The sequence below is a fragment of the Streptomyces erythrochromogenes genome (assembly GCF_036170895.1).
Taxonomy (GTDB): domain Bacteria; phylum Actinomycetota; class Actinomycetes; order Streptomycetales; family Streptomycetaceae; genus Streptomyces; species Streptomyces erythrochromogenes.
In genome coordinates this window covers 455,889-681,658 of record NZ_CP108036.1, presented here as the reverse complement: position 1 = coordinate 681,658, position 225,770 = coordinate 455,889, and the positions used below count along the sequence as shown (strand labels likewise).

The window sequence follows — 225,770 nt, the reverse complement described above, 5'->3', positions numbered from 1 at the left end:
GAAGGGGCCGCGCCCCAACTGCTCCCGTACCGGGACGACCTCGGGGCTGACCACCGTCCGGCGCTGCCAGTTGGCCCCGTCCACGACCAGGGTGTGGCCGGTGACGAACCGGGCGTACGGCGAGGCCAGGAAGGTCGCGGCCCAGCCCAGCTCGCGCGGCACCCCGACCCGCAGCGCCGGCTGCCGGGCGTCCTTGGCGCCGGGCGCGGCACGCTCCAGGCCGCCGCGGATGTCCGCGGTCATGTCCGCGTGCGGGAACAGGCCCGGGACGAGCCCGTTGATCTGGATGCCGTACGGGCCCCACTCCACGGCGAGGGTCTCCACGAGGTTCTTCACCCCGGCCTTGGCGGCGGCGCTGTGGGCGAAGCCCGGCCCGCCCGTCCAGGCGTACGAGGCGCCGATGTTGACGATCGACCCGGGGGTGCCGGCGGCGAGGTGGCGGCGGCCGAACTCGCGGGTCATGAACCACGTGCCGGTCAGGGTGATGTCGACGACCGCCCGCCAGGCGTTGGGGGACAGGTCCTCCGCCGGGGAGGGGAAGTTGGCGGCCGCGTTGTTGACCAGGACGTCCGGCAGCCCGAGCGCCGCCTGCGCCGCGTCGAAGACCTCCGCGACCCGCTCGGGGTCCCGGATGTCGCAGACGGCGGCGGTCACCCGGCCCGCGCCCGGTACGGAGGCCAGCTCGTCCTGCGCCGCCTTGAGCGGCTCGGGGCGCCGGCCCGCGATGAGCAGATCGGCGCCGAGCCGTGCGAACTCGGTTGCCACGGCCTTGCCCAGCCCGGTGCCGCCGCCGGTCACGAGGACCACCTGCCCCGCGTACGTACCGGGGGGCAGGGCGGCGGCACCGAGCGGCGGCGGCGCGGGCAGGCCGCGCTGAGGTTTCTCCATGTGCCCATCGATAGCGCGCGGGCGCTCAGATCACCATCCCCGGGGAGACCTGCGACCGTCCGAGAGGGCCTAGCTGCCGGGGTTGTACGCCTGCTCGGTCGCGCAGGTCCAGATCACCGGCTTGAGCTTGCCCTTCGCGTTCACGGCCGCCCCGCCGACCCGGTCGGCGTCAGAGACCGCGTCGGCCGTGCTCGCCCCGCCCGCGGCCAGCCGCGGCAGGGCCTTGACCGGGCCGGAACCGGCCCGCAGCAGGGCCTGGTCCGGCAGGGTCATCTCGTCCGGGTGGAACTTGGCCGTGCCGACGGTGAGGTTCGTGGTCGGGCTGATCGCCTCGAACGTGGCGTACGGGTGCGAGCTCAGACCCCCGGGAGAGGTGCCGGGGCCGCCGACCGGAGGCTCCCAGACCCACGTGCGGTACTCGTACCACGGTCCGGACCAGTCGTAGCCGACGATCCGGCCGCTCTCGTCGAGGTCCTGGACGTAGCTGTCGTTCATCGTGGGATCCAGCAGCCGGGCGGCGCCGCCGTCCCCCGGCCACAGCACCGGGTGGGTGCCCTCCAGGTGCGCGCCGGTCTCGGGGACCTCGTAGTCCTGCGTGGCCATGCCGAGGATGTCGCCGTGGTTGTTGATGCCGGTGACCATCGTGATCCGGGTCCCCGGGCCGGCGTCGGCCGGGACGGGCAGCTCGCGGACCTTCTGGCCGTCCTTCCAGACGGCACCGGGCCCGCTGTCCGAGCGGGACACCACGTACCCGGCGTCGTTGACGTCGGCCTCGACGTCGTGGCCGTAGCCGTCCGGCAACCGGGTGATCGCCGCTGCGCCCACCTGGTAGGTGAAGAGGGAGTGGCCGACGGAATCGTGGACGACGCCCACCATCAGGCCGTGCGCGTTGACGGCGATCACCTGGCCCGACGCGTTCGGGTCGGCCAGCGGCACCCGGTGCACCGTGGTGCCGGTCCAGTAGACGGGCTTGTAGCCCGATACGCCGACGGCGAGGCCGTCCGCACCGAAGTCGTAGACGCCTTGGCTCTGCGGCATGTCGCGGTGGTACGACTCGTCCCCGATCGAGCCGAGCACCTGGATCTTCGGCGCGCACTTCGCGTCGGTCGCCGCGGCGGCCGGTCCGGCCGCGGTGACCAGGCCGGCCAGAACGATGGCGGCTCCGGCCGCGGACATGCTTCTTCTCATGTGGTGGTCCCCCCTGGACAGGTGCAGTTCCCCGTTGAGTCATGACACGTGCACGCCACATATTGCCTGATGGTGTGGTGAATGTGGCCTGAAATGACGCGTGTTGTTTCGGGCCGGGCGCCTTCCGCGCCCGGCGGCGGTTCACAGGAGGGCAAGCGACCGCTTAGTATGCGCCCGGAGCGTGATTCCTCACGGCGGCTGGAGGCCCCGGATGCAGGCATGGCGAGTACGTACCCCCGGCGAGCCCCGTGAGGCCATGCGCCTCGAAGAGGTTCCCGAACCGGTCCCCGGCGAGGGTGAGGTGAGACTCCGGGTGCTCGCCGCCAACGTCAACTTCCCCGACGCGCTGCTCGTCCGCGGGCAGTACCAGATCAAACCGCCGCTGCCCTTCACCCCCGGTGTCGAGATCTGCGGCCAGACCGAGGACGGCCGCCGCGTCATCGCCACCCCGAGCCTGCCGCACGGCGGGTTCGCCGAGTACGTCACCGCGCCCGTCCGCGCCCTGCTGCCCGCCCCGGACACCCTCGACGACGCCGAGGCGGCCGCCCTCCACATCGGCTACCAGACCGGCTGGTTCGGCCTGCACCGCCGCGCCCGCCTCCGGGCCGGCGAGACCCTCCTCGTGCACGCGGCCGCCGGCGGGGTCGGCAGCGCCGCCGTCCAGCTCGGCAAGGCCGCCGGGGCCACCGTCATCGGGGTCGTCGGCGGCAAGGCCAAGGCCCGCACCGCCGAGGAACTCGGCTGCGACCTGGTGATCGACCGTTCGGCGGAGGAAATCGCCCCCCGCGTCAAGGAGTTCACCGGCGGACGCGGCGCCGACGTCGTCTACGACCCGGTCGGTGGCGACGCCTACACCGCCTCCGCCAAATGCGTCGCCTTCGAGGGCCGCATCGTCGTCGTCGGCTTCGCGAGCGGCACCATCCCCGCCCCGGCCCTCAACCACGCCCTCGTGAAGAACTACTCCGTGCTCGGCCTGCACTGGGGCCTGTACGCGGCCAAGGACCCGGCCGCCATCCTCGCCTGCCACACCGAGCTCACCCGGCTCGCCGCCGAAGGCGCGGTCAAACCGCTGGTCAGCGAACGCGTCCCGCTCGCAGCCGCCGCCGACGCCGTGCAACGCCTCGCCGACGGGACCACCACCGGCCGCCTGGTCGTCGTACCGGACCCGGACGGGGCCGCCCGATGACCGCCGACGCCGCCCCCACCACCCCCGACGCGCTGCGCGCCCGCACCCGGGAACTCCTCGCCGCGCACCCGCCCGCCGGCACCGGCCGCACCGAGTTCCTCCGCGCCCGCTTCGACGCCGGACTGGCCTGGGTGCACTACCCCGAGGGCCTCGGCGGACTCGGCGCACCCCGATCCCTCCAAGCCGTCGTCGACGCCGAACTGGAAGCCGCCGGCGCCCCCGACAACGACCCGCGCCGGATCGGCATCGGCCTCGGCATGGCCGCGCCCACGATCCTCGCGTACGGCACCGAGGAGCAGAAGCGGCGCTTCCTGCGCCCCCTGTGGGTGGGCGAGGAGGTCTGGTGCCAGCTCTTCAGCGAACCCGGCGCCGGATCGGACCTCGCCGCGCTCGCCACCCGCGCCGTCCTCGACGAGGCCGCCGGCGAGTGGACCGTCGACGGCCAGAAGGTCTGGACGTCCAGCGCCCACAACGCCCGCTGGGGCATCCTCGTCGCCCGCACCGACCCGGCACTGCCCAAGCACCAGGGCATCACCTACTTCCTGTGCGACATGCACGACCCCGGCGTCGAGGTCCGGCCGCTGCGCCAGATCACCGGCGAGGCCGAGTTCAACGAGGTCTTCCTCACGGGCGTCCGCATCCCCGACACCCACCGCCTCGGCGCCGTCGGCCAGGGCTGGGCGGTCGCCCGCACCACCCTCATGAACGAGCGCGTCTCCATCGGAGGCATGCGCATCCCCCGCGAGGGCGGCATGATCGCACCCGTCGCCGCGGCCTGGCGCGAACGCCCCGAACTGCGCACCCACGCCCTCCACCAGCGGCTGCTGGAACTGTGGGTCGAGGCCGAGGTCGCCCGCCTCACGGGGGAGCGGCTGCGCCAGCAGCTCGTCGCCGGCCAGCCCGGTCCCGAAGGCTCGGGCATGAAGCTGGCCTTCGCCCGGCTCAACCAGGAGATCAGCGGCCTGGAGGTCGAACTCCTGGGCGAGGAAGGCCTCCTGTACGAGGACTGGACCATGCGCCGGCCCGAAATCGTCGACTTCACCGGCCGCGACGCCGGCTACCGCTACCTGCGCGCCAAGGGCAACAGCATCGAGGGCGGCACGAGCGAAATCCTCCTCAACATCGTCGCCGAACGCGTCCTCGGCCTGCCACCCGAGCCGCGCGACGACAAGGACCTCGCATGGAAGGACCTGTCCCGATGACGGCACCGACAGCGCCGGCGGCCCCGGCCGACCTCCTCTACTCCGAGGCCGAGGAGGAGCTGCGCGCCGCAGTACGCTCGCTCCTCGCCGACCGGTGCGACGCCAAGGGGATCCTCGCCCGGGCCGAGACGGGCCGGCCGCACGACCCGGCCCTGTGGCACACCCTCGCCGTCGGGATCGGCGCGGCGGGGCTCCTCGTACCCGAGAAGCTCGGCGGGCAGGGGGCGGGGCACCGCGAGGCGGCCGTGGTGCTCGAGGAGCTCGGCCGCGCCGTGGCACCCGTTCCCTACCTCACGAGCGCCGTGCTCGCCACGGAGATCCTGCTCGCCTGCGACACCGCCGAAGCCGCCCCGCTGCTGGCGGAACTGGCCTCGGGACGCACCGTCTGCGCCCCGGCCGTGCCGCTGACCCTCGCCCCCGGGGCCCGCCTGCCGGCCCCCGTGCGGGACTCCGGCGGGGGGATCCTGACCGGCACGGTCACCGCCGTGGCGGACGCGGCGGCCGCCGACGTCCTGCTCGTCCTGGCCGACACCGGGCTGTACGCGGTCCGTGCCGGGGAAGCCGGCGTGACCCCGCTCGTTCCGCTGGACCTGACCCGCCCGCTCGCCACCGTCACCCTGGAGGCGGCCCCGGGCACCCGCCTCGCCGACCCGGCCACGGCCCGGGCGGCCGTCGCCGGAGCGCTGCTCTCCGCCGCGGGACTGCTCGCGTCCGAGCAGGTCGGGCTGGCCGAGTGGTGCCTGACCGAGACGGTCGGACACGTCAAGGGCCGCTACCAGTTCAACCGGCCCGTCGGCTCCTTCCAGGCCCTCAAGCACCGTCTGGCGCGGCTCTGGCTCGACGTGGCCTCCGCCCGGGCGGCGGCCAGGGCAGCGGCCGACGCCCTCGCCACCGGAGCCCCCGACGCGCCCCTCACGGTCGCCGTCGCCCAGGCCTACTGCTCGGGGGTGGCCGTTCGCGCCGCCGAGGAGTGCGTCCAGCTCCACGGAGGCATCGGCATGACGTGGGAACACCCCGCCCACCTCTACCTCAAGCGGGCCAAGGCCGACTCCCTCGCCCTCGGCACGGCCGGCCACCACCGCGGCCTGGTCGCCGACTTCGCGGAACTCCCGGCGCCCTAGGCGTATTGATCCGCGGTGTTGTTCACACGGCTGATCAATACACCTAGGCCGTCCCTCGCCGATCAGGGCGGGCGCGCGGCGGCTGCGTCCCGGGGCGGCGGGTACCAGACTGGACGCATGCCCGCCCCACGCCGGGCTCCGCCGCCGCGCAGCGCGGCGCGCCGTCCCCGCCGCCTCGCCCGGGCCATCGCGGCCGCGGTGGCCCTCTCGGCCCTCCCGTCCCTCGCCCCGGCGGGTCCGGCAGCCGGCCTGACCGTTGCCCGGGACGGTACGGACCCGCCCGCCGACCGTGCCTCCCCGGGCGACTTCGCCGGCACGGTGTCCCTCCCCGGCGGCCGCCGCGTCCACGTCGAGTGCCGGGGGACGGGGACGCCGACGGTGGTGCTGGTGTCCGGAGCGCGCGGCGCCGCGGACGAATGGACCCACGCCGTCGACCCCGCCCACCCGGAAACCACCCCGGTGCCGAGCACGTCCGCGGTGCTCCCGACGGTCGCCTCCTTCACGAGGGTGTGCGCCTACGACCGCCCCGGCACCACGAGGTTCGACGACGGGCCGAGCCCCACGACCGCGGTGCCACAGCCCACCACCGCGGCGGACGGCGCCGCCGATCTGCGGGCCGTGCTCGCCGCGGCCGGCGAGCACGGCCCCTATGTCCTGGTCGGAGCCTCATGGGGAGCGATGATCACCGCGCTGGCCGCGCGCACCGGCGACCCCCGGGTCGCGGGCCTGGTCACCGTCGACGGCGCCTCGACCCACCTGCGCGACACCCTGACACCGGCCCAGTGGTCGGACTGGATGCGCAAGATCGACGCGATGAAGGGCCCGGAAGGTCTCGAAGTACCCGACTACCCGGCCGGTGTCGCCGAGATCCGGGCCGCACCCCCGCTCGCCCGCCCCCTGCCCGCCGCCGTGCTCAGCTCCGACGAACCGTGGGACCTGCGAGTGGGTGACGGAGGTTCGACCTGGCCGGCCTGGTCGGCCGCCCAGAAGCGGCTCGCCGCCGAACTGCACGCCCGGCACGTGACCGACACCCACAGCGGACACGGGATCGCCGTGGAGCAGCCCCGAACCGTGTCGGACGCCGTGCGCGACGTGGTCGAGCGGGTACGCAACGGAGCAGAGAAGCAAGGGCGTTGACAGGACACCCCCGGCAGCCGACAGCCCGGGGGTCGTCCCTTCGGCCGAGGCAGCCGCGTCCGCCGTGGCCGGACGGCCGATGCGGCGGCGGCGCCCGGTACGGCAACCTCGACGGGTCGCCCCGACCCCCGCCCCGCCCCGTGAAGGAGGCGCAATGCTGCACGCCCTCTACCTGCTCGGCATAGCCGCCTTCGCGGCCTCCGGCGTACTGGCCGCGCACCGCGCCGGCATGGATCCCTTCGGCGGGCTCGTCCTGGCCTTCGCCGCCGCCATCTCCGGCGGCACCCTGCGCGACCTCGTCCTCGGCCGGCACCCGCTCTACTGGACGCACGACTGGCTGCTGCTCACCGTCATCGCCTCCGTCGCCGTGGAGACCATGCTCCACCTGCGCCGACGGCGCACGCTCCCGCGGCGCACCCTCATGGTCGTCGACGCCGTCGGCCTCGCCGTCGTCACCGTCATCGGCGCCCGCGCGGCCATCGACGCGCACGTCACTTCCGTCGCCGTCCTCATCCTCGCCGTACTGACCGGCGTCACCGGCGAGGTCGTCCGCCACGTCCTGTGCGGCGAGTTCCCGCCCCTGCTGCTGCACGAGGAGGTGTACGCGACCGCCGCGCTCGCCGGCGCCGCCGCCTACCTCGCCCTGCACACGGCCGGAGTCCCGGACACCGCCGACATCGCCGTCTCGGCCGGCCTGCTCTTCGCCCTGCGGATGGCCACGGTCTTCCGCGACCACCACCTGCCCCGCCTGCGGCACCTCGCCGACTGATCCCTATGCTCGCCGCATGACCGCCGTGATCACCCCGCTGTCCGCGACCGGACTGCGCACCCACCGCGACGAACTCGCCGCCCTCCTGCACGCCGTGGTCTCCGGCGGCTCCTCGCTCGGCTTCCTCGAGGGCCTCGACCACGAGGCCGCTGCCGCCTGGTGGGACTCCCTGCTGCCCGCCGTCGAGGACGGGTCCCTCGCCCTGTGGGTCTCCCGCACCGGCGCCGACGGCCCCATCGACGGCACCGTCAGCTGGTACCGGGAGTCCAAGCCCAACGGGCGCCACCGCGCTGAACTGCGCAAGCTCATGGTCCACCCGGCCTCCCGGGGCCGCGGCACCGCCCGTGCCCTCCTCGCGCACGCAGAGACCGAGGCGGTCCGCGCCGGGGTGCTGCTGCTCTTCCTGGACACCGAGACCGGCAGCGGCGCCGAGCGCGTCTACCGCTCCGCGGGCTGGACGGAGGCGGGCACCATCCCCGACTACGCCACCGACCCGGCGGGCCGGCTGCACCCGACGACCCTCTTCTACAAGCAGCTCGGCGCCGCCCACCGGTGACCTCGCCCGCCGCGCGGCGTTAGACCCGTAGCCGCCGGCCACCGAGCGAGGGAGACCGCATGTCCGCAGCAACCGCCGCCGCACCTCTGACCCGACGCGCCCTCCTCCGCGCGGCGTTCACCGCGGCCGTGCTGGCCGGTACGGGTGCGGCCCTGGCCCCCGTGCTGCGCGCCCGCCGGCCCCGGCAGACCCTCACCCCGGCGCCGCTGGCCGAGGAGGAGACGTACCGCGGCCGGCACATCGCCGTGGACGTCGCCGGGGTCCGCATCGACGGCCGCCCCCTGCACGTCATGCGCCGGGCCGACGGCAGCTACCTGAGCGGCATCAACCACTTCCAGTCCTATGCGACCCCACTGGAACTGGCCCGCGCCGCGGTCGACGAACTGGGCACGACCCAGCTGGCGTTCGCGGCCCCGCACCACGGCTGACAGACCCACGGGAACGGGAGGACCCCCGCTTTGCACGTCCGGCAGAACCAGAAGAACCTCACCAGCGCCCAGAAGAAGCGGTTCACCGCGGCGGTACTTGAGCTGAAGCGCAGCGGCGCCTACGACGCACTGGTGCGCACCCACGACAAGTACTTCGTGCCCGACCGCGACCGCAAGCTGCGCGTCGGGCACATGTCGCCGTCCTTCTTCCCGTGGCACCGGCTCTACCTGCTGGAGTTCGAGAAGCAGCTGCAGCAGCTCGACCCGGGCGTGTCCGTCCCGTACTGGGACTGGACCACCGACACCAGCCCCGTCTCCTCGCTCTGGGCGGACGACTTCCTCGGCGGCACCGGCCGTTCGACCGACCGCAAGGTGATGACCGGGCCGTTCGCCTACGACAAGGGCAACTGGACGGTGACCGTGGGCATCACGGAGTCCGCGTTCCTCACCCGCAACCTGGGCAGGCCGCAGAACCCGATCGCCCTGCCCACCCCGGCCGAACTCCAGTGGGCGATCGACGACCCGGTCTACGACGTCTCGCCCTGGGACTCCACGGCCACGGCGGGCGGATTCCGCAACAAGCTGGAGGGCTGGGCGGCCCCCAGGAGCGAGCGCTGGCGCAACCACAACAAGGTCCACCAGTGGATCGGCGGCCACATGACGGGCGGTACGGCGCCCAACGACCCGGCGTTCTGGCTGCACCACGCCTTCGTGGACCTGATCTGGGACCGCTGGCAGCGCAAGCACCCGCGCTCCGGCTACCTGCCCGCGGCGCCCCCGGCCGTCGGCGACCTCCAGCGCGGCCGGGTGATCGCCCTCGACGAGCCGATGCCGCCCTGGGACGTCACCCCGCGCGAGGTCCTCGGCCACCAGGGCCTGTACCGCTACGAATGACCCGCCCGCGGGGGCGCGGGGAGCCGCGGCCGGCAGGCACTGCAGGGCAGCAGGGCACAGGGGAAGGGCCCCCGCCGAGCGGCGGGGGCCCTTCGGTCGAACAGGATCAGTGGCCGTAGCCCGCATCCTCGGTGTGGTGGTCGCCGCCGCCCGACGCGTTGACGCAGGTGTTGCCGAACGCGGGGTTCAGCAGGCCGATCACGTTCACGGTGTTGCCGCAGACGTTGACCGGGACGTGCACCGGGACCTGGAGCAGGTTGCCCGACAGAACACCGGGGGAGCCGACCGCCGCACCGTGCGCTCCGGCATCGGCGACAGCCAGGCCCGCACCGGCGACCACGGCGCTACCGGTGACAGCGGTGATGGCGAATGCCTTCGCGATACGCGACATCAAGATCTCCTCGTGAGATATGGGGCGCCACAGAATCTGTGGCATTTGACATGGCATACAACGCGGGGAGGGCCGAGGGGTCACGGCCGCTGCTCCTACCCGGTGACGGGAAAGGCGACCGAGGTGAAGGAGGGCCGCACCTGAATGGCCTCTCCGGGCCGCAGCGCCCCGACGACCCGGCCCGTGCAGCGGCGCCCCTCGTAGAGGGTCGCCGAACCGCGGGTCGCGTTGGTGACCGCGCGGCCGCCGCCGCCCTCCGCCGCCACACAGCCCCGCGGCGCGGTGAGCCCGTGGACCCGGTCGTCCTGGCCGACGTACTGGAAATCCGGCCCCGCGGCATGGGCCGGACCGGCGATGCACGAGATGCCCGCCAGCAGCAGGGCGGGCAGAGTGTGGTGGATACGCAGGATTCGCATGCCCGTCCAACCGGGCCGGTCCCCGGCCCGGTCACGCCTTGTCACCCGTTGGACGGCTGTGCGAGCGTGCGGGACCGGTACCAGCAGCAGGAGGACGGGATGGGTGCAGAGGGCGTCGCCGCCGGCGTCGGCCGGCCGCGGGTCGCGACCGGGGCCGGCGTGGTCGAGGGCCGTACCGGGGCCGACGGGATCTCCGTCTTCCTGGGCATCCCGTACGCGGCCCCACCCGTCGGCACCCTCCGCCTGGCGCCACCCGCGCCTGCGGCCGCCTGGGACGGCGTGCGCGAGGCCGCGGCCTTCGGGCCGACGGCACCCAAAGTGCCCTACCCGCCCACGTTCGCGGCCCTGCTGCCCGACCCGGTGATCCCCGGCGACGACTTCCTGAACGTGAACGTCTGGACCCCCGAGCCGGCCCCCGGGGCCGGCCTGCCGGTCATGGTGTGGATCCACGGCGGGGCGCACACCCGCGGCTCCTCGGCCGTGCCCGTCTACGACGGATCCGCCTTCGCCCGCGACGGCGTCGTGCTGGTCTCCTTCAACTTCCGCCTCGGCGTCCTCGGCTACGGGCTCTTCCCCGACGCACCGGCCAACCGGGGCCTGCTGGACCAGGTCGCCGCCCTCGAATGGGTCCGCGACAACATCGCCGCCTTCGGGGGAGACCCGGCCCGCGTCACCCTCTTCGGCGAATCCGCCGGAGCCATCAGCATCGGCGCCCTCCTGGCTGCCCCCCGCGCGGCCGGCCTCTTCCACCAGGCGGTCCTGCAGAGCGGGGCTCCCGAGGCCCTGCCGCGCCCCCGGGTGCGGGCCATGGTCCGGCGGATGGCCTCGCTGCTGAAGGTGGAGGCCACCGCCGCGGCCTTCACCGCCGCTTCCCTGCCCGACCTGATGGCCGCCCAGGCAGCCGTCCTGCGCAGATCGGGCCCCCTCCTCGGTGGACCCGCCTTCGGCCTGGTCGTCGACCCGGACACGCTGCCCGTGGACCCCCTCGACGCCCTGACCGCCGAGGAGGGCCCGGCTTCCGGCGCGGTGCCGCTGCTGTTCGGATGGACCACCGAGGAGTACCGGCTCTGGCTCGCCCCGACCGGGGGCATGCGGCTGCTGGACCGGATGGGGCCGCTCGCCGTGGCACTGGCCCGCACCCGGACCGGCAAGGACCGGGCTGCCGTCGCTGCGCTGCGCACCGCCCTGCCGGCGGCCGGTCCGGCCGAGCTGGCCGGGCAGCTGTTCACCGACCGGCTGCTGCGCGATCCGCTGCGCAGGCTCGCCGGGGCCCGGCGGGCGGCGCCGAGCTTCCTGTACGAGTTCGCCTGGTGCTCGGGCGTCCCGGGGCTCGGGGCGTGCCATGCCCTGGAGCTCGGCTTCGTGTTCGACGCCCTGTCCGTGCCCGAGGCCGGGTGGCTGGCCGGGCGGGAGACCCCGCAGGAGCTGGCCGACGAGATGCACGGGGCGTGGGTGCGGTTCGCGACGACGGGCGACCCGGGCTGGGCGCCCTGGAACGGCGACGGCCCGCCGAAGGTGTTCGGCGGGCCGGAGCCGGAGCGGGCGGAGGAGCCGGCGGCTACTCGACCGGTCCTTCCATGACCTTGCTGATGTACTGGATCGGCCCCTCGCCCATGCTCGGGACGTAGGTCTTGGCGTTGTGCCGGCCGCCCGGGATCACCCGCAGGCTGGTGTGCACGGGCCCCTTGTTGCCGAAGGTGGAGACGAACTTCTGCACGTCCGGCAGGGTCTTCTTGTTGCTCTCGTTGTCGCCGACCTGGAAGGCGATGTAGACGTCCGGGCCCTTGGCGTCGATGAGCTGCTTGGCCAGCAGCTCCGGGTTGTTCTCGGCCTTCTCCTTGTCGTGGCCCTTCCACAGGGAGGAGTCCGGGACGATGTCCGGGCCGGAGGCGATCACGGCCTTGAACTTGTCCGGGTGCTTCAGCACCGCCTTCATGCCCGCGAACCCGCCGGTGGAGGAACCCATGAAGGCCCAGCCGTCACGGGACTTCACCGTGCGGAAATTCGCCTTCATCAGGTCCGGGACGTCCTCGGTCAGCCAGGTGCCCATCTTCGGCTGGCCGGGGATGTCGGAGCCGTCCCAGTAGACGCCCTTGTCGTCCGGGCCGGGATTGAGCACCGGCATGGCCAGCAGGAAGGGCTTGCTCTTCCCCTCCGCGTACCACTTGCTGATGCTGGTCTGCAGGCCGAGGTCGGTGCCCATCCAGTAGTTGCTCGGGTAACCGGCGCCGCCCGGGAGGGCGATCATGACCGGGAAGCCGCTCTTGGCGAACTTCGGGTCGTTGTACTCCTTGGGGGCCCAGACCCAGACCTTGCCCTTGAAGCCGGACTTCTTGCCGTCCAGGGTGGTCACGGCCACGTGCGTGCCGTCGGCCAGGGTCATCGAGTTCTTGAAATCGGCCGCCGGCCCGGTCGGCATCAGCATCTTGGAGCTCGCCGGCTGCTGGGACCCCGCGCCGCCCTGCCCGGAGCCCTTGCCGCCCCCGTCCTGTCCGAAGGACACCGCCGAGCCCTTGTCGGTGAAGGGGGGTATCTCGTAGTAGGCCATGACGCCGGCGGCTATGCCCGCCAGCGCGAGGACCGAAACACCGGCGATCAGCCAGCGCCGGCCCCGGGACCTGCGGCGCGGGGGCTCGGGCTGCTCCTGCTCCCACTGGCCCTGCGGCTGCTGCCCGTACGGCTGGGGCTGCCCGCCGTACTGCTCCGCGTAAGGGGACTGTCCGTGCGGCTGCTGCCCGTACGGCCGGCCGTACCGGTCGCCGTAGGGCTGCTGCGGGTTGTGCCCCTCCGGCCTGTAAGGCTGGTGCTGCTGCCCCTCGGGTGCGTACGACATGTGCGGTGGCTCTCCGGCTGGTGCTGCCCCCAGAGGGGCGGGTGGTCCGACGTTTCGGTTCTTCCGTTCGGAAGATGAACGAAAGTACGCCAGGGTTGCGCACTTTCCCTTCTCTTGGGGTTTCCTGGGGCAGCCCATTGCCCGGTGGCGGCGAGGCGGCGATCCGGTGGGCGCCCATGCCTGGCTCCTGCACGTGCCCCTGGGTAGGGTGCCCCCGCCCCGCTCCCGGAACGCCCACCCCGCCCGGAGTCAGCCGATGACCCTGCAGCGCCGGATCCTGATCTTCGCCGTCGCCCTCGCCGTGCTCACGACCGTGGGCCTGCTCGCCGTCCTGCGGGCCTCCTCCGCGGCCGGGCAGAAGGACCGGACCCGCGCGGACGGTCCCCGCACCGCCCCGGGCGACGTCTCGCTCGCCCCGGACGACGGGGGCCGGCGGATCGTCTTCCGGAACATGGCCTGGGGCCCGCACCGGGACGAGCTCACCGCGGTCCCGGCCGACGCGCCGGAGCGGGCGCGCACCGCGTCCGGGGTGAGCTGCCTGCGCTTCCACGCGGCCGGCGGCACCGGCATCTGCCTCCAGGCCGACAGGAGCGGGGTCCAGGACGGCTATCGGGCCGTCGTCCTCGACGCCCGCCTCCAGGAGGTCGCCGCCCGTCCGCTGGCGGGGATCCCCACCCGCGCCCGGGTGTCGCCCGGCGGGCGCCTGGCCGCCTGGACCGTCTTCGTCGGCGGGGATTCGTACGCGGGTACGGACTTCTCGACGCGGACCTCGGTGCTCGACCTGCGCACCGGCAGGTTCGACGCCTCTCTGGAGGACTTCACGATCCACAAGGACGGCAGGCCGTACCGCAGCTCCGACGTGAACTTCTGGGGTGTGACCTTCGCCGACGACGAGCGGACCTTCTACGCGACCATGGCCACCGGCGGCCGGACCCACCTGGTCCGCGGCGACCTGGCAGAGCGCACGGTGACCGCCCTGCGCGAGAACGTCGAGTGTCCGTCGCTGTCGCCCGACGGGACCCGGGTGGTGTTCAAGAAGCGGGTGGCGGGCCTGCCGGCCGAGGCGCCCTGGCGGCTGCACGTCCTGGACCTGGCCTCCGGCGCCGAGACCCCGCTCGCCGAGGAGCGCAGCGTCGACGACCAGGCCGTGTGGACGGACCGCGGCACGGTCGTCTACTCCCTGCCGGGGGACTTCGGCGCCGATCTGTACGCCGTACCGGCCGACGGGAGCGGAGCCCCCGCCCGGCTGATGGACTCGGCCCTCGCCCCGGCCTTCCTCGGATGAGGGAGCCGGGGCAGGACCGTTTTTCCGTTCTTCCGTCCGGCCTAGGCCGGGATCAGGGTCTTGCGGCGGCGCTTGCGCTGCGCCCCCGCCGACAGCCTCAGCTCGATGATCGACCGTACGGCCGGCCACTCCTCGTCGAGGATCGAGTAGAAGGCGGTACTGCGGACGGCGCCGTCCAGCCCCCGCGAATGGGCCCGGCGGACCCCCTCGCAAGTGAAGCCGAGGCGTTCCATCGCAGCCCGCGACCGGCCGTTGCGCGCATCGGCGCGCAGCGAGATGCGCCGGACACCCCAGGTCTCGAAGGCGTGGCGGAGCATGAGCAGCTTCGCCTCGGTGTTGATGCCGGTGCCCTGGGCGGTCGGGGACAGCCAGGTATTGCCGATCTCGGCGGCATCGGGGATCGCCGTCGCAGGATCGCCGAACGGGACGCCCGGCACGGCGGGCCACACCAGTGGCCCCTGCCAGTAGTCGAGTTCCAGGAACCGGGTCGAACCGACCACGCGCCCGTCAGTGGCTCTGACGATGGCGAACGGGAGCGATCGACCCGCGGCCTGATCGGCGAGGGCGCGGTCGATGTACTCGTGTGACGCCTGCACCCCATGGGGTACGGGGGTGAAGGCGTAAGTCGTACGATCCTCGGCACCGGCCACGGCCAGGGCCTCGGTGTGGTGGGGTGCGAGGGGCTCGAGCCGCACGGTGCGGCCCGCGAGGTGTACGGGTACGGGCACGGAGCCTTCGGTCCTTCTGGGCGGTGGGGTGGTTGCACAGTCTGCGTCCATGACGTCGCCCCCCGTGCAAAACACGAGTGAAAGGCAACCGGCTGTCGGGTGAACGCGAGTGGCTCAATGTAGCCCCTTAAAGTCCTCTCATGAAGCCCCAATTTGGCAATGGTGTGACGCTGGTTTTCGACGACTTGGGTCCCCGCGCCGGAGCGCCCGTAATCCTGATCCACGGACATCCCTTCAACCGCACGATGTGGGCCCCCCAGACGGCCGCCCTCACGGCCGCCGGATACCGTGTGATCACGCCTGACCTGCGAGGATACGGAGACAGTCCGGTCCTGCCGGGCAAGGTCCTGCTCGCCGATCTCGCGGACGATCTCGCCGCCCTCCTCGCCGGGCTGGGCATCGAACAGGTGGTCGTCGGTGGTGTGTCCATGGGCGGTCAGATCGCGATGGAGATGCGGCTGCGCCACCCGGGTCTGGTACGGGCCCTCGTGCTCTCCGACACCTCCCCGGCGCCCGAGACGGAAGCCGGGGCGAAACTGCGCCGGGAGACCGCCGAACGACTGGTCGCCGAGGGCATGCGGCCCTACGCCGAAGAGGTGATCGACAAGATGCTGGCGCCCTACAACGTGACCGGCATGCCCGGGGCCGCCGCCCGGGTCACGGCCATGATGTGCGCGACCGACCCCGAGGGCGCGGCCGCCGCACAGCGAGGCCGGGCCGAGCGCCCCGACTACCGGCCGGTGCTCGCCGGCGCCGCCGAGCCCTGCCTGGTGCTGGTCGGCGCCGACGACGTCTTCACCCCGGTCGCGGAGGCCGAGGCCCTGCACGCGCTGCTGCCGCACTCGGTCCTCGCCGTGATCGAGGGGGCGGGGCACCTGCCGGGGGTGGAGCAGCCGGAGGCCTTCAACCGGGTGCTGCTGGAGTTCCTCGCCGGCCTCTGAGCCGGTCGGGTCCGCAGGGCCCGCCGCGGGCCGTGGAGCCGTACTGTCGGGGGAAGATCACGTCGAGGAGGGTGCACATGCTGCGCGGTTTTGCGACGATCAACTTCTGGGCCGACGACCTGGAGGCGGCGAAGGCCTGGTACACCGAGGTGCTGGGGACCGCGCCGTACTTCGAGCGACCGGGGTACGCGGAGTTCCGCATCGGCGACTACCAGCACGAGATCGGCCTCGTCGACCGCCGTTACGCCCCGCCGGGCGCCGCCAAGGAGCCGGGCGGGGCGGTGGCCTACTGGGTCGTCGACGACCTCCCGGGGGTCCGCCGGCGGCTTCTGGAGCTGGGGGCCGAGGAGTACCAGCCCGTGACCGCGCACGGTGACGGCGGGTTCGTCACGGCGGCGGTCACCGACCCCTTCGGCAACGTGCTGGGGATCATGCGCAACCCGCACTACGTGGAGATCCTCGAAGGGGCGACGCCGGACCCCGCCTGACCGTCCTGGCGGTGACGTGAGCACGTCCATGCACGGAGCCTGAGATCATTCCCGGTATGGACGACGTACTGCGGCGACTGGCCGACGTGGGGCCCTTCTTCACCGTCGCGTACGGGCAGGAGCCGCCAGGGCCCGGCTACCGGCCGCTCACGGCGCTGTACAGCGGGCAACTCGTGCCGTACGTGGCCGAGGTGGGCCGCCGCATCGGCAGCGGACCCGGCAGGGTGGCCGCCTCGACCGCCCAGTTCGGGATCGCCTCCCGGCTGTGGTCGATCGGCCTGGGGTGCGCGGCCCTGGCCGGTCGGGTGCCGGACCTGGCCGCCGACCGGGTGTGGTGGCGGCAGCCGGACGAAGGGTCGCTCCGGCTCTGGCTGCCCGAGCCCGCAGGCCGGCCCGCCGAGGGCCTCGGGGAGTCGGTCCTGGGGAACCTGGCCCTGCTGGAGACGGCTCTGCGGGAGCGCTACGGGGTCTCCCCGACGGTCCTGCGGGGGAACGCCGCGTCCGGGCTGGTCGGCGCGCTGCGGGTGCTGATCGACCGGGTCCCGGGCGGCGCGGCCCCCGGGCTGGTGCGCGACCTGCTGGCCGAGGACGGCGCGCTCGCCGGCACCGGCGAGTTCATCCACGAGGAGGGGCTCGGCGTGGCCTTCGTACGGCGCAGCTGCTGCCTCTACTACCGGGTCCCGGGCGGCGGCGGCCTGTGCGGCGACTGCGTCCTGCGCACCCGGCGGAGTGGCTGAGCCGTCCGCGGGGGCCCGTTCGGAGCAGGGGAGGGCGCGGCGCACCGCCGGGCGCGGGGGTGCGCCGTAGCGTCCCCTGCATGACCGCAAGCACACCGCACCAGCCCGCGTCCCTCACCCGCCGCGCCGCCCTGACCGGGCTGGCCGCGGGAGCCGGGGCGCTCGCCGTCGGGAGCACCGCCTGCACCGCGGCCGCCGTGCCCGCGCCGTCCGCGCCGTCCGCGCCTTCCGCGTCGGCCTCGGATCCGGCGCCTGGAGCGATGAAGCTCTTCGCCGACCCCGGCTTCAACTTCGCGGGGCTGCTCGCCCTCGGAGCCGCCGGCATGCGCGCCTCCGAGGTCGGCGAGGTGCTCACCGCGGTCAACGCCATCAACGCGGCCGGTCTTTCGGAGCAGACGTACACCGACACCTTCCGGTCCTGGGGCGACAAGCTCGCCGCGCCGCCGGCCGCCGGGCGGGACGGCGGCGGGACACCGTCGCAGACCCGTCGCTTCCGCTCGCTGCGGGCGGCCCAGTACTACGCCCAGGCGCTGTTCTACGTACTGGGCACCGACGAGCCGGGTGACGAGGAGGCGGTCTACCGGGCGGGACGCAAGGCCTGGGACACCTTCGCGAGGCTCTGCACGCCGGCCGCCGTCACGGACAGCGTCCGGTGGGGCAGGACCCGGCTGCCGCTCTGGTTCTTCAGCCCGGACGGTCCCGCCGAGCGGCGCCCCACCGTCATCCTGACCAACGGCAGTGACGGGCAGAACCTCGACATGTGGACCTACGGCGTGTCCGCGGCCCTCGACCGGGGCTGGAACGCACTCGTCTACGACGGCCCCGGCCAGGGGCAGTTGCTGTTCGTGGAGGAGATCCCCTTCACCACCCGCTGGGAGACGGTGGTCAGCCCGATCGTCGACTGGCTGCTCCGGCGCGAGGACGTGGACGGCGACCGGATCGCCATCACCGGACTGAGCATGGGCGGCAACCTCGCCCCGCGCGCCGCCGCCTTCGAGCACCGGCTCGCCGCCGTCGTCGCGCAGCCCGGATGCCTCAGCCCCTGGCTCGGCTTCGACAAGGAGCTGCGCGACATCGTCACGCCCGACAAGGCGGAGACCAACCGGATCTGGAACGAGGAGGTCGTTCCGGAACTGACCCCCCAGCTGGCCTTCACCGTCAAGAAGCGCTTCGAGGTCTTCGACCGGCAGGCGCTGCGCCAGGCGCGCGGGGGCAAGGTCCTCACGGACCTGTGGACACCGGCTCAGGTGGCCATCGGTCTCGACATCACCAAGGTGGTCGGGCGGATCAAGGCCCCGACGCTCGTCCTGGACTACGACTTCGAGCAGTTCTACCCGGGCCAGCCGCGCGAGATGTACGAACTGCTCCGCACGCGGCGGGAGTACGTGAAACTGACGAAGGCCACCGGGGCGCAGTTGCACTGCTCCCCGATGGCCCCGCAGCAGCACTGCGACGTCGTCTTCGACTGGCTCGCCGACGTGCTCCAGCGCTAGTCGCTCATGTGCCCCAGCGGTTCAGGAGACCTCAGAAGGTGAGGTTCCAGGAGTCGATCCTGCCGGTGTCGCCGCCGGCGTTGTCGTTGACCCGGAGCTTCCAGGTGCCGTTCGCGACCTCGGAGGAGGCGTTGACGGTGTAGACCTGGTTGATGTTGTCGGTGCTGCCGCCCGAGCGGTTGTGGACCGTGTAGACGGTGCCGTCCGGGGCGATCAGGTCGACCTTGAGGTCACCGATGTAGGTGTGGACGATGTTCACACCGACCTTGAGGGTGGCCGGGGCGTTGCCGGTCACGCCGCTGACGGTGAGCGGGCTCTCCACGGTGGTGTTGTCACCGATGGCGAAGTCCGCGGTGTTCTCGAAGTACTTGCCGGGCGGCGGGGTGCTGCCGACCGCCTTGAGGGCGTCGACCTGGCCCTCGCCGAAGAAGCCGTTCTTCGCCGTGGTGCCCTTGCAGCGGCCGTCCGACGGGCAGGCGACGTCGTTGGCCTGGGTGGCCAGCTTGTCGCGCAGCTGCGCCGGGGTGATGCCCGGGTTGGTGCTGACCAGCAGCGCCGCCACACCGGCGACGTGCGGCGAGGCCATCGAGGTGCCGCTCATGGAGCCGTACTTGCCGCCCGGCAGGGTGCTGTAGATGCCGGTGGTGTCTCCGCCGGGGGCCGTGACGTCGACGACGTTCAGGCCGTAGTTGGAGTACGAGGCCTTCGCGGTGGTGCCCATCGCCGAGACCGTGACCACGCCCGGGAGCTCGGTCGGGATGTCCAGGCAGGCGTTGGTGATGGTGCGGGTGACCGGCGTCGAGTCGTTCGGGCTCTCGGTGTCGGTCGTCTTGTTGGCCAGGTCGAGGTTGGAGTTGCCGGCCGCCGCGACCTGCAGCGAGCCCTTGCCCTCCGCGTACTCCTGGGCGCGCTTGACGCCCTCGATGATCGCGGCCTGGTCGGCGTTGTCCGGGCAGTTGAACTGCCAGGGGTCCGTGTAGTAGCTGTTGTTGGTGACCTTGAAGCCGTGGTCGCCGGCCCACATGAAGCCGCAGACGGTGTTCTCGGCGAAGAACAGCGAGGAGTTCGGCTCGGCGATGCGCACCGAGGAGATCTTCACGCCCGGGGCCACGCCGATGACGCCCTTGCCGTTCTTGGCGGCGGCGACCGTACCGGCCACGTGCGTGCCGTGGGTGCCGACGTCGCGCCAGGCGCCCGTACGGGTGTCCGGCTTGCCGTACGCGCAGGACGCGGAGTCCGCGGCGTTGAAGTTCGGGGCCAGGTCCTGGTGCTGGTCGTCCACACCGGTGTCCAGGATGCCGACCTTGACGGACGCGGAGCCCGTGGTGACGGCCCAGGCCTGGTCGGCCTTGATCTGCGTCATGTCGGCGCGGACCGGCTCGCCCGAAGGAGTCGTGGACTGCGCCGGGTTGGCGGGCAGCGCCGGGTTGTAGGCGTCCGCCGGCACGTCGGAGGTGCGGGTGGCGCCGACCTGCTGGACCCCGCTGACGCCGCGCATGGTGGCGGCGAAGGAGGCGGACGCGGAGTGGGCGGTGATGACGCCGATCGCGTCGTAGTACTGGAAGACCGTTCCCCCGTTGGCGGTGACCGCGTTGCGGACCGCCGTGGTGTCACCGGGGGCGGTGATCACGAGGTAGGCGCGGGTGCCGGCAACCCAGGTCGCACTCTGGGAAGCAGGGGCCGCGGCCTTGGGCGCCGCCGCGGGAGCGGAGGCGGCGGAGCCGGACGGAGAGACCGGAGCGGTGCCGGCGAGCGCGGCGGGCGCCCCGAAGGCCAGGGCCGCACCGAGGGTGGCGGCCAGCACGAGGGTACGCCGAGGTCGGCTGGATATGTGGGGTATCAATGCGTCCTCCGTTGACCCGGTGGTCAGGCCGGGCCGTACGAAACAAGTGGTGGACGCAAGATGTCATGCACGCGGCCGGTTGCGGAAGTACCTTTTACAGCAGCGGGGTTCGCTTATCGGTGGCCGAATACCGACTATGGGTGCAAGTGCGGAGAATGCGGCGGGCCGGCCGGGCTGGGCACCGTGGGGGCGAGCCCTGCCCGGCCGGCCCGCGGGGGCGGACCGTCCGGGGGGAGGAGTCCTAGACCGGAACGCCGTCCTTGGGGTTGTGCGCCGGGACCGGCGCGGCGGTCGCGGCCGGGGCCGCCTCCGGAGCCGTGTCCGGTTCGGCCGGTTGCGTCCCGTGTCCGTCGTCGACCAGCGTCTTCTCGTCGAACGGCAGCCGTCCCGCCAGGACTTCGGAGGCCCGGTCGCGGTCGAACTCCCTCGTCCACGTCCCGATGAGCACCGTCGCGACCGCGTTGCCCGCGAAGTTCGTCAGGGCTCGGGCCTCGCTCATGAACCGGTCGATGCCCACGATCAGGCCGACCCCGTCGACGAGTTCGGGCCGGTGCGACTGGAGGCCGCCGGCGAGGGTGGCCAGACCCGCGCCGGTCACCCCGGCCGCACCCTTCGACGCGATGATCATGAACAGCAGCAGGGAGATCTGCTCGCCCAGGGCCAGCGGCGTGCCCATCGCCTCGGCGACGAACAGCGAGGACATCGTCAGGTAGATCGCGGTCCCGTCCAGGTTGAAGGAGTACCCGGTCGGCACCGTGATACCGGTCACCGGCCGCGAGACCCCCAGGTGCTCCATCTTCGCGATCAGCCGCGGCAGCGCCGACTCCGACGAGGAGGTCGAGAGGATCAGCAGGAACTCCCGGCCCAGGTAGCGCAGCAGGGCGAAGATGCTCACCCCCGTGCACACGCGCAGCAGCGTGCCCAGCACCAGGAAGACGAAGAGCAGGCAGGTCGTGTAGAAGCCGATCATGATGACGGCGAGGGACTTCAGCGCGTCGATGCCGGTCGCGCCGACCACCGCCGCGATCGCTCCGAAAGCGCCCACGGGAGCCGCCCACATGATCATCGCGAGCACCCGGAACACCAGCTTCTGCACGTGCCCGATGCCCCGCAGCACGGGCTCGCCCGCCGCGCCCATGGCCTGGAGCGCGAACCCGCACAGCAGCGCCACCAGCAGCGTCTGGAGCACCTCGCCGCCGGTGAAGGCGGAGACCAGCGTGGTCGGGATGATCCCGAGCAGGAACTCCGGGGTGCTCTCGGCCCCGCCCGCCTTGGCCTGCGCCTCGCCCGCGCTGCGCGCCGCCTCGGTCAGCTGCAGCCCGCTGCCCGGCTCCAGGAGGTTGCCGACCAGCAGGCCGATGGCCAGCGCCACCGTGGACATGATCATGAAGTAGCCGAGGGCCAGTCCGCCCACGGCGCCGACCTTGGCGGCCTTGCGTACCGAACCGATGCCCAGCACGATCGTGCAGAAGATCACGGGTGAGATCATCATCTTGATGAGGTTCACGAAGCCCGTGCCGAGGGGTTTGAGCTCCACGGCCACGCCGGGTGCGGCGAACCCGACCGCGATGCCGAGCAGCACCGCGGCGATCACCGCGATGTAGAGATAGTGCGTTCTGTCGCGCTTGGCGGCCACGATGCCTCCTGGTGGTGAAGTCGTCCGGGGAGACCATCACCCAGGGCTGTGACCCCGGTCACCCTTGCGTTCATTGAGTTCACGACCCGGTGCACACTGAGCGCCATGTTCCGCTTCCCTCGTCCGCCGCGCAGCCTCGCCGGCCAGCTCTTCGCCATGCAGGTACTGCTCGTCGCCGTGGTCGTCGCGGGCTGCGCCGTCTTCGCCTACGCCACCGCCCGGGGCCAGGCCGAGGAGGCCGCCCGGCGCCAGGCCGGGGCCGTGGCCCGCGCGGTCGCGGACTCGCCCTCCGTACGCGAGGCCGTGCGGGGAGCGGCGCGCGGGAACGACCCGTCGGTCGAGCTCCAGCCCTATGCGCAGAAGGTCCGCGTGGACTCCGGGGTCGACTTCGTGACGATCATGGCCCCGGACGGCAGGCGCTGGACCCACCCCGACCCGCGCCGGATCGGCGAGCCCTTCATGGGCAACACCGCCCCGGCCCTGCGCGGCGAGACCTTCAGCGAGACCTACACCGGCACCCTCGGCCCCTCCATCCGCGTGGTCACCCCGCTGGAGGACGGCGGCCGGATCGTCGGCCTGGTCAGCGCGGGGATCACCGTCCGCGCCATCAGCGACCGGCTCGGTGCGCAGCTCGCCGCGCTCGTCTGGGTCGCGGGAGGCGCGCTCGCCCTGGGCGGTGCGGGCACGTACGTCGTCAACGCGAGGCTGCGCCGCCACACTCATGGCATGAACGCGGCCGAGCTCAGCCGGATGTACGACTACCACCAGGCGGCCCTGCACGGGGTGCGCGAGGGACTGCTCATGCTCGACGGGCAGCGCAGGATCACGCTGATCAACGACGCCGGCCGCGAGCTGCTGGGCCTGCCGGGGGACGTCACCGGAACCGGGGCCGCCGACCTCGGGCTGCCGGCTCCGCTCACCGGTGTGCTGCTCGCCGACCGGCCCCGGGTGGACGAGGTGCACCTGACGGCGGACCGGGTGCTGGTGGTCAACAGCTCGCCGGTCGCAGGCGGCGGCCGCCGCGGCACCGTGGTCACCCTGCGCGACCACACGGAGCTGCAGGCGCTGACCGGCGAGCTGGACCACGAGCGGGGCTTCACCCAGGCGCTGCGCTCCCAGGCCCATGAGGCGGCCAACCGGCTGCACACCGTGGTGTCCCTCATCGAGCTCGGCCGGGCGCAGGAGGCGGTGGACTTCGCCACCGCCGAACTGGAACTGGCCCAGGCCCTCACCGACGAGGTGGTCTCCGCGGTGGGGGAGCCGGTACTGGTCGCGCTGCTGCTGGGCAAGGCCGCCCAGGCGCACGAACGGGGCGTCGAGCTCGTCGTCACCGCCGACAGCCGCAGCCTCGCCGACCTGGGCGGACTGCCGCCGGCCCGCGACCTCGTCACCGTGCTGGGCAACCTCATAGACAACGCCGTCGATGCGGTGACGGCCGTACCCGGTGCGCGGATCGCGGTCACGCTGCGGCCCGAGCGCGACGAGCTGCTGCTGCGGGTCGCCGACAACGGGCCCGGGCTGCCCGAGGGGGTGGACGTGTTCCGCCGGGGCTGGTCGGGCAAGGGGGAGGGCCGCGGACTCGGCCTCGCACTCGTCGCCCAGGTCGCGCAGCGCTACGGCGGCGCGGTGGTCGCCGCGCAGGGACCGGGCGGCGGCGCGGAGTTCACCGTACGGCTGCCCACGGCGCCCGAGCGGGCCGCGGACCGGTCCCCGGCCGCGGACCGGTCCCCGGCCGCGGACCGGTCCCCGGCCGCGGGCGGTCCGCGGTGAGCGGCACCGAGGTGCGCGTGCTGGTGGTCGAGGACGACCAGGTCGCTGCCGACGCGCACGCGCTCTACGTCGACCGGGTGCCCGGCTTCACGGCCGTCGGCGCCGTCCACTCGCTCGCCGAGGCCACCCGGGTGCTGGAGCGCACCCCGGTCGACCTGCTGCTGCTCGACCTCGGCCTGCCCGACGGGCACGGCCTGCGCTTCGCGCGCGGACTGCGGGCCGCCGGGCATCCGGTCGACGTGATCGTGGTGACGTCCGCCCGGGACCTGGCCGTGGTCCGCGAGAGCGTCTCGCTCGGCGTGGTCCAGTACGTCCTGAAGCCCTTCGCCTTCCCGACCCTGCGCGAACGGCTTCTGCGCTACGCCGAGTTCCGCGCGACGGCGGGGGAGGCGGCCGGCCAGGACGATGTCGACCGGGCGATGGCGGCCCTGCGCGCGCCCCGCCCGGCCGAACTCCCCAAGGGGCTGAGCGCGCCGACCCTGGACCGGGTCGCCGTCCTGCTGCGGGCCGCGCCCGAGGGGCTGACCGCGGCGGGGGCGGCCGAGGCGGCCGGGATCTCCCGGATCACCGCCCGCCGCTACCTGGAGCACCTGGTGGACACCGGCCGTGCGGACCGGACCCCCCGGTACGGCCAGGTCGGCCGCCCCGAACTGCACTACCGCTGGCTGGCGGCGGCCGGTTCGGTGTCGAAGGTGTAGAACTTGCGGTGGTCGAGCATGTCCGCCGGGGTCACGTTGCTCCACGGCCGCATGGTGTCGTTCAGGTCCACCACGTTCGTCGTGCCCGCGGCCGGCAGGTACGTGGACTGCGGGTGCTTGGCCTGCCAGTCCGCCCACAGCTTGTCGATGAAGGCGTGGTGCATCCAGAACACCGGGTCGTTGGGGGAGACCCCGGTGGACATCTGCCCGCCGACCCACACGTGCACCCGGTTGTGCAGGTTGGCGCCGCGCCAGCCCTCCAGGTGGTTGCGGAAGCCGTTGGAGGAGCTGTTCCAGGGGGCCATGTCGTAGACCGGCATGGCGAGTACGGAGTCCACCTCGGCCCGGGTCGGCAGCTGGGCGACGCCGGCGCCGAGGGCGCGTCGCAGGTACGGGCGCCCGTCCACGCGCACGTCTACGTTCCAGCGGCCCGTCGAGTAGGCGAAGGGCCCGTCGATGACCTGCCCGTCGCGGGCCCGCCCGGTGCCGCCGAGGAAGTCGGGGGCCCAGAGGGAGGAGCGGGTGGTGCGGTCCGCGGTCCAGTCCCAGTAGGGGATCGCGACGCTCGCGTCCACTTTCTGCAGCGCCTCCTCGAACTCCAGCAGGAAGCGGCGGTGCCACGGCAGGAAGGAGGGGGAGCGGTGGCCGACGCGGTCGCCCGAGTCGGTGTCGCTCATGATGAAGCCGTTGTGGGTGGTGACGAAGCGGTCGTAGCTGCCGTTGCGCTTGAGTTCCAGCAGTGCCGAGGTGAAGGCGCGCTTCTCGTCGGGGGTCAGCGTGGCCTGGTTCTTGCGGACGGTCATGCCGCACCTCCGAAGGGGACGAGGGGAGCGCCCTGGAGGTCGCGGACGGCGGCGCGGGCGAGGAGCTTGGGCTCGGCGAACGTCTCGTAGTGGTTGATCACGCTGATCCAGCTGCCGTCGGCGTTGCGCATGATGTGGAGTTCTCTGCCGTCTATTCGGACGGTGGGTTGGCCGGGTGAGTGGTGGCCGCCGTGGTGGCCTCCGCCGCCCATGGTGATCTGGATGCGGCGGCCCTGGTAGACCTCGTCGACCGTGCCCGGGGGTGTGGGCGCGGCGGGGGTCGCGGCGGCGCTCGTGGCGACGCTCGTTGCTGCAGCGGTCAGGCCGAGGACGGTGAGTGCACCGGCAGTTGTCCCCAGGGCCTGACGGCGGGTGATCTTGTTCATGCCCGAAGAAGTATCAGCGCTCGGGAGGGGCTTGGCCGGTATCCGGACATCAGCGGATAAGTTTCCGGTAGAACAAGTTGGATGATCTTCCCGTCCGGACCGGCTCCTGAGGCTCGGACGGGAAGATCTGCGGGATTGAGTCTACTCGGCGGTAATTTCTTCTGGAGAGCGGGGGTCGTATGAGCGGAGTCACACTGCAGAGTCGGCCGGAAGCGGAGCGTCAGGGCTGCGGTCAGGTGGACGCGGCCCGGCCCTGCGGGATGTCTTTGATGAACACGAGCCCGTCGGTCGCCGTCAAGTGGGCCGGCTCGAACGGGAAGTAGCCGAACCAGGCGGACGCGCGGGGCGCGGCGAGAGTGTCGCCGAGGGCGGCGCCGAGGCGGGGGGAGTCGACCACGCACAGGTCGTCCGGGAGCGCGTACAGCAGTCCCTCCAGGGTGCCCGGCTGCGGGGCGTCCACTCCCCGGTGCCGGATCGTGCCGAGGGCCGTCGCGAAGAAGGCGTAGCCCTCGCCCAGGCGTGCGCTCGCGATCGAGCCCGCGCTCCACCACTCCAGGGGCAGGCCGCCCATCCGCATCGAGCTCCTGTCCCGCTGGAGGTGGCTGTTGTGGGCGTGGACCAGGGTGGGGCCGCGCTCGGCGAGGGCGAGGAGGTTGTCGGCCATCATCAGGTCCCGCAGGCCGACCAGCCGCGCCATGCGGCCGGGAGAGGTGTCCGCCATCCAGTGGTGGTAGCGCAGCAGGCCGGTGGCGGTGCGCGCGTACAGGCGGGCCCGCTCCCACTCCTCCCGGGAGGTCGCCGTGATCAGGTGCGGCGTCTGCGCGTCGAGCAGTGCCGCGAGATCGTCGGCGAGCAGCCGCAGTTCCCCCGCCTCCGCGGACCGGCCCGTCGACCGGGCCGGGTCGGTCATCGCGGCCGGCTCGGTCCACCGGTCGTCGGCTCCGAGCAGGCGGTCGAGCGTCCGCGCCGTACAGGGGAGCAGGTCGGTGTCGACGTGGCGGGCGAGATGGGCGTGGAGGGAGGTGAGGGCCTCGCGGGGGCTCTCGGCCCCGGTCATCTCCAGCGGGCCGTCGATGCCCGCAAAGCGGAGCTGCTCGGGCGCGGGCCGGCCCTCGTTGTACGCCCGCATCCAGCGCACGAGTTCGCGGTTGGCCGCTGAATCACCGAAACCGTGGCTGAACCCGCGCTCCATGACCTCGTCGAGGCTGTCGGCGGCGGAGGTGACGTACGCGTCGACGCGCAGCCCCGCCAGGCAGTCGCTCTCGATCGCGATCGTCCGGTAGCCCTCCTCCTCGACGAGCTGCCGGAAGAGTTCGTTGCGCACGTCGAGCAGCGCGTCCTCGCCGTGGGTGGGCTCGCCCAGCGCGAGCACCCGCGGCCGGGTCGCGAGCAGCCCCATGACGGCGGCGGCCTCGACGGCGTGGACGGTGTCCTTGATGTCTGTAGCCATGCCTTCAACGCTATCGTTGAAGCTCCGGTTGAAACTTTTCCCCGATACCGTGGGGAGAATGGGGCGAAACCTTAAAAGCAGCGAGCGGCTGAGGCCGGTCGACCTGGCGCGCGGCCACGGCCTGTCCACGCAGGCGATCAGGAACTACGAGGAGGTCGGCATCCTTCCGGCCGCCGACCGCACACCCCACGGCTACCGCACCTACACCCCGCTCCACGCGCGGGCCCTGGACGCCTTCCTCGCCCTCGTGCCGGGCCACGGCCACCAGGCGGCGACGGCGATCATGCGGGCGGTGAACGAAGGCGCGGTCGACGAGGCGTTCCGCCTCATCGACGAGAGCCACGCCCAACTCCTCGACGACCGGCGGACCCTCGGGGCCGTGGAGAACGCCCTCCGCGACCTGGTGCCCGCCGGGGAAGTGCCCGCGTCCGGCGACACGTTCATCGGGCCGCTCGCGGAACAGCTCGGGATCCGCCCCGCGACCCTGCGCGCATGGGAACGGGCCGGGCTCGTCCAGCCGCGCCGCGATCCGCTGACCGGCTACCGCGTCTACGACGCGGCCGCCGTGCGGGACGCCCGCCTGACCCACCAACTCAGGCGGGGCGGCTATCTGCTGGAGCAGATCGCCCCCCTGCTCACCCAGGTCCGCTCGGCCGGCGGCCTGGAGCCCCTGGAGACGGCGCTGCGCACCTGGCGCGACCGCCTGTCGTCCCGCGGCCGCTCCCTGCTGACCGGCGCCGCCGGGCTGGAGGCGTACCTCCGTGCCGGCGGCTGACTGCCCGGCCGTGGCTCCGGAGCCCCGGCGGTCCTTCAGGCTCCGGAGCCGAGCGAACTCTGCAAAAAAGATTCTGCAAATATACTTTTGGAAAGGGTGCGGGCCGCCCTACCCTCCCCCTCATGTCCAGCGAAGATCAAAAGCGCGTACTCGATCCCGAACAGGACGCGGCGGCGCTCAAGGCCCTCACGCACCCCCTGCGCATCCGGCTGCTCGGGATGCTCCGGCAGGACGGCCCGGCCACCGCCAGCGAACTGGCGGTCAGCACGGGGGAGTCGTCCGCTTCCACCAGTTACCACCTGCGGGTTCTGGCGAAGTACGCGTTCGTCGCCGAGGCCGAGCACCGCGACGGCCGGGAGCGCCGCTGGCGGGCGGTGCACGCCCTGACCTCCTGGAGCAACAAGGCCATGGAGGCCACGCCGGGCAGCCGCGCCTACGTCAACCTCTCCCGCAGGGTGCAGATCCAGCGCCTGGAGGAGTGCCTCGCCCGGTACGAGGCCGACATCGCCGACGGCCGACTGGGCCGCGAATGGGTCGAGCCCTCCGGGATCAGCGACCTGATGCCCAGGCTGACCCCCGAGTCCCTCGCCGAACTCTGGGAGGCGTTCGGCCGCAGGCTGGAGGAGCTGACCGCGCGTGACGCGGGCGACCCGCGCGCGGTGCAGGTCGTCCTGCTCACCGCGGGCCTGCCGCGGGCTCCGCGCTCGGCCGGTGCCGGACCGGACGCCACCGCCGACGACACCGCCACCGGCGCAGACGCGGAGGGCGCCTCGTGAGCGGGATACCGGAGCCGTCCGCCGCACGTCGACGCTACGTCACGGTCTGCGTCCTGTTCTGGCTTCCTGTCGGGCTGACCATCGCCCCGCTGATCCTGCTGCTCACCGAGCGCGGGATGACCCTGGTGGCCATCGCCGGCTGCTTCGCCGCGCACTCCCTCACCGCCGCCGCGCTGGAACTGCCCACCGGAGGCCTGTCCGACGTCCTCGGACGCCGCGCGGTCCTGGCCGCCGCGGGCATCGCGAACCTGGCCGCACTCGTCCTCGTCGCCCTGGGCACCGCCCATTGGCAGCTCGGTCTCGGCATGGCCCTGATGGGTGCGGGCCGCGCCCTGTCCAGCGGGCCGGCCGAGGCCTGGTACGTCGACACCGTCCACGCCCGCTCCGGTCCCGGCGCCGAGCTGCGCACCGGCCTGGCCCGCGGCGCCTCCGCGACGTCCGCAGCGCTCGCGGGCGGCACCCTGCTGGGCGGCGCCCTGCCCTGGCTGCTCGGGCTCGGGCCGGACCTCGGCGACCGGCTGAGCGGGGCGACCTCCGGGCTGGTGCTGCCCCTGTCCGTCCCGCTGTTGCTGGGTGCGGCGGTCGAGGTCGCCTTCGTCCTGTACGCCTTGACCGCCCTGCCCGAGTCGCCCCGGCCGGCGGCCACCCTGCGCGGCGCGCTCCGCGGCGTCCCGGCCACCGTGGCGGGCGGGCTGCGCCTCGGCGGACGCGACGTGCTGGTCCGCAGGGTCCTCCTCAGCGCGGCGGGCGCCGGCAGCGCGCTGGCCGTGGTCGAACTGCTCACGCCGGGGCGCACCGCGGCCCTGACGGGTACTCCGGAGTCGGGCGCGGTGCTCTTCGCCCTGCTCGCCTGCGCAGGGTTCGCCTGCTCCGCCGTCGGCAGCCACCTGGCGCCCCTCGCCGCCAGGCTCGCGGGCAGCGGAGAGCGCGCGGTCCTCATCGGCCTCGGCGTCGCCGCGGGCGGCCTGCTCCTGCTGGGCGCCACCGCGGCGGCCGGCGGGGTGGGCCCGGCGGTCCTGGCGGCCACCGGCTTCGGGCTGGTCTACCTGGGCCGCGGCGCGGCGGGGCCGAACGAGAACGAGCTGATGCACCGCCGCGTCGGAGGGGCGGGGCGGGCCACGGCCCTGTCCGTCCAGTCCCTCGCCCTGCAGCTGTCGGCAGCCCTCACCGGTTCGGTCGCGAGTCTCCTCCCGCCGGGCCCGCTGCCCTGGCTGCTGGGAGGCGCCGCGCTCCTCGCCGCGGCCCTCCTGTGGTCCGGTCGCGGCGGCCGGCGATCCCCGGCGGCCCCGTCCGGCGACGACCGACACGCCTCGCCCCGCGTCGATGTCTGTTCTGCCGGTGAATGATGGGTTTCGTCACTTATAGTCCCGATATGGCTCTGCATGAGACGAAGGACGCATCTCGCCAGGACGCCGATACGGACGTGTTCGCGTCCACGTTGAGCGGCCAGATCCTCCCCAAGTACCGGATCCCGGAGGACCACTCGCCCACCGAGGTCGTGTACGAGCTCCTCCGCAACGAGCTCCTGCTCGACGGCAACGCCGCCCAGAACCTCGCGACCTTCTGCACCACCTGGTCGGACGAGGGCGTGCACCGCCTGATGAACGTCTGTCTCGACAAGAACATGATCGACAAGGACGAGTACCCGCAGACCGCCGAGATCGAGTCCCGGTGCGTCAACATCCTGGCCGACCTGTGGAACGCCCCCGCCGGCACCCCCGCGACCGGATGCTCCACCACCGGGTCCAGCGAGGCCGCCATGCTCGGCGGGCTCGCCCTCAAGTGGCGCTGGCGCGAACGCCGCCGCGCCGAAGGGCTCCCCACGGACCGCCCCAACCTCGTCTGCGGGCCGGTCCAGATCTGCTGGGACAAGTTCGCCCGCTACTTCGACGTCGAACTGCGCCAGGTGCCGCTGGAGCCCGGTGCCACCGGCCTGCAGCCCCATCAGCTCGCCCAGTACGTCGACGAGAACACCATCGGCGTCGTCGCCATCCTCGGCGTCACCTACACCTGCGACTACGAGCCCGTCGCCGAGCTGGCCGCCGAGCTCGACCGGATCCAGGCCGAGCACGGCTGGGACATCCCCATCCACGTCGACGGCGCGAGCGGCGGCTTCGTCGCACCCTTCCTGCACCCCGAGGTGGTGTGGGACTTCCGGCTGCCGCGCGTCGCCTCGGTCAACACCTCCGGCCACAAGTACGGGCTCGCGCCCCTCGGAGTCGGCTGGATCATCTGGCGCTCCGCCGACCTGCTGCCCGCGGACCTCGTCTTCAAGGTGGACTACCTGGGCGGCGACATGCCGACCTTCGCCCTCAACTTCTCCCGCCCCGGCGGTGAGATCGTCGCCCAGTACTACCTCTTCCTGCGCCTCGGCCGGGGCGGTTACACCCGCGTTCAGCAGGCCTGCGCCGACACCGCCCAGTACCTGGCGCGGCAGATCGCCGACATGGGCCCCTTCACCCTCCTCTACGACGGCAAGGGGGCCCTGCCCGCCGTCTCCTACACGCTCACCGACCCGGCCGCGTCCCCCTTCACCCTCTACGACCTCTCCGACCGGCTGCGCATGCGAGGCTGGCAGGTGCCCTCCTACCCGCTGCCCGCCAACCGCGACGACACCGTCATCCAGCGCGTCCTGGTCCGCCACGGCGTGACCCGCGACCAGATCGCCCTGCTCGTCGAGGACCTGCGCCGGGCCGTGGAACACCTGACGGCCTCGCCCCCGCCCGTACCGGCCGCCGAACCCCGGTCCGGCTTCCACCACTAGCCGGCCGGATGGAGGAAGGCGGCCCTTGCGACGTCTGGGCGGAAGGCGACGCCTACGAGCGGTACATGGGCCGGTGGAGCCGCCGGGTCGCCGAAGTGTTCGTGAGGCGGCTCGGCGGCCCGGCCGGTCTGCGCTGGCTGGACATCGGCTGCGGCACAGGGGCGCTGACCGCGGCGGTCGCGTCCCGGTGCCGGCCGCGCGCCGTGCTGGGACTGGACCGGTCCCCGGAATTCGTGCGCGCGGCCCGGGCCGCCGCGCCCGCGCCCGCCCGCTTCGCCGTGGCCGACGCGTCCGCGCTGCCGCTGCGCGACGCGGCGTTCGACGCGGTCGTCAGCGGGCTGGCCCTCAACTTCCTCGAACCGCCCGCGGCGGCGGTCTCCGAGGCCGCCCGGGTGGTCCGGCCGGGGGGACCGGTCGCGGCGTACGTCTGGGACTACGCCGACGGCATGGCCCTCCTGCGCCGCTTCTGGGACGCCGCCACCGCCCTCGATCCGGCGGCCGCGGCGCTGGACGAGGGCCGCCGGTTCGCGCTGTGCCGCCCCGGCCCGCTGCGCGCCCTCTGGACCGGCGCGGGGCTGGTCGACGTGACGGTCGCCCCCATCGAGGTGCCCACGGTCTTCGGCAGCTTCAAGGACCTGTGGGAGCCCTTCCTCTCCGGCCAGGGACCGGCGCCCGGCTACGTCGCGACCCTCACCCCCGAGGCCCGTGAGCTGCTGCGCACGCGGCTCGCCGAGACCCTCCCGGTCCGCCCCGACGGCTCGGTCGCCCTCGCCGCCCGCGCGTGGGCGGTCCGGGGCAGGCGCCCGGCCGGCGCAGAGGAGTGACGCAGGCCACATCGCCCGGGTGTCACATCCGCCGGCGGCCGACGGTCCCACGGGTATGACCGACGCCAAGAACGTACTGCTGGCCGGGGCGAGCGGAGTCCTGGGACGCCACATCACCGCCGCGCTCACCCGCGCCGGGTACACCGTGACCGGCCTCGGCCGCGGCGCGGACGCCGACGTGCGGGCCGACCTGATGGACCGTGACGGGCTGCTGCGCGCGGTCGACGGCCTCCGGGTCGACACGGTGGTGCACGCCGCGACCGCCCTGCGCGACGCGCCGATGAGACACCGGGACATGTACGCCACCGACGACCTGCGGCTCATCGGGACGGGGCACCTGATGGAGGCCGCCCGCGAGCTCGGTGCCCGTCGCGTCATCGCGGAATCGATGGTCTTCGGCTACGGCTACCGCGACTTCGGCCGCCACGTGGTCACCGAGGCCGGGGACGCGTTCGGCCCGGCCGGCGACCCCACGGTGGAGCGCCACGTCGAGGCCATGCGGGTCAAGGAACAACTCGTACTGGGCGCCGGTGACATCGAGGGGATCGCCCTGCGGTTCGGCCTGTTCTACGGGGCCGGCGGCACCGAGGCCCTCGTGGAGCTGCTGCGCCGCCGCAAGCTCCCGGCGGTCGCCGACCACGGGCGGGTCCTGCCCTGGGTCGACCTGGCGGACGCCGGCCGGGCCGTGGCGCTCGCCGTCGAGGGCGGCCTGGCCGGACAGGCCTACAACATCGTCGACGACACGCCGATGGGCTTCGGCGCGCACGTCAAGGCGGTCGCGGAGGCGTTCGCCACCCCCAAGCCGCTGAACGCGCCCAGCTGGCTGATGCGCGCCTACCCCTACGTCCACCGGATGGTGACGACGAACATGCGGGCTTCCAACGCCAGGGCGAAGGCGGAGCTGGGCTGGGCCCCGGGCCACCCGGACTGCGTCGAGGGACTGCGCGCACTCGCCCGTGGCTGATGCGGCCGGGCCGTGTGCCCGGCCGCCCCGCGCAGTGCTCCCTACCTGGCGCCGAAGTTCTGCGTCCACCAGGGGCCGCCCGCGCCCTGGTGGACGCCCACGCCGATGTCCTTGAAGGAGCAGTTGAGGATGTTCGCCCGGTGGCCCGGGCTCTTCATCCAGGAGTCCATGACCGACTGCGCCGTCTGCTGGCCCTTCGCGATGTTCTCGCCGTACGTCGACCAGCGGTAGCCGGACGCCGTCGTGCGCTGCCCGGGGTCCCTGCCGTCCGGGTTGGTGTGGTCGAAGAAGTTCCGCGCGGCCATGTCGTCGGAGTGCCCCTGCGCCGCTGCCCGCAGCTGCGGGTCCTCCTTGAGGGGGCCGCAGCCGGCCGCCGCCCGCTCGGTGTTGACCAGCGCCACCACCTGGCCGGCGATGCCCGGCGGCGCGGGAGCCGGCTTGGGCGCCGAGGTGCGCGGGCTGGGCGAGGTGCTGCGGCTCTGCGTGGGGCTCGGGCTGGCCGACGGGCTCGCCGAGGCCGAGGCGGAGGGGGACGGGGAGGCCGAAGCGGAGGGCGAGGGGGAGGCCGACGGGGAAGGGGCCCCGGCGGACTCCGTGGCCGAGAGCGCCGCCAGCGGCGCCGCGGACGCGCCGCCGTCGTCCTTCGCACTGCCCGAACCGGGCAGCCCTCCGAGGTAGACCAGGCCGCCGCCCGCGACGCAGACGGCGACCACCGCGCCGCCGACCACCCGGCGCCGGCTCTGCCGGCGCTTGCGCAGCGCGCCCCGGCCGGCGGCGCCCGTACTGGCCACCGGAGTGAGCTGGGTCGCCGCCTCGCCGAACCCGCCGTCGGCGCCGAACCCGCCGTCGGCACCGTTCGCGGTGGCCACGTCGTCCGCGAAGGCGGCCGGGGCGAAGCCGGCCGTGCCGGCCGTGCGCATCCCCGCCAGCAGGGCCGCCGAGACCGGGACGAGGGCCAGACCGGCCAGCAGTCCCTCCGCCGGGACCAGTCCGCTCCACAGCCCGGAGCACCGTACGCACTCACGCGCGTGACGGGCTATTCGCTTGCGCCACAGGGCCGACGGCTGCCCGTCCCAGCCCGCCAGTACCGTCCGCAGCTCCTCGCACCCCGGCTGGGCGTCCAGGGCGCGCTCGACCACCCGCGCCGCCTCCAGCTGCGCCTTCATCCGCTGCACCCGGACGGCCGTGTGCTGGGGGGACAGCTCCAGCGCCGAGGCCACCTCCGCCCGGGTCAGCTCCCCGGCGCACTCCAGCCACCACAGCGACAGCAGCGCCCGGTCCTCGGGCTCCAGCCAGCGCGTCGCCCGGGCCGTCTCACGGCGCTGGCCCGCCAGGTTGAGGCGTACGACGGTCAGGTCGACGAAGTCCGCGCCCGGGTCGGCCACGTCCCAGGCCGACTCCAGAGTGCTCTCGCCGAAGCCGCTCTGCCGGGCCTGCCAGTGCGCCCGCACCCGGTTCATCGCGATGGCCACCAGCCAGGACCGGAAGGACTCGTCCGCCCGCAGGCCGCCCAGCCCGTCGAGAGCCCGCAGCATCGTGTCCTGCACCACGTCGTCCACGTCGCAGGAGCCGTTGAGGGCCCGCCCGACGATGTTGTAGACGAGCGGGAGGTGGGCGCCGACGAGCTCGTCCTGGGCGCGGGGATCGCCCGCGCGGGCCGCTGCCACCAGCGCTGCGGTGTGCTGAGTACTCATGTGAATGTCCCTGTCCGTACCGGCGGTCGATGATGCCCGATACATGGGAGACCGCGGAGGGAGGCCTCGATAACAGTTAATCGGAAGAATTTTCCCGGAGGCCAATTCCGGGCACCCACCGGGGTCACAGAAGGGGCGCCAGTGCCTCAGCGGCGGCGCGCAGGGCGGGCGCGAACGACTCGGTCTCCTCCCGGGGGACGAGGAAGGTCACGGTGGTGACGCTGACCCCGCCGACCGGCCGGCCAGACGGCCCGAGCACCGCCGCCCCGATGCAGCGGATGGTGGGCTCGTTCTCCTCGTCGTCGAGCGCGTAGCCGCGGGAGCGGACCGCCTCCAACTGCGCGTACAGCGCCTGCGGGGTGGTGAGGGTGTTCGGCGTCCGGGGCGGCAGCCCGGTGGCGGTGAGGAGTTCGCCCACCTCCCCGGCGGGCAGGTGGGCCAGGACGGCCTTGCCGATGGCCGTCGTGTGCAGCGGCATGCGCATGCCGACCCGGGAGGCCGTCCGGAAGGGCTGGTCGCCCTCCAGCTTGCGGATGTAGGTGATCGTCTCCCCGCTGTGCAGGGCGAGGTGGACCGTCTGTCCGGTGGTCCGCTGCAGTTCGCCGAGGACGCGCCCGATGCCGGCCGGCTGCCCGCCGTCGACCAGGGCGGACAGCGCGCGCAGTCGCGGCCCCACCCCGTAGCGGCTCTCGGGTTCCTGGCGTACGAACCCCTGGTCGATCAGGGAGGCGAGGATGCGGAAGGTGCTCGACTTGGGCACGGCGGCGGCTGCCGCCACATCGGTCAGCCGGTGCGGGCCGCCGGGCACGGACACCGCCTCCAGGACGCGCAGGGACTTCTCCGCCGCCGAACCGGCCGCCGACGACCGGCCCGCGCGCACGCCCCCGGGGGCTTCCTCGGCATTCGTCGGCACGACAACTCCCGCAGTGTGTAAGGTCTGGACCACATCGTTCCGCCAGACGATACGCAGTTCCACTAAGTGGAACAAGTGGGGAGGGTTCCATGTCCGGCCACCCGTACGAGGTGCTGGCTGCCCAGCGCCTCCTTCCGGTGCTGCGCAACGCCGACGCCGACGAGGCCGTCCGCGCCGCCACCACCCTGCTCGCCGCCGGCTGCCGCGCCGTGGAGCTGACCACCTCCACCCCCGGTTGGGTCGGGGCCGTCGCCCGTACGGCCGAACTCGCGGACGCGCACGGGCGTCCCGCACTGATCGGCGTGGGTACGGTGACCACTGCCGCGCAGGCCCGGGCCGCCCTGGACGCGGGCGCCGCCTTCCTGGTCTCCCCGTACCCGGCGCCCGAGGTCCGCGAGGTCGCCGCGCGGCGCGAAGCCGTCTTCGTCGAGGGCGGGTTCACCCCCGCCGAGATCGCCTCCGCCGTCCGGGCCTGCGGAGCGGCCAAGGTCTTCCCGGCCCACGTGGGCGGCCCGGGGTTCGTCCGCTCCCTCCGGGCCGTCCTGCCGGACGCGGTGCTCATTCCGACCGGCGGGATCGGGCCCGACGAGGTTCCAGACTGGATCGCCGCCGGAGCCACCGCCGTCGGCATCGGCAGCGGCCTGCCGTCCGACCCGGACGCGCTGGCCGCCGTATTCGCCCGGTTCGGACCGGCCCGGCCGGGCCGCGGCGCCCCCGCCGGCCACGGCGCCGCGGCCCCGGAGCGCCGGCCGTGACCGGGCGGGCAGCCACCGACTACGACGTCCTCGTTCTCGGCGAGGTCCTGGTCGAGATCCACGCGGGCACCGCCCTGCGCGAAGCCGCCGACGGCACCGCGGCCCGCCTCTCCTACTCCGGCGACGCCCTCAACGCGGCGGCGGCCGCAGCCGCCGCCGGAGCCCGGACCGCCCTGCTCGCCGTGGTCGGCGACGACGAGCTCAGCGTCCCGCTGCTGCGGCGGGCCGCCGAACTCGGCGTGGACGTCTCCCACGTCCGCCGCGCCCCCCGTCCCAACGGCGCGTACCTGCTCTCCGCCGACCCCGACGGCGACCGCGAGTTCGTCTACTGGCGCACCCGCAGCGCCGGATCCACCCTCGCCCCGCGGCACATCGGGAGCTGGCGCGCACTGCTGACCCGCTGCGGGGCGCTCGTCACCAGCGGGATCACCGGCGCCCTGTCACCGAGCAGCCGGGCCGCCGTCCTGGCCGCCGCCCGCCTGGTCCACACGGCGGGCGGGCACCTGACGTACGACCCCAACTTCCGCCCCCGGCTCACCGGCCGGGCCGAGGCCCGGGAGCTGCTCGCCCGGATCGCCCCGCTGACCGGACTGCTCAAGACCTCCTGCCCGGCTGACGCGCAGGCCCTCGTCGACACCGCCGACCCGCGCACGGCCGCCGCCCGCCTGCGCGCGCTGGGGGCCCGTACGGTCGCGGTCACCGCGGGCGCCGGCCGGCTGCTGCTGGACGACGGCACGCGGGCGGACTACCACCCGGTGCCCGTGAACCCGGCGCCCGTCGACGCGACGGGTGCGGGCGACTGCTTCACGGGCACTGCTACCGCCCGGCTCGTCCTCGGCGACACCCTCGCGGAAGCCGTGGCCCACGGCACCGCGGCCGCCTGCCTGTCGGTGTCCGGCCGCGGCGGCACCGGGCGGGTCCCCGCCTTCAGTGAGACGGCGGCGCTGGCGGCCGCACACCGGGGAAGGGCGGCGGCGGGAGCAGCCCGGCCGCCCCGGGCCGAGGCTGCGCCGCCGGTTCCGGATCGGTGACCCAGCCCGCGGCGAGGACCAGCCCGGAGGCCCGGTGGAGGGCCAGGAACCCGAACGGCCGGTCGAACCGGACCTCGGCCCGCCGGGCCCGATGGCTCGGTCGGCGCGCGGCCCCACCGGGCCTGGCGGCGATGGCGGTGACGGCCGCCGCCTCGAACCCCGCGGCGTGGAACCGGGCCATGGCCGACTGCCGCGCCGAGCCGATGGCCAGCGGTTCGGCGCTGATGCCGGGGAAGTGACCGTAGGCGTCGTCGGTAGCGGTCAGGAGCCCGAACAGCGCCGCGTCCTCCAGCAGGTCGTGCTCCGCGGACAACGAGAAGGCCACCGTGGATACGGACAGCTGGGGCTGTGGGCCGAAGGCGTCCACCGTCGCGATCGCGAGGCCGGGTCCGGGGCTTCCGTCCGGGAGGGCGTCGCCGGCCACCGAAGGGAGGGCTCCGGCGACGGCCGCGATGCCGGTCGCCAGCACGTCGGCGGCCGGCGCCGCCGGGCCGCCGAGGAGCAGGTGCACGTCCATGTCCGTGTCGTCGGCGCCGGTGACCTCCAAGGCCGTGACCGGCCCCGCGGGGCCCTCGGCCACCCGGACCGGGTCCAGTGAGGCCGTGGTGCGCAAGAGCCGGCGCAGGCCGCGGCCGGCCCAGGGGCCGTCGGGCACGTGGCCCGGAAACTCCCGGAAGGGCTCCGCCCACTTCAGCGTCAGCGCGAGCGCGGAGGCGAGGACGAGGCGGGTGTCGTGCTGCAGGGTGACCGGCATGCGTTCGATGAGGCCGCCGGTCCGGTCCGACGCCCACCCGTCCAGGGTCTTCGTGTCCCCCTCCAGATCGCCGGTCAGCGTGCCCCGTGTGCCGTGCGGGAGCTTCGCCGACCAGCCCTCCTCCAGCGGCAGGCCGGCCGCGGCCCACAGGCCGGTCGCCGTGCTGAGCCCCCGTACGCCGGCCAGGGCGGCCAGCAGCTCCCGCGCGGCACCGGCCGCGTCCTCGGCGGGTATGCCCAGCGCCTGCGCCAGCTCGTCGCGGGCGGGCCCGCCGGCGCCGTCCGCGAGCAGGGCGAGCAGCGGCCAGACCCCGGCCGCGGTGAAGACGGTGCCCCCGGCGCCGGACACGGCCTGCGCGGCCCAGCGCGTGGTGAGGTGGTTGACCGCTCTTACCGTGGGATGCGTTTGCGTCTGGGTCTGGGCCTGGGTCCGGCCCCGGGTCTGCGGCTTCGTCTGCGTCATGCGGGGGAGCGTACGTGGAGGGACGCCGCCGGGCCGGACGGATTTCCACGGCCCGGCGGCGCCGGTCAGCGGCCGCGCAGGCCCCGGTCGACGGCCGTCATCAGCTCGCCGTCGGCGGTGTCCGCGTCGAGCGACCAGAACATCGCGCCGCCCAGGCCGTGTTCGCGGATGTAGCCGGTCTTGGCGCGCAGCACCTGGGGGTCGTCGTACGTCCACAGGGTGGTGCCGTCGAAGAGCCAGGCGTGCCCGCCGCGCCGGTCGCGGTGGACCTGGTAGGCACCCGAATCGGCCAGCTTCTTCAGCGCCTTGTAGTCCTCGTACCCGGCGGCCCAGGTGGCCGGGGCCGGTCCGGTGGCGGGCTGCCCGAGGCCGTCCCCGCCGCCGCTGACGCCGGTCCAGCCCTGACCGTAGAACGGCATGCCCATCACGAGCTTGTGCGCGGGCGCGCCGCGCCGCTGCCAGGCCTCCACGGTGCCGTGGACGCTGAAGTCGCCGCGGGCGTACAGGGCGGACTGCTGCGCGGTCCTCGGTTCGCCGGAGACGTGGAAGTCGTAGCCCTGGAGGTTGACGAAGTCCAGGTCGCGCATGATGCGGCGGACGTCGAAGCCCGCGTCGATCTTGGCGGGAGCGGTCGGGACGAAGGCGGTCAGCTCGTACTCGGCCTTCTTCTGGCTCCGTGCGTACGCGTCGAGCTGGGTGCGGAACTCCTTGACGAGCTCGGTGAAGTTGCGCTTGTCCTCCGGTCGGTACTTCGTGTCGGTGTCGCCCGCGGAGCCGGGCCACTCCCAGTCGAGGTCGATCCCGTCGAACACGCCGGCGGCGGCTCCGGCGCCGCCGCGGGTGCCGTCCTGGGGGAGGTTGCCCTTGATGTAGAGGTCGATGCAGGACTCGACGAAGGCCTTGCGGGAGGCCGGGGTCAGCGCGGCGTCGGAGAAGTGGGTGGACCAGCTCCAGCCGCCCAGCGAGATCAGCACCTTCAGGCCGGGGTGCTTGGCCTTGAGCTCGCGCAGCTGGTTGAAGTTGCCGGCGAGCGGCTGGTCCCAGGTGTCGGCGACCCCGTCGACGGAGTTCGCGGCGTCGAGCGGGCGGGCGTAGTCGGCCCAGGCGTCGGCCTCGCCGGGGATGTTCCCGGTGAAGCACTTGCCCTCGGCGCTGACGTTGCCGAAGGCGTAGTTGATGTGGGTGAGCTTGCCGGCGGAGCCGTTCGCATCGAGGTCCTGGACCTGGAAGTCTCGGCCGTAGACCCCCCATTGCGTGAAGTAGCCGACCTTCTTGTACGAGCGACCGGATCCGCCCGCGGCGGAGGCGCCGCCGTCCGCGCCGACGGCGGCGGGGGCGAAGGCGGTCAGCAGGGAGAGGGAACAGGCGGCTACGGCCAGTCTGCCGAGCATGCTGCGGCGCATGGGCTTCCTTTGCGGATGCGAGGAGTGGGCGTGAGCGCGTGCGGCGGTGCATGCCGGAAACTATTGGTCTGGACCAGAGCGGTCAAGGGGGCGGCCGGAACTCGGGCTGACCGATCTGCGAGGGTGGCCCGATGCTGCTCGATCCTGAGAAGACCCTGTTCGTCCGAGGGGCCACCCCCGTACTGCTGATGGCCGAAGCCCCCGTGCACGCCGCCCTGCCGGTGCTGACCGCGCAGGACGGGGCGGTGCCCCGGTGCGACGGGTGGAGCATCGTCCCCAAGCTCACGCTGTGCGTCGTGGACGGCCCCGGCGACGCCGGGCTCGTCGTTCCCGCCATGGTCGCGCCGGTGCTCGACGGGTCCGGCGGAAGCCTCCGGCCCGGCGACATGGCCGACTGGTGTGCGGACGCCGAAGGGGCGGGCGGGGCCGTGGTCCTGTCCCTCGACGCACTGCCCGAGACGCTGGACTGGCCGCACCTCCTGAGCTCCGGCACATCCCGCGGCGGCTTCCTCCCGACCCTGGCCTGACCTGCGGCCGCCGCCCCGTTAGTGTGTGCGAGTGACGCTCACCGACGATCGACAGTTCCCCGCCGCGCTCGCCGCCGCGCTGGCGGTCCCCTTCGACTACGCGGACGGCGACGGGGTCGACTTCGAGCCCTTCGAGGCCTTCCTGTCCGCCGAGGACACCGACGACTGGTTCCGGGCGTGGACCGGGAACAACGACCTGGACGGCGGCGCGTTCCGCGTCTTCGGCCAGGACGGCTCCGGCGGGTACGCGGCGTTCTGGCTGGTCCGGCCGGGCCGACCGCTCGCCGAACAGCCCGTGGTCTTCCTCGGGTCCGAGGGGGAGACGGGCGTCGTGGCGCGCGACCTGGGCGACTTCCTGTGGCTGCTGGCCGACGGCTGCGGCCCGTACGAGGCGGCCGCGCCGTACGGGGCCGACCGGACCTCGCGCCCGGACGAAGCCCTGACGGCCGTCGCAGACCGGTTCGCCCCGGACGCGCGGCGCACGGCCGGCGCCGTGGTCGAGCTGGCGGCCGAGGAGTTCCCCGGCTTCGACGACATGATCATGGAACTCTGCCGCTGATCCCGTTGGGCGACGCGACAGGAATTCACTGGATCGCCGGGCCCGGCCGTGCCATGGTTGGTCTCGCCGAAGGGGTGTAGCTCAGCTGGTCAGAGCAACGGTCTCCAAAACCGTAGGCCGCAGGTTCGAATCCTGCCGCCCCTGCCGTGAGGGAAGAGAGCCGAGAGGCTCCCTTCCTCGCCAAAGGCGTGAGCCCCGTCGACGGTTCGACGGGGCTCTGCTGTATTCAAGATCGCCCAGGCCGTGGGCGCGTCAACCGCCAGTCAGCGGCAGGCCGGTGGCAAGCCTCCTGAGGCACTGCTGCGCGCGGCCATCGACCGTGGCGAGGAACCGAGAACCAGGACGCGGCCCGAAGGGGTCTCATGGCACGCCGTACCGCTGAGACGCTCAGCCGGCGCTGATGCTGCTCGCCTAGTGGCTCGACAGGGTCAGGCTGGCCGGTGAGCAGGTCCGAGTACTGCAGCGCGCCGGCGGGGGCCTCGTCGTACCCGGTGCCGAGTTCTGCGGTGTGCCGGACAACCTGCCGTCGTGCGGCGAGGACCAGATCGCCACCGTCGAACTCGCGCCGGGCGAGAACGTCACCGGCGCCGTCACAGGCAAGGGATCGTGGACTGCGAAGTCGGTGACGTACACCGACGGGCTGATCGGGAAGAGCGTCCGCGTCGACGTCTCGTAGGACGGCAGAAGGCCCCCACAGCCAGTCGGCTGTGGGGGCGCACCACTGCCACCCGTGGCCTCCCCGCTGTGGGCAGGGCCAATGGCCGGTTCGGGTAGGAGATTCATCGGACCGCGATGGCTACTGGTGAGTGGGCTTGCGCATCGATTTGGCCGCGGCGTGGCGGACTGCGCGGATGCGGTTGCCGCAGCGGGTGGAGCACCAGCGGCGGGCCGCGTGGGAGCGGAGCATCAGGCGGGTGCAGCCCGGCGTGCCGCAGGCGGCGAGCTTCCCGGCGTGCTCACCGGTCAACAGGCCGATCCCGTCCTCCGCCAGCAGCGCGAGGGCGTGCTCCAGGGGCTGCGACGGCCCCGGCCGCAGGACGCGTACCGGCTCCCCCGCGCCCCAGTCGAGCAGGCGCAGCGGAGGGCAGCCCGCCAGAACGGCATTGACGGCCGCGACCTGCCCCGGGTCCGCCGCCGTGCCCCCGATCCGCGCTCCGAACAGTGCGCGCAGCGTCTCGCGCAGCTCCCGCAGGCGGGCGGTCTGCGCGGAGTCGAGCGTCGGCCCCGCGGGCGCGAGCCCGTGGCCCGTCAGCCAGGCCCGCGCGGCGGACGGGTGTGCGAGTCCTTCGTAGGGCCCTCCGGGCAGCCGGAAGCGCGTGTTCACGAGCGCGAGCGAGGTGGAGAGCTCCTCGCCCGCCGCCGGAGTTGGGATGTCCATGCGGCAATGGTAAATCTTGCGATTCTCCGTTAGTCGGACTTAAAGTCCGTGCTGGATGCAGCCAGTTGGGAATCCCTCCAGGAGGACGTGAAGCATGCAGCCCCGTACGGCGACCCGCGCCGACATACCCGAACTGATCCGGCTCCGCGCGGCGGCGCTCGACGCGCTCGGCGTCGATCCCGGCCCGGCCGACGCGCCCTGGCGGGACATCGCCCGCGGCTGGTTCGCCGACCGGGTCTCGGACAGCCGGCCCGACTGCACCTGCCTGGTCGTCGGCGGCGGGCCGGGCGAGCCCCTGCGGGCCGCCGGCATGGCCTGGGTGACGTACCACCTGCCCGGCCCCCGCTGGCCCGACGGACGGCGCGGGTACATCGACGGCATGGTCACGGAGGCGGCGGCCCGCGGGCAGGGCCACGCCGGACGGATCGTCACCGGGCTGGTGGACTGGCTGAACGGACTCGGCGTCCACTTCGTCCAGTTGCACGCCAGCTCAGCGGGCGCATCCGTGTACCGCGCCGCCGGCTTCGCCGCCGCCCGGTACCCCGGGATGGACCTGATCACCACCCCGGAGCCCGCCCCCCGCCCATGACGGACGGGCCCCCGCCCCACCCCACGTGCGCGTTCTGGCAGACTGGGGCGCACAACCAGGCGGTGCAGGACAGGAAACCGGTGCGATTCCGGTGCGGTCCCGCCACTGTGACCGGACGTCCCCGCACGGGACACCGGGAGTCAGACACTGACGCACCGCCTCTGCTCCTTCACGTCGACCAGGGGACGCGGATCCCCCGGAGAGGCCCCGCCATGTCGCGTTCCCGCGCCGCCCTGCGCGCGTTCACCCCCGTCGCGCTCCTGATATCCCTGACCGCCTGCGCCGGTTCAACCGGCGCAGGGCAGGACGGGGCCGCGGGCGACGCCGCCGCCGCGCCCGGCTTCCCGTACGCCCTCACCAACTGCGGTGTGAGCAACACCTATCAGGCCCCGCCCCGGCGAGCGGTCACCATGAACCAGCACGCCACCGAGCTCATGCTCGCCCTCGGCCTGGGCGACCGGATCGCCGGCACCGCCTACCTCGACGACGCCGTGCTGCCCGCCTACAAGCCCGCCTACGACAAGATCAAGGTGCTGGCCGAGGAGTACCCCTCCAAGGAGATCCTGCTCGGCGCCGACCCTGACTTCGTCTACGGCGGATACGCCAGCGCCTTCGACAAGGCGCAGGGCCGCGACCGCGAGGGCCTCGCCAAGTCCGGCATCAACTCCCGCCTCAACGTGGAGTACTGCACCGAGGGGAAGGTCGGCCTCGACCAGCTCAAGACCGAGATCACCGAGGTCGCGCGGACCTTCGGCGTACCCGACCGCGGCGCGAAGCTCATCGAGGACGAGCAGCGCCGCATCGACGCCGTGACCGCCCGCGTCAAGGACCGGCCCCGGCCGACCGTCTTCGCCTACGACTCCGGCGAGGCCACCGCCTCCACCTCCGGAGGCAACGGCGTGGGCAACGAGATCATCTCCCTCGCCGGCGGCACCAACGTCTTCGCCGACCTCAAGGACACCTTCGGCGACGTCGCCTGGGAGAAGGTCATCGAGCGCAAGCCCGAGGTCGTCCTCATCTACGACTACGGCGGCACCACCGTCGAGGCCAAGAAGCAGCGCCTGTTGAACGACCCGGCGCTCGCCGAGGTGCCCGCCGTCAAGAACCGGCGGTTCGTCGTGCTGCCGCTCTCCTCCGCCGTCCTCGGCGTCCGCGTGGCGGACGCGGTGGAATCGCTGGGGAGCCAGCTCCACCCGAACCCCGCGTGAGGCTCCGCACCGGAGCGGTCCTCGCCGTCCTCGCCGCCGCGCTCGCCGTCTCGGCGATCGCGGGCCTGGCGCTGGGGCCCGTACGGATCGCCCCCGACCGCGTCCTCGGAATCGTCGTCGGCGGCCTGTCGGGGAACCGGCCCACCGGCGCCTTCGCCTCCATCGTGTGGGACGTGCGGATGCCGCGGATCCTCCTCGGCGCCGTCGTCGGAGCCGGGCTCGCCGTCGCGGGCACCGTACTCCAGGCCCTCGTGCGCAACCAGCTCGCCGATCCGTTCCTCCTCGGGGCCTCCTCCGGGGCCTCCGCCGGAGCCGTCCTCGTGATCGTCTTCGGCGCGGCCGCGGCCGGATTCGGCATGGGCGTGCCGCTGGCCGCCTTCGTGGGGTCCATGGCCGCGCTCGTCGCCGTCTACGCGATGGCCCGGCGCGGCGGCACCATGACCACCGGCCGGCTGATCCTGGCCGGCGTCGCCGTCCAGTACATCCTGTCCGCCTTCACCAGCCTCGTCCTCGTCCTCGCCGCCCACCCCGACCAGATCCGCTCCGTGCTGTTCTGGACCCTCGGCGGTCTCGGCGGGGCGCGCTGGGACGAACTGGCCCTGCCCACCGTTGCGCTGCTCGTCGGCGGCGCCCTGCTCCTGACCCTCGCCCGGCCGCTCGACCTGCTCCTCGCCGGGGAGGAGGGCGCGCACACCCTGGGGCTGGACACCGGACGCTTCCGCGCCGCCGTGTTCGTCCTGACCTCCCTCGTCATCGGCGTACTCGTCGCCTGCAGCGGGGCCATCGGCTTCGTCGGGCTGATGGTCCCGCACGCCGCGCGGATGGTCGTGGGCGCCGGACACCGGGCCCTGCTGCCCGTCGCCGCACTGGGCGGGGCCGTGTTCCTGATCCTGGCCGACCTGATCGCCCGTACGGCCGCCGCCCCCGAGGAGATACCGGTGGGGGTGGTCACCGCGCTCGTCGGCGGGCCGTTCTTCCTCTGGATGCTGCGCCGCTCCAGCCGTACCGAAGGGGTGACCGGATGACGGAAGGGACCGGACCGGCCCGGCCGGTGGAACTGGCCGTCGAGGGCGTGCGGTACGAGACCGACGGGCACACCCTGCTCCACGGGATCGACCTCACCGCCCGGCCCGGCGAGACGGTGGGGGTCGTCGGCCCCAACGGCAGCGGCAAGACCACCCTGCTGCGCTGCGTCTACGGCGCCCTGCGGGCGACCGCCGGCCGGGTGCTGCTGGACGGCGCGGACGCGGGCGGGCTCACCGTCAAGGAACGGGCGCGGCGCGTGGCGGTGGTGCCGCAGGACGCGAGCGGCACCTTCGGACTGACCGTCCGCGAGGTCGTCGCCATGGGCCGCAGCCCGCACAAGCGCTTCTGGGAGCAGGACGGTCCGGACGACGTACGGCGCGTCGCCGACGCCCTGGAGACCGTGGGCGCGGGCCCCTTCGCGGCCCGCCGCTTCGACGAGCTGTCCGGGGGCGAACGGCAGCGCGTCCTGGTGGCCCGGGCCCTCGTCCAGGACCCGGGGCTGCTCGCACTCGACGAGCCGACCAACCACCTGGACATCCGCTACCAGCTGGAGGTCCTCGGCCTGGTCCGGGCCCTGCCCGCCACCGGCCTCCTCGTCCTGCACGACCTGAACCTCGCGGCCGCCTTCTGCGACCGGCTGTACGTCCTGTCGGGCGGCCGGGTCGCGGCCGCGGGGCCGCCGGCCGAGGTGCTCACCGAGGAACTCCTGGCCGAGGTGTACGGGGTGCGGGCCCGCGTCGAGGTCCACCCCGACACGGGCTCGCCCAACGTCGTCTACCTGCCCGTGGCGGCGGGTTCCTGGTAGCCGTACGGGCGCGTGATGATCTCCATCCCGTGCCCGGCGGGGTCCGTGAAGTAGACGCCGCGGCCCCCGTCGTTGTGGTTGATCTCGCCCGGGAGCCTGCCGTGCGGGTCGGCGAAGTACGGCACCCCGGCCGAGCGGATCTTCTCGAACGCCGCGTCGAACTCCTCCTCGGAGATCAGGAAGGCGTAGTGCTGCGGGGTGATGGACCCGGCCGGGATGGTCGCGAAGTCCAGGGTGACGCCGTTGGCGGTGTCGACGGGGATGAACGGACCCCACTCGGTTCCGACTTCGAGACCGAGGATGTTCGCCAGGAACTCGGCGGACTCCCGGTTGTCACGGGAGTGGATGATCGTGTGGTTCAGCTGTACGGACATGGGTGAATGCCTCCGAAAGGCACATCACGGGCACCTCCATGTCTCACCCGGTCGGTGACCGACACGCGATGCCGTGATCACGATCCTAGACATCCCGCGGGGGCGGAGCCAAGCCCTTTCCGCCGCCACGGGATCATGAACCGCCGTACACCGCCTTGACGTTGTCCTGCGCCGGATGCGACCGGCCGGCCGGGCCCGCCGCGAACACCCGCAGGAGGTTCTCCGTCACGCGGGTCGTCAGCGCCCCGGACCGCGCGTCCAGGCCGTGGTTGCGTCCGCTGCGGCCGTCGCCCGTCGCGTCCAGGGCCTCCACCCACCGCATCGTGCCCGTCGCGAAGACCCCCGCGCCGCTCGGCACCGTGTAGTACGCCGTGTCCTGGTGGCTGGGGCGGCCTTCGCACACCACGGGGGAGTGGGCCAGTATCTCGATCGGACGCGGCGTCGTAAAACCGGTGTTGACCTTGTCGTACTCCACGCCGACCAGGTGCTCGAAGCGGTCGCCCGCCTTCGCGCCGGTGCCCTCGAACAGCCAGTGGCCGGGGTTGGTCACCACGTACGGGGCGTCCACCGGATAGCCGTCGTAGATCACGCCGAGCAGGGAGCTCTCCGGGTCCGCGCCCGGAGCCGAGCGGAAGTCCACCGTCGCCGGATGGCCCCTCTTGAAGCCCGGGTCCTGGGCGTAGGAGGACTTGTAGCAGACCAGCGTACGGTCCGGCCCCAGCTCGGAGGCCTCCAGCCGGATCCGGCGGAAGCAGCAGTTCGCGCCCAGGATCGCGATGTTGGTGCCGGCGTCGCGGGCGGCCGTGAAGTGGGCGCGCTGTTCCGGCGACCAGTACTCGTCGTGCCCGAGCGAGAGCACCGCCGCGGCTCCCTCCAGCAACCGCTTCTCCCGCGCCACGTCGGTGGTGGTCGCGTAGGCGAGGGGTATGCCGAGCCGTTCGGCCAGCGCGATCAGCGGGGCCTCGTACACCAGGAACAGGCCCGCGCCGTCGTCGTACTCGTACGGCCGGTCGAACGACACGGCGAGGGAGCGCGAGGCGTAGCCGCCGCTGGGGCCGTCGTAACTGCCGTAGCCGCCCCAGCGGTTGTAGGCCTGCCAGGTGGCGACGGCGTTGACCACGACCGTACGCCCGGCCGTTGCCGCGGACCGGACGGTGACCGGTACGAAACGCTGGCCGCCCTCGCCGCCCTGTGCGTCCAGGCGCAGCAGGTAGCTGCCCTCCGGCCAGTCCTTCGTCTCGACGGTGGCGGTGCGGGCCCACCGCGTGCGGACCATGCGGGTGTCGGAGTCCACGGTGTGCTCGGGCTGCCGCACTCCGGTCAGGGCCTCCGAACGCCACACCAGCCGGGCGCGCGCGCCGCCGTACCAGCCCATCCGGTAGGCGGAGACGGTGAACCGGGGTGCGGTCGTCGACACGTACAGGCCGAAGGACTCGCCGGGCAACACGCTGACCTTGTCGGCGAAGCCCTCCACGGCCCGCGCCGGCCCGGCCTTCACCACGGCCCAGTCGGCGTTGCCCGGGCGGGCGTTCTCGGCCTTCACATCGAAGGCGTGGGCTCCTCCGGCCGGCGGCCTGCCGTCCGGTGTGGAGGCGGAGCTCTTCTCGCCGGCGCGGAGGTTCCCGCTCCCGTCCCCGCCCGCGCAGCCGGCCGCCGCACCGAGCCCCGCGGCGGTCGCGGCCCCCGTGGCGATCGCGAGGAACCGCCGCCTGCCCGCGCCGTCGCCGTCACCGGTCGGCCCGGCTATGTGCTCCTGATCCATGAGGGGCACGCTATGTCACCCTGCGCGCCCCGCTTCCACCGCCCCGATCCCTGCTGACCTGGTGTCGCCGGCGGCAGGCGGGGTGTGCAAGCGGGGCGCGGGTGTCGCGGCCCGGCCCTGGGGGACTACCCGAGGGGCAGGACCAGGTGGGCGGCGGAGTCGTCGACGGACGTGATCGTGGTGGTGCTGCTCCTGCCGTCGCCCGCGTCGGAGTAGAGCTGGTCCCTGCTGTTCACGACCAGCATGAGCCGGTGGTTCGCGGCGAGGTCGTAGCCGGCGGCCTGGAGCTTCCAGGAGGCGTTGTGGTTCTCACCGGGGGACACGTCCAGCAGGGTGAGGGGCTCGTGCGTGATGATGCGGGCGGTGTCGTCGGGGGCGACGTCGAACAGGTAGGCCACCAGTGTCGTGGCGGCGGCGGAGCTGCGGACGGTCAGGGCGAGCTCGGGGACGCCGCGGATGCGGCGGGCGTTCTGGAGCGGGCCACTGGTCCACACTGCGAGGTGCCGGCGGTCGAAGGTGCCGGTGGCGTAGGGCTTCGGGTTTCCCTTCCACTCCGCCTGGCCCGTCGTGATGACGGCGTCCACCGCGGTGGCGGCCGTGAGCTGTCCGGCGGTGAACTCCCGCTTCCAGCCCGTTTCCGGTGCGGTACCGAGGCCGCCGTCGCGGCGGTCGGTGGAGGAGGCGGTGAGGTACCAGGATTCGGTGGAGGTGGTGACGTCCGCCCAGGACGGCTTGGCCTCGCGGACGGCGGGCTCGGTGATGACGTTCTGCCCGGTCGCCGGGTCGATCCTGGTCTTGTACGTGAACATGATCTGGCTGTTGACCGGCGGCCACGCGGCAACGCCGTTGTCCGCCCCGAGCACGTGGTGGTCGAGCCAGGCGAACGCCTCCTCGACCGGCACGTTCGGCCCGCTGAACGGGATGGTGAGGCCGGCGCCCTCGGGCGCTGCGTGGTCGCCGATCCAGAGGTTGAGCCGCTTGGGCACGGTCAGCGCGTCGAAGTGCGCGATGGTCTGGCTGGCCGGGAACAGCGTCTCGTGCCAGGTGTTCGAGAAGAAGGTGGGGACGCCGCGGGCGTTGGTGTCGTCGAGGTACGACGACGGGGAGCGCTCCTTGAGCCACTTCTTCACCCCATCGGGGTTCCGGCCGGCCAGGAAGTCCTCCAGGAGCTGCCGGGTGGCCGGGTCGAACTTCCGCTCGATCGGGCCGCCGGTGAAGTCGATCAGCGCCTTGACCGCCGCCAGGTGCCGGGTGTCGTTCTGGTAGAGGCTGTCGGCCAGGTCGCCCCACGTGCTCAGGGCCACGACCGCGTCCACCCGGTCGGCCGGGTCGTTCGCCGCGACCAACTGGCTGATGCCGGACCCGTAGGACTCGCCGAAGAACGCGATCCTGCTCGGGTTGAAGTGCTGCTGGGCGTAGCCGATGACGGTGGAGCCGTCGGTCCAGTCCGAGGAGCCCGCCACGTCGATCGTGCCCTCGGAGGTCCAGGGGGCGTCGACGAAGCCGCCGCCCGGGAGGGGAGTCGTGAGGCCGATGCCGCGAGGTGTGTAGGCCAGTACGTGGTATCCGCGGAGCGCCAGCTGGAGGTACGCGTACTCGAACAGGATCCAGCCGAAGGGCGTCCAGCCCGACGGCACGATCACCACGGGGCGGGGCTCCGAGGTGTTGAGCTTGATCGTGTGCGCCGACAGCCGTACCCCGTCGTCGGCGGTGATCCGGGGGAAGCCGATCGTCGCCTTCTGCCGTACCTGTTCGGTGAGCTGCTGGAGGTCGGCGGTGAGCAGCGGGGTCTCCGCCGTGCCGTTCAGGGTGGCGACCAGGGCCTCGGCGACGTTGACGGCGTCCGGGTCCACGGATGTGGCCGAGGTGTAGATGCCCTGCCCGGCGATCCGGTTCAACTGGGCTGCGGTGACGTGGGTGATCGGGTTGTCGTCCTGCGAGTGGCTCACGAAGGGGTCCTCTCGAATTCGCCGACCGGGCGGGCCGATCGGTGCCGTGGGGGGCACCCGTTCTAGCCCAGCCGGATCGCCTCATGGCAGATATCTGGACATCTCCGGTCTTGGGGGAAGTGCGCGGAATTCACCCGTACGGCCCGTTTGGGGAGCGCTGGTTCCCCCGGGTCGCGGAGGACGATCAAGATGCGACGCCGAGTGGATGAACCTGCTCCCAAGGGCGCGCAGAGCGATCGACCTGATTCAGCTGCATATGCCAGTGGAACCAGGGCCGGCCAGGGTCGATCCGGCCGGCCCGATCGTTGACGGCCCGGCGGTCAGCGAGTACTGCGTTCGACGGTGGAGAGCACCCGCACCAGTGCGGGTGAGGCGGGGGCCGACGCGAAGCCGAAGCGCACGGGCGGGACGACAGGAGCCAGTGCGCCGAGGTCGGTCGCCTCGAAGAAGGCCCGGACGCTCGTGATCGGCCACAGGCCGCCCGCCGCGTACCACTGGCGACATCCGTGGCGCGAGCTCCCCCGGGTCCGCACGCCGGCCATCAGGCGCGCGGGCACGTCGGTCACGGCCGCCCACAACGGCCTGCGGGCGAGCGGTCGGGGCACAGCCCGCAGGGCCAGGCCGAGGGCTCCCTGACGCCCGACCCGGAAGTCCAGATCCAGGGGTCCTGCCGTGACGTCCCACGTGCCGCCATGAATCCGCACTCCCACCGGGGCCGTGCGGACCTCGTCGAAGTGGTAGACGCCGGCGATGTAGTCGGCCGTGCGGGCGCTGGGCGCGATCAGCGTGCGCCATCCGTCGGCGCGCTCCAGCATCACGTCACTGAACGGCCCGAAGGGTGACAGCGGCCAGTGGCCCACGACCACGCGCGTGCCGGAGCACGTGCCGACAGCGGCGATCCAGCCGTCGAACGTCAGACGTTCGTCTCCCACACCACACGCGTACCCGCTGCGCAGCAGGGCATACCGGGCGCCCGGTACCCGGGGCGGCGGCTCGCACCGCCGGGAAGGGCCACGGTCCCGGGCCGGGGCCCGAAGGTGTCCTCGCCGACGTGGATGGAGCCACGCCGGGACGGATCCCGGCCCTGCCCGTGGCGGCCGCGGCTTCGGTGAGGACGGCGTCCAGCGGGGCGCGGACGGTGACTCGCGGACCGGGCCCACCGGTGAGCCGGCGCCGCCGTTCGCACCCCGCCGGCTCGCGGGGCTTCAGTGGGCCCGCGTCGGCCTGCGATCCACGCGGGCGGGATGCCCGGTGGTGTCGCGAACGGCAAGGAGGAACGCGGTGACGGGGTCCGGTGCGGCCGGGACTTCGGCGCGCAGGATCCGGTAGCCGTCGAATTCCGCACCGTGGACGGTGCGCTGTTGCTGCAGCCCTTCCTGAGGCTGTTCCACCTTGCCGGCCTTCCGCTGGTGCCGCAGGGCGTCGGCACCAGCGGCAACGACTTCGGCGAGCCGGTTGGCGAAGGCCGCGTTGCACCCTCCGAGCCGGACGAAGCCGTGGCCTGCCACCGGCCCGTCGTTGCTCAGGGAGGGGAGGGTCAGGCCGGCGAGCGCGAGCGCCGCCTGAAGGTTGGCGACGGCATCCTCGCCGGCCTGGTAGGCGGTGTCCTGGCGCCGCTTGTACTGGATCCGCTCTGCGTGGGTCAGTTCGTACATGGTGCCGACCTCTCGTGATGGGTGTGGAGGGGATGCGCCGGAGCGCGTGGTGTGTTCGGTTCGGAGGGGGCGGGGCTTGTGCCCGGCACGCCGGCCTCGTGCGCACGAACCCGTCGTCGGGCATGCCCCTTCCCTGCGGCGCGTCGCTCGGGTGTGCCGCAGGGATCGGACGCCCGGGGTGCGGGGTGTGCGGGGTGCGGCGGTCCAGGCTGCCTTGCGGTGGGCAGGGGTGGGTAGACCGTCGGACTGAGTCTGCCTGCGGCCCGTGACCATCGGTTTCGATCTTCGTTTCAAAGGTGCAGGCGAACACCCCTTTGATGTGTGGGAAGGACCGGGTTGGCCAGGGAGTTAGCGGCTGCTACCGCCTTTGCTCTTCGCGGTCGCCGTCTTCGGGATGTTCGGCCCTGTTGCGCCGTCGTCCGACAGCGCAGTCTCCGCCGAGGCGCTCACCCGGGAAACCCTCTTCTGCGCTCGGACGGCGGACCGCTCCCGACGGCCGCAGGACGGTCGGCCGGCCGTCCTCCGATGGCGATGACGGTAGCGACTCGCGCCCAGGCCTCCCACGGGACCCCACCGACTCCTGCCGAGCGGACGATGGAGGAAGCCCGGGTCTGCCCACGCACCGCCGGCGCCCTGGCCTGCGTCGCAGCCGACACCGCCGTACGGATGGGGCCGTCATGCGCCGTACCTGTACCTGTGACTGCTGGACGGAGAGCGGGCAGCCCTCTTCTCTGCCATGGAGTAGCCGGGAGCAACGCCGTCCGGGCTGCGCCCGACGGTGGTCGTCCGGCCGAGGGCGGAGGCGGGCGGGTTCCGGTGCCGTGGAGCAGCGTTGCGCGGCGGCCGTGTGAGTGTGATCTGGCGGACCAGCTGCTGGAAGCACGCCAGCGCGGCGACCGCGGGAAGAGCGGACGACGTTCCGGCGGCGATCGTCCTGGGTGCCTGGGCGACGCACAGAAGCGTGGCCAGGGTGGAGAACAGCAGGACGATGGACCAGGAATGCAGGGCGCGGCGCTGGTGCAGCGCGGATCTGAGGATGGACAGAGAGGCGACCATCCAGGGGCCGTAGATCAGCAGGGGCCACCAGCTGACCACTTCGCGGGCCGTATGGAGTCCGGCGCTGTGGCGCAGGGTTTCGCAGATGGCCAGGCCGCTGAGGATGCTCACCAAGGCGGCGATGACGGCGACCAGCAAGGCGGTGAACAGGCTGCCCGTCCGCAGCAGGGTCACGACCGGCGGCCTCGACGGGCTCCGGCGGTGCCCACTGGAAGTCTGCCTGGGCGGCCGCTCGACGGGCGCGTGACTCAGCCCGGCGACGAGGCCCATGGCACTGACCGTGTCAGCCGCGGCGTCGAAGCCGACGCGGCTGAAGGTCTCCGGTTGCCGGGGTGCAGTGCTCTCCTGGAGAAGGATGGCGAGCTCTTCCGCCGGATCCCACGACCGATCGGCCTCACCGGGGCCGCCGAACGGCTGCCCGGGGGAGTGGTGCTGTACATGCTCCGGCTGACGCCAGAAGGCGGTGTCGTCCGGCCGGAAGTGGGGGGCGTGGACGTCCGGGGATCCGTACGGCTCAGACACGGGAGCTGCCGCCCGAACACTGGCCGCCGGCCATCCCGGACCGGTCGATGATCCCCGACCGCCGGTCGAAGTCGATCTGGATCATGCTCATCGCATGGAGGAAGTCCTCAAAGATCGAGGAAGAGTAACTCAGATCGACGGCCAGACTCTCTTTTTCCAACGTCGCGTTCCTGGGCTCGCTACAGCCGGTTGGGCGCGGAGTGAAGGTCCACTTTCCGATCCGAGTGGCCCCGGAGCGAAAGTCGCCCCCCTGCCCTTCTCCTTCCGCAGGTCGGCGGTAGGAGAAGGGGATCTTTGCTGTTGTCATATGCCGTAAACGCTGTTGATGTTGGTCAGGGTATGGGCCATCCGGGTGGTGGTGGCGAATGAATGGTTGTTCCCTGCCGCTTATCGTTTCTGCAAATGCGGCAGGAGAAGTGGCTACGCCCTGCCGCGCCGCAGTTCAAGGAGCCGAGGAGCGGCGGGCCGAAGGGGACCCGGCGCGACGGACTTCCCGCCGCTGAACTCCCGTTCGCCGCGACCCCTGACGGTCGAGCGCGCTTCATCGACTCAAGGGCTCTGCCCTGCGTTTCATCCTCGCCGCCGAGCCGCGACACCCCCCTCTCCGGCCACCCCGACATCGGCCGACCATCATCAAAGATGCTGAGATGCCAAGGCCTGCAGATTGCTGCGCATGGCTGCAATCCGAGGGGAGGGCGCAACCCTGCATATGCCGCTGCGTTATGCCCGGAGATCTCGGGGCTTCGATCGTGCGCGCCCTGGAACCATCACCCTTCGAAAGGACCGGCTGTGGGCGACATTCTCCTGTGGATCATGCTGATCTCCACCGCGCTGGGCACAGGTTGCGCTGCATTTACGTCATCGGGGACTGGCCGTCTGTGGCGCGTGGACGCCCTTGAGCTGCGGCGACAGCAACGCTTCAAGCACGTCCTGTCCTGCCATGTGGACGCCGTCCGGCTGCCTCCCCGGCGAGCTGTGGCACCGGTACGACCGGGAGAGTGCCCCTTCACGCCGCCGGCCGACTCCACTCGCTGAACGGCCGCGGCTCCGACGTCTCGCCGCCCCTTCCCTGTCTCCAGGGCCGCGCTCACGTCGGGTGAGGGGCGTCGACTTCGAGGGCGCTCCGGGCTCCGCGGCGCGGCGTGTCATGCCGGCGCCCGGGAAGTGGATGAGATCACTGAATCCCTTAAAAACCCCGGCAATCCGCACGCGGCCGGTCGCGTAAAAACCCCGGCAATCCACACGTAGCCGGTCGAGTAAAAAACCCCGGCAATCCGTACATTGCTGGCTTTGGTCTCGATATTGAGGTCACGTCAAAACGATGCGGCCTGCCTGGTTCCTGTTCGACGCATCTCAGTTCTGCATGCTTGGGGAAATTGGGGAAGCGCCAAAAGCGAAAGAAGTATCATCCGGGCGGGCGGCTGGTTCGAATTCGCAAGGGTCTGCCACCCTTCCCCGGGCCGCACCCATGGCGGCAGGGTCATCACTCGCACGCTGCACGATCGAGGAGGAACACATTGCGCGACCGACCGACGATGCCAGAATTCGTAGGGTCATATGAGTCTTCCGTGAGTAGGGTCGGGTGAGTACGGTGCCCCACGGTGACCGACCCGATCGCCGCCCGTGGTCCACTGCCCTGCGCCATGTCCTGCCTGCAGCATCACGGGTCGGGAACGCGGTGCGGGCGGGGCTGATGCGGGTGGTACGCCGCTTCGCTCAAGGGAGCTGGGACGGGGCGATCACCTCGAGCCGGACGAAAATATGCTCGGCGCGGGTACGAGAGGACGAATACCGAGCGGGCTTCTCCCTGCCCCCGCTGCCTACGGCGAGCACCGCGAGCGACTTCCACGAATGTCCGTGGTGCCTGTCCCTCGGAAATCCCGGTACCGACGGCCCGGCCGACCCCGCCGGGCCCTGACGGTGACGGCATCGGTGGGGGTGGTGGCCGGCTCACGGCGAGGTCCTCGCCGCCACCCCTGCGGCCAGGACGACGCCTGCCGTATGCCGACGCCCGTGGCGGTGGAACGGCAGTGACGGCCTGCCGGCCGCCGGCCGAAGGACGTCGACGGGGTCCGCACCGAGCGGTACGGACGATGCGTCCACATCCGCCGCAGTGAGCCGGCCGGGGCTGGCAGTATGCAGTGGGGGCGGTGACTCCCTTGATCATGTATCCGTCGAGTCGGAGGAACGAAAACGCATGCGCTATCTCCCCCTGGGCAGTTCAGGTCTGCTCGTGTCCGCCGTCGGCCTCGGCTGCAACAACTTCGGCGGGCGGCTCGACGCCCGGGCCACCCGTGCCGTCGTCGACGCCGCCCTGGACGCGGGCGTCACCCTCCTCGACACCGCAGACATCTACGGCGGCGCCGGCGGCTCCGAGCGGCACCTCGGGCAGGCCCTGAAGGGCCGCCGCGACCAGGTCGTCCTCGCCACCAAGTTCGGCTACGACGGCGTCGACATGAAGTACGGCCCCGCCGCCGGATCCCGCGGCGGACGCGCCTACATCCGGCGCGCCGTCGAGGAGTCCCTGCGCCGCCTCGAAACCGACCACATCGACCTGCTCCAGCTGCACAGCCCCGACCCGGCCACTCCCATCGCCGAGACGCTGGCCGCGCTCACGGAGCTCGTCGCCGAGGGCAAGGTCCGCTACATAGGCCACTCCAACCTCACCGGCTGGCAGCTCGCCGAAGCCGCCCACGTCGCCCGGGAGACCGGCTCCGTCCCCTTCGTGTCCGCACAGAACGAGTGGTCGCTGCTGGAGCGGTCGGCCGAGCGCGAGCTGGTCCCGGCGGCCCTCCACTACGGCGTCGGCGTCCTCCCGTACTTCCCGCTCGCCAACGGCCTGCTGACCGGCAAGATCCGCCGGGGCGCGCCCGTCCCGGCCGGCTCCCGCCTCGACGGCCGGGACGCCTACCTCACCGAGGAGCGCCTCGACGTGGTCGAGGCGCTGGCCGCGATCGCCGAGAAGCACGACCGCACCGTCCTCGAACTGGCCATCGGCTGGCTCTCCGCCCAGCCCGGCTGCGCCTCCGTCATCGCCGGCGCCACCTCCGCCGAGCAGGTGCGCGCGAACGCGGCCGCCGGCGAACGCCCGCTCGACGCGGAGCTGCTCGCCGAGATCGACGCGATCGCCCCGGGCGTCACCGCGTAGGGGCCGTGAACGCCGACGAGCGCTCCCCACGCCCCGCGGGGCATGAGGAGCGCTCGTCGCGCAGGCGGCCCGAGGCCCGCCCGGTCAGGACACGATGTCCTTGCGGGAGAAGCCGCGGAAGGCCAGGGCGAACAGCACCAGCGCGTACGACACCGACACCACCGCCCCCTTGGCCATCCCGCCCCACTCCAACTGGGGCTGCAGGGCGTCCGCCCACGCGAACTGCCAGTGCGCCGGCAGGAACTCGCGCCACGAGCCGAGCGCCGTCACCGCATCCAGCACGTTCCCGACGATCGTCAGCCCGACCGCGCCGCCCACCGCGCCCAGCGGCGCGTCCGTCCGCGTGGACAGCCAGAACGCCAGCCCCGCCGTCACCAGCTGCGACACGAAGACGAAGGCCACCGCCAGCGCGAGCCGCGGCACGGTGTCCCCGGCCGCGAGCGCGCCGCCCGCCGGGAGCTTCAGCGGCCCCCACCCGTACGCCACGGTGCCCGCCGCCAGCGCCACCACCGGCAGCAGCACGATCGCCGCCAGGCTGAAGCCCAGGGCCACCACCAGCTTGCTCCACAGCAGCCGCGCCCGCGGCACCGGCGACGCCAGCAGATAGCGCAGCGAGGACCAGCTCGCCTCCGATGCCACGGTATCCCCGCAGAACAGCGCCACCGGCACCACCAGCAGGAAGCCGGCCGACACGAACAGGCAGGTCGCGGCGAAGTTCGCGCCCGAGGCCGTGGCCGTGTCGATCAGGGTGATCCGGTTGCCGCCGCCGCGCCGGCCGTCCGGCCCGCCGCCCACCGCGAACGCGATGATCATGATGAAGGGCAGCGCGGCCAGCACCCCGCCCATCACCAGCGTCCGCCGCCGGCGCCACTGCCGCAGCGCCTCCACGCGCAGCGGCAGCGTGCGGCTCGCCCGGTAGCCCGGAGCCACCTCCCGCGCCGTCGTCGCCGTACTCACGCCGCACCTCCGATCAGGGTGAGGAACGCGTCCTCGAGTCTGCGGTGCGGCCCGACTCCGGTCACCGGCACCTCCAGCCGCACGAGTTCGGCGATCAGCGCGGCCGCGGTCGCGCCTTCGAGCCGTACGAGCAGCCCGTCGTCCGCGGCCACCACCGAACCCACGCCCTCCAGCGCCGCCACCTTCTCGACGGCCACTTCGTCCACCGGCTCGGCCAGGGTCACCAGCAGGGTGTCCCCGCCGCCGGTGATCTCGGCGACCTCGCCCGCCGCCACCCGCTGCCCGCGGTCCATGACCACCAGGTGCGTGCAGGACTGCTCGACCTCCGACAGCAGGTGGCTGGAGACGATGACCGTCCGCCCGCCGGCCGCGTAGCGGATCATCACGTCCCGCATCTCGCGGATCTGCGGCGGGTCCAGACCGTTCGTCGGTTCGTCGAGGATCAGCAGGTCCGGCATCCCGAGCATCGCCTGCGCGATCGCGAGCCGCTGCCGCATGCCCTGCGAGTACGTGCGCACCGCGCGCTCCAGCGCGTCGCCGAGGCCCGCGATCTCCAGGGCCTCCGCCATGTGCGAGTCCTCGGCGGGGCGGCCGGTGGCCTGCCAGTACAGCTCCAGGTTGGCGCGGCCCGTCAGGTGCGGCAGGAAGCCCGCGCCCTCCACGAAGGCCCCGACCCGCGACAGGACCGGCGCCCCGGCCCGCACCGCGTGCCCGAACACCCGGATCTCCCCGGCGTCCGGCGAGATCAGCCCCATCAGCATGCGCAGGGTGGTGGTCTTCCCGGCCCCGTTGGGCCCGAGCAGCCCCAGTACCTGCCCCTTCTCCACCCGGAACGACAGGTCCCGGACCGCGTACCGGTCCTGCGACTTCGCGTACCGCTTGGTCAGTCCCGTGATCTGCAGCGGTACGTCGGCCAGCGCCGGGTCCGGCTGCGGTACGCCGGCCCGCGCTCCGGCGGCGCCCCGGCCGGGCCGGCGGAACCCGAGCAGTGCCGCGGCCAGTGCCAGCGCACCCAGCGGCAGCCCCCAGGCCCAGGCGGGCATCCCCGCCGTGGCGGTCCGCACCTGCGGCGCGACGGGCACGGCCAGGGGGCCGTCCAGCGAGACCGTGTAGGCGGCCGTCGCGGCCGGAGTCGCGTAGCCGAGGTCCGTGGCGGCGACCACCAGCCGCAGACGGTGTCCCGCCGCGACGGAGTGGTCGATCGCGGGCAGCCTCAGCCGCACGGTCGTGCCCTGCTGCGCGTTCTCCACCCGCAGCGGGGCGACCAGCTGGGAGGGCAGCACCTGCTGCCGCCCGTCGGGCCCCACGTCGTACACCTTGCCGAACAGCACGGCCGAACCGTCCGCAGCCGTCGACCTCACCTTCAGGGTTACGGTCGGGGTTCCGGTGATCTGCAGGTCCTCGTCCAGCGGCGCCGACTCGAAGCGGGCGTTCTGGCCGGGGAAGTCCAGCGAGAGCCCGGCCCCGAAGGAGGCGAGCTGCCCGCCGATGCCGGGCAGGGAGGACAGCGCGGGGGGCGCGCCGCCCGCCGGGTTGGTGAAGGTCTGCTCCCGTCCCGTCAGGGCGAACTCCCTGGGGCCGGAAGCCAGCCCCGGGTAGCGGTCGCCGCTCGCGCCGCGCAGTATCACCTCGCCGTCGGTGGAGTCGATGCCGCCGGAGCGCGAGACCCGGAACGCCGGGCCGGTGTCCGCGCTCTCGTCGCCCGTGAGGTGGCGGTCGAACCAGGCTGCCACGCGGGCCTCCACCCGGTCCGCCTCGCGCATGCCGCCGTCGTGTCCGCCGGCCGCCCAGTCCACCGACACGGGTGCGCCGTTCGCCGCGATGGCCGCGGCCATCGCGTCGGCCTGGTCCAGCGGGAAGAGGGAGTCGTCCTGGCCCTGCACGATGAGGGCCGGCACCTTGATCCGGTCGGCGACCGCCGACGGACTGCGCTGTTCCAGCAGGGTGCGGGCCTCGGCGTCGGGCTTCCCGGCCACGGCGACGCGTTCGTACATCGCGCACAGCTCGGGGGTGAACCTCCCGCAGCCGGGACCGGTCGGGGTGCCGTCCTGGGGACCGGACCCGGTCGCGGCACCTGTTGCGGCGCCGGCCTCAGGCCGTCCGGCCCCGGCGTCCTGCGGCCGTCCGCCGCCGCCGACGTCCTGCGGCGCCGTCCCCGGCTGCTGCATCCCGGCGGCCGAGCCCGTCGTGAAGAAGATGCCGGACCACAGCTTCTTGAAGACGCCGCCCGGGAAGAGGGAGTCCGCGAGGTTCCAGTAGGTGATCTCCGGGGCGATCGCGTCCACGCGCCGGTCGTGACCGGCGGCCAGCAGCGAGACGGCCCCGCCGTAGGAGGCTCCCGACACCCCGACGCGCGGGTCACCGTCCGCGTCGAGCCGTACCTCGGGCCGGGCCGCCAGCCAGTCGATGAGCCGGGAGACGTCCTTGACCTCGTGCTCGGGGTCGTTCAGCCCGATCCGGCCGCCGGAGCGGCCGAAGCCGCGCGCCGACCAGGTCATGACGGCGTAGCCGTCGCGGGCCAGCCGCTCGGCCTGTTCACGGACGTCGTCCTTGCTGCCCCCGAAGCCGTGTCCGAGGAGCACGGCCGGACGTTTCCCCCTGTCGCCCTCCCCGCCGCGTGCGAGGAAGTAGGAGGTGTCGATGTCGGCACCGGGCATCTTCAGGACCTGGTCCTGGCGGTGCACGGCGGGCGCGTCGCCGGACGCGGACGAGGCCGTCCACGTACCGGCACCCGCCACGACGGCCAGCGCGGCGGCGCCCGAGAGCAGGCGGTCTCGGCGGCGCCGGGGCATTCGGAGCTTCATACGGGCACCCTAAACGCCCGGTACCCGGCCTCCGAGCACCCACAGGCGGAACCGGCGACCTTCTCAGGGACTAGGCCGCAGCCGTCATGTACCGCACCTGCGGTACGGGCGTCCGACCTGCGCACCTCGCCGCCGGGCGGCAGGATGGCCGCATGCTGCTGGCCGAGGTCGCTCGCGTGTCACGGGAAGTCGCCGCCACTTCCGCCCGGTCCCGCAAGACCGCGCTGCTCGCGGAGCTCTTCGCCGCCGCTCCCCCCGAGGAGGCCGGGCTGGTCATCTCCTACCTCTCCGGACGCCTCCCGCAGGGCCGTCCCGGCATCGGCTGGCGCACCCTGGCCCAGGAGACCGCACCGGCAGCGCAGCCCACCCTCACCGTCCGCGATGTCGACGAGGCGGTCAGCGGCCTCGCGGCGCAGGCCGGCGCCGGGTCCGCCGCCCGGCGCAGCGCGATCGTCGCCGGGCTGCTCGGCGCGGCCACCGAGGCCGAGCAGGCCTTCCTGCGCAGCCTGCTCTCGGGCGAGGTGCGCCAGGGCGCGCTCGACGCCGTGGCCCTGGAGGGCGTGGCCGCGGCCGCCGGGGTACCCGCGGCCGAGCTGCGCCGGGCGGTGATGCTGGACGGCTCCTTGCCCCGCGTCGCCGAGGCGGTGCTCGCCGACGGCGCCGAGGCGCTGCGCACCGTGACCCTGCGGGTGGGGCGGCCCGTCCAGCCGATGCTGGCGGGCACGGCCGGATCGGTCGCCGAGGCGCTGGCCGCGCTCGGCCCGTGCGCGGTGGAGGAGAAGCTGGACGGGATCCGCGTGCAGGTCCACCGCGAGGGGGACGACGTACGGGTCTACACGCGCTCCCTCGACGAGATCACCGGGAGACTGCCGGAGGTCGCCGAACTGGCCAGGTCGCTGCCGGGGGAGCGGTTCATCCTCGACGGGGAGGTCATCGGGCAGACCGCGGACGGCCGCCCCGTCCCCTTCCAGGAGATCGCGAGCCGGGTCGGCTCCCGGGTGGACGTGGCCGCCGCCCGGCGGACGCTGCCGGTGGTCCCCTATTTCTTCGACGTCCTTGCCGCCGCCGGCGACGTCCTGCTCGACCTCCCCGTCCGCGAGCGGTACGCGGCCCTCGCCGCCCTCGTGCCCGAGGGCGCCCGGGTGCGCCGCCTGGAGGTACGGGACCCGGCGGCCCAGGAGGCCGAGGCCGTGGAGTTCTGGGCCGAGACCCTGCGCCGCGGCCACGAGGGCGTGGTCGTCAAGGCCCTGGAATCGGCGTACGCGGCCGGCCGGCGCGGCAGGCACTGGCTGAAGGTGAAACCGGTGCACACCCTGGACCTGGTCGTGCTCGCCGCCGAATGGGGCCACGGGCGGCGCACCGGACTGCTCTCGAACCTGCACCTGGGGGCCCGGGCCGCCGACGGCACCTACGCCATGCTCGGCAAGACGTTCAAGGGCCTCACGGACGAGATGCTGCGCTGGCAGACGGAGGCGCTGCGGGCGCTCGCCACCTCGGACGACGGTTTCACCGTACGGGTGCGCCCCGAGCTGGTGGTGGAGATCGCCTACGACGGACTGCAGCGCTCGACGCGCTACCCGGCCGGAGTGGCTCTCCGCTTCGCGCGGGTGGTGAGGCACCGCCCGGACAAGGACGCGGAGCAGGCCGACACCGTCGAGACGGTGCTGGGCCGGCGGAACGCCTCCTGAGGACAGCCGGGGGCCGGCGGCCGGTGGTGCAGGCCGGACCGGCGAACCGTCATAGACCGGCGATAGACGAGCGGGCCAGGGTGGTTGTCCACGTGCCGGCCCCGGACGGCTGGCACGGCCACGACGGGCCCGCCCCGTCATGGCGCTGAACGCGACCGCCGTGACTGCCGCGACTGCCGTGACCGCCGTGACGGCGGCCGCACCCCGACACGCCAGGAGCCGCCATCGTGGACCTCGACTCCGTGCTGACCCGCCGGCCGTCTGCCGGCCCGGAGGCGCCCTGCGGCACAACGCCCCCGAAGGGGCCCGGGTCCGGGCGCCTGCACCGTGCCCGGGCCGGCGCGGTCGCGGTCCTCCATCGCACCGGCGCTGTCACCGCGGTCCTCCTCGCCCTCGCGGCCGTCGGCACGATGATCGGCGAACCGGTCCTCATACCGTCCCTGGCCGCCAGTGCCGCCGTCCTCCACCACACCCCCGCCCTGCCCACCGCCCAGCCCCGGACCGTCGTCGTCGCACACCTCCTGGGCGCCGGAGCCGGCTACGCGGTCCTCGCCGCGGCTCCGAGCGCCCCCTGGAGCGCGGCCCTGGCGGGAGGTCTGACCTTCGCCGCCACGACCCTCGCCCGGACCCCGCACTCACCCGCCTGCGCCACCGCCGTCGTCGTCGTGCTGCAGACCCCGGCACCCCTGCGGTTCGTCCCGCTGCTGTTCGGCGCGACGGTGGTCCTCGTCCTCGGAGGTGTCGCCGCCTCCCGCACGCACCCGGCAGCGGGCCGGTACCCGGTCCGCTGGTGGTAGCCGTCGTTTTGCCTCAGAGGCAAGGAGGTTTGCCAGGAAGGCAAGATTCTGGCTCAATCGGGGCATGAACCCCGGTCCCGCACCCGACCGCCCGGACGACGTGGTCGACGAGCTGCCCGCCGTGGCGCCGCAGCTGCGTGAGCTGCGCCGCCGTGCCGGCCTCACCCTGGAGGCCGCCGCCGCGCGGGCCCGGCTGTCGCCCGCCCACCTGTCCCGGCTGGAGACCGGCCGGCGCCAGCCCTCGCTGCCGCTCCTGCTGGGGCTCGCCCGCACCTACGGCACGACGGTCTCCGAGCTGCTCGGCGAGACCCCTGCCGTCGCCGATCCCATCGTACGGGCCGGCGGTCCGGGTGCCCGCGAGGCCGACGGCTGGACGTACTGGCAGGCGGGCGGCGCCGGGCGCGGGATGCAGGCGCTGCGCGTCCACGTGCCGCACGGCCGCGGACCGGACGAACTGGTCCGCGTCCATCCCGGCGAGGAATGGTTGTACGTCCTTCAGGGGCGGCTGCGCCTGCACCTGGGCGAGGCCGAATACCTGCTGGAGCCGGGAGACAGTGCCCACTTCGACTCCCTCACCCCGCACCGCATCGGCGCCGCCTCCCCGAACGGAGCCGACCTGCTGTTCGTCCACACCCTGCTCCAGAGCAGCCTCGCCGGGCTGTGCCTCGGCGGGGCCGCGACCACCACGCACCACCGATAGGCGAGGAGCCCACCCATGACCCCCGTGCCCCCTGCAGACGAGCCCGTCGGCGTACGTGCGCGCTTCGAGGCCAAGTTCCCGCGCGGCCTGATCATCCGGCTGATCGCCTACCTCTTCGTGGGCCACCTCTTCGCCTTCTTCGTCTACCTCCTCTTCGTCCTGGGTGGCCAGAACCAGTAACCGCCCGGAGCGGGCGAGTCGGGGCCGCGCGGCTATGGAAAGGTGCGGAGGCGGTGGCTACCCTCCGCGCATGATTCCCACGGTTGTCTGGGGTACCGGCAACGTCGGCCGTCTGGCCATCCGCGCCGTCGCGGCCCATCCCGCACTCGAACTGTCCGCAGTCATCGTCCACAATCCAGCCAAGGTCGGCCGCGACGCGGGCGAACTCGGCGGCCTCGACCACCTGTTGGGCGTCGCGGCCACCGACGACCCCGAAGCCGTACTGGCCGGCCGTCCCCGCGCGGTGGTGTACGCCGCGTCCGGGGACGTCCGCCCCGACGAGGCCCTCGCCGACATCACCCGTGCGATCCGGGCGGGCGCGGTCGTCGTCAGCCCGGCCCTCTACCCGCTCTACGACCACCGCAGTGCCCCGCCGGAGTTCCGCGACCCGGTACTGGCGGCCGTCGCGGAGGGCGGCGGCTCGCTCTTCGCCTCCGGCGTCGACCCCGGCTGGGGCAACGACGTACTCCCGCTCCTGCTCAGCGGACTCGGCACCACCGTCGACGCCATCCGCTGCCAGGAGATCTTCGACTACTCCACCTACGACCAGCCGGACTCGGTCCGCAACCTCATCGGCATGGGCCACCCCATGGACTTCGAGCCGATGATGCTCATGCCCTCGATCCCGACGATGGTCTGGGGCGGCCAGATACGGATGATGGCCCGGGCGCTCGGCGTCGAACTCGACGAGATCCGCGAGACGTCGGAGCGCCGCGCCCTCGACACCACCGTGACCACCCGCACCATGGGCGAGTTCGAGGCGGGCACCCAGGGCGCGATCCGCTTCGAGGTGCAGGGCGTCGTCGGCGGCGAGCCCCGCATCGTCATCGAGCACGTCACCCGCATCCACCCCTCGTGCGCACCGGACTGGCCGGTGCCGCCGGGCGGCGGCGACGGCGCCCACCGCGTCGTCATCGAGGGCCGCCCCCGCATCGAGGTCACCGTCGAGGCCGCCGACGAGGGCGAGAACCGCTCCGCGGGCGGCAACGCCACCGCCGTCGGCCGCCTCGTCGGCGCCATCGACTGGCTCGCGGCGGCGGAGCCCGGACTCTACGACGCCCTCGACGTCCCGCTGCGCCCCGCCACCGGCAGACTCGGAAGGAAACCGTCATGAGGATCGACATCCCCGAAGGCCAGCACCCGATCGAGTACGTGTGGGGCGACATGGTGCCCGGGATCGGCATGGCCGCCGCGAACTTCTCCCTGTCGGTGTACGCCCACACCACCCTCGGGCTGCGCGAGTTCGAGGCCGCACGGCTGCGCGTCGCGCAGATCAACGGGTGCGTCTTCTGCCTGGACTGGCGCACCGAGCGGGACGGGCAGAAGGTCGAGGAGGAGTTCGCCGACGCGGTCACCGAGTGGCGCACCACCGACGCGTTCGACGAGCGCACCCGGCTGGCGGCGGAGTACGCCGAGCGGTACACCCTCGACCACCACGGGCTCGACGAAGAGTTCTGGGACCGGATGACCGCGCACTACAGCCAGCTGGAGATCGTGGAGCTCACCATGAGCATCGGGTCCTGGCTGGCCTTCGGGCGGCTCAACCACGTGCTGGGCCTCGACAGCGTCTGCGTGCTGCCCGGGCACTGAGCGGGGCGGAGCCGGCAGGGCGTGCAGAGGGGCAGGGCGTGAAAAGGGGCCGTTCGGCGATCCGAACGGCCCCGGCCGCTGGGGGGAGGGCGCGGCCCTACGAGAGGTCTGTCGCGATGATCTTCTCGATGTTGCGCTCGGCGAGCGCGGTGATGGTGACGAACGGGTTCACGCTGGCGTTTCCGGGGATCAGCGCGCCGTCGATCACGTACAGGCCGGTGTAGCCGTGCAGACGGCCGTAGTTGTCGGTGGCCTTGTCCAGGACGGCGCCGCCGAGCGGATGGTAGGTCAGGGTGTCGTTCCAGATCTTGTAGGCGCCGAACAGGTCGGTCCGGTAGATCGTCCCCTCCTTCGAGTTGATCTTGTCGAAGATGGTCTTGGCCATCGAGATGGACGGCTGCTTCCAGGCGGTCTGCCAGCTCAGGTCGACCCTGCCCGCGGCCGCGTTCCAGGTGAACTCGGCGCGGTTGGGGTTCTTGGTGATCGACAGGTAGAAGGAGGCGTAGGTCTCGATCCCGGTGGGCAGCGGGGCGACCTCGGCGAAGGCGCCGCCCGCGTCCCAGTTGTCGATGCCGGAGCAGGGGATGGTCGACTGGAGCTTGCCGGTCGGGTCCCACATGTGGTTGGCGCGCCCGCACATGACGTTCCCGTTCTCGCCCCAGCCCTTGCCCACCTCGCCGTTGAGGTTCGGCAGCGCCCCGGTCGCCTTCAGCTTGACCAGGAGCTTGCTGGTGCCGACGCTGCCGGCCGCGAAGAACACCCGCTCGGCGGTGACGGTCTTGGTGGCCACGGTGTCGCCCGTGGTGTTGATCTGGTCGATGGCGACCGTGTAGCCGCCGCCCGCGGCGGGGGAGACCGTGGTGACCTCGTGCAGCGGCGAGACGGTGACCCTGCCCGTGGCCCTGGCCTGCGCGAGGTACGTCTGCACCAGCGACTTCTTGCCGTGGTTGTTGCCGTAGAGGATCTCCCCGGCCAGGGCGGACTTGGTGGCGGTGCCGACGGCCTCCCGCTTCATGTAGTCCCAGTCGTACACGTCGGGTACGAAGGTCCAGGCGAAGCCGGACCGCTGGGCGTGCTTGCGGCCGACGCGGGAGAACTGGTAGCAGTCGGCGGTGTCGAACCAGGCCGGGTCGACCATCCCGACCCCGAGGCCGGCGTTGGCCCTCGGGTAGTAGGTGTCGTACATCTCGTCGGCGTCGACCGACGGGAGGACGGAGGCGAAGTTCGCGCGCTTGGGCGTGACCGCCATGCCGCCGTTGACCAGCGAACCGCCGCCGACGCCGCGGCCCTGGTAGACCGTGATGCCGGCGAAGTCCTCGGCGTCCAGGATCCCCGTGTACTTGGGGACGTCCTTGTCGATGGGGAATCCGAGGAAGTTGCTGAGCGGGGCCTTGGTCCGCGTACGGAGCCAGAACGAGCGGTAGTCCGGACTGGTCACCTTCGGGAAGATCTTGCCGTCCGGGCCCGGGGTGTCCCAGTTCATGCCCATCTCGATCATCTGCACGTCCACTCCGGCCTGGGCCAGCCGCAGCGCCGCGACCGACCCGCCGTAGCCGGTGCCGATGACCAGGACCGGTACGCGGGCGCCGTCGCCGATGGGTCCGGGGGCGGCGGCCGCCGCGGCGGCCTGGGCCGGGGTGATGTGGCCGGCCAGGGCCACGGCCCCGATTATAGAACCTGTTCTACCAAGAAATCCGCGGCGTGAAATTCCATTGGAGCCTCTTTTGGGCAGGGTGTTGTCACCCATGTGACGTTCCTCACTCTCGATGGAATGGGAACGAGTTCTACTGCTGCCCGCGTGTGAAGTCACTACATACGTCTAGGTAACTTTCGGTCGATCGGGCGTCCCCGACGGCCGGTTCCCGGCCCAGGGCCCGGCCCGGCACGAGCAGCGGGGCGACCGCGGCGAAGGCGCACCGGGTGGAGGCGGGTTCCAGCCGCCACGGCGCTGAGCAGGTCGGCGCCCCCGCCGCCGGCGCCCTGCCGGGGGTCCGCAGCCGCCGGTCCCGGCGAGCAGCAGCGCGCCCGGGGTGGCGAACGGACAGCGCGTCAGGACCCGTGGCATCCACGGAACATTCACGCCGTGGCCGATGGCGCGGCCCGGGATCTCGGCCGTCGCCCTCCAGCGCGCGCGGATCAGTCCGGCGCCGTACGGTCTCCCCGTTCGCGGGGTTCGAGCGGCGGGGCCGACACCGCGCAGTACGTGTGGCACTGCGGGTGGCACGCCTCGGACGCCGGGGAGCGTACGGTCGCCCAGGCCACGGCGGCGCCGGCCAGGAACGCCCCGGTGCACCAGAGCATGGCCCGCCCGAACGCGGCGTCGAACTGGGTCGCCGAGCGGTACGACTCGGGCCCCATTCCGGACAGCAGCGGCAGCGCCGCCACCGCGAGCAGCCCGGCGACGCGCGCCGCCGCGTTGTTGATGCCGCTGGCCAGCCCCGCCCGGCCGGGGTCCACCGAGGCCAGCACGGTGGACGTCAGCGGGGCGACCAGGGCCACCAGGCCCATGCCCATCACGACCATCGCGGGCAGCACGTCCTGTACGTAGGAGGCCGCGGGCCCTACGCGCAGCATCAGCAGCGTCCCCACGGCGCACAGCACCGGCCCCACCGTGAGCGGGATGCGCGGTCCGATCCGCTCGCCGAGCTCACCCGAGCGCGCCGACAGCAGGAGCATCAGCAGGGTCGTGGGCAGCATCGCGGCCCCGGCGGCCAGCGCCGAGTACCCGGACACCACCTGGAGCTGGAGCACGACGAGGAAGAAGAACCCTCCGATGGCCGCGTACACGCACAGGGTGACGAGGTTGACGGCGGTGAACAGCCGGGACGCGAAGATGTCCGGCGGCACCATCGGGTCGGCCCGCCGCCGCTCCACGTACACGAAGGCGGCGCCCAGCAGGACCCCGAGCACCGCCGCGGCGATCACCGCGGGCGATCCGGACCGGGCCTCGATCAGGGCGTAGGTGACCAGCCCCAGGGCGCCCGCGCCGAGTGCCGCGCCGGCCACGTCGAACCGCCCGTGCGCCTGCGCGTCCCGGGATTCCGGTACGTGCCGCAGGGTGACCGGCACGCACACCGCGGCCAGTGGAACGTTCAGCAGGAAGACCCACCGCCAGCCGGGCCCGTCCACCAGCCAGCCGCCGAGGAACGGCCCCACCGCCGCGCCCACCCCGCCGAACCCCGACCACAGGCCGATCGCACGCCCCCGGTCCTCGGCGCGGATCGACGCCTGGATCAGGGCCAGGGAGCCGGGCGCCAGCAGCGCCCCGCCGATGCCCTGCAGGGCCCGGGCGGCGATCAGCACGCCGGCGTTCGGCGCGATGCCGCACAGCAGCGAGCCGACGGCGAACCAGACCACGCCGAGTGTGAAGATCCGGCGACGCCCGAAGCGGTCACTGAGCGAGCCGCCGACCAGGATCAGCCCGGCCAGGGTCAGCAGGTAGGCGTTCACCGTCCACTGCAGGACCGCCAGATCGGCGTCGAGGTCCTCTCCGATGCGCGGCAGCGCCACGTTCACCACGGTCCCGTCCAGCATGGCCATGGTCGACCCGAGCACCGTGGTCAGCAGGATCCACCGGCCCCGCGCCGAGGCGAGGGCGACGGCGGGCTCGGGCGACGTGTCAGGCGACTCGGCGGGCACGGTCATGCCTTCAGGCTGGCCCGCCCGGCGCGGAAGGGCCACCGGGGCGCGGCGGCGCGTTGCGGGGAGAGGTGGGGTGTCCTGTGGCCGGGAACGGCTCATAAGGCCCTCTTGTAATGAGCATGACGTCTCCTTCACCATGACCCGCGCACGTCACGCGCACCCTTCCCGCACATCTCGCACACGGCGTACGAGGAGACAACACGTGGCCCAACGCGACAAGCGGTCCTCACGAGCCCTGAGGCCCACAAGGCCGGGCAGGTCCGCACGGTCCTTACGCACGGCGCTCGCCGCCCTCACCTCGGTCCTGCTCCTCCCGCTCGGCGCGGGCGTCGCAGCGGCCGCACCGGATCCCGGCGCCGGCGCGCCGAGCGCGGCCGAGCGCAAGATCGAACCCAAGCTCCGCGCCCAGCTCGACGGCTCCGCCAAGGCCGTCTTCTGGGTCTATCTCGACAGCGCCGCCGACCTCACCGCCGCGGGGAAGCAGCAGACCCGCGCCGCCAAGGCCGAGACGGTGCTGAGGACGAAGAAGGACCACGCCGCGCGCAGCCAGGCCGACGTCATCAAGGCACTGGACGGCGCGGGGGCCGAGTACACCTCGTACTGGATCGTGAACGCCGTCCGCGTCGTCGGCAGCGAGAAGCTCGCCGGGACGCTGGCGCAGCGCCCCGAGGTGGCCCGGATCGACGCCGACGACAAGGTCGACCTCCCCAAGCCCGCCGAGGGCAAGCGCGAGAAGGCCCTCGCCGACGCCGTCGAGTGGAACATCGACCGGATCAAGGCCCCGCAGGTGTGGGACCAGATAGGCGTCCGCGGCGAGGGCATCGTCGTCGCCAACATCGACAGCGGCGTCGACTTCACGCACCCGGCCGTGGCCGACCAGTACCGCGGCAAGAACGCGGACGGCAGCCACTCCCACGCCTACAACTGGTTCGACCCGGCGGGCGTCTGCGCCGGCGCCGCACCGTGCGACAACAACGACCACGGCACCCACACCATGGGCACGATGGTCGGCGACGACGGCGGCGCCAACAAGATCGGCGTCGCCCCCGGTGCCAAGTGGATCGCCGCCAAGGGCTGCGAGTCCAACTCCTGCTCCGAGGCCTCGCTGCTCGCCTCCGGCCAGTGGATCGTGGCCCCGACGGACCTGAACGGCCAGAACCCGCGTCCCGACCTCGCCCCGCACATCGTCAACAACTCCTGGGGCGGCACGGGCGGCGACAGCTGGTACCAGCAGATCGTCGACACCTGGCGGGCCGCCGGCATCTTCCCGGCGTTCTCCAACGGCAACGCCGGACCCGGCTGCTCCACCAGCGGCTCACCCGGTGACTACGCGAGCTCCTACAGCTCCGGCGCCTTCGACATCAACAACGCCATCGCGTCCTTCTCCTCACGGGGCGCCGGCCCCGGCGGCATCGTCAAGCCGAACATCTCCGCGCCGGGCGTGAACGTCCGCTCCTCCGTCCCCGGCGGCGCGTACGAGGCCTTCTCCGGCACCTCCATGGCCTCGCCGCACACCGCGGCCGCCGTGGCCCTGCTGTGGTCCGCCGCCCCGTCCCTCGAAGGCGACATCGCGCAGACCGAGTCGCTCCTGGACGGCACCGCCCTGGACACCGACAGCAGCCAGTGCGGTGGCAACGCCGCCGACAACAACGTCTTCGGAGAGGGCCGCCTCGACGTCCTCGCCGCCGTCAACGCCGCCCCGCGCGGCGCGCTCGGAGCCCTCGGCGGCACCGTCCGCTCCGGCGGCCAGCCCCTCGCGGGCGTGAAGGTCACCGCCGACGGCCCGATCGACCGTACGGCCACCACGGCGGCCGACGGCAGCTACTCCTTCCCGGCCCTCTCGGTGGGCGAGTACACCCTGACCGCGGCCAAGTTCGGCTACGGGCAGCAGACCGCGACCGCCACCGTGACCGAGAACGCCACCGCCACCGGCGACTTCACCCTCACCCAGGCGGCCTCCGGCAAGGTCGCCGGCACCGTCGCCTCGGCCTCCGGGCCGGCCGCCGGAGCCGCCGTCACCATCGCCGACACCCCGGTGACCGCGACCGCCGACGCCCAGGGCCGCTTCGAGGTCACCCTGCCGCACGGCACCTACCGGGTGAACGCCACCCACGCCTCCCGCTGCCTCGGCGGCGGCACGGCCGAGGTCACCGTCGGCGGCGACACCACCGTCGCCGTCAACCTCCCCGAGCGCACCGACGGCTACGGCTACGCCTGCGCCACCGCCGACCGGCCGTACGTGGAGGGGAGCCGGCAGCTCGCGCTGACCGGCGACAACACCACCGAACGGGTCGACCTGCCCTTCCCGCTGCCGCTGTACGGCAAGACGTACGCCCAGGCCTGGATCGGCACGAACGGCACGGTCAGCTTCGGCGGCAACAACACCGGCGACATCAACGGCGACCTCCCGAGCACGGCCACGCCCAACGCGGCCCTCTACCCCTTCTGGGACGACCTCGTCGTCGGCGCGGCGGGCAGCGGCTCGGGCGTCTTCACCGCGGTCACCGGCACCGCCCCGCACCGCAGCTACGTGATCGAGTGGCGCGAGGTGTCCCACTGGTCGGCGCAGGCCGACAAGTTCTCCTTCTCGGCGGCCATCGGCGAGGACGGCACCGTCACCTACTCCTACAAGGGCACCGGCGGCACCGGCATCAAGGGCGGATCCACGGCCACGGTCGGCGTGGAGAACGCCACCGGAACCGACGCCTTCAAGTACTCCTTCAACACCCCGGTCATCACAGGCGGCCTCTCCATCGCCTTCCGCACGACCAAGAGCGGCGTGGTGGCCGGCCGGGTGCTCGACGCCAACGACGGCAACGGCATCGCGGGCGCCACGGTGACCGTCGGCACGGGTGACACCGCCGTGTCGGCGACCACGGCCGCCGACGGCGGGTACGTCGTCCAGAGCCCCTCCGGCTCGCGGGCCGTCTCCCTCGCGGCGGCGCAGTACGAGTCCGCCACGGCCACGGTGGACGTCAAGGCCGCCGACGTCACGAAGGTGACGCAGTCCCTGCGCACCGGCAAGGTGACGGCGTCCAAGCCGGCACTGGAGGTCGTGCTCCCGGCCGACCAGCAGCGGACCCGGACCCTGGACCTCACCAACCCGGGCCTGGGCACGGCGTTCACCGTGACCGAGGACGCGGCCTGGCTGACGGCCGCCCCGGCCGCCGGCGACCTGCCGACGGGCGGGAAGGTGCCGGTCACCCTCTCGGTCGACACGACCGGACTGGCGGCCGGCACGGTCCTGACCGCCGACCTGAAGATCACCTCCGCGAGCGGTCGCACCCCGGTCCTCACCGTCCCGGTCAAGGTCGTCGTCCCGCGCTACCAGGTCGCCCTGGACGCGGGCTCCGGCTACGGCTCCACCGACGCCCTCGGCGACGCCTGGTCCCCGGACCGCAAGTACACGGCCGGCTCCTACGGCTACCAGGGCAACGGCACCGTCCAGTCCACCGGCCGCACCATCGCCGGCACGGACGAACAGCGGCTCTTCCGCAACGCCCGCGAGGGCATGTACGAGTACCGCTTCGACAACGTGCCGAACGGCACATACACGGTGGAGCTCGGCTTCGCGGAGCTCTCCTCCACCAAGCCGAACAAGCGCGTCTTCGACGTCCTGGCCGAGGGCACGCAGGTCCTGCCCTCCCTCGACATCGCCCTGGAGGCGGGCACCTACAAGGCCCTGACCCGCACCTACACGGTCACGGTCACCGACGGGGTGCTCAACGTCCGCTTCGTGACGCACTCCGGCTTCGGCAAGCCCCTGCTGAACACGCTCCGGGTGACCGACCGCCCGGACAAGGGCTAGTGCGCCGAGGGGGCGGGGCCGCCCGCGGGCCCCGCCCCCTCCTTCCGGTCCGGGCACCGCGGCTTTCCGGCCCATTCGGGTGGCGGGAGCGGCGGATCCGCGCGACCTGCCACGGGCCCGCGGCCCGGGTCGTTAGCGTGAGCGACCATGACGCTCCTGAGCGACCAGGCAGACGCCGTCCGGGCCCTCGTGGAGTCCGCCGATCCCGGGGCGGTGTGGGCCGTGGGCGGCCCCGACGGCCCCCACGCCGGTTCGGGCGCCGCGGACGACGTCCACGACGTCGGCGGCCTCACCGCCGTCCTCGCGCTGTGGCCGGCCGTCGGAACCCTCGTCGAGGAGGGCGCGCTGCGGCTGCACACCCCGCTCACCGCGTACGGGGACGAGGCCGCGGCGGACACCCCCGCCGGGACCACCGCCCACCACCTCCTCACCCACCCCGGCGGCACGGCCGCCCTCACCCGTCTCGTCGAGCACCTGTCCGGCAGCACCCTCGCCGAGCTCGCGGCCGTACGGGTCTGGAACCCGCTCGGCATGACCCGCACCCGCCTCGCCGGCGGCACCCTCCACGCACCCCTCGGCGACCTCGCCCTCTTCCTGAGGCACCTCCTGCACCCGAGCGCGCCGAGTGAGCCGAATGATGTGAACGAGCCGCGTGCTCCGGGTGCTCCGGGTGCTCCGGGTGACAGGGGCGGGGCGCCCGCACCGGCACCCCTCACCCGCGCCTGGACGGCCGAGTCCCTCCGCATCCGCACGGGCGAACTCACCCCCGCCCGCGGGCTCCTCTGGCACCCCGCCCCGCACGGCGTCTGGACCCACCACGCCCCGACCGACCCGGGCCCCGCCGTCTGGATCTCCCCCCGCCACCACCGCTGGGCGGTCCTCCTCCCGGCCGCCCGCGGCCCCCTGCGCACCACCTTCCGCGAGGCCGTCTTCACCCCGGACGGATCCACGCGGAGCAGCGGGCCGGGCGGGATCCCCCAGGTGTAGCGCTCGGAGCGCGCGCTCCGCAGGCGAGACGTACGGTGATGCCGATGTCACCGACCGTTGTCGTCGTTCCCGCCGCGGAGGTACACGGATGCGTACGGTCCAAGGGGCCGCCCTCGACGGGATCAAGGCCCGCGTACGGGCCCTCGCGGAACGGACCGGGCTGCCGGTGCGGTCCGCGAGGGGCGAGACCCGGACGCACGGCGGCCCGGCCGTCCGCCGGCGCCCCGGAGAGCGCGTCGGTCCGACCTCCCGGGCCGGAACGCCGCCCGCGGACCCCGGGCCGGCCGCGCCGCCGCTCGGCGCGCAGGCTCCCGCCTTGCGGACCACCGTGAAGGCGGTGCTCCGCAAGGCGCCCGCCGCGCCCGCCGGCCGCGCCGCACTCCTCGTGCCCGCCGTGTCCCCCGCGGCCGCGACCACCGTGTTCGCCGCCCTCGGCGCCCTGCTCTCCGGCACCGGCCGGCCCCGCCCGCGCCGCCGCCGGCGGCCGGACGGGGCGCGCGCCTCCGCCGCCGCGCTCCGCGCGCTGCGCGCACGCCACGGGGACGCGCCCGCGCTCGTACGCACCCGGTCCGGGAAGACGCTCCTCGTCCTCCTCGACCCGCGGGACCTGCGCCGCTTCTACGCCGAACCCGTCAGCGTCCTCGCAGCCGACCCGCCGCAGAAGTGCCGGGGCCTGAGCACGCACGAGCCCGACCCCGACGGGGACGGCTCCGGCTGCGTCCGCGGCGAACAGCGGGCCGAGCGGCGGCGGATGCACGAGGACGTGCTGGCCGCCGGACTGCCCGTGCACCCCGCGGCCGGCCCGATCCTCAGGGCCGTCGCCGAAGAGGCCCGGCACCTCACCGCCGCCGGCACCCTCGAACTCGCCCGCGCCCGGCACGCCGTGAACAGGGCCGCCCGGCGGATCGTCCTCGGCGACCCCGCCGCCGAGGACGACGAACTCGCCGGATGGCTCACCCAACTGCGTGCCGAGGACAAGCGCCTGCGCGGCGGCCCGAGGCGCGCCGCGCGCTCGGTGCACGACAAGGCCCGCGCCCGCATCGGGGAATACGTCCGGCACGCCGGGGACGACACCCTCGCAGGCCGCGCCGCCCGCCACGCCGACCCCACCGACCGCGAAGGCGCCGTCGACCCCGGCGACGAGGCCCGGCTCTGGCTCCTGGCCATGGACGCCGTTCCTGACACCGTGCTGCGCACGCTGCTGCTGCTCGGCGCGCACCCCTGCGAACAGGACGCGGCCGCCGCCGAAGCGGCCGCCGAGGTCGCCGCCGGGCCGGCCCGGGGCGAACTGCCCAGGCTGCGGGCCTGCGTCCGCGAGTCGCTGCGGCTGTATCCGGTGGTGCCCGACCTGATCCGTGTCACCCGCGGCGAGACCGAATGGCGCGGCGTGCGCCACCCGGCCGGCACCTCGGTGCTCCTGCCCGCCGCGTTCCACCAGCGCGACCCCGAGCGGGTACCGGCCGCCCATGTCTTCGTACCGGGCCGGTGGAAGAACCCGGGGGCCGACCAGGACATCCGGATGGCGCCCTTCAGCCACGGCGGCGGCCGCTGCCCGGGCGACCAGCTCGGACTGATGATCACCGCCGCGTTCTGCGCAGAGGTGCTGCGGGGCCACCGGGTCACCGGCGTCAGGCCGGTCCTGGACCCGGTCGGACCACTGCCCGTGACGCTCGATCCGCACGGCATCCGGCTCGTCCTCACCCGCCGCTGACGCGGTCTCCCCGTCGGCGCCGCCGCCTCATCCGCACGACCCGCACCTCCTGCACCGCCCTGCCCCGTACGCCTTCACGTCCCTGCCGAAACCCACGAGGATCCCATGTCCGACGCCGCGACCTCCGCGTCCACCGCCCCGGACGCCGACCAGCTCGACGCCCCGTGCCGCGCACTTGCCGACGCCGCCGACGCGGTCGGCGAGGCCGCCCGCTACGCCTCCGGCCTGGCCTTCGGCGCCCGCCTGCCCGTGACGGCGCTCGCCAGGGGCGGCCGCAGCAGGCGGGGTTGGCGCACCCTGCTGCGCACCCTCACCGATCCGGCGGGCCTCGGCTGGGCTGCGCGCGGCCGGGGCGCGGCTCGCGCCGGCCGTCTCGCAGGAGTCCTGGCCGGCCGGGAGAGCCTCGCCATCAGCATCGCCGTCTGCGGACTCAAGGCCCGGATCCGGGCGGCGAGCACGGACCGCCCCGAACTCCGGGAGGACCCCGGCACCGCGGCGGTCCTGCGGGCCGTCGAGGCCGGCCGCCAGGCCGAGGCCGTCCGGCTGTTCCGCGGCATCATGCGCGAGCGGGGCGCCGAGCACGCGTTCTCCCTGCTGGCGCCGTCGTTCGCCGACATCCTCGCCTGGAACGCCCTGACCGACGCGAACCCCTTCAACGACCACGCCGGCTGGCAGGTCGCCACGGGCCGGGCCGAGCCGGCCCGGCCGCTCCTCGGACTCGGCGCCGCCCTGTGGGCCTTCTGCGACAGCGGCCCGGGTCTGCCCGTACGGCCCCCGGCGGGGCCGGCCCCCGATCGCGGTCCCGTCGTCCGGCGCCGTGTCGCGGACCGGCCGCCCCAGCGGCCGCGGCCGCTCCGGCCGGCGCCGCGGCCCCAGGGCGGGAGCCTGCAGGGCCACGCCGCCGCGCTGCGCACGCACGCGGTCCACCTGCGCAGGGCCGCGGCCTGGTCGCCGGGATGGCAGGGCCGGGAGACGGAGGCCCTGCGCGCCGAGGTCGAGAACCTCGCAGCCCGCTGCGCGACGGCGGCGGGCGGCCTCGCCCTCGCCGCCGCCCAACTGCAGGACCCGTGACGGCTCCAGGACCGTGCCGGCTGCAGGACCCGTGACGGCTCCAGGACCGTGCCGGCTGCAGGACCCGTGACGGCTCCAGGACCGTGCCGGCTGCAGGACCCGTGACGGCTGCAGGGCCGGCAGGACCTACAGCACGAGTGACAGCAGCAGGACGCAGCCCAGGCCTACCACCGAGATCACCGTCTCCATCACCGACCAGGTCTTCACGGTCTGCCCGACGGTCATCCCGAAGTACTCCTTGACCAGCCAGAAACCGGCGTCGTTGACGTGGCTGAAGAAGAGCGAGCCGGAGCCGATGGCGAGGACCAGCAGTGCGGTCCCGGTGGTGGACATGTCCGCCGCGAGCGGGGCCACCAGACCGGCCGCCGAGATGGTGGCCACGGTCGCCGAGCCCGTGGCCAGCCGGATGGCCACGGCGATCAGCCAGGCCAGCAGCAGGGTCGGGACGGCCCAGTTCTGCGACAGGTCCAGGATCATCCGGCCCACGCCCACGTCGATGAGGGTCTGCTTGAAGCCGCCGCCGGCGCCGACGATCAGCAGGATTCCGGCGATCGGGGCGAGCGACTTCTCCACCGTCACCGAGATCCGGGCCCGGGTGAAGCCGGCCGCCCGGCCGAGGGTGAACATGCCCACCAGCACGGCCGCGAGCAGTGCGTTCAGCGGGGAGCCGGCGACGTCGGCCACGCGCTGCACGGGGTTCGCGGGATCGTCGACCACGATGTCGACCAGGGCCTTGACCAGCATCAGGGCCACGGGCAGCAGCACGGTGAACACCGTCGCCCCGAACCGCGGTCGGTGCCCCGGCTCGGCCGAGGGGCGGGCCCGGGCGACCATCTCCTCCGGCGCCGGGATGTCCACCCACCGCGCCGCGTACCGGGAGAACAGCGGCCCGGCGATGATCACGGTCGGGATGGCGACGACCACTCCGAGCGCGAGGGTGACGCCCAGGTTCGCGTGGAGCGCGTCGATGGCGACGAGGGGTCCGGGGTGCGGCGGTATCAGGCCGTGCATCACGGACAGGCCGGCCAGCGCCGGGATGCCGATCCGCATCAGGGAGTAGTTCCCCCGCTTGGCCACGAGCAGCACCACCGGGATCAGCAGCACGATGCCGACCTCGAAGAAGAGCGGCAGCCCGATCACCGACGCGATGAGCACCATCGCCCACGGCATGGCCCGGCCCTTGGCGCGGGCCAGGATGGTGTCGACGATCTCGTCCGCGCCGCCCGAGTCCGCGAGCAGCTTGCCGAGGATCGCGCCGAGCGCGATCAGTACGCCGACTCCCGCGACCGTGGCACCGAGTCCGGCGGTGAAGCTGGCGATGGTCTTGGCCGGGGGCGCGCCCGCGAAGACCCCGAGGGCCAGCGAGCCGAGCGTGAGCGCCAGGAAGGCGTGCAGTTTGAGGCGGGTGATGAGCAGGACGATGAGGGCGATGGCGGCGAGGACGGCGATCCCGAGCCGGGTGTTGCCGGCGGAGGTGATCGGCACGGTGCCGGCGGCGGCCGCCAGTGCCGGGACGCTGAGACTGGTCACGGTGACGTTCCCTCAGCTCTCGGGTGTGTCGAGCCGGCCCAGCGCGGCCAGGGCCCGCTCGGTGACGTCTTCCGGAGACCCGGCCACGTCGACCGCGACGCCGAGCTCGTCGTCCTGGAGCGGCTCCAGCGTGGCGAACTGCGACTCCAGCAGGGTGGTGGGCATGAAGTGGCCCTTGCGCGCCGCCATCCGCTCCTCGATCAGCGCCCGTTCACCGGTGAGATGCACGAAGACGGCCCGGGGGGCCGCTGCGCGCAGCCGGTCGCGGTAGACGCGCTTGAGCGAGGACGCGGCGATCACACCGCCGCTCATCCCGGCGCGGTTGCGGATCCACTCGCCCACGGCGTCCAGCCAGGGCCACCGGTCCACGTCGTCCAGCGGGTGGCCGGCCGCCATCTTGGCGACGTTGGCCGCCGGGTGGAAGGCGTCGCCCTCCGCGTAGGGAAGGCCGAGACGTTGCGCGAGCAGCCGGCCCACGGTCGTCTTGCCCGTGCCGGCCACGCCCATCACCACAATGACGCGCTGGGTGCTCACGTCCACCTCGCTGTCCTCGTCGACATCGGTTCGTGCGGCACCACTGAAGCGCATTAAGTACTACGTATTCAAGCCCAGGGCCGAAAACGTCACATCTTTTGCCCGACGGGTCGTCACCGTATGCTTGCGCCATGACCACCGAAGGCGCCGAAAGCGGTCCCGGCCAGGGCCTCCACTCCCACGTGCTGGACACGATCGGCCTCGCCATCGCCGCGGGGGAGTATCCCCCGGGCAGCGTCCTGCGCACCGACGAGATCGCCGAACGCTTCGACGCCTCCCGCACGGTGGTGCGCGAGGTCGTCCGCGTGCTGGAGTCGATGCACCTGGTCGAGTCCCGCCGCCGCGTCGGCGTCACGGTGCGCCCGACCGCCACGTGGAACGTCTACGACCCGCGGGTGATCCGCTGGCGGCTGGCCGGCCCCGACCGGCCCCGGCAGCTGCGCTCCCTCACCGTGCTGCGCTCCGCCATCGAGCCGGTGGCGGCCGGCCTGGCCGCGACCCTGGCCACGCCGCAGCACTGCGCCGACCTCACCGCGGCGGCCCTCGGCATGGTCCGCACCTCGCGCGGCCACCAGCTCGAGGGCTATCTGCAGCACGACATCGCGTTCCACCGCGTGGTGCTGAACGCCTCGGGGAACGAGATGTTCGCCCGGCTCGGGGACGTCGTCGCCGAGGTCCTGACAGGGCGCACCGAACACGAGGTGATGTTCCACGACCCCGACCCCGCCGCCGTCACCCTGCACGTCCAGGTGGCCGAGGCGGTGCGCGAGGGCGACGCCGCCCGCGCCGAGGCGCTGACCCGGCGGATCGCCGAGGGCGCACTGGAGGAACTGGACGTCCTGCTCACCCCCTGAGGGCCGTCCCGCCGATCATGCCGCGCTCCCTGATCCGGCCTGATCGACAAGACGCCCCTGGAGGATTCGTCAGCCGCACCCCCCGCACCCGCCGCAGCCTCCGCCGCAGTCGCCGCCGCCGCAGCCGGCAGCCGAGGTGTCGGAGCCTCGCGACTCCTTGCGCTGCCGGTCCCGTTCCGCCTGCATCTCGCGCGCCAGGCGCTGCCGTTCCCGTACGCGCTCGCGGAACGACGTGGTGGACGGCTGCCAACCGGGCAGCCCGTGGCGGCGGCGCGTCAGCAGCGGAGCGGCGGTCACCTGCGGGACGAGCCGGGTGTCGCCCTCGTAGACGGCGCATTCCAGGACGACTTCGGCCCCCTCGTGCACGACCCCGTAGAGGACGGCCTCGACCGGCTCCGCAAGGAGGTCGACGTCGTGGTGCGCCGTGCGCAGGCTCCGTCCGGAGCCGGCGAAGAGCGTGCGCTGTCCCGTGCGGGAGTTCCGGGCCGTCCCGGAGTGGGAGATCAGCGGGGGAGCGCTGCGGGTGGCGGCGTCCGGGTACAGCCAGAGGTGCCCCGACGGAGCCTTGCGCACGCCGACCAGCAGCGCGGGCTGCGGCCGGGCGTGCAGGCGCCGCGCCGCCCGGTGACTGCCCAGTCCCCGGCCGAGCAGCGCCGAGCCGACGACCAGCAGCGCCCCGGCGAACACCTGCCGGCCGGACAGGTCGTACGGGTCCGGGTGCACCCGCGTCCCCGCCAGGGCCACGGCGGCCGCGGCACAGCACAGGGATCCGAGGACGATGCCCGTCAGCCCGCGGCGCCGGTGCGCGGCCGGGAGCGGGGACGGCAGCGCGAACCGGGCCGATCCGGCGGCGGCGAGGGACAGTTCGCGCTGGCGGCGGCGGGCGCGCAGCCGCAGCAGGGCCCCGGTGAACGCCCACGCGCAGCCGGCGACGACCAGGGCCCGGCCGGTCCTGCCCGCGACGCCGGAGACGCGGGCCGCCGCGAGGGCGGCGTCCGCGGCGAGGACGGGAGCGGCGGCCAGGACGCCCGCGGGCAGGTACCGGAACCAAACCGGCAGGGCGGCCAGTAGGACGACCAGGGCGTAACCGGGCCGGCCGGCGGCGAGACCGGCGGCCTGCGCGCCGTTCCAGGACGTCAGGACGAGGGAGAGGATGACCAGAGTGCCGAGGAGCCAGGCTCCGCGGACGGGTGCGAAAGCGGCCGGGGCCCGGGCGCCGAGCCAGCGCCGGGCGCCGTCGACGTCCCAGAACCGGACCGCGCCCTCGGGTATCGATGCCCGGGGCAGGTGCTTGACGAAGTCGGTCACGGCGCCAGTATGGGAGCGCCGTGCCGGGCCCAGAAGATGCGGCCGCGGCACGGAATCGCTACGGCCGCTTCCTGGACGGGGCGGGCGGTCGGTGGTTTCAGGGGTCGAGCACGGCCAGTTCCAGCGTGGCGAGGCGCTCCGGTTCCGCCGTGATGTCGATCGCGGTGATCAAGTCGTCCTCGATCGTGAACTCCAGTACCAGGAACAGCCGACCCAGCGGAGCCATCGCGATGCCCACCGTGCCGCCCACCAGCGCCGGCTGCGTGGACCGCGCCCGCTGCATCGCGGCCATGGCGCCCTTGGCGACGGTGACCGCCCCGGCGACCAGAAGCGGCCGCGGGGTGGGGCCGACGGCCTGGTCGGCCCGGAGCACCACGTCGGGATGGAGCAGAGAGACGAGGTCGTCGAAGTTCCCGCCGCGGGTGGCGGCGAGGAAGGCCTCCACGACGCGGCGCCGGCGCGCCAGGTCGCCCTCGGACACCAGCGGGGCCCCCTTGACCCTGCGGCGGGCGCGGCTGGCGAGCTGGCGGGTGGCCGCGGGGGTCTTGCCGAGCAGCGGGGCGATCTCGTCGAAGGACACGGCGAACAGGTCGTGCAGCACGAACGCGAGGCGTTCGGCGGGCGTCAGGGTGTCGAGCACCACCAGCAGGGTGAGCCCGACCGAGTCGGCCATCACGGCCTCCTGCTCGGGGTCGACGGTGTCCTCGCGGCCGGCGGCGGGGTCGGTGGACCAGGCGTCCAGCGGGTCCTCGCGCCGGGTCGCGCGCGAGCGCAGCATGTTCAGGCACACCCGAGACACGACCGTGGTCAGCCACCCGCCGAGGTTCGCCACCTCGCCGACGTCGGAGCGACTCAGGCGCAGCCACGCCTCCTGAACGGCGTCGTCGGCCTCGGAGAGCGAACCCAGCATTCGGTAGGACACCGCCCTGAGATGAGAGCGGTGCTCTTCGAACCGCTCCGTCGGCGTTGCATGCCCGTCCACCCGTACCACGTCCCCTCCTCGCCGTGGATCTACAAAATAGATCACCGGGAAGGCTCGTCGGCCATAATGGCCGCGAACGGCACAAGCAGTGGAGACGCCGGGTCACGTGGTGGTCCGGCAGGAGAGGAAGCCCCCGATGGACGTGCAGCACTTCGAGCGGATCACCGCTTTCATCGAGGCGCGGCTCACCCCGCTGTTCGACGAGGCGACGGGCAGCGAGCACGGCTTCTCGATGGAAGACACCTCCCGTGCGCTGCGCGCCCTGCGCAACTCCGTCCTGGAGGCCTCGGCCGTCAAGGGCCTCATCGAGAAGCGGGATTCCGCCGAGCCGGCCGTGCGCCGCGTCATCGACCAGTCCGTCGAGCACCACTGGGACGTGCTGCGCGGCATCGCCCGCCAGTGGGAGGACCACGCCGACTTCCGCCACGAGTTCAAGCACCACGCCTGGGAGCTCGACCACCACCACGCCGCAGCCCGGGCCTGACCCCGCCGGACCCGGCTCACGCCGCCGGACCCGCCTGCCCCCGCCGCACGGTGCTCCCCGCACCGTGCGGCGCGACGTCCCGCGGCCGCCGCCGCGGCCGGCGGACCTCACGGGCCGGGTTCAGCCGACTTGCGCGGCGTGGTCTGCTGGACCGCCCAGCCGTTGCCGTCCGGGTCGGAGAAGTAGACGAAGGAGCCCCACGGCAGGTCCTGGATCTCCGTCACCTCGACTCCCCGGCCGCGCAGGTCCTCGTACGCCTCCTCGATGTCGGTGACGACGACCTGCATGTTGTCGAGGGCTCCCGGGGTCATCCGGGTGAGGCCCTTGCCGATCGCGATCGAGCAGGCCGACCCCGGCGGGGTCAGCTGCACGAACCTGATGTCCTCGCTGACGGTGACGTCGTGGTCGGCGTTGAAGCCGATCTTCTCGTAGAAGGCCTTGGCCCGGTCGACATCGGTGACGGGCACGGCGACGAGTTCCAGTTTGATGTCCATCACAGCATCATGCTCCCCGCACCGGTGCCGCACCGCCGGATTCCGTTCCGGCGGGCGTGTCCGCCGCGGCGAACTGCGTGCGGTACAGCTCCTCGTACCGGCCGCCCGCCGCCAGCAGCTCGGTGTGCGTGCCCCGTTCCACGATCCGGCCTTCCTCCACCACGAGGATCAGGTCGGCCGCCTGCACCGTCGACAGCCGGTGCGCGATCACCACGGCGGTGCGACCCGCCAGGGCCTCGCCCAGGGCCTCCTGCACCGCCGCTTCCGAGGTCGAGTCCAGGTGCGCGGTGGCCTCGTCGAGGACCACGACCCGCTGCCGGGCCAGCAGCAGCCGGGCGATGGTCAGCCGCTGCCGCTCGCCGCCCGACAGCCGGTAGCCGCGCTCCCCGACCACCGTGTCCAGACCGTCCGGCAGCGAGGCGACCAGGCCGTCCAGCCGGGACCTGTGCAGGGCCTCCCAGATCTCCTCCTCGGTGGCGTCCGGCCGGGCCAGCAGCAGGTTGGCCCGTACCGACTCGTGGAAGAGGTGCCCGTCCTGGGTGACCATGCCGAGGGTCTCGCGGATCGATTCGGCCGTCAGGTCCCGTACGTCGACCCCGCCGAGCCGGACCGCGCCCGCGTCGGCGTCGTACAGCCGCGGCAGCAGCTGCGCGATGGTGGACTTGCCGGCGCCGGACGAACCCACCAGGGCGATCATCCGGCCGGGCTCGGCCCGGAAGGACACCTCGTGCAGGACCTGCGTACCGCCCCGGGCGTCGAGCGCGGCGACCTCCTCCAGCGAGGCGAGCGAGACCTTGTCGGCGGCCGGGTAGCCGAAGGACACCCGGTCGAACTCCACGGTCACCGGGCCCTCCGGCACCCGGCGGGCGTCCGGCTTCTGCGTGATGAGGGGCTTCAGGTCGAGGATCTCGAAGACCCGCTCGAAGCTCACCAGCGCGCTCATCACCTCGACGCGGGCGCCGGCGAGCGAGGTCAGCGGGGCGTACAGCCGGGTCAGGAGCAGGGCCAGGGCGACGACGGAACCGGCGTCCAGGCTCCCGCGCAGGGCGTAGTACCCGCCGAGTCCGTAGACGAGCGCCAGGGCCAGCGCCGAGACCAGGGTGAGGGCCGTGATGAAGGCCGACTGGGCCATCGCCGTGCGGATCCCGATGTCCCGCACCCGCGCCGCCCGTACCGCGAACTCCGCGGACTCGTCGGCGGGCCGCCCGAACAGCTTGACCAGCGTCGCGCCGGGCGCCGAGAACCGCTCGGTCATCTGGGTGCCCATCGCTGCGTTCAGCGCCGAGGCCTCCCGCTGCATCGCCGCCATCCGCGCCCCCATCCGGCGGGCCGGCAGGACGAACACGGGCAGCAGCACCAGCGCCAGCAGGGTGATCTGCCAGGAGATGCTCAGCATCACGGTGAGGGTCAGCAGCAGGGTCACGGTGTTCCCGACCACCCCCGACAGGGTGTTGGCGAAGGCCCGCTGGGCGCCGATGACGTCGTTGTTGAGGCGGCTGACGAGGGCCCCGGTCCTCGTGCGCGTGAAGAAGGCGACCGGCATCCGCTGCACGTGGTCGAAGACCGCCGTCCGCAGGTCCAGGATCAGCCCCTCCCCGAGGGTGGCGGAGAGCCGGCGGGCCAGCAGCCCCAGCCCCGCCTCCGCGACCGCGATCACCGCGATGAGCAGGGCGAGCCGGGTCACCGCGCCGCCGTCCCGGCCGTCCACGATGGCGGTGACCACCCGGCTGGCGAGCACCGGGGTGGCCACCGCCAGCAGGGCGGTCACCACGCTCAGCAGGAGGAAGAGAACGAGCCCGCGCCGGTGCGGGCGGGCGAAGGCGGCCACACGGCGCAGACCGTCCCGGGAGAGGGGGCGACGGTCCTGCTGTGCGTTGATCGCGCTGTGCAGCGATGTCCAAGCGGTGACTTCCATGTCCATGACCCGAACGCTAGGACCTCGACCAAGCTTGAGGTCAAGGATTCGGCTCCGGACCCCCCGACCGGAGCAACTGCGTGCGAGCTCAAGCGACTTCGGGGCTCCTCCGCTGTCGGTGCCTGGTGGCATCATCGGTCCATGACGCAGGGATCCGAGTCCGTCCGATTCTCCAAGGGCACCACCGACACCGTCCTGCACCACTTCGAGCGCTGGGCGCGGGACACGCCCGAGGCGCCCGCCCTCATCGCCGCCCCGAAGCACCAGCTCCCCTACGGGGTGCTGGACGCCCGGGCCAACCGGCTGGCGCACCATCTGCTCGCCCAGGGCCTGCCGCCCGGCGGTCTCGTCGCCATCGGCACCACCCGGCACGACGAGCTCGTCGTCGGCATCCTCGCCGTCCTGAAAGCCGGCGGATCCTACGCCGTCGTCGACGCCGAAACGCCCCGCACCGGGCGCCAACAGCTCACCGCACTCGGGCCCTTGGCGCCCTTCGCACTGCTCACCCACTCGCCCCACCGGGCCGCCCTCGACACGGCCTCGGGCCTGCGCGCGATCCGGACCGACGACGACGCCACCGAGATCGCCGCCCGGCCCGGCTACGCACCGGACCTCACGGAGGCGGCCGACGGCCGCGTCACGCCGGAAGCCGGCCGCGCGGCCGTCCTGTTCACGGCGAGCACCGAACCGCGGCCCGTACCCGTCGGCCACGCCGTGCTGCTCGCCGCCCACTCGGGCTGGACGGAGCTGGCCCGGCCGACCCCGCAGGACCGGCACCTCATCACCGCCCGCCCGGACGTCACCGCCTTCGCCGCCGGATGGACCCGGGTCCTGTGCACGGGCGGCGCTCTCGTCCTGCCGCCCGACGCCTCCTGGCGGACCGAGCACCCGTACCAGGTCCGCACGGCGGTGGAGGCCCAGAAGGTCACCGTCCTGCACTCCGACCCCGCCGGCATCGCCGCGCTGGTGATCGACGGCCCCAGGCCCACCGCAGCGGACCGCAGGACCGGTCCCCGGCCGCTGCGCTCGCTGCGGCTGGCCACCGTCACCGGCGACCGCCTCCACCTCGACGAACTGGACGCCCTGCACGTCCGCCTGCGTCCCGGCGTACGGATCCTCGACGTCTACGGCCTCACCGAGACCGCCGGAGCGGGCACCTGCTTCGAACTCCCGCAGCTGCCCGCCCCCGTCGCCGAACCGGAGCGGCTCTCCCTGCTGGGCACCCCCTTCGCGGGGTGCCAGGTCCACGTGCGGGGCGGCGAGATACACCTCACCCCGCCCGGCGGCGGTGACGCGATACCCACCGGCGACCTCGGCGTGCTCCGCCCCGACGGCCTGCTGGAGTACGCCGGCCGGATCCGGGACCGGATCCCCCGCCACGGAGGCTCCTTCGACCCACACCCCGTCGAAGCGGCGATCCGCACCCACCCGGGCATCGGCGCCGCCCTCGTCGCCCTCGTCGACGGCGTCGGCAAGGACGGGGAGCGCCGGCTCGTCGCCTACGTGTCCCCGCCGCCGGGCGACCCGGCCTGGGACGCCTCCGCGCCGCTGCCGGAGATCTACGGCCTGCGCAACCACCTCGCGGGCGTCGTCCTCAAGGAAGTGACGCCGACCATCCTCATCCGGCTGAGGGCCCTGCCGCGCAAGCGGGGCGGACAGGAGGACCGCTCCGCCCTGCCGCTGCCCACACAGCCCGTCTCCGAACGCCCCGCGCTGCACGGCAGCAAGTTCGCCCGGGCGGCCGCCAACGTGGGCGACCCGGACGGCGGCCGCGTCGTCGCCGCCGGGTGCCTGACGATCGTCCTCGCCTTCCTCACCCTGGCGCTCACCAACGTCGTGTGGCCCGGATCCACGGACCTCTCCGCCGTGCCGTACCCGTGGGCGGCCCTCTTCTTCCTGCTCTACGTGGCCGAAAGCCTGGCCTTCGGCGCGGGCCTCGCGTTCCTGTTCACCGGGTACCGCCTGATCGAACGCCGCGAACGCGGCCGGCCCCCGGGCCGCACCAGGGCCGTCCACCTCGCCGCGAGCTACCTGCTGCTGGCCTGGTGGCCGCAGGACAACGCCTACCGCCTGGCGGCCAAACAGGACTGGCCCCTCCAGGCCTTCCTCGTCTACACCTTCAACATCCCCCTGATGATCGCGGGCCTCCTCGTCGCCGTCCACCTCGCCCGCAGGCCGGACTCGCCCTTCGACTTCGAGGACAGGACCTGACCACCGGCCGTCCGCGAACGCTCATGGGGCGGCGGGCGTCGGGGCGTCGAACATCGCGCCGACGGCCGCCGCCCCGGAGCGCACCAGGGCCTCGGCCGCGTCCAGGGCCTCCAGGCCGTGCGCGGCCACCAGCACCCCCAGCCAGGGCGCCGGATCGAAGGCTCCCGTCGGGATCGCGGGGACGAACACTGCCCCGAGGTCCGCGCACGCCCGGGCCAGGTCCGCGCACAGTTCGTCCAGCTGTGCCTCGGGCAGCCGAGCCCCGAGCTCCACCCGGTCGGCGATCCGTACGAGGTGCCCCGCGCCCCGCAGCGCGTCGAGCCGGGCCGCCACCATGAAGGCGATCGACGGCCCGGTCAGCCGCAGGTTCGTCTCGGTCGGCGCCAGCCGCCCCGCGGCGTCCGCGACGAAGTCCACGTCGAACCAGCCCCGGTAGCCGGACGCCGCCAGCTCCCGGCCCACCGCCGCACCGAAGGCGAGGATCGGCTTCTCCGCCCACTCCGGCACCGCCCCGGGGCCCACCGTGGCTCCGCGGTAGGCACCCGCCGTCACGTCCATCAGGGCCGCGCCGACCTCGTGCACCTGGCCCGCCGCGTCCACGAAACCGTCGTACGTCAGGTCCCGGGCGGCGCCCGGATCCGGCGGGCCCTCGACGAACTCCTCCACCAGCAGCGGTCCGCGCGGCAGCCGCCGCAGAACGGTCCGGGCACCGCCCGCCGCCCGCACCTGCCCGGCCGTGACCACGGTCGTGCCCGAACCCCCGACGCCGTGCTCCGATTTCAGAACGGTGCTCTTCCCCGCCCGCGCCCGCGCGGCCAGCAGCCGCGCCGCCGCCCACCGCGTCGCCGCCCGCACCTGCGCGGGCAGCACGATCCCGGGATGGCCGCCCTCCGCCAGGATCCGCTCGAACAGGCCGTGCGCCGCGGCCTTCGACTCGTAGCGCAGCTCCCCGGACCGCCACGGCCGCCCCGTCAGCAGCCCGAACGGCCGGGTGAGCCCCCACGGTACGAGCGGCTCCCCGGCCCCCGTCAGCCGTGCGGCCAGCGCCGGCCGGGCCCGTACGGCGTCCACGAGCCCGGGACCCCGGTCCACCAGGCCGTCGTACACCTCGACCCCGGTCCAGCCCAGTTGCCGGCAGACCAGGTCGATCCAGCCTGCGGGCACCGCCCGGGGCAGCACCAGGGCGGACGGGCAGGGGCTGTAGAAGGCGGCCAGGCAGGAGTAGTGGTGCGCGGCCGCCTGCTCGCGGTCCAGGGAAGAGTCGCCGAACTGCGCGTTGAACTCCGCGACGTTGCCCACGTGCACGGCCCGCCCGCCGCCGGTCCAGGCCCGTGCCCAGTCGGCGAGCGGGGCCGGAGCCGCCTCGAACCGCACCAGCTGCCCGTTGGGGCCGGCCGCCGGGTCTGCCGCCGCGACAGCAGCATCCGCCGCGGTCGGTCCGGTCGGCTCCGCGACCGCGCCCATCGCCCGGTAGAAGCCGGCCGCGTGCGGATCCGAGTCGATGACCAGCCTGCGCACGCCCTGCTCCACGGCCCGCCGCAGCACGTCCCGGTACAGGAGCCGCCCCACGCCCTGCCCGATGGCGGACGGTTCGACGAAGAGCAGCCCCAGCGTCGCCAGCGGGGCGGCGCCCTCCAGGGAGGCGAGCCCGAGGACCGTCCCCTGCGGGTCCTCGGCGACCACGATCCGGCGCGCGGTCACCTCTTCGGGCCGGATCCGCAGTTCCGGGGCGCAGGCGGCCAGGAACCCGGCGTCGTACCCCCAGTGCGCCTTGGAGCGCATCACCAGCCCGGTCAGGGCCTCCGCCTCGGCCGCCCGTGCGGCCCTGACCTTTACCATTCGCTGACCTCCCCATGGTCTGCCGGAAGGCCGTGCGATAGATTCGGCCTCCCCACGGCGTGTATTTTCCCACCAATCGGAGACAGGCTTCTCAATGAGCGACATCATCAACGGACTTGGCCGAACCAGCGCCTATGGTGCCCTGGGCCTGGTCCTGCTGATCCTCGGCATCGTCCTCGTGGACGTGCTGACGCCCGGGAAGCTCCCGAAGCAGATCTGGGAGGAGCGCAACCGCAACGCGGCCCTCTTCCTCAGCTCGGCGCTCCTCGGCATCGGCGGCATCGTCTTCACGTCGATCTGGACCACCTACGACGACTTCGGCAAGGGCCTGGCGTCGACGGCCGCCTTCGGGCTCCTCGGCCTGGTCCTGATGGCGGTGGCCTTCCTGGTGCTCGACCTGGTGACCCCGGGCAAGCTCGGCGCCATCGTCGTCGACCCGCAGCCCCACCCGGCGGTCTGGGTCTCCTCCGCCTGCAACCTGGCCGTCGCCGCGATCGTCGCCGCCTCGATCGCCTGACGCGGGAGCACCCGAACGCGTCGAGAGCGCCGCTCCGTCAGGGGAGCGGCGCTCTCTTCGTACCCGGCCTTCGGACACGTGCCGTCACCGTCCGGCGTCCGGGCTCCGCTACGCCAGGCCCAGCGCGAACAGCCCGAAGCCCACCGCCAGCAGCCCCGCCACCGTACGACGCAGTGCGCTCGCCGGCCGGCCCGCCGCCGGCGGTGCCTCGAACCGTCGCGCGTACCGGGCGATCCCCACCAGCAGGGCAGCGAACACCGGCATCCACGCCACCCGCGCCGCGATCCATCCCAGGCTGTCCGGCGCCGTCGTCAGCCCGGCCACCCCACCGGCGAACGAGGCGGGTACCGCCGCGGCCAGCATCGCCGTCTGGTGCCAGCACAGGATCGTCATCGCGCACAGGTTGACCACGACCACCGGAGCCCACAGGGCGGGCCGGGCCAGCAGCCGCGCCAGCCGGTCCCGCAACAGCATGGCCGCACCCGACTGCGCCGAGGCCAGGGCCGGCACGAGCAGCGACGGCGGGTGCGAATTGGTCCGCACCGCCCCCGGCACCCCCACCATCGACGCCGGATAGTGGAAGACCGCCAGCAGCGCCGCGAACAACAGCGCCCCGCCGGCCAGCAGCAGCCAGGCCCCGCGGCGCCCGATCCGCCGCTCGGCCCAGGACACGCCCAGCTGGTAAGCGAACAGCCAGCCCGGCAGGATGTTCAGCACCGACAGCCAGGACGGCACGGACTCGGCGAACGGCCCGTAGCGCAGGAGGTCCACCACCGCGACCGAGGCGATCAGCGGGGCCGCCGCCCAGCCGCCGAGCCGGCGCGCGGCCCGCACGCAGTACGGGGTCAGCGCGGTGACCACCACGTACACCCCGACGAACCACAGCGGTTGGACGACCAGCTTCGCGCCGGTCCGCAGTGACGCCTCCGGCACCCCGGCCGCGTACAGCACCGGCGCGGCCAGCGCCCACACGGCCGTCACCCCGAGCACGGGCCGGCCCAGGCGTACGATCCGGCCCTTCAGCCAGGCGCGCGCCGACCCGGGGCGCCGCCGGTAGGAGAGCGCCGAGGCGTACCCGCCGACGAGGAAGAAGATGCCCAGCATCTGGAGCACCCAGCCGGCCGGGGCCAGGGCGCCGAAGGCCGACAGGGGACTGGCGTTGTGCAGACCGCCGTCGGCGTCGAGCGTGAAACCGCCGAGCAGCCAGTGGCCGGTCGGCACGGCCAGCAGGGCCAGGGCGCGCAGCCCGTCGACCGCCCGGTCGCGGTGGGCGGGGGTCTGCCGGTCGATCCGCTCGGCGGTCTTGCGCAGCGGTGCCGACAGGGCGGAGGCGCTCATCGGGCGGCCTCTCCCTTCGCGATCGCGGCGAACGCCGCGAGGGACTGCGTACCGGGCGTGAAGTAGCCGGTGTGGCCCCGCACGTCGGCGGCGGGCACCCGGCGCGCGCCGAAGGCCGCGGAGGCGGGGTCGGCGCCGTGGCCGAGGCCGGCGAAGCGGACGTTCGGAACGTCCGCGATCCAGTCCGAGGGACCCCGGGCCGCCCAGACGCGCGCCCCGGTGTGCAGGGCGGCCGCGGTGTCCGCCCGCATGCCGGGGGACCCGAAGGCCACGACGTCGGTCGCGTCGGTGTGCCGGGCCGCCAGTCCGCAGACCACCGAGCCGTAGCTGTGGCAGAACAGCACCGGGTCGGGTGCGCCGACCGCGTCGAGACCCGCGGTGAAGCGGGCCAGGCGGGTCGCCCCGGCCGAGGCAAGCCGTCCGTCGGCCGCGTCGAGGCCGACGCCGACCGGGGTGGTGTACCCGGTCCACGCGATGACGGCCACCGACCCGCCGGCCACCGACCTGTTGGCCACCGACCCGCCGGCCGCAGGGGTTTCGGTCGCCGTGCGCAGCGCCCGGGCCATTCCCGCCGGACCGGTGTGCGGCGCGCGCCGGGCGTCGTCGGAGGCGGCGTCGTTGTCGGAGCCGGGCACGATCACCGACACGTGCGCGGCGTGCTCCAGGTCCCCGAAGACCTCGGCGACCTGGCCCCGGCCGCGCGGGTCGAAGGCCAGGATCCGCCGGTCGGGCGCGGCCAGGGACGCGTACCGCGCGTCACCCGTGGCGGCGACGGCGAGCCGGTTGGCCTCGTACCGCAGGGGGAGCGGCGCCCCGTCGAGGTTGCCCACCACCAGCGGGTGGGACCGTACGAGCGCGGCGCGCGCCGCGTCGTCCAGCCCGGCGAAGAACCGGGCCACCTCCTGCGGCGTCGCCGTCGCGGGATCGGGCAGCGCCCTGCCGTACGCCGTGTCGGCCCGCCAGGCGGCGCTGCCCGGCGGCGGCCCGGTGACCGCCGACTGGCTGTCGCCCGAAGCCCATCCGGCGGTTCCCCCGACGACGGCCACCGCCAGCGCGGCCGTGACCAGCGTCCTTCCGAAGCGGCGCATGCCCCTTCTCCTCTCCTCGTGACGAGGAGGAAGGTAGGAAGGCGACACCACCACGTACGTCGGACCGTGGAGCCAAGTCGGATGTCATACCCCGGTAGGGGGTGGAGGAGACGGCCGCGGCGAGCGACCCGGCTCCTCGGATCAGGCCGAGTCGCCCGGGCGCACCAGGCCCGCCTCGTAGGCGAAGATCACGGCCTGGGCCCGGTCCCGCAGGTCGAGTTTGGCCAGCACCCGCCCGATGTGCGTCTTCACCGTCTGCTCCGCCAGTACCAGGTGACCGGCGATCTCCTGGTTCGACAGCCCGCGCGCGATCAGCTCCAGCACCTCGGTCTCGCGCGGTGTCAGCCCGTTCAGCCGCAGCGCCGGGTCCTTGCGCGGCGCCGGCCGCTGCTGGACGAAGTCCGCGATCAGCCGCCGCGTCACCGAGGGCGCCAGCAGCGCCTCGCCCGAGGCGACGACCCGGACGGCCGCGATCAGGTCGGCCGGCGGGGCGTCCTTCAGCAGGAAGCCGGAGGCCCCGGCGCGCAGGGCTTCGTACACGTAGTCGTCGATGTCGAAGGTGGTCAGCATGAGCACCCTCGGCCGGTGCACCACCCCGGGCGGCGGGTCGAGGATCTCCCGGGCCGCCGTCAGCCCGTCCATCTCCGGCATCCGCACGTCCATCAGCACCACGTCGGGGTGCGCGGAGCGGGAGACCTGCACGCCTTGGCGTCCGTCCGGGGCTTCGCCCACCACGTCGATGTCGGCCTGCGCGGACAGCAGCGCGGCGAACCCCGCCCGCACCATGGCCTGGTCGTCGACGATGACCACGCGGATGGTCAACTGCGCTCCCCGTTCGAGTCGTTCAAGTCGTTCGTGTCGTTGGTTGCGTTCGCTTCGTGAGCTGCGTTCGTGCCGACGGCGGTCCCGTCACCGGCGTGCAGCGGCAGGCGCGCGGCGACCCGGAAGCCCCCGTCGGGCAGCGGCCCGGTGTCCAGCGTCCCGCCGGTCAACCGTACGCGCTCCCGCATCCCCACGAGACCGTGCCCCGTGCCCGGGCCCTCCGGCTCCACCACCGCGTCCCGGGCCGCCGGACCGTTGACGACGAGCACGAGCACCTCGTCGTCGTCGACCGTGACCGAGACCCGGGTAGGTGCGCCCGGCGCGTGGCGCACCACGTTGGCGAGGGCCTCCTGCACGATCCGGTACGCCGACAGGTCCACCGCGGGCGGGGCGGCCTGCGCCGCGCCGGCCGCCAGCGACAGCTCCACCGGCTGGCCCGCCCGCACGGTCGTCTCCACGAGCTGCTGGAGCCGGCCGATCCCCGGCTGTGGAGCCCGGGCCCCGTCGGCGCCGCCGGGGCCGCCCGCGCCGCCCGCCCCGTCGGGGGCCCGCAGCACGGTCAGCAGCCGCCGCATCTCCCCGAGGGACTCCCGCGCACTGGCCGCGATCGCCGCGAACTCCTGCTGCACCGGCTCCGGCATGCCCGGCAGCCGGTAGGGCGCCGAATCGGCCTGCACGGTGATCACCGACATGTGGTGGGCGACGACGTCGTGCAACTCGCGTGCGATTCGGGCGCGTTCCTCCAGCAGGGTGCGCCGGGACCGTTCGGCCTCGCTGATGCTCTCCTGCTCGGCGATCCGCTGGCGCGCGTCGCCCAGACCGCGCAACGCACCCGTCAGAGCCAGCACCATGCCGCTGAGCACGAAGAGCAGCGCGGCGGTGTTCGCGGTGGCCCCGGGCTGGAGGAAGCGCAGCACCGCACCGAGCGCGCCGGTCGCCAGCCACACCCCGACCAGGTTCCGGATGGACTCGCGCAGCCCCAGGCAGGCCATCAGCACGAGGTAGCCGACGACGGCCATCGGCGTCCACGGCCAGGGGTGGCCGGCCACCTTGTCGGCCTGGGCCAGCAGGACCGCACCGACGGTGTCCGCGACCAGGACGAGCAGCCATGCGGGCAGCGGCCGGGTCACCGCGAGGAGCAGCGGCACGGTCTGCGCCACCCCGAGGGCCCCCGACCAACCGCCGTCCAGCCCGTAGTCGTTGGTCAGCACCACGATCGTCGTCGGCAGCAGCGAGACCACGAAGATGCCGACCACGACGTAGGGAAGCGCCCGCTGCCAGGCCTTGGGGGCCTGCGCGAACAGGGGCTGCGCCGCCGCGGCGGGCGTGCGCAGGGCCGCGGCGAACTGGGTCAGGGCGCCGGGCTCACGGGCGTCGGCGGTGCGGGCGGGCTCCCCTGCCGGGGTGCGCCCTCCGGTCCGTTCGCGGGCTCTGTCGCTCATGATCGCACCAGCCTATGCTCCGCCGGGCCGGCCTGGGGCGCAGGGGTAGGCTGCACGCCAGTCGATCATGGGGGAGATGTTCGCATGGGCGGGGCGGCCGCGCTGGAGAAGCTCGTGCCGGTGCTGCTGGCCTTCGGCGGCGGGGTCCTTCTCGCACGCCGCAAGGTCGTTCCGGCCGAGGCCTCCAAGGTCTTCTCCGACTACGCCTTCCTCTTCGCGGTGCCGTGCTACCTCTTCGGCAACATCTACGCGAGCGATCTCGCCGCCCTGTTCAACTGGCGGGCGATCGGCGGATACGCCGCGGCCGCGGCGGTCGCCGTGGCGGCCGTGGCCGTGGCGGCCGTCGCCCGCGGCCGGCGGGAGCCCCGCGAGGTGGCCCTGCGCGTGATGGCCGGAGTCCAGGTGAACACCGCCTACTTCGCCGTCCCCGTGTTCATCACCGTCTTCGGGACGGCCGCGCCGATCTTCCCGATCCTGCTCTTCCAGGTCTGCGTGCTGTCCCTGGTCGTCATCGCCCTGATGGAGCTGGGTCGCGCCGGCCCCGCCGGGGGCGGCCCGGGCCGGCGCCTGTCCCGGGCCGTCGGCGCCTCGCTCGCCACCCCGCTGGTCCTCGCCTGCAACGCGGGCATCCTGCTCAACCTGCTCTCGGTGCGGGTCCCGGCCGTGGTCCTCGACGGAGCCGCCTTCGTCGGGAACAGCGCCTCGCCGGTGGCCCTGTTCGCCCTCGGCCTCCACCTCGGCGGCGCCGGCCTCCACCTGCGGGGCACCACGCGCGAGGAACTGGCCCTGATCGCCTTCAAATGCCTGGTGTTCCCGCTGCTGACGTGGGCGGTGTGCGGGCTGCTCTTCGGGGTGCGGGGCGACTGGCTGGCGTACCTGGTGCTGATCGCCGCGATGCCGACCCCGCAGAACCTGTTCATCTTCGCCCAGCGCTACGACGTGGGTGTCGGCCTCTCCGCCTCCGTCGTGATCAAGACCTCGCTCGTGTCGCTGGTGCTGCTGCCCCTCTGGCTGCAGACGGTCGCCTCCTGACCGGGCCGTTCCCGTCGGGTGAACGGCAGAGCCAGCGGGCGGTACGAACCGCATCAACGCCCACGTACCCCCGGGCGGGACCGGCTCGTTGGACCGGCATGGAACTGCCGACCATCGCGGCGCCGGGCGTCGGGGAACGGGCCGACGCCGCGGCCGATGCCGCCTGCCACCTCTACGACACCGTCGCGCCCTGGGGGCCCGGAGCGCCCGGCGGGTGGAGCCGGACCGCGGCCGAGGACGCCGCCGAGGCGATCGAGACCACCGCGTACGCCCTCGCCTCCGCCGCCCCGGGAGCCGAGGTGGTCCTGGCGCCCGTCCACGCGGCCCTGGCCGACCTGCGCCGCCGGCTCGGCCTCGCACCCGCCGAGCTGCTGACGGGCGACGGGCTGCCGACGATCCCGCGGACGGTCGGCAACCCGCGCCGGACGCGGTGGGTGCGGGCCCTTACCGCGCCTTCGCCCCGGCAACCGCCTTCTGGTACAACTTCCTGATGTCCGCGCCGAAGTACGAGCTGTAGGACACGTCGGGCTTGTCCCCGCCCGTCTTCCAGCCGCCGATCACGCCCACCACGTCGCCGGTCCCGGTGCGGCCGTCGAGGCGGAGCAGGAACGGGCCGCCGCTGGTGCCGCCCGGGTAGCCGGTGCAGGCGATGCGCAGGAACGAGCCCGGGATCCGGGCGTCGGCGCTGGTGTACTTCGTCGTCCGGTTCACGCACAGCCGCGGCCGGGCGGCGGTGGAGGGGTGCCCGATCAGCGTGGCCCGCGCGTGCGCGTAACCGGCGCCGGTGACCAGCCGGTTGCCGCCGACCACGTCCTGTACGCGCCGCCCCTTCGGGCCGGGCCCGACCTGTGCGAAGGCCACGTCGAGGGCGGCCGCGCGGTTGACGCCCTGGGCGCGGTAGCGCTGGTCGATCCAGATCCTGGAGCGTCCGGCCGCCGTACGCACGACCGGGAACATGCCGAACGGCCGCGGCTTGGCCCGCGTGTACTGCGGTACGAAGGCCACCTGCTGGGTGTCGGCACCGAGCAGGCAGTGCGCGGCGCTGATCACCAGGTTGCGGCCGGGGGAGGCGACCACGCTCGCGGTGCAGAAATAGGAGCCGCCGCCCTTGACGAGGAACATCCGGCCGACGACCGGGAGACCGCCGAAGTCCTGCCCGACGCCGGGGCCGGCGGCCGGGATCCGGGGGAGGGCCGGACGTACGGGCGGTGCGGGTGCGGGTGCCGGGAGGGTGACGGGCGTCGGCGTCGGCGTCGGCGAGGGCTCGGGCGTGGACTGGGGCGTGGTAACGGTGGGGGACGGCGTCGGCACTGGGACCGGCTGGGCGGGTGGGACCGGTGCGACCGGCGGAATCCCGACGGGCGGCACGGGCGGCACGGGCGGCACGGGCGGCGCCGGCGACACCGGCGGTACTGGCGGCTGTGGCGCGGCGGGGGCCTGCGGTGCCACGGCGGCCTGCGGTGCCGCGTCCGGCTCCGGGGGGCCGGGCGGCAGGGGGCGGGCCGATGCCATCCGCTCGGGCGTCCAGAAGGACTCCGCCTCGTGCGCGCCCCAGCGGCCCGCGGCCACCGCAGCGGCGCCCCCCGCCTCGGCCACGGGCAGCGGCCCCGCGGACACCAGCAGGGCGGCCGCCGCCGCGGCCACCGTCAACGTACGTCGCATGCCGGACACTCCCTAAACGGCCTGGGGGAAACGGAAGAGCCGGTCCGGATCGTGGGTGCGCCGGACCTCCTCCAGCCGGGCGAGGTTCGGGCCGTAGTAGGCCTCGCGCCAGCCGCTGAGCTTCGGGTCGATGTAGTTCTGGTAGGCGCGGCCGCTCGCCCACGGGCGCAGGTCCCGCCACAGCCCGTCGAGCCAGGCTTCGTGCCGGGCCACGTCGGCGGCCGGCGCGGATTCGGGCCAGTAGACGAGGTACTGGGCGAGGAAGGCGCCGTCGCGGTGCGCGAAGGCGGTGTCGCCGACCGCGACCCGGTTCACGGCGCCGCCGCAGACCCCGTCGAACTGCACCACGCCGAGCCCGCCCCGGGGAGCGCCGGCCCCGTACCTCCGGACGGCGTCCAGGACCGCGCCGATCGCCGCGTCCGGCAGCCCCGCGCCGGCCCAGAAGTCGGAGCGGGCGGCGTACGAGTCCCTGCCGAGCCGCCCCCGCGGGTCCCGGCCGGGCAGGGTGCCGGGCAGCCGGCACTCCGCGGCGCTCAGGTCCAGGCACCCGGACATGGCCCGCAGGGTGTCCCCGTGGCTGCGTACGACGGTCCAGCTGTCCCGCGGCGCTGCGCCCACCAGGTCGGCCAGCCGGGTCAACTGCCGTTCCAGTTCCGTGCGTCCGTCGAGGCACACCACCCGGACCGAGGGCACCGCGGCGGCCGTGTCGCCCGACCCGGTTCCGGGTCCGGGCCGGGCCCCGGATCCGGATCCGGCCTCGACGGTGAACTCCACCTGGCTCCAGAACGGGTCCGGCAGGCCCGCCAGCCAGCGCTGCCAGCCGCGCAGGACGTCCGCGGAACCGGCGGCCGGCCAGTGGAGTTCCGCGAAGGCGCAGTCGCCGGCCCGGTGCGTCCGGAAGCGGAACTCGGTCACCACGCCGAAGTTGCCGCCGCCACCGCCGCGCAGGGCCCAGAACAGATCCGGATCCCCGTCCCGCTCCGCCGAGACCTCGCGGACGGTCCCGTCGGCAGTGACCACCCGTGCCCCGGTCAGCCGGTCGGCGGTGGTGCCGTACGCCCGCGAGGCCAGGCCGAGCCCGCCGCCGAGCGTGAGCCCGGCGATGCCGACGGAGGGGCACAGCCCGGCGGGGACGGACAGGCCCCGCGCGGCGAGGGCCGCGTGCACGTCGCCGAGCCGGGCGCCCGCGCCGATCCGTACGCCGTCCCCCTCGACCGTCACCGCGGCCATCGCTCCGGTGTCGACGACCAGGGCGCCGGTCCGGGTGGACCAGCCGGCGTAGCTGTGCCCGCCGCCGCGCGGCACCACGGGCACGGCCGCGCGACGGGCGAAGTCCAGGCAGACGGCGACGTCCCCGGCGTGCGCGGGATAGGCGACGGCGGCCGGTGTTGCTGCGTCGTAGCGGGGCTGGAACAGCCGCCGGGCCTCCGGGTAGTCGCGGTCCCCGGGAAGCACCAGCCGCCCGTCGATGCCGAGGGCCAGCGCGCCGTAGTCCGGGCCCCGGGCCGCCGCGCCGACGGTGGCGAGGACGGCCGCGGCAGCACCGCCGAGTACCTGGCGCCGAGGGAGGCTCATACCTCCTTCCTGCCACCGTCCGTCCGGATCCCGGTGCAGGCGGGTCCCACGCGCACCGCGTTGACCCCCGAACGGCTCATCGCGGAAACGGTTCGACTCGTCATATGTGCAGACCGGGTCGCCCTCGTGGAAACCCTGCGACCATCCCCCGCCGGGCGAACCCGCCGCCGTACGCTGCCCCCATGAGTCTTGTGGATCTCACCGCGCACGCCGAAGAGTTCAACGCCGACCCGTACCCCTTCTACGAGGCCCTGCGCGCCACCGGCCCTGTCCACCGGCTGGTCCTGGGCGGCGAACGTGCCTGGCTGGTCGTCGGCCACGAGGAGGCGAGGGAGGCCCTGAGCCACCCCGCCCTGTCGAAGAACTGGCTCGGATCGGAGCTGTTCGAGGTCGCGCAGGTCCACGCCGTCGCCACCAACATGCTGGACACCGACCCGCCGCACCACACCCGGCTGCGGCGCCTGGTGGCCCGCGAGTTCACCACCCGCCGGGTCGAGTCCCTGCGGCCCCGCGTCCAGCAGATCGCCGACGGGCTGCTGGACGCGATGGAGGCCCTGCCCGGCCGCCGGGCCGACCTGATCCGGACCTTCGCCGTACCGCTGCCGATGACCCTCATCTGCGAGCTGCTGGGCGTCCCCGACCTGGACCGGGCCCGCTTCCGCTACTGGTCGGGCGAGATCGTCGCCCCGCTCGACGGCGTCGGCGCGGACCCCCGCGTCCTGGAGGAGATGACCGCGTACCTCTCCGAACTCGTCGCCGCCAAGGCCCAGGACCCGGGCGACGACCTGCTCAGCGCCCTGATCCGGACCCGCGACGAGGACGGCGATCAGCTCTCCCCGGACGAGCTGATCGGAATGGCCTTCCTGCTGCTGGTCGCGGGCCACGAGACAACCGTCAATCTGATCGGCAACGGGGTACGGGCCCTGCTCGACCACCCCGACCAGCTCGCCGCGCTGCGCGCCGACCCGGACGGGCTGATCGACGGCGCGGTGGAGGAGATGCTGCGCTACGACGGCCCCGTACAGCACGCCACGTACCGCTTCGCCGACACCGATCTGGAGCTGGGCGGCGTCCCCATCACGACCGGATCCTCCGTCATGGTCGCCCTCGCCGCGGCCGACCGCGATCCGGCGCGCTTCGCCGGGCCCGGGCCCGAGGTGTTCGACATCCGCCGTACCGGCCCGGGCCACCTGGCGTTCGGCCACGGCATCCACTACTGCCTCGGCGCACCGCTCGCCCGCATGGAGGGCCGCATCGCGATCCGCTCGCTGCTGGAACGTTTCCCCGACCTGGCCGAGGACCCGGACGCGGGCCCGCGCGACTGGCTGCCGGGCACCCTGATGCGCGGCGTGACCCAGCTCCCCCTGCGCTGGTGACCCGGCACCCCGCGATCAGCCCCGCGCGGCGAACCGTTCCAGCTCCCCGGCGCCCCCACCCGGCAGCTCCTCCACCGCCGTCCGGGGCAGACCGGCGACGACGGCCCGCAGCCGCGCCTCCAGCTCCGGCAGCACGGCCCAGGCCTCCGCGGGGACCGTGACGGTCGCGAGCAGCAGGTCCCCCTCGTAGAAGTAGGCGTCCAGCAGCGGCTCCTCGGCCAGCAGGCGCACCGCGAGGGGAAGGACGAACGGGAGCGCCACCCGCTGCGTGACGAGGGTGAGCAGGTCGGCCGGCCGCAGCTCGCCCAGGGGCGCGCGGCGCAGCCCGTGCACCTTGTGCACCAGACAGGTCGAGTCGGCGGCCGGAGGCGTCCAGCGCGGTGGGTCCAGCTCGTCGAGCGTGCGGTCGAGGTGCAGCTGAAGGTTCACGGGGCTCATCCTCGCTCCGGTGCGGGGCGGTTGGGCCCCGGCCGCTGAGCCGCGTCAGCCTTGCGAGGATCTCGGCCCACCGCCACCAGCGCGCGGCCCCGGCCACGGGTGCGCGGGGCCGCCCGGCAGGGCGCTCGGCGTCAGGGTGCCGGCGGGCCGAGGGGCTGGAGGCGGCGGTGGAGGAGGCAGAACTCGTTGCCCTCCGGGTCGGCCAGGACGTGCCAGTTCTCCGTGCCGTCCTGGCCGATGTCGACGGGTCTGGCGCCGAGTGCGAGCAGCCGTTCCAGCTCGGCGGCCTGGTCGCGATCGGTGGCGTTGACGTCGATGTGCAGACGGAGTTTGCCGGTCCGCGGGGTGTCGCTCGGGCTGAGGACGAGCGTGGGCTGCGGGCCGCCGAAGCCAGCGCCGGGCGGCCCGATCTCGATGCTCCCGTCGTCCTCGCGTCCGAGTTCGACGTAGCCGAGGACCTTGCTCCAGAACTCGGCGAGCCGTTCGGGCTCGGCACAGTCCAGGACCAGCTCACTGATGCGGCATGCCATGCCCATCAGTGTACGGAGCCGGCCCGCTGCCGCCCGTGACCCGCGGCTCGTCGCCGAACAGCACCACTGCTGCGGCCGGTCGCCCGTACTCCAGGACAGGGCCGCCGACGGCGAGGGCGGTCCGCCGCAGCACCGCGCCCGTCGCGGCGTCCAGGGCCGTCAGGGCTCCGGAGTTGACCGTCACGCAGACCGTCTCGCCGTCCGAGTCCAGCGCCGTCGCGCAGTGGTCGGCGCGGTGCTCCCACAGCACCTCGCCGTCCGGGGACCGCCCTACGACGTACGAGCTGCCCGGGCTGTGCCCCTGCGCCGCGTAGACGCAGCCCGCGTACACCACATCAACAGCCGCCGCTCGGCCTTGTCGGAATCCTCCACCGGCCGCAGGACCAGCCGCTGCCCGCCTGCGAAGAGGACCGCGTACTCGCCCGCGCTCACGGTCTCCAGCACCCGCCCCGCGTCCAGGGCGACCCGGGCCCCGCGAGGTCCGCCCGCAGCCGGCGGGCCCGCCGTGCGCGGTCCGGCCAGGCGGTCCCTCCGGGCGGCAGCGCGACACGAAAGCGCCGCCGTCCCGGGCAGGGAACGGCGGCAGCCCGTGATCGCCCGCGCCTCCGCCCGCCCGCCAACGGATTTCGGCCGCGGCGGGTCGGAGAAGGTCCGGAAGGGACCCCCTACCCCTTGCGGGCCAGCAGGAAGGCCTGCGGGGCGGTTTCTCGGGGGGTCGGCTCGCGGAGGAGGCGGGCCACCTCGGTCAGGCCGGCGCCGGCCAGCAGGGCGGCGAGCCGGTCGGGCGGGATCCGGTAGAGGTCGAGGTCGACGGGGTGCCCGTACGCGTGCTCCAGCCGGACGCGTTCGTCGCCCGCTTCGAAGGCGATCAGGGCGTGACCGCCCGGCGCCAGTACGCGGGCGAACTCCCGGAACACCCCGGGCAGTTCCGAGGGCGGCGTGTGGACGGTGGAGTACCAGGCGAGGACCCCGCCCAGCACCCCGTCCGCCACGTCCAGCGCGGCCATCGACCCCACCTCGAACCGCAGCCCCCGGTAGGCCCGGCGGGCCACCGCCACCATCGCCGGGGACAGGTCCACCCCGAAGGCCCGTACACCGAGCCCGTCCAGGTGTGCCGTCACCCGGCCCGGGCCGCAGCCCAGGTCGGCGACCGCCCGGCCGGCGCCGCCCTCCTCCCCGCGCACGCACTCGGCGAAGGCGGCCAGCACGGCTCTGTCCAGCGGCTTCCCGGCCAGTTCCGTGCCGAGCAGCCGCGCGTAGTCGACGGCGACGGCGTCGTAGGACGCCCGTACGGAGTGCAGGTACGAGGAAGCTGTCATGCCCCTGAACAGTAGCCCGCCCGGGGCCCCGGATCACCCTCCGGCCAGCGGATTGGGCAGTTCCGCCCACTGGTCGCCCGGGACCCCCGGGCTCAGCCGCATGAGGGTGAGCGCCTTCGTGGGCAGCGGGCCCGTCAGCAGGGCCTCGGTGTCGGCGGTGGCCGGCAGGGCGGCCGCCTCCGCGAGCGCCTCGGCGAAGGCTGCGGACGAGCCCGACGTGGCGCCGAGCGCCCCCGTCAGCAGGGACCCGAACAGCTTGCGGCGCAGGACGGCCACGTCGTCCGTGACCAGCCGGCCCGACAGCGGCGGCACCGGCAGCCCGTGCGCCCGCAGCCGGGCCGGGCTGATCCGGATGTCGGCGAGGTCGCGGTAGACCAGCCGCACGGGCGCGCCGGCGGGGGAGAGGACGACCAGGAGGTTCTGCCCGTGTGCCTCCAGCGCCACCCCGAGCTCCAGCACCCGCAGGCACACCGACAGCGCGAGGCGGGCGAACTGCGCCCGCCAGGCCGCCGATCGGGCCGGCGGGTAGGAGGCCAGGGCCGCCACCGGCAGCACCCGCTCGCCGGCGGCGGCGTCCGCGTACGCCTCGGGCGGCTCGCGCAGCACGGCCGCGAGGTCGGGGCTGTGCGCGGTCGCCGCGCCCAGGGTGCGGGTGATGTGCAGCCGCCCGTCGAGCCGTTCGGCCAGGCCCTGGGCGAAGGCGGACACGGCCGCCGCCGTCTCGATGGAGTAGACCGAGATGTCCCGGACGGAGGAGGTCAGCCGGGCGCTCAGCGCCGTCTTCACGTGCGCGCCGCCGTCGGCGGGAGCCAGCGTCCGCAGGGCCATCAGCGGGTGTGCCGCGAAACCGGTCCGCACGCGCTCGTGCTTCAGCACGTGCGCCGCCTGCCACGGGTGCACCGGGACCAGGATCCGCCCGGCGTCGCGCATCTCCTGCGGCCAGTCGCCGGTGACCAGGCACTCCTCGGCCCGTACGGAGACCAGGCCGAGCTCCACCACCGGCCGGTGCTCGGGCGCGTACGCCAGCTGCTCCGCGACCGAGAAACCGGGCCGGGAGCGGCAGTTGGGGTGGTACGGATGGCCGTCGACCACGCGCTGCTCCCACTCCCAGGTGGCCCGTGCCGCACGGTCCTGCCCGGCGGGCGGCTGCCCGGCGCGGGAGAGCGCGAGGGAGGCCGTACTGGCGTCCAGCTCGGCGGCGAAATCCTCCCCGTGCGGGATCCCCAGGGCCCTGACGAGTCGTCCGGCATGGCGGTGGGCCCGGCCGTCGAGCAGCACCTCGTCCACGTACGGCCGCGTCGCGTACGGGTCCGGCGGCGGACCCTCCAGCCGGCCTCCCCCCGCCAGCAGCAGCGCCAGACCGACCGGCGCTGTCTCCCGGCCCACGACCCACGGCAGGGGCTCGAAGGCCAGGGCCCGCCACAACCGGGTGAGCACGGCCGCCCGTGCGCCGCCCAGTGAGGCGGCGTACGAGGGCCCGAGCGCGGGCCGTACGGCGGCCAGTCCGGCGGCGACGGCTTCTTCGGCCGCGGAGGAGGGAATGGGCATGCTGGGCTCCGCCTTCGGAATGTCACTTCGAATGTCGCTTCACGGGATGATCAAGTAATCATTGCGGATACCGACGATCACGGCCGGTGGTTCCGCTTCGCGGGCCTCCGGCCACCGGATGGACCGAATGGAACCAGTGGACCTCAACGCCGTCGCAGACGCCTACGCCGCCGCCCCGCTCCTGAACTGCCTGCTCAGGGAGGCGGCCGAGCCGGTTGGGCCGGACGAGCCCGCCGGTGTGCACGAGCCCGCCGGGGCGGCCGTGCACCGGCTGCGGGGCAGCGGGCGGCTGCTCCGCGTACGCGGCGGCCGCCGGCCCGTGTACCCGGAACTGCGGACGGCGAACGGCTGGCACCCGCTCAGCCACACCGAACTGGTCAAGCTCGTCTCCGACGAGCTCGGCCGGTTCACCGGGGTCACCAACGACGAACTCCCGGTCGAGATCACCGACAGCCGCGACGCGCTCGTCGCACTGCTGGCCGCCCGCGCCGCCGCCGAGCCCCCGGCGGACCCGTACGTGCTCTCCGAGCAGTCCCTCGTGACGGGCCACCCGCACCACCCCGCCCCCAAGGCCCGCGGCGGGGCGCCGGCCGGGAGCTGGCTGCCGTACGCGCCCGAGGCGCACGCCCGATTCCCGCTGGTCTTCCTGGGGCTGCGCGAGGACCAGAGCGTCGAGGAGGGCGGGCGGGCCGTCACCGAGGCCGTCGACTCCCTCGCCGACCTCCTCGACGGGCCGCGCGCCCCCGCCGGCTACGAGCTGCTGCCCGCCCACCCCTGGCAGCTCGACCTGGTCGGCGACCGGCCCGCGCTGCGCGAGGCGTTCGCCGACGGCCGGCTGCTGCGGCTCGGCGAGAGCCGGCGGCCCGCCTGGCCCACCGCGTCCATCCGGACCCTCCACGTTCCGGATCCGGCGGCCGACCTCTTCGTGAAGTTCAGCCTCGACGTGCGGATCACCAACGACGTGCGCCGGCTGTGGCGGCACGACCTGCTCAAGCTGCGCCGCACCGACGCGGCCGTCGAGGCCGGATTCGCCGCACTGCGCGGGACCGGCTCGGACGCGGCCTGGCTCGCCGACCGCGGCTACCGCACCGCCGCCTTCGCCTTCGAGGAACTCGCCGTCCTGGTTCGCGACGGCCTGCGCGCCCACACCGTGCCCGGGGCCACCCCGCTGCTGGCCGCCGCGCTCGCCGAGGGCTACCCCGGGAGCCCGCCGGCCGGCGCCACCGACCCCCTCGCGTGGTGGCGGGCGTACCTGCGCCAGGTCGTCCCTCCGGTGCTCGAACTCTTCGCCCGGCACGGCGTCGTTCTGGAGGCCCACCTCCAGAACACGGTGATCGCGGTCGACGCTTCGGGCATGCCGGTGCAGGCCCTCTTCCGGGACGCGGAGGGGGTCAAACTCCTGCCGGACCTGCCACGCGCGGACGCCTGGGAGCGCCTGGTGTACTGCCTGGTGGTCAACAACCTGTCGGAGATCGCGGGGACCCTGGCCGACCGGTATCCGGACGCCTCACCGCTCCTGTGGCCCGCCGTACGCGAGGAGTTGCTGCGCTACGAGGCCCTGCGCGGGCTCCCCGAGATCGCCGCGCTCCTCACCGCTCCCGCCCTGCCCGCGAAGACCAACCTGCTGCTGCGCTGGACCCGCGCCGACGGCGCGGACGCCCGCTACCGCCCCCTGCCGAACCCCCTTCTGAGCTAGAAGAGATCGTCGCTGGAAGAGATCCGTCAGGAGAAGGGAACCCGGTCCGGGTCGCAGACCGTGCCGGGTGGCGGGAGCGTCCCGTCGACGAAGTAGCGGCTCTCGTACGCGCTGATGCAGCGGCTGCCGTTGTTGAAGAGCGCGGTGTGCCCGTACCCGTCGTTCGTGAGCAGGCGGGCGTTCGCCAGCTCACCGGCCATGGCCTGGGCGCCGGTGTAGGGCGTGGAGGGGTCGTACCGGGTTCCGATCACCAGGACCGGACGGGCGGTGGGCGTGTTCCACGGGCCGTCGTACCCGGCGGCGGCCCGGGCCGGCCAGGTGGCACAGGACTCCGCCGCCCACGTCCAGAAGCGTCCCGCGTCGCCGGCCCGCCGGGCGCTGTCCTCCTCCAGGGCGTGGTACGCGGCCGGGTCGCGCGGGTTCGGGCTGTCGGCGCACCAGACGGCCGCCGCCTGCTCGTCGCCCAGGTACGGGTTCGGCCGGTCCACCGGGGGCGGCGGCGGGTACACCGGGGGCTTGGGCTCCCGGCCCTGTGACAGCTCCTGGAGCCGGCCCGCGAGAGCCGTCCAGCCGGGGTCGACGATGTAGAGGCCGTTGACCGTGTCGGCGACCGTCCTGGCGTACGTCCACGGCCCGATCGGACGCTCCCGCAGCCGCTGCATCAGCCGGTCGAACTTGTCACGGGTGGCCTCGGGGCCGCCGGCCGAGAAGGGGCAGCGGGCCGCGGGCGCCGATCCGCACAGGGTGAGGAACCGGTCCAGGGTGGCGGCGGCGGTGACGTCCGAGCCCATGCGCAGGAAGGTCGTGGTGCGGGACTCGCCCTGTCCCGCGCCGTCGGTCCAGGCCCGGGGGGAGATGTTGCTGTCGAGGACCATGGCGCGGACGCTGCCGGGGAACAGGTTGGCGTAGGTGGCGCCGAGGATCGTGCCGTAGGAGACGCCCAGGTAGTTCAACTGTCCTTCGCCCACCGACCGGCGGAGCAGGTCGAGGTCCCGGGCGGTGTCGGCGGTCGAGACGTGGCGCAGCAGGTCCGGGTCGCGCTTCTCGCAGAGGCGGCCGAGGTCCTCGTACGCGTCGATCCACGCCGTGCGCTCCTGGGCGCCCACCGGGAAGCCGCCGGGCGGGCGGGCCGCCCAGGCACCGGCCTGATCGGTGGTGTCGAAGCAGTTCACGGCGGTGCTGTTGCCGACCCCCCGCGGGTCCCAGCTGACGATGTCGAAGCGTTCCCGCAGGTCCTTGGGGAAGGCGTCGTAGTTCTGCGGCACCTGCACGGTCCCGGGGCCGCCGGGGCCGCCGGGGTTCACGAACAGGGTGCCGATGCGCCTGCTCGGCTCGGTGGCCAGGCGGCGGACGACCGCCAGATCGATGGTGCGGCCCGCCGGGGCGGCGTGGTCGAGCGGCACCTTCGCCGTGGCGCAGTCCCATGGGCTGCCGGGCTTGCACGGGCTCCAGTCCAGTTTCGGGACCGTCACCGAGGGTGAGGGCGAGGGGGGTGTGGGAGCCCCGGCGGGCGTGCCGTGGGCGACGGCCGGCGCGGGCCCGGTGAGCAGCGCCGAGCAGGCCAGCGCCGCGGTGAGGACTGCCGCGCGGCGCCGGCGGCGGGCTGTGGGGCCTGGTGGGGACATGGTGGGCCCTCCTCGGACACGGCGAGGGCTCGGTCCGGCAGGCCGATGCCGCCGCATCGGCTGCACACGCCTCTCCACCCCACCAAACCGCGTTTCGGCAGCCGGCGCGAGCCGGCCGGCGGCTCGCTCCCCGGCGTCGGACGGCGAGGGTAGGTTGGAGGCGTGATCGACTTTCTCCGGGGCGCCCCGGTCGCAGGCAGTCTCGACGTCGTCTGGCACGCGGGCTGGCCCTCCCCGAAGCACGACCCGGCCCCGGAGATCCAGGTCCACGCCTACTCCGAACACACGGTGATCCTCCGCCAGAACAAGTCCGTGCACTACGAAGCCCCGTTCCTCTTCCTCCTCTTCGGCAATGAACGGGCGCTGCTCCTCGACACGGGCGCGTCCGCCGACCCGGCCCACTTCCCCCTGCGGGAAACGGTCGACCGGCTCGTCGCTGCCTGGCTGGAACGGCATCCGAGGCCCGCGTACCCGCTGGTGGTCGCCCACACCCACGGACACGGCGACCACGTCGCGGCGGACGGGCAGTTCGCGGACCGGCCCCTCACCACGGTCGTGGGCCCCGGACTGGAGGAGGTCACGACCGCTTTCGGCCTCACCGACTGGCCGCACCGCACCGGCGCGCTCGACCTGGGCGGCCGGATCCTCGACCTGATCCCCGGCCCCGGCCACCAGCGGGCAGCCCTGGTCTTCCACGACCGCCACACCGGCCTCCTGCTGACCGGCGACTCCCTCTACCCGGGGCGGCTCTACGTCGAGGACCGGGCGGCCTACTCGGCCACCGTCGACCGGCTGCTGGACTTCTGTGCCGCCCACCCGGTCCGCCATGTCCTCGGCTGCCACATCGAGATGACCACCACGCCGGGCGAGGACTACCCCCGCGGCACCACGCACCAGCCGGACGAGCCGCCGCTCCAGCTCACCACGGACCACCTGCGCACCCTGCGCGGGGCCCTCGACGAGACGGCGAACCACCACGGCAGCCACCCCTACGGGGACTTCATCCTCGTCTACCGCGACTGACCGCCGGCCCGCCGGGAGTTCTTCCCATGCGACTGACCTTCGACGGTGATCGGACCGCGACGGTGACGGGCGCCCCGCTGTCCGTCACCCCCCGCTTCACAGGCGATTCCGTGGACCTCGCCCACGGAATGCGAACGCGCAGGAACGCGAGCGGTTCTTCGCAACCACCTTCGGCAGCAGGCCCTGGCTGTGGGACACACCGGACATCCTCCGATTCAGCCCCGACAGCCGGGAACTGGTCGGCACCGAGTGGTTCGGAACCGGCCAAGGTGACGGCGGGGTCCGATCCCCTCTCACTTAAAGGTATAGACCAATGCTAGGTTGGTCGGGCACCGCGCAGTCCTTGACCACCCGTCAGAGGAGAAGCCATGCCCTCCCCTTCGCGGGGCGGCGGCCCGGCCGCCATGCCCAAGTACCAGCGGATCGCCGCAGCACTGCGCCGCGATCTCGACCGCGCCGCGCACACCCCCGGCGGAAGACTGCCCTCCGAGCGCAGTCTCGCCGCCCGCTACCAGGTCAACCGGCAGACCATCAGGGCCGCCCTGCAGTACCTGCGCGAGGACGGCCTGGTCGTGACCGGGCGCCGCGGCTCCCGCCCCGCCGTCATGGCCGAGGCCGTCCCCGCCGCGCCCGATCCGGTGGCCCTCGGGCCTGCGTCCCCTGTGTCCCCCGCGCCCGGCCTGACCCGGAGCTGGGTCACGGTGGTCAGCGTCCCGCCCTCGCTCGCCGTACCGCTCCGCATGTCGGGCGGGGACCGCACCCTGGTCCATCACCACCGCGAGCGGGGCCGGGCCGGGGAGACCCTCCGGCACGCCGTCACCCACTTCAGCCCGGACGTCGTCGCGCGCACCCCCGAGCTGGCCGTCTGCCGCAACCGGGCGGAGCGCTCCACCGACCAGGACCTGGCCTGCCTCCAGAGCTGGCTGGAGCGGGCCGCGGCGGGCGGCCGGGTCGCCGAGACCATCACCATGACCCGCACCATCCACCCGCCGGCCGCCGCCCCGGCCTCCGCCCCCGCCTGCGGCCTGACCGTACGCCGCACCGTGCACGCCCCCTCCGGCCTGCTCGTCGCCGTGACCGACCTGGCCTTCCCCACGTGGGACCACCTGACGTTCCATCGTGACCGCCGTCACCCCGCCGTCGCCGGCTTCCGCGTCCTGTAGTCATCACCCGCACGTGAGGCCGCGCGTGAGGTGGATCACGCGCGCGTTTGCCGGAGTGAATGCCGGGCATCGGCGCAGCTGGAGCGGAACCCCGTCCTCCGGCACCTTGTGCCGGAGGACGGGGCGCATGCGGGCGGACCCCGTCCCGCTCCACGGCCGCGCCGGCCCGACCCGCGCGCCGTACCCGGTACGACCCGCGAGGTGTATGTGTCAACGCTCCAGGCCGAGCACGTCTACAAGGTGTTCGGAAACCGGCCCGATGACGCCGTGCGCGCACTCGAAGGCGGCAGCGACCGCGCCGAGCTGCGCGCCGACGGAGCGACGGCCGCGGTCATCGACGTCTCCTTCGACGTCGAGCCCGGCCAGATCTTCGTCGTCATGGGGCTGTCGGGTTCCGGCAAGTCCACCCTGCTGCGCATGCTGAACGGCCTGCTCGAGCCCACCGCGGGACGCATCCTCTTCGGCGGCCAGGACCTCACCGCGCTCAGCGCGCGCGAGCTGCGCCGCGTCCGGTCCACGAAGATATCCATGGTCTTCCAGCACTTCGCTCTCTTCCCGCACCGCAACGTTCTGGAGAACGCCGGCTACGGGCTGGAGGTACAGGGGGTGCCCCGCGCCGAGCGCGACCGCCGGGCAGCCGAGGCCCTGGCCCTGTGCGGGCTCGAAGGCTGGGAGATGGCCTGGCCCGACGAGCTCTCCGGCGGCATGCAGCAGAGAGTCGGCCTCGCCCGGGCCCTGGCCACCGACGCCGACCTCCTGCTGATGGACGAGTCCTTCAGCGCCCTGGACCCGCTCATCCGCCGCGACATGCAGGACCAGCTCCTCGAACTCCAGCGCAGCCTGCGCAAGACCATCGTCTTCATCACGCACGACCTCAACGAGGCCATGCGCCTGGGCGACGGCATCGCCGTCATGCGCGACGGCCGCATCGTCCAGCAGGGCACGGCCGAGGACATCCTCACCCGCCCCGCCGACGACTACGTCGCCTCCTTCGTCCAGGACGTCGACCGCTCCCGGGTGCTGACCGCCGACGCGGTGATGACGACGACCGGCCCGGCCCGCCCCCACGCAGGCACCTGCGGCTGCCCCACCGTCAGCGCCGACACCCCCCTCGCCGACCTGTGCGCCGTCAGCGCGCGCGTCCCGCACCCGGTCGCCGTCACCGGCACCGACGGCGGCGTCGTCGGCTCCGTACCCCAGGACCGCCTCGTCGCCTTCATCGGTGACGAGCAACGGGCCCCGGTGCGCTGCGCGGAGGTGGCCGCCTGATGCCCCGCATTCCCCTCGGCGCCTGGGTCGACAGCGGAGTCGACTTCCTCCAGAGCCGGCTGTCCTGGCTGTTCGACGCCATCAGCGCACTCGTCACCGGTCTCTACGACGGCCTCGTCGCCGTCCTCTCCGCGCCCGCCCCGCTGCTGTTCGCGGGCATCCTCGCCATCGCGGCCTGGTGGCTGCGCGGCCTGCTCGCGGGCGTGCTCGCCTTCGCCGGTTTCGCCCTCGTCGACTCCGTCGGGCTCTGGTCCGACGCCATGTCCACGCTGTCGCTGGTCCTGGTCGCCACCCTCGTCACCCTGGTGTTCGCGATCCCGCTCGGCATCTGGGCGGCCCGGTCCGACCGGGTCAGCGCCGTCATGAAGCCGGTCCTCGACTTCATGCAGACCATGCCGGCCATGGTCTACCTCATCCCCGGCATCATCTTCTTCGGGGTCGGCGTGGTGCCCGGCATCATCGCTACCATCGTCTTCTCGCTGCCGCCGGGCGTACGGATGACCGAACTCGGCATCCGCCAGGTCGACGCCGAACTGGTCGAGGCCGCCGAAGCGTTCGGCACCACCCCGCGCGACACCCTCGTCCGCGTCCAGCTGCCGCTGGCCCTGCCCACCCTCATGGCGGGCGTCAACCAGGTCATCATGCTCGGCCTGTCCATGGTCGTCATCGCCGGCATGGTCGGCGGCGGCGGACTCGGCGGCGCCGTCTACCGGGCCATCGGCAACGTCGACATCGGGCTCGGCTTCGAGGCCGGCCTCTCCATCGTGATCCTCGCCATGTACCTCGACCGGATGACCGGGGCCCTCGGCCGCCAGGTCTCCCCGCTCGGCCGGCGCACCCTCGCCAGGGCCCGGTCGGCCGCCACCGGCGCCGCCCGCGTGTGGAACCACCGCCCCCAGCCCGCCTACGCCGTCACCGGAGCCGTCGTACTGGCCCTGGTCGCGGGCGGCCTGAGCACCTTCGGCGGCGCCGCCCGCGAGGAGGGACCGGAAGGCGCCGAGAACATCGGCAAGGGCCGCACCGTCTCGATCGGCTACATCCCGTGGGACGAGGGCATCGCCTCCACCTTCCTCTGGAAGGAGCTCCTGGAACGGCGCGGCTTCAAGGTCGACACCCGGCAGCTGGAGGCCGGCGCGCTCTACACCGGCCTGGCCGGCGGCGGCCTCGACTTCCAGACCGACGCCTGGCTGCCCGTCACCCACGCCCAGTACTGGGAGAAGTACGGCAACAAGCTGGAAGACCTCGGCTCCTGGTACGGCCCGACCTCCATCGAGCTCGCCGTGCCCTCGTACATGAAGGACGTCCGCTCGCTCGCCGACCTCAAGGGCAAGTCCGGGCAGTTCAAGGGCCGCATCATCGGCATCGAGCCGAGCGCCGGCGCCATGAGCCTGCTGAAGGACAAGGTCATGAAGGAGTACGGCCTGGAGGGCGAGTACCAGGTCGTCGACGGCTCCACCCCCGGCATGCTCGCCGAACTGGGGCGCGCCTACGACAAGAAGGAGCCGGTGGTCACCGTCCTGTGGTCGCCGCACTGGGCGTACTCCTCGTACGAGCTGACCAAGCTGGAGGACCCCAAGGGCGTCTGGGGCAAGGGCGACGGCATCCACACCCTGGCCCGCAAGGGCTTCGCCGCCGACGAGCCCGAGGTGGCCGCCTGGCTGCGCTCCTTCAAGCTCACCGAGGAGCAGCTCACCGGCCTGGAGGCGCGGATCCAGCAGACCGGCAAGGGCAAGGAGCAGCAGGCGGTCCGCGCGTGGCTGGGAGACCACCCCGAGGTCGCCGCACTGTCCTGACGACGAGGCCGGACAGGGAGGACGGCCCGACCCGGAGGGCGGCCCGCCGCCCGGAGGCGCCGGTGCACGCGGATCCCGTACGGGATCCCGCGCGCCCGGCGCCTGCGTTCGTAGGGGCCGCGGTGCTCAGGGCACCAGGACGCGTTCCGGCGTCCCGGCTTCCGGCGCGGGCCGGAGCGCCGCCGGCCGGGGCTTCGCGGGCCACCAGAGGGACCGGCCCAGGAGCACCGCGCACGCCGGTACCAGGACGATCGACAGGACGAAGGCGGAGAGCAGGATCCCGAGCGCCGTCGCGAAGCCGATCTGCTGCGTGGCCGCGACCGGGTTGACCGCGAGGCTGCCGAAGGAGGCGGCCAGCACCACCCCGGCCGTCGCCACGGCCGGCGCGGTGTGCCGTACCGCCCGCGCCACCGCCTCCCGGGCCGGACCGGGCCGTTCCATCTCTTCCCGGATCCGGTCGGTCACGAGGATGTTGTAGTCGGTGCCCAGCGCGACCACGAACAGGAACAGCACCAGCGGCAGCGTGAAGGCCACGCCCGGCTGGTCCAGCCCGTGCTGGAAGACGAGCGCCGCGGCACCCAGCGTGGCGGCGAACCCCAGACCCACCGCGAGCATCAGGATCAGCGGAGCGAGAAGGCTGCGCAGCAGCAGGAACAGGATCAGCGCGATCAGGGCCGCCGCGACCGGGAACACCAGCCGCAGGTCCTTGTCCACGGCCGTCGAGACGTCGGCGAACACCGCCGCGGTGCCGCCCACATGGGCCTCGGTACCGGCCGGCCGGTGCGCGGAGACCGCGTCGCGGACCGTGCCCGACGCCAGGTCGCGGGCCTCCTGCCCGTGCGGATCGGCGTTCGGGAACAGGTCGATGCGCGCCGCCAGGCGGTCCTCGCTCAGCACCGTCGGGGCGGCCTGCCCCACCCCCTCCAGCCGGGAGAGCGTCCCGGACAGGCCGTCGAGACGCCCGGTGGTGAGCGGTGCCCCGTCCGACGCGGTGACGTAGACGCTGATGGGATCCGACACACCGGCCGGCATCGCCCGGGAGATCTCGGCCGCGGTGGCCGCGGCGGCCGTCCGCTCACCGCCCGCGCCGCCCGACCCGTAGTCCATCCGCATGCCGGCCATGCCCGCGGCGAGGGCGCCCAGCAGTGCCACGGAGGCGAGGGCCGCCGTGAGGGGACGCCGGACCAGCCACGTGCCCAGCCGGGCGGCCGATCCGCCGCGGGGCTCGCGCCGGTGGGACCGCGAGGGCCAGAACATCCTGCGCCCGGTGACCGCGAGCAGCGCCGGCATGAAGGTGAGGCTGCCGAGGAGCATCACCAGCACGGACACGGCGATGGCCGGACCGAGCACCCGGAACTGCCCGAAGGAGGCCACCCCGAGCGTGGCGAACGCCGCGACGATGGTGAGCGCCGCCGAGGTCACCGCCGTACCCACGCGCCCGGACACCTCGGCCGCCGCGGCCCGCCCCGGCTGCTCGGGCCGCCGGCGCAACTGCTCGCGGAAGCGGAACAGCAGGAAGAGGAAGTAGTCGATGCCGATGCCCACCAGCACGACGCTGATCAGCTGCGGGGTGGAGGGGTCGAGGGTGACGCCGGTCAGCATCGCGGCGCCGACCACCGTGCCCGTCGCGGCTCCGCCGATGATGGACACGACGATCAGCGGCAGGAGGGCGGCGAGCACGCTGCGGAACACCAGCACGTGCAGCAGCACGATCACGCCGAGCATCACGGCGCCGATCACCCGGGCCCGGGTCTCCTCGGCGTCGATGTCGTCGACGGTCGAGGCGAGCCCGCCCGTGTAGCCGGTGCGGAACCCGGCCTCGGCGAACCCGGCCCGGGACTGCTCGCGGAAGGCCCGGTAGGTGTCCTGGAGTCCGGGGTCCTGGGGGTTGCCCTTCAGCTCCACGGACAGCAGGCGGAAGTCGCGGTCGGGAGCCGTCATGACCGGCGCGACCTTCGGGGTCTGCGAGTGGTCCTGGGCGAACGGCGTCTCCTCCTCGGGCTTGGGCATGGCCACCCGGTGGCGGCCCAGCTTCGAGGCCTCCGCGTCGATGCGCCGTTCGTCGGCCTCGCTCAGCCGCGTGCCGTCCGGCCGGGCCACCAGCACGGTCAGGGTGTTGGCGTCCGGCTTCACCCCGAACCGCTCCTCGGCGACCTTCAGGGCCGCCGCCGAGTCGTAGGACGGGGGCAGGAAATCGCCCGTGTTGCTCTGGGTGGCGCGGAAGACGAACGCCTGGCCGGCGATCGTCAGGGCGATGCCGAGCACGGCCCAGACGGCGATCACCTTCCACGGATTCCTCGTCGAGAACCCGGTCAGGGCGCGGATCACGTGACTCCTCAGGTCGCGGGGCGGGCCGGGGGTTCCCGGCCGGTCTCCAGACCATCAGGCGCGGACCGCGCGATCGTCGCCGTACGGGAGGAACCGCCCCCGGGAGCAGGGTCCGGATCCTGGTCCCGACCAGGACCCTGGTCCTGGTCGGGAACCAGACCACCGGACGGCGGCACCGGCCGGCCGGACTGCCAGAATGGAACGCGAGGAACCGGCACGAACCGCCCCGCACCGGCGGGAAGGCCCGCCGGCGGGGGAGGATCGGCAAAGATGGGCAAGGGCGCCGACATGCTGCGCTGGACGCGCAACGACGCATTGGTGGCCATCGGCGCCGCCGCGGCGGACCTGCTGGGGTTCTCGGTCGGAACCCAGACCGAAGGGATGTCCCTCACCCTCTCGGCCGCCGGCGCACTCGTGGCCGCCGCCATGTGCCTGCTCGCGCGCCGCAGCCGGCCGGTCGCCGTGCTGGCGGCCGTGCTGGCCCTGGGGGTCGTGCCCAACGTGGTCATCGCGGACACCTCGCCGCACTTCCCCCTCGGCCTCGCCGTCGCCCTGTACTCGGTGGTCCGCTTCAGCCGGCCCGCGGTCGCAGCAGCGGCCGTCGCCCTGACCGTGCCGCTGGCCTCGGCGGGCCAGGGCGGCACGCTCGTTCCGTCCGGCCTGTCCCTCGCCGCCAATGCGGCGGCCGCAGCCCTGGTCGCGGGCACCGCCCTGGTCATCAACCGCTGGCAGCGGGACGTCGCGGCCAACCAGGCCCGCCAGGCCGAGCGCGCGGTCGCCGAGGAACGCCGCCGGATCGCCCGGGAACTCCACGACATCGTCGCCCACCACATCACCGCCATGCAGCTGATGGCGGGCGGCGCCCGGGCCAACCTGGCGCACGACACCGAGGCGGCCCGCGAAGCCCTCGTCATCCTGGAGGACTCCGGCCGCATCGCCCTGCGCGAGATGCGCCAACTCCTCGACGTCCTGCGGGCCGGAGAAGAACCGGACGAAACCCCTCCGGCGCCTCAGCCGGGTGCCGCGGACCTGGAGCGGATCGTCACCGAGTCACGGCTGGCCGGAACGGAGACGGAGTTCACCGTCGACGGCCCCGTCCGCCCGCTGCCGCCCAGCGTCGGCCTCACCCTCTTCCGCATCGTGCAGGAGGCGCTCACCAACACCCGCAAGCACGCCGGGCAGGCGCGCGCCCGGGTCCGGGTGACGTACCACCCGGACGAGGTCGCCGTGGAGGTGTGCGACGACGGAGCCGGTGCGCCGCCGCCGACCGCCAGGCCCGCCGCGGGCACCGGGTACGGTCTGATCGGAATGCACGAACGCGTAGCCCTCCAGGGCGGGACCCTGGAGGCTGCCGCACGCGACGGCGGGGGATTCCGGGTGGCGGCCCGCCTCCCGGTACCGGCGGGGCGGGGCGGCGAGGGAGGGGAACGACACCGATGATCCGTGTGCTCATAGCCGACGACCAGCCGCTGGTCCGGCGGGGCCTCGCCCTGATCCTCGGCCCGGACCCCGAGTTCGAGGTGGTCGGCGAGGCCGAGGACGGCGCCCGCGCCGTCGCCCTCGCCCGGGAACTGCGGCCCGACGTGGTCGTCATGGACATCCGGATGCCCGTCCTCGACGGCGTCCAGGCCACCGCGGAACTGGCGCGGACCCTCCCCGACGTCCGCGTCCTGGCGCTCAGCACCTTCGACATGGACGAGTACGTGGTCGCCGCCCTGCGCGCGGGAGCGTACGGCTTCCTCCCGAAGGACGTCTCCCCGGAGGAACTGGGCGCCGCGGTCCGCACCGTGCACGGCGGTGAGGCGGTCGTCGCACCCCGGCTGCTCACCCGGCTGCTCTCCGCCTACGTACGGACCCCCGCGCCCGCCCGCCCGGCCGTGGCAGCCGCGGCGGCCCCGACCGACATGACCCCGCGCGAACGGGAGATCTGGCAGCTCCTGGCCGCCGGGCTCGACAACGCGGAGATCGCCGCAGAACTGGACATCAGCGTCTCCACGGTCAAGAACCACATCACCGGCATCTTCGGCAAGCTGGGCGTCCGCGACCGCGCCCAGGCGGTGATAGCGGCGTACGAATCGGGCCTGGTGGAGGCCGGTTGCGGGAGCGGTTGATCACGGAGTGCCCGCAAGAGGACCGGAATCCTCCTGGTGACCGCACCTCTGACCAGCCAGAACACTGGATGATTCGCCCGTGCGGAGGAGGCCCCGGGCATGGCACAGTGCGATCAGCCCAACCGCACGACCAGGGAGCCTCCATGCGCGATCCGCACGTCACGCCGCTCGCGGCCGCCCCCGGGTGCGCGCCGGAGCACGGCCCGTTGCCGTGCTGTCCGGTGTGCGACGGCCTGCCGGAACGCATCTCCTGGCGCCAGCGCCCGGGACGGCCGGTGCTTCTGGTCTTCGACCCCTGCGGCCACCGCTGGAGCACCCCTGCCCCGCCCGTCCTCGCGGTCACCCCGCCACGGGTACACGGTCACGCCGACGCCGGCTGAGCCGGCGCCGGCGTGCCGATCCGATCCGGTCAGTCGGTGAACACCTGCACGACCCTGTCGCCATTGACCGCGATGCCCGTCTTGGTGTAAGCGCAGTTGAGGATGTTTTGCTTGTGGACCCCGGTGGAGTTCATCCACCGGTCGAAGTGCCCCTGCGCTGCATCCGTCCCCTGCGAGACGTTCTCGGCGGACGCGTTGTACGTCGCTCCGGCAGCCTTCAGCCGGTCCTGGACGCTGGAGCCGTCCGAGCCCGTGTGGCTGACGCCCACGTTGTCGTCGGCGAGCTTTTGGGCCGCGGCCTGCACCTTGGGGTCGATCGTCAGGTTGCCGCAACCCGCCTTGGCACGGGCGGCGTTTTCGAGACTGAGCAACTCGTTGGGGTCGACCTGCAGCGGAACGCTCGCGCGCGCGCCCACAGTCCCAGACGCGGGCTCAGCGGCGGCAGCCGCTCCGGCGCCGATGGCGCCCCCGAGGACCAGCAGCGAGGACGCACACACAGCGGTGCACCCGCGCCGTATACGGCCGGATCCGAAAACCATGGGATTACCTTCCTTCTCGACGAGAAGCGGCAGACGCGGCGTACGCCGCCGCCGGTCACCCCCCATCCCTGCCGATTGTCCGCCGCGCTCCACCCACCTGCATCTCCCGACGTCAAAACCCCAGGTGAAAGCCCTGACGAGGGCCTCGTCGGCGGCAGCTGGCCGAGCAGCCGGTCCGCTCCGGGACGGGCCGCCCCCGATCCTGGCGCGGCGGAGGGTCTTCTGCCCGCCCGTCCCGGACACCCGCTGCGCGACCGCCCCCGACGGACCGTCAGCGCGTCCGGGTGCCAAGCGGGGCCGGCGACGGCCTCGGCGAGGAGGCGGCGGCCCGCCGGCGTGGTGAGCGCACCGCGCAGGGCCGTGTCGCGGACGGCCCGGGCGGGCGCCGCGCGCAGGGTCCAGGCGCGCGTGGCGAGATCGGTACGGGCCAGGACGCGCAGGGCGTCGGCGCGGCGGCCGCGGTGCCACGCGGTGAGCCCGTCGGGCTCCGCCCCCGGAAGGGCCGAGGCCAGGGACACGGCGTCCCGGAGCCCGAGGTTGAGACCCTGCCCGCCGATCGGGCTGCACACGTGGGCGGCGTCGCCGATCAACAGCACCCGCCGGCTCCCCGTACGGCCGGCCAGCCGTCGCTGGGTGCGGAAGGTGCTCGTCCAGCGGCAGGCGCGGACGCTCGCCGTCCAGCCCCGGGCCGCCGCCTCGGCGGCGAGCGACCAGGGGTCCTCCGTACCGTCCGGCACGGGCCCGCCCGGCCGGTGCAGCACCACCCGGGCCCAGCCGTCCAGGTGCATCGGCAGCACGACCAGCAGCCCGCGCGGACCGCCGACCATGTGGACCCGCGCCGGGTCCGTCGAAGGACCGTCGACCTGCAGGTCGGCGAGCTGCCAGGTGCCCCCGTAGGTCCGGCCGCGGAACGCCGTCCCGGTCAGGGCGCGCAGGGTGCTCGACGCGCCGTCGGCCCCCACCACCCAGCGGGCGCGCAGCGGTTCGAGGGCCTCGCACCGTACGGTGACACCGCCGGCGTCCTCCGCCACCGACCGGACGGCCGCCGCCCGGTGCACGCGCACGCCCGCGCGCTCGGCCTCCGCCGCGAGCAGTCCCTCGGTGGCGCACTGCGGGACGGTCAGGACGTACGGGTACGGGGAGCGCAGCCGTGCCAGGTCGAAGCCGCCGAGCCGGCGCCGCCCGGACCACATGTCGACCGTGTCCACGCGCCGCCCCAGCGGGTGCAGGGCCTCGGCCAGCCCGCTCGGGGCCAGGGCCTCCAGGGTCCGCGCGTGCAGGTCCGTCGCCCGCGACTCGGTGACCGGGCCGGGACGGCGTTCCAGCACCACGACGCCCAGCCCCGCCCGGGCGAGCAGGAGCGCGGCGCTCAGCCCGAGCGGCCCCGCCCCCACCACCGCGACGTCCGCGTCAACCGCCATGGCGGGTACTCCGGTCGGACGGGAGAGGGCCGCCGGAGGCGGTCATGAGCTCGTCAGGACGACGAGCTGCCGGGTCGCACGGGTCATCGCGACGTAGCGGTCGACGGCTCCCTCCACGCCCTCGCCGAACCGGTCCGGGTCGACCAGGACGACCAGGTCGAACTCGAGCCCCTTCGACAGCGTCGGCGTCAGCGACCGGACGCGGGAGGTCGGCCGGAACGCGGGATCGCCGATGACGCAGGCGATCCCCCCGGAGTGCGCGGCGAGCCAGCCGTCCAGGACCGACTCCAGGTCGGTGACGCACCCGTGGACGACCGGGATGCCGCTGCTGCGGATGGACGTCGGCACGTTGGCGTCGGGCAGCGCGGCCCGGATGGCCGGTTCGGCCGCCGCCATGACCTCCTCCGGGGTGCGGTAGTTGATGCTCAGCGACGCGACCGTGATCCGGTCGAGGCCGACGCGTTCGAGCCGCTGCGTCCAGGACTCCGTGAACCCGTGCCGGGCCTGGGCCCGGTCGCCGACGATCGTGAAGCTCCGCGACGGGCAGCGGGCCAGCAGCATCTGCCATTCCGCGTCGGTCAGTTCCTGGGCCTCGTCCACGATGACGTGCGCGAACGGGCCGGCCAGGAGGTCCGGTTCGGCGCCGGGCAGCCCGCTCTCGTCGATCAGGGTGTCCTGGAGGTCGCGGCCGTGCAGCATCCCCATCGCGCCCTCGCTCTCGTCGATCACGACGTTCTGCAGCAGGCTGTCGATGGCGTCGGCCCTGCGGGCGCGCTCGGCGGCGACGGCGGCCTCGTGCCGGCGCCTGCGGACGGAGGCCTCCGCGTCGCCGAGCCGCTGCCGGGCGGCGTCCAGGAGCGGCAGGTCGGACACCGTCCAGGCCTGGGCGTCCGCCCGCTGCAGCCTGGTCACGTCGTCGGGGCCCAGCCAGGGCGCGCACTTGCGCAGGTAGGCGGGCACCGACCACAGGTCCCCGACGAGGTCGGTCGCCTCGAGCATCGGCCACGCCCGGTTGAGGGTCCTGATCAGTTCCCGGTCCTGCAGCAGGGACCGCCGGAGCAGCTCGGGCGGGACGTCGTGGCCCTCGCCGCCGTCCTCGTGCTTGTCCATGAGGACGGCGATCAACTCCTCCCGGATCTGCTCGCGGGCTTCGTTGTGCGGGGTTCCCGGTTCCACCGCCTCGAACGCAGCCGCCCAGTCGTCGGCGCTCAGCCAGACGTCGGCCCAGTGGCTGGAGACCGTCATCCCGCGGGTGGGCGGCTCCTCGTAGACGCGGACGGCCGCGTCGACCGCCTTCACCAGGTCCGCGGAGGACTTGAGCAGGGCCACGGCCGGGTCGCTCTCCTCCGCCGCCCCGGCGCCCTCCGCCACGAGGTCGCGCAGCGTGCAGGTCTGCACGCCCTCCTCGCCGAGGCTGGGCAGTACGTCGGCGACGTAGGCCAGGTAGGGCTGGTGCGGGCCGACGAAGAGGACGCCGCCGCGGCGGTGGCCGAGACGCGGGTCGGAGTAGAGGAGGTGGGCCGCGCGGTGCAGCGCGACGACGGTCTTGCCCGTACCGGGGCCGCCGTCGACGACGAGTGCGCCGCGGGACCCCGCGCGGATGACGGCGTCCTGGTCGGCCTGGATGGTGGAGAGCACGTCGCGCATCCGGGCCGACCGGTTGCCGCCCAGGCTTGCGATGAACGCGGACTGGTCGTCGAGCGCCGCGTGCCCCTCGAGCGCGTCGGCGCTGAAGACCTCGTCCCAGTAGTCGCTGATCCGGCCACCGGTCCAGCGGTACCGGCGGCGGCTCGCCAGGCCCATCGGGTTGGCGTGGGTCGCCGCGAAGAACGGCTCCGCCGCGGGCGAGCGCCAGTCGAGCAGAAGCCTGCGCCCCGTGCTGTCGGTGAGGCCGAGACGCCCCACGTACACGGGCTCGTGGCCGTCGGCGGGGACGACGCGACCCAGGCACAGGTCCAGGCCGAAGCGGCGCAGGGTGCGCAGGCGGGCGGTCAGACGGTGGATCTCGGCGTCCCGGTCCATCGCCTCCCGGCCGATGCCGCCGGGCGCCCTGCGCTCGGCCTCCAGGCGGTCGGAGAGCTCGCCGATCGACTGGGCGAGACTCTCCGAGATGGCGGCGAAGTGCCGCTCGTCGGCGTCGGTCAGGGCCGGGTCGGCCTTGGGGGAGAGGTGGTCGGGAAGGTCGAACGCGCTGCGGGCCCGCGGGGCGACCGAGACCTGCTCGACGTCACCGCGCGATGCGTGAACCGGCAAAAACGCATGCACTTCGTGGATCTCCCATTTCTGCAGCTTCTGGCTTCGGTCCGCGATTTTGCCCCAGCGACGGGGCCTTGCCGCAAGCCCCCCGGTGCGCTATAAGTTGAGAGTGGCAAGGAGTGGGTTCACCTCCTTGCCTTTCTCGTCCGCTCTGGACGCCCCCCCCCGCAATTTCGTCCCCGTGCATCGACGACCGCCCGTTGCGGCCGCGACCGCCTGGTCACCCGTGGCTTCCGCGCGCCGACGCGAACCTGACGAATGCTCAAAGATGCGTGATGGAGGGCAACTTCGAGCAGCATCCTTCAAAGAACGCCTCCGGGGCGCTATCTTGCCGGGTGCATGCCAAAGAGCTGTGTCCGTTCTCCGGACCGCACGAGGAGCTGCCCATGAGACTGCCCAGCATCCGCAGGAGCCGACGGGCCCCCTTATCCGGGCGGCCGCGCGCACCACGGCGACGGCGCCTGCGCGCCCCGGGCGCCGCCCTGCTCGCCGCCGCCCTCACCGTCGTGGGCCTGGCCGCCGCCGGACCGCTCGTCGCGCCCGCCACCGCCGCCCCCTCCGGGGCCACGGCCACCGCGGGCGACGTCACCGGCTTCACCCGGTCCGGGAACACCTTCACCGTCACGGCCTCCAGCGGCGCCAAGGCCCGCGTGGTCGTCGCCCGCGCCGACATCTTCCGCCTCTGGCTCTCGCCCGACGGGACCTTCACCGACGACCCGGCCGGCTCCGACCTCGCCGTCACCACCGACTTCGGCTCCGTGGCCGCGACCGGCACCGACGCGGGCGCGTACTACCGGATCAGCACGGGTTCCCTCTCCATCCGTGTGTACAAGTCGCCGCTGCGGTTCTCCGTCTACCGAGCCGGTGACACCACCCCCGTCTGGCAGGAGACCCGGCCCACGAGCTGGACCGGCAGCCGCACCACGCAGTACCTCGCCCGCGGCGCGGACGAGCAGTTCTACGGAACCGGCCTGCGCCTCGGCGAGTGGGCGCTGCGCGGCAAGACCGTCCCCATCGCGGTCGACAACAAGTGGCGCGAGAACGACAACGCCAGCCCCGCCCCCTTCTACATGTCCACCAACGGCTACGGCGTCATGCGCAACACCTGGGCCCCGGGCTCCTACGGATTCAACGCCCCCACCACCCTCGCCCACGACGAGAAGCGCTTCGACGCCTGGTACTTCACCGGCGATACGCTGAAATCCGTGCTCGACGCCTACACCGACGTCAGCGGAAAGCCGTTCATGGCACCGATGTGGGGCTTCGAGCTCGGCAACGCCGACTGCTTCAACGCCTCCAACCCCGACTACCAGGGCGACCACGGCCGTCCCCGCCACCAGACCACGCCCGATGTCGTCGGCTACGCGGCCGACGCCCGCGCCGCCGACATGCCCTCGGGCTGGTTCCTCCCCAACGACGGCTACGGCTGCGGCTACACCGCACCCCTGAAATCGACCGTCGACGCCCTGCGGGCCAAGGGCTTCCAGACCGGCCTGTGGACCTCGACCGGCCTCGGTTCCATCGCCGACGAGGTGGGCACCGCCGGCAGCCGGGGCGTGAAGACCGACGTGGCGTGGATCGGCAGCGGCTACAAGTACGCCTTCGACGGGGTGCGGCAGGCCGTCGAAGGGATCGAGAAGAACTCCGACGCCCGCCGCTTCGTGTGGACCGTCGACGGCTGGTCGGGCACCCAGCGCAACGCCGTCGTCTGGACCGGCGACACCTACGGCACCTGGGACGACATGCGCTGGCACGTCCCCGCCATCACCGGCGCGGGCCTCTCCGGCCTCAACTACGCCGCCGGTGACGTCGACGGGATCTTCGGCGGCAGCCCCAAGACGTACACCCGCGACCTCCAGTGGAAGGCCTTCACCCCCGCCTTCATGACCATGTCGGGCTGGGGCGCGGTCAACCCCTCCGCCGGCTACCACGACAAGCAGCCGTGGCGGTTCGCCGAGCCGTACCTCTCCGTCAACCGCAAGTACCTCCAGCTGAAGATGCGGCTGATGCCCTACCTCTACACGATGAGCCGCGTCGCCCACGAGACGGGCGTCCCCAGCACCCGCGCCATGGTCCTGGAGTACCCCGACGACCCGGTGGCCCGCGGCAACGCCACCAGCGGCCAGTTCATGGCGGGCGATTCCCTCCTCGTCGCGCCCGTCGTCTCCGACACCACGGTCCGGGACGGCATCCACCTGCCGGCCGGCACCTGGACGGACTACTGGACGGGCCGCACGTACGCGGGCCCCGGCCGGCTCGACGGGTACCAGGCGCCCCTCGACACCCTCCCGCTGTTGGTCAAGGGCGGAGGCATCGTGCCGATGTGGCCGCAGATGAACCACACGGGGGAGAAGCCCGTCTCCACCCTCACCTACGACATCCACCCGCGCGGCGCCTCCTCCTTCAGCCTCTACGAGGACGACGGCCGCACCCGCGCCCACGAGTCGGGCGCCTACGCCCGCCAGCAGGTCGACGTCACCGCGCCGACGGCCGGCACCGGCACGGTCACCGTCTCCGTCGGCGCCCCCACCGGCAGCTACGCCGGCAAACCGGCCTCCCGAGGCTACGAGTTCACCCTCCACGTGGCCTCCGCCCCCACCTCCCTCGCGGTGGACGGAGCCGCCGTGCCGCGCCTGGCCTCCAAGGCCGCCTACGACTCCGCGGCGTCCGGCTGGTTCTTCGACCCGGCGGACCGCGCGGGGATCCTCTGGGTCAAGACCGGTACCAAGGCGGGCGCGTTCACCCTCTCGGCCGCCGGCACCACCGTCCCTGCCGCCGAGCCCCTGCCCGCCTCCTCCGCCCCGATCGACAGTGCGGGCTGGTCCCTGGTCCGCGCCGACAGCCAGGAGACCGCCGCCGAGAACGGCGCTGCCGTCGGCGCCTTCGACGGCAACCCCGCCACGATGTGGCACACCGCCTGGTCCTCCGGCACGCCCGCGGCGCTCCCGCACGAGATCCAGATCGACCTCGGCGCCCGGTACACGATCGACGGCCTCGGCTACCTCCCCCGCCAGGACGGCGGCGTCAACGGCAGGATCGGCGGCTACGAGGTCCATGTCCGCGACACCGCCGCGGACTGGGGCGCGCCGGTGGCGAGCGGTACCTTCGCGGACACCGCCGCCGCCAAGACCACGGCCCTGTCCCCGAAGACCGGCCGCTACCTCCGCCTCAGGGCCCTGACCGAGGCCGGCGGCCGCGGACCCTGGACCAGCGCCGCGGAGATCACCCTCACCGGCCGGGCGGCCGCGGCACCGACGTACACCGCTCCCGACCGCTGATTCCTACCCGTCGCCGAGCACGGCCCGGCACTCCCGCCGGGCCGGCTCACTGAGCAGATCCCGCAACCGGCCGAACAACGAGAGGAGTTCGCCGCCCCACGCCTCCCGGAAGGCGGGATCGATCCACGCCAGGTCGAGTTCGTTGGCGGCCGTCAGCTCGGCCAGATCCCGCCGCGGCCGCTCCGAGGGGGAGTGGACCCGGCCCGTGAACCGGTCCCGGAAGACCGCCTCCGCACGGTCGAGCGTCGGATACGACGCAGCCCGGTCGCAGGCGGCGTAGAGGTACACGAGCGACTCGGCCTCCTCACCGATCACCTCGGCCAGCTCCGCGCGGCGGGCGAGTGGCAGCAGAGCGGTGGGAAATCCGTCGGTGCCGTAGAACGCGTGGCACAGGCCCGCCCGTTGCAGGGCCGGCCGCGCACCCCACGACGCGAGCAGCCCCCGTACGCGCTCCAGGTGCAGCAGGAGCGTCCCGCCGGGGTGGGCGACGTCCTGCGCACCGAGCTCCCGCAGCCATGCGACGGCGCGCTCCGACATGGAACCTCCCCGGGATCGGGATCAGGGATCGGGTTGGCGGGGGTGGTGGGTCGGCACCCGTCCATGCCTTTCGCCGGGAGTCCGGACCCCGTGGCGAAGGCGGGGACGGGTTGCCGCCCGGGCCCTGCACCGATCTTGATCCACCCCAAAACCCAAGTCAATCCTCCGGTTTACTCCCCACATCCAAGGAATATCTTGGGTCTCATGACCCTCGACGACCTCCGCGTGTTCGTGGCCGTCTGCCGCGCCGGCAGCCTCAGCGCCGTCGCACGCGACCTCGGCTGCACCCAGTCCGCCGTCAGCCAGCACGTCCGCCGCCTGGAGAAGCAGACCGGCACCGGCCTCCTGGAGCGCCACGCACGCGGCGTCGTGCCCACCGAGGCCGGCCGGATCGTCCAGGCGGCCGCCGCCGACGGTATCGCCGGCCTCGACGGCGCCCTGCGCCGCGTGCAGGACCTCGTACGGGGCGGGGGCGGCGCCGTGCGCGTCACCACCGGCGCGACGACCGTGCGGCACTTCATGTCCGAGGCCGTCGTCTCCTTCCGCCGCAGCCACCCCGGGGTGAGCCTGGAGTTCCAGACCGAGAACTCCAGCCGCAGCTGCTTCGACGCCCTGGCCGCCGGTGACCTCGACCTCGCCTGGATCACCATCGGAGCCCCCGTCCGGGGCATCGAGCAGCGCCCCGTCATGGAACTGCCCTGGGTGCTCGCGGTCGGCGCCGACGACCCCCTCGCCGGCCGGGCCGACCTCACCCCCGCCGACCTCGCCGGCGTCCGCCACATCCGGCTGCCGGAGAACTCCGCCTCCCGCGCCCACCTCGACGCCGCCCTCGCCGAGCACGGCATCCACGTGCGCTCCGACACCAGCGTGGCCGACTGGGACACCGCCCTGCTGCTCGCCGAACTAGGCCTGGGCCACGCCGTCGTGCCCGCGCTGCCCGGCTGGCAGGTCCCCGGCTCCGACGGCCCGCTGCGCCTGGTGCCCGTCCCCGCCCTGCCGCCGCTCGCCGTCGGCTGGGCCGTCCGCCGCTGGGCCGCCCTCGCCCCGCCGGCCCTCGTCTTCGCCGACGAGGTCGCCCGCAGCTGCCGGGCGCGCGCCGCCGGGCAGCAGTGACGCCGCGGCCAGGCCGGCCGCGGCCAGCACGGCCAGGGCCACCAGCGCCGGCCCGTGCACCCCGGCGCTCGCGGCGACCGCGATGCCCAGGGCCGGACCCACGTTCATGGCGGTCTGCTTGAGCCCGCCGACGACCCCGGCGTACCCGGCCGGGGCCTCCCCGACCACCGCCCCGGTGGCCGTGACCATGACGGTGGTGAATCCGGCGCCGAGCACCGCGAAGGCCGGCCCCGACGCGGAGCCCAGCCCCGCGATCCCGGCGACGGCCAGCGCCGTACCGGTCAGCGCGGTCCGGCGCGGCCCGAACCGGCGCAGCGCCATCCCCGCCACCGGAGCCCCCGCGACCATCACCGCCGTCAGCGGCAGCACCCGCAGTCCGGTGTCGAGCGGGTCCAGCCCCTGGACGTCCTGGAGCCGGAACGTCGCCGTGAACAACGCCCCGAACATGCCAGCGGACACCACCAGCAGCAGGGCCACGGACGCCGTCACCGCCCGGGCCCGGGCCACGACGGGCGGTACGAGGGGCAGCGCGGAACGCCGTTCACGGCGTACGAACAGGGCGGCGAGCCCGGCGGCGCCCGCACACCCGAGCAGCGTCGGCGCTCCGGTCCACCCGTACTCCGGTACGCCGACCAGCGCGTGCACGAACACCGCGAGGGCGGTGGCGAGCAGGGCCGCGCCACCGAGCGCCGGCCGCCCCGTCTCCGCGCGCGGCGGCGCGGGGGCCCGTACGGCGAGCGTCAGCGCCGCGATCACCACGGCGACGGGCACGTTGAGCACGAACACGGCCCGCCAGTCCCACTGGGCGGCCAGCAGACCGCCCAGCAGCGGACCGGCCGCAGCGGCCGCGCCGATCGCGCTGGTCCGCACGGCGACGGGTGTGGCCAGCCGCTCGGGCGGATACGCCAGCCTCAGCAGCGCCAGCGTCGCCGGCTGCAGCAGCGCACCGAACACGCCCTGCACGGCACGCAGTGCGATCACCCAGCCCACGCCGGGCGCGAACACGATGCCCGCCGAGGCCGCGGCGAACCCGAGCACGCCGACGAACAGCAGCCGGGCGTGCCCGTACCGGTCGCCGAGCCGTCCGGCGAGGACCAGGAACGCGGCCACCGCCAGCAGGTAGGCGGTACTGGTCCACTGGACCTGCGCGACGCTCGCCCCGAGGTCGTGGCTCAGGCTCGGCTGGGCCACCGTCAGCACGGTGCCGTCGAGCGCGACGAGCATCGCGCCGGCCACGCTGACGAGCAGTGATATCCGCTGCCTCACGCCGGGACACCCCCGAGGTGCGCGTCGACGGCGGCGTCGACCAGCCGTTCGACGCCCACGGCCGGGTCCTCGCCGAGGACCAGGGGCAGGCTGCCCCAGCGCCACAGCTGTGCCACGCCGTGCAGGTTCGCCCACAGCGCGGCGGCGGTGACGGAGGGTTCGGCGGCCCCGCACCGGCCGACGAGCGCGACGAGGAGGGCGAACAGCGGGAGCGTCGACTCCCGCAGCCGCGGCTCGTCCGAGGGTGCCCGGCCGGCACTGTCCAGCAGGTCGTGCCGGAACATCAGCGCGAACATCCCGGGGTTCTCCAGCGCGTAGCCGACGTAGGCGCACCCGATCGCCCGCACCCGTTCCCGCGGCGGCGACTGTGCCGCTGCGGCCTCCAGGGCGGCGACGCGTCCGGCGAGATCGGCGAAGCCGCGCCGGGCGATCGCCGACAGCAGGGAGTGGTGGGTGGGGAAGTAGCGGCGCGGCGCCCCGTGCGAGACGCCCGCCCGGCGGGCGATCTCCCGCAGCCCGAGGGCGCCGGTGCCCCCGCTCGCGACGAGCTCCGCACCGACGTCGATCAGCCGTTCCCGCAGGGGTCTCTCCTGGTCCATGGACCCTTGTCTACCAGCGCGAGTAGACAGTGTCTACGCGTCGGCCGGTGGTCGGGCCGGGGCTGCGGCCGCTGACGGGACGTGCGGCGCGGTGCGGAGGATGATGGAGTGGGCGGGGGCCGGAGGAGGAGGTGCACGTGCCATGACGGAGCACGACGGCGGTCCGTCGGCGCGGAAACTGGAGGAAGGCCGGCTGCTCAAGGAGCTGGAGGCCATCCACCGCACGCGCCACGAGACCCTGTTGCACGGGTCCGACGACGCCCTGGTCACCCATACGAAGCGGATGAACGAGCTGGAGCACGAGTACGTGCGCCGCCATCCGCAGCGGGCCCAGACCGCCTCCCGCACCCGCTCGGGCGCCCGCGCCCGCGCCGACGGCGAGCACAAGGAACAGCCCATGTGATCATGGGGCGTTACGTTCCTTCGCCCGCGAGGTGATTTTTGACGCAGGTGGCACTGCGGCCCTACGCACTGTTGCCTCGGCAGTACGACGAACGGAAGGTCCTGGCCTCCACGGTGGACGCGTGGGGCAGGGCCCTCTGGCTGATCTGTACTGACGCGCGGTTCCCGTCCAGGCCCTACGGCGGGCGTTCCGCGGAGCCGCTCGCCCTGCCCTTCGACGCCCTGCTCGTCACCCGTGACGGCGACGCGGTCCGCGAGCGCATCCTGCACGACGTGGCCGTGAACCCGAGGGACCTGGAGGCTCTGCCCGGGGGCGGTCTCGTGGTGCACGGTTTCCGGGGGGCCGACCGCCGCAACGGCCAGCTCTTCGGCCGGAACGGCCGGCCCCGGCGGAGATTCGGCATGGGCACCCATGTGATCCAGCTGGTCGCGGACCGCCGGGCCGCCCTGTGGACCCTGCACGGAGAAGAGGGCATGTACGGGGACGACCCCCTGAGCGTGGACGCCGTCGCCCGGTGGGACGGTGCGGGCAACAGCACGGCTTCCGTCATTCGCCGGGCGCCCGCTTCTACCTCGAGGCCGACGCGATCAACGTCACGGACTCCGAGGTCCGGGTCGTGGACTGCTACGACCGCGCCCTCGTCGAGCAGCGGATCGGCGATCCGCCGCGCATCCGGTCCCTGCCGATCCGCGGCATTCGCGGCCTCGCGGTGAGCGACCAGCGCCTGCTGCTCCTCGGCGGCCCCGAGGGGCGGGGGCGGCTCCACCACTGCCGCCTGACCGACGACGGGGCGGTGATCACCGGGCAGGGTGAACTCGTCTGGCCCAACGGCGATCCCGTGCGCCGCTACAGCCGTCCCATCGGCCGCGGCCCCCACCTCTACCTGCGCAACCCCCGGTCCATGCGGATGTGGCACGTGCTGAGCGTGCCTTAGGGGTGCGGTGGTGCGGTTCAGCGCTCTTCGCGGAAGTCGGCGCCAAAGTGGGGTGTCTTTGCCTCGGATGAGACAATCTTGTATCGTTCGAGGCGAAGGAGGCTCGACATGGTGAACGAAGAAGAACTGCTCGACGGTGCGGCCCGCGTCCTCGCCGGCGATCACAGCGCCTCGATGGTGCAGATCGCAGCCGGCATCGGGACCAGCCGCGCCACGCTGAGCCGCCGCTACGCGACCCGCGAAGCCCTGCTGAAAGCCGTCGCGGTCCGGGCGATCGAGGTGGTCGACGGCTGCCTGGCCCCGCTCGACCTGGCGCAGAACGCCGACGCCGACGCCTTCGACGCCGCCCTCGAGGAACTGGTCGTCGCGCTGATGCCCGCCGCCCACCTCTACGGCTTCACCTCACGCGACGCCACCGTGCTCGCGGACCCCGCCTTCCGGGCCGGCGTGGACCGCCAGGACCAGCGGGCCCTCGCCTTCCTCGCCCTCGGCCAGCGGCTGGGACGGCTGCGCGCAGACCTCCCGCCGTACTGGATCTGGTACTCCCTCTGGGGACTCCTCGACGCCGCCGCCGAAGGCGTACGGGACGGGCACCTCGCCCCCCGCCAGATCGGCCACCTGGTCCTGACCTCCTTCCTCAGCGGGACGCGGCCCCTCGCGCGGCCCCCCGCCGGTGCCCCCGCACCCTGACCCGCACGTCACCGCGCACAGACCTGAACGGAACCCCATGCACACCCCCGCGCCGGACCCCCGCAGGTGGATCGTCCTGGCGATACTCTCCGGCAGCCTCCTCCTCATCTCCATGGACACCACGATCCTCAACGTGGCCTTTCCCTCGCTCGTCGGCGACCTCCAGCCCGGCGCCGTACAGCAGCTGTGGATCATCGACGTCTACGCGCTCGCCCTGTCCGGCCTGCTGGTCACCGCAGGTGCGCTCGGAGACCGCTGGGGCCGCAAGCGGCTGCTCATGGCCGGCTTCGGCATCTTCTCGGCCGCCTCGCTCATGGCCGTGTTCGCCACCGAGGCCTGGCACCTGATCGCGGCCCGCGCCCTGCTCGGCATCGGCGGCGCGGCCATCATGCCGGCCACCGTCTCGATCCTGCGCACCGTCTTCACCGACGCCAAGGAGCGCGCCTTCGCCCTCGCCGTCTGGGCGGCCGTCTTCGGCGGCGGCATGGCCTTCGGCCCGGTCGTCGGCGGCCTCCTGGTCCAGGACCACGGCTGGCACTCCGCCTTCCTCCTCAACCTGCCCGTCGCCGCCGTCATCGTCGCGGCCGGCCTGCGCTACCTGCCCGAATCCCGCTCCCCGCGCAGCACCGGAAAGTGGGACTGGTGGGGCGTAGGGCAGTCCGTCGTCGGCATGCTCGCCCTCGCCGGCGGCATCAAGCAGCTCGGCAAGAGCGGCGTGGCCCACCCCCTGCCCTGGGGGCTGCTCCTCGTCGCGGCCGTCGCGCTGACCGTCTTCGTCCGCCGCCAGACCAGGCTCGACAACCCCCTGCTCCAGGTACGGCTGTTCGCCAAGCCCGCCTTCAGCGTCGCCGCCACCGCGATCTTCCTGCCCATGGTGGGCATGGGCGCGATCCTCTTCCTGGTCACCCAGTGGTTCCAGTACGGCGAGGGCTACACCCCGCTGGAGGCCGGACTGCGCCTGCTGCCGGCCCCGCTCGCCCTGATCGCCGCCTCGATGGTCGCCCCCTCGCTGATGCAGCGCTTCGCGATCCGCCACGTGCTCGGCGCCGGACTCGTCGTCCTGGCCACGGGCATGGCCCTGCCGTGGACCCTCCAGCAGTTCACCGACCTCGGCTACCCGGCCTTCGCCGCCGCCCTGACCGTGATGGGCCTGGGCGCCGGCATCGCCACCACGGTGGCCTCGGTGACGCTGGTCTCCGCCGCGCCCGCCGCCGAGGTCTCCAGCGCCGCCGCCATCGAGGAGACCTGCTACGAGCTCGGCTCCGCCATGGGCGTCGCCGTTCTCGGATCCACCGCGGCCGCGCTCTACCGCGGCAACCTGCCCACCCTCGAACTGGACGGGCCCACCGCGGCCGCCGCACGGGACTCCGTCGGCGAGGCCGCGCACATCGCCGAACGGCTCGGCGGCGCCGTGGGCCAGGCCCTGCTCGACACCGCCTCGCACGCCTACACCCTCGCCATCACCCCGGCGTTCCTCATGGCGGGCGGCCTCGCCGTCGCCGCGGCGGCCACGACCTGGGCGCTCATTCCGCGCGATCTGCGTCCCACCGAGAACCACTGACCCGGGCGGGCCGGAACGCGGCCGAGGGTGCCGGGCCCAGGGTGGTGGTGCCCGGCGCCGCCCGGTGCCCCAGACCCGTGCGGTACGCGTCCATGGCCGCCTCGACCCGGCCCGTACGCCGCAGCAGATCGCCCAGGAGCCGGCACAGGTCGGCGAGATCGCCCGTCGCCCCGCTGCGCTCCAGCAGCGCCAGCGCCTGGACGTAGTGCTCCTCGGCGGACTCCGTCTCACCGCGCTCCTCGGCCATCAGGCCGAGGAGCCGGTGCGCGCCGCCGGCGTGCACGGCGCCGTGGCTGTTGCCCAGCTCCAGCAGCGCCGCGAGCAGCCCCGCGGCCTCCTCGTGCCGGCCCAGCCGGCGCAGTACGTCCGCCAGCTCCACCTCCACCTGGGCCGTGTAGAGGCCGGCCCGCCGGGCCGACAGCATGTCCCGGGCCGTGCGCAGCTCCCGCTCGGCCGTACCGAGTTCACCGTTCTGCGCCAGTACGTAGCCGCGCATCCAGTGGCAGTGCGCCAGATCCGTGCGCAGCTGCAGGTGGCCGTAGATCGCCTGCGCCTTCGCCAGGGAGGCATCGGCGTCGGCCATCCGCCCCTCGGCGAGGAAGGTCCGCGCCACCTGCCGGTGCATGCCCGCCACCAGCGCCGGATCGCTGACCTGCGGTGCCAGGGCGAGCGCGAGCTCCGCCGAGTGGGCGGCGCGCGCATGGGCGCCCATGTCCATGTACGGCCCGATCACCGCGGCGTGCAGCAGGACCAGCGCGTCGGGATCGGCCAGTCCGCTCGCGCCCAGCTCGTCGATGGCGGACTCCAGGAGGTAGCAGGCGTAGCGCAGCTCGCCGGCGAGCAGGTGCGCCACGGCCCGGCCGCGCAGGGGCCGGGCGCGGCGCGGTAGCGGTTCGTCGGCCAGGAGGCGTTCGGCCTCCTCGAAGTGGCCGATCGCGGCGGGCAGTTCACCGGACTCGAGCGCGCACTCGCCGAGGCCGAGCCGGGCCTGCGCCTGCTCGGGGACGAGCCCGAGTTCCTCGGCCTCGGCGAGCAGGCCGCGGTAGCGCACGGCGGCCTCGTCGGCCGCGCCCGTGGCGAGCGTGCGCTGCGCGTCGGTGAGGGCGAGCCGCAGCTCGGTAGCCAGGTGGGCGGGGCGTCCGGTGGCCAGCTCCTCGTACGACGTGCCCAGGCGGCCGGCGAGGAAGCGCAGCGCGGTCTCGGAGGGGCGCACCTTGCCCGACTCCAGGGTGGAGACGTAGGCCGAGGTGTAGGACGGGTGCGCCAACTGCTTCTGGGTCAGCCCGCGTTCGACGCGCATGCGCTGAACCCTGCGACCGATCTCGCCCGGTTCGTCCATGGAATCCCCCCTGGTTGCTCGAACTCCACAGTATTCAGCCGGAGTACGCCATTGCGCACCTCCCGCGCTCCGCCTAGTTTAAGCAGCCGATTCAGTGCGCTTATCAATCCGCTTAACTTCCTTTCCCGGGGGAGGACTTCATGGATCCGGTCACAGGCACCGTCATCAGACGGGCGGTACGGCCTCCGGCGCGGCGTCCGGCCGCGCGTACGACGCTCAGGGCCGCGCTCGCGATGGTCTGCGCGAGCGCGGCGCTCGTGGCGGCAGGCCCGGCGGGCCCGGCGGACGCTGCGGACGGCCCGGCCAGGACCCGGGTGGAGGTCGAGATCCCCGGGCCCGAACAGGGCGGCGACGCCGGATCCGGGCACGCCCTGGTACCGGCGGCCGGCAGCCCCGCGAAGAGCGCGGGCCGGCTCACCGAGGCCGAGCGGTCGGCCGACGGCGAGGTCACCAAGATGATCGACAACGGCTCCACCGCGGACCGCCTCGACGTCGTCGTCATCGGCGACGGCTACACCGCGGCCGAACTGCCGCGCTTCCACGCGGACGCCGAGCAGAAGTGGGCCGAGGTGGCCGCCGTCGAGCCGTACACCACGTACCGCGGCCTCTTCAACGTCTGGACGGTCGACGCGGTCTCCCGCGAATCGGGCGTCTCCGGCGATCCCGACCCGGCCACGGTCCGCGACACCGCCCTCGGCTCGTACTTCTGGTGCGGGGACATCGAGCGGCTGCTCTGCATCGACCAGCCCAAGGTCGACGCGTACGTGGCGAAGGCGCCGGAGGCCGACCTGGTCATCGTCCTGGCCAACAGCGCGAAGTACGGGGGAGCGGGCTACAACGAGCCCAGTGCCGCCCTCGGCTACGAGGGGATATCGACCGCGTCGGCCGGCCACCCGAAGTCCGGCCAGGTCGCCATCCACGAGACGGGCCACTCGCTGGGCAAGCTCGCCGACGAGTACTTCTACCCGGGCGTCCCGGACTACGAGAAGTACACCGGGCCCGAACCCGGCGAATCCAACAGCTCGGGCCTGACCGCCGACCGGATGGCCGCGCAGCGGGCCAAGTGGTACCGGTGGCTCGGAGAGGAGTCGCCCGACGGCGGCACGGTCGGGGCGTACGAGGGCGGCAACTACTACGTGACGGGGCTGTACCGGCCCACCGACAACTCCCTGATGCGGGTCCTGGGCAAGCCCTTCAACCTGCCCGGCGTCGAGGCGATGATCGCCGGGTTCTACCAGCACGCGCGGATCGCCACGGCGGTCACGCCGACGGACCGGACCCTGCGGCTGCGCAACAAGGCGAAGGTGGCCGTCCCGAGGCTGTCCGGCGCGGACGGCCGCCAGCTCGTGGTCCGCTGGTACCTGGACGGCAGGGAGCTCAAGCTGTTCGAGGGCCGCACCGAGGTGTCGGTGGCGGAACTGTGGCTGTTCGACCTGCGGACCCACCGCCTGTCGGTGACGGCCGAGGACCGCACACCGTCGGTCCGCGACCCGAAGACCGTCCGCACGCTCCGCTCCACGGTGGAATGGAAGGTTCGGCTGTAGGAGGCTCCCGGGCCCTTGCCGCCCCCGTCCAGGCTGGTCCGATGAACACGTTCCGTGGCACTGACGGCCGGCACCTGGAGATGACCAACGGCGGCACGGCGGTGTTCGTGGACGTACTGGTGCTCGCCGTTTCGACGCTGGCCCGCGAGCCCTGGGACTTCCGCTTCGCCGCCCTGCTGACGCTCCAGGACCAGAACGTGATGGGGCGCGGGGTGGTCGGCTTCGGTCTCGCGGAGCTCGACTTGGGGGACGCGCCGCAGGAGCGGGCCGCGGCCAAGGGCTTCCTGCTGCGCGTCCTGGACCTGGCGCTCTCCCGCCACCGGTGGGACGAGCTGACGTACGAGCCGGCCCGGGCCGAGGGGTACTCGCGCACGTACCGGGCCATGGTGGAGGCGTTCGACCCGGAGACGGCGGGCGCGGAGACGGCGGGCGCGGAGACGGCGGTGCGTACGGCGGCCGGCCCGGGCGGACCGCCCGGGCCGAACCAGGCCGCGATGGCCTCGTGCACGGCTCACCGGGTGCTGGACGCGCTCCCGTTCTGGGAGGGGTGCGTGTTCTGCACCGGAGGGGTCAGCGCGACCAACGGGGGTCCCGCCCGGTGAACGCGAGGAGCTTCTCCGCGCGGCTCGCCCCCTCCGGGAGGACCAGCGGCGGCGCGTACTTGCCGAAGGAGTCGCGGACGAAGTCGACGATCCTCGCCGCGATGTCCTCCAGGGCCTCGGCCATCTCCTCGGTCAGCGGCAGGTCCTGACCGGTGGCCCGGGCGATGTCCCAGGCGTGGATGCCGGCGTCGAGCGCCGCGGCGGCCGTGCCGACATCGGCGGGCATCGGCCCCATCGGGGTGGGCACGCTCTCGTCGTCCCTCCTCGACTCCCACGCCGCGGCGGTTGCCTCCAGCACCGCCGCCAGTTCCGCGACCGGGTCGCCGGCCGTCGCGTCCTCGGGCTCGAATGGGTCGCTCTCGGGGGCTGCGCCCGTGATCTGCATGACCAGCGCCTGCTGGTCCAGGCGCGCGTGGTTCAGTACCTGACGCACCGTCCACTCGGTGCACGGCGTCGGATCCGCCCACGCTTCGGCGGGGACGCCGCGGACGGCGGTGAGCAGGTAGTCGTGTGCGTCAGCGAGCAGTTTGAAACCGTCGACGGTCATCGTCGGCCCTCCCGTGGTTCCGGCATCGGACCGCCACCATAGATCGGCTCCGGGCGGGCCGCAGTGCCTTTCGGCCGGTGCCGCCCGGGCTTGTGGCCATGGGCCGTCCTCTTCCGCCCCGGCCCTCGAAATGACCGCTGCACGAGGCCACTTGGACCGGGAAAACGCAACTTCGACACGGCCCGCAGAGGCAGCTACCTTCACCTGGTCTTCGGCGATCGCGAACGGCGGCGCAGGGGTTCCTCCAGGCCCTCGCCCCGTGCCCAAGCCACCGAACGGCGTCCACACCAGGCCCCCCATCAGGGAGAGACGCATGCCCCGACTTGCTCTGTACACATTCGGCGTCCTGAAGTCACCTCTCGCCGACCCCGGACCCCTCACGCGCGAGTTCTACGACTGGGGCGAGGCCGTCTACCGGAAGATCAGTCAGCACCCCGGACACCTCGCGCGTGCCGAAGCGGCAGACGGTGACCGCGGCATGCTCTTCGGGGCGGACTGGGGTGCATGGGGAGAGTTCGCCGTACCGACCTGGTACGGCAAGGGCCGTACGGTGGAAACCACCGCCCTGGCCACGACGCTCTCACTCTGGACCGACCTGCGCCCCGCCTTCGACGCCGTCTACACCGGTCTGCACCGTGCGGCGCTGAACAGGCGTTACGACTGGTTCGAGAGGACAGGGCACCCGAACCACGTGTGCTGGTGGGTCTGCGACGGCGTGATACCCACCTGGCAGGACGGGGTTTCCAGGCTGGAGCACCTCCACGACCACGGCTCCGTGCCGCACGCCTTCACCTTCCACCGCTCGTTCACCCCGAACGGAACTCCGACCGGGTCGACTCTGCGCCACGGCGGATCCGCTGAAGCTGCGCGCACGTGGAGAGGGACCGCCGTTGAGGCGTACGCAGATGTCGAGTTCGGCGGGCCCGTCGGGGAGGCCGCGGTGGCCGACGCCGAGCGGCAGCGGTTCGCCTTCGTCCGCACCCCCGAACGGGACGACATCTTCGTGTGGGAGCACGAGGACGACAGTCGGCGCTGGGTCGCCCGGGACCTGCGGGACTACCTCGGCCGGTCCCTGGCCGACGGCGGGGACGACTGGTACCAGTAGCCGCACCCGCCGCACCCGCACGGCGGCCGGTGGCCGCGGCGAGGGGGATCGGGGCGGACACCGGCCGGTGCGCGGTGAGTACGGGGAGGGCGCGGGCTACATGGGGTCCATGCCCCGGTCGTCCATCCGGCTCTCCTGCTCGCTCTGCTCCTGGAGACGGCGGGCCTTCTCCTTCAGCCGGCGGCGCTCCTCCGGATCGGTGGACCGCTCGGCGGCCTCGTTCAGCTCCTTGGCCTTCGTGCGCATCTGCTGGGACCGGCCGCGGGACTCGCCTGAAACGCTCATGATCGCTCCTCGGATCAGTGGGGGAGAGCGGGCGGATTCAGCGAACCAGCACTGCCGTACACCCGCATCTCGAACCGTCACCGAAGGTGATCCGCCGCGAATGGCCGTCCGCGGATGCCGGACCCGGCGCCGTCGGAGAACCTGTGGAGGTGAGCCGAACCGACCCCACCGAGCACGCCGCACCCGCCACCAGCAGCCCCGTCACCCTTCGGGTCAACGGCACCGAGCACGTCGTGGGCGCCGACCACCGCGTCACCCTCCTCGACCTGCTGCGCGAACACCTGGGCCTCACCGGGCCGAAGAAGGGATGCGACCACGGCCAGTGCGGTGCCTGCACCGTGCTCCTCGACGGGCGGCGGGCCAACAGCTGCCTGCTCCTGGCGGTCGCCCAGGACGGCGCGGAGGTCACCACGGTGGAGGGCCTCGCCGCCACCGCCCCCGGAGGCGGCCCGCACCCGCTCCAGCGGGCCTTCCTCCGGCGCGACGCCTTCCAGTGCGGCTTCTGCACGCCCGGCCAGCTGTGCTCCGCCGTCGGGGCGCTCGCCGAGGCCGCCGCCGGCCACCCCTCGGCCGTCACCTCCGCCGAAGCCCTCGCCGAGCCCGGCCGTCCGGTGGAGCCGACCGCGCCGGAGATCAGGGAACGGCTCAGCGGCAACCTGTGCCGGTGCGGCGCCTACCCGGCCATCGTCCGGGCCGTGGCCGACACCGCGGCCGCGGTCGTGCCCGCCGGCGGCGCCGCATGAAGCCCTTCGGCTACGTCCGGGCCGGCAGCCTGCGCGAGGCGACCGGGGCCTACGCCGCCCACCCGGACCCCCGCTACCTCGGCGGCGGCACCAACCTCGTTGACCTCATGAAACTGGGCGTCGAAACCCCCGCCACCCTCATCGACATCTCCCGGCTGCCGCTGGACGCCGTGGAGGAGCGGTCCGGCGGCGGCCTGCGCCTCGGAGCCACCGCCCGCAACAGCGACGTCGCCGCCCACCCCCTCGTACGGACCCGCTACCCGCTCGTCGCCCGGGCCCTGCTCGCCGGCGCGTCCGGCCAGCTGCGCAACATCGCCACCACCGGCGGCAACCTGCTCCAGCGCACCCGCTGCCCGTACTTCCAGGACGTGTCCAAGGCCTGCAACAAGCGGCGGCCGGGCACCGGCTGCGCCGCCCGGGACGGCGTCCACCGCGAACACGCCGTCCTCGGGCACTCCGCGCACTGCATCGCCACCCACCCCTCCGACCTGGCCGTGGCCCTCGCCGCGCTCGACGCCGACATCGAGCTGTACGGCGGCGGTGACGGCGACGCGGGCGACGGCACCGGCGCCACCGGCGGCATCCGGACCGTCGCCGCCCAAAGCTTCCACCGGCTGCCAGGCGACCATCCCGAGCAGGACACCGTCATCCGCCCCGGGGAAATCCTCACCGCCGTGCTCCTGCCCGCCCCCGTGCCCGGCGCCGTCTCCCTGTACCGCAAGGCCCGCGACCGGGCCTCCTACGCCTTCGCACTGGCCTCGGTCGCCGCGGTCCTCGACCTCGACCCGGCAACCGGCCGCGTACGGCACGTCGCCCTCGCCTTCGGCGGGCTCGCCCACCGGCCCTGGCGGGCCACCACGGCCGAGCAGGAGCTGACCGGGGCCGTCCTCGACACGGGCACCGTCCGGCGAGCGGTCGACGCCGAACTCGACCGGGCCAGGCCCCTGCGCGACAACGCCCACAAGGTCGTCCTCGCCCGCAACCTCGCCCGCGACGCGCTCGCCACGCTCGCGGAACTCGCCGCGACCTCCCGCCGTGCACCGTAGAGCCGCGCAACCGTAGCGCTGCCGGCCGCCACATCCAGGACAGGAGCAGGTCATGCCCGCGCACACCGCCCTCGGCACCGCCGCCGTCCGCGCCGAGGGCCCGGACAAGCTCACCGGCGCCGCACGCTACGCCGCCGACCACACCCCGCCCGGCTGCGCCTACGCCCGCCCCGTCCCCGCCACCGTCCCGCGCGGCCGCGTCAGCGCCGTGGACACGGCCGCGGCCCTGCGCCTGCCCGGCGTCCTCGCCGTCCTCACCCCGTACGACGCGCCCCGCCTCGGCCCGTCGGACGACGCCACGCTCCAGGTCCTCCAGGACACCGCCGTCCCGCACCACGGCTGGTACGTGGCCCTCGCGATCGCCGATACCCCGGAGGCCGCCCAGGCCGCCGCCGAAGCCGTACGCGTCGACTACGCCACCGAACCCCACGACGTGCTCCTGCGCGAGGACCACCCCGGCGCACGCACCCCCGAGGAGGCCAACGGGTTCCCCGCCCACCGCGAACGCGGCGACCCCGACGCGGCCCTCGCCGCCGCCCCCGTACGGATCGAGCGCACCTACACCGTGCCGCCGCTGCACAACCACCCGATGGAGCCGCACGCGGCCACCGCCCTCTGGGACGCCGAGGCCGGCCGGCTGACCGTGTACGACTCCAGCCAGGGCGCCGGCACCGTCCGCACGGTGCTCGCCTCCCTCTTCGGCCTGCCGCAGGACCGGATCACCGTCGTCTCCGAACACGTCGGCGGCGGATTCGGCTGCAAGGGCACCCCGCGCCCGCACGTCGTCCTGGCCGTCATGGCCGCCCGGCACACCGGACGCCCCGTCAAACTCGTCCTGCCGCGACGCGACCTGCCGGCCGCGGTCGGGCACCGCGCCCCCACCGTGCAGCGGATCGGCCTGGGAGCGCGCCGCGACGGCACCCTCACCGCCTACACCCACACGGTCACCACCCACACCTCCCGCGTGGCGGAGTTCGTCGAACCGGCCGCCGTCCCCGGCCGCGTCATGTACGCCGTCCCCGACAGCCGCACCACCCACCGGGTCGTCGCCCTCGACGTGCCCACCCCTTCCTGGATGCGGGCCCCCGGGGAGGCCCCCGGCATGTACGCCCTGGAATCGGCCATGGACGAACTGGCCGACGAGCTCGGCATGGACCCCATCGAGCTGCGGATCCGCAACGAGCCCGCCGCCGAGCCGGACAGCGGCCGCCCCTTCAGCAGCCGCCACCTCGTCGAGTGCCTGCGCGAGGGTGCCGAACGGTTCGGCTGGGCCTCCCTGCGCACCCCGCGCCGCGACGGACCGCTGCTGGCCGGGGTGGGCGTGGCCGCCGCCACCTACCCCGTCTGGATCGGCCCCTCCACCGCCCGGGCCCACGCCCGCCCCGACGGCAGCTACCTCGTCGAGATCGACGCCACCGACCTGGGGACCGGCGCCCGCACCGTCCTCGCCCAGGTGGCCGCCGACGCCCTGGGCGTGCCCCTCGCGTCCGTGACGGCCGCCATCGGCAGCACCGGCCTGCCCCCGGCCCTGCTGGCCGGCGGCTCCGCCGGCACGGCCTCCTGGGGCTGGGCGGTCCACGATGCCTGCACCGCGCTCGCCGCCCGGCTGGCCCGCCACCGGGGTCCGCTGCCGCCCGGGGGGCTGTCGGCGTCCGCCGACACCACGCAGGCCGCCCAGCGCAAGTTCCCGTACGCCCGCCACGCCTTCGGTGCCCACTTCGCCGACGTACGCGTCGACACGGTCACCGGGGAGGTGCGCGTGCGCCGCATGCTCGGCGTGTACGCGGCCGGCCGCATCCTGAACCCGGCGACCGCGCGCTCCCAGTTCGTCGGCGCCATGATCATGGGCCTGGGCATGGCCCTGACCGAGCACAGCTCCGTCGACCCCGTCCACGGCGATTTCACCGAGTGCGACCTGGCGTCCTACCACGTGCCCGCGCACGCCGACGTGCCCGACATCGAGGCGCACTGGATCGACGAGGACGACCCGCACCTGAACCCGATGGGCGGCAAGGGCATCGGCGAGATCGGCATCGTCGGCGTGGCCGCCGCGATCGGCAACGCCGTCAGCCGCGCCACGGGCCGCAGGCTGCGCGAACTGCCCCTCACCCCGGACCGGGTCCTGGCCGCCCTCGGCTGACGGGCGCCCCGAACACCGCCCGGCCGGTGCCGCCCGCGCGGACGGTCAGTACAGGCCCGGCCGGGCGAGGTCCTCGTCCGAGTCCGCCCCGACCTCGGTGGTCAGCGTGAAGAGCGCCCCGTCCGGGTCGCGGAGCGTCACCCACCGCTCCGTGGCGTTCGAGGTGATGTCCGAGACCATGCGGCCCCCGAGCATGACGGCCGCCTCGATCGCCGGCCGGAGCCTGGGCACGCGGAAGTGCACGTGCCAGCGCGGCCGGGTGTGCGGCGAGTAGGAGGCGAGCTCGACGGGACCGCTGTTCAGGCGGGCCACCGGTTCGCCGTTCTGCCGCAGGACGACCTGGTCCTCCTCGTAGGAGACCGCGCAGCAGCCCGGGCGGTCGGTGGCCCATTCCAGTACCGCGCCGTAGAACATCGCCGCGTCGAGCGCGTTCCTGGTCCTCAGTTCCAGCCAGGCCGGCAGCGGACCCTTGCCGGCCCGCCAGTCCGCGGCCACATTGCCCTCCCAGATCCCGAAGACGGCACCGTCCGGGTCGGCGACGAGGGCCGCGCGGCCGCCGGACTCGAAAGACACCGGACCGACCGCGATGGTGCCCGTCCGCTCCCGGATGCGGTCCACCGCCACGTCGGCGTCGTCCACGGCGAAGTACGGGGTCCACGCCGCCGCCACCCCCAGATCCGCGGCCAGCGCCCCGATGCCCGCCACCGGGACCCGGTCGCGGAAGGCCACCGAGAACGCGTCGCCTAGCCGGGCCGGCCGGAACCGCCACCCGGCCACCGCACGGTAGAAGCGCTGGGCCGTTCCGAGGTCGCGCGTCATCAGGCTCACCCAGCACGGCGCCCCGAAGACCTCCCGCGTCGAAATCTCCACCGCACGCTCCGTCCCTGAGGCACCCGTCGTTCCATTCTGGTCCTTATCGTGACGATCATCGCGGTCGGCGGCCGTCGATGCGCACACAAAGTGGCCGAGATTCACTTTCCGTGTCGATCCCGTCCGGTCGCGCGCAGCGATAGCCTCGGTCCCGGACACCACCGCGCAGCGTCGGAAGGCAGGTCTCCCATGGCCGGATCCCAGGTTCCCGTGATCGATCTCGGGCCGTGGCGGTCCGGCGGCCCGCAGGCGCGCGCCCGTACCGCCGCGCGCGTCGACGAGGCCCTGCGCGCGGCCGGATTCCTGCTCGTGACCGGCCACGGCGTCGACCCCTCGCTCCCGGCCCGGATCCGGGAGGCGGCCCGCACGTTCTTCCGGCTGCCGGCCGCCCTGAAGGAGCCGTACGCCGTCACGGTCGGCGGCCGGGGCTGGCTGGGCCCCGGGGCGGAGGCCAACAGCTACGCCGAAGGCACCGCCTCGCCGCCCGACCTCAAGGAGTCCTGGTCCTTCGCGGCCGACGAACCGACCGGCGACCCCGCCGTGGACGCCGAGTGGTACCGGCCCAACACCTGGCCGCAGGAGGTGCCGGAGCTCCGGCCGCCGGTGACGGAGTACCTGGCCCGGATGCGGGCCCTCTCCGACGAGCTGCTGGAACTCCTCGCCACCGCCCTCGGACTCGCCGAGGACCACTTCACGCGCCACACCGGACACCCCACCTGGGGCTTCAACCTCAACTGGTACCCCGGCACCGAGACCGTCGGCACACCCCTGCCGGGCCAGTTCCGCATCGGCGCCCACACCGACTTCGGCACGGTCACCGTCCTCGACCGGCAGCTCGGCTCGGGAGGCCTCCAGATCCACACCGACGCCGACGGCTGGCAGGACGCACCCTTCGACCCGGCCGCGCTCACCGTCAACATCGGCGACCTGATGGCCCGCTGGACCGGCGACCGCTGGCGGGCCGGCCGCCACCGCGTACTGCCCCCGCCCGCAGACACCCCCGCCGAGGAACTGATCTCGCTCGTCTACTTCTACGAATGCGACGCGCACACCCGGGTGGAATCCCTCCCCGCCCCCGTCGGCCGGGTGGTCCACGACCCCGTCGACTCCCACACCTACCTGAGGGACAAGCTCCAGGCCATCACCGTCCCCGCGGGTACTAATACTTCGGAGTGACGCGGGGCGCGGAGCCCTCCCCCCGGGGGTACGGCCGGATCCACCGGCAAGATGACGACCCGCCAGGCCGCGGTGCATAGCGTCGCTTCCATGACTCGACGCCGAACAGCCGCCGCCGCCTTACTCGCCCTGCTCCTGCCGATCCCGCTCGCCGCCGCCGGCACCGCCGTCGCGGCGGACGCCCCGGCCGCGTCCGAACGCAGCCGCACCGCGGTCGAACTCCCTCGCCCCACCGGCCGGTTCGCGGTCGGCCGGGAAGACCTGCACCTGGTGGACCGCAGCCGGACCGACCCGTGGGCAGGATCGGGGCCGCGCGAACTGATGGTCACCATGCGCTACCCGGCGCGCCGCGACACCGGCACCGCCGCGCGCTACCTCACCCGCGAGGAGGCCCGGCTGCTGCTCGTCGACAAGGGACTGGACCAGGCCATTCCCGTCGAGACCCTGACCGGTACCGCGAGCGCCTCCCGGACCGGCGCCCGCCCCGTCGCCGGCCGGTACCCGCTGGTCGTCCTCTCGCCGGGCTTCACCGTCCACCGCGCCACCCTCACCGCGCTCGCCGAGGACCTGGCCTCCCGCGGCTACGTCGTCGCCGCGGTCGACCACGCGTACGAGAGCGTCGGCACCGCCTTCCCCGGAGGCCGCGTCCTCACCTGCCTGGCCTGCGACAAGGCCCAGCAGACCGGCATGCAGGCGGTCAGCGACAACCGCGCCCGCGACGTGTCCTTCCTGCTGGACCGCCTCACCGGACCCCACCCCGCCTGGCGCCACGCCGGCATCGTCGACCGCGGCCGCATCGCGATGGCGGGCCACTCCATCGGCGGGGCCTCGGCGATCGCCGCGATGGCGACCGACCCGAGGATCCGCGCCGGGGTGAACATGGACGGCGGCAACGCCACGCCCGTACCCGCCGCCGGACTCGGCGGCCGCCCCTTCCTGCTCCTCGGCGCCCAGGACCGCGGCCCCGGCGGCAACGCGAGCTGGGACCGGGACTGGCCGCAGCTCGACGGCTGGAAGCGCTGGATCACCTTCGACGGGTCGGGCCACTTCACCTTCAGCGACTTCCCGTCGATCGGCCAGCAGCTGGGCCTCGACGACCCCGAGGCCCCGCTGCCCGGCGACCGCTCCGTCCAACTGACCCGCCGCTACGTCGGCGCCTTCCTCGACCGGCACCTGCGCGGTGAGTCCCGGCCCGTCCTGGACGGCCCCTCCGCCGACGCGCCGGAGGTCCGCTTCCACACCCCGTAGGCGCAGGGGGAGGGTCAGACCACCGTGACGGGGTGGCGCACCACCGCGTCGAAGAGATAGCCCTGCGTGTTGTGGACCGCCGTCTCCGGCTGGGTGCGCCCGGCCCCGTCGCTCGCCCGGGCCAGCAACGCGGTCGCACCCGTCGTCCGCGGCGTCCACGGCACCGACCAGCGCACCCAGCCGCCCCGCCGCGGGGAGTCGTGCATCCGGGCACGCCGCCAGTGACCCCCGCCGTCCGTACTGACCTCGACACGGGTCACAGGGGCCGCGGCGGACCACGAACGGCCCGTCAGCAGCCGCGTCCGGTGCACGGGAACGGTGGCGCCCAGCTCCAGCTCGAAGGCGCTCTTGAGGGTCTGCCGGGTGAGCGGGGCGCTGCCCTCCGCCGGGTGCCCCGGCCCGAACAGCCGGTACATGTCGGTGTTCCACGGCGAGTACAGCGCCTCGCCGCTCACCTCGATGTCACCGACCCACTTGATCGACGAGATCCCCACCCAGTCCGGGACCACCAGGCGGACCGGGCCGCCGTGGTCGGGCGGCAGCGGGCGCCCGTTCATCTCGTAGGCGAGCAGCACGTCGTCCAGTGCCTTCGTCACCGGAAGCGGACGCCGCACCCGGCCCAGGTTCACCCCGTTCGCCACCACCTCGTCGTCCAGCCCGCGCGGCAGGACGTCGACCGCGCCCCGGGTCACGCCCGCCAGCCGCAGCACGTCCGACAGCCGGGCCCCGCGCCAGTGGGCGACACCGATCGCGCCCAGGGTCCAGGCCGTGCCGGAGACCGGCTGGCCCTGCTGCGTGGAGTAGAAGCTCCGGCCGTTGCCCGCGCACTCGATGAACAGCGTCCGCTCGACCGCCCGCAGGGCCCGCAGGCGCTCGTACGAGAACTCCACCGGGGCGCCCGCGAGCCCGTCGCCCCACACCTTCAGCCGCCACGTCCCGGCGTCGATGCGCGGGGTGGAGGTGTGGTTGCGGACGAAGAACCGGTCGATCGGGGTGAGATGGCCCGTGCCCCGGAACGAGGCGAAGTTCGCCTCCGCGTTCGTCCCGCGGATCGTGAACAGCTCCGGCGGCAGCGGCTTGACGATGCCCGGCGCGGCGTCCGCCCCCGCGGCCGGGGCGGCAGCGGCCGTACCGCCCCCGGCCACGCCCAGGGATCCGGCCGCGGCCCCCACCGCGAACAGCTTCAGCAGGTCGCGGCGGTCCACTCCGGCGGAGCGGGCGCGGCCGCGGGCCCACTGCCGCAGGCGCGTGCGGTCGTAGTGGCTTTCGTCCGACATGTCGAGCGGCATGGCAGGGTCACTCCTCGGTCGTGGTTCCCGACGGACCGTAGGGGTCCGGGGCGAACCGCGGAAAGCTTCCCCGGCGGATGGCCATGAACCCGCAACACAGCCGCAACGGCCGATTACCGCTGGTCCGGCGAATTTCGGCAGGATGTGGGACATGACCGAGATCCGTACCCCCCGCCTCCTCCTCCGCCTCTGGACCGACGACGACCTCGTCCCCCTTTCGGAGATCCACGCCGACCCCGAGGTGATGCGCTGGATCGGCGACGGCTCCACCCTCGGTCTCGACGAGACGGCCGAGGCGATCGAGCGCTGGGAGGAGGAGTGGGACGAGGAGGGCTTCGGGCTCTTCGCCGTCGAGCTCCTCGGCTCCGGCGAGCTCATCGGGGCCGTCGGCCTCTCGGTCCTCGAGGACCTGCCGGACGCCCGGGCCGACGTGCAGATCAGCTGGCTGCTCGGCCGGCAGTACTGGGGCCAGGGCTACGCCTCCGAAGCCGCCCACGCCACCTTGGAATTCGCCCTCCAGGACCGCGGGCTGGACCGCGTCGTCGCCGTCAGCCGCCTCGGCGACACCGCCTCCGAGAACGTGATCCGCAAGCTGGACATGGTGCGCGAACGCGAGACCACCGACCCCCGCCACGGACACGCCGTGGAGATCCACGGCATCGACCTCACGGAGTACGAGGGCTAGGGCTCCCGCATCAGCCGATCGGACGACCCCGGGGTCGTCCGGTCCGCCCGACGGCTCCGTCCGCCGGGCGGACCGGACGCGGGCAGCGGCCGGGCGAGCATGGACCGGGGGAGCGGGAGGGCGTACGCGGCCCTCCCCGCCCCGGAGCCGAGAGGGACACCATGAACGCGCACGACCGACACCTCCTCGACGCGGCCCGCCGCGGCGACGCGGCCGCGGTGGGCGCGGCGCTCGCCGCGGGCGCCGCCGTGGAGGCCCGCGACGAGCAGCTGCGCACACCGCTGCTGCTCGCCGCGCTCGGCGACCACCTGGCCGCGGCCGGGCTGCTGGTCGCCGCCGGAGCCGACCCCAACGCCCCGGACTCCCGCGAGGACAGCCCCTGGCTGGTCACCGGCGTCACCGGCAGCGTGCGGATGATGCGCCTGCTGCTGCCCGCCGGACCCGACCTGGAACAGGTCAACCGCTTCGGCGGGATCTCCCTCGTCCCGGCCGCCGAGCGCGGCCATACCGCGTACGTGCGCGCCGTCCTGGAGGAGACCGCAACCGACGTCGACCACGTCAACCGGCTCGGCTGGACCGCCCTGCTGGAGGCCGTGATCCTCGGCGACGGCGGCCCGCGCCACGAAGAAGTCGCCCGGATCCTCCTCGCCGCGGGCGCCGATCCGCTGCTCGCCGACCACGACGGCGTGACCCCGTACGAGCACGCCGCCCGCCGGGGCTTCGAGGGCATGGCGCGGATCCTGCGCGCGGCCGGGGCGCAGCCCGGGGCGGACCGGTGAACCGCCGGGCGCGGGGCACCCGTACCGTCCTCGTGGCGCTCGCCGCCGCAACACTGCTCGCGGCCTGCGCCCAGGACGCGGCGCCGTCCGCACCGGGCGCGGCGCCGGCGCCGTCCGCGGCCTCACCGCTGCCGGCCACCGCTCCGACCCCGCAGGGTCTGCTCCTGACCGCGGACTTCGGCGGTGACACGGTCACCTTCGTGGACCCCGAGCGCGGCGCGGTCGCCTCGGTCGCCGTGGGCCGGGCCCCGTACGCACTGGCCGTCGGCGCGGACGGCCGGGCGTGGGTGGCCACGGCCGAGGGCGTCGCCGTCGTCGACACCCGCACCCGCGTGCGGGTGGCGCGCATCCCGTACCGCACCGCGACCGGCCCGGTCGCCGACGGCGAGTACCGCGGCGGCGGCATGGGCATCGCCCTCTCGCCGGACGGCGCACGCGCGTACGTCGGGGTCAACGTCCCCGGCACCACCGGCGTCCTGGAGGTCCTCGACACGGCGAGCCGAGAGGTCACCGCCGTCGTACCGGTGGGCAGGCGCCCCTTCGACGTGGACGTCTCGCGGGACGGCGCCGAGGTGTACGTCACCGGGCACGACTCCTTCGACGTCACCGTCGTGGCGGCCGGACCGCTGAGCACCCGCCGCATCGAGGTGGCCCCCTACGGCACCGAGGGCGGCCTCGGCTCGTGGCTCAAGCCGCACTACGCGGCCGTACGCCCGTCCGACGGGAAGCTGCTGCTGCCGTTCGAGGGCGAACGGCTCGCGGTGGTCGATCCGCGCACCGGGCGCACCGCGGTCGAGCCGATGACCGCCGACACCCACCAGCACGGGGTCGCCCTCACGTCCGACGGCCGGCTCCTGGTGGTCGGTACCGGGGCGGTCCGGCCGGGTGACGGCAGGGGCCCGTCGCTGACGGTCCGGTCCCCGGACGGCACCGAGCGGCTCGTCCCGCTGGAGGGCCCGCACGAGGACGTCGCCGTCTCCCGGGACGGCCGGACCGCGTACGTCACGGGCGGCTACACCCGCGACGGCCACTGGAACGGCATCACGGTCGTCGACCTGGACACCGGAACGGCCCGCCGACTCCCCGCGGGCACCCGCCCCCTGGGCATCGCCGTGCTCTGACCCGGCTCAGGCGGGGCCGCCGCCGGGGGCTTCGGCCGCGCCGCCCGCGCGGATCGCGGCGAGGGCCGCCGCGTGCAGGGCGGCCGGGGCGCCGTGGTGGGGCCTGGGGCTGCCCGTGAGCGTGTACCACTCGTCGGCGTCCTGGTACTGGACGTCGAACCGGACCAGCCCGTCGACCGTCGCGGTGGTGCGCAGGGTGAGCGGGCCGGTGATGACGCCGACCTCGTCGGTCATGGCGCCGCCCGGGCCGGCGAGCACCTCGTCCTGCCACTGGTCCGCCCCGGTCATGAGGTGCAGGTGTCCAGCATCGTGGTGAGCATCTTCTTCTCCGGTTCGGTGACGGTCAGCTCGTAGACGGATTTGACGGTGGTCCAGGCCCGTCCGTACTGGCACCAGCTCGAACGGTCCGGCGGCTGCCACAGGTCGGGGCTCTGATCGCCCTTCGACCGGTTGGAGGACGCGGTGACCGCGAGCAGCTGGGGATGGGTCAGGTCGTTGGCGAAGGCCTTGCGCCGGGCGGCGTCCCAGCCGGACGCGCCGGAGCGCCACCCTTCGGCGAGCGGCACGATGTGGTCGATGTCCATCTTGGCGGCGTCGGTGACGGCCACCCCGTCGTACAGGCTCTTCCAGGTGCCGGACACGGCCCGGCACTCGCCGTCCTGCTTCACCTCGGCGCCGTCCCGCCTGAGGACCGTCTCGCGGGTGTCGCACTTGTTGCCCTGCTCGGCCCAGTGCGTGAACTTGGCCCGGCTGTAGCCGGCCATCGTGCCCACCGGAGCCACCTTCAGCGCGGCCAGCCGGGTACGGGCCTCGGCGGTGGTGACCAGGCCGGGCAGCACGTCCCCGCCGGCCGGCGCCCCGGCCGGGGGCGCGGCCCGGGAGACGGACGGCTGCGGCTTCGGGTCCTGGCCGCCCGGCGAGCGAGGCCCCTCGGGATCGGAACACCCGGCCGCGGCCGCCAGCAGCAGGGCCGCCACCAGCGCACCCGGTACACGTATCTGACGTCCCATAACCCCACCCCGAGCCGGTACCGCTCCGTCACTGTCCGGGAAAGACTACCCAGAACCGGACAATCAACCTACGCAGGCCCCTCCGGCGGGCGTTGTCAGTGGCTCTCGCTAGTCTCCCGACATACCGCAGCTCAGGGGGGGTTTGCTCCCCCCTGTCAGGGCTGCGCGGAAACACGTACGGGACAGGCGGAGGGGCACGGTCTGATGGCATGGCTGGCGGCGGGCGAGGGGTACGAGATCGCCCTGGTGGAAGGGCGGGTGGCGGCGAGGTCCGTCACCGGCCGAGCAGCGGGACGGCAGTTGAAGACGCTGCCCAAGGCGCTTAAGGACCATCCCGAGGTGGACCGGCTGCGCCGGCTCGCCGAATGGCTCGACCGGCACGCGGCGGCCTGCGTCGCCCAGGTCGACGCCTGGATGGTGTCCTCGCTGCCCGTGCCGACCGAACTGCTCGCCCGGGTCTGGCCCGACGAGGCCTGGCAGAACGCCCTGCGCGACCTGGCCGTCGTCGGCGACGACCCCGGCGAGGTGGGCTTCCTGCGGGACGCCACCACGTCCGGCGAGCTGAAGGTGGTCAACCTCGACGGCGAGACCGTACGGCTCTCCCCGCGCACGGTGACCCTGCCCCACCCCGTACTGCTGCCCGACCTGGACGACGTACGGGAGTTCGCGGCCGAGCTGGGCATCGTGCAGCAGGTCGAGCAGATCCACCGCGCCACCTGGCGCAAGCCCGACGAGGTCTCCGCCACCGCCACCGAGGTCCGCGACTACGCGGGCGGGGTCTTCCCCACCCGCTTCGGCCTCGCCGCCCGCGCGACCGCCCTCGGCTACCGGGTCTCCGGCGGCTACGCCACCTGCAAGGTCCGCGACACCGGAGCCGGCTCCGGCACGGAGGCGTCGGTGTGGATCGGCGAGCCCTACTACGACGACGAGACCACCACCGGCGCCCTGAGCTGGCACGACGAGGACGGCCGGGCGGTACCGCTGACGAAGGTCGGACCGGTGGCCTGGTCCGAAGGAATGCGAATGGCCGCGGCACTGTACGCCGGGCGCAAGATCGAGGAGGGCGGGGACGCATGAGCAAGAACCTGAGAGACACCGCGGCGACCGAGAACGAACTGCTGCTGCAGGCCGGCGCCGTCCTCCCGAACGGCACCACCGGCGCGGGAGCCGGCGCCGTCGACCTGACCGCCCGCACCTACCGGCACCCGGGCCTCGACGAGGACCGCGTCGTCGTCCGGCTCGCCGCCGCCGAACTCGGAGCGGCCGAGGACCTCGCCGCCGGCTTCCTCGGCCTCGTATGCGAGGAGGGCGAGCCGCCCGTCGTCGGCCTGAGCCGCCGCCAGGCACTCGGCTTCCCCGAATGGGTCCTCGTGCACCACCCCGAGGACGGCCACCACGCCCTCGCCGTCGTCCCCGAGCTCGACCGGATCGCCCGCCAGGCCAAGACCAAGCCCAAGGCCGCGCTCGACGCGTGCACCGAACTGGCCGACCGCCTCGCCGCCTCCGTGCCGCACTTCCTGCCCCTCTTCCACGAGCAGGCCGCGCGCATCTTCCTCGCCGTCGAGAACACCACCTACGCCGCCCAGCTGTTCGGCCGAGCCCGCACCGCCGAGGCCCAGCACGGCCTGGCCGTCGACGAGGACCGCCTCGACTCCGTCTTCCTCGAATTCGCGCTGGCCGGCGCCCTGCCGGTGAAGGTGCTCGCCGGCTACGGCAAGGCCCTGGCGGTCCGCGTCAGCCCCGCCGAGGCCTACGAGCGCTTCCGCCGCCTGTGCGTACGCCGCACCGCGGGCGGACTGCCGCCCTCCGCCCAGGCCGCCGTCGAGCTGCGCCGCCTCGCCCGCGCCGCCGGCCTGACCGGCACCGAACCCGAGCAGGACTACCTCGCCGAACTGCTGCCCCTGCCCGCCACCCTGCGCGCCGCGCTCGGCTGGTGGAAGGCCCACCGCGGCGCCCTCGTCGCGCTCGCCCTCCGCGTCCCCGCCGTGCGCGGCACCCTCCTCGGACTGACCCCGCCCGGCGGAGACACCGACCTCACCGACCTGTGGCTGGAGGTCCTGGAGGAGTCTGGCGCCACCGCCGCACTGGCCGACGGCAACCTGCCCGACGAAGAGCGCTGCGCCGACGGCACCGCCGGCTGGCTCGAGCGCTTCCACACCGCCCGCCACTCCGGCTGGGGCCGCCGCCCCACGCACCCGGCGCTCCTCGACATCGTCGAGCGCTGCGCCCCGCAGCTGCGGGCCGAACTCGACCGGCCCGGGCGCGAGGCCGGCCTGCAGATCGGCGTCCAGGACGCCGACCTCCTCGACCTGCTGCTCACCCTCGACGTCCCGGTCGTCGACCCTCGGGAAGACGGGGCGCGGCACCGGCACGACTCGCTCAACCTGTCGGACTGGGCCGCCCGCGACGAGCGCCGCGACCTGTCCGCCGTCGCCGCGGACCCCCGCTTCCAGCCCGCATTCCGCCGGGCGCTGAACGGCCTGGGCAGCGGCGGCGCCGACATCGTCCGCCACGTCGCCGCCTCGCCCGGCGCGCGCCCGCTCCTGACCGAGTGGATGGTCGAGGTCGCCCGCGCCTCCGTCGCCGCCGGCCTGCCCGGCGTGCCCGACGCCATCGAGCGGCTGACCTGGCTGCCCGTCGAGGCCCTGGTGCTCGCCCCCGAGGAGGTCGCCGCCGCAGCCGCCGCCGACCTCGGGGAAACCCTCGCCCGCACCCTGCGGGGCGGCCTCTTCGAGGAACTGGCCTGGCCCGCCTGGGAGAGCGCCGTCGCCGAACTGACCCCCGGCAAGGACCGGCACGGCCTCACCGTCGTCGAGGCCTGGCCGTACCTGATCGTCGCCAACGCGGCCCAGGTCCGCGTCATCGACGCCGACTCGACGGTCCTGACGCACGACCTGCGCGTGCCCACCGGCTCCCACCACCGCATGGGATTCCACTACGTCGACGGCGAACTGCTCGTCTTCTGGTCCGACTGGAGCGCCAACCGCGTCGAGGGCTACTGGCACTCCTCGCCCGGCACCGTCTTCACCCTGGACACCAACCGCAACTACTGGTCCCTGCGCAGCGACCACCTCTCCGTGCCGCTCCCCGGCGGCGGCCGCACCACCGGCGGCGGCGTCCTGCACCGCGGCGACACCCGGCTCCCGGACGAGCGGCCGGTCGTGTCCGACGGCACCTCCTACTGGGTGTGGCAGCGGCGTGACCACGACAACGAGAACGGCTGGCTCGAGTACGACCCGGTCGGCGCGGCCCACGGGCGCTTCTCCCTCCCGGCGTTCTTCGCCGACGCCCTGAAGGAGTACAACGGCAAGGCCTCCACCGGGTACTCCAACTGGCTGCTGCCCGCGCCCGCCGTGGACGGCTCCGTGCTCGGCGCGCCCGTCGACGGCCTCCTCGGCTGGCGCACCGCACGCCTCCCCGGCAACGGCTGGGTCGGCACCGACACCGGCGGACGCACCGTCACCGTCCCCGAAGGCAGGGAGATGCCGGTCGCGGCCCTCACCTTCCCGGGCGACGACCGCCCGCGCGCCCTCTCGCACCGCTGGCGCGAGCTGTCCCTCAGCGACCCCGAAGGCGTCGTCACCGCCCAGACCCGCAACGACCGCCACGACACCCCCTTCAGCACGGGCAGCGTCGACCTCCCGCCGCTCTCCCACTGGTACGCGCTGCGCCCGCGCGACCCGGAGGGCTCGGCCGCGCTCCGCACGGCCGACCGCGAGACGGTCGGGGCGCTCCTGAAGGCCGCCGCGGCCGCGCCGAAGGTCACCGACCTGCCGGACGTGGTGAGCGCGGCCCTGCCGCGGGTCACCGACCCCAAGCTGATCGGCGGCATCGTCGAGGTCCTGCGGTTCGCCCTCACCCAGCAGAAGGCCCTGGACGGCATCTCGGCCCGCCTCGACGCCGACACCGCCCCCGAGGAGGACCGCGAGCCCGGCCCCGCCGACGAGCTGCTCGGCGCGGCCCTCAACGGCCTGCTCGACTACGCCCACTACCGCTACAACGGCGACAGCGACGGCACGCACCGCACCCTGAGCCTCCTCGGCGCCGCCCGCGCCGAGACCGACACCGCCGGGGTACCCGGGCTGCTCCACTTCGACACGCCCGCCCTGCCGTACTACAGCTTCACCTGGACACCGCTGTTCGACCAGCCGGCTGCCGCCGCCTACCGGGCCGTCGCCGCGACGACCACCGACGAACAGCGGGAGGCCGTCCTCACCCTGCTCGCTCAGGTGGACGCCCTCGGCATGGCCTCGGCACAGGGATCGGCCGACAACTGGCGCCAGGTCGAGGTCCACCTCGGCCAGACCCACCTGACCGGACCCGACGGCCTCGACCGCAACCTCTACCACCGCAGCCTGCTGCCGCTGGGCGGCGGAGCCGTCCTCGCCGTGACCGAGCACGGAACCTCCGTGCCCGACGGGCACGAGTTCGGCGGCCTCCTCCACGACCCCACCGGCCGCTTCACCGTCCCCGGCCCCTACACCGTCCGGCGCGCGACACCCCTCGGCGACCCCGAACGCGGCCCGGGCTGGCTGACCGCCTTCCTCGGCGCGGCCGCCGAGCACGGCCCGGTGCCCTTCCGCCCGGAGGCCGCGGAGGAGTTCTCCCGGCTCACCGGGGTCTCCGGCGCACTCGCCCGCCTGGTGGTCGCCGGACTCCCGCACATCGACAGCTACGACCGCAACTTCCTGCCCGCGGAGGTCCGCACCGCCCTCGGCGTCAAGGCCACCGACGCCGCCTACGCCCGTGACGAGCTCAAGGCCCTCGCGGCGGAGCTCCGCCGCGCCGTGGTCGCGGCCCTGCTGCCCGCCGATCCGGCACGCCTGTGGAGCGAAGGCCCCGACGTGGCGGCCGCCGCGGAGGTGTGGAACCGGCGCGTGGGCCGGCGTACCCCCGTACCCGACTGGCTGGCCACGGAAGCCGCGCGCGCCGTCCGCGGCGGATGGCCCGCACACCGCGTGCTGGCCGCTCTGCTCGACCCGGCTTCCTCGCACGAGCTCTCCGTCGACGTGCCGTGGATCGTCAAGGGCGACCACGTGGAGCCCGCCGTGGCCGTCACCGGCCCCTTCAACGCGCAGGTCCTGACCGCGACCCTGGCCATGAGCGCATGGCTGGCCCACCGGCTGCCGGCCGGGGACCCCGTGCGGGCGGTCCTGCCGCCCGCGCTGACCGCCGTACGGCAGCGGCTCGCCGCGCCCGAACTGCTCCTGGAGATCGCGCACTACACCAGCCTTCCGAACTTCCGGAAGGTCGCCGGCACCCCGTCCGAGACCGGCGAGGGCTACGAGCGCTACGGCGCGGTCGTCATGGCCACCCACGACGACCAGCCCAAGCCCGCGGTGCGCACGGCGCTGCTGGACTCCACCGGCTCCGACCCGTACCTGCCGGCACTGCGCGGCGACGACCAGCAGCCCTCCGGGGCCGAGACGGCCCTGCGGACCGCCCACGACCCGGGCTTCGCCGCACTGCTCGCCGACCCGGGCGCGCCCGCGGCCGGCGAGACCGACGCGGCCGGCACGTGGTGGCCGCAGGACCCGAGCCGTTCGGTCCCCGAACTGGTGGAGGAGGTCCGCGCCGAGCACGGACTGGGCGCCGACGCGGCCGCCCTTTACCTCGCCCTGCTCGCCATGCCCGACCCCACCGACCGCAACACCGCCCGGTGGACGGGCTGGAAGCCGGCCCGACTCAAGGCCGCCCGCGCCGAACTGGCCGCCACCGACCTGGTGGTGTCGGCCGACCGCAGCCGCGCCGGGCGCTCGCTGTTCCTGCCCGGCGGGTGGGCCGACATGGCCTCCCCGGCCCTGCCGGTGGAGCAGTGGAAGCTGCCGATGTACGGCCTCACCCCCGGCGGCCGGCCCCTCCTGGGCGTACTGGCACCGGCCGAACCGGCCGCGGAGCTCTACCGCCGGGCCTGGCAGCGGGTCCGCGAGGGCGATGTCCCGCGCTTCCAGGAGCTCAAGGTGAAGCGCACCCGCGCCCGCCGCCGCTGACCCGGCCGACCGGCACCCCGACGCGGGGCCGGCGCGGCCCACCTGACACGGTGGGCCCGCGTCGGCCCCCCACCACCCCTTTCGTACACGTGCAGAGGAACCCGATGACCGTCACCGCACCATCCGCCCCCGCCGCCCGGCAGGTGCTGCCCGCCGAGGAACGCCACGCCGCCGAGCTCGCCTTCCTCGCCGCCCACGACACCGGCCCCCGCCCGCCCGGCTGGGCACTGACGCCGCGGGCCGTGGTCACCTTCGTCTGCGGCAGCGACGGAACCGAACTGGCCCTGCCCAAGCGCCGCGCCGGCCTCCCGGCCAAGCTCGCCATCGCGCCCAAGTTCGTCGGCGAACGCGCCCTGGTGGAGCGGTGCGTCGTCACCCTCGCCGGGGAGCGCGGACTCCTCCTCACGGGCGAGCCCGGCACGGCCAAGTCGATGCTGTCCGAGCTGCTGGCCGCCGCCGTCTGCGGCACCAGCGCCCTCACCGTCCAGGGCACCGCGGGCACGACCGAGGACGCCTTCCGCTACGGCTGGAACTACGCGCTCCTGCTCGCGCAGGGCCCCACTCCGGACGCACTGGTCGACTCCCCGGTCCTCTCCGCCATGCGCACCGGGCGCGTGGTCCGCGTGGAGGAGATCACCCGCTGCCTGCCCGAGGTCCAGGACGCGCTGGTGTCGATCCTGTCGGACCGGCGGGTCAGCGTGCCCGAACTGACCGCCACCGAGGACGCCGTGGTCTCCGCGGCCCCCGGCTTCACCGTCATCGCCACCGCCAACCTGCGCGACCGCGGCGTCTCGGAGATGTCCGCCGCCCTCAAGCGGCGCTTCAACTTCGAGACCGTCGGCCCGATCGCCGACGCGGACGCGGAGGCCACGCTGATCCGCCGCCAGGCCGTCGCCGCCGTCCAGCGGGCCGGCGCCGCCTTCGCCGTGGACGACGCCGTGCTCGACGCGCTCGTCACCGTCTTCCGCGACCTGCGCTCGGGACGCTCCGCCGAGGGCTGGGACGTGGAACGACCCGGTACGGTCATGTCCACCGCCGAAGCCGTGCAGGTGGCGGCCTCGCTGGGCGTCGCCGCCGCGTACCTGCCGGACGGGGACGTGCTGGACCTGCTGCCGGGGCACCTGCTGGGCGTCGTGCGCAAGGACGACCCCGCCGACCACGGAAGGCTGCTGGGGTACTGGGACGGCCCGGTCCGGCGCCGTGCCGAGGACGGCTCGGCGATGTGGCGCCGCCTCTGGGACCTGCGCGGGAGCCTGCGTTGACGCACACCGACCCGCGGGCCGCGGTCGACGCGCTCGCCGCTGCCCGCGAGCCCTACCTGATCGGGGTGCGGCACCACAGCCCCGCGCTGGCCGCGGTGGTGCCGGCCCTGCTGGACGCCTCCGGCGCGGACGTGGTCTGCGTCGAGCTCCCGGCGGACTTCCAGCCGTGGCTGGAGCACCTGGCCGACCCGGAGACCGTCGCCCCCGTCGCCCTCGCGGGCACCGGCGAGGACGGCCGCCTGGCGTTCTACCCGTTCGCGGACTTCTCCCCGGAACTGGCGGCCGTCCGCTGGGCCCGCCGCCGCGGTGCGGCCGTCCTGTGCTGCGACCTGCCGCTGTCCGACCCCGGCTGGACCCCCGGGCCCCCCGTCCCGCACCCGTCCCCGCCCACGGACGGCCCCGACGCCCCGCCGCGGGCCGTGGACGCCACGCCGAACTCCACGGGCACGACCACCCTCACGGACAGCGCTCCGGAAGCGGCTGACGGCCCGCGGCGCGCGGGCAGCTTCGCCGACGGCCTCACCGCCGCCGGCACGGGCCGTGACGGCGACGACCTGTGGGACCGCGCCGTCGAGGTCCTCGCACCGGGCTGCTCCCCGGAGGCCGTACGCCGGGCCGCGCTCGGCGTCGGCTGGGCACTGCGCGAGGACGGCCCCGTCCCCGACCGCGACCTCGCCCGCGAGGCCCACATGCGCGCCGTGATCGCCGACGCCGCCGCTGGCGGCCACCGCGTGGCCGCCGTCATCGGCTCCTTCCACGCCCCGGCCCTCGTCACGCCGTCGGCGACCGCGGACGGCCAGGCCGACGGTGCGGACCTGCCCGGGTCGGCCGGCAGGGGTCTCCCGGGCGGGGGCGCCGCAGCGGAGTCCGCGGCCCCCCGGGGCGCGGACAGCCCGCCCGGTTCGGACCCGGAGGTACCGGCCCCCGTGGACGGCGCGTCCGCGGCCGCGGCCGGACAGGGTTCGGCCGCAGGCGCCGCCGACGGTGCCGCACCCGGTCGTGCGGTCCCGGCCGCCCCGGCCGCCCCGGCCGCGCCGGGTCGACGCCTGGGCAAGGACGCCGCTTCCGGGTCGGGCCCGGCGGGGCCGGTGGACACCGCCGTCACCTCCTTCGTGCCGTACTCCTTCGATCTGCTCGACTCCCGCTCCGGTTACCCCGCCGGCATCCGCGACCCGCTCTGGCAGCAGGCCGTCCTCGAGGCCGGCGGCGACCCCGGGCGGCTCCGGGAGGCCGCCTCCGTCGCCGTCACCGGGCTCTGCCGCGAGCTCCGCCGGGCCGGCCACACCGCCGGCACCGGCGAAGCCGCCGAGACCCTGCGGCTCGCCTGCGACCTCGCCGCCCTGCGCGAGCTTCCCGCACCCGGCCGCGGCGAGCTCCTGGAAGCCGTCACCACCGTCCTCGGCCAGGGCGAACCCCTCGGCCGCGGCCGGGCACTGGCGCAGGCCCTCGAAGCCGTGCTCGTCGGCACCGCCCGCGGGCGGACCACCCCGCACGCCCCCCGCTCCGGCCTCGGCCCCTCGGTCGAGGCCGAACTCGCCGAGCTCCGCCTGCCGTGCCCCGAGGACCCCGCGCCCCGCGAGGTCCGCCTCGACCCGCTCCGCTCCGCCCTCGACGGCCGCCGCGAGGTCCTCCTCCAGCGGCTCCTCGTCTGCGGGGCCTCCTACGGGGAGCCCCTCACCGTCGCCGCCACCGGCGACGGCACCGCCCTCGGCACCAAGTGGCGGCTGTCCTGGACGCCTGCCGTCCCGGCCCGCCTGGACCTCACCGGCGTGCGCGGCGTCACCGCCGCCCAGGCCGCGGCAGGGACGCTCAGCGAAACCGCCCGACGGGCCGCCGCCGACGGCGGCCCCACCCCGGCGCAGATCCTCGCCGGGCTGGCCGCCGCCGCCCGGTGCGACCTGCCCGAACTGGTCGACGTACGCCTCCACGAGGCGGCCACCGTCCTGCCGCAGACGGCGACCCTGCCCGAACTCCTCGACGCCCTCGACCTCCTGGAGGCCCTGCACCGCGGCCACCTCCCCGGCACCTCCGCGGCGTCCCGCGCCGCTTGCGCCGTGCTCGCCGGCGACCTCCTCGAAGCCGCCGTGCGCTCCCTGCCCGGCCTCGCCGGCAGCGAGGAACCGGCCGACGCCGCCGCCCTCGTGGCCCTCGCCGACCGCGCCGCCGCCCACCACCTGGGCCTGCGCACGGACGACGCGCTCACCGCCCTGGCCGCCTCCGCGTCCCCGCTCATGCAGGGCGCGGCCCTGGCCGTACGGGTCCTCCTCGACCTCGACCCGGCCGAGGCCCTCGGCGACCGCGCCGCCGGATGGATCGACAGCGCCGGCACTGCCGACAGCCGGCGCGCCCTGGCGCGCCGGCTCGCCGGACTCCTCACCGCCGCAGGTCCGCTGCTGCAGTCCTCCCCGGCCGCCCTCACCCCGCTCCTCGACCGCGTCGACCACCTCGCGGACCAGGATTTCCTCGACCGTCTCCCCGCCCTGCGCGGCGGCTTCGACGCCCTCGCACCGGCCGCCCGCGACCGGCTCCTGGACACCGTCACCGAACGACTCGGCGACCGCATCGACCTCGCACTCGACGCCCCGCCCGCCCTGCTCGCCCTGTGGGCCGCCGCCGATGCGGCCGGGCTCGCCGCACTCAAGGCCCTCCCTCTGCCCCGGCGGGGGGAACCGGCCGCGGATTCGGCCCCGGACGCCCCCGACGCACCGCGCGCCCCGGCCCGCGAGCCCAGGTCCGAGCCCGAGCCCGGGTCCGAGCCCGGTTCCGACGCGCGCCGGCTCGCCCCGGCCGATCGCTGGCGGCTGCTGCTCGGCCGCGAACGCGACCGGCTCCCCGCCGGCGCCCGCCGCTACGCCCACGCGCTGGACGAGCTGTACGGCTCCGGGCACGGCGAAGGCGCCGGCGACCTCGGCACCGGTCAGGGACCGGGCCGCAGCGGCGGCCAGGAGGCCTCCTTCCCGACCGCCCGCGAATGGTCGCAGGAGCTCGAAGCGCTGTTCGGCGCGGACGTACGGGAGGAGGTCCTGGCCGGTGCCGCCGAAGCCGGCCGCACCGATGTCCTCGCCCAGCTCGACCCGGCGGCCGTGCGGCCCTCCGTGGAGCTGCTGAGCTCCGTACTGTCGCTCGCCGGCGGGCTGCCGGAGGCCCAACTCGCCCGACTGCGCCCCCTGGTGAAGCGGCTGGTCGACGAACTCTCCAAGGAGCTCGCCACCAAGCTGCGCCCGTCCCTGTCCGGCCTCACCACCCCGCGTCCCACCCGGCGCCCGGGCGGTGCGCTCGACCTCGCCCGCACCCTGCGCGCCAACCTCGCGCACGCCCGCCGGCGGGCCGACGGCACGGTGGTCGTCGTACCGGAACGGCCCGTCTTCAGCACCCGGGCGAGCCGCGAGGCCGACTGGCGGCTCGTCCTGGTCGTCGACGTGTCCGGCTCCATGGAGGCCTCCGTCATCTGGTCGGCCCTGACCGCGGCCGTACTGGGCGGCGTCCCCACCCTCTCCACCCACTTCCTCGCCTTCTCCACCCAGGTCGTGGACCTCACCGACCGGGTCGACGACCCGCTCTCGCTGCTGCTGGAGGTGCGCGTCGGCGGCGGCACGCACATCGCCGCCGGTCTCGCCCACGCCCGCTCCCTGATCACCGTCCCCAGCCGCACCCTCGTCGTCGTGGTCAGCGACTTCGAGGAGGGCGGGCCGATCGGCGGACTGCTCGGGGAGGTCCGCGCACTGGCCGCCTCCGGCGCCCACCTCATGGGCTGCGCCGCGCTCGACGACACGGGCAACCCCCGGTACTCGGTCCCGGTCGCGCGGCAACTCGTCGCGGCCGGCATGCCCGTGGCCGCCCTCAGTCCTCTCGCCCTCGCCCGCTGGGTGGGCGACCGCCTCCGTGGAGGGTCCCGTTGAGCACCGAACTGCCGCCCGTCGCACCCGAGGTGCTCGCCGAGGCGGTCGAGAACCTCACCGCGCGGCTGCGCAAGAAGCTGGACGACGCCACCGCCGGCTGCGCGGCAGCCGCCGTCCGCGAGGCCGACGGAAGTGTCACCTTCCGGTTCGGCGAGGACGCCCTCGTCACCCTGCGGCCCGGCCCGGCGGGGACGGTCACCGAGGCGGGGCAGGCCATCTGTACCTGCCTGCTGGCACCCCGGTGCCTGCACCGGGCCGCGGCGCTGGGCGCCGCCCCGCTCGCGGACACCGCCCCGCCGGAGCCCGAGCCGGCCGTGACCGCCGGAACGGAGCGGACGACGTCAGCCGAACCGGCCGAGTCCGCCGGATCGGCCGAAGTGGCATCCGCCGAAGCCGCATCGGCAGGGGCGGCAGAGCCCGCAGATCCCGCGGAGCCCGCTCCGGCCCTCACCGCGGCCCAGCTCGGCGCCGCCGCCGCGCTCTGGCACGCCGCGGCCGAAGCCCTCGCAGCCGGCGTCACGGCCGGCGGCGCCGTCGTCCAGGCCGAGCTGCTGCGCGCAGCGCACACCGCCCGCCTCGCCGGGCTGCCCCGCGCCGAAGCGGCCGCCCTACGGGTCGTACGGGGCCTGCGCGCGGCCCGCGAACGCCGCACCGCCCACCGCCTGGGCGACCTCACCGGATCCTTCCGCGAACTCCTGCACACCGCCGGAGTACTGGCCTCCGGCGCGGCCGGCCCGGCACTGACCGGCACCTCCCGGCGCGCCTACACGGCGGGCGGCAGCCTCCAGGTGCACGGCCTGTGCCGCGAGCCCGTGCTGTCGGCCACCGGCTACGGCGGGGTCGTCACCCACCTGCTGGCACCGGACGGCTCCCGCTACTCCATCTCGGACGTCCGCCCGGGAGGCCTGGCCCGCGCCCGCGGGGCCGGACGGGCCTCCGTCGCCCTCGGCGGCGCCACCCTCGACCACGCCGGCCTCGCCCGGGGCGGCCTGCGCATCGTCGGCGCGACGGTCTCGGCGGAGGGCCGGCTCGGCGCCGGACGCGGCGTCAAGGCGACCCCGCTGCCCGGCGCCCCGTGGACCGACGGGCCCGCCGCCCCGCTGTTCGCCCGGCCCGCGGCGGAGGCCGTCGCCGCGCTGCTGGCGGACCCGGCCGACGCCGCCGACACGGAAACCACCCTCATCGGCTGCGACGTCGTGGTCGTCGGACCGGCCGGCGACCACCTCCTCGTCCGCGAGGCCCGACCGCACGCACCGATGCTGAGGCTGCTGCCCGCACACCCGCACCCGGAGCTGCCGCACACCGAGAACCTGCGGCGCATCGCCTCGTACCCCGGACTCCGGCTGCGCGTCCTCGGCCGCCCCGATCTCGACCGCGCCGCCACCCTTCGCCCGGTGGCCGTCGGCCCGGTGCCCGGCGAGCCGTACACGCTGAGGCTGCCCGAGGAATGGCTGGGCCGAGCCGACCTCGGCTACGAGCGCCTCCAGGGCGAGCACTTCCCGCCGCCGGACACCGCCGTGCCGGCGCCCGAGCCCGGAGCCGTACCGGCGTCCGAGGCCCCGGACCCGCTGGCCGACTCCCCGCTGTGGCGGGTGCGACGGCTCCTCGAGACCGGGGTCGCCGGCGGCCGCCGCGCGGTCGCCGAGGCGGCCCGCGGTACGGCGCCCCTGGCCGCGTACGGTCCGCTGCGCCGGGCCGGGCTCACCGGCGCGGCGGACCTGGCCACCGCCCTCGCGGCCGAGGCCGACCGGCGCCCGCGCGACGCCTTCGGCAGGCTCGCCGACCCCTCGCCCGACGGCTACGCCTGGGCCTGGCTGGCCGTGGCCACCCACCTGGCGGGGGCGGAACGCTCCCTGGTCGCCGCGTCGTGGACGGCTACACCGAGCGGAGCCACGTCCGCAGCACCGTGAAGTCCCCGGCGGTCAGGCCCCGGCCCGGATCGACGCGGTGCAACAGGGCCGGGCCCGGATGGCGATCGGCCACCCGGGCCCGGTCGGCGTCGGTGATCTCGTCGTCGATCCACACGAAGGGCCGTCCGGCCGCGTGGTCGAGCAGCGCGGGGGTCTTCCAGTGGACGCCGCCCCGCCCGTCCTCGTCGGAGGGCTCCGGCCAGGCCACCACGGGCAGATCCGACAGTCCCAGCCGGGGCGCCACGCACTCGTTGGCCTCCGCCATCCACGTCGTGGCCCACCACAGTTCGCACGGCAGCCCCGCCAGCAGCGGCCCGAGCGCGGGGTCGATGCGGGCCAGCAGGGGGTGGGGGCCGTCCCCGGCCGGGTACGGGCCCGCCCCGAAGGGGATGAGCGGGCCGTCGACATCGAGGTAGAGGAGCGGAAGGGCCGTTGAGCTGGTCATGACCTCACGGTAGCCCTCCCCGATGGGGCGGCTGAGGGCCGGATGGAACCACCGCCCCCGTGAGCGCCTCTTGACGGCCGAAGGGGGGACGACCATGGCGAAGAACGCGGTGTCCGTGACCGGGCGCGTGGTGGTGGCGGGGCTCCTGTGCGCCGTCCTCGCGGGGTGCGGGACCACGCGGGCGGGGCAGGCCGCGCCGCCGGCCGGGGTACCCACGCTCGCGCCGGCCGACTGCGACCTGGACGTGACCACGGACGAGGATCCGGGCGGGTACGCCGGACCGCCGACCGACGAGGACACCGGCGCCCCGGCCGGACCGCCGACCGACGAGGAGACCGCCAGCTACGCGGGCCCGCCCACGGACGAGGACACCGGCGCCTACGCAGGCCCGCCCACGGACGAGGACACCGGCGCCTACGCAGGCCCGCCCACGGACGAGGACACCGGCGCCCCGGCCGGCCCGCCGACGGACCAGGAGACGGGTGCCTATGCGGGCCCGCCCACCGACGGGGAGATGGCCAACGGCGGCGGCCCCTGCGGTCCGGCCGACTGGTTCGACATGACCCGCGACTTCAAGGCCTACCACCGGGGGCACCGCGCCGCCCGGGACGAAGACGTGTCCGTCACGCAGACCCGCGTCCGCAAGGTGCGCTCGGTCGGCGAGGCACGGATCACCTTCTCCACCCGGCAGGTCGGCAAGGGCGCCGCGGAGGACGCCCGGGCGATCGCCGCCGTGTTCGCCCAATGGCGCCGCGAGGTCTACGGCGACCACGGCACCCTGACCCTCCGCACGGCCGAGTACGAGGTCGTCACCGAGCAGTGGTGACCCCGGGCCACCGCTCGTCCCAGAGCGCGCAGTGGTGTTCGGCCCGTCCGTCCACCGTCCGGATCCCGTCCGCGCCCGGAGCCAGCGACAGCACCCGCCCCGGCGCCCCCGGCCGCGGCCACTGCGGGGCACCGGGCGCCGCCGGCACGCCGGTCCGCGCGAAGGCGGTCCAGTAGCCGGTCATACGGTCCGCGAGCCGCTGCTGCGCCTCCGCCAGCGGGGTGATCGTGAACAGGTAGGGCAGTTCGAAGCCGTGGGCCGCTCCGAGCGGCAGCTCGGGCACCGGCGGCAGGCCGGTGAAGTCGGGTGCGCCACGGTCGCTGAACCGGTAGCCGTACGTCGGCACGTGCCGCCCCAGCGCCGCGCCGTCCCGCAGCGTCGGGCAGATGAACGACGCGTCGGTGAGCAGGGTCGCCCAGGCGATCGCCGGGGTCGGGTACGCCGACACGGGGTACGCGGCCTCCACGACACGGGCCGTCCCGACGCCGAAGGACCGCTCCATGCGGGCCCGGTAGGCGTTCTCGTCGCCGATCGGGTGGGCCGCGAGGGTCTGTGCGAGGAAGAGCCGGATCTCGTCCCGGGTGGTTCCCTGCAGCACCGGCACCCGGTGGAACCGTCCGGCCTGCAACGCCCGCCGCGGTTCCGTCGGCAGGGCGCTGCCGCCGTACGGGACGAGGGAGAACCGCTGCATCAGGTCGGGGGTCGCGAGGGCACGGGCGTCCAGCGCGCGCAGGCAGTCCAGCACGCCCGAGGGCCGGTCGCAGCCGAGCCGCGCCGCCGCCAGGGCGCCCTCCTCGGCCGTGCGCCGCGCGGGCACGAAGGGCTCGTACGTACCGAGGCCCGGCAGCAGCGCCGACGGCGGCGTCGTGGTCGAGCACGAGCCGCTCTGCACGATCGCCTTGTGGAACAGGCCCGCCGAGGCCGGCGAGGTGAGGTGCGCGCAGACGCTCAGGGCACCCGCCGACTCACCGAAGACGGTGACGTTGTCCGGGTCCCCGCCGAACCGCTCCGCGTTCGTCCGCACCCAGCGCAGCGCCGCCCGCTGGTCCGCCAGGGCGAAGCCGGGGGCGCCGCCGAGCTCCGGGTGGCCGAACAGCCCGAAGACGCCCAGCCGGTAGTTGGCCGTCACCACCACCGCATCGCCCCGGACGGCAAGCCGGTCCGGCCGGTAGACGTCGCCGGAGCCGCTGAAGAAGCCGCCGCCGTGGAACCAGACCATGACCGGCCGCGGCCGCGCCCCGGCCGCCGGGCCCGCCGGGGCGGTCACGTTGAGGTACAGGCAGTCCTCGGAGCCGACCGGCCCGCCGGGCCCGAGCACGGGCAGCTGCACACAGCGGGAACCGGGCGCGCCGGCGTCGCGAACGCCCTCCCACCGGCGCGCCGGCCCGGGCAGCCGCCAGCGCCGCGGACCGGTCGGGGGAGCCGCGAAGGGAATGCCCTCGAAGGTGCTGTACGCGTCGTGCGTCCGGCCCCGCACCGGACCGCGGTCGGTGTCCACGACGGGCCCCTCCGGCCCGGCCGCGGCACCCACCAGCAGCAGCACGACGGGCAGCAGCAGCGCGCACCGACGTCGGACCCCTCGCATGTCGGGCACGGCCTTCGCCCTTCCCCTCGGGGCCCGGGCGGGGACCCCCGTTTGCCCGCCCCGAATGGCGCAGTGGGCGGAAGTGGCACTCAATGTAACAAAGCGTGCGCTCACCATGACGCACGATGACCGGCGCGCGATTGCGTAGACCCGCGCGTCGGCGAACGGAGCTTTCCATGAATGACCCCATCACTCTCGCGGCGCAACACGAAGTCAGCCACGGGACCCCCGACGACACCGCCCCCGACGCCCCCGCGGCCCCGGACGATCCCGCCGCCCCGGACCCTGCCGATACCCCGGACGATGCCGACGCGCCGAACACGCTGCGCATGCGCACCCTCCTGGAGACGGCCGCCACCTGCCGTCCGGTGGAGGAGGTCACCGCGCTGGTGAGCCTCCTCAAGGAGGACGGCCGGCTGCCCGACGCGGGACAGGAGGCGCTGCGCGCGGCCGCCGTGACCCGGCCCGTGCAGGACGTACAACGGATGGTCACCCTGCTGGGCGAGGCACCGCACGAGGTGGGCGAGGCGGACATCACGCTGCGCGCCGCCGCCGTCGGCCGGTCCATCGAGGACGTCGCCCTGCTGGTGACCATCCTCGGCAAGGACGAGTCCGGCGAGCCGGAGCCACAGCGCCGGGCCCGGCCCGCCGAGGCCGGCGCACCGGCCGCAGAGCCGCACCCGCAGGCGTACGAGCAGCCGCGCGAGAAGCCGTACGAGCCCCCGTGCACGGAGCTGAACGACGCGCCCTACCGGGCGAAGTCCCGGCGGCCCGCCCCCGTGGGGGAGCCGGCCCGCGCCGCGGCGCTGGGGCACGTCCTGCGCTGGCCCGTGGCGATAGCCCTGCTGGTCAGCGGAGCCCTCCACCTGCCGCAGGACCTCACCGCCCTGGCGTCCGCGAGCCCCCTCGGCCTCCTGCCCCTCCTGGTCACCCTGGTGTGCCTGGGCGTCGGCGCGCTGGTGGCGGTGCGCGACACCACGGCCGTGTGGCGGGCCGGAGCGGCCACTGCCGTCGGCGTGGTCGCCCTGCACGTCCTCGGCGGCTCGCTGGCCTTCGACCCGCTGGCCGGCACCGTGGGCGGCTCCCGGGCCTGGGCGGGTGCCGCCGTCATGCTGTGCGCGGCGGCCGGCGCGGTCCTCGCCGGCCTGGCCTTGAGGAACCGTCAGGAGAGCTCGGCCTGACCTGCGGCCGCGACCGCCGCAGCGGCACCCCGCGCACCGCGCGCGGGGTGCCGCTGCGTTCGCGGGCGTTCCTCAGGCGAGGAGGTTGACCGCCCCCGTGAACACGCGGGGCAGCCGGGCGGCCAGCGGGACGATCCGGGGTGCGAGGCGCGGCCGCCGCCGGGCCCACAGCAGTGACTCGGTGAGGGCGCGGTAGCTGCGCGACAGGTCCCGCCAGGCCTGCTCGTAGGCCTGTGGCCGTCCCGCCTTGACGCAGCGCACCAGTTCGCCCGCGGCCGTCACGGCCAGGGTGAGCCCCTCGCCCGTCAGGGCGTCCACGTATCCGGCCGCGTCGCCCACGAACAGCACCCGCCCCGCGACGCGTACGCGTGCCCCCTGGCGCAGCGGACCGGCGCCGCGCACCGGCGTGTCGGCGTACCCGGTCAGCCGGTCCGCCAGGTGCGGGAAGCGCGCGAGCTGTTCGTCGAAGGGCGCCTGGTCGGTGGTCAGGACCGCCACGCCGATCCGGTCGGGCGCCAGCGGGGTGATGTAGGCCTCGCACCGCGCCGACCAGTGCACCTCGACGAGGTCGCTCCACGGTTCGACGGCGAAGTGGCGGCGCAGCCCGTAGCGGGCCGGACGGCGGGGAGTGGCCGGAGCCGACAGGCCCAGCCCGCGCCGGACGGGGGAGTGCAGGCCGTCCGCGGCGACGAGGTAGCGGGCGGTGAGCCCGGCCGCGGTGACGTGGTCGACGCCCTGGCGCACCTGGTCGACGCGTTGCGGCAGGACCTGTACGCCGAGCTGCGCGGCCCGTTCGGCGAGCGCGGCCTGGAGGTCCGTACGGCGGGCGCCGAGGCCCGGACCGGACCGGAAGAGCCCCTCGGCCCGCAGGCCGTTCACGCCGTCGACGTAGCGGATCCCGCGGAAGGGCTGCCCCGCCACGGGCACGCCCAGTTCGCCGAGGCGGCGTACCGCCCCGGGCATGAGGCCCTCTCCGCAAGCCTTGTCGATGGGGGTGGGCCGCGGTTCCGCGACCACGACCTCCAGGCCGGCGAGGGCGCCGTGGATGGCGGTGGCCAGCCCGGCCGGACCGCCGCCCGCGATCAGCAGGTCGATCATGACGGTGCTCCCGCCGATGGGACGGAGGCGGGCGCCCGCAGCCGTCCGCCGTCCGTCAGGGCGGCGTCCTCGCAGCCGATCCGCACGCGCAGCAGCACCAGATTGAGCACGGTGAAGCCGAGCGCGGTCACCCAGGCGGAGTGGACCAGCGGCAGTGCGGCTCCTTCCGCGACCACCGCCACGTAGTTGGGGTGGCGCAGCACCCGGTACGGGCCCCGCTCCACCAGCGGCAGTCCGGGCACGACGAGCACCCGGGTGTTCCAGCGCGGGCCGAGCGAGGCGATGCACCACCAGCGCAGGCCCTGGGCGGCGAGGGCGACGGCGAGGGCCGACCAGCCGAGCAGGGGGACGAACGGCCGTCCGGCCGCCCAGGGTTCGACCACGCAGCCGATCAGCAGCGCGGCGTGCAGGGCGACCATGGCCGGGTAGTGGCCGCGGCCGTACTCGCGGCCGCCGCGCTCCAGGCTCCAGGAGGTGTTGCGGCGGGCGGTGACCAGCTCGGCGAGCCGTTCGGCGGCGACGAGGCAGATGAGCAACAGGTACAGGCTCAAGGAGGTGGCGGAGGTCAGGGAGTTCATGGGGTTCACCGAGTTCACCAGCGCAGGAGGACGAGTTCGGAGGCGAAGCCGGGGCCGAAGCCGAGCATCAGCCCGACGGAACCGGGCCGCGGTCCGGCGCGGCGGACGCCTTCAAGGATGTGCAGGACCGAGGCGGAGGAGAGGTTGCCCACGGCGGCCAGCGAACGCCGGCTCGCCGCGAAGGCCGACTCCGGCAGCGCCAGCGCGTCCGAGAGCGCGTCGAGGATCTTCGGGCCGCCGGGATGGCAGATCCAGGCGTCGACGTCCGCGGGTTTCAGGTCGTGGGCGGCGAGGAAGCTCTCCACCTCCTCGGCCACGTGCAGCCGGGCCAGATCCGGGAGTTCGCGGCCGAGCACCATGCGCATGCCCCAGTGGCCGATGTCCCAGCCGAGGAGGCGCTCGGTGCCCGGGTAGAGGCGGCTGCGGGTGGCGACGATCTCGGGGCCGGCGCCTGTCGCGTACAGGGGATGGTCGCGGCCCACCGCGACCAGGGCGGCCGCACCGTCGCCGAAGAGGGCCCCGGCCACCAGGTTCGCCATCGAGGAGTCGGTGGCCTGGAGGGTGAGCGAACAGAGCTCGGTGGACAGCAGCAGGGCCGCATCGCCCGGTCGGCCCGCGAGCAGGTCGTGGAGATGGCTCGCCCCGGCGGCCCCCGCGGCACACCCGAGACCGAAGAGCGGCAGCCGCCGTACATCGGGACGCAGCCCGGCGCGGGAGGCGAGGCGGGCCTCCAGCGAGGGCGTCGCGAGCCCGGTCACGGTCGTCGACATGACCAGATCGACCTCGGGGGCCGTCAGGCCTGCGTCGGCGAGGGTGAGTTCGAGCACCCGGGATCCGAGTTCCAGGGCCGTCTCCACGAAGAGGGCGTTCGTCGTGCCGAAGTTGTTCGCGGGCCCGTAGCGCTCCAGCGGGAGCGCGAGATGACGGCTCTCCACGCGCACCGAGGCGTGGACCCGGCGCAGCAGGGCGGTGTCGGAGCCGGGCGGCAGGAAGCGGGCGAGCGCCTCCGTGATCTCGGCCTGGGGATGACGATGGGGCGGGAACACGCTGCGCACTGCCAGAACACGTGTCATTGAGTCACCATAGGAAACAACTGACACTTCGCTATGAATCAACCGATTCGGGCGCGGCGCCGCATAGCGTGTCGCCCGTGCCCGTGCGAACCAAGCAGATCGCCGAGAGTGCCGATGGTGCCGGAGTCGGCGCTGCCACCAGGGCCGCCCGCGCCGGACGCGCCCTGGGCGGCCTGGGGGCGTCGTGTCACCCGCTGCCCGCGGCGGCCGTGACGCTCTTCGCCGCGGTCCTGGCGGTCGCGGCAGGGCACGGCCCGCCGGGGGTGTTCCTCGTCGCGGGGGCGGTGGCCGCGGGCCAGCTGTCGGTGGGCTGGTGCAACGACCGGGCCGACCTCGGGCGGGACCTGGCCACGGGCCGACGGGACAAGCCGCTGGTCGCCGGTACGGTGTCGGCCGCCGCCGTGGCCCGGGCGGCGGGCGCGGCGCTCCTGCTCTGCGTGCCGCTGTCGCTGGCGGCCGGTCCGCTCGCCGGCGCCGTGCACCTGGCCGGCGTGGCGGCCGCGTGGGGGTACAACCTCCGGCTGAAGGGCACGGTCGTCTCCTGGGCCCCGTACGCCCTGGCCTTCGGCCTGCTGCCGGCCTTCGTCACCCTCGGGCTGCCCGGCGCGCCCTGGCCGCCGCCGTGGCTGATGGCGGCCGCGGCGCTGCTGGGCGCGGGCGCCCACTTCGCGAACGTCCTGCCCGACATCGACGACGACCTGGCCACCGGGGTGGTCGGGCTGCCGCAGCGGCTCGGCGCCCGGCGCTCGGCCGTGCTGGCCGGGCTGCTCGTCCTGGGCTCGACCGCGGCCCTCGTCGCGGGACCGCCGGGGCGGGTGACGGCGTACGGCTGGGTGCTGCTGGGCGCGACGGCGACGGCGCTGCTCCTCGCGCTCCGCAGGCCCGCGGGACGGCTCCCGTTCCTGACGGTGACGGCGGTGGCCGGAGCCGACGTGATCCTGCTGGCCGCCGAACTCCGCCCCTGAGCGCCGCGCTGCCGGGAGCGACGCGCAGGCCCCGGATTCCGCGGCTCGTCCTCCCCGTCGCAGCTCAGGGCGCGCGCCGGGTGCGGGTCCAGGTCAGGAGGCGGTCGGCCGGCCAGGTGTTGATGACGCGCTCCGTCGGAACGCCGCATTCCACGGCCCGTTCGCAGCCGAGGACCTGCCAGTCCAGCTGGCCCGGGGCGTGCGCGTCCGTGTCGATCGCGAAGAAGGTCCCGGCCGCCACGGCCAGCCGCAGCAGCCGCCGCGGCGGGTCCAGTCGTTCGGGCCGGCTGTTGATCTCCACGGCGGTGCCCGTCTCCGCGCAGGCCGCGAACACCGCCTCGGCGTCGAACTGCGACTCCGGCCGGGTCCGGCCGGTGACCAGCCGCCCCGTGCAGTGGCCGAGGACGTCCATCAGCGGGTTGCGCACGGCCGCCAGCATCCGCCGGGTCATCGCGGGCGCGTCCATCCGCAGTTTGGAGTGCACCGAGCCGACGACGAGATCCAGTCGTTCCAGCAGATCGGGCTCCTGGTCGAGCGACCCGTCGTCCAGGATGTCGCACTCGATCCCGGTGAGCAGCCGGAAGGGCGCCCAGGTGGCGTTGAGCGCGGCCACCACGTCCAGCTGCTCGCGCAGCCGGTCCGGGGAGAGGCCCCGTGCGACGGTCAGGCGCGGCGAGTGGTCGGTCAGCACCGCCCACTCGTGGCCCAGACCGGCGGCCGTCCGGCCCATCGCCTCGATCGGGCTGCCGCCGTCGGACCAGTCCGAGTGCACGTGGCAGTCCCCGCGCAGCGCCGCCCGCAGCGCGGCGGCGGCCGGCGAGGCCGGGGGGCCCTCCGGGAGTGCGGCGGCCTCGTCCTCCAAGCCCTGCAGGTACGCCGGCACACCGCCGGCGAGTGCCTCCCGCACGACCGCGGCCGTCTTGGGGCCGAGGCCCTTGACGGCCTCCAGGGAACCGGCGGCGGCCCGCGCCGCCACCTCCTCCGCGCCCATCCTCACGACGACCGCGGACGCGGTGCGGAAGGCCCGCACCCGGTAGGTGGGTGCCTGTGCGCGCTCCAGCAGGAACGCGATCCGGTCGAGCGCCGCAGCCGGGTCCATCGGCCACCTCCTGCCGTCACGGGGTGGCCCCAGTGTCCGTCGGGGACGGCGGCTACGCCTCCCGCGGCTCCTGGGTCTCCCGGGCCTCCTCCAGGGGTACGGCGGCGTCCAATGCGGCCGTCAGCCGGCTCAGGCGGTCCTGGAGGTCGACGACCTCGGCGAGCTCGAAGCCGGTGGCCGCCGCGATCCGCCGCGGCACCTCGACCGCGCGGGCGCGCAGCGCCGCGCCCTCCTCGGTCAGGTGGGCGCGCACGGAGCGCTCGTCCTCGGTGCTGCGCTCCCGGCGGACCAGTCCGGCCGCCTCCAGCCGCTTGAGCAGCGGGGACAGGGTGCCCGAGTCCAGCCGCAGGTGCTGTCCGATCTCCTTGACCGGCATCTCGCCGTGCTCCCACAGCACCAGCATCACCAGGTACTGCGGGTAGGTGAGCCCCAGGTCCTTGAGGACCACGCGGTAGAGGCCGCCGAAGGCGCGGCTCGCTGCGTTCAGCGCGAAGCAGATCTGGCCGTCCAGGCGCAGGAAGTCCTGGTCGGAGCGGGTCGCGGTGGGCTGCTCGGTCATGTCGGCCAGTGTACCCGGGAAGAACTTGAAGGGCATTGAATTGTGCACAACTGAATTGCGTGCTCTACTGGTGCAGCGCGGTCGACCACCGGCCGCCGCCACGGTTCATTTCTGCGAGAGGAACTCTCATGGACGCGCTCTACACCGCTGTCGCCACCGCCAATGGCCGCGAGGGCCGCGCCGTCAGCTCCGACGGCCAGCTCGACCTCGCCCTGGCCATGCCCCCGGCGCTGGGCGGCAACGGACAGGGCACCAACCCCGAGCAGCTCTTCGCCGCCGGCTACGCCGCCTGCTTCTCCAGCGCGCTCGGCCTGGTCGGCCGCCAGGCCAAGGTGGACACCAGCGACGCCTCGGTCACCGCGGAGGTCTCCATCATCAAGGAGGGCGCCGGCTTCGGTCTCCGCGCCACCCTGCGCGTCGAGCTGCCGGAATCCCTGGCCGGCGAGACGGGCGCCCTGCTGGTGAAGCAGGCCCACGAGGTCTGCCCGTACTCCCGCGCCACCCGCGGCAACATCGAGGTCGACCTCGTCATCGAGTAACGAAGGCCGAGTGGCGCAGATCCGGCGGAGATGCCGGAGGCCCGGCGGACGGCCACCATGGGGTCAGACCGACTCCGACGGGGGCCGCACGCCGGGAGACGCCAGTGGCGCAACGCAACACGACGGACGTACTGGTCGTCGGCGCCGGCCCCATCGGGCTGACCGCCGCCACCGAACTCCGCCGGCGCGGGGTCTCCTGCCGGATCGTCGACCGGCTCCCCGCCCGCCTGCCGTACGCGAAGGCCGTGGGCATCCAGCCGCGCACCCTCGAGATCTGGGACCGCATGGGGATGGTCCGCGCCGTACTGGACGCGGCCGTCCCCCTGCGCGGCCAGCTCACGTACGTCAACGGCGCCGAGCGGCCCCGCATCGACCTCGTCCTACCGCCCGAAGTGCCCTACCGCTTCGCGGCACTGCCCCAGTACGAGACCGAGCGCATCCTCGACGAGCACCTGGCCCGCTGGGGCACCGCGGTCGAACGCGGCACCGAACTGGTGTCGTTCAGCCAGGACTCCGACGGCGTCACCAGCCGGCTCCGCACCCCCTCCGGCGCCGAGGAGGAACTGCGCACCCGCTACCTGGTGGGCTGCGACGGCGCCCACAGCATCGTCCGCAAAGGCCTCGGGCTCTCCTTCGAGGGCGGCGCCTTCCCCGAGGAGTACATGCTCGCCGACGTCGAGGCCGACTGGGACCTGCCGTACGGGTACTCCCTGCGCGCCATGCACCTGGACGCCGCCGGCGCCGTGGACGACGTACTCGTGTGCATCCCGCTGCCGGGCCGCGGCCGCTACCGGATGTCCATGAAGGTGCCGCCCGAACTGTCCACCGCGGAACAGGCCGCCGCCGACGGTGTCGCCCACGGCCTCCAGGGCGGCCGGGTACCGGAACTGGCAGACATCCAGACCGTCCTGAACCGGCTCTCGCCGACCCCCACCACCGCCTCGAACATCCGCTGGTCGTCCGTCTTCCGCATCAGCCACCGGATCGTGGACCGGTACGGGCACGGCCGGGTCTTCATCGCCGGCGACGCCGCGCACATCCACCCGCCGACCGGCGCCCAGGGCATGAACACCGGTATCCAGGACGCCTGGAACCTGGCGTGGAAGCTCGCCCTGGCAGTCGACGGCGCCGCCCACCCCGGCCTCCTGCCCAGCTACGACGCCGAACGCCGGCCCGTCGGCGAGGAGGTCGTCGGCCGCACGGTGCGCCACGCCTCCGCCCAAGGGGTCCAGTCCGACCCCGAGGACGCCGACACCCTGATCCTGCGCGAGGCCCAACTGCTCGTCGGCTACCGCGGAAGCCCCGCCGTCGACCCGCCCGGCGAGGGCCCCGGACCCCGCCCGGGCGACCGGGCCCCCGACTGCGGCGGCCTCACCTCGCCGATCGCCGCCGTCCCGCTGCGCCTCGGCGACCTGCTGCGCGAACGCGAACACGTCCTGCTGCTGTACGGGACCGGCCTCGACGAACTCGCCCGCACGGCGCGGGAGTCCTCCGGCGGCCGGGTCGAGACGTGCGTCGTCCTGCCGGCCGACACCCCGCCCGACGCCCCGGCGGGCCCGGCCGTACTCCCCGCGTACCACGACACCGGCGGCGAGTTCGCCCGCCTCTACGCCGCCCAGCAGCCGACCGCGTTCCTGGTCCGCCCTGACGGATACCTCGGCGCCCGCCTCTCCCCGCCGGACCGCGAGCGGCTGGCCGCTCACCTCGCGACCGTCTTCGCCCCGGACACCCGGCCCTGACCGGTCGCAACCGCGTCCCGGTCGGAGCCGTGTTCCGGTCAGAACCGTGTTTCCGGTGAGGAGCACGTCCTCGTCAGTCCTGCGCTTCGGCGCGCGCGGCCTCCCGCCGCTGCCGCTCGCCCGGCCGAGCCGGCGACAGGTCCTGCGCCTGCGAACGCAGCTGCTTGCAGCCGTACCCGCGCTCCGCCAGCCAGCCCTCCGCAGCCGGCTCCGCGCGGGCCGTCGCGTCGAGGACGTCGTCCTCCGCCCCGCCCGAGTCCAGGAAGCGGAAGGTGAAGAAGGGGCGGCCCGCCAGGTCGTACGCGAGGTGCCCCTCGGCGGTGGACTCCGCACGCAGCATGTCGTGCTCGGGCGCGGCTCCGAGCAGCTCGGCCCGCTGGCCGTCGGTCAGGCCGTCGAACGCGCCGCGGACGGTGATTGGGAAGGTACGACTACTCATCCGGGCACCCTGGGCCGGAGGCTCCGCCGCACGCCTGCGGATATCCACCGGCCCGCCGGAACCCCCGTGTTTTGGATTGCCGGACGATCCTCAATACGATCCGGCGATGATCACAAGAAAACGGCTCGCGGCCAGGGCCTGCGGCCTGTTCGCCGCACTGGCCGTCGGGCTCTTCCCGGCGAGCGCCACGGCCGCCGACGGACCGGCGGCGAAGGAACCCCCCAAGGTCGACCTCGTCCTGGACGTCAGCGGCTCCATGCGGGCCAACGACATCGACGGCGGGTCCCGCATGGCCGCCGCGAAGCAGGCTTTCAACGAGGTCATCGACGCCGTACCCGCCGAAGTCCAGCTCGGCATACGGACCCTCGGCGCCGACTACGCCGGTGACGACCGCACGCTCGGCTGCAAGGACACCAAGCAGCTCTACAAGGTCGGACCCCTGGACCGGACCGAGGCCAAGACCGCCGTCGCGACCCTCGCCCCGACCGGCTGGACCCCCATCGGACCGGCCCTGCTCGGCGCCGCCCAGGACCTGGAGGGCGGCAACGCCACCAAGCGGATCGTCCTCATCACGGACGGCGAGGACACCTGCGCCCCGCTCGACCCGTGTGAAGTGGCCCGCGACATCGCGGCCAAGGGCATCCACCTGGTCATCGACACCCTCGGCCTGGTCCCGGACGCCAAGACCCGGGCCCAGCTGACCTGCATCGCCGAGGCCACCGGCGGTACCTACACCTCCGTCCAGCACAAGGCCGAACTCTCCGGCAGGGTCCGCCAACTCGTCGACCGGGCCGCCGACCCGGTCGTCAACCCGGTGGCGACCGAGGGCGCGAAGCAGTGCGCGGGCGCCCCGCAGCTGAAGGCCGGTCTCTACAGCGACCGCGAGACCTTCGGCGAGCACCGCTGGTACCGGGTGGACGTCCTGCCCGGCCAGGAGCTGCGCGCCTCGGTGAGCATCGGCGCCGACAGAGCCGTCAACAACGACTACGGCGTCATGCTGCGCGCCACGACCGTCCACGGGCGGGAGATCGTACGCGGCTCCGAGGCCGGCGACGGCCGCACCGACGTCCTCTCCACCGGCCTGCGCTACCCCAAGGCCGAGATCGACGACGCCGACTCCGACACCGACGCGAAGCCCGCGGCGGAGACCGTCTGCCTCCAGGTCAGCAACTCCTTCTCCGCCCCCGCTTCCGTCAAGACCACCCCCGGCATGCCCGTCGAGCTGACCATCGACCTGGTGGACGGCCCCGACGACGCCTCCGACGCCGCGGCCTTCGGCCTCGGGCGCGGCTGGTGGACGCTGGCCGTGCTGGTACTGGCCGGACTCCTGGCCGGACTCGTGTGGGGATGGATCTCGCGCTGGCGCATCTCCGTCTGGAGGACCAACTGATGCGTACCGTACGCAGACTGACCGCGGGCCTGCTCGCGGCGGCCGCCGCCCTCGCGGTGGCCGGTACGGCCGCGGGTACGGCCTCCGCGGACACCCCCTCGCCGAGCGCCACCACCGGCAAGGGCGGGGCCGGCGCCGAAGCCGCCCCGACCGAGGCGGGCACGAGCTTCCGCACCGCCACGCCGTTCCGGCCCGGCCAGAAGGCTACGGCCGGCGCCTCCAGCGGCGACTACCTGTACTGGGTCCTTCCGGTCGACGCGCAGCAGCGCGTCACCGTGAAGGCCAACCTCACCCTGCCCGAGTCCGCCGCCCGGCACGGCGCCTCGACCTGGCAGCTCGACGTGTACGACGGACTCCGCCGCCGGCAGGCCTGCACGTACGGCATGCAGAGTAGGGCGGCGGCCAAGGAGGCCGCCTCGGTCGAACTGTCCTGCACCCTGCGCACGGTCCGCGCCGGCGCGGAGCCGTGGGCCAACGACCCGCTGCCGGGCAGCTACTACGTCCGTCTGACGGTCGTGGACCTGCCGGAGGAGGACCTCGGCCTGCCGGTGCGCGCGGCCGTCGAGGCCGACGTACAGGAGGAGGGCGGCGCCTTCGCGGTGGACGGGGCCCTCGCCACCCCGCTGGTCGCCGGCACGGTGACCGGCTCCCTGCGCGAGCCGGAGGACGGCTGGTCCGGCGGCTGGTGGTCGGACCGATGGCTCTGGACGGCGGTCGGCGGAGTGCTCGGTGCCCTCGCGGGCATCTTCGGGTACTCCCTGACGCGCGGCACGGGCCGCCCGTCCCGGGTGCCGCCCGGCGCCTGACCCGGCCTGCCGGAGCCTTGCCCGGCTCCCCGGCCGGTCTCCCGCCCCGGGGCGGGAGGCAGCGGCGCGCGGTCGCGGGGGCGGTCACGGCACCTGCCGTGACCGCCCCGCCCGCCGCCGGGTCCGGGGGGCTGGGCCATGTGAGGACGTGCCCCTCAAGCCCTCCCTGGCGCCGTCCGAAGGAGAGGGAGGCCGCGACCGAGCACCGGCGAGGACGCGACCGTCTCCTGACGACCGCCGACCTCCCGGGGAGTACCTCCATGCGCCTGCTCGTACGTCTGACCGCCGCGGCCCTGATCGCGGCGGCCCCCGCACTCGTCGGCGCCGCGGCCGCGGACGTTCCGGAACCCGTACGGGCTCCGCTCTTCACGTCCGCCGCCGCCGTCCCCGGCAGGTACATCGTCAGCCTCGACGAGGGCGTGGACGCCGACGGGCTCGCGGAACGGCTCGGGCTGGAGCCCACCTTCGTCTACGGGTCCGCGATGAACGGCTTCGCGGTGCCGCTGACCCCGGGGCAGCTGGAGGAGGTCCGCACCACCCCCGGAGTGCGCTCGGTGGAGTCGGACGCGGAAGTCTCCGCACCGCCGACGCCGCCCGGCCCGGTGGCACCGTCCGCCTCCAGGGCTCCCGCACCGACCTGGGGTCTGGACCGCATCGACCAGCGGGCCCTCCCGCTCGACGGCGACTTCACCACCGGCGGCGACGGCGCCGGCGTGACCGCCTACATCCTCGACACCGGGATCGACTACGCCCACCCCGAGTTCGAGGGCCGCGCCGAGCCCGGCTTCGACGCCGTCGGGGACGGAGGTGGCGGCCAGGACTGCGAGGGCCACGGCACCCACGTCGCGGGCACCGTCGGCGGCCGGACGTACGGGGTCGCACGCGCCGTGCGCCTGGTCAGCGTCCGCGTACTCGGCTGTGACGGCCGGGGCGACTACTCGGCGGTCGTCGCCGGACTCGACTGGGTGGCGGCGAACGCCAGGCAGCCGGCCGTCCTGAACGTCTCCCTGGGCGGCGGCCGTTCCGACGCCGTGAACCGGGCGGCGACCGCCGTGGCCGCGGCGGGCACCCTGCCGGTCATCGCGGCTGGCAACTCCGCGGCCGACGCCTGCGCGGTCTCCCCGGCCTCGGCGGACCGGGTGGTGACGGTGGCCGCGAGCAACCGGCGCGACGAGCAGTCCGCCTTCTCCAACCGGGGCGCGTGCGTCGAGATCCACGCCCCCGGCGAGCAGATCGACTCCGCGCTGCTCGGCGGGGACACCGTCGTCTTGGACGGCACCTCCATGGCCGCCCCGCACGTCACCGGAACGGCCGCCCTTTACAAGGCGGCCCACCCGGCGGCCACCCCCGAGGACGTCGCCGGGTGGCTCGTGGAGACGTCCACCAAGGACCTCCTGACCGGGACCGGTGGCGGCACCCCCAACCGGCTGCTGTTCACGGACGGCATCTGACGGGAAGCGGCGGCCCGTCCGCCGGTTCGGGACCACCGAACCGGCGGACGGGGGCGGGGATCAGCCGCTCAGCCGCTCAGCTGCTCAGCCGCTCTGTCTCTCAGCCGAGACGCGTGAGCCTGGTGCCGAACGAGGGCTCGGCCAGGGCTCCCTTGACGGCCACCGGGACGCTCTTGGCCCCCTCGCCCTCACCCGCCGTCAGCACACCGACCTCCGTCCCGTCCTTCGCGGTGTGCGGCAGCGGCGAGGCACCGGCGTTCAGGGACAGCTTGAACCGCTGACCGGGCACGCTGATCACGTTCAGGTCCTTCACGGCCACGAGCGGAGTGCGGCCGCCGAGCCCGTCGTCCACGTACCCGACGATGTCGCCCTTGCGGACGAGCGGGGTGGAGGCGAGGGCCGTCCGCACCGCCTCGATGATCTTCTTGCTGTTCGCCTTCACCAGGTCCAGGCTTTTGAGGGCGTCCTTGTCGGGGGCGGGCGCGCGCTGCTCCATCAACGAGCCGATGATCAGCGGGGTCTCGTCACCGACCGACTTGTAGGCTGCCCACACGAAGGTTCCGCCGGCGGGTGTGCTGGAGCCGGTCTTGATGCCGCGGATGCTCAGGCCCTGCACCGTGAGCAGGTCGTTGTTGTTGACGAGCTTCTCGCTCAGACCCTTGATGGGGGCCTCGGGCAGGGCGACGATCGCGCGGAACGTCTCGTCCTTCATCACCGCCTCGGCGAGCTTCAGCTGATCGGTGGCGGTGCTGACGGTGCCCGCGTCCAGCCCGCTCGGATCGGTGTACACGGTGTCCTTCATCCCGAGTTCCCGGGCGGCGGCGTTCATCTTCTCCACGAACGCGGCCTCGGAATCGCTCCCCGCGTCCCAGCGCGCCAGCAGGCGGGCGACGTTGTTGCCCGAGGGGATCATGAGCATTTTCAGCATGTCCTGCTGGCTGAACTTCGAGCCGACGGTGAGGCCCGTGATCCGGGACTCGCTCGCGGAGTTGCCGTCCGCCACGGCCTTCGCGTCGACCGTGATGTCCGGACCGGGCTCGGTCTTGCGCAGCGGGTGGCCCTTGAGGACCACGTAGGCCGTCATGATTTTGGCGACGCTGGCCGTCGGGACGGGCTTCTGGTCGCCGAAGGTGCCGATGTCGCCGGAGCCGGTGACGCGAACGGCGCCCTGGCCCTTGGCGGGCCAGGGTATGGAGAACTGCCCGTCGACGGTGTGGTCGGTCTCGGCGGCGACGATCCGGGGGTCGGGCAGGGGCCGCAGCATCTGTCCCCCGATGCAGGCGCCGACGAGCAGCAGCAGGATCGGCGTCCACACCTTGACGCGGCGCAGCGCGGTCCGGCGGGGAGTCTCCGGCGGGGGAGGGGTGTTGGTGAGATCGGCCAGCAGGTCCAGCGGCGGCAGGGGCTGCGGCGCGGCCACCTGCGCGGGAGGCTGCGGACGGGGGTGGGGCTGGGGGCGTGACTGGGGTCGCGCGGTGGCGGGGGGCGCGACGTCGAGGTCCTTGAGCGCGACGAACTGACTCGTCCGCTCCGGATCCTGATCCGCGTCCTCGTCCCGCGCCGCCGCCCAGGAGGGCACCTTCGGAGCGCTCTCGGCGGCCTTCTTCCCCGGTGCCTCGGGCTTGCCGCCGGCCTTGCGGTCCGGGGCGGCGGCACCGGGCGCACGCAGCACCTGCGTGCGCGAGCCGTCGGCCTCGGGCTTGGGCTCGGGCTTGTCCTCGGCCTTGCGGTCCGGCGCGCTGGTGCCGGGCACCCGCAGTATCTGCGTGCGCGAGTCGTCGGCTTCGGGCTTCGCCTTGGGCCCGGTGTCGGGCGTGTCCGAGGCCTTCACTGGGGTCGCTTCAGCCTTGGACTTGGGCTCGGTGTCGGGGGTGTCCGCCGGGGTGTTTTCGGCTTTGGGGTCGGCCTCGTCCGGGGTCTTGGTCCCGGGCTTGGGCTTGTCGTCCGGTGCGGGGGTGGGGGGTATGCGCAGCATTTGTGTGCGCGAGTCGTCGGCTTCGGGCTTGGGCTTGGGTTCGGCCGTCGCCTGGGACTTGGGCTCGGTGTCGGGGGTGTCTGCCGGGGTGTTTTCGGCTTTGGGGTCGGCCTCGTCCGGGGTCTTCGTTGCGGGCTTGGGCTTGTCGTCCGGTGCGGGGGTGGGGGGTATGCGCAGCATTTGTGTGCGCGAGTCGTCGGCATCGGGCTTGGGCTTGGGTTCGGCCGTCGCCTGGGACTTGGGCTCGGTGTCGGGGGTGTCCGCCGGGGTGTCTTCGGCTTTGGGGTCGGCCTCGTCCGGGGTCTTGGTCCCGGGCTTGGGCTTGTCGTCCGGTGCGCCGGCGCCGGACGCCTGCTCCGCGCCGGACGCCTGCTCCGCGCCGGACTCGGCGTCCGAGGCCGCCTCGGCGTCGTTCTCGGCCTCGGCATCTCGGGCCGGCCCGTCCTCGACCTCCCCGGTCGCGTCGGCCTCCGCCTCGGTGTCCGCCTTCGCGGTGGCCTCCGGCTCGCCGTCCGACTCGGCTGCGGGCCGCGAGGCCTCCGCTTCCACCTTCGCGTCCGCCGACGCGGACGACGCCGCCTTCTCGGGTTCCGCCCCTGCGACGGTGGTTCCCTCGTTCTTCGGGTCGTCCGAGGAACCGTCCGTCACCGCTACCGCCTTCATCCCAGCCCCGCCTTGCCGCTCACACTGTGCAGATACCGTTCGGCGGCACCCCAAGAGGGCCCCGCCACACTGCTAGATGCAGGTCGCACACCACGCGTTCCCCGACCCCGATCTTGTGACCGTTCGGTCATATTCGGTGAGTACGGCTACTCATGACCGCGCCTTCGCCCCCCGTTGACGATGGACCGCAACACCACCGCACCACCGAACGGGGACGTCCATGCTCAGCCGAATCGCCGCCGCCCTGGTCCCCGCCTTCGGGCGGCTGACCGTCACCGCCGACCCCGGTGCCCGGCCCGCCACCGGTTCCATCCTCGTGGCCAACCACACCTCGCTCGCCGACCCCGCCGTCGTGGTCGCGGCACTGCGGCGCCACGGGATCGAGCCGGTCATCCTGGCCACCGCCGGACTGTGGCGCGTACCGCTGCTCGGTCCGGCGCTGCGCCGCGAGGGGCACATCGCCGTCCACCGCGGCACCTCCAGGGCCGCGGACTCCCTGGACGCCGCCGCCGTGGCCCTCGCCTCGGGCCGCAGCGTGCTGCTCTACGGCGAGGGCGGGCTGCCGACGCGCCGCGACGCGGGGGAGTCCGCCCCGGGCCCCTTCCGCAGCGGCCTGGCCCGGCTCGCTGCCGCGACCGGAGCCCCCGTCGTCCCCGTCGGCCAGGCCGGCTCCCGCCGCCTGTGCTCCGGCAGCAGCGCCAAGCAACTCGCCGGGGTCTTCACGGCGCCGCTGCGCCGGCCCTGCCTCCACGTACACATCGGGTCGCCGGTGCACCTCCCCGACCGGGTGCCGGAGGCGACGCACCAGGCCCGCGAGGCCGTCACCGCGGCCTGGCGTACCGCCGCCTCCGCCGCCGGGGAGGCCTGCGCGGCCGTGTGACGGCTCAGCCGGTGCTGTGCCCGAGGAGGACATGGGCCGCCGCCTCCCGGTCGGTATCGGTGTCGATGAAGGACACGACCACCGGGGTGCTGCCCGTCGGGCCGCCGGCGGTCGCGCGCAGCCGGTAGCGCTCGACGCGGACGGCCTCACGGGCGAGGGGCCCGCCGCCCGTGTACAGCGACAGGGGTCTGGCGTCGTTCGCGACGCGCAGTTCGTCCGGGCGCCAGGCGCCGGAGGCCTGGTCGAAGCGCTCCAGCAGGAAACCCGGACCGCTGCCCGGCCGGTCGCCCGGTTCGCCGACGAGCACCTCCATCTGGAAGGCCACGAGCAGATGCCGGTGGGCGGTGGAGTTCCCGTTCCGCAGGGTGACGGTGAACTCCTGCGCGGCGCCGCCCCGTACGAGGGAGAGTCGGCCGCCGCGGGTGTCCACCGCGACGGTCAGCCGGGTCGGCGCCGCAGCCGTAGACGGAGACGGTGTCGCGGCCCGGGTCGTGGGCGCCCCTGACGCCGTAGAGGGGGCTCCTCCTGCCGTAGCCGTAGCCGTAGCCGTAGCCGGGAGGGTCGCGGACACCGGGACCGAAGGCACAGGCGAGGACGAGGACGAGGCCTTCGGGTCCCGACCGTCCCCGTTCGCGCATCCGGAGGAGCCGGCCAGCAGGACGGCGGCCACGGCCGCGACCCACAGGCCGCCGCGGGGCACTCGGGCTACGGGCATGGGATCGGTTCCCCCGGGGTCGACGACGCCAGGAACCTAACAAGTGGGTGCCGCGCCGACGAGCCCGATCGGGCCTCGGGGCGGCGACGGTTCGGTCACGGAGGCCGGCACGCCCCCGCACCCGCCCTCAGAGGAGCGGCTTCTCGAAGCTGAAGGCGGTCACGGCCATCCGCTCGCGGAAGTAGAAGCGGTGCGCGTCGGTCCGCTGGGTCCCGGAGTCCAGGGTGAGGGCGGTGCACCGGGCGGCCCGGGCGTGCTGCTCCAGGTGCGCGAGCAGCGCGTGGCCCACACCGCCGGAACGGGCGGCGGCCGAGGTGACCAGGTCGTCGACGTAGAGCTTGCGGACCATGGACGTGGTGGCGACGATCCGCCAGCCCGCCGCGCCCACGCACACACCGTCCGCGTCGTAGGCCGCGGTGAAGCGCAGCCCCTGGCCCCGCCCCTCGTCGAGGACCGAGAGGAAGAGCTCCTCGGTGAGGTGGGGACGCAGTTCGAGCAGCACGGGAAGCAGGTCGGCGGTGAGCCGGGCGTCACCGGGCTCCAGGTCGATGATCTTCATGGCGGCAGCGTAACGGGCACGACACCGCGGGTGGGGCGGCAAGGGTGCGGCGATCTCGCGCGGCTGCGGCCGACGTGTCGAAATGGGAGGGACGGCTCCGACGTCCCCTGCGAGAGGCTCCCGATCCGGGAGCGCGACCTGAAGGAGTGGCACCCCATGAAGTACATGCTGATGGTTCTCGGGAGTCAGGCGGACTACGACGCGATGGGCGGCCGGGCGAGCAGTGGTAACCCCGCATGGTCGGAGGCGGACCTGAAGGCGATGTTCGACCACATGGGCGCCCTGAACGACGATCTCGCCGAATCGGGCGAATGGGTCGACGGACAGGGCCTCACCGAACCCCGCCTGGCCAAGCTCGTGACCGCGGGCGCCGACGGAACACCCGTGATCTCCGACGGGCCGTACGGCGAGGCCAAGGAGGTGCTGGCCGGCTACTGGATCGTCGACGTCGCCGACTTCGCCAGGGCCGCCGAGATCGCCGCCCGCGCCCACGCCTGCCCGGTGCCCGAGGGGGCACCCAACTACCCGGTCGTCGTCCGGCCCGTCGACTCCGCCGCGGGCACCGAAATGTGATGACGCACCCCGCCCCCGAACCCGCGGGCGAGGACCTGCTGCGCCGACTGGCACCGCAGGTCCTCGGCGCGCTCCTGCGCCGCTACGGACACTTCGACGCGGCGGAGGACGCGGTGCAGGAAGCGCTGCTCGCCGCCGCCCGGCAGTGGCCCGAGGAGGGTCGCCCCCGCAACCCGCGCGGCTGGCTGATCCGCGTCGCCTCCCGCCGGCTCACCGACCAGCTGCGCAGCGAGGACGCGCGCAGGCGGCGCGAGGAGACGGCGGCGGCGCTGACCCCGCGGGACGAGTTCGTGGCGCCGCCACCGGGGGAGGGCCGTGCCCCCGCCGAGGACGACACCCTCACCCTGCTCTTCCTCTGCTGTCGTGCAGACCTGCCCGCCGCGGGCCGGATCGCCCTCACCCTGCGGGCCGTGGGCGGCCTCACCACGGCCGAGATCGCCCGCGCGCTCCTCGTTCCCGAAGCCACCATGGCGCAGCGCATCAGCCGCGCGAAACGGCGTATCAAGACCTCCCCGTCGCCGTTCGGCACCCCCGCCGGCACGGCCGACCGCGAACAGAAGCAGGAACGGGAACGGGAACGTGCGGCGCGGCTGGCCGACGTGCTCCACGTGCTCTACCTCATCTTCAACGAGGGCTACACGGCCACCTCCGGCCGGGAACTGCAACGCGCCGACCTCGCCACCGAGGCGATCCGCCTGACCCGCGCAGTCCACGCGCTGCTGCCGGACGACGGCGAGGTGGCCGGGCTGCTGGCCCTGATGCTGCTCACCGATGCCCGGCGCGCCGCCCGTACCGGGCCGGACGGCAGCCTGGTCCCGCTCGCGGAGCAGGACCGTACCCGCTGGGACCGGGACGCCATCGCCGAAGGGGTCGCGCTGGTCAGCGACGCCCTCACCCGCACGCCGCTCGGCCCGTACCAGCTGCGCGCCGCGATCGCCGCCGTCCACGACGAGTCGGCGAGCGACGAGGACACCGACTGGGCGGAGATCCTCGCCCTCTACGAGGTGCTCATCCGGCTGGTCCCCGGCCCCCTGGAACGCCTGGGCCACGCGGTCGCCGTGGCCATGGTGCACGGACCGCGCCGGGCCCTGGACCTCCTCGCCGCGCTGGACGACGACGACCACCTGGCCGGACACCACCGCCTCGAAGCCGTACGGGCCCACCTGTTGGAGATGGCGGGCGACCGGGCGGCGGCCCGCGACGCCTACGCGAAGGCCGCCGGCCTCACCCTCAGCACCCCGGAACGCCGCTACCTCCAGTCCCGGGCCGCCCGGATCGCCGAATGAGCCCGCCACGGCGGTCCGCCACGGCGGAACCCGCCGTCCGCATGCCGGACACGGTCCACGGTTGTCGGACCCCGGCCCTACTCTTGATCACGTGAGCCCGACCCCTGACGACCGCCCGGCCCCCGAACGCACCCTCGCCGAGATCAACGCCGACATCCGCTGTCTCTTCGCGCGCGCCGAAGGCCGCCTCTCCGACGCGGAGCGCATCCGCCACGCCGCCCTGCTCCAGGAATGGGCCGCTGCCATGCGCGCCTCGGTCGTCCCGGCCGCCTGAGCGGACAGCTACAGCTACAGCCGCACCGCTGCGACGGCGGGACTCTGGGCGGACCTGGCGCGCTGCATGGCCGTCAGCCTGAGGACGAAGAGCGGTGCGAGGACGGCGGCCACGATGTCGAGGACGTCCCCCACCAGCATGGTCGTGACCGCGTAGCGAACGGCGCCGGGGCTCTGGGCGAGGCTGTAGGCCATGCCCCCGCACCACCCCAGGACCCGGGCCGCCGCGAAGGCGCCCCACCAGACGTTGACCAGCGTCGACGGGAACCGCCGGGAGCCGTCGTCCGCCCCGAGGGGCCTGCTCGACACCCAGGTGGTCGCCGCGATCCGGTACGGCAGCCAGAGGTTGGCCAGCGGTACGGACCGGGCACCGACCGCCACACGGGATGCGAGCTGGTCCGCGCCTTGCGCGAACACTGCGGCGTTCGTGCGCACCACGTGGAACCAGACGATGAACACGACGCACGCGAGGATCAAGGCCCTGGTCTGGACCGAGGAGGCCAGGAGGAACAGACTTTCGCTGTCGCCCAGTTCGGCATCGCCGATCGCACCGGGGTCCGAGAGAAGCCGCCCCATGACCGCGTGCGTGGTCCAGTCCGCGTACACGGCGTACGCGCTGCACCCGATGGACAGCACGAACAGCACGGTCAGCGCGATGGCCAGGCCCACGGCCGAGCGCAGCCGTCGGCCCGTGACGACGGGCCCGGCATCCGGGGACGGGACCGGCGGACCGGCCGGAGCTGCGGACATGCTGAAGAACCCCCCACGGGTACAGGACAGGAAGGGCGCGCCGAAGAGGGCGGGCCAGGCAGGAACCTACGGCATCCGCACGATCCGCGTCACACCCGTTTCCCCAGGTCGCAGGCGGGCGCCGGGCGCACCGCGGATCGGACCGTGCTACGGCGACGGGGGCCGTGCGACGTCCGGCGGCCCGTCGTGGTTCAGAACGACCGGAAGACGCCCTCCGGATCGGCGAGCGCCTCGTGCGCGTATTCCTCGAAGTCCATGTTCGCGATCGACAGGTTCGCGTGGACGTCGTGGACGCCGGCCGGGACGGTGCGGAACGCGCGGGGAGGCGGGGAGTCGACGAGTTCCTTGTAGTACTCGGGGTCGAGGTCTTCGTCCTCGGCCCCGAGGTCGAGGGCGAGCAGCGCACGGTGCGGGGACCGCATCGTGACACCGTCGGCGACGAACACCACGCTCAGGTCCTCGTCACGGGCGACCGCGGCGATGACCGCCTCGGACGTGGCACCGCCCCATACCGGGTCGTCGACGACGTGGACGGAGGCCTCGAACTCCCCGTCGACACCCCACCGCTCGTGCAGGGCCGCCGCCACCGCCCGCCATGCCGGCTCGTCGTCGTAGTCGGTCCTGATGATCAACGCGGCGAACTCGTCACGTCCGACGACCTCGGGCAACACGTCGGCCCCTCCCTCGAAAGCAAGACCCCAGGGTACGTGCCGCCCGGCCCCTGCGATCATGGCGGCGTGACGAGAGCCCCTGATCCGTGCCCCGACGAAGCCACCCTCGTAGGACTGCGCGCCGCGGTTCCCGCCGCGCGGCGGGAGCCGGCCCTCGGGTACGTGGCCGTCGAGGCGTGGGAGGCGGAGAACGGGGTGACACTGCCTGAGCCCTACCGGTCGTTCATCGCCGAAGTCAGCAACGGGTCCGCCCCCGGACCGCGCGATGCCGGGCTGCAACCCCTCGGGCAACTGCCCGCGTGCTGGGCCGGCGGGGAGCCGAGGCGGCCGGACGCGATGTTCCCGCTCGAGGACGAATGGATCTGGGAGGACGACGAGTCCGTCGAACACGACGAGGACGACCAGGACGCCCGGATCGACGCGGTGTTCTCCCACGGCTCGATCGTGCTCTGCGCACAGGACACCCGGGCGTTCTGGCTCCTCGTCACCACGGGACCGCAGCGCGGCCGGGTCTGGCTGGTCGCGGACGTCGGCGCCAGCCCCGCCCCCGACGGCGAACCCGCCGGATTCGCACAGTGGATCCAGCGCAGGCGAGCCGGCGATGACGGGTGGGGCTGACAGCGCGGCGGGTACGGGCAGACCTGAGGCCCGGGGTCCTCGCACTGACCGGGCACCTCGGCGCCGCCGGCACGCACGCGCCCGCCCGCCGTACAAGTCCCCGTCTGCACCCGAGGAGCCTTCAGCTCGCCGAGCCGTTTCAGGCGGCCGCGGACCGGCTGAGGACGCGCCGGAGCCAGCGGGTGCGGGCGTCGCGGGCCTCCCGGCTGAGCGCCGCGCCCGGAGCGAAGGTGTCGAAGCCGGGGAAGGCCCCGGGCCACACGTGCAGTTCGGCCCGGCCGCCGTTTCGCGCGACATCCATGCCGCCCAGTCAAACACCCGCCCCGGGGCCGGCTCCTACGCCCGGCCGCGGCCGCCTGCCGCCGTGCCCGTCGCCGCGCGTTCACGCAGCCGGCGCTTGTCCGGCTTGCCGCGGGCGGTCAGCGGGATCTCCCGCACCCAGAACACGGCGGTGGGCCGGTGCGCCCGGGCCAGCGCCCGTTCCACCAGGTCGCAGGCCTCGCCGGCCACCCCGGGCTCCGGCGCGCGCCCCGCCGCCGGCACCAGGAAGGCGCACACCTCCTCCCCGGTGAGGTCGCTGTGCCGGCCCACCACCACGGCCCGCGCGACGGCGGGGTGCCGGGCGAGCGCCGCCTCCACCGGTACGCAGTACACGTTGTCCCCGTCGACCATCACCACGTCCGCGGCCCGGTCGTCGAGGTACAGGTAGCCGTCCCCGTCGAAGTGCCCCAGGTCCCCGGTCCGCAGCCAGCCGTCCCGCAGCACCTCGGCCGTCGGCCCGGGCCTCCCCCAGTAGCCGGACATCACCGCCGCCGACCGCGCCCACACCTCGCCCGTGCGCCCGGCCGCCACCACCGCCCCCCGCTCGTCGCGGACCTCCGCCTCCACCCCGTCGACGGGCCTGCCCACCGACGCCAGCAGCTCCGGCCGCCCGCCCACCCCCGCATCGTGGTCGGCCGGCGTCAGCCGACAGATCACCCCCGCCTCGTTCGTGCCGTAGCCCTGCCGCCACCGCCCGCCCCAGCGCGTCACCGCTTCCCGCAGCCGCTCCGGATGGACCGGCGAGTCCCCGTACGAGACCACCTCCAGCCCCGGCACCCCGTGGGCGGTCTCCGGATCGTCCAGCAGCCGGTACACCATCGACGTCGTCAGGTACGTGGACACCGGCCCCAGCCGCAGGCAGGCCGCCGCGAACTCCCGCGTGCCGAAGGGCTCGAGGATCTCCACCCGCCCGCCGGCCCGGAACTGCTCCAGGCACCGCCCACCCGACCGCTGCGCGAGCGAGGTGACCGACAGGTAGTCCGTCCTCGCCCACCCCGCCGGCCGTACGGAGTTCCGCGCGGCCATCGCCCCGAAGGTCGAGGCGACCCCCTTGGGCCGCCCCGTCGTCCCGCCGGTGTACGTCACCCGCGCCACGTCGTCGTCGCGCGCCCGCACGGACACCGGCCCGGCCGCGCGCCGGGCGGCCCGCCGGACCGCCTCGTCCAGGCCCAGCCGGCGCGCCCCCGTACCGGGCACCGGCACGTCGTGCACCACCAGGTCCGGCCGGCAGTCCCGCAGGATGAAGTCCAGCCCGTACAGCGCCGGTCCGACGACGACCTGCGTCAGCCGCGCACCCAGCAGATGCGCGGCGATCCGTACCAGCAGCACCTCGGGCCGGTTCGTGCCCGCCACGCAGGCCAGCCCCGCGCCGCGCCCGATCCCCGACTCGGCCAGCACCCCGGCCAGCCGCCAGGCCGCGTCGAGCACCTCCTGGAACTCCAGCACGACCGGGCCGTTCCCGAGCGCCGGCCGCCCGGCGTGCCGCTCGAACGCCCCGACCAGCTCAGTGACATACCGCGCGGCCACCATGTGCGATCCGCCTCCCGCCGTACCGAGGGCGATCGTAGGGTCACTCCCGCCGCACCGGCCCCCGCCACACCGGCGGCCCACTCCACGGAAGGCCGGCCCAGCGGCATCATGGGCGTCATGACGACCGAATCCCGTGCTCGTTCATTCAGCTCCGCGGCGGCGCGCTACGCCGCGAACCGCCCCTCGTATCCGCCCGAGCTCTTCGACACGTTGGCGGAACTGGCCGGCTTCCCCCTGGCCGGCGCCCGCGTCGCCGACGTGGGCGCGGGTACGGGAATCGCCACGTCCCTCCTGGAGGCGCGCGGCGCCCGCGTGGTCGGGGTGGAGCCGGGCGAGGGCATGGCCGCCGAGTTCCGGCGGCGCAACCCCGGCACCCCGCTGGTGCGCGCGGACGGCAACAGGCTGCCGCTGTCCTCCGGATGCCTGGACCTGCTGACGTACGCGCAGTCCTGGCACTGGACCGATCCGGACCGCGCCGTCCCCGAGGCGCTGCGGGTGCTGCGGCCCGGCGGGGCGCTGGCGATCTGGCACAACGACCCGGACGTCACGGTCGGATGGATCGCTGAGCAGCAGTCCCGCATCGAGGCCCGGTTCGGACCGGGCTGGTACATCAACGAACGCGCCCGCCCGCAGGACGGGCTGCGGTTCACCGACCGTCACGTGTCGTGGTCGCGCCGGGTCCCGGTCGACACGCACCTTGCCAAACTGTCCACCCATTCCCTCTTCCTCGTCGGTGAACCCGGCACCGACGCGTTCCTGGCCGACGAACGCGCCCTCCTCATGGGCCGCTTCCCCGACGGATGGGTGGAGGAGCACTACGTGGTCGAGCTGAACGTGGCCGTCCGGGGAGGGTGACACGGGTGCCGCCAATCGGGTGAAGCGTCGGAACCCGCCGCCGCCCCACCCGTTGATCAAGGCGCTCACCCCATGCACTCGTGTGACATAAGGACCCCTGATGCTCAAGAAGATTATGGCCACCGCCGCCGTCACCGCCTCGATCGTCGGCGCGGGCGCCGCCGTTGCCGCCCCCGCCATGGCCATCGGCAACGACAACGGGATCAACACCGTCAACGGCAACGGTGCCCAGCAGATCTACGGCAACCAGAAGACCGAAGGCGACCAGAGCCCGCAGCTCGGCCTGGTCCAGGGCACCCTGAACAAGCCCTGCATCGGTCTGCCGGTGAAGGCCAACGTCCAGTCCGTGCTGGCGCTCCTCGCCAACGTCGGCGTCCAGGACATCAACGTCCTGTCCAACCCGCAGAACCAGCAGTGCACCGAGAACTCCACCCAGGCCAAGGGCGACGAGCCGCTCTCCCACATCCTGGACAACATCCCGGTCCTGTCGGGCAACCTCTCGGCCGGCAGCTGACGAGTCCCCTCGTACGAGCCGGGGCCTCCGACGCCCGCGCGAGTGCCCACGGGGCCCCGGCTTGTTCCACCCGGATCCGCCGATACGCCGATCCGACGCTTCGCACGGCGCGCGCCGGCCGAACGGCCGGCGACGTGGGCACCGAACGTCACACCGCAGAGCCTCCCGCCCGCCCGGGCCGGAGGCTCTGTCGCGCTCCGCCGGCAGCTGGGCGACCGCCGCCGCGGAGGACTGCGCAGGGCGCGCCGGCCCAGCAGGGCCGCGGTGACGAAGACGACCGACGGGCCCGCCGCGTCGGCGAGTTGCTGCCAGGACGGGTTCTCGCGGATCAGGGCGGGCAGCCGGCCGGGTCCCGTCTGCGCGGTACGGGCCGCGCTGACCGCCCGCCCGGTCCGCGCCCGCGGCTATCCCGGGGCGCAGTGACCGGCCGTGACCAGCCCCATGTCATAGGCGGTGATCACGAGCTGGACCCGGTCGCGGGCCCCGAGTTTGGTGAGCAGCCGCGACACGTGCGATTTGGCGGTGGCCACCGTGATGAAGAGGTCCTGGGCGATCTCGGTGTTCGACCGGCCCCGCCCCACCAGCGTCAGCACCTCCCGTTCCCGCTCGGTGATGCCCTCGACCGGTCGCGGGGCGCGCTCCGGGACGGTGGCGGTGCGGCCGACGAAGTCGGCGATCAGACGGCGCGTCACGCCGGGCGCGATCAGGGCGTCGCCGGCGGCCACCACGCGGACCGCGGTGAGGAGGTCGTCCAGGGCCATGTCCTTGACCACGAAACCGCTCGCGCCCGCCCGGAGCGCGCCGTAGACGTGGTCGTCCTCGTCGAAGGTGGTCAGGACCGGACCGCACCAGCGGCTGGTCGTCGTCGAGCACCACCTGTACGGTCATCGGCCCTCCACCGCCACCGCCGCCGAACCCGCACCCGAGGCCGCGACGGGCGCGGGCAGCGGCAGCCTGGCCGCCACGCGGAAACCGCCCCCGGGCCGCGGCCCGGCGCTCAGGTGCCCCCGCAGCAGGCCCACCCGCTCCCGCATCCCGACGAGGCCGAAGCCGTGGGAGGCCGGTCCGGCGGTGGCGCCGGCGCCCAGGCCGTCGTCGACGACCTCGACGCACAGCTCCTCCCGGCCGAACCCGATGGCCACCCGGCAGCGCCCGGTGCCCGCGTGACGGACCAGGTTCGTCAGCGCCTCCTGCACGATCCGGTACGCGGAGAGCCCGATGTCGGCCGGTACGGGACGCTGGTCCCCGCTGCGCCGCACCTCGCGCGAACCCCCGCGTCCGCGGTGGCGGCCGCCAGCCGTTCGATGTCCGCCAGCCCCGGCGAGGGCGCGAGGGGGGAGCCCTGGGCCGCGGCCGGGCCCCCGTCCGCCTGACGGAGCGCCACCAGCGTGCGCCGCAGGCCCGACAGGGTCTCCCTGCTGGTGGCCTCGATGGCGCGCAGCGCCTCACGGGCCTGGTCCGGCTGGGTCTCGATGACCCGGCTCCCCACTCCGGCCTGGATGGCGACGATCCCATGGTCACCGCCGTCTTCACCCTGCTGATGCTCCCCACCATGTTCTCGGAGAGCGCCCGCTGGTCGGCGGACGTCCACCACGCGATGGTCCCGGCGGCCTGGAAGCGACTCGTCCAGAACTGGGAGGCGGACCCCGGATCCCTCGGCCACACCGCCACCGTCCCCGGCTCCTGGATCGTGTACGCGCTCTGGCCGCTGACCGCGGTGGCCCTCGCCGTGATCGTGGTGCGGCGGCGCGACGTGTGAAACCGGCTGCGCGACGCCCCATCCGGTAGCTTCGGTTCCATGACCACTGAGCCGCAGAGCTTCGAGATCCTGGTGGTGCCCGAGCACATCGAGAACCTCCGTGGCGCCTCGCCGGCGGACCGTGCCCTGAGGTCGGCCGTGGTCGAGGCGACCGGCGAGCAGGGGGCTTCCGGGTACCCCCGCTACCGGGGAGAGGGCGTGGAGGCCGACATCGACCCCGCCACCCGCACCATCGAGGCCCTGCTCATCGACGGCGCGGAGCTGGACTACGGGCTGATCGCCATGGTCGCCCCCGAGGACAGGGGCCGGGGCGCCCGCCACAAGTAGGGGCGCACGGACGGGTGAACCGGGGCGTTTCGGTCGTATTGATGTTGGCCGGGAGCGGGCCAGCGCGGCCGGGGTGCCGCGCCGTAGCGTCTTTCCCATCGGGAAGAACGTGAGTGGCGCGCACCGAGGAGCCGACGGATGACCAAGCCCGTTCCCCAGCAGACGAGTTCGCATGCCGCCGTGCAGGAGGTCCTGGACCGGGCGGTGAGCGGAGCCGGCCTCCCCGGCATGGTCGCCGAGGTCCAGGACCGCCGGGGCCGGTGGTTCGCCACGGCGGGGGTGGCCGACACGGCCACCGGCCGCGAGCGGCTGCCCGAGGAGCAGTACCGCATCGGGAGCACCACCAAGACCTTCACGGCCGCCCTCGCCCTCCAGCTCGCCGCCGAGCGCAGACTCTCCCTGGACGACACCGTCGAGCGGTGGCTGCCCGGCCTGGTCAGGGGCAACGGCTACGACGCCGGCGCGATCACCGTCAGGCACCTGCTCGGCATGACGAGCGGGCTCTTCAACTACGCCGTCGACGAGTCGCTGCTCTCCCGGCACTACGGGCCGGCCTTCCTGGAACACCGCTACGACCGCTTCAGTCCCGAGCAGCTGGTGGAGATCGCGACCGCCCACGCCCCGGACTTCGCACCCGGCGAGGGCTGGACGTACAGCAACACCGGCTACGTCCTGGTCGGCCTGATCATCGAGAAGGCGACCGGCCGGACCTTCGCCCACCAGTTGGAGCAGCGCATCGCCCGCCCGCTGGAGCTGACCGGCACGTACCTTCCGGGCAGCGACGAGTACGGACTGCGCGGCCCGCACGCCCGTCTCTACAGCAAGAACTTCCTCACCACGCCCGACGCCGAGATCCACGACGTCACCGAGCTGAACACCAGCTTCGCCTGGTCGGCCGGCGGCATGGTCTCCACCGCCCGGGACCTGAACCGCTTCTTCGCGGAGCTGCTGGGCGGCCGGCTGCTGCCGCCGGCCCAGCAGGAGGAGATGTTCGCGGCCCGCCCGGCCCCCGAGGGCAAATGGATCCCCGGTGCCTCCTACGGCCTGGGCATGTCGTCCATGACGGTGTCTTCGGGCGCGACGGTCTGGGGCATGGGCGGAGCCATCAACGGCTCGTTCTGCTACACGTACGGCAGCCGCGACGGCGAGCACCTCGTCGCCCAGAGCGTCAACGGCGACTGGGACGACCCGATCGGCATTTTCACGCAGGTCCTGGAAGCCGAGTTCGCCGACGACCGCCCGGCGTGACACACGGCCCGGCCCCGTCGTGCGGGGCCGGGCCGGGCTACGGCCGTCCGGGTGGGATCAGCTCACGGGCTCAGCTCACCTGGAGGGTCACGTCGTCCACGACGAAGGAGGTCTGCAGGGACTGGTCCTCGACGCCGTTGAACTTCAGGGTGACGGTCTGGCCGGCGTACGCCGACAGGTCGTAGGTCTTCTCGGCGTAACCGGAGTTCGCGTTCAGGTTGGAGAAGGACGCCAGCGTCTGGCCGGCCACGGAGACCGTGAACCGGTCGTAGACGACGTTCTCGTCCTCATCCGTGTCGATGTGGAGGAAGAACGAGAGCCGGTACGAGGCGCAGCCCGAGGGGATGGCCAGCGACTGCGAGGCGCTGTCGGTGTGGGTGGAGCCGTACCCGTTGAGCCAGGCCTTGTAGCTGCCGCCGTGGGGGGCCTGGCCGGACTGGTTGGTGATCACGCCCGTGGTCGCGGTCCACGGGCCGGAGCCGTTCTCGAAGCCGCCGTTGACCACCAGCTGGCGCGGCGTGCAGCTGCCGCCGCCCGTGACGGTCAGCGTGTAGGTGGTCGTGTGGCTGACGGTGCCCGAGCCGGTGACCGTCAGGGTGTAGGTGCCCGGCGCCGTGCCCGCGCCGACCTGGACGGACAGCGTCGAGGAGCTGCCGGACTGCACGGAGGACGGGCTGAGCGTGGCGGTCACGCCGGACGGCGCGCCGGAGACGGAGAGCGCGACGGTCTGGGCCGCGCCGCTCACGGTGGCGGTGTTCACCGTTGCCGAGGCGGACCCGCCGGGAGCCGCGCTGCCCGCGGAGGGGCTGACGCCGATGGAGAAGTCCTGCGCCGGGGTCTCGCCGCCCACGGCCTGCTTCCAGACGGTGTAGGCGACGCCGTCCGCGCTGCGGTTGAGCACCGTGGCGTTGATGTTGTTCGTGGTGTCGCAGGAGCTGTGGTAGCAGGGGTCGTAGGCGGCGTTCGCCGTGCCGCCCCACTTCGAGGCCTGCGCCGAGGTCTTGCGGGCGCTGGCTCCGGCCGCGTAGCCGGAGGTGGGGATGCCGCCCTGCTGGAAGGAGTAGTCGTCGCTGCGGCCCTGGCCCTCGGTGTTCTCCTCGGGCGCGAGGTTCAGCGAGGTCCAGTACGCCTTGAGCGGCGCGGCGGTGGCGGAGTTGAGGTTGTTGATGAAGTAGCCGCCGTTGGTGGAGCCGACCATGTCGAAGTTGTAGTAACCCTTGATGGTCGCACGCTGGGCACTGCTGAGCTGGTTGACGTAGAACTCGGACCCGTTGAGGCCCTGCTCCTCGTCGGTCCACCAGGCGAAGCGCACGTGCTTGGTCATCGTCGGGTTCTTCTGGGCGAGGACGAGCGCGTTCTCCAGCAGGGTCGCGGAGCCCGAGCCGTTGTCGTTGATGCCGGGCCCGGCCGAGACGCCGTCCAGGTGGGCGCCGAACATGACGGTCTGGTCGGCGGGGCCGCCGGGCCAGTCGGCGATCAGGTTGTTGGAGGGGTAGGTGCAGGAGGAGCAGTACTGCTCGGTGACCGTGTAACCGGCCGCCTGGAGCTTGCCCTTCACGTAGGCCAGCGACTGGGTGTAGCCGGCGCTGCCCGCGCGGCGGTGGCCGCCGTTCTGGGTGGCGATGGTGTTGAACTGCGCCAGGTGCGCCTGCACCTTGGCGACGTCGATGTCCGGCGGGTCGTTGCCGGGCTGGGTCCCGCCGACGTTCAGCGTGTAGTCGACCGTGTGGGACAGCGTCGTGCCCTGGCCCTTGACGACGACCGTGGACGCGCCGGGCGCGGCGTTGGAGGTGGCGGTCAGGGTCAGCACGGAGGACTGGCCGGACTGCACCGTCGCCGGGTTGAAGGAGGCGCTCACCCCGGCCGGCAGGCCGGAGGCGGTCAGCGTCACCGACTGGGCGGTGCCCGTGGTGACGGTGGTGCCTACCGTGGTGGTGACCGTACCGCCCTGCTGGACGGTGCCCGACGAGGGGTTCAGCGCCATCGAGAAGTCGTTGTTCTGGCCGCTCGGGGTACAGGTGGGGTCGGCGGACTGGGCGGGCACGCTGATGGCGTCCCATGCGCCCTTGGTCTTGTGGAAGAGGTCGCAGGTGGCGTCCAGCGACTTCGCCGAGTTCAGCGTCGCCGTGCGGTACTTCTTGTAGGACATGCTGCTGGTCTTCAACAGCATGCCGCCGTAGAAGATCTTGCCGGCGTTCTGCACCCCCACACCGGTCAGGGTGGTCCCGTTGCAGGCGCTGCTGTCGGGCTTGCCGCCGCCCGGGCTGGTGCCCTCGGCCAGCAGGTAGAACCAGTGGTTCAGGGGGCCGGCGGCCGCGTGCACCTCCGTACCGGGTATCGCGGAGCTGTAGCAGGCCGGGTCGTTGTTGACGGCCGGCGGGTTGTACATGTTGCGGATCGGGCCGCGGCCCTGGAGGTTGACGACCTCGCCGACCGTGTAGTCCGGGGTGTCGTACGGGGCCGGCTGGTTGATGTACGCCTCGGTCAGTGCGCCGAAGATGTCGCCGGTGGCCTCGCCGAGACCGGCCTCCTGGCCGCTGGTGCCGCCGGGGGTGTTGGAGTCGATGGCGTGCCCGTACTCGTGGGCCACCACGTCGACGCCGGCGATCCACTCGCCCGCGCTGTTGCGCCCGATGGTGACCGAGCTGCCGTCCCAGTAGGCGTTCAGGTCGCTCAACCCGACCTTGGCGGGGAAGCTGCGGCCGTTGCCGTTGACGCCGTTGCGGCCCAGCCACTGGGTCAGCATGTCCCACTGCTTCTGCGCGGCGAACATCAGGTCGACGCAGCCGGTCTCCCTGCTCGTGGGGTTGCCCGTGCCCCAGGAGTCGGAGGACTTCGTGAAGACCGTGCCGGTGCTGTAGTCCGCGCAGCTCAGGCCGGTGCGGTGGGGGTCGCGCAGCGTGTACGTGGAGCCCGAGTCGGTGGTGTCGATGGTGATCGGGCCGGGACCGTTCCACTTGCTGTTGCCGGTGCCGGCGACCACGTCGTCGTAGCTGTCGACGAAGGAGCCGGTGCGCGCGTCGACGAAGACGTGGAGCTTGCTGGGCGCGGTCCTGGTACGGCCGCTCAGCACGGTCTCCCAGGCCAGTACGGGCTTGTCGTCCTTGAGCCGGACGACGAGCCGGCTGCTCTCGACCTCGTCGACCGCGGCGAGCTTCGTCCGCGACGTGGTCTCGGCGTCCTTCGCGGACACCGAGGCCCGGGTGGCGACGTCGATGCGTACGGAGGAGGCGGACTGGAGGGCGCGGACCTTGCCGGCGCCGTCGGCGAGGACGACCGCGTCGCCGCCGACGACGGGCAGGCCGCGGTAGCTGCGCTCGTACGACACCGAATACAGGTCCTTCACCCAGGGGGTGACGAGCCGTCGCTCGTACTGTTCCTGCGCGGAGTTGACCAGGGAGTCGAGACCGCTGTCGACCGCCTGGTCGGCGGCCGCGACCGCGCGTGCGGCGGGTGTGTCCTTCCGGGACGGTGCGGGCTGCGCCTGCTGCGCTGCCGATGCCGTCCCGGCCAGGGCGCCGGCGAGGCTCGCGGTCAGCGCCATCGCTGCCACGGCCGCCGTCCATCTGGTGGGCTGCAACGTCCACTCCGATCGTGGGGGGTTCGGGGATGAGCGGGTGTTCGTTCGCGGCCGAGTATGAGCGTGGACATGACGAGAATGGGACATCCCGGAAGGCATAAGGTCCGCGTTATGGTGCGGTCGGGGCGCCCTGCGTACGCTGCCCGGATGCAGCTGGAGTTGAGGCATCTGCAAGCCGTCCTCCGGATAGCGGAGGCGGGCAGCCTGGGGGGCGCGGCACGGCGGCTGGGAGTCTCACAACCCGCACTGTCCGCCCAGCTGAGGCGCATCGAACGGGTCACCGGAGGCGACCTGTTCGTACGGGGCAGGGGCGGCGTGGAGCCCACGGCGCTGGGCCAGTTCGTCCTGGCCAGGGCGCGCCGGGTACTGAGTGAGATGGACGCCCTGGGAGCGGAGGCGCGCGCCATCTCGACCGGCGGCCCGCTGCGCCTCGGCTGCATCCTGCTCGTGCTGCTCGACGGCCTCCTGGCTCAGACCGACCTGTCGATGTCCGGCCGGGAGATCGCCGTGGACCTGGAGGATTCCGTGACGGCGCTCACCCGGATGCTCGGCGCCGGACGCTATGACGCCATCGTCTACGGCGAGGTCAACGAACACGAAGTGCCGCTGCCGGAAGGGGCCTTGGTCAGGACGCTGATTCCGCAGGAGCCCTTCGGCATCCGGTTGTCCGCGAGGCACCGGCTGGCCGGCCTGGACCGCGTCGACCTGGCCGACCTCGCCGGGGAGCCGTGGATGACCCCGGTGGAGGACGACGACGGCGGCCCCGAGGCCCTCGTCGCGGCCTGCGCCGAGGCCGGGTTCAGCCCGTCACTGCGGTACCGGATCACCGACCGCAAGATGCACTACGACCTGATCGCGGCCGGGCGCGCCGTCTCGCTCAGCCAGCCGACGGCGCCGACGGCCGAGGGCACGGTGCTGCGCCCGCTCGTCGGCAGCCCCATCACCGGACGCATCCGGCTCGCCTGGAACCGCTCGGCGCTCTCGGCCGGCCAGGCCCAGCAGCTCTACCGGGCGGCGGCCCGCGCCTACCTGGCCAACGTCGACAACAACCGCTTCCACCGGGAGTGGTGGGACGCGCACCCGGAAGTGCATCCGGTCATCGACTGACCCGTGACCGACTCATCGGCCGGCCGGCCGGCCGGTCGAGACGGTGGCGTCAGCCCCGGCGGTGTGCGGTCAGCAGCAGGTACCCCCACTCCATGACGCCGTCCGTCGTGTGCTCGGCGGCGAGTGCGTCGAGCGCCGCGTCCAGGGCCGCGACCTTCTCCTGATCGTCGCCCACCGCGCGGTACACGGCGATGGTCGGCCCGTAGCAGGCCTTGAAGAACTCCCGGAAGTCCGACGGCTCCTTGAAGAGGGTCACGGCGACCTTCTGGCGACGGGCGACGACATCGGTGACCGCGTCGCCGAGCAGCTCGTGGACGTACTCCTCGCTGCCCCACAGCGGCGGCGGCTGCACACCGGGCGGGGGCGGCGGGGCGTACGGCTTCATCGCGGCGAACAGCCGGCCGACGAACCCCTCGGGGGTCCAGCTGAGCAGCCCGACCGTCCCGCCGGCCCGGCACACGCGGAGCATCTCGTCGGCGGCGGTGCGGTGGTGGGGAGCGAACATGATGCCGATGCAGGACATGACGACGTCGAACTCGCCGTCCGCGAAGGGCAGGTCCTCGGCGTCCGCCTCCCGCCACTCCAGCTGCGCGCCCTGCACGGCGGCCAGGTTCCGCCCGACCTCCAGCAGTTCGGGGGTCAGGTCGGACGCCACGACGTCCGCCCCGGCCAGCGCGGCCGGGATGGCGGCGTTGCCGGAGCCCGCCGCGATGTCGAGGACCCGGTCGCCGATCTGGATCCCGCACTCCTTCACGAGCAGGGGCCCCAGCGGGGAGACGACATGGGACGCGACGGACGGGTAGTCGCCCAGCGCCCACATCGCACGGTGCTTGGCCTTCAGGGTGCGGTCGGCCTGCCGCGCCTCGCTCGCATCGGTCATGACAGCCGTCCTCCAGCGCTCGAAGCGGTCCTTCTCCGAGCCTAGGGACGTTCCGGCGGACCGGCTCGCCGGCGCGGCCACCCGGGTGTCGGGGCCGGGCCGGCCGGGTCAGTCGCGGGTTGTGAGGCCGCCGAAGTCGCGCGCGAAGCCTTCGCGGAAGCCGGGGCGTTCCAGCGCGTCCTCGAAGGCCCGGGCGGCGCGCGCCAGCGCGGTCGCGTTCTCCTGGGCGGCGGTGAGTTCGGCGAGGTACGCGCGCAGGCTCAGTCCGCGGTCGGCGGCGAGCACGGCGAGCCGGTCGCGCACGTCGGTGTCGACCTCGACGGTGGTGGTGTCGGCCATCCTCCGAGTATGCGCGCCCGGCGACCGGCCGGGGGCCCGTTCGGCCCGCCGGGACACGCCCTATCCGGCCCAGCGTCCGGTGAGGAAGGTGATGGCCACCGTGGTGCACAGCGGGCCGACGACGTACAGGTAGGCGCTGCGCACCCGCGGGCGGCGCAGGCTCCAGCCGGCCAGGGCGATCCACAGCGGCCACCACAGCAGCGTGGAGCGGGGCACGGAGGTGTACCAGTAGGAGGTGCCCAGGGCCCACAGGGTGAGGGCGATGTACAGGGCCTCCGGCCAGCGCCGGCCCCGTACCAGCACGGCCAGGAGGACGACGCCGGCCACCATGGCCAGGAGCTCCGCCTGCCACATGAACGCGTAGCCCGTGGGCTGGGTGTGCCCGAAGGCGGCCGTCCAGGTGTTGGACCAGGCCTCCCACGGCAGGTGGAACTCCCGGTACCAGCCCCGCTCCTGGGAGTGCTTCCAGGCCATCCAGTCCCCGGTGTACGCGTGCAGGTACCAGCTGTGGAGCAGCGGGGGGAGGGCCGGCAGGAACAGCCAGGGGGCCGCCCGCCGGGCGGAGCGGGTCCGTGCGGTCAGGAGGAAGTGGAGGGCCAGCGCGGCGGCGAGGAAGAGCCCGGTGACCCGTACCGAGCAGGCCAGGCAGGCCAGGATCGAGGCGGTGGCCCAGCTCTGGCGCTGCGCCGCCAGCCAGGCGGGCAGGGCCAGCGCGAGGAAGAGCGACTCGGTGTAGCCGGCGGCGAGGAAGACGGCGCAGGGCGAGACCAGCAGGAACGTCACCGCATGCCGGCCGGCGTCGGCGTCGCCCAGCCGGTCGCGGGCGATGCGGGCCAGGGCCAGGACGGCGACGCCTCCCGCGACGAAGGAGATCAGCGCTCCGGACGCGGCCCAGGAGGGGACGACCGTGTGCACGGCGCGCAGGGCGAGGGGGAAACCGGGCAGGAAGGCCTCCCTGTTGTCCCAGCCGACCGTCCAGGGTCCCGTCGCGTCAGGGAAGTAGCCGTCCCTGGCTATGCGGAAGTAGAACGCCCAGTCCCAGCGCTCCCAGGGTGCGAGCAGCGACGCGGGCCGGCGGCTCTCGCCGTCGGAGGGGAACAGCCAGCCGACGGCGCCCGCGGTGGCCCAGATGCCGACACGGGTCAGCAGGTAGAGCCACAGCACCTCCCGGTCGGCCGGCCCGAGCCACCGCGGGGCCCGAAGGCAGGGGCGGGGACGGGAGGTCGCAGGACGGCCCGGAGGGGCGGGCCGCGAGCGGGGGGCCTCGGCCGGGCGGTGCGGGGCTGAAACGGACATAGGGGATCTCCTGGCCGTCTGAGGGTGTGCGGGACCGCCGGGCCGGGTTTCCGGGCCGGTGTCCGCAGGCGGCGGTGTGGGCTGTGGTGGACGCGGGGCGGGCGGGCGGCGGGTGCCGGGCGCCCGGCCGGGGAGGTGTCCCGCGGATCAGGCCCGATCCGCGGGACACCCCGCTATCGAGGCGGCTGTGTGGTGGCGGTGGGCGCTCCGGGGTACGTCGATCCCTGGGGCGGGCGGGCGCTCATCGTCGACGTGGGGTCGGGGCCGCCCACCCCCGCGGTCGCGGTGGGCGCGGTCCGCGACGACGCGGTGCTCTGCGCGGACGGAGGCGCGGACGGCGGCACGGAGGTCGGCAGGGAGGTCGGCAGGTCGGCCGGCGGCACGGGAGAGGGGGTGGTCGCCGGGAGCGTCGGGCGTCCGGAGTCCTGCGGCAGGAACGCGGCCAGCGCCGCGCCGGATCCGCCGAGCAGCAGACAGCAGGCGGCGGCGATGCCCGCGATGCGGCGCCGCCGGACCCGTTCGCCGTGCTGCTCGATCACGGAGACGGGCGGGAGCATGGTCGCGGACTGCCCGGCGGAGGCCGCGGCGCGGAAGGCCGACCGCAGCGGGTCGTGGGACTCAGGCATCGGGAGCCTCCTCGGTGCGCGGATCCTGCAGCTGGCGTGAGAGCGCGGCCCGGCCGCGGGAGAGGTGTGTCTTGACGGTGCTCGCGGACAGCGAGGTCTCGACGGCGATCTGCTCGACGGTCAGGTCGCACAGGTAGTGCAGCGCCATCGTGCGGCGCTGCTTCAGCGGAAGTTGCCGCAGCGCCTCGACGAGGGCCACCGCCTCGGGCCCGGGCCCCTCGACGTGCGGCGGGGGAGCGCTGCGCCGCCAGGCGTCGGCGGAACGCCGGCGCACGCGCCAGCGGCTGACCGCGAGCCGCCACGCGACGGTGCGGATCCAGGCTTCCGGCCGGCCGTCGCGGTCCAGCTGGCGCCGGCGCCCCCACCCCCGGACGAAGGCCTCCTGCACCACGTCCTGTGCCTCGTGATGATCACCGAGCATCACGTACAGCTGTCCTGTGAGCCTTCCCGCCGCTTGTGCGTAGAACGCTTCGAACTCCTCGACGGTCAAAAATCGCTCCCGAATCCATGTGTCCCTCTCACCGGGCATACGCCCGGCGCACCGCATCCGGTCGACACGGGACGACAGGAATTCCTGTGACTGCGGTCACATGGCGGCCGGCCCGCCCATCGTCGCGTCGGCCGCGGCGGGGAGGGCGGCGCCACGAGAGCGGGCAGGGCCCGGCGGGAGAGGGGGACCGGGACCGCCGGCCGGGAGCGCGGTGTCCGCCCGGAACGGCGAAAGGGCCCGGATCCACAAGGATCCGGGCCCTTCCGAGCAGTAGCGGGGACAGGATTTGAACCTGCGACCTCTGGGTTATGAGCCCAGCGAGCTACCGAGCTGCTCCACCCCGCGTCGGTGGACCTCACCCTACGGCATCCGGGGGACCGCACTCGACGCATTTTCGGCGGGGCCGCCCGGCAAGTCCGTACAAGGGCGAATTCCCGCCGCACAGGCGTGATCATTCCCCCTGGTGACAGTGCGTGCAGGCGTGTACCTTCTCCGGTAGCTGTCGTGGTTCCAAGTGCCTTGCCCGCGCCTTCAGGTGTGGGCAGTTTTGCTGTGTTGTGCCGTAGGACCAGGGCGATCACCTCCGTCCTCCACGCCGTGTGGAGGACGTACGTCAACGGGAAGGCATGAACATGGCTACGGGAACCGTGAAGTGGTTCAACTCCGAGAAGGGCTTCGGCTTCATCGCCCAGGACGGTGGCGGCCCGGACGTCTTCGCCCACTACTCGGCGATCAACGCCACGGGCTACCGTGAGCTCCAGGAGGGTCAGGCCGTGACCTTCGACATCACGCAGGGCCAGAAGGGCCCGCAGGCGGAGAACATCACCCCCGCCTGATCCCCGGCCTGTCCGGGCTGGGGCCCGGGCTCCGGAGAACCGTTTCCTCCACCGGGGTCGACCGGGGGAGGGGCGATCAGGGCCGTGCGGCAGCGCCGCACGGCCCTGACCCGTTCGACCGCCCGGGCCGGGAGGCCGACCGGCGCGCGCTGCGGATCCGGACCGCCGCCCCGACGGCGGCGAGTGCGATCGTGGCGATCCCCGATGCCGCCAGCACCCGGCGGGGTCCCATCAGCGCGATCAGCGGTCCGCCGAGCGCCGTGCCCACCGGCCCCGCGGTGAGGAGGGCCGCGCTGCGGGCCGCGAGGACCGTCGTCAGCCAGGCGGCCGGGGTGCGTTCCTGGAACAGGGTGTAGGACAGTGCGGTGAACGGACCGTAGACCAGACCGCCCAGGGTGAAGCAGGCCAGGGTGACGGGCGCGGGCGCGCCCAGCCCGAAGGGGACGAGGGCGATCCCCCAGCCCGCGACGATCCCGAGGGTGACCGGCCAGAGCGGGAACCTCCGCAGGGCGCCGGCGGCCAGCCCGCCCAGCACGGCGCCCGCGCCGAACAGCGCCCAGTACAGCCCGAGAAGACCGGCCCCGGCGTGCAGGTCGTCGGTGACGTGCAACGGCAGCGCGACCTCCGCCGGTCCGTACAGGAAGTTGAAGAACCAGGTCAGCGCGAGGACGCCGAGGAGTTCGGGCTGCTTGCGCAACAACCGCAGACCGGCGGAGGGCCGGTCGGCGCCCGCCTGCGGCGCCCCCTCCGTCTCCGTCTCCGCCTTCCCGTCCGCGGCCCGGACCCTGACCACCAGTGCGGCGAGCACGGCGAAGGACAGGGCGTCGAGACCGATCAGCCAGGCGGGGCTGACCACCATGGCCAGGAACCCGGCCAGGGCCGGCCCGATGACGATCGAGGCGGAGACGCTCGACGAGAGCAGGGCGTTGGCCGCCAGCCGCTGTTCCCGCGGGAGCATCTGCGCGACCAGCGCATACCGCCCCGCGTTGCCCCAGGCGTGCAGTACCGACGAACCCGCCAGCAGGGCCACGTACAGCACCGGGTGCAGCACCCCCGCGGCCCAGGCCAGGGGCACGCAGCCGAGGAGCACCGCGCGGATCCGGCTGTCGGCCGCCAGCAGCCGCGCCGGAGGGAGCCGGCGCAGCCACCGGCCGAAGAGCAGCGCGCCGAGGGCGCCGGGAAGGGAGTACGCGGCGAGCGCGGCACCCAGGAGCAGGCCCGAGCGGCCGGGCGGCGCGATCTCGATGGCCAGCCACGCCACCGCGACCACGCTCATCCCGTCCCCGAGATCGGAGGCCGCCAGGGCGGGCAGCAGTCGTTTGAACCCGGCATGGGCGAACAGCGGCCGGTAGGCCTGCGGCAGGAGGCGAGTTGTCCGTACGGAGGTCACCAGGTCAGACTCCTGGTTCAAGCACGCTTGAGGTCAAGGGGGAGTGATCAGTGCGACGACTCGGCATCGGGGAGCTCGCGAAGCGGGTCGGGATGCGGCCTTCGGCGCTGCGCTACTACGAGAGCGTCGGCCTGCTGCCGTCCGCCGAGCGGGCGGCGGGCCGGCGGGTCTACCCAGTCGCCACCGTGCGGCGGATCGCGCTGATCAAGATGGCGCAGCGGGCCGGCTTCACCCTGGCCGAGATCCGCGCCCTGCTGGACACCGACGCGGACCGCGGGGCCACCCGGCAGTGGCGCGCCCTCGCTCAGCGCAAGCTCCCCGAACTGGACCTGTTCATCCGGCAGACGCAGATGCTGCGCGACGCCGTCGCCGACTGCCTCGCCTGCGGATGCATGAACTTCGACAAGTGCGGGCTGCTCGCCGAGGGCGGACCGGGCTCCTGACCGGCCGGGGACCGTACCGCCCCGGGGATGAGGCATGATCGGGGGATGTCTGATCGCATCATTGCCGCCTGTGACGGAGCGGCGAAGGGTAACCCCGGGCCCGCCGGATGGGGATGGGTCATCGCCGACGCCGAGGGACGCCCCGAGCGCTGGGAGGCCGGTCCGCTGGGGCGGGCCACCAACAACATCGGGGAGCTGACCGCGCTCCAGCGGCTGCTGGAGGCGCTGGCGCCCGGTACGTCCGTCGAGGTGCGGATGGATTCGCAGTACGCGATGAAGGCGGTCACGCAGTGGCTGCCCGGCTGGAAGCGCAACGGATGGAAGACCTCCTCCGGCCAGCCCGTCGCGAACCGTGAACTCGTCGAGGAGATCGACCGGCTGCTGGCCGACCGCGACGTGACGTTCCGGTACGTTCCCGCGCACCGCGAGGACGGCGACCACCTGAACGCGATCGCCGACCAGGCCGCCAGCGACGCGGCGCTCAGGCAGGAGCCCGACGGCACGGCCCTGGGGAACGCGGACATGCCCGTACCGGCCCCCGCCGCGCCCGCGCGGCCCAAGTCCGCCGCGGCGAAGAAGCGATCGTCCGCCGGATCCGCGGCGGGCCGGGGGAGCCGGGCCATCAAGGCCAAGTTCCCGGGCAGCTGCCCCTGCGGGAAGCCGTACGCCGTCGGCGACATGATCGCCAAGAACGGCAGCCGCTGGGGCCACGAGAGCTGCGCGACCACGGCGGCCGACGGAGCCACCGCGTAGGAGTCGCCGCACAGGGGCTACGGGCGGATCACCCGGAGGTAGGCCACTTCGAACGCCATCTCGGACACGCCCGCCTCGGGCGCCGGGTGGTAGCGGCCCGCGCACACCGAGAGGTTGACGATGAGGTACGCGCGCCAGCGCCGCCCCACCCCGCGCCGGTCGGCGAAGACCTGCTTGCCGTTGACCCACCACACGACCGAGCGGGACCCGAACTCTACCTTGAGGTCCACCCACCGGCCGTGGCCGACCGCCGCGTCCCGGTGGTAACGGGAGCCGCCCTTGACGTGGTTGGACAGTTCGAGGAGGTCGGGGTTGTCCGGGTGGTACTCGAAGACGTCGATCTCGTTGTCGCCGTCCAGCCAGGTCCAGATCGCGGGCCAGGCCCCGAGCTCGGACGGCATGCGCACGCGGGACTCCAGTACGTCGCCGGTCCGCACCATGAACCCTTCTTCGCTGCCCTCGGTGGTCAGCAGGCCCGTGTTCCACTTGCCGTCCGGGCGGCGGACGGCCCGGAAGGTTCCGGTGCGGCTGTAGGTGGGGTCCGGTACCAGGTAGTCGAGCTTGTTGTCGCCGGGGTTGGTGGGGCCGCCGTTCGGATAGGCCCAGGAACGGCCGGCGACCCACTGGCGGGTCGAGCCGAAGTCCGCCGTGAAGACCGGGGCCCGGGCGTTCGCCGGGCTGGCGCCGTCACGTTCGGGAGTGGTGGAGGTGGAACGTCCGAGGAGCCGTCGGAGTCGGTCGAGAACCTGAGTGAGCACATCGCTCCTTCCCGAGAACGCGAGCCCTTGCAGCATGCCCATCCCTCGGTGAATACATACCGGTCCACCGGTTTGTCTTTCACCCGCCCCGACCTCGACGTCGAGGAGGTGCTCGGGGTCGACCACCACCCGCACATCGGCTTCACCCGCCACGCATCCGCCCGGACGGCGGCCCGCCCCGCGCTGGCCTGATTCCGCCCTCCAACAACGGTTGCCCATAAGTGAGTTGCGCGCCGCCGCGGCGGGGTAGCATCCCTGCCGTTGGGGGGTACTTGTGACACGACGCTATGTCGCGCTGCGCGCGTACAGCTGCGCGGCGGCAGGTTTGTTCTTCATGGCAGGGACGGCCGGGTGCACGGCCGACGGGACGGCGAAGGGCGAGGCGACGAGCCGCGCCCCGGCCGCGTCACCCGCGCCGTCGACGCCCACCGCGGCGCCGTCGGCGTCCACCACCGCGCCGTCGGCCGTTTCCCTCGTACCGGAGCTGGACGAGTCCAAGCAGCCGAAGACGGCTGCCGAGGCCCGGGAACTCCTCGCCCGGATCCTCATCACCGAGGACGCCTTCGGCCCGGGCGTCGTGCGCGGCGCACCGTTCGAGAGCGGCTCCGGCCGCTGGCCCGTCCTCGACGAACGGTGCGTCTGGCAGACCGCCGACCTGCCGCCGGACGTACTCGCCACGAACACCCGCTACTTCCTGATCCCGGCCGGGGACGGCCACGGCCGGGTACGGCTCAACGCCACGGTGACGATCCACCACGACCGCGGGGAATCGGGCTGGGAGACCGCCCGGGCCATGGAAGAGGTCCTGCGCTGTCCCGACCAGAAGCTGCGCGAGGGCGAGGACCTCAAAGGCCTGCTGGGCAACGCGGTGTACCAGGGCGAGCAGATGAACAACTGGAGCGAGGACGCCTTCAGCGAGATGGGCACGTACGTCAGCGACACGGACGGCGGACCGCACACCTACTTCTGGTACCAGGCGCAGTTCGGCCCCGTCACCGTTGCCATCGCAGGCAAGGGCGCCGAGGGCTTCGAGACGGAGAGCCTCACCCAGCTCGTCGTACAGGGCAACAGCCGCATGATCGCGCAGGCCAAGCAGGCCCTCGGAAAGGCGGCCGGCTGATGGAGCAGCTCCACCCCTCGGACCCGTCCCGGATCGGCGGCCACCGCCTCCTCGGACGGCTCGGCGCCGGCGGCATGGGCGTCGTCTACCTCGGCCGCACCGACGACGGTGCGCTCGCCGCCGTCAAGGTCATCCGCGCCGAGTACGCCGAAGAGTCCGACTTCCGGGCCCGGTTCCGCCGCGAGGCCGAGATCGCCGCCGAGGTCGACAGCCCGTGGGCCGTCCGGATCACCGGAGCCGACCCCGACGCCCGGGAGCCGTGGCTGGCCACCTCATTCGTCGCCGGCCCCTCCCTGGCCGAGGCCGTCTCCGCCCACGGCCCGCTCCCGCTGCGCGCCGTACGGATCCTCGGCAAGGCCCTGGCCAAGGCCCTTGAGGTGATGCACGCGCAGGGCCTCGTCCACCGCGACGTCAAACCCGGCAACGTGCTGCTCGGCATGGACCGGCCCCGGCTCATCGACTTCGGCATCGCCCGCGGCGGCGAGCACACCGCCCTGACCTCGGCCGACGCCGTACTCGGCACCCCGGGCTTCATCCCGCCCGAGCAGGCCGAGGGCCGCCCCGCCGAACCGTCCGGCGACGTCTTCTCCCTCGGCTGCCTCCTCGTGTACGCCGCCACCGGCCGCCTACCCTTCGGCGCCGGCACCGTCGAGGCCGTTCTGTACCGCACCGTCCACGACGAGCCCGACTTCGGACCGGAGCTCCTCGCCGACCCCGAACTGACCGCCCTGCTGCGGACCTGCCTAGCCAAGCACCCCGACATCCGCCCCACCGCGGCCGGACTCGACGGGGCCCTCACCGAGGACACCCCGGGCGAGGGCACCGACTGGCTGCCCGACCCGGTCGTCGCCACCATCGCCGAACGGGCCGCCGCCCTGCTCGCCCTGCCCGGCATCGAGGAGACCGTCGCCGACCCTGAGGCGGCCCCCGCGCCGGGCGCCACCGGCCCGGCGCCGTCCCGCAGGCGCCTCCTCGGCTTCGCAGCCGGCGCCGTGCTCGTGGCCGGCGGCGGCACGGCCGCCTGGCTGGCGTTGCGCGACGAGAAGCCGAAGGGCACGCCCGCGGCCGCCCCCCGCCCCTGGGTGATCGGCGTGCAGGCCGACCTCTCCGGCCCGCAGAAGGCTGCCGGACTCGCCCAGGAACGCGGCGTGCGGCTCGCCGTCGACGCCTTCAACGCCCGCAAGGACAAACCCTTCACGCTCACCGTCGCCACCGCCGACGACGCGGGCGGCGCCGAGCGGTCCGCGGCCGCCGCGGGCAGCCTCATCTCCAACCCGGACGTGCTCGCCGTGATCGGCCCGACCGCGAACGCCGCGGTCACCCCGTGCCTGGAGCTGTACGGCGAGGCGGCGCTGCCCCTGCTCACCGTCTCCGCCCTGGCGAGCGCGTTCAGCGTCGCCGACCGGCGCAGCTTCTTCCAGGTCTGCCCCATCTCCTTCATCCAGGGCTCGGCCCTGGGCCGCCAGCTGGCCCGGCAGCAGGGAGTGAGCAGGCTCGGCGTCCTGTGCGACCGGGACGGTGACGTGGAGGGCTGGCAGGCGGTGCTGCACGCCACCCGCACCATCGCCGGCTACGTCCCGGGGGCCACCGTCTACCCGCGGGTCGTCCCGCGCGGCACGCAGGACCTGTCCCCGGTCGTCACCGACATGGTCGCGCACGGCGTCGACGCCTTCTTCTATGCCGGTACCCCCCAGCGAGCGGCCAGGACCGCGACCCTGCTGGCCGCCGCCGGCTACCGGGGGCACCGGGCGGCCGACTACACCCTCATGGGACCGGATTTCCTCGCCGCCGCGGGCCCTGCCGCCGAGGGCTGGCAGTTCGTCGCCCCGTACACCGGCCCCGAGGCCCCCGAGACCGCCGAGCTGGCCCGCGCGCACAAGGCCGCGTACGGCGGAGCCGCGCCCGACGTGTGGACGGCGGAGGCCTACGACGCGGCACGCCTGGTCATCGACCGGCTCGTCACCGCGGCCCGCGGCGGCGGCCGCCCGGCCCGCGCCGCGCTGCTGAAGGCCCTCGCGGAAGGCTCCTTCCGCGGCCTGACCAAGGAGTACTCCTTCGGCCAGGACCGGACGGTGAAGGGCAACACCTACTTCCTGCACCAGGTGGAAGGCGGCCGGATCCGCTACGTCGCCCCGGTTCCCGAAGCCCCGGCCGGATAGCGCCCGATGCGCCCCCTGCTGCCCGCCGATCCGGCCGCGATCGGCGGGAACCGGCTACTGAGCCGCCTCGGCTCCGGCGGCATGGGCACCGTCTACCTGGGCCGTTCCCCCGAGGGCGTGCTGGTCGCCGTCAAGGTGATCCGCGCCGACCACGCCGCGGACCCCGCCTTCCGGGCACGGTTCCGCCGCGAGGCGCAGGCCGCCGGCGGGCTGACCGGACGCTGGGTCGTGCCGGTGGTCGCCGCCGACCCCGAGGCCCGCGAACCCTGGCTGGCCACCCCGTTCGTCCCCGGCCCCTCGCTCGCCGAGGCGGTCGGCGGGTACGGACCGCTGCCCGCCAGGACCGTACGGATCCTCGGCGCACGCCTCGCCGAAGCCCTGGCCGAGGTGCACGCGGCCGGGCTGATCCACCGCGACGTCAAGCCGGGCAACGTCCTGCTGGCCCCGGACGGGCCCCGCCTGATCGACTTCGGGATCGCGCGGGCGGCCGGGGCGACCACCCTCACGGCCGTCGACGCGGTCGTCGGCACCCCCGGCTACCTGGCGCCGGAGCTGGCCCGCGCCGCAGGCCCCGTCGCGGGACCGGCGAGCGACGTGTTCTCCCTCGGCTGCGTCCTGGCGTACGCGGCGACCGGGACCGGCCCGTTCGGCGGCGGGCACGCGGCCGCGGTGGTCTTCCGCACCGTCCACGAGGAGCCGGAACTCGGATCGCTGCCCGGGGAGTTGCGGGAGGCGGTCGACAACTGCCTGCTGAAGGAACCGGCGGACCGGCCCACGCTCGGGGAGCTCACCGCCCTCCTGGGACCCGACCCGGGCGGTGCGGGCCCGGCGGCCGCGGACTGGCTGCCCGCCCCGCTGCCCCGGATCATCGCCGAACGCTCCACCCGGGCCCTGGACCTGCCCGCCCCCGAACCCACCCGGATCGACGCCCCCGAGCCCGCCCGGCAACTCAGCCGCAGGCGGCTGCTCACGGCCGGGGGAGCCCTGGTCGCAGCCGCCGCGCCCATCGCCTGGTTCACCACACGGGGGCCGGGCGGCCGCGGGACCCCGCCGACCGACCCCGACCGGAACGTCCCGCTCCTGACCCTCGGCCTGCAGGCCGACCTGACCGGACCCGGCCGGACGACCGGCCGGGCCCACGAGCGGGGCATGCGGCTGGCCGTGGACCGCCACAACGCCCGGTCGGACGCCGCCTTCCGGCTCGCCCTGCGCGTCGCCGACGACGGCGGTGACCAGCAGCGCGCTGCGCAGGCCGGCAAGGAACTGCTCGCCGACCCCGCCGTACTCGCCGTGACCGGCCCCACCTGGGACGCGGCCCTGCCGGAGCTGGCCGGCGCCTGCCTCGCCGCGGACCTCGCCCTGGTGCTGGTGTCGGTGAACAGCCCCGAGAACACCACGACGCTGTGGCGCACGGCGTGCGTCACCCGCCCGAGCGACGAGGGCCTCGGCCTCCCGATCCTGCACTACCTGTCCAAGGTGCGGATCTCACGGCGTACGGCGGTCGTCGAGGACGCGGCGAACGGATCACCGGCCTGGCAGGTCACCAGGGTGCTCCAGCAGAGCCCACCGGCGCAGGGCACCGTGAGCGTCCACCGCATCCCCGAGGGCGGCTCCGACTTCGCGGGCACCGTACGCGCGCTGACCGGGGCCGGCGCCGAGGGCGTCGTCTACGCCGGCACCTCGCCGGAGCGCGCGGCCGAGCTGGCCCGCGCGCTGGCCGACGCCGGGTTCCGGGGCCCGTGCACGGCCCTCCAGCACGCCATGGAACCGGCCTTCCTCGCCGCGGCCGGCCGGGCCGGCGAGGGCTGGGTGTTCAGCAGCCTGTACACCGACCCCCTGGCCGTGCCCGCCGCCGCCGAGTTCGCCGAGGCCCACCGGAGAGCCTACGGCGAACCGCCCGCCCGCTGGGCCACCGAGGCGTACGACGCGGTGGGGCTGGTGGCCGCCGCCCTGACCGGGCTGGAGGGGGAGGGGCGCGACCGGGCGGGACTGTCCCGCAGGATCTTCCGTACGACGTACGAGGGCCTCGCCAAGACGGTCGGCTTCGACCCCGGGACGCGCGCCCTGACCGGCGACTCCCTCGCCCACCTCTACCGGGCCGAACCTGGCGGATTCCGGTACCTGGGCCGGTACACGGACGTGCGTACCGACCCCTGAGCGGCCGGGCGGGCTACTCGAACCGTGAGGTGTCCCCGGCCCCCCGGCGGACGATCTCTGCGTCACCGGAGGAGAAGTCGATGACCGTCGTCGGCTCGGTGCCGCAGTCACCCGAATCCAGTACGGCGTCCACCTCGTGGTCGAGACGCTCCTTGATCTCCCAGCCCTGCGTCATCGGCTCCGCCTCGTCCGGCAGCAGCAGCGTGCTGGACAGCAGCGGCTCGCCGAGCTCGGCGAGCAGGGCCTGGGTGACCACGTGGTCGGGGATCCGGACGCCGACGGTCTTCTTCTTCGGGTGAAGCAGTTGGCGCGGCACCTCCGAGGTCGCCGGGAGGATGAAGGTGTAACTGCCGGGAGTGGCCGCCTTGATGGCCCGGAACACGTTGTTGTCGATCTGCACGAACTGCCCGAGCTGGGCGAAGTTCTGGCACACCAGGGTGAAGTGGTGACGGTCGTCCAGGTTGCGGATCGAGCGGATCCGGTTGATGCCGTCCCGGTTGCCCAGCTGGCATCCCAGCGCGAAGCAGGAGTCCGTCGGGTACGCGACGAGCTTGCCCGAGCGGATCATGTCGACCACGTTGTCGATGGTGCGCCGCTGGGGGTTCTCGGGGTGCACGTCGAAGTATTTCGCCATCCGCCGAGCCTACGCGGTCGGGGCCGCCGCCTCCGACAGCTCCCGGGGGCCGGGGCTGGGGCCGGGGGCCGGTGAGGACCGCTCCGGACGCTTCCCGGCGGTTTCGGGGGGACGATGAGAGGTAACCGTGCGCTCCGGACCGCCCCGAACAGGGCCGGGGCGGGCCACGGCGGGTGGCCGCCGGGCCGACGGTGCCGGAAGGGAGCATCGCCGATGGGTGCGATCGACGGGTCGGGAGCCAGTGGGAGGCGGCCTGCCGCGGCCGGGCTCGCCCCGCCGAGCGGGCTGCTCGACGTCCTGAACGTGGCGGCCGTCGTCCTCGACGCCGAAGGCCGGGTCGCGCTGTGGAGCCCGCAGGCCGAGCAGCTGTTCGGCTGGACGGCGGCCGAGGCGCTGGGCCAGCCCGGCGCCCGCCTGCTGGCCGACACGCAGCACGTGGGGCTGGTGACGGAGCTGTTCGCGCGGGTCATGGGCGGGGCCGGCGACTGGGCGGGCGCCTTCCCGGTGCGGCACAAGGACGGCAGCACCCGCCTCGTGGAGTTCCGCAACATGCGGTTGCAGGATGAGCGCGGCGACCTGTACGCCCTGGGCATCGCGACCGACCGCACGACACTGCGGCAGCTGGAGCGGGACCTCGCCCTGTCCGCCCGCCTGGTGGCCCAGTCCCCGATCGGGCTCGCGGTTCTGGACACCGAGCTGCGCTACGTCCTGGTCAACCCCACGCTGGAGCGGATCAACGGGCTGCCCGCCTCCGAGCACATCGGCCGGGGCGTCCGGGAGGCCCTGTCCTTCCTCGACGACACGGAGGCCGCGGAGTCGGCGATGCGCCAGGTCCTGGCCACCGGCACGCCGCTGCTGGAGCAGTTCACCGCCGGCCGCAGCCACGGCGGGCACCGCGCCGAACACGCCTGGTCGGTGTCCTACTACCGGCTGGAGGACGCCACCGGGCGGGTCCTGGGACTGGCCACCTCCGTGGTCGACGTCACCCAGAGTCACCAGGCTGCCCTCGAGATCGCCCGCAGCCGCCGCCGCCTCGCCCTGATCGCGGACGCCACCGTCCGCATCGGCACCACCCTGGACCTCGACCAGACCGCGCGCGAGCTCGCGGACGTCGTCGTGCCCGAGCTCGCCGACATCGCCGCCGTCGACATCCTCGACTCGGTCCTCGAAGGCCGGCCCACGCTCAGGTCCTCGGCCCACGAGCCCGCGGTGTTCCGCGCCCTCGCCGTCGCGGCCGCCTACCCGAGCGAGGCCGTCCGCGCCGCGGACCCCCCGGGGGACATCGCCCGCTATGCCGCCGACCGGCTGGTCACCCAGTCCGTGACGACCGGCCACCCGGTCCTCGTCGCCCACGTGCAGGCCAGGGACATCTCCCGGATCGCCCGCGACAGCAACGCGGCCTCTCTGCTGACCCGCGCCGGACTGCGCTCCTACCTGGCCGTGCCGCTGATCGCGCGCGGCGAGGTCCTCGGCGCCCTCGACCTCAAACGCACCCGCAACCCGCTCCCGTTCAACGACGACGACATCGTGCTGGCCGGTGAACTGGCCGCGCGCGCCGCCGTGTGCATCGACAACGCCCGCTGGTACCGCAACGCCCACCACACCGCCCTCGCGCTCCAGCACCACCTCCTGCCCCACCACCCGCCGCCCACGCCCGGCCTGGAGGTCGCCTCCCGCTACCGGCCCGCCGCGGCCAGCAGCGAGATCGGCGGCGACTGGTTCGACGCCATCGCGGGACCGGAGGACACCACCGTCCTCGTCATCGGAGACGTCATGGGCAGCGGCATCAACGCCGCCGCCAGCATGGGGCAGTTGCGCACGGCGACCCGGACCCTCGCCGAACTCGCCCTCGACCCGCCGCAGGTGCTCCAGCAGCTGGACCGCACCACGGCCGCCCTCGAGGAGACCATCGCGACCTGCGTCTACGTCGTCCACGACCCGCACCGCGCGCAGTGCCGCATCGCCGTCGCCGGGCACCTCCCTCCCGTGCTCATCCGCGCAGGTCAGGCGCCCCGGCTGCTCGACCTGCCCACCGGAGCACCGCTGGGCGTGGGCGGCATCCCCTTCGAGGCCACCACCGTCGCCATGGCTCCCGGCGACCAACTGGTCCTCTACACCGACGGCCTGGTGGAGACCCGTGACCAGCCCATCGACGAACGGCTCGACCTCCTCCTGGACCTGCTCGCCGACACCGGGCGCCCCCTGGAGGAGACCTGCGACCGCCTCCTGGACTCCCTGCGCCGCCCCGACGACCACGACGACGTCGCCCTCGTCATCGCCCGCGCCCGGTCATTGGACTAGGTCCTGTCGTCGAAGTAGCGGCGGTCAGGCCCGCGGCGTCCGGCGCCATGGGGTCTCCCCAGGCCGCAGGGCCCAGGGCCCAGGGGAAGCATCGCAAGGCGGAGGGGCGCCCGAGTACTGGACGTACTTGGGCGCCCCGACGACCTGGGGGTCCCCCCGGACGGAGTCCGGGGGATGAGGTGCGGTGCCGGACGCCGCGGGCCAGGCGGGACTTTGACGACAGGACCTAGCGGTGCCTGCGACGGCTCGCCTCGCGGCAGCGGCGCCACGGGCCTAGCCTGACCGTGTATGCCGTGCCCTGGTCCCCGTACCGCAGGAGGCATTGGTGAAAACGACGCACATACGGCTTCGCCGGGCCTGCGCGGCCACCGCCGCGGCGGGCCTGCTCCTCACCGGGGCCGTCACGGCCCCCGCGTACGGGGCGCCCACCCCCGGACCGTCCGTTACCGCCACCCCCTCCCCGGACGCGGGCGGGGAGTTCAAACAGCTCACCCCGGCCGTCGCCGTCCAACTCGACGCCGCCATACGACAGGTCATGCGCGAGGCCCAGGTGCCCGGCGTGATCGTGGGGCTGTGGGCACCCGGCAAGGGCAGCTACGTGAAGACCTTCGGCGTGGCCGACAAAGCGACCGGCGCGCCCATGCGGACCGACCTCAACACCCGCATCGGCAGCCTGACCAAGACATTCACGGTCACCGCCCTCCTCCAGCTCGTAGACCAGGGCAAGATCGGCCTCGACGACCCCATCGGCGACTACATCTCCGGCGTGCCGAACGGCCAGCTCATCACCCTGCGCGAACTGGCCGGCATGCGCAGCGGACTGTTCAACTACAGCGAGGACCCGGACTTCGACAAGGCGTTCACCACCGACCCCGACCGCCTCTTCACGCCGCAGGAGTTGCTCGACTACTCCTTCAAGCACCCGGTGCAGTTCGCGCCGGACGCGAAGTTCCAGTACTCCAACACCAACCTGATCCTGCTCGGCCTGGTGATCGAGAAGATCACCGGTCGGCCGCTCGCCGAGGTCATCGACGAGGACGTCGTGGCGGCGGCGGGACTGCGCCGCACCCTCTTCCCCACCGGCGCCGAGTTCCCCGCACCGCACGCGCAGGGCTACACCGACCAGACCGCGTCCGGGAAGGTCGAGGTGTCGACGGACTGGAACCCGTCCTGGGCCTGGGCGGCCGGCGCGATGATCTCCGACCTCCAGAACCTGCGCAGCTGGGCCCGCACCCTCGCCACCGGCACGCTCCTGACGCCCGCGACCCAGGCCCAGCGCCTGAAGACCACCTCGGTCGGCATCCCGGGCGCCGGCTACGGACTGGGTCTCTTCGACGTCCAGGGCTGGATCGGCCACAACGGCTCGCTCCCGGGCTACGAGAGCCTCGCCGTGTACCTCCCGCAGGCCCGGGCGACCCTGGTCGTGATCCTCAACACCGACATCCTGCACGACGGCCAGGAACCCAGCACGCTCTTCGGCGAGGCGATCACCGGCATCGTCAGCCCCGACAACGTCTACCCCGGTCACAAGCCGTCCGAGCCGAAGTCCGGCTGACGGACCCGGGCCCCCACCGGGCCGGACGGGTCGGATGATCCGACTGTTAGGGTCCCAGGCATGCCCCAGCTCATCGCCCCCAGCCCCCACCTGCACGGATCCTGGACCGCCGCACAGCAGGAGTGGGGGCCCGATGCCCACATGGACGGCGCGGGGCTCGGCTCGGACGACGACGTCGACAGCCCGGAGGGCTTCGCCGCATGGACGCAGAAGCTGCGCCGGTACGGCGACCGCTCGCTGCCGGTCGACCACGGCCGCGTCCACGCCACGTACTGGTGGATCACCGAGGACGACACCTACCTGGGCGCCATCGACCTGCGCCACTACCTCAACGGCTTCCTCCTCGACGCCGGCGGCCACATCGGCTACGGCATCCGGCCCTCGGCCCGCAGGCGGGGCCTGGCCGGCTGGGCCCTGTCCGCCGTCCTGCACGAGGCGCGCGTCCTCGGGATGGACCGGGTCCTGCTCACCTGCGACCCCGGCAACGAAGGCTCCGTCCGCACCATCGAGCGGTGCGGCGGCGTACTGGAGGACGTGCGCGAGACCCTGATCGGACCCAAGCGGCGCTACTGGATCACCCTCTGACGAGCCCCGCAGGCGTGTCGTGCGGGTGCCGAACGGCCGCGGTGGGTCGATAGTGGGGCCGTGAGCGACTGGTCGCAGGGATCCGGGCCGAGCGGTGGCGGCCCCGACGGCACCGCCTGGTCGGGACGCGAAGGGGCGCAGGCCTTCGCGGCGGTCGAGGCGGCCACGGACTGGCTCCTCGGCTACCCGTTCGTCCTGCGGGCCCTGGCCGGCCGCATCGGCGCAGGCCAGGTCCTGGTGGACTACGGGTGCGGCCCGGGCAAGGTGGCCGACCACGCGGCCCGCGTGCTGGGGGCCCGGGTGCTGGGCGCCGACACCTCCCCGCAGATGCTGGAGCTGGCCCGCGCCTCGGCGACCGCGGTGGCAGGCTTCCACCTGGTCGAGAACGGGCGCGTGACGGGTCTGCCCGACGGCTGCGCGGACGCGGTGATGTGCAACCACGTCCTGGCCTCCCTGCCCACCGAGGACGCCCTGCTCGGTGTGTTCGGCGAGATCCGCCGGCTCCTGCGGCCGGGCGCCCCGCTCGTGCTGCTGACCACCGATCCCGCCTGCAGCGGCACCGAGTACGCCTCGCTGCGGATCGGCGAGCCGGGCGAGGTGTACGCGCCGGGCGACGAGGTGACGGTACGGCTGCGGCGCACCGACGGAACCTGGCAGGAGATGCGCAACCACGCGTGGCCCGTGAGCCTCTACCCGGAGCTGCTGGAGCGCGCCCGCTTCCGCGACGTCGGCCGGCACCGGCCGTCGGTGGAGGAGGCGCTCACCGTCGCCGACCCGGACCTCGTCGCCGCCCGTCCGTGGTCGGCGGAGTGGGCCAGGCCGCCCCTGGTGGTCACCACGGCAAGCGCGGCCTGACCGTCCCCCCTGCGGGCGCAGCCGCCTCAGGAGCAGAGGCTGCGCTGCCAGCGGTGTCGTACCGACAAGAAGCCCCTGGGGGCCCAAGGCGATTGTGGGCGGGGGCCCGGCGAATTAGTGTCACCTGCATGTCCAAGGCCGAGATCGACATGGTGACCGCCGAGTTCTTCGGTTCCTTCGACAACAGGGGCGGCAAGGCCGCCGACGTGGCCCGGATCCGCCGACTCGCACTCCCCGGCGCGGTCATCGTCATGACCGGCCCGCGGTTCACGGCCTACACCGTGGACGAGTTCATCGAGCCCCGCCAGGAGCTGCTGGCCGGCGGCCGGCTGGTGGAGTTCTCCGAGTGGGAGACCTCCGAACGGACCGAGATCGCGGGCGACATCGCGTCGCGGTTCGGCGAGTACCGCAAGTCGGGGGTCCTGGACGGCGAACCGTTCGAGGGCGGCGGCACCAAGACCATCCAGTTCGTCCGCACCCCGCAGGGCTGGCGCATCGCGGCGTTCTCCTGGTACGACCGGCCCTGACCGCCGCCGCTCCCTAGAAGCCGTCCTCCCGGTCGCCGCAGCAGCCGTCCCTGAGCATCTGGTGCAGCACTCCCCGCCAGTCGTCGGCGGACGCGACCGCCGGGGCGGCGGAGCGGGTGAAGGCACGCTCCAGTACGGGGCGTTCGTGCAGGACACCGCCGCGAAGGGCCGCGCGTACCCGGACCAGGTCCGCGAAGTCGGCGAAGGGGTCGCCGTCGACCAGGGTGAGATCGGCGATCCGGCCCGGCTCGACCGTGCCGAGCCGGTCCGCGACGCCGAAGACCCGGGCCGGCGCCACGGTCACCGTGGTCAGGGCCTGAGCCGGCGACATCCCGTACCGGTGCAGTGCGCGCAGGGACAGGTGCAGGTGCAGCCCGACCGGGGTGAGCGGCGCGTCGGTGCCCAGCGCGAGACGCCCGCCCTCCTCGACCACCCGCCGGTAGACGCCGACCTCCCGCTCCAGGACTGCGCTCTGCTCCGCGCTCGGCGGATGCGCGGCCGCGGCCCGGACGGCCTCCACGTCCCAGGGCGGCATAAGCCCGGTCACGCGGGCGTCGGCGGCCAGGGCCGGATCGGCGCCCAGCAGCGGCAGGGCCGTGAACGGGGTGGCGATGAGATCGAAACCACCGCGCGCGTACACCTCCACCGTGTCCTGGTACGTGTGCCCCCGCGGGGTCGCCCCGTGCCCGTACTCGGCGCGCTCGGTCGCCACCAGGTGCGTGGTCAGGTCCTGGCCCGACTGGATGCCGGGGGCGCACAGGTGGGAACCGGCCTTGACGCCGAGCCGGTCGTGTGCGAAGCGGGCCGCGTCGGCCATCAGCTCGTAGGGGGCGCGTACGTACGTCTTGACGAAATCCCAGTCCAGGGCCTCGGCCCGGGCCAGCGAGCGGGCGAATCCCGCACGGGTGCGGTGGGCGCGCCCCATGCTGTAGGCGACCCGGGAGCCGTCGAGGAGCTCGCCGCCGGCCAGCAGCCGGGGGGCGGCGAGCCGCCCGGCGCGGATGTCCTCGCGCAGCCGGGCCTGCTCGTAGGCCGAACCGCCCAGCGAGACCGTGGTGGTGACGCCGTACGCGAGGTGCAGGGCGCCCTGCCGCGCCCCGTAGGTGTACGGGTACGGATGGACGTGGGAGTCCCACAGACCGGGCAGGACCGTGCCGCTGGAGACGTCGACGGTGCGGGCGGCCCGGCGGCCCGGCCGGTGCGGCTCGACGGCGGTGATCCGACCGCCGCTGACCAGGACGTCCACGTCGGCTCGGGGCGGGGAGCCGGTGGCGTCCCACAGCAGTCCCGCGTGCACGACGGTGTCCACGGGCGCGGGGCGGCGGTGGTCCAGGGAGACGCGCACGGTACGGGGGGCCGCGGCGGGCGCACCGGAGCCGTCGAGGGCGAGCAGGCGCAGTCGGGCGCAGGACTGGTAGAGCAGGGTGCGGGAATCCCCGGCCCACGACGGGTGGTCGGCGGGCTCGTCGGTCAGGCGGCGGGCCGGCCCCGCGGGCGTGCCGTCGGGACCGACGGGCAGCAGCCACAGAGCCGACTCGCTGACGCAGGCGAGGAAGCGGCCGTCGGGCGACCAGACGGGACCCGAGGCGTAGCGGTCCGCCAGCGAGGCGTGCGGGGCGAGCGCGTACAGGCGGGCGGCGCCGGTGGCGGTGTCGACGATCCGGATCAGGTTGTAGCCCTCGCGGAAGCGCCGGCTGAGCCGGTTGCGGTCGCACAGGGCCACGTACCGGCCGTCGGGCGACCAGCTGGGCGGGCCGGGAAGCCCGCCGCCGCCCAGGGCCGGGACCAGCGGGGTCTCCGTCCCGGTCGCGAGGTCGCGTACGAGGAGCCGCCCGGCGAGGTCGAGGGCGGCGAGCCGTCCGCCGTCCGGGGACAGCACCCCGTAGACCCGCCCGCCCGGCGCGAGCACGCTCTCCCGGCCGCCGTCGAGCTCGCGGCGGCGCACGGTGTTCAGCCCGTCGCGGTCGTCCGTGTAGACGAGGGCCCGGCCGTCCGGGGTCCACACCGGTCCCTGGACGTACGCCGTGACGGGAGCCTGGACGATCTTGCGCGGTGCCGCGCCGGTGACGGGGGCTACCCACAGCGCGTTCAGCGCGGCGAAGGCCACGCTGCGGCCGTCCGGGGACAGGGCCGGCAGGTGGATGCCGCGCACGGGGCGGCTCCGCTCGGCCTCCAGGGCGTACTCCTTGACCCGGTGGCGGGGGCGGGCCACGTGGAGGGTTGCGTCGAGGGGGATCTCGTGGCCGTCGCCGTGCCGGTGGGGGCGGATGATCCGGAACCGGCCGTCGAGGGTGATCAGCAGGCGGTCGTCGCCGATCCAGCGCGGGGGAGCCGGTGCGAGGTCGCCGTCGAGCGCGACCGGCCGGCCGTCGGCGTACAGGGTGAGGGTTTCGGCCTTGCGGGGGCCGGGGGCCGCGGACAGCCAGGCGGTGCGCCCCGCCGGGGAGAGCGCGGGCGTCATCAGCCGGCCGTCGGCGACGGTGTGCTCGACCCGTACCGGGCCGGGGGCGCCGGAGCCGATGTTGCCGTCCGTGTCCGCGTCGGCGTCGGCGTCTGCGGACACGGAGGCGATGGTCCGGGCGGTCAGCGCGTTCCCGGTCGGGGTGGCCCGGACGAACAGCACCCGGGACCCGTCCGGGGACCACACCGGATCGAAGTCCTCCCACTCCCCGCCCTGGCCCGGGCCGTCCTGCCCGGGCAGGCCCGTCAGACGGCGCGGGGGGCCACCGGTGACGGGGACGGTCCAGATCCGGTACGGGCTGCCGGCCACCGGATCGCCACCACGCTCGGAACAGCAGGCGAGGGTACGGCCGTCGGGAGACCACGCGGGTGCCCGGTGGTCGAACGGGCCGTCGGTGAGCCGGCGCAGCCCGGAGCCGTCCGCGTTCATCACCCAGAGGTGGAAGGTGCCCCCGCGGTAGGCGCTCATCGCGACCTGGCGGCCGTCGGGGGAGAAGACCGGCCGCCCGGGCTCCAAGTCGGGCGGGGTCAGCGCGGTCGCGGGCGAACCGTCCGGGGGCAGCGACCACAGGACGTTCTGCACCTCGGCGACGACGCGGTCCCCGCCCGCGGTGGCCGTCGCGGCACCGTTGGTGGCGCGGGTGAAGCGGAGCCTGACCGGCGCCGCTGCGTCCGCGGCCTCGCGGGCGTCCGCCGGAGAACGCCCGAGCAGGGCCGCCGCGGCGCCCATCGACGCCGCCTGGAGCACGGTCCTGCGGGCAACTCGCATGCCGACCACTCGCCTCACTCGTAGAGGTACCTGGCGCCGACGACCCGGGACGGCCCGTCAGCCAGCGAACGATCAAGACCCCCGCCGGGCAACGGCGGCAGGCCCGTCGCGGCCTGCCGACCGGTCGGCAGGCCGCGACCGGTCGGAACAAACCGTTTGACCGGGGCCGTCTTCGGCGGTCGGATGGCGGTCGTGATCACAGGACAGATGCACCCCGGGCAGCACCCCGTCGACGAAGGCCTCGTACGGCGGCTGCTCGCCGCGCAGTTCCCGCAGTGGGCGGGGATGCGCGTGGAGAGGTTCCCTTCCGGCGGCACGGTCAACGCCATGTTCCGGCTGGGTGAGGACAAGGTCGTACGGCTGCCCCTGCTCGCAGGCGGTGCCGAGGACATCGCAACGGAACGGAACTGGCTGCCCCGCCTCGCCCCCCGGCTGCCGACGGCCGTTCCGGAGGTACTGGGGGCCGGCGAACCCGCCGAGGGGTATCCGTGGCAGTGGTCGGTCTACCGGTGGCTGGCGGGCGCGAACCCCGAGGCGGGCGCGCTGGGCGAGCCCGAGGCCCTGGGCCTGGCCCGGGACCTGGCCGCCTTCGTGGAGGCGATGCGGGGCATCGCCCTGCCGGGGGCGCCGCAGGCCTACCGTGGCGGGCCCGTCGCCGCGCTGGACGCGCCGACCCGGGCGGCGATCGCGGAACTGCGGCTGATTCCGGAGGAGGGCGTCGACTGCGATGCGCTGACGGCCGTATGGGAGGAAGCGTTGCGGGCCCCGGGGTGGGACGGGCCGCCGGTCTGGCTGCACGGTGACCTGATGCCGGGCAACGTGCTGGTGGACGGCGGACGGCTGACCTCGGTCATCGACTTCGGGTGCATGGGGGTGGGGGACCCCGCGTGCGACCTGTTCCCGGCGTGGAACCTGCTGCCCGCCGGTGCGAGGGGGGTCTTCCGCGAGACGCTCGGCGTGGACGACGCGACCTGGATCCGCGGCCGCGGCCGGACGCTCTCCCAGGCCGTGAACGCCCTGCCCTACTACCGCACGACGAATCCGACGATGGCGCGCAACGCCCGGCACGTGATCCGGGAGGTGCTGGCGGAGCGCTGACGGGCCGTGGGGAGCCGCAGGGCGGGGCGCGTCGCTCACGCCCCGCCCCGCCGGCGCGACCGTCGCTCAGGCTCTGGCCGCCTTCGTGCAGGCCGCGCTGCCCCCGCAGAAGGTGACGTCCCAGTGGTTGCCCTCACGTGCGTACACGTTGCCCGCACTGGACCGGTAACGTGCCGCACCGTCGCCGCGGTTGGCGATCCTCGTGAAGGAGCCGGTGATGTGGTTGCCCACACAGCTGGTCGGACTGAAGTCGATCTTGTATCCGTTCCAGTGGCTGTAGGTGCCGGAAAGCGTGTCCCGTCTCGGTGCCGCCCGTGATGGTCAGGGCGCAGGTGCTCGCCCTGCGCAGGGTGGTGACGTCGCTGATCGTGGCGGCGTTGACCTGCTCCGGCGAGGTGCAGCCCGGGTTGTTGTGGTTGCTGCAGCTCCCGCGTGGGGCGCCGTTGCCCAGGCCTGACAGGACGGCCGTCCGGTGCAGGACACCGGTCCGCAACCGGACGGGAGGGGCGAATCGAACGCAGGGGAAGCACCGGTCCGGCGCGGGTGGCGGAGGAAGGCGGAACGGCTGAGAGCAAGCGCTCACGAGCGCTTGCTCTCAGGTGGGGGAGGGGTGCCCGCTCGTGCTCAGGCTTCGCCCCTGAGGCGGTCGCGCTGGAGCTGGCGGGCGACGGTCCGGCGCACCGACGCCGGGGCCGGGGCCGAGTCCGACTTCGGGCCGGACCCGGCGGCGGCCGTCTTCGGGTCGGTGTCGAGGCCGCGGCTGATCTCGTCGTACGCGGCCCGGAAGGCGGCGGGCAGTTCGGCGGCGCCGAGCCTCAGGTCCGCTTCGAGGAGGCGCCGCAGCTCGTCGGTGCTCTCGGGCGTGAAGTGCTTCCGTCCCCTGGCGAGGGCGCCGACGAAGCGGGCGCAGCGCGCTGCGTCCAGGGCCTCGGCGACCTCCTCCGCAAGCGCCCACAGGCGTCCTTCGAGCCATGCGGCGTCGCGCTGGTCGAGGGTGAGTCCCAGCCGCGGCAGCGGATCGTCGGCCGCGAACCGCGTCATCTGCTTGGAGACGGCGGGCTGGCTCATCTCCGTGATCCGGGCGATCTTGTCCTGCGTCCAGCCGAAACCGGCGAACAGCTTGATCATCTCGGTGCGCAGCCGACGCATCTCCTCGCCCGCACGGATGACGTCGTTCATGCCGGCGAGCATCCGCGCCGCTTGTTCCTCGGTCAGCGCCCCGGGCCCGTGCCGCACTCCGTTTCCTTCCACGACTCGGTTATACACCCGGAGGGCCGCACTGCCATAACCCGGTTGTACAACCTGGTTATGAATGCCAGGATCCGCCCCATGACCGCACCCGCATCCGCATCCGCATCCTCAGCCGCATCGTTCACCGCGCCCGACGGAACCCGCCTCGCCTACCGCACCCACGGCAGCGGCGACCCGCTCGTCTGCGTCCCGGGAGGCCCCGCGGACTCCGCCTACCTCGGCGACCTCGGCGGCCTGTCCGCCCACCGCCGCCTGATCGTCCTGGACCTGCGCGGCACCGGCCGCTCCGAGGTTCCGCAGGACACCTCGTCCTACCGCAGTGACCGTCTCGTCGACGACATCGAGGCCCTGCGGGCGCATCTCGGCCTCGGCCGGATCGACCTGCTCGGCCACTCCGCCGGGGCGAACCCCGCGATGCAGTACGCGGCCCGGTACCCGGACCGCATCGGCAGGCTCGCCCTGATCACCCCGGGCACCCGGGCCGTCGGCGTGGTGATCACGGGGGACACCCGGCGGGAACTCGCCCGGCTGCGGGCGCACGAACCGTGGTTCCCGGCGGCCTTCGCCGCGCTGGAGGCGCTCATCGCGGGCAGCGGCGGCGACCGCGACGCCATCGGCCCCTTCTTCTACGGTCGTTGGGACGCCGAGGCGCGGCGTCACCACGCGGCGGGCAGCCCCGACAACCCGGAGGCCGTCGCGCTCTTCGGAGCCGAGGGTGCCTTCGATCCGGAGGCCACCCGCGCGGGTCTCGCCGCCCTGAGCGCCCCGGTCCTCCTGCTCGCCGGAGAGTTCGACCTGAACAGCCCGCCCGGGTCGGTAGCCGCATGCGCGGAGCTCTTCCCCGACGCCACGCTCGTCGTCCAGCGGGGAGCGGGCCACTACCCCTGGCTGGACGACGCCGACCGGTTCGCGGCGGCCGCCTCGGCGTTCCTGGGATGAACCCGCCCGCACCGGCCGCCCGCACCCGCACCCGCACCCGCACCCGCACCCGCCCCCGCCAGTACCCCCGTACGCCCCCCCGTGCGCACGGGGACGACCCCGGCCGGATTCCCCCCGGCCGGGGCCGTCTTCACGGTGCGGGCGCGCCGCCGCGCGCCGGCGCCGCTACCAGAGGACGGGGAGCCGCTCCGGCAGGCGCTTCATGAAACGGGTGCGCCAGACGAGCTGGTCGAAGGGCACGGCCAGCTGGAGGTTGGGCATCTTCTCCAGCAGGACCTCGATGGCGATCTCCGTGTGCCGCTTGCCGAGGGCGGTGGCCGGGCAGTAGTGCGGCCCGCCGCCGAACGACAGGTGCGTACCGGCGTTCGCGCGGTCGATGTCGAAGACGTGCGGGTCGGAGTACACGGCCGGGTCGGTGTTGGCGGCCTCGACCAGGACGAGCAGCAGCTCGCCCTTCTTGACCTCGACGTCGCCGAGGGTGACGTCCTCCAGCGCGAGCCGCGGCAGCCCGTCGGCGATCGACAGGTTCACCCGCAGGAGCTCGTCCACGGCGGCCGGGATCTTCTCCGGAGCCTTGCGCAGCTGCTCCCACACGTCGGGGTTCTGCAGGAGCGAGACGATCGCCATCGTCAGGAAGCCCATGGTCGAGATGACGCCGGCGCCGAACAGCGTGACGCCGACGACCGCCAGCATCTCGTCCGTCAGGTGCGCGTAGTCGGGGTCCTCGCGCAGCGCGGCGAGCTCGGCCATCAGGCCGACCGTGGCCGGGTCGTCGAGCCGCTCCACCATGTAGGCCATGTCGCGGTCCCAGTTGAGCTTGGCGCCCGTGACGGGGCAGGCCGAGTTCATGAACGCGATGTCGAGGCTGGCGGCCAGCTGCGGGGCGTCGGCCTCCGGGATGCCGAGGATGCGGCAGTGGAGGTTCTCCGCGTACGGGTTGGTGAACCGGCCGCGCAGGTCCACCGGCGCGCCGCTGCGCAGGAGGCCGTCGACGAGGCTGTTCGCCTGGTCGCGCATCCAGCCGGTGAGGTCGCCGGTCTTCGGGTTGATCGCCTTGAGCACGGCCTTGCGCAGGCCGGCGCCGGTGATGTTGCCCATGTTGTTGACGACCTCGGGCGGGATCGTCAGCGCGTACTGCCGGGGCACGCCGGGGGCCGAGGTGTCCTTCAGGCTGAACCGCGGATCTTCGAGGACCTGCTTGCAGAGTGAATAGGACGAGACCAGCCAGGCCTCGTCACCGGCTAT

199 protein-coding genes, 2 tRNA genes, 5 pseudogenes and 1 riboswitch (2 of these 207 cut by a window edge) are annotated in these 225,770 nt (G+C 74.0%); of the genes and pseudogenes, 113 read left to right on the top strand and 93 right to left on the bottom strand.

Annotated features, from left to right (window positions below):
* Both OHA91_RS03265 and OHA91_RS03260 read right to left on the bottom strand, forming a co-directional pair.
* A protein-coding gene (locus tag OHA91_RS03265; protein WP_328738530.1) for an SDR family oxidoreductase crosses the window boundary here: on the bottom strand, positions 1-888 show its 5' portion. Its footprint begins 54 nt before the window's first position; only the first 888 of its 942 coding nucleotides appear in the window; its start codon is at positions 886-888; its stop codon lies beyond the left edge, outside the window.
* 69 nt (positions 889-957) lie between these two features.
* Positions 958-2,064: a hypothetical protein gene (locus OHA91_RS03260; RefSeq protein WP_328738529.1), complete on the bottom strand. Its 1,107-nt coding sequence runs from the start codon at positions 2,062-2,064 to the stop codon at positions 958-960.
* Between the two features lie 223 nt (positions 2,065-2,287).
* Here OHA91_RS03260 and OHA91_RS03255 point away from each other — a divergent pair, with 223 nt between their 5' ends.
* The 8 genes from OHA91_RS03255 (at position 2,288) to OHA91_RS03220 (ending at position 9,369) form a co-directional block, all read left to right on the top strand.
* Positions 2,288-3,262, top strand: coding sequence for an NADPH:quinone oxidoreductase family protein (locus tag OHA91_RS03255; protein WP_266495705.1), 975 nt, complete (start codon positions 2,288-2,290; stop codon positions 3,260-3,262).
* The gene (locus tag OHA91_RS03250; protein WP_266495708.1) at positions 3,259-4,464 is read left to right on the top strand and encodes an acyl-CoA dehydrogenase family protein; all 1,206 of its coding nucleotides are present in this window, start codon (positions 3,259-3,261) and stop codon (positions 4,462-4,464) included. Before OHA91_RS03255 ends, OHA91_RS03250 begins: the two co-directional genes overlap by 4 nt.
* Positions 4,461-5,585: an acyl-CoA dehydrogenase family protein gene (locus OHA91_RS03245; protein ID WP_266495710.1), complete on the top strand. Its 1,125-nt coding sequence runs from the start codon at positions 4,461-4,463 to the stop codon at positions 5,583-5,585. The genes OHA91_RS03250 and OHA91_RS03245 overlap by 4 nt, the downstream gene beginning before the upstream one ends.
* 117 nt (positions 5,586-5,702) lie before the next feature.
* Positions 5,703-6,722 (top strand): alpha/beta fold hydrolase, encoded by a 1,020-nt coding sequence (locus OHA91_RS03240; RefSeq protein WP_328738528.1) that lies wholly within the window; start codon positions 5,703-5,705, stop codon positions 6,720-6,722.
* A gap of 154 nt (positions 6,723-6,876) precedes the next feature.
* Positions 6,877-7,491 carry a trimeric intracellular cation channel family protein gene (locus OHA91_RS03235; RefSeq protein ID WP_328738527.1) on the top strand — a complete coding sequence of 205 codons (615 nt, stop codon included), beginning with the start codon at positions 6,877-6,879 and terminating at the stop codon, positions 7,489-7,491.
* A gap of 16 nt (positions 7,492-7,507) precedes the next feature.
* Positions 7,508-8,047, top strand: a complete 540-nt coding sequence (locus OHA91_RS03230) for a GNAT family N-acetyltransferase (protein WP_266495718.1) — start codon at positions 7,508-7,510, stop codon at positions 8,045-8,047.
* A 59-nt stretch (positions 8,048-8,106) separates the two neighbouring features.
* Positions 8,107-8,475 carry a tyrosinase family oxidase copper chaperone gene (locus OHA91_RS03225; protein ID WP_266495721.1) on the top strand — a complete coding sequence of 123 codons (369 nt, stop codon included), beginning with the start codon at positions 8,107-8,109 and terminating at the stop codon, positions 8,473-8,475.
* A gap of 30 nt (positions 8,476-8,505) precedes the next feature.
* Positions 8,506-9,369 (top strand): tyrosinase family protein, encoded by an 864-nt coding sequence (locus tag OHA91_RS03220; protein WP_266495724.1) that lies wholly within the window; start codon positions 8,506-8,508, stop codon positions 9,367-9,369.
* Positions 9,370-9,475: 106 nt separating this feature from the next.
* Here OHA91_RS03220 and OHA91_RS03215 read toward each other — a convergent pair whose 3' ends face one another.
* Together OHA91_RS03215 and OHA91_RS03210 are read right to left on the bottom strand one after the other, a co-directional pair.
* Positions 9,476-9,760, bottom strand: a complete 285-nt coding sequence (locus OHA91_RS03215; protein WP_266495727.1) for a chaplin — start codon at positions 9,758-9,760, stop codon at positions 9,476-9,478.
* Positions 9,761-9,855: 95 nt separating this feature from the next.
* Positions 9,856-10,176: a hypothetical protein gene (locus OHA91_RS03210; RefSeq protein ID WP_328738526.1), complete on the bottom strand. Its 321-nt coding sequence runs from the start codon at positions 10,174-10,176 to the stop codon at positions 9,856-9,858.
* A 99-nt stretch (positions 10,177-10,275) separates the two neighbouring features.
* Between OHA91_RS03210 and OHA91_RS03205 the strand changes: the two genes are divergently transcribed.
* Positions 10,276-11,757, top strand: coding sequence for a carboxylesterase/lipase family protein (locus OHA91_RS03205; RefSeq protein WP_328738525.1), 1,482 nt, complete (start codon positions 10,276-10,278; stop codon positions 11,755-11,757).
* Here OHA91_RS03205 and OHA91_RS03200 read toward each other — a convergent pair.
* Positions 11,735-13,009 carry an alpha/beta hydrolase gene (locus OHA91_RS03200; RefSeq protein WP_328738524.1) on the bottom strand — a complete coding sequence of 425 codons (1,275 nt, stop codon included), beginning with the start codon at positions 13,007-13,009 and terminating at the stop codon, positions 11,735-11,737. The two genes, OHA91_RS03205 and OHA91_RS03200, sit on opposite strands and share 23 nt — an antisense overlap.
* A gap of 256 nt (positions 13,010-13,265) precedes the next feature.
* Here OHA91_RS03200 and OHA91_RS03195 point away from each other — a divergent pair, with 256 nt between their 5' ends.
* Positions 13,266-14,294, top strand: coding sequence for a TolB family protein (locus tag OHA91_RS03195; protein ID WP_328738523.1), 1,029 nt, complete (start codon positions 13,266-13,268; stop codon positions 14,292-14,294).
* A 41-nt stretch (positions 14,295-14,335) separates the two neighbouring features.
* Here OHA91_RS03195 and OHA91_RS03190 read toward each other — a convergent pair whose 3' ends face one another.
* A complete protein-coding gene (locus OHA91_RS03190) occupies positions 14,336-15,022 on the bottom strand; it encodes a GNAT family N-acetyltransferase (RefSeq protein WP_030820224.1) in 687 nt (228 codons plus the stop codon).
* A gap of 140 nt (positions 15,023-15,162) precedes the next feature.
* Between OHA91_RS03190 and OHA91_RS03185 the strand changes: the two genes are divergently transcribed.
* The 4 genes from OHA91_RS03185 to OHA91_RS03170 all read left to right on the top strand — a co-directional run bounded on the left by OHA91_RS03185 (position 15,163) and on the right by OHA91_RS03170 (position 18,681).
* The gene (locus OHA91_RS03185) at positions 15,163-15,963 is read left to right on the top strand and encodes an alpha/beta fold hydrolase (protein WP_266495742.1); all 801 of its coding nucleotides are present in this window, start codon (positions 15,163-15,165) and stop codon (positions 15,961-15,963) included.
* Between the two features lie 77 nt (positions 15,964-16,040).
* Positions 16,041-16,451, top strand: coding sequence for a VOC family protein (locus tag OHA91_RS03180; RefSeq protein ID WP_266495745.1), 411 nt, complete (start codon positions 16,041-16,043; stop codon positions 16,449-16,451).
* A 56-nt stretch (positions 16,452-16,507) separates the two neighbouring features.
* Positions 16,508-17,188 (top strand): (2Fe-2S)-binding protein, encoded by a 681-nt coding sequence (locus OHA91_RS03175; protein WP_266495748.1) that lies wholly within the window; start codon positions 16,508-16,510, stop codon positions 17,186-17,188.
* Positions 17,189-17,268: 80 nt separating this feature from the next.
* Entirely contained in the window at positions 17,269-18,681 is a 1,413-nt protein-coding gene (locus OHA91_RS03170; protein WP_328738522.1) for an alpha/beta hydrolase family protein, read from the top strand.
* Between the two features lie 31 nt (positions 18,682-18,712).
* Here OHA91_RS03170 and OHA91_RS03165 read toward each other — a convergent pair whose 3' ends face one another.
* Together OHA91_RS03165 and OHA91_RS03160 are read right to left on the bottom strand one after the other, a co-directional pair.
* Positions 18,713-20,485, bottom strand: a complete 1,773-nt coding sequence (locus tag OHA91_RS03165; protein WP_266495755.1) for a S8 family peptidase — start codon at positions 20,483-20,485, stop codon at positions 18,713-18,715.
* Between the two features lie 280 nt (positions 20,486-20,765).
* Positions 20,766-22,160, bottom strand: a complete 1,395-nt coding sequence (locus OHA91_RS03160; protein ID WP_266495758.1) for a cation:dicarboxylate symporter family transporter — start codon at positions 22,158-22,160, stop codon at positions 20,766-20,768.
* 156 nt (positions 22,161-22,316) lie between these two features.
* Here OHA91_RS03160 and OHA91_RS03155 point away from each other — a divergent pair, with 156 nt between their 5' ends.
* Both OHA91_RS03155 and OHA91_RS03150 read left to right on the top strand, forming a co-directional pair.
* Entirely contained in the window at positions 22,317-23,930 is a 1,614-nt protein-coding gene (locus OHA91_RS03155) for a sensor histidine kinase (protein ID WP_328741062.1), read from the top strand.
* Positions 23,927-24,628 (top strand): response regulator, encoded by a 702-nt coding sequence (locus OHA91_RS03150; RefSeq protein WP_266495763.1) that lies wholly within the window; start codon positions 23,927-23,929, stop codon positions 24,626-24,628. The genes OHA91_RS03155 and OHA91_RS03150 overlap by 4 nt, the downstream gene beginning before the upstream one ends.
* On the opposite strand, the gene melC2 is transcribed toward OHA91_RS03150, so the two are convergent.
* The 3 genes from melC2 to OHA91_RS03135 all read right to left on the bottom strand — a co-directional run bounded on the left by melC2 (position 24,586) and on the right by OHA91_RS03135 (position 27,267).
* Entirely contained in the window at positions 24,586-25,431 is an 846-nt protein-coding gene (gene melC2 / locus OHA91_RS03145) for a tyrosinase MelC2 (protein WP_266495766.1), read from the bottom strand. The genes OHA91_RS03150 and melC2 overlap by 43 nt on opposite strands.
* Positions 25,428-25,817 carry an apotyrosinase chaperone MelC1 gene (gene melC1 / locus OHA91_RS03140; RefSeq protein WP_266495769.1) on the bottom strand — a complete coding sequence of 130 codons (390 nt, stop codon included), beginning with the start codon at positions 25,815-25,817 and terminating at the stop codon, positions 25,428-25,430. The genes melC2 and melC1 overlap by 4 nt, the downstream gene beginning before the upstream one ends.
* A gap of 232 nt (positions 25,818-26,049) precedes the next feature.
* Positions 26,050-27,267 carry an erythromycin esterase family protein gene (locus tag OHA91_RS03135; RefSeq protein WP_328738521.1) on the bottom strand — a complete coding sequence of 406 codons (1,218 nt, stop codon included), beginning with the start codon at positions 27,265-27,267 and terminating at the stop codon, positions 26,050-26,052.
* A 58-nt stretch (positions 27,268-27,325) separates the two neighbouring features.
* Between OHA91_RS03135 and OHA91_RS03130 the strand changes: the two genes are divergently transcribed.
* The 6 genes from OHA91_RS03130 to OHA91_RS03105 all read left to right on the top strand — a co-directional run bounded on the left by OHA91_RS03130 (position 27,326) and on the right by OHA91_RS03105 (position 33,370).
* Positions 27,326-28,042 carry a TioE family transcriptional regulator gene (locus OHA91_RS03130; protein ID WP_328738520.1) on the top strand — a complete coding sequence of 239 codons (717 nt, stop codon included), beginning with the start codon at positions 27,326-27,328 and terminating at the stop codon, positions 28,040-28,042.
* A 122-nt stretch (positions 28,043-28,164) separates the two neighbouring features.
* On the top strand, positions 28,165-28,818 hold the full coding sequence (locus tag OHA91_RS03125) for an ArsR/SmtB family transcription factor (protein WP_266495777.1): 654 nt from the start codon (positions 28,165-28,167) through the stop codon (positions 28,816-28,818).
* Positions 28,815-30,164 carry an MFS transporter gene (locus OHA91_RS03120; RefSeq protein ID WP_328738519.1) on the top strand — a complete coding sequence of 450 codons (1,350 nt, stop codon included), beginning with the start codon at positions 28,815-28,817 and terminating at the stop codon, positions 30,162-30,164. The genes OHA91_RS03125 and OHA91_RS03120 overlap by 4 nt, the downstream gene beginning before the upstream one ends.
* A 26-nt stretch (positions 30,165-30,190) precedes the next feature.
* On the top strand, positions 30,191-31,582 hold the full coding sequence (locus OHA91_RS03115; RefSeq protein WP_328738518.1) for a glutamate decarboxylase: 1,392 nt from the start codon (positions 30,191-30,193) through the stop codon (positions 31,580-31,582).
* 65 nt (positions 31,583-31,647) lie between these two features.
* Positions 31,648-32,406, top strand: coding sequence for a class I SAM-dependent methyltransferase (locus OHA91_RS03110; protein ID WP_328738517.1), 759 nt, complete (start codon positions 31,648-31,650; stop codon positions 32,404-32,406).
* A gap of 55 nt (positions 32,407-32,461) precedes the next feature.
* Positions 32,462-33,370 carry an NAD-dependent epimerase/dehydratase family protein gene (locus OHA91_RS03105; protein ID WP_328738516.1) on the top strand — a complete coding sequence of 303 codons (909 nt, stop codon included), beginning with the start codon at positions 32,462-32,464 and terminating at the stop codon, positions 33,368-33,370.
* A 41-nt stretch (positions 33,371-33,411) separates the two neighbouring features.
* Here the strand turns inward: OHA91_RS03105 and OHA91_RS03100 are convergent, their stop codons facing one another.
* Positions 33,412-35,064, bottom strand: a complete 1,653-nt coding sequence (locus OHA91_RS03100; RefSeq protein WP_328738515.1) for a sigma-70 family RNA polymerase sigma factor — start codon at positions 35,062-35,064, stop codon at positions 33,412-33,414.
* 124 nt (positions 35,065-35,188) lie between these two features.
* Positions 35,189-35,977, bottom strand: coding sequence for an IclR family transcriptional regulator (locus tag OHA91_RS03095; RefSeq protein WP_328738514.1), 789 nt, complete (start codon positions 35,975-35,977; stop codon positions 35,189-35,191).
* A gap of 89 nt (positions 35,978-36,066) precedes the next feature.
* Here OHA91_RS03095 and OHA91_RS03090 point away from each other — a divergent pair, with 89 nt between their 5' ends.
* Together OHA91_RS03090 and OHA91_RS03085 are read left to right on the top strand one after the other, a co-directional pair.
* Positions 36,067-36,732 carry a bifunctional 4-hydroxy-2-oxoglutarate aldolase/2-dehydro-3-deoxy-phosphogluconate aldolase gene (locus OHA91_RS03090; protein ID WP_328738513.1) on the top strand — a complete coding sequence of 222 codons (666 nt, stop codon included), beginning with the start codon at positions 36,067-36,069 and terminating at the stop codon, positions 36,730-36,732.
* Positions 36,729-37,763, top strand: coding sequence for a PfkB family carbohydrate kinase (locus OHA91_RS03085; RefSeq protein WP_328738512.1), 1,035 nt, complete (start codon positions 36,729-36,731; stop codon positions 37,761-37,763). Before OHA91_RS03090 ends, OHA91_RS03085 begins: the two co-directional genes overlap by 4 nt.
* On the opposite strand, the gene OHA91_RS03080 is transcribed toward OHA91_RS03085, so the two are convergent.
* Positions 37,660-38,979 carry a serpin family protein gene (locus tag OHA91_RS03080; protein WP_328738511.1) on the bottom strand — a complete coding sequence of 440 codons (1,320 nt, stop codon included), beginning with the start codon at positions 38,977-38,979 and terminating at the stop codon, positions 37,660-37,662. The genes OHA91_RS03085 and OHA91_RS03080 overlap by 104 nt on opposite strands.
* 65 nt (positions 38,980-39,044) lie before the next feature.
* A complete protein-coding gene (locus OHA91_RS03075) occupies positions 39,045-40,382 on the bottom strand; it encodes a glycoside hydrolase family 18 protein (RefSeq protein WP_328738510.1) in 1,338 nt (445 codons plus the stop codon).
* 131 nt (positions 40,383-40,513) lie between these two features.
* Here OHA91_RS03075 and OHA91_RS03070 point away from each other — a divergent pair, with 131 nt between their 5' ends.
* The 4 genes from OHA91_RS03070 (at position 40,514) to OHA91_RS03055 (ending at position 42,144) form a co-directional block, all read left to right on the top strand.
* On the top strand, positions 40,514-40,909 hold the full coding sequence (locus tag OHA91_RS03070) for a hypothetical protein (protein WP_328738509.1): 396 nt from the start codon (positions 40,514-40,516) through the stop codon (positions 40,907-40,909).
* Positions 40,910-40,940: 31 nt separating this feature from the next.
* A complete protein-coding gene (locus tag OHA91_RS03065) occupies positions 40,941-41,468 on the top strand; it encodes an SMI1/KNR4 family protein (RefSeq protein ID WP_328738508.1) in 528 nt (175 codons plus the stop codon).
* Positions 41,469-41,538: 70 nt separating this feature from the next.
* Positions 41,539-41,612: transfer RNA gene (locus tag OHA91_RS03060), tRNA-Trp, on the top strand.
* A gap of 364 nt (positions 41,613-41,976) precedes the next feature.
* Complete coding sequence (locus tag OHA91_RS03055; RefSeq protein WP_328738507.1) at positions 41,977-42,144, top strand: hypothetical protein; 168 nt, start codon at positions 41,977-41,979, stop codon at positions 42,142-42,144.
* Positions 42,145-42,264: 120 nt separating this feature from the next.
* Here OHA91_RS03055 and OHA91_RS03050 read toward each other — a convergent pair whose 3' ends face one another.
* Positions 42,265-42,846 carry a CGNR zinc finger domain-containing protein gene (locus tag OHA91_RS03050; RefSeq protein WP_328738506.1) on the bottom strand — a complete coding sequence of 194 codons (582 nt, stop codon included), beginning with the start codon at positions 42,844-42,846 and terminating at the stop codon, positions 42,265-42,267.
* A gap of 94 nt (positions 42,847-42,940) precedes the next feature.
* Here OHA91_RS03050 and OHA91_RS03045 point away from each other — a divergent pair, with 94 nt between their 5' ends.
* The 4 genes from OHA91_RS03045 (at position 42,941) to OHA91_RS03030 (ending at position 46,474) form a co-directional block, all read left to right on the top strand.
* Positions 42,941-43,435, top strand: a complete 495-nt coding sequence (locus tag OHA91_RS03045; RefSeq protein ID WP_328738505.1) for a GNAT family N-acetyltransferase — start codon at positions 42,941-42,943, stop codon at positions 43,433-43,435.
* A 30-nt stretch (positions 43,436-43,465) separates the two neighbouring features.
* A riboswitch (cobalamin riboswitch) is annotated at positions 43,466-43,606 on the top strand.
* A gap of 41 nt (positions 43,607-43,647) precedes the next feature.
* Positions 43,648-44,643, top strand: a complete 996-nt coding sequence (locus tag OHA91_RS03040; protein ID WP_328738504.1) for an ABC transporter substrate-binding protein — start codon at positions 43,648-43,650, stop codon at positions 44,641-44,643.
* Positions 44,607-45,668 carry a FecCD family ABC transporter permease gene (locus tag OHA91_RS03035; RefSeq protein WP_381702928.1) on the top strand — a complete coding sequence of 354 codons (1,062 nt, stop codon included), beginning with the start codon at positions 44,607-44,609 and terminating at the stop codon, positions 45,666-45,668. Before OHA91_RS03040 ends, OHA91_RS03035 begins: the two co-directional genes overlap by 37 nt.
* The gene (locus OHA91_RS03030) at positions 45,665-46,474 is read left to right on the top strand and encodes an ABC transporter ATP-binding protein (protein WP_328738503.1); all 810 of its coding nucleotides are present in this window, start codon (positions 45,665-45,667) and stop codon (positions 46,472-46,474) included. The genes OHA91_RS03035 and OHA91_RS03030 overlap by 4 nt, the downstream gene beginning before the upstream one ends.
* Here the strand turns inward: OHA91_RS03030 and OHA91_RS03025 are convergent.
* The 6 genes from OHA91_RS03025 to OHA91_RS03000 form a co-directional block, all read right to left on the bottom strand.
* Positions 46,444-46,848, bottom strand: a complete 405-nt coding sequence (locus tag OHA91_RS03025) for a VOC family protein (RefSeq protein WP_266495817.1) — start codon at positions 46,846-46,848, stop codon at positions 46,444-46,446. The two genes, OHA91_RS03030 and OHA91_RS03025, sit on opposite strands and share 31 nt — an antisense overlap.
* A gap of 133 nt (positions 46,849-46,981) precedes the next feature.
* Positions 46,982-48,610, bottom strand: a complete 1,629-nt coding sequence (locus OHA91_RS03020; RefSeq protein ID WP_266495820.1) for a N,N-dimethylformamidase beta subunit family domain-containing protein — start codon at positions 48,608-48,610, stop codon at positions 46,982-46,984.
* Positions 48,611-48,735: 125 nt separating this feature from the next.
* Entirely contained in the window at positions 48,736-50,559 is a 1,824-nt protein-coding gene (locus OHA91_RS03015) for a CocE/NonD family hydrolase (RefSeq protein ID WP_266495822.1), read from the bottom strand.
* A 320-nt stretch (positions 50,560-50,879) separates the two neighbouring features.
* Positions 50,880-51,491 carry a hypothetical protein gene (locus OHA91_RS03010; protein ID WP_266495825.1) on the bottom strand — a complete coding sequence of 204 codons (612 nt, stop codon included), beginning with the start codon at positions 51,489-51,491 and terminating at the stop codon, positions 50,880-50,882.
* 273 nt (positions 51,492-51,764) lie between these two features.
* Positions 51,765-52,214, bottom strand: a complete 450-nt coding sequence (locus tag OHA91_RS03005) for a hypothetical protein (RefSeq protein WP_308288990.1) — start codon at positions 52,212-52,214, stop codon at positions 51,765-51,767.
* A gap of 675 nt (positions 52,215-52,889) precedes the next feature.
* Complete coding sequence (locus OHA91_RS03000; protein WP_266495828.1) at positions 52,890-53,792, bottom strand: hypothetical protein; 903 nt, start codon at positions 53,790-53,792, stop codon at positions 52,890-52,892.
* 2,197 nt (positions 53,793-55,989) lie between these two features.
* Here OHA91_RS03000 and OHA91_RS02995 point away from each other — a divergent pair.
* Positions 55,990-56,940: an aldo/keto reductase gene (locus OHA91_RS02995; RefSeq protein ID WP_328738502.1), complete on the top strand. Its 951-nt coding sequence runs from the start codon at positions 55,990-55,992 to the stop codon at positions 56,938-56,940.
* An 84-nt stretch (positions 56,941-57,024) separates the two neighbouring features.
* Here OHA91_RS02995 and OHA91_RS02990 read toward each other — a convergent pair whose 3' ends face one another.
* On the bottom strand, positions 57,025-57,897 hold the full coding sequence (locus OHA91_RS02990) for an ABC transporter permease (protein ID WP_266495834.1): 873 nt from the start codon (positions 57,895-57,897) through the stop codon (positions 57,025-57,027).
* Positions 57,894-60,701 carry an alpha/beta fold hydrolase gene (locus tag OHA91_RS02985; RefSeq protein ID WP_266495836.1) on the bottom strand — a complete coding sequence of 936 codons (2,808 nt, stop codon included), beginning with the start codon at positions 60,699-60,701 and terminating at the stop codon, positions 57,894-57,896. Before OHA91_RS02985 ends, OHA91_RS02990 begins: the two co-directional genes overlap by 4 nt.
* Positions 60,702-60,853: 152 nt before the next feature.
* On the opposite strand from OHA91_RS02985, the gene OHA91_RS02980 reads away from it, so the two are divergent.
* From OHA91_RS02980 to OHA91_RS02955, 6 genes are all read left to right on the top strand, one after another.
* Positions 60,854-62,389 carry an ATP-dependent DNA ligase gene (locus OHA91_RS02980; RefSeq protein ID WP_266495839.1) on the top strand — a complete coding sequence of 512 codons (1,536 nt, stop codon included), beginning with the start codon at positions 60,854-60,856 and terminating at the stop codon, positions 62,387-62,389.
* Positions 62,390-62,616: 227 nt separating this feature from the next.
* On the top strand, positions 62,617-63,186 hold the full coding sequence (locus tag OHA91_RS02975) for an HPP family protein (RefSeq protein WP_266495840.1): 570 nt from the start codon (positions 62,617-62,619) through the stop codon (positions 63,184-63,186).
* Between the two features lie 64 nt (positions 63,187-63,250).
* Positions 63,251-63,886, top strand: coding sequence for a helix-turn-helix domain-containing protein (locus tag OHA91_RS02970; protein ID WP_266495842.1), 636 nt, complete (start codon positions 63,251-63,253; stop codon positions 63,884-63,886).
* A 15-nt stretch (positions 63,887-63,901) separates the two neighbouring features.
* Positions 63,902-64,066 (top strand): DUF6126 family protein, encoded by a 165-nt coding sequence (locus OHA91_RS02965; RefSeq protein WP_167751146.1) that lies wholly within the window; start codon positions 63,902-63,904, stop codon positions 64,064-64,066.
* Positions 64,067-64,136: 70 nt separating this feature from the next.
* Complete coding sequence (locus tag OHA91_RS02960) at positions 64,137-65,219, top strand: NAD(P)H-dependent amine dehydrogenase family protein (RefSeq protein ID WP_266495847.1); 1,083 nt, start codon at positions 64,137-64,139, stop codon at positions 65,217-65,219.
* Positions 65,216-65,695, top strand: a complete 480-nt coding sequence (locus tag OHA91_RS02955) for a carboxymuconolactone decarboxylase family protein (protein ID WP_030664537.1) — start codon at positions 65,216-65,218, stop codon at positions 65,693-65,695. The genes OHA91_RS02960 and OHA91_RS02955 overlap by 4 nt, the downstream gene beginning before the upstream one ends.
* Before the next feature lie 97 nt (positions 65,696-65,792).
* Here OHA91_RS02955 and OHA91_RS02950 read toward each other — a convergent pair whose 3' ends face one another.
* From OHA91_RS02950 to OHA91_RS02945, 3 genes are all read right to left on the bottom strand, one after another.
* Complete coding sequence (locus OHA91_RS02950) at positions 65,793-67,442, bottom strand: GMC oxidoreductase (RefSeq protein WP_328738501.1); 1,650 nt, start codon at positions 67,440-67,442, stop codon at positions 65,793-65,795.
* A gap of 37 nt (positions 67,443-67,479) precedes the next feature.
* Positions 67,480-67,764, bottom strand: a complete 285-nt coding sequence (locus OHA91_RS39810) for a DUF6629 family protein (protein WP_381703103.1) — start codon at positions 67,762-67,764, stop codon at positions 67,480-67,482.
* A 67-nt stretch (positions 67,765-67,831) separates the two neighbouring features.
* On the bottom strand, positions 67,832-69,340 hold the full coding sequence (locus tag OHA91_RS02945; RefSeq protein ID WP_328738500.1) for an MFS transporter: 1,509 nt from the start codon (positions 69,338-69,340) through the stop codon (positions 67,832-67,834).
* A 199-nt stretch (positions 69,341-69,539) separates the two neighbouring features.
* On the opposite strand from OHA91_RS02945, the gene OHA91_RS02940 reads away from it, so the two are divergent.
* The 4 genes from OHA91_RS02940 (at position 69,540) to OHA91_RS02925 (ending at position 76,914) form a co-directional block, all read left to right on the top strand.
* Positions 69,540-73,145, top strand: coding sequence for a S8 family serine peptidase (locus OHA91_RS02940; protein WP_328738499.1), 3,606 nt, complete (start codon positions 69,540-69,542; stop codon positions 73,143-73,145).
* Positions 73,146-73,292: 147 nt separating this feature from the next.
* Positions 73,293-74,132: a serine hydrolase domain-containing protein gene (locus OHA91_RS02935; RefSeq protein WP_328738498.1), complete on the top strand. Its 840-nt coding sequence runs from the start codon at positions 73,293-73,295 to the stop codon at positions 74,130-74,132.
* 88 nt (positions 74,133-74,220) lie between these two features.
* Positions 74,221-75,843, top strand: a complete 1,623-nt coding sequence (locus OHA91_RS02930) for a cytochrome P450 (protein ID WP_328738497.1) — start codon at positions 74,221-74,223, stop codon at positions 75,841-75,843.
* Positions 75,844-75,948: 105 nt separating this feature from the next.
* Positions 75,949-76,914 carry a hypothetical protein gene (locus OHA91_RS02925; RefSeq protein WP_266495866.1) on the top strand — a complete coding sequence of 322 codons (966 nt, stop codon included), beginning with the start codon at positions 75,949-75,951 and terminating at the stop codon, positions 76,912-76,914.
* A 126-nt stretch (positions 76,915-77,040) separates the two neighbouring features.
* Here OHA91_RS02925 and OHA91_RS02920 read toward each other — a convergent pair whose 3' ends face one another.
* Positions 77,041-78,444 carry a GntT/GntP/DsdX family permease gene (locus OHA91_RS02920; protein WP_328738496.1) on the bottom strand — a complete coding sequence of 468 codons (1,404 nt, stop codon included), beginning with the start codon at positions 78,442-78,444 and terminating at the stop codon, positions 77,041-77,043.
* A 12-nt stretch (positions 78,445-78,456) separates the two neighbouring features.
* Positions 78,457-78,978, bottom strand: a complete 522-nt coding sequence (locus tag OHA91_RS02915) for a gluconokinase (protein ID WP_266496916.1) — start codon at positions 78,976-78,978, stop codon at positions 78,457-78,459.
* 131 nt (positions 78,979-79,109) lie between these two features.
* Between OHA91_RS02915 and OHA91_RS02910 the strand changes: the two genes are divergently transcribed.
* Positions 79,110-79,832, top strand: a complete 723-nt coding sequence (locus tag OHA91_RS02910; RefSeq protein WP_266495871.1) for a FadR/GntR family transcriptional regulator — start codon at positions 79,110-79,112, stop codon at positions 79,830-79,832.
* 69 nt (positions 79,833-79,901) lie between these two features.
* Here the strand turns inward: OHA91_RS02910 and OHA91_RS02905 are convergent, their stop codons facing one another.
* Both OHA91_RS02905 and OHA91_RS02900 read right to left on the bottom strand, forming a co-directional pair.
* Positions 79,902-81,140, bottom strand: coding sequence for a hypothetical protein (locus OHA91_RS02905; protein ID WP_328738495.1), 1,239 nt, complete (start codon positions 81,138-81,140; stop codon positions 79,902-79,904).
* Between the two features lie 97 nt (positions 81,141-81,237).
* Positions 81,238-82,122 carry a sigma-70 family RNA polymerase sigma factor gene (locus OHA91_RS02900; RefSeq protein WP_328738494.1) on the bottom strand — a complete coding sequence of 295 codons (885 nt, stop codon included), beginning with the start codon at positions 82,120-82,122 and terminating at the stop codon, positions 81,238-81,240.
* A 136-nt stretch (positions 82,123-82,258) separates the two neighbouring features.
* Between OHA91_RS02900 and OHA91_RS02895 the strand changes: the two genes are divergently transcribed.
* Positions 82,259-82,606: a hypothetical protein gene (locus OHA91_RS02895; protein ID WP_266495878.1), complete on the top strand. Its 348-nt coding sequence runs from the start codon at positions 82,259-82,261 to the stop codon at positions 82,604-82,606.
* A gap of 107 nt (positions 82,607-82,713) precedes the next feature.
* Here the strand turns inward: OHA91_RS02895 and OHA91_RS02890 are convergent, their stop codons facing one another.
* Together OHA91_RS02890 and OHA91_RS02885 are read right to left on the bottom strand one after the other, a co-directional pair.
* Positions 82,714-83,100 carry a VOC family protein gene (locus OHA91_RS02890; protein WP_266495881.1) on the bottom strand — a complete coding sequence of 129 codons (387 nt, stop codon included), beginning with the start codon at positions 83,098-83,100 and terminating at the stop codon, positions 82,714-82,716.
* 7 nt (positions 83,101-83,107) lie between these two features.
* The gene (locus tag OHA91_RS02885; RefSeq protein ID WP_328738493.1) at positions 83,108-85,021 is read right to left on the bottom strand and encodes an ABC transporter ATP-binding protein; all 1,914 of its coding nucleotides are present in this window, start codon (positions 85,019-85,021) and stop codon (positions 83,108-83,110) included.
* Between the two features lie 135 nt (positions 85,022-85,156).
* Here OHA91_RS02885 and OHA91_RS02880 point away from each other — a divergent pair, with 135 nt between their 5' ends.
* Positions 85,157-87,226 carry an AMP-binding protein gene (locus OHA91_RS02880; protein WP_328738492.1) on the top strand — a complete coding sequence of 690 codons (2,070 nt, stop codon included), beginning with the start codon at positions 85,157-85,159 and terminating at the stop codon, positions 87,224-87,226.
* A 21-nt stretch (positions 87,227-87,247) separates the two neighbouring features.
* Here OHA91_RS02880 and OHA91_RS02875 read toward each other — a convergent pair whose 3' ends face one another.
* A complete protein-coding gene (locus tag OHA91_RS02875) occupies positions 87,248-89,065 on the bottom strand; it encodes a GNAT family N-acetyltransferase (protein WP_328738491.1) in 1,818 nt (605 codons plus the stop codon).
* A 94-nt stretch (positions 89,066-89,159) separates the two neighbouring features.
* Here OHA91_RS02875 and OHA91_RS02870 point away from each other — a divergent pair, with 94 nt between their 5' ends.
* A complete protein-coding gene (locus OHA91_RS02870) occupies positions 89,160-89,582 on the top strand; it encodes a DUF350 domain-containing protein (RefSeq protein ID WP_266495891.1) in 423 nt (140 codons plus the stop codon).
* 108 nt (positions 89,583-89,690) lie between these two features.
* On the opposite strand, the gene OHA91_RS02865 is transcribed toward OHA91_RS02870, so the two are convergent.
* The 4 genes from OHA91_RS02865 to OHA91_RS02850 all read right to left on the bottom strand — a co-directional run bounded on the left by OHA91_RS02865 (position 89,691) and on the right by OHA91_RS02850 (position 94,272).
* A complete protein-coding gene (locus OHA91_RS02865; RefSeq protein WP_266495893.1) occupies positions 89,691-90,920 on the bottom strand; it encodes an acyltransferase family protein in 1,230 nt (409 codons plus the stop codon).
* Entirely contained in the window at positions 90,917-92,008 is a 1,092-nt protein-coding gene (locus OHA91_RS02860) for an alpha/beta hydrolase (RefSeq protein WP_328738490.1), read from the bottom strand. The genes OHA91_RS02865 and OHA91_RS02860 overlap by 4 nt, the downstream gene beginning before the upstream one ends.
* Before the next feature lie 141 nt (positions 92,009-92,149).
* Positions 92,150-92,830, bottom strand: a complete 681-nt coding sequence (locus OHA91_RS02855) for a response regulator (protein ID WP_266495897.1) — start codon at positions 92,828-92,830, stop codon at positions 92,150-92,152.
* Entirely contained in the window at positions 92,827-94,272 is a 1,446-nt protein-coding gene (locus OHA91_RS02850; RefSeq protein ID WP_328738489.1) for a sensor histidine kinase, read from the bottom strand. The genes OHA91_RS02855 and OHA91_RS02850 overlap by 4 nt, the downstream gene beginning before the upstream one ends.
* 84 nt (positions 94,273-94,356) lie before the next feature.
* Here OHA91_RS02850 and OHA91_RS02845 point away from each other — a divergent pair, with 84 nt between their 5' ends.
* Both OHA91_RS02845 and OHA91_RS02840 read left to right on the top strand, forming a co-directional pair.
* A complete protein-coding gene (locus tag OHA91_RS02845) occupies positions 94,357-95,304 on the top strand; it encodes an AEC family transporter (protein ID WP_266495902.1) in 948 nt (315 codons plus the stop codon).
* Between the two features lie 98 nt (positions 95,305-95,402).
* Positions 95,403-95,795: a hypothetical protein gene (locus OHA91_RS02840; protein WP_266495904.1), complete on the top strand. Its 393-nt coding sequence runs from the start codon at positions 95,403-95,405 to the stop codon at positions 95,793-95,795.
* Here the strand turns inward: OHA91_RS02840 and OHA91_RS02835 are convergent.
* Together OHA91_RS02835 and OHA91_RS02830 are read right to left on the bottom strand one after the other, a co-directional pair.
* Positions 95,749-96,966: a trypsin-like peptidase domain-containing protein gene (locus tag OHA91_RS02835; protein WP_328738488.1), complete on the bottom strand. Its 1,218-nt coding sequence runs from the start codon at positions 96,964-96,966 to the stop codon at positions 95,749-95,751. The genes OHA91_RS02840 and OHA91_RS02835 overlap by 47 nt on opposite strands.
* A gap of 12 nt (positions 96,967-96,978) precedes the next feature.
* On the bottom strand, positions 96,979-98,541 hold the full coding sequence (locus OHA91_RS02830; RefSeq protein WP_328738487.1) for an FAD-binding oxidoreductase: 1,563 nt from the start codon (positions 98,539-98,541) through the stop codon (positions 96,979-96,981).
* Between the two features lie 182 nt (positions 98,542-98,723).
* Between OHA91_RS02830 and OHA91_RS02825 the strand changes: the two genes are divergently transcribed.
* Entirely contained in the window at positions 98,724-99,917 is a 1,194-nt protein-coding gene (locus OHA91_RS02825) for a cytochrome P450 family protein (protein ID WP_266495908.1), read from the top strand.
* Between the two features lie 15 nt (positions 99,918-99,932).
* Here OHA91_RS02825 and OHA91_RS02820 read toward each other — a convergent pair whose 3' ends face one another.
* The 5 genes from OHA91_RS02820 to OHA91_RS02800 form a co-directional block, all read right to left on the bottom strand.
* Entirely contained in the window at positions 99,933-100,346 is a 414-nt protein-coding gene (locus tag OHA91_RS02820) for a contact-dependent growth inhibition system immunity protein (protein ID WP_408059149.1), read from the bottom strand.
* A gap of 140 nt (positions 100,347-100,486) precedes the next feature.
* Complete coding sequence (locus tag OHA91_RS02815; protein ID WP_328738485.1) at positions 100,487-100,885, bottom strand: VOC family protein; 399 nt, start codon at positions 100,883-100,885, stop codon at positions 100,487-100,489.
* Complete coding sequence (locus OHA91_RS02810; RefSeq protein WP_328738484.1) at positions 100,866-101,219, bottom strand: hypothetical protein; 354 nt, start codon at positions 101,217-101,219, stop codon at positions 100,866-100,868. The genes OHA91_RS02815 and OHA91_RS02810 overlap by 20 nt, the downstream gene beginning before the upstream one ends.
* A 331-nt stretch (positions 101,220-101,550) precedes the next feature.
* Entirely contained in the window at positions 101,551-102,204 is a 654-nt protein-coding gene (locus OHA91_RS02805) for a class I SAM-dependent methyltransferase (protein ID WP_328738483.1), read from the bottom strand.
* Positions 102,205-102,237: 33 nt separating this feature from the next.
* Positions 102,238-103,752: an IucA/IucC family siderophore biosynthesis protein gene (locus tag OHA91_RS02800; RefSeq protein ID WP_328738482.1), complete on the bottom strand. Its 1,515-nt coding sequence runs from the start codon at positions 103,750-103,752 to the stop codon at positions 102,238-102,240.
* Positions 103,753-103,870: 118 nt separating this feature from the next.
* On the opposite strand from OHA91_RS02800, the gene OHA91_RS02795 reads away from it, so the two are divergent.
* Positions 103,871-105,448, top strand: a complete 1,578-nt coding sequence (locus tag OHA91_RS02795; protein ID WP_266495922.1) for an IucA/IucC family protein — start codon at positions 103,871-103,873, stop codon at positions 105,446-105,448.
* A 26-nt stretch (positions 105,449-105,474) separates the two neighbouring features.
* Here OHA91_RS02795 and OHA91_RS02790 read toward each other — a convergent pair whose 3' ends face one another.
* On the bottom strand, positions 105,475-107,073 hold the full coding sequence (locus OHA91_RS02790; RefSeq protein ID WP_266495924.1) for an alpha/beta hydrolase: 1,599 nt from the start codon (positions 107,071-107,073) through the stop codon (positions 105,475-105,477).
* A gap of 162 nt (positions 107,074-107,235) precedes the next feature.
* Between OHA91_RS02790 and OHA91_RS02785 the strand changes: the two genes are divergently transcribed.
* The 4 genes from OHA91_RS02785 to OHA91_RS02770 all read left to right on the top strand — a co-directional run bounded on the left by OHA91_RS02785 (position 107,236) and on the right by OHA91_RS02770 (position 112,321).
* Positions 107,236-108,096, top strand: coding sequence for an MBL fold metallo-hydrolase (locus OHA91_RS02785; RefSeq protein ID WP_266495926.1), 861 nt, complete (start codon positions 107,236-107,238; stop codon positions 108,094-108,096).
* A gap of 368 nt (positions 108,097-108,464) precedes the next feature.
* Positions 108,465-109,259, top strand: a complete 795-nt coding sequence (locus OHA91_RS02780) for a GntR family transcriptional regulator (protein ID WP_266495930.1) — start codon at positions 108,465-108,467, stop codon at positions 109,257-109,259.
* Between the two features lie 207 nt (positions 109,260-109,466).
* Positions 109,467-110,528 carry a quaternary amine ABC transporter ATP-binding protein gene (locus OHA91_RS02775; protein ID WP_266496918.1) on the top strand — a complete coding sequence of 354 codons (1,062 nt, stop codon included), beginning with the start codon at positions 109,467-109,469 and terminating at the stop codon, positions 110,526-110,528.
* The gene (locus OHA91_RS02770; RefSeq protein WP_266495932.1) at positions 110,528-112,321 is read left to right on the top strand and encodes an ABC transporter permease/substrate binding protein; all 1,794 of its coding nucleotides are present in this window, start codon (positions 110,528-110,530) and stop codon (positions 112,319-112,321) included. Before OHA91_RS02775 ends, OHA91_RS02770 begins: the two co-directional genes overlap by 1 nt.
* A 126-nt stretch (positions 112,322-112,447) precedes the next feature.
* On the opposite strand, the gene OHA91_RS02765 is transcribed toward OHA91_RS02770, so the two are convergent.
* Positions 112,448-114,649: an MMPL family transporter gene (locus OHA91_RS02765; protein ID WP_328738481.1), complete on the bottom strand. Its 2,202-nt coding sequence runs from the start codon at positions 114,647-114,649 to the stop codon at positions 112,448-112,450.
* A gap of 270 nt (positions 114,650-114,919) precedes the next feature.
* On the opposite strand from OHA91_RS02765, the gene OHA91_RS02760 reads away from it, so the two are divergent.
* From OHA91_RS02760 to OHA91_RS02750, 3 genes are all read left to right on the top strand, one after another.
* Positions 114,920-116,089 (top strand): sensor histidine kinase, encoded by a 1,170-nt coding sequence (locus OHA91_RS02760; protein WP_328738480.1) that lies wholly within the window; start codon positions 114,920-114,922, stop codon positions 116,087-116,089.
* Positions 116,086-116,760, top strand: a complete 675-nt coding sequence (locus OHA91_RS02755; RefSeq protein WP_266495940.1) for a response regulator — start codon at positions 116,086-116,088, stop codon at positions 116,758-116,760. The genes OHA91_RS02760 and OHA91_RS02755 overlap by 4 nt, the downstream gene beginning before the upstream one ends.
* Before the next feature lie 143 nt (positions 116,761-116,903).
* Complete coding sequence (locus OHA91_RS02750) at positions 116,904-117,140, top strand: hypothetical protein (protein ID WP_328738479.1); 237 nt, start codon at positions 116,904-116,906, stop codon at positions 117,138-117,140.
* Positions 117,141-117,169: 29 nt separating this feature from the next.
* On the opposite strand, the gene OHA91_RS02745 is transcribed toward OHA91_RS02750, so the two are convergent.
* From OHA91_RS02745 to helR, 3 genes are read right to left on the bottom strand one after another with little or no spacing between them, the layout of a single operon-like run.
* On the bottom strand, positions 117,170-117,511 hold the full coding sequence (locus tag OHA91_RS02745; protein WP_328738478.1) for a CAP domain-containing protein: 342 nt from the start codon (positions 117,509-117,511) through the stop codon (positions 117,170-117,172).
* Positions 117,460-119,100, bottom strand: coding sequence for an FAD-dependent oxidoreductase (locus tag OHA91_RS02740; protein WP_328738477.1), 1,641 nt, complete (start codon positions 119,098-119,100; stop codon positions 117,460-117,462). The genes OHA91_RS02745 and OHA91_RS02740 overlap by 52 nt, the downstream gene beginning before the upstream one ends.
* Before the next feature lie 42 nt (positions 119,101-119,142).
* Entirely contained in the window at positions 119,143-121,353 is a 2,211-nt protein-coding gene (gene helR / locus OHA91_RS02735; RefSeq protein WP_266495951.1) for an RNA polymerase recycling motor ATPase HelR, read from the bottom strand.
* Between the two features lie 389 nt (positions 121,354-121,742).
* On the opposite strand from helR, the gene OHA91_RS02730 reads away from it, so the two are divergent.
* On the top strand, positions 121,743-124,634 hold the full coding sequence (locus OHA91_RS02730; protein ID WP_328738476.1) for a TIM-barrel domain-containing protein: 2,892 nt from the start codon (positions 121,743-121,745) through the stop codon (positions 124,632-124,634).
* A 3-nt stretch (positions 124,635-124,637) separates the two neighbouring features.
* On the opposite strand, the gene OHA91_RS02725 is transcribed toward OHA91_RS02730, so the two are convergent.
* Positions 124,638-125,171, bottom strand: coding sequence for a DUF6817 domain-containing protein (locus OHA91_RS02725; RefSeq protein WP_328738475.1), 534 nt, complete (start codon positions 125,169-125,171; stop codon positions 124,638-124,640).
* Between the two features lie 204 nt (positions 125,172-125,375).
* Here OHA91_RS02725 and OHA91_RS02720 point away from each other — a divergent pair, with 204 nt between their 5' ends.
* Positions 125,376-126,284, top strand: a complete 909-nt coding sequence (locus OHA91_RS02720; protein WP_266495956.1) for a LysR family transcriptional regulator — start codon at positions 125,376-125,378, stop codon at positions 126,282-126,284.
* On the opposite strand, the pseudogene OHA91_RS02715 reads toward OHA91_RS02720, so the two are convergent.
* Positions 126,249-127,508: pseudogene (locus OHA91_RS02715) on the bottom strand (MFS transporter); the annotation flags it as partial. The gene OHA91_RS02720 and the pseudogene OHA91_RS02715 overlap by 36 nt on opposite strands.
* A 38-nt stretch (positions 127,509-127,546) precedes the next feature.
* Positions 127,547-128,149 (bottom strand): TetR/AcrR family transcriptional regulator, encoded by a 603-nt coding sequence (locus OHA91_RS02710; RefSeq protein ID WP_328738474.1) that lies wholly within the window; start codon positions 128,147-128,149, stop codon positions 127,547-127,549.
* A gap of 142 nt (positions 128,150-128,291) precedes the next feature.
* Here OHA91_RS02710 and OHA91_RS02705 point away from each other — a divergent pair, with 142 nt between their 5' ends.
* The 4 genes from OHA91_RS02705 to OHA91_RS02690 all read left to right on the top strand — a co-directional run bounded on the left by OHA91_RS02705 (position 128,292) and on the right by OHA91_RS02690 (position 131,737).
* Positions 128,292-128,552 (top strand): DUF6158 family protein, encoded by a 261-nt coding sequence (locus OHA91_RS02705; protein ID WP_266495960.1) that lies wholly within the window; start codon positions 128,292-128,294, stop codon positions 128,550-128,552.
* 514 nt (positions 128,553-129,066) lie between these two features.
* Positions 129,067-129,486 (top strand): hypothetical protein, encoded by a 420-nt coding sequence (locus OHA91_RS02700; RefSeq protein ID WP_328738473.1) that lies wholly within the window; start codon positions 129,067-129,069, stop codon positions 129,484-129,486.
* A 108-nt stretch (positions 129,487-129,594) separates the two neighbouring features.
* Entirely contained in the window at positions 129,595-130,176 is a 582-nt protein-coding gene (locus OHA91_RS02695; RefSeq protein WP_328738472.1) for a TetR/AcrR family transcriptional regulator, read from the top strand.
* A gap of 37 nt (positions 130,177-130,213) precedes the next feature.
* Complete coding sequence (locus OHA91_RS02690) at positions 130,214-131,737, top strand: MFS transporter (protein WP_266495965.1); 1,524 nt, start codon at positions 130,214-130,216, stop codon at positions 131,735-131,737.
* On the opposite strand, the gene OHA91_RS02685 is transcribed toward OHA91_RS02690, so the two are convergent.
* Positions 131,700-133,076 (bottom strand): helix-turn-helix domain-containing protein, encoded by a 1,377-nt coding sequence (locus tag OHA91_RS02685; protein WP_266495968.1) that lies wholly within the window; start codon positions 133,074-133,076, stop codon positions 131,700-131,702. The two genes, OHA91_RS02690 and OHA91_RS02685, sit on opposite strands and share 38 nt — an antisense overlap.
* Before the next feature lie 233 nt (positions 133,077-133,309).
* Here OHA91_RS02685 and OHA91_RS02680 point away from each other — a divergent pair, with 233 nt between their 5' ends.
* Positions 133,310-134,620, top strand: a complete 1,311-nt coding sequence (locus tag OHA91_RS02680; protein ID WP_408059224.1) for a M64 family metallopeptidase — start codon at positions 133,310-133,312, stop codon at positions 134,618-134,620.
* A gap of 41 nt (positions 134,621-134,661) precedes the next feature.
* Complete coding sequence (locus OHA91_RS02675; RefSeq protein ID WP_328738470.1) at positions 134,662-135,222, top strand: hypothetical protein; 561 nt, start codon at positions 134,662-134,664, stop codon at positions 135,220-135,222.
* On the opposite strand, the gene OHA91_RS02670 is transcribed toward OHA91_RS02675, so the two are convergent.
* A complete protein-coding gene (locus OHA91_RS02670; RefSeq protein ID WP_266495975.1) occupies positions 135,191-135,769 on the bottom strand; it encodes a TIGR03086 family metal-binding protein in 579 nt (192 codons plus the stop codon). The two genes, OHA91_RS02675 and OHA91_RS02670, sit on opposite strands and share 32 nt — an antisense overlap.
* Positions 135,770-136,082: 313 nt before the next feature.
* Between OHA91_RS02670 and OHA91_RS02665 the strand changes: the two are divergent.
* Positions 136,083-136,598 (top strand): annotated as a pseudogene (locus OHA91_RS02665) (DUF3291 domain-containing protein); the annotation flags it as partial.
* 372 nt (positions 136,599-136,970) lie between these two features.
* On the opposite strand, the gene OHA91_RS02660 reads toward OHA91_RS02665, so the two are convergent.
* A complete protein-coding gene (locus OHA91_RS02660; protein ID WP_030657858.1) occupies positions 136,971-137,159 on the bottom strand; it encodes a DUF6381 family protein in 189 nt (62 codons plus the stop codon).
* 149 nt (positions 137,160-137,308) lie between these two features.
* Between OHA91_RS02660 and OHA91_RS02655 the strand changes: the two genes are divergently transcribed.
* Genes OHA91_RS02655 through OHA91_RS02645 form a run of 3 tightly spaced genes read left to right on the top strand, consistent with a single transcriptional unit; the run spans position 137,309 to position 141,088 of the window.
* Positions 137,309-137,902 (top strand): (2Fe-2S)-binding protein, encoded by a 594-nt coding sequence (locus OHA91_RS02655; protein WP_328738469.1) that lies wholly within the window; start codon positions 137,309-137,311, stop codon positions 137,900-137,902.
* Positions 137,899-138,948, top strand: a complete 1,050-nt coding sequence (locus tag OHA91_RS02650; protein ID WP_328738468.1) for an FAD binding domain-containing protein — start codon at positions 137,899-137,901, stop codon at positions 138,946-138,948. The genes OHA91_RS02655 and OHA91_RS02650 overlap by 4 nt, the downstream gene beginning before the upstream one ends.
* Positions 138,949-139,000: 52 nt before the next feature.
* Complete coding sequence (locus tag OHA91_RS02645; protein WP_328738467.1) at positions 139,001-141,088, top strand: xanthine dehydrogenase family protein molybdopterin-binding subunit; 2,088 nt, start codon at positions 139,001-139,003, stop codon at positions 141,086-141,088.
* A 45-nt stretch (positions 141,089-141,133) separates the two neighbouring features.
* Here the strand turns inward: OHA91_RS02645 and OHA91_RS02640 are convergent, their stop codons facing one another.
* On the bottom strand, positions 141,134-141,907 hold the full coding sequence (locus OHA91_RS02640) for a VOC family protein (RefSeq protein WP_266496920.1): 774 nt from the start codon (positions 141,905-141,907) through the stop codon (positions 141,134-141,136).
* A 240-nt stretch (positions 141,908-142,147) separates the two neighbouring features.
* On the opposite strand from OHA91_RS02640, the gene OHA91_RS02635 reads away from it, so the two are divergent.
* Both OHA91_RS02635 and OHA91_RS02630 read left to right on the top strand, forming a co-directional pair.
* Positions 142,148-143,134, top strand: coding sequence for an isopenicillin N synthase family dioxygenase (locus OHA91_RS02635; protein WP_266495986.1), 987 nt, complete (start codon positions 142,148-142,150; stop codon positions 143,132-143,134).
* Between the two features lie 90 nt (positions 143,135-143,224).
* Positions 143,225-144,382: an alpha/beta hydrolase family protein gene (locus OHA91_RS02630; RefSeq protein WP_328738466.1), complete on the top strand. Its 1,158-nt coding sequence runs from the start codon at positions 143,225-143,227 to the stop codon at positions 144,380-144,382.
* A gap of 14 nt (positions 144,383-144,396) precedes the next feature.
* Here OHA91_RS02630 and OHA91_RS02625 read toward each other — a convergent pair whose 3' ends face one another.
* The gene (locus OHA91_RS02625) at positions 144,397-145,671 is read right to left on the bottom strand and encodes a sulfite oxidase (protein WP_266495990.1); all 1,275 of its coding nucleotides are present in this window, start codon (positions 145,669-145,671) and stop codon (positions 144,397-144,399) included.
* 151 nt (positions 145,672-145,822) lie between these two features.
* On the opposite strand from OHA91_RS02625, the gene OHA91_RS02620 reads away from it, so the two are divergent.
* The 3 genes from OHA91_RS02620 to OHA91_RS02610 all read left to right on the top strand — a co-directional run bounded on the left by OHA91_RS02620 (position 145,823) and on the right by OHA91_RS02610 (position 148,256).
* A complete protein-coding gene (locus OHA91_RS02620; protein ID WP_030819958.1) occupies positions 145,823-146,356 on the top strand; it encodes a GNAT family N-acetyltransferase in 534 nt (177 codons plus the stop codon).
* Positions 146,357-146,517: 161 nt separating this feature from the next.
* The gene (locus tag OHA91_RS02615; protein ID WP_266495995.1) at positions 146,518-147,135 is read left to right on the top strand and encodes an ankyrin repeat domain-containing protein; all 618 of its coding nucleotides are present in this window, start codon (positions 146,518-146,520) and stop codon (positions 147,133-147,135) included.
* On the top strand, positions 147,132-148,256 hold the full coding sequence (locus tag OHA91_RS02610) for a YncE family protein (protein ID WP_266495998.1): 1,125 nt from the start codon (positions 147,132-147,134) through the stop codon (positions 148,254-148,256). Before OHA91_RS02615 ends, OHA91_RS02610 begins: the two co-directional genes overlap by 4 nt.
* A gap of 6 nt (positions 148,257-148,262) precedes the next feature.
* On the opposite strand, the gene OHA91_RS02605 is transcribed toward OHA91_RS02610, so the two are convergent.
* Together OHA91_RS02605 and OHA91_RS02600 are read right to left on the bottom strand one after the other, a co-directional pair.
* Positions 148,263-148,544: a hypothetical protein gene (locus OHA91_RS02605; protein WP_266496000.1), complete on the bottom strand. Its 282-nt coding sequence runs from the start codon at positions 148,542-148,544 to the stop codon at positions 148,263-148,265.
* On the bottom strand, positions 148,541-149,266 hold the full coding sequence (locus OHA91_RS02600) for an HNH endonuclease family protein (protein WP_266496002.1): 726 nt from the start codon (positions 149,264-149,266) through the stop codon (positions 148,541-148,543). The genes OHA91_RS02605 and OHA91_RS02600 overlap by 4 nt, the downstream gene beginning before the upstream one ends.
* 204 nt (positions 149,267-149,470) lie before the next feature.
* Here OHA91_RS02600 and OHA91_RS02595 point away from each other — a divergent pair, with 204 nt between their 5' ends.
* From OHA91_RS02595 to OHA91_RS02575, 5 genes are all read left to right on the top strand, one after another.
* On the top strand, positions 149,471-150,343 hold the full coding sequence (locus tag OHA91_RS02595; protein ID WP_266496004.1) for a DUF4132 domain-containing protein: 873 nt from the start codon (positions 149,471-149,473) through the stop codon (positions 150,341-150,343).
* Complete coding sequence (locus OHA91_RS02590; protein ID WP_266496006.1) at positions 150,340-155,256, top strand: DNA-binding protein; 4,917 nt, start codon at positions 150,340-150,342, stop codon at positions 155,254-155,256. Before OHA91_RS02595 ends, OHA91_RS02590 begins: the two co-directional genes overlap by 4 nt.
* A gap of 104 nt (positions 155,257-155,360) precedes the next feature.
* Positions 155,361-156,518: an ATP-binding protein gene (locus tag OHA91_RS02585; protein ID WP_136228284.1), complete on the top strand. Its 1,158-nt coding sequence runs from the start codon at positions 155,361-155,363 to the stop codon at positions 156,516-156,518.
* Positions 156,515-160,417, top strand: a complete 3,903-nt coding sequence (locus tag OHA91_RS02580; protein ID WP_266496009.1) for a vWA domain-containing protein — start codon at positions 156,515-156,517, stop codon at positions 160,415-160,417. Before OHA91_RS02585 ends, OHA91_RS02580 begins: the two co-directional genes overlap by 4 nt.
* Positions 160,414-162,327 carry a hypothetical protein gene (locus OHA91_RS02575; RefSeq protein WP_266496011.1) on the top strand — a complete coding sequence of 638 codons (1,914 nt, stop codon included), beginning with the start codon at positions 160,414-160,416 and terminating at the stop codon, positions 162,325-162,327. Before OHA91_RS02580 ends, OHA91_RS02575 begins: the two co-directional genes overlap by 4 nt.
* Here OHA91_RS02575 and OHA91_RS02570 read toward each other — a convergent pair.
* Positions 162,293-162,772 carry an HAD domain-containing protein gene (locus OHA91_RS02570; protein WP_266496013.1) on the bottom strand — a complete coding sequence of 160 codons (480 nt, stop codon included), beginning with the start codon at positions 162,770-162,772 and terminating at the stop codon, positions 162,293-162,295. The genes OHA91_RS02575 and OHA91_RS02570 overlap by 35 nt on opposite strands.
* Positions 162,773-162,866: 94 nt before the next feature.
* On the opposite strand from OHA91_RS02570, the gene OHA91_RS02565 reads away from it, so the two are divergent.
* Entirely contained in the window at positions 162,867-163,598 is a 732-nt protein-coding gene (locus OHA91_RS02565) for a hypothetical protein (protein WP_266496015.1), read from the top strand.
* On the opposite strand, the gene OHA91_RS02560 is transcribed toward OHA91_RS02565, so the two are convergent.
* Positions 163,582-165,183, bottom strand: a complete 1,602-nt coding sequence (locus OHA91_RS02560; protein WP_328741061.1) for a carboxylesterase/lipase family protein — start codon at positions 165,181-165,183, stop codon at positions 163,582-163,584. The two genes, OHA91_RS02565 and OHA91_RS02560, sit on opposite strands and share 17 nt — an antisense overlap.
* A gap of 176 nt (positions 165,184-165,359) precedes the next feature.
* On the opposite strand from OHA91_RS02560, the gene OHA91_RS02555 reads away from it, so the two are divergent.
* A complete protein-coding gene (locus OHA91_RS02555) occupies positions 165,360-166,364 on the top strand; it encodes a hypothetical protein (RefSeq protein WP_266496017.1) in 1,005 nt (334 codons plus the stop codon).
* A 72-nt stretch (positions 166,365-166,436) separates the two neighbouring features.
* Here OHA91_RS02555 and OHA91_RS02550 read toward each other — a convergent pair whose 3' ends face one another.
* From OHA91_RS02550 to OHA91_RS02540, 3 genes are read right to left on the bottom strand one after another with little or no spacing between them, the layout of a single operon-like run.
* Positions 166,437-167,462, bottom strand: a complete 1,026-nt coding sequence (locus OHA91_RS02550; protein WP_266496019.1) for an NAD(P)/FAD-dependent oxidoreductase — start codon at positions 167,460-167,462, stop codon at positions 166,437-166,439.
* A complete protein-coding gene (locus OHA91_RS02545) occupies positions 167,459-168,040 on the bottom strand; it encodes an isoprenylcysteine carboxyl methyltransferase family protein (protein ID WP_328738465.1) in 582 nt (193 codons plus the stop codon). Before OHA91_RS02545 ends, OHA91_RS02550 begins: the two co-directional genes overlap by 4 nt.
* Positions 168,041-168,054: 14 nt before the next feature.
* Positions 168,055-169,113, bottom strand: coding sequence for a type III polyketide synthase (locus OHA91_RS02540; protein WP_328738464.1), 1,059 nt, complete (start codon positions 169,111-169,113; stop codon positions 168,055-168,057).
* Positions 169,114-169,190: 77 nt separating this feature from the next.
* Between OHA91_RS02540 and OHA91_RS02535 the strand changes: the two genes are divergently transcribed.
* Complete coding sequence (locus tag OHA91_RS02535) at positions 169,191-170,078, top strand: UbiA family prenyltransferase (protein WP_328738463.1); 888 nt, start codon at positions 169,191-169,193, stop codon at positions 170,076-170,078.
* Positions 170,079-170,142: 64 nt separating this feature from the next.
* Here OHA91_RS02535 and OHA91_RS02530 read toward each other — a convergent pair whose 3' ends face one another.
* Positions 170,143-171,177, bottom strand: coding sequence for a PHP domain-containing protein (locus tag OHA91_RS02530; protein WP_328738462.1), 1,035 nt, complete (start codon positions 171,175-171,177; stop codon positions 170,143-170,145).
* 52 nt (positions 171,178-171,229) lie between these two features.
* Entirely contained in the window at positions 171,230-171,736 is a 507-nt protein-coding gene (locus OHA91_RS02525) for a MarR family winged helix-turn-helix transcriptional regulator (RefSeq protein WP_266496030.1), read from the bottom strand.
* A gap of 128 nt (positions 171,737-171,864) precedes the next feature.
* Between OHA91_RS02525 and OHA91_RS02520 the strand changes: the two genes are divergently transcribed.
* Together OHA91_RS02520 and OHA91_RS02515 are read left to right on the top strand one after the other, a co-directional pair.
* Entirely contained in the window at positions 171,865-172,275 is a 411-nt protein-coding gene (locus tag OHA91_RS02520) for an organic hydroperoxide resistance protein (protein WP_328738461.1), read from the top strand.
* 104 nt (positions 172,276-172,379) lie between these two features.
* Positions 172,380-174,014 carry an FAD-dependent monooxygenase gene (locus OHA91_RS02515; protein WP_328738460.1) on the top strand — a complete coding sequence of 545 codons (1,635 nt, stop codon included), beginning with the start codon at positions 172,380-172,382 and terminating at the stop codon, positions 174,012-174,014.
* Between the two features lie 73 nt (positions 174,015-174,087).
* Here OHA91_RS02515 and OHA91_RS02510 read toward each other — a convergent pair whose 3' ends face one another.
* On the bottom strand, positions 174,088-174,453 hold the full coding sequence (locus OHA91_RS02510; RefSeq protein ID WP_328738459.1) for a DUF6204 family protein: 366 nt from the start codon (positions 174,451-174,453) through the stop codon (positions 174,088-174,090).
* A 106-nt stretch (positions 174,454-174,559) separates the two neighbouring features.
* Between OHA91_RS02510 and OHA91_RS02505 the strand changes: the two genes are divergently transcribed.
* The 3 genes from OHA91_RS02505 (at position 174,560) to OHA91_RS02495 (ending at position 178,100) form a co-directional block, all read left to right on the top strand.
* Positions 174,560-175,843 (top strand): VWA domain-containing protein, encoded by a 1,284-nt coding sequence (locus tag OHA91_RS02505; RefSeq protein WP_266496037.1) that lies wholly within the window; start codon positions 174,560-174,562, stop codon positions 175,841-175,843.
* Positions 175,843-176,649, top strand: coding sequence for a hypothetical protein (locus OHA91_RS02500; protein ID WP_266496040.1), 807 nt, complete (start codon positions 175,843-175,845; stop codon positions 176,647-176,649). Before OHA91_RS02505 ends, OHA91_RS02500 begins: the two co-directional genes overlap by 1 nt.
* A gap of 260 nt (positions 176,650-176,909) precedes the next feature.
* Positions 176,910-178,100, top strand: a complete 1,191-nt coding sequence (locus OHA91_RS02495) for a S8 family peptidase (protein ID WP_328738458.1) — start codon at positions 176,910-176,912, stop codon at positions 178,098-178,100.
* A 100-nt stretch (positions 178,101-178,200) separates the two neighbouring features.
* Here the strand turns inward: OHA91_RS02495 and OHA91_RS02490 are convergent, their stop codons facing one another.
* Complete coding sequence (locus OHA91_RS02490; RefSeq protein WP_328738457.1) at positions 178,201-180,738, bottom strand: serine hydrolase; 2,538 nt, start codon at positions 180,736-180,738, stop codon at positions 178,201-178,203.
* 220 nt (positions 180,739-180,958) lie between these two features.
* On the opposite strand from OHA91_RS02490, the gene OHA91_RS02485 reads away from it, so the two are divergent.
* Positions 180,959-181,618, top strand: coding sequence for a lysophospholipid acyltransferase family protein (locus tag OHA91_RS02485; protein ID WP_266496048.1), 660 nt, complete (start codon positions 180,959-180,961; stop codon positions 181,616-181,618).
* A 4-nt stretch (positions 181,619-181,622) separates the two neighbouring features.
* Here the strand turns inward: OHA91_RS02485 and OHA91_RS02480 are convergent, their stop codons facing one another.
* Positions 181,623-182,048: a hypothetical protein gene (locus tag OHA91_RS02480; protein WP_328738456.1), complete on the bottom strand. Its 426-nt coding sequence runs from the start codon at positions 182,046-182,048 to the stop codon at positions 181,623-181,625.
* Positions 182,049-182,460: 412 nt separating this feature from the next.
* Positions 182,461-182,892: a GNAT family N-acetyltransferase gene (locus OHA91_RS02475; RefSeq protein ID WP_328738455.1), complete on the bottom strand. Its 432-nt coding sequence runs from the start codon at positions 182,890-182,892 to the stop codon at positions 182,461-182,463.
* Between the two features lie 156 nt (positions 182,893-183,048).
* On the opposite strand from OHA91_RS02475, the gene OHA91_RS02470 reads away from it, so the two are divergent.
* The 3 genes from OHA91_RS02470 (at position 183,049) to OHA91_RS02460 (ending at position 185,025) form a co-directional block, all read left to right on the top strand.
* Positions 183,049-183,465 carry a YciI family protein gene (locus OHA91_RS02470; protein WP_266496055.1) on the top strand — a complete coding sequence of 139 codons (417 nt, stop codon included), beginning with the start codon at positions 183,049-183,051 and terminating at the stop codon, positions 183,463-183,465.
* A complete protein-coding gene (locus OHA91_RS02465) occupies positions 183,465-184,751 on the top strand; it encodes an RNA polymerase sigma factor (RefSeq protein ID WP_266496057.1) in 1,287 nt (428 codons plus the stop codon). The genes OHA91_RS02470 and OHA91_RS02465 overlap by 1 nt, the downstream gene beginning before the upstream one ends.
* A 91-nt stretch (positions 184,752-184,842) precedes the next feature.
* A complete protein-coding gene (locus tag OHA91_RS02460; protein ID WP_266496060.1) occupies positions 184,843-185,025 on the top strand; it encodes a hypothetical protein in 183 nt (60 codons plus the stop codon).
* Between the two features lie 14 nt (positions 185,026-185,039).
* Here the strand turns inward: OHA91_RS02460 and OHA91_RS02455 are convergent, their stop codons facing one another.
* Entirely contained in the window at positions 185,040-185,774 is a 735-nt protein-coding gene (locus tag OHA91_RS02455) for a DUF4328 domain-containing protein (protein ID WP_266496063.1), read from the bottom strand.
* Positions 185,775-185,965: 191 nt separating this feature from the next.
* Entirely contained in the window at positions 185,966-186,445 is a 480-nt protein-coding gene (locus OHA91_RS02450) for a DUF6924 domain-containing protein (protein ID WP_308288991.1), read from the bottom strand.
* 66 nt (positions 186,446-186,511) lie between these two features.
* Between OHA91_RS02450 and OHA91_RS02445 the strand changes: the two genes are divergently transcribed.
* Positions 186,512-187,063, top strand: coding sequence for an SMI1/KNR4 family protein (locus tag OHA91_RS02445; RefSeq protein WP_266496065.1), 552 nt, complete (start codon positions 186,512-186,514; stop codon positions 187,061-187,063).
* 139 nt (positions 187,064-187,202) lie between these two features.
* Here the strand turns inward: OHA91_RS02445 and OHA91_RS02440 are convergent, their stop codons facing one another.
* Together OHA91_RS02440 and OHA91_RS02435 are read right to left on the bottom strand one after the other, a co-directional pair.
* Positions 187,203-187,364 (bottom strand): alpha/beta hydrolase family protein, encoded by a 162-nt coding sequence (locus tag OHA91_RS02440; protein ID WP_408059148.1) that lies wholly within the window; start codon positions 187,362-187,364, stop codon positions 187,203-187,205.
* A 35-nt stretch (positions 187,365-187,399) separates the two neighbouring features.
* Complete coding sequence (locus OHA91_RS02435) at positions 187,400-188,914, bottom strand: AMP-binding protein (protein WP_266496067.1); 1,515 nt, start codon at positions 188,912-188,914, stop codon at positions 187,400-187,402.
* Between the two features lie 117 nt (positions 188,915-189,031).
* On the opposite strand from OHA91_RS02435, the gene OHA91_RS02430 reads away from it, so the two are divergent.
* Together OHA91_RS02430 and OHA91_RS02425 are read left to right on the top strand one after the other, a co-directional pair.
* Positions 189,032-189,769, top strand: coding sequence for a class I SAM-dependent methyltransferase (locus OHA91_RS02430; RefSeq protein ID WP_266496070.1), 738 nt, complete (start codon positions 189,032-189,034; stop codon positions 189,767-189,769).
* 100 nt (positions 189,770-189,869) lie between these two features.
* The gene (locus OHA91_RS02425) at positions 189,870-190,283 is read left to right on the top strand and encodes a rodlin (RefSeq protein WP_266496072.1); all 414 of its coding nucleotides are present in this window, start codon (positions 189,870-189,872) and stop codon (positions 190,281-190,283) included.
* A 275-nt stretch (positions 190,284-190,558) separates the two neighbouring features.
* Here OHA91_RS02425 and OHA91_RS02420 read toward each other — a convergent pair.
* From OHA91_RS02420 to OHA91_RS02405, 4 genes and pseudogenes are all read right to left on the bottom strand, one after another.
* Positions 190,559-190,612, bottom strand: a pseudogene (locus tag OHA91_RS02420) (hypothetical protein); the annotation flags it as partial.
* A gap of 75 nt (positions 190,613-190,687) precedes the next feature.
* Positions 190,688-191,122: pseudogene (locus tag OHA91_RS02415) on the bottom strand (LuxR C-terminal-related transcriptional regulator); the annotation flags it as partial.
* 45 nt (positions 191,123-191,167) lie between these two features.
* A complete protein-coding gene (locus OHA91_RS02410) occupies positions 191,168-191,542 on the bottom strand; it encodes a sensor histidine kinase (RefSeq protein ID WP_328738454.1) in 375 nt (124 codons plus the stop codon).
* Complete coding sequence (locus OHA91_RS02405) at positions 191,464-191,772, bottom strand: histidine kinase (RefSeq protein WP_328738453.1); 309 nt, start codon at positions 191,770-191,772, stop codon at positions 191,464-191,466. The genes OHA91_RS02410 and OHA91_RS02405 overlap by 79 nt, the downstream gene beginning before the upstream one ends.
* A 24-nt stretch (positions 191,773-191,796) precedes the next feature.
* On the opposite strand from OHA91_RS02405, the gene OHA91_RS02400 reads away from it, so the two are divergent.
* The 3 genes from OHA91_RS02400 to OHA91_RS02390 all read left to right on the top strand — a co-directional run bounded on the left by OHA91_RS02400 (position 191,797) and on the right by OHA91_RS02390 (position 193,617).
* Positions 191,797-192,042, top strand: a complete 246-nt coding sequence (locus tag OHA91_RS02400) for a hypothetical protein (protein ID WP_266496077.1) — start codon at positions 191,797-191,799, stop codon at positions 192,040-192,042.
* Between the two features lie 39 nt (positions 192,043-192,081).
* Positions 192,082-192,369, top strand: a complete 288-nt coding sequence (locus OHA91_RS02395) for a hypothetical protein (RefSeq protein WP_266496079.1) — start codon at positions 192,082-192,084, stop codon at positions 192,367-192,369.
* 138 nt (positions 192,370-192,507) lie between these two features.
* Entirely contained in the window at positions 192,508-193,617 is a 1,110-nt protein-coding gene (locus tag OHA91_RS02390; protein ID WP_266496081.1) for a serine hydrolase domain-containing protein, read from the top strand.
* A 70-nt stretch (positions 193,618-193,687) separates the two neighbouring features.
* On the opposite strand, the gene OHA91_RS02385 is transcribed toward OHA91_RS02390, so the two are convergent.
* Entirely contained in the window at positions 193,688-197,161 is a 3,474-nt protein-coding gene (locus OHA91_RS02385) for a M28 family peptidase (RefSeq protein WP_328741060.1), read from the bottom strand.
* Positions 197,162-197,344: 183 nt separating this feature from the next.
* Between OHA91_RS02385 and OHA91_RS02380 the strand changes: the two genes are divergently transcribed.
* Positions 197,345-198,304 (top strand): LysR family transcriptional regulator, encoded by a 960-nt coding sequence (locus OHA91_RS02380; protein ID WP_328738452.1) that lies wholly within the window; start codon positions 197,345-197,347, stop codon positions 198,302-198,304.
* Positions 198,305-198,353: 49 nt separating this feature from the next.
* Here OHA91_RS02380 and OHA91_RS02375 read toward each other — a convergent pair whose 3' ends face one another.
* The 6 genes from OHA91_RS02375 to OHA91_RS02350 all read right to left on the bottom strand — a co-directional run bounded on the left by OHA91_RS02375 (position 198,354) and on the right by OHA91_RS02350 (position 202,280).
* The gene (locus OHA91_RS02375) at positions 198,354-199,184 is read right to left on the bottom strand and encodes a class I SAM-dependent methyltransferase (RefSeq protein WP_328738451.1); all 831 of its coding nucleotides are present in this window, start codon (positions 199,182-199,184) and stop codon (positions 198,354-198,356) included.
* A 108-nt stretch (positions 199,185-199,292) separates the two neighbouring features.
* The gene (locus OHA91_RS02370; protein WP_328738450.1) at positions 199,293-199,523 is read right to left on the bottom strand and encodes an antitoxin MazE7; all 231 of its coding nucleotides are present in this window, start codon (positions 199,521-199,523) and stop codon (positions 199,293-199,295) included.
* Positions 199,524-199,583: 60 nt separating this feature from the next.
* Positions 199,584-200,819: a mannosyltransferase family protein gene (locus OHA91_RS02365; protein WP_328738449.1), complete on the bottom strand. Its 1,236-nt coding sequence runs from the start codon at positions 200,817-200,819 to the stop codon at positions 199,584-199,586.
* Positions 200,820-200,992: 173 nt separating this feature from the next.
* On the bottom strand, positions 200,993-201,445 hold the full coding sequence (locus OHA91_RS02360) for a hypothetical protein (protein ID WP_266496091.1): 453 nt from the start codon (positions 201,443-201,445) through the stop codon (positions 200,993-200,995).
* Positions 201,438-201,935 carry a SigE family RNA polymerase sigma factor gene (locus OHA91_RS02355; RefSeq protein ID WP_266496094.1) on the bottom strand — a complete coding sequence of 166 codons (498 nt, stop codon included), beginning with the start codon at positions 201,933-201,935 and terminating at the stop codon, positions 201,438-201,440. Before OHA91_RS02355 ends, OHA91_RS02360 begins: the two co-directional genes overlap by 8 nt.
* 271 nt (positions 201,936-202,206) lie before the next feature.
* Positions 202,207-202,280 (bottom strand) — tRNA-Met (locus tag OHA91_RS02350).
* 287 nt (positions 202,281-202,567) lie between these two features.
* On the opposite strand from OHA91_RS02350, the gene OHA91_RS02345 reads away from it, so the two are divergent.
* Positions 202,568-202,771 (top strand): cold-shock protein, encoded by a 204-nt coding sequence (locus OHA91_RS02345; protein ID WP_030036890.1) that lies wholly within the window; start codon positions 202,568-202,570, stop codon positions 202,769-202,771.
* A 76-nt stretch (positions 202,772-202,847) separates the two neighbouring features.
* Here OHA91_RS02345 and OHA91_RS02340 read toward each other — a convergent pair whose 3' ends face one another.
* Positions 202,848-204,161: an MFS transporter gene (locus OHA91_RS02340; protein WP_266496107.1), complete on the bottom strand. Its 1,314-nt coding sequence runs from the start codon at positions 204,159-204,161 to the stop codon at positions 202,848-202,850.
* A 50-nt stretch (positions 204,162-204,211) separates the two neighbouring features.
* Here OHA91_RS02340 and OHA91_RS02335 point away from each other — a divergent pair, with 50 nt between their 5' ends.
* Both OHA91_RS02335 and OHA91_RS02330 read left to right on the top strand, forming a co-directional pair.
* Complete coding sequence (locus OHA91_RS02335) at positions 204,212-204,604, top strand: MerR family transcriptional regulator (protein ID WP_266496110.1); 393 nt, start codon at positions 204,212-204,214, stop codon at positions 204,602-204,604.
* Between the two features lie 45 nt (positions 204,605-204,649).
* Positions 204,650-205,357 carry a ribonuclease H family protein gene (locus OHA91_RS02330; protein ID WP_266496113.1) on the top strand — a complete coding sequence of 236 codons (708 nt, stop codon included), beginning with the start codon at positions 204,650-204,652 and terminating at the stop codon, positions 205,355-205,357.
* A gap of 17 nt (positions 205,358-205,374) precedes the next feature.
* Here the strand turns inward: OHA91_RS02330 and OHA91_RS02325 are convergent, their stop codons facing one another.
* Positions 205,375-206,115 carry a LamG domain-containing protein gene (locus OHA91_RS02325; RefSeq protein WP_266496115.1) on the bottom strand — a complete coding sequence of 247 codons (741 nt, stop codon included), beginning with the start codon at positions 206,113-206,115 and terminating at the stop codon, positions 205,375-205,377.
* 48 nt (positions 206,116-206,163) lie between these two features.
* Between OHA91_RS02325 and OHA91_RS02320 the strand changes: the two genes are divergently transcribed.
* From OHA91_RS02320 to OHA91_RS02305, 4 genes are all read left to right on the top strand, one after another.
* Positions 206,164-206,307 carry a hypothetical protein gene (locus OHA91_RS02320; protein ID WP_266496117.1) on the top strand — a complete coding sequence of 48 codons (144 nt, stop codon included), beginning with the start codon at positions 206,164-206,166 and terminating at the stop codon, positions 206,305-206,307.
* A 142-nt stretch (positions 206,308-206,449) separates the two neighbouring features.
* Entirely contained in the window at positions 206,450-207,235 is a 786-nt protein-coding gene (locus OHA91_RS02315) for a hypothetical protein (protein ID WP_266496120.1), read from the top strand.
* Positions 207,235-209,394, top strand: a complete 2,160-nt coding sequence (locus OHA91_RS02310; RefSeq protein ID WP_266496122.1) for a bifunctional serine/threonine-protein kinase/ABC transporter substrate-binding protein — start codon at positions 207,235-207,237, stop codon at positions 209,392-209,394. The genes OHA91_RS02315 and OHA91_RS02310 overlap by 1 nt, the downstream gene beginning before the upstream one ends.
* A 6-nt stretch (positions 209,395-209,400) precedes the next feature.
* Positions 209,401-211,551, top strand: coding sequence for a bifunctional serine/threonine-protein kinase/ABC transporter substrate-binding protein (locus tag OHA91_RS02305; protein WP_328738448.1), 2,151 nt, complete (start codon positions 209,401-209,403; stop codon positions 211,549-211,551).
* Positions 211,552-211,564: 13 nt separating this feature from the next.
* Here the strand turns inward: OHA91_RS02305 and OHA91_RS02300 are convergent, their stop codons facing one another.
* Positions 211,565-212,185 (bottom strand): L-threonylcarbamoyladenylate synthase, encoded by a 621-nt coding sequence (locus OHA91_RS02300; RefSeq protein ID WP_266496127.1) that lies wholly within the window; start codon positions 212,183-212,185, stop codon positions 211,565-211,567.
* A gap of 213 nt (positions 212,186-212,398) precedes the next feature.
* Here OHA91_RS02300 and OHA91_RS02295 point away from each other — a divergent pair, with 213 nt between their 5' ends.
* The 5 genes from OHA91_RS02295 (at position 212,399) to OHA91_RS02275 (ending at position 218,008) form a co-directional block, all read left to right on the top strand.
* A complete protein-coding gene (locus tag OHA91_RS02295; RefSeq protein WP_266496129.1) occupies positions 212,399-214,486 on the top strand; it encodes a SpoIIE family protein phosphatase in 2,088 nt (695 codons plus the stop codon).
* 325 nt (positions 214,487-214,811) lie between these two features.
* The gene (locus OHA91_RS02290) at positions 214,812-216,041 is read left to right on the top strand and encodes a serine hydrolase domain-containing protein (protein WP_266496132.1); all 1,230 of its coding nucleotides are present in this window, start codon (positions 214,812-214,814) and stop codon (positions 216,039-216,041) included.
* A gap of 60 nt (positions 216,042-216,101) precedes the next feature.
* Positions 216,102-216,626 carry a GNAT family N-acetyltransferase gene (locus OHA91_RS02285; RefSeq protein WP_266496134.1) on the top strand — a complete coding sequence of 175 codons (525 nt, stop codon included), beginning with the start codon at positions 216,102-216,104 and terminating at the stop codon, positions 216,624-216,626.
* A 60-nt stretch (positions 216,627-216,686) separates the two neighbouring features.
* Complete coding sequence (locus OHA91_RS02280) at positions 216,687-217,481, top strand: class I SAM-dependent methyltransferase (protein WP_328738447.1); 795 nt, start codon at positions 216,687-216,689, stop codon at positions 217,479-217,481.
* 128 nt (positions 217,482-217,609) lie between these two features.
* Positions 217,610-218,008 carry a Cif family virulence factor gene (locus tag OHA91_RS02275; protein ID WP_266496137.1) on the top strand — a complete coding sequence of 133 codons (399 nt, stop codon included), beginning with the start codon at positions 217,610-217,612 and terminating at the stop codon, positions 218,006-218,008.
* Positions 218,009-218,021: 13 nt separating this feature from the next.
* On the opposite strand, the gene OHA91_RS02270 is transcribed toward OHA91_RS02275, so the two are convergent.
* Complete coding sequence (locus OHA91_RS02270) at positions 218,022-221,237, bottom strand: amidohydrolase family protein (protein WP_328738446.1); 3,216 nt, start codon at positions 221,235-221,237, stop codon at positions 218,022-218,024.
* A 207-nt stretch (positions 221,238-221,444) separates the two neighbouring features.
* On the opposite strand from OHA91_RS02270, the gene OHA91_RS02265 reads away from it, so the two are divergent.
* On the top strand, positions 221,445-222,335 hold the full coding sequence (locus tag OHA91_RS02265) for an aminoglycoside phosphotransferase family protein (RefSeq protein ID WP_328741058.1): 891 nt from the start codon (positions 221,445-221,447) through the stop codon (positions 222,333-222,335).
* Between the two features lie 66 nt (positions 222,336-222,401).
* Here OHA91_RS02265 and OHA91_RS02260 read toward each other — a convergent pair.
* Both OHA91_RS02260 and OHA91_RS02255 read right to left on the bottom strand, forming a co-directional pair.
* Positions 222,402-222,918 (bottom strand): annotated as a pseudogene (locus OHA91_RS02260) (hypothetical protein).
* 41 nt (positions 222,919-222,959) lie between these two features.
* Entirely contained in the window at positions 222,960-223,586 is a 627-nt protein-coding gene (locus tag OHA91_RS02255) for a sigma-70 family RNA polymerase sigma factor (protein ID WP_328738445.1), read from the bottom strand.
* Positions 223,587-223,664: 78 nt separating this feature from the next.
* On the opposite strand from OHA91_RS02255, the gene OHA91_RS02250 reads away from it, so the two are divergent.
* Positions 223,665-224,525: an alpha/beta fold hydrolase gene (locus OHA91_RS02250; RefSeq protein WP_328738444.1), complete on the top strand. Its 861-nt coding sequence runs from the start codon at positions 223,665-223,667 to the stop codon at positions 224,523-224,525.
* A 165-nt stretch (positions 224,526-224,690) separates the two neighbouring features.
* Here OHA91_RS02250 and OHA91_RS02245 read toward each other — a convergent pair whose 3' ends face one another.
* Positions 224,691-225,770: the 3' portion of a cytochrome P450 gene (locus OHA91_RS02245; protein WP_328738443.1), read on the bottom strand. The gene runs 105 nt beyond the window's last position; 1,080 of the gene's 1,185 nt are visible here — the last part of the coding sequence; its start codon lies off the right edge, out of view; it ends in the stop codon at positions 224,691-224,693.

What these genes read in the sequence shown, in the direction of transcription:
- OHA91_RS02465 (WP_266496057.1), top strand. Translation starts at nt 183,465, where the DNA reads ATGACGCACCCCGCCCCCGAACCCGCGGGCGAGGACCTGCTGCGCCGA.
- OHA91_RS03215 (WP_266495727.1), bottom strand. Translation starts at nt 9,760, where the DNA reads ATGTCGCGTATCGCGAAGGCATTCGCCATCACCGCTGTCACCGGTAGC.
- OHA91_RS02265 (WP_328741058.1), top strand. Translation starts at nt 221,445, where the DNA reads ATGCACCCCGGGCAGCACCCCGTCGACGAAGGCCTCGTACGGCGGCTG.
- OHA91_RS02360 (WP_266496091.1), bottom strand. Translation starts at nt 201,445, where the DNA reads ATGCCTGAGTCCCACGACCCGCTGCGGTCGGCCTTCCGCGCCGCGGCC.
- OHA91_RS02840 (WP_266495904.1), top strand. Translation starts at nt 95,403, where the DNA reads ATGGAACTGCCGACCATCGCGGCGCCGGGCGTCGGGGAACGGGCCGAC.
- OHA91_RS02525 (WP_266496030.1), bottom strand. Translation starts at nt 171,736, where the DNA reads ATGACCGAGCAGCCCACCGCGACCCGCTCCGACCAGGACTTCCTGCGC.
- OHA91_RS03025 (WP_266495817.1), bottom strand. Translation starts at nt 46,848, where the DNA reads ATGTCCGTACAGCTGAACCACACGATCATCCACTCCCGTGACAACCGG.
- OHA91_RS03125 (WP_266495777.1), top strand. Translation starts at nt 28,165, where the DNA reads ATGTCCAGCGAAGATCAAAAGCGCGTACTCGATCCCGAACAGGACGCG.
- OHA91_RS02295 (WP_266496129.1), top strand. Translation starts at nt 212,399, where the DNA reads ATGGGTGCGATCGACGGGTCGGGAGCCAGTGGGAGGCGGCCTGCCGCG.
- OHA91_RS03050 (WP_328738506.1), bottom strand. Translation starts at nt 42,846, where the DNA reads ATGGACATCCCAACTCCGGCGGCGGGCGAGGAGCTCTCCACCTCGCTC.
- OHA91_RS03005 (WP_308288990.1), bottom strand. Translation starts at nt 52,214, where the DNA reads ATGTACGAACTGACCCACGCAGAGCGGATCCAGTACAAGCGGCGCCAG.
- OHA91_RS02520 (WP_328738461.1), top strand. Translation starts at nt 171,865, where the DNA reads ATGGACGCGCTCTACACCGCTGTCGCCACCGCCAATGGCCGCGAGGGC.
- OHA91_RS02425 (WP_266496072.1), top strand. Translation starts at nt 189,870, where the DNA reads ATGCTCAAGAAGATTATGGCCACCGCCGCCGTCACCGCCTCGATCGTC.
- OHA91_RS03155 (WP_328741062.1), top strand. Translation starts at nt 22,317, where the DNA reads ATGCAGGTACTGCTCGTCGCCGTGGTCGTCGCGGGCTGCGCCGTCTTC.
- OHA91_RS02875 (WP_328738491.1), bottom strand. Translation starts at nt 89,065, where the DNA reads ATGGTAAAGGTCAGGGCCGCACGGGCGGCCGAGGCGGAGGCCCTGACC.
- OHA91_RS02530 (WP_328738462.1), bottom strand. Translation starts at nt 171,177, where the DNA reads ATGGACCCGGCTGCGGCGCTCGACCGGATCGCGTTCCTGCTGGAGCGC.
- OHA91_RS03260 (WP_328738529.1), bottom strand. Translation starts at nt 2,064, where the DNA reads ATGTCCGCGGCCGGAGCCGCCATCGTTCTGGCCGGCCTGGTCACCGCG.
- OHA91_RS02720 (WP_266495956.1), top strand. Translation starts at nt 125,376, where the DNA reads ATGACCCTCGACGACCTCCGCGTGTTCGTGGCCGTCTGCCGCGCCGGC.
- OHA91_RS02870 (WP_266495891.1), top strand. Translation starts at nt 89,160, where the DNA reads ATGAGCGACATCATCAACGGACTTGGCCGAACCAGCGCCTATGGTGCC.
- OHA91_RS02305 (WP_328738448.1), top strand. Translation starts at nt 209,401, where the DNA reads ATGCGCCCCCTGCTGCCCGCCGATCCGGCCGCGATCGGCGGGAACCGG.
- OHA91_RS02730 (WP_328738476.1), top strand. Translation starts at nt 121,743, where the DNA reads ATGAGACTGCCCAGCATCCGCAGGAGCCGACGGGCCCCCTTATCCGGG.
- OHA91_RS03170 (WP_328738522.1), top strand. Translation starts at nt 17,269, where the DNA reads ATGACCGCAAGCACACCGCACCAGCCCGCGTCCCTCACCCGCCGCGCC.
- OHA91_RS02455 (WP_266496063.1), bottom strand. Translation starts at nt 185,774, where the DNA reads ATGTCCGCAGCTCCGGCCGGTCCGCCGGTCCCGTCCCCGGATGCCGGG.
- OHA91_RS02760 (WP_328738480.1), top strand. Translation starts at nt 114,920, where the DNA reads ATGGGCAAGGGCGCCGACATGCTGCGCTGGACGCGCAACGACGCATTG.
- OHA91_RS02375 (WP_328738451.1), bottom strand. Translation starts at nt 199,184, where the DNA reads ATGACCGATGCGAGCGAGGCGCGGCAGGCCGACCGCACCCTGAAGGCC.
- OHA91_RS03070 (WP_328738509.1), top strand. Translation starts at nt 40,514, where the DNA reads ATGCTGCTCGATCCTGAGAAGACCCTGTTCGTCCGAGGGGCCACCCCC.
- OHA91_RS02330 (WP_266496113.1), top strand. Translation starts at nt 204,650, where the DNA reads ATGTCTGATCGCATCATTGCCGCCTGTGACGGAGCGGCGAAGGGTAAC.
- OHA91_RS02950 (WP_328738501.1), bottom strand. Translation starts at nt 67,442, where the DNA reads ATGGGTGACAACACCCTGCCCAAAAGAGGCTCCAATGGAATTTCACGC.
- OHA91_RS02630 (WP_328738466.1), top strand. Translation starts at nt 143,225, where the DNA reads ATGACTCGACGCCGAACAGCCGCCGCCGCCTTACTCGCCCTGCTCCTG.
- OHA91_RS03080 (WP_328738511.1), bottom strand. Translation starts at nt 38,979, where the DNA reads ATGACGCAGACGAAGCCGCAGACCCGGGGCCGGACCCAGGCCCAGACC.
- OHA91_RS02780 (WP_266495930.1), top strand. Translation starts at nt 108,465, where the DNA reads ATGCCCTCCCCTTCGCGGGGCGGCGGCCCGGCCGCCATGCCCAAGTAC.
- OHA91_RS02250 (WP_328738444.1), top strand. Translation starts at nt 223,665, where the DNA reads ATGACCGCACCCGCATCCGCATCCGCATCCTCAGCCGCATCGTTCACC.
- OHA91_RS02805 (WP_328738483.1), bottom strand. Translation starts at nt 102,204, where the DNA reads ATGACAGCTTCCTCGTACCTGCACTCCGTACGGGCGTCCTACGACGCC.
- OHA91_RS02795 (WP_266495922.1), top strand. Translation starts at nt 103,871, where the DNA reads ATGGACCGAATGGAACCAGTGGACCTCAACGCCGTCGCAGACGCCTAC.
- OHA91_RS02470 (WP_266496055.1), top strand. Translation starts at nt 183,049, where the DNA reads ATGAAGTACATGCTGATGGTTCTCGGGAGTCAGGCGGACTACGACGCG.
- OHA91_RS02275 (WP_266496137.1), top strand. Translation starts at nt 217,610, where the DNA reads ATGTCCAAGGCCGAGATCGACATGGTGACCGCCGAGTTCTTCGGTTCC.
- OHA91_RS02310 (WP_266496122.1), top strand. Translation starts at nt 207,235, where the DNA reads ATGGAGCAGCTCCACCCCTCGGACCCGTCCCGGATCGGCGGCCACCGC.
- OHA91_RS02285 (WP_266496134.1), top strand. Translation starts at nt 216,102, where the DNA reads ATGCCCCAGCTCATCGCCCCCAGCCCCCACCTGCACGGATCCTGGACC.
- OHA91_RS02675 (WP_328738470.1), top strand. Translation starts at nt 134,662, where the DNA reads ATGAACACGTTCCGTGGCACTGACGGCCGGCACCTGGAGATGACCAAC.
- OHA91_RS02595 (WP_266496004.1), top strand. Translation starts at nt 149,471, where the DNA reads ATGGCATGGCTGGCGGCGGGCGAGGGGTACGAGATCGCCCTGGTGGAA.
- OHA91_RS02685 (WP_266495968.1), bottom strand. Translation starts at nt 133,076, where the DNA reads ATGGACGAACCGGGCGAGATCGGTCGCAGGGTTCAGCGCATGCGCGTC.
- OHA91_RS02485 (WP_266496048.1), top strand. Translation starts at nt 180,959, where the DNA reads ATGCTCAGCCGAATCGCCGCCGCCCTGGTCCCCGCCTTCGGGCGGCTG.
- OHA91_RS03040 (WP_328738504.1), top strand. Translation starts at nt 43,648, where the DNA reads ATGTCGCGTTCCCGCGCCGCCCTGCGCGCGTTCACCCCCGTCGCGCTC.
- OHA91_RS02965 (WP_167751146.1), top strand. Translation starts at nt 63,902, where the DNA reads ATGACCCCCGTGCCCCCTGCAGACGAGCCCGTCGGCGTACGTGCGCGC.
- OHA91_RS03225 (WP_266495721.1), top strand. Translation starts at nt 8,107, where the DNA reads ATGTCCGCAGCAACCGCCGCCGCACCTCTGACCCGACGCGCCCTCCTC.
- OHA91_RS02370 (WP_328738450.1), bottom strand. Translation starts at nt 199,523, where the DNA reads ATGGCCGACACCACCACCGTCGAGGTCGACACCGACGTGCGCGACCGG.
- OHA91_RS02830 (WP_328738487.1), bottom strand. Translation starts at nt 98,541, where the DNA reads ATGAGCCTCCCTCGGCGCCAGGTACTCGGCGGTGCTGCCGCGGCCGTC.
- OHA91_RS02395 (WP_266496079.1), top strand. Translation starts at nt 192,082, where the DNA reads ATGACCACTGAGCCGCAGAGCTTCGAGATCCTGGTGGTGCCCGAGCAC.
- OHA91_RS03135 (WP_328738521.1), bottom strand. Translation starts at nt 27,267, where the DNA reads ATGGCTACAGACATCAAGGACACCGTCCACGCCGTCGAGGCCGCCGCC.
- OHA91_RS03255 (WP_266495705.1), top strand. Translation starts at nt 2,288, where the DNA reads ATGCAGGCATGGCGAGTACGTACCCCCGGCGAGCCCCGTGAGGCCATG.
- OHA91_RS02790 (WP_266495924.1), bottom strand. Translation starts at nt 107,073, where the DNA reads ATGTCCCCACCAGGCCCCACAGCCCGCCGCCGGCGCCGCGCGGCAGTC.
- OHA91_RS02615 (WP_266495995.1), top strand. Translation starts at nt 146,518, where the DNA reads ATGAACGCGCACGACCGACACCTCCTCGACGCGGCCCGCCGCGGCGAC.
- OHA91_RS02755 (WP_266495940.1), top strand. Translation starts at nt 116,086, where the DNA reads ATGATCCGTGTGCTCATAGCCGACGACCAGCCGCTGGTCCGGCGGGGC.
- OHA91_RS02590 (WP_266496006.1), top strand. Translation starts at nt 150,340, where the DNA reads ATGAGCAAGAACCTGAGAGACACCGCGGCGACCGAGAACGAACTGCTG.
- OHA91_RS02380 (WP_328738452.1), top strand. Translation starts at nt 197,345, where the DNA reads ATGCAGCTGGAGTTGAGGCATCTGCAAGCCGTCCTCCGGATAGCGGAG.
- OHA91_RS02390 (WP_266496081.1), top strand. Translation starts at nt 192,508, where the DNA reads ATGACCAAGCCCGTTCCCCAGCAGACGAGTTCGCATGCCGCCGTGCAG.
- OHA91_RS02880 (WP_328738492.1), top strand. Translation starts at nt 85,157, where the DNA reads ATGACGCAGGGATCCGAGTCCGTCCGATTCTCCAAGGGCACCACCGAC.
- OHA91_RS02475 (WP_328738455.1), bottom strand. Translation starts at nt 182,892, where the DNA reads ATGAAGATCATCGACCTGGAGCCCGGTGACGCCCGGCTCACCGCCGAC.
- OHA91_RS02740 (WP_328738477.1), bottom strand. Translation starts at nt 119,100, where the DNA reads ATGGCGGTTGACGCGGACGTCGCGGTGGTGGGGGCGGGGCCGCTCGGG.
- OHA91_RS02550 (WP_266496019.1), bottom strand. Translation starts at nt 167,462, where the DNA reads ATGATCGACCTGCTGATCGCGGGCGGCGGTCCGGCCGGGCTGGCCACC.
- OHA91_RS03235 (WP_328738527.1), top strand. Translation starts at nt 6,877, where the DNA reads ATGCTGCACGCCCTCTACCTGCTCGGCATAGCCGCCTTCGCGGCCTCC.
- OHA91_RS02885 (WP_328738493.1), bottom strand. Translation starts at nt 85,021, where the DNA reads ATGGACATGGAAGTCACCGCTTGGACATCGCTGCACAGCGCGATCAAC.
- OHA91_RS02500 (WP_266496040.1), top strand. Translation starts at nt 175,843, where the DNA reads ATGCGTACCGTACGCAGACTGACCGCGGGCCTGCTCGCGGCGGCCGCC.
- OHA91_RS02400 (WP_266496077.1), top strand. Translation starts at nt 191,797, where the DNA reads ATGGTCACCGCCGTCTTCACCCTGCTGATGCTCCCCACCATGTTCTCG.
- OHA91_RS02935 (WP_328738498.1), top strand. Translation starts at nt 73,293, where the DNA reads ATGACGCTCCTGAGCGACCAGGCAGACGCCGTCCGGGCCCTCGTGGAG.
- OHA91_RS02315 (WP_266496120.1), top strand. Translation starts at nt 206,450, where the DNA reads ATGGCAGGGACGGCCGGGTGCACGGCCGACGGGACGGCGAAGGGCGAG.
- melC2 (WP_266495766.1), bottom strand. Translation starts at nt 25,431, where the DNA reads ATGACCGTCCGCAAGAACCAGGCCACGCTGACCCCCGACGAGAAGCGC.
- OHA91_RS02570 (WP_266496013.1), bottom strand. Translation starts at nt 162,772, where the DNA reads ATGACCAGCTCAACGGCCCTTCCGCTCCTCTACCTCGATGTCGACGGC.
- OHA91_RS02980 (WP_266495839.1), top strand. Translation starts at nt 60,854, where the DNA reads ATGCTGCTGGCCGAGGTCGCTCGCGTGTCACGGGAAGTCGCCGCCACT.
- OHA91_RS02930 (WP_328738497.1), top strand. Translation starts at nt 74,221, where the DNA reads ATGCGTACGGTCCAAGGGGCCGCCCTCGACGGGATCAAGGCCCGCGTA.
- OHA91_RS02845 (WP_266495902.1), top strand. Translation starts at nt 94,357, where the DNA reads ATGGGCGGGGCGGCCGCGCTGGAGAAGCTCGTGCCGGTGCTGCTGGCC.
- OHA91_RS02345 (WP_030036890.1), top strand. Translation starts at nt 202,568, where the DNA reads ATGGCTACGGGAACCGTGAAGTGGTTCAACTCCGAGAAGGGCTTCGGC.
- OHA91_RS02695 (WP_328738472.1), top strand. Translation starts at nt 129,595, where the DNA reads ATGGTGAACGAAGAAGAACTGCTCGACGGTGCGGCCCGCGTCCTCGCC.
- OHA91_RS02985 (WP_266495836.1), bottom strand. Translation starts at nt 60,701, where the DNA reads ATGAAGCTCCGAATGCCCCGGCGCCGCCGAGACCGCCTGCTCTCGGGC.
- OHA91_RS02505 (WP_266496037.1), top strand. Translation starts at nt 174,560, where the DNA reads ATGATCACAAGAAAACGGCTCGCGGCCAGGGCCTGCGGCCTGTTCGCC.
- OHA91_RS02690 (WP_266495965.1), top strand. Translation starts at nt 130,214, where the DNA reads ATGCACACCCCCGCGCCGGACCCCCGCAGGTGGATCGTCCTGGCGATA.
- OHA91_RS02825 (WP_266495908.1), top strand. Translation starts at nt 98,724, where the DNA reads ATGAGTCTTGTGGATCTCACCGCGCACGCCGAAGAGTTCAACGCCGAC.
- OHA91_RS02620 (WP_030819958.1), top strand. Translation starts at nt 145,823, where the DNA reads ATGACCGAGATCCGTACCCCCCGCCTCCTCCTCCGCCTCTGGACCGAC.
- OHA91_RS03100 (WP_328738515.1), bottom strand. Translation starts at nt 35,064, where the DNA reads ATGAGTACTCAGCACACCGCAGCGCTGGTGGCAGCGGCCCGCGCGGGC.
- OHA91_RS03075 (WP_328738510.1), bottom strand. Translation starts at nt 40,382, where the DNA reads ATGCGCCGCAGCATGCTCGGCAGACTGGCCGTAGCCGCCTGTTCCCTC.
- OHA91_RS02925 (WP_266495866.1), top strand. Translation starts at nt 75,949, where the DNA reads ATGTCCGACGCCGCGACCTCCGCGTCCACCGCCCCGGACGCCGACCAG.
- melC1 (WP_266495769.1), bottom strand. Translation starts at nt 25,817, where the DNA reads ATGAACAAGATCACCCGCCGTCAGGCCCTGGGGACAACTGCCGGTGCA.
- OHA91_RS03110 (WP_328738517.1), top strand. Translation starts at nt 31,648, where the DNA reads ATGGGCCGGTGGAGCCGCCGGGTCGCCGAAGTGTTCGTGAGGCGGCTC.
- OHA91_RS02670 (WP_266495975.1), bottom strand. Translation starts at nt 135,769, where the DNA reads ATGACCGTCGACGGTTTCAAACTGCTCGCTGACGCACACGACTACCTG.
- OHA91_RS02635 (WP_266495986.1), top strand. Translation starts at nt 142,148, where the DNA reads ATGGCCGGATCCCAGGTTCCCGTGATCGATCTCGGGCCGTGGCGGTCC.
- OHA91_RS02860 (WP_328738490.1), bottom strand. Translation starts at nt 92,008, where the DNA reads ATGCGCCGCTTCGGAAGGACGCTGGTCACGGCCGCGCTGGCGGTGGCC.
- OHA91_RS03130 (WP_328738520.1), top strand. Translation starts at nt 27,326, where the DNA reads ATGGGGCGAAACCTTAAAAGCAGCGAGCGGCTGAGGCCGGTCGACCTG.
- OHA91_RS02565 (WP_266496015.1), top strand. Translation starts at nt 162,867, where the DNA reads ATGGCGAAGAACGCGGTGTCCGTGACCGGGCGCGTGGTGGTGGCGGGG.
- OHA91_RS02430 (WP_266496070.1), top strand. Translation starts at nt 189,032, where the DNA reads ATGACGACCGAATCCCGTGCTCGTTCATTCAGCTCCGCGGCGGCGCGC.
- OHA91_RS02545 (WP_328738465.1), bottom strand. Translation starts at nt 168,040, where the DNA reads ATGAACTCCCTGACCTCCGCCACCTCCTTGAGCCTGTACCTGTTGCTC.
- OHA91_RS02800 (WP_328738482.1), bottom strand. Translation starts at nt 103,752, where the DNA reads ATGCCCATTCCCTCCTCCGCGGCCGAAGAAGCCGTCGCCGCCGGACTG.
- OHA91_RS03240 (WP_328738528.1), top strand. Translation starts at nt 5,703, where the DNA reads ATGCCCGCCCCACGCCGGGCTCCGCCGCCGCGCAGCGCGGCGCGCCGT.
- OHA91_RS02955 (WP_030664537.1), top strand. Translation starts at nt 65,216, where the DNA reads ATGAGGATCGACATCCCCGAAGGCCAGCACCCGATCGAGTACGTGTGG.
- OHA91_RS03090 (WP_328738513.1), top strand. Translation starts at nt 36,067, where the DNA reads ATGTCCGGCCACCCGTACGAGGTGCTGGCTGCCCAGCGCCTCCTTCCG.
- OHA91_RS02895 (WP_266495878.1), top strand. Translation starts at nt 82,259, where the DNA reads ATGGACGTGCAGCACTTCGAGCGGATCACCGCTTTCATCGAGGCGCGG.
- OHA91_RS02270 (WP_328738446.1), bottom strand. Translation starts at nt 221,237, where the DNA reads ATGCGAGTTGCCCGCAGGACCGTGCTCCAGGCGGCGTCGATGGGCGCC.
- OHA91_RS02710 (WP_328738474.1), bottom strand. Translation starts at nt 128,149, where the DNA reads ATGGACCAGGAGAGACCCCTGCGGGAACGGCTGATCGACGTCGGTGCG.
- OHA91_RS02645 (WP_328738467.1), top strand. Translation starts at nt 139,001, where the DNA reads ATGCCCGCGCACACCGCCCTCGGCACCGCCGCCGTCCGCGCCGAGGGC.
- OHA91_RS02510 (WP_328738459.1), bottom strand. Translation starts at nt 174,453, where the DNA reads ATGAGTAGTCGTACCTTCCCAATCACCGTCCGCGGCGCGTTCGACGGC.
- OHA91_RS02490 (WP_328738457.1), bottom strand. Translation starts at nt 180,738, where the DNA reads ATGAAGGCGGTAGCGGTGACGGACGGTTCCTCGGACGACCCGAAGAAC.
- OHA91_RS02945 (WP_328738500.1), bottom strand. Translation starts at nt 69,340, where the DNA reads ATGACCGTGCCCGCCGAGTCGCCTGACACGTCGCCCGAGCCCGCCGTC.
- OHA91_RS02440 (WP_408059148.1), bottom strand. Translation starts at nt 187,364, where the DNA reads ATGGATGTCGCGCGAAACGGCGGCCGGGCCGAACTGCACGTGTGGCCC.
- OHA91_RS02555 (WP_266496017.1), top strand. Translation starts at nt 165,360, where the DNA reads ATGAATGACCCCATCACTCTCGCGGCGCAACACGAAGTCAGCCACGGG.
- OHA91_RS02770 (WP_266495932.1), top strand. Translation starts at nt 110,528, where the DNA reads ATGCCCCGCATTCCCCTCGGCGCCTGGGTCGACAGCGGAGTCGACTTC.
- OHA91_RS02970 (WP_266495842.1), top strand. Translation starts at nt 63,251, where the DNA reads ATGAACCCCGGTCCCGCACCCGACCGCCCGGACGACGTGGTCGACGAG.
- OHA91_RS03020 (WP_266495820.1), bottom strand. Translation starts at nt 48,610, where the DNA reads ATGGATCAGGAGCACATAGCCGGGCCGACCGGTGACGGCGACGGCGCG.
- OHA91_RS02680 (WP_408059224.1), top strand. Translation starts at nt 133,310, where the DNA reads ATGGTCTGCGCGAGCGCGGCGCTCGTGGCGGCAGGCCCGGCGGGCCCG.
- OHA91_RS03045 (WP_328738505.1), top strand. Translation starts at nt 42,941, where the DNA reads ATGCAGCCCCGTACGGCGACCCGCGCCGACATACCCGAACTGATCCGG.
- OHA91_RS02300 (WP_266496127.1), bottom strand. Translation starts at nt 212,185, where the DNA reads ATGGCGAAATACTTCGACGTGCACCCCGAGAACCCCCAGCGGCGCACC.
- OHA91_RS03210 (WP_328738526.1), bottom strand. Translation starts at nt 10,176, where the DNA reads ATGCGAATCCTGCGTATCCACCACACTCTGCCCGCCCTGCTGCTGGCG.
- OHA91_RS02960 (WP_266495847.1), top strand. Translation starts at nt 64,137, where the DNA reads ATGATTCCCACGGTTGTCTGGGGTACCGGCAACGTCGGCCGTCTGGCC.
- OHA91_RS03030 (WP_328738503.1), top strand. Translation starts at nt 45,665, where the DNA reads ATGACGGAAGGGACCGGACCGGCCCGGCCGGTGGAACTGGCCGTCGAG.
- OHA91_RS02890 (WP_266495881.1), bottom strand. Translation starts at nt 83,100, where the DNA reads ATGGACATCAAACTGGAACTCGTCGCCGTGCCCGTCACCGATGTCGAC.
- OHA91_RS02625 (WP_266495990.1), bottom strand. Translation starts at nt 145,671, where the DNA reads ATGCCGCTCGACATGTCGGACGAAAGCCACTACGACCGCACGCGCCTG.
- OHA91_RS02495 (WP_328738458.1), top strand. Translation starts at nt 176,910, where the DNA reads ATGCGCCTGCTCGTACGTCTGACCGCCGCGGCCCTGATCGCGGCGGCC.
- OHA91_RS02385 (WP_328741060.1), bottom strand. Translation starts at nt 197,161, where the DNA reads ATGGCGCTGACCGCGAGCCTCGCCGGCGCCCTGGCCGGGACGGCATCG.
- OHA91_RS03250 (WP_266495708.1), top strand. Translation starts at nt 3,259, where the DNA reads ATGACCGCCGACGCCGCCCCCACCACCCCCGACGCGCTGCGCGCCCGC.
- OHA91_RS03205 (WP_328738525.1), top strand. Translation starts at nt 10,276, where the DNA reads ATGGGTGCAGAGGGCGTCGCCGCCGGCGTCGGCCGGCCGCGGGTCGCG.
- OHA91_RS02835 (WP_328738488.1), bottom strand. Translation starts at nt 96,966, where the DNA reads ATGCGACGTACGTTGACGGTGGCCGCGGCGGCGGCCGCCCTGCTGGTG.
- OHA91_RS02725 (WP_328738475.1), bottom strand. Translation starts at nt 125,171, where the DNA reads ATGTCGGAGCGCGCCGTCGCATGGCTGCGGGAGCTCGGTGCGCAGGAC.
- OHA91_RS02435 (WP_266496067.1), bottom strand. Translation starts at nt 188,914, where the DNA reads ATGGTGGCCGCGCGGTATGTCACTGAGCTGGTCGGGGCGTTCGAGCGG.
- OHA91_RS02560 (WP_328741061.1), bottom strand. Translation starts at nt 165,183, where the DNA reads ATGCGAGGGGTCCGACGTCGGTGCGCGCTGCTGCTGCCCGTCGTGCTG.
- OHA91_RS03180 (WP_266495745.1), top strand. Translation starts at nt 16,041, where the DNA reads ATGCTGCGCGGTTTTGCGACGATCAACTTCTGGGCCGACGACCTGGAG.
- OHA91_RS02660 (WP_030657858.1), bottom strand. Translation starts at nt 137,159, where the DNA reads ATGAGCGTTTCAGGCGAGTCCCGCGGCCGGTCCCAGCAGATGCGCACG.
- OHA91_RS02815 (WP_328738485.1), bottom strand. Translation starts at nt 100,885, where the DNA reads ATGGCATGCCGCATCAGTGAGCTGGTCCTGGACTGTGCCGAGCCCGAA.
- OHA91_RS02850 (WP_328738489.1), bottom strand. Translation starts at nt 94,272, where the DNA reads ATGAGCGACAGAGCCCGCGAACGGACCGGAGGGCGCACCCCGGCAGGG.
- OHA91_RS03200 (WP_328738524.1), bottom strand. Translation starts at nt 13,009, where the DNA reads ATGTCGTACGCACCCGAGGGGCAGCAGCACCAGCCTTACAGGCCGGAG.
- OHA91_RS02605 (WP_266496000.1), bottom strand. Translation starts at nt 148,544, where the DNA reads ATGACCGGGGCGGACCAGTGGCAGGACGAGGTGCTCGCCGGCCCGGGC.
- OHA91_RS02365 (WP_328738449.1), bottom strand. Translation starts at nt 200,819, where the DNA reads ATGTCCGTTTCAGCCCCGCACCGCCCGGCCGAGGCCCCCCGCTCGCGG.
- OHA91_RS02995 (WP_328738502.1), top strand. Translation starts at nt 55,990, where the DNA reads ATGCGCTATCTCCCCCTGGGCAGTTCAGGTCTGCTCGTGTCCGCCGTC.
- OHA91_RS02540 (WP_328738464.1), bottom strand. Translation starts at nt 169,113, where the DNA reads ATGACACGTGTTCTGGCAGTGCGCAGCGTGTTCCCGCCCCATCGTCAT.
- OHA91_RS03175 (WP_266495748.1), top strand. Translation starts at nt 16,508, where the DNA reads ATGGACGACGTACTGCGGCGACTGGCCGACGTGGGGCCCTTCTTCACC.
- OHA91_RS03185 (WP_266495742.1), top strand. Translation starts at nt 15,163, where the DNA reads ATGAAGCCCCAATTTGGCAATGGTGTGACGCTGGTTTTCGACGACTTG.
- OHA91_RS02750 (WP_328738479.1), top strand. Translation starts at nt 116,904, where the DNA reads ATGCGCGATCCGCACGTCACGCCGCTCGCGGCCGCCCCCGGGTGCGCG.
- OHA91_RS02865 (WP_266495893.1), bottom strand. Translation starts at nt 90,920, where the DNA reads ATGAGCGCCTCCGCCCTGTCGGCACCGCTGCGCAAGACCGCCGAGCGG.
- OHA91_RS03115 (WP_328738518.1), top strand. Translation starts at nt 30,191, where the DNA reads ATGGCTCTGCATGAGACGAAGGACGCATCTCGCCAGGACGCCGATACG.
- OHA91_RS03230 (WP_266495718.1), top strand. Translation starts at nt 7,508, where the DNA reads ATGACCGCCGTGATCACCCCGCTGTCCGCGACCGGACTGCGCACCCAC.
- OHA91_RS02705 (WP_266495960.1), top strand. Translation starts at nt 128,292, where the DNA reads ATGACGGAGCACGACGGCGGTCCGTCGGCGCGGAAACTGGAGGAAGGC.
- OHA91_RS02585 (WP_136228284.1), top strand. Translation starts at nt 155,361, where the DNA reads ATGACCGTCACCGCACCATCCGCCCCCGCCGCCCGGCAGGTGCTGCCC.
- OHA91_RS02600 (WP_266496002.1), bottom strand. Translation starts at nt 149,266, where the DNA reads ATGGGACGTCAGATACGTGTACCGGGTGCGCTGGTGGCGGCCCTGCTG.
- OHA91_RS03245 (WP_266495710.1), top strand. Translation starts at nt 4,461, where the DNA reads ATGACGGCACCGACAGCGCCGGCGGCCCCGGCCGACCTCCTCTACTCC.
- OHA91_RS03105 (WP_328738516.1), top strand. Translation starts at nt 32,462, where the DNA reads ATGACCGACGCCAAGAACGTACTGCTGGCCGGGGCGAGCGGAGTCCTG.
- OHA91_RS03195 (WP_328738523.1), top strand. Translation starts at nt 13,266, where the DNA reads ATGACCCTGCAGCGCCGGATCCTGATCTTCGCCGTCGCCCTCGCCGTG.
- OHA91_RS02640 (WP_266496920.1), bottom strand. Translation starts at nt 141,907, where the DNA reads ATGACGCGCGACCTCGGAACGGCCCAGCGCTTCTACCGTGCGGTGGCC.
- OHA91_RS02910 (WP_266495871.1), top strand. Translation starts at nt 79,110, where the DNA reads ATGACCACCGAAGGCGCCGAAAGCGGTCCCGGCCAGGGCCTCCACTCC.
- OHA91_RS02650 (WP_328738468.1), top strand. Translation starts at nt 137,899, where the DNA reads ATGAAGCCCTTCGGCTACGTCCGGGCCGGCAGCCTGCGCGAGGCGACC.